At 55.6% G+C, this 230,686-nt stretch carries 197 protein-coding genes and 1 other RNA gene (2 of these 198 only partly in view); 101 read left to right on the top strand and 97 right to left on the bottom strand.

What is annotated here, in order from left to right; translation table 11 throughout:
• Positions 1-1,523, top strand: partial view of a chemotaxis protein CheB gene (locus tag OLTU_RS21850; RefSeq protein WP_141734874.1) — the 3' portion only. 385 nt of this gene lie to the left of the window's left edge; only the last 1,523 of its 1,908 coding nucleotides appear in the window; its start codon lies off the left edge, out of view; its stop codon occupies positions 1,521-1,523.
• 16 nt (positions 1,524-1,539) lie between these two features.
• Here OLTU_RS21850 and OLTU_RS21845 read toward each other — a convergent pair whose 3' ends face one another.
• Positions 1,540-3,138 carry a DUF2079 domain-containing protein gene (locus OLTU_RS21845; RefSeq protein WP_141734873.1) on the bottom strand — a complete coding sequence of 533 codons (1,599 nt, stop codon included), beginning with the start codon at positions 3,136-3,138 and terminating at the stop codon, positions 1,540-1,542.
• A gap of 93 nt (positions 3,139-3,231) precedes the next feature.
• On the opposite strand from OLTU_RS21845, the gene OLTU_RS21840 reads away from it, so the two are divergent.
• Positions 3,232-5,883 carry a hypothetical protein gene (locus OLTU_RS21840; protein WP_218110183.1) on the top strand — a complete coding sequence of 884 codons (2,652 nt, stop codon included), beginning with the start codon at positions 3,232-3,234 and terminating at the stop codon, positions 5,881-5,883.
• A gap of 1 nt (position 5,884) precedes the next feature.
• On the opposite strand, the gene OLTU_RS21835 is transcribed toward OLTU_RS21840, so the two are convergent.
• From OLTU_RS21835 to OLTU_RS21820, 4 genes are all read right to left on the bottom strand, one after another.
• Entirely contained in the window at positions 5,885-6,688 is an 804-nt protein-coding gene (locus OLTU_RS21835; protein ID WP_141734871.1) for a PA14 domain-containing protein, read from the bottom strand.
• Between the two features lie 209 nt (positions 6,689-6,897).
• Entirely contained in the window at positions 6,898-7,587 is a 690-nt protein-coding gene (locus OLTU_RS21830; RefSeq protein WP_141734870.1) for a response regulator transcription factor, read from the bottom strand.
• Positions 7,565-8,479 (bottom strand): sterol desaturase family protein, encoded by a 915-nt coding sequence (locus OLTU_RS21825; protein WP_141734869.1) that lies wholly within the window; start codon positions 8,477-8,479, stop codon positions 7,565-7,567. The genes OLTU_RS21830 and OLTU_RS21825 overlap by 23 nt, the downstream gene beginning before the upstream one ends.
• Positions 8,480-8,560: 81 nt before the next feature.
• On the bottom strand, positions 8,561-9,949 hold the full coding sequence (locus tag OLTU_RS21820) for a sensor histidine kinase (RefSeq protein ID WP_141734868.1): 1,389 nt from the start codon (positions 9,947-9,949) through the stop codon (positions 8,561-8,563).
• A gap of 252 nt (positions 9,950-10,201) precedes the next feature.
• Here OLTU_RS21820 and pdxH point away from each other — a divergent pair, with 252 nt between their 5' ends.
• The 6 genes from pdxH to OLTU_RS21790 all read left to right on the top strand — a co-directional run bounded on the left by pdxH (position 10,202) and on the right by OLTU_RS21790 (position 15,539).
• Positions 10,202-10,795 carry a pyridoxamine 5'-phosphate oxidase gene (pdxH, locus tag OLTU_RS21815; protein ID WP_141734867.1) on the top strand — a complete coding sequence of 198 codons (594 nt, stop codon included), beginning with the start codon at positions 10,202-10,204 and terminating at the stop codon, positions 10,793-10,795.
• Between the two features lie 252 nt (positions 10,796-11,047).
• Entirely contained in the window at positions 11,048-11,758 is a 711-nt protein-coding gene (locus OLTU_RS21810; protein WP_141734866.1) for a hypothetical protein, read from the top strand.
• An 86-nt stretch (positions 11,759-11,844) separates the two neighbouring features.
• Positions 11,845-12,576: a DUF1028 domain-containing protein gene (locus OLTU_RS21805; RefSeq protein WP_141734865.1), complete on the top strand. Its 732-nt coding sequence runs from the start codon at positions 11,845-11,847 to the stop codon at positions 12,574-12,576.
• Positions 12,577-12,866: 290 nt separating this feature from the next.
• Positions 12,867-13,715 (top strand): S1 family peptidase, encoded by an 849-nt coding sequence (locus OLTU_RS21800; RefSeq protein WP_141734864.1) that lies wholly within the window; start codon positions 12,867-12,869, stop codon positions 13,713-13,715.
• A 131-nt stretch (positions 13,716-13,846) separates the two neighbouring features.
• The gene (dbpA, locus tag OLTU_RS21795; protein WP_141734863.1) at positions 13,847-15,253 is read left to right on the top strand and encodes an ATP-dependent RNA helicase DbpA; all 1,407 of its coding nucleotides are present in this window, start codon (positions 13,847-13,849) and stop codon (positions 15,251-15,253) included.
• A gap of 79 nt (positions 15,254-15,332) precedes the next feature.
• The gene (locus OLTU_RS21790) at positions 15,333-15,539 is read left to right on the top strand and encodes a heavy-metal-associated domain-containing protein (protein ID WP_141734862.1); all 207 of its coding nucleotides are present in this window, start codon (positions 15,333-15,335) and stop codon (positions 15,537-15,539) included.
• Between the two features lie 5 nt (positions 15,540-15,544).
• Here OLTU_RS21790 and OLTU_RS21785 read toward each other — a convergent pair whose 3' ends face one another.
• Positions 15,545-16,963, bottom strand: coding sequence for an ATP-binding protein (locus OLTU_RS21785; protein WP_141734861.1), 1,419 nt, complete (start codon positions 16,961-16,963; stop codon positions 15,545-15,547).
• 632 nt (positions 16,964-17,595) lie between these two features.
• Here OLTU_RS21785 and OLTU_RS21780 point away from each other — a divergent pair.
• On the top strand, positions 17,596-18,684 hold the full coding sequence (locus OLTU_RS21780) for a hypothetical protein (RefSeq protein ID WP_176736844.1): 1,089 nt from the start codon (positions 17,596-17,598) through the stop codon (positions 18,682-18,684).
• Here the strand turns inward: OLTU_RS21780 and OLTU_RS21775 are convergent.
• The 3 genes from OLTU_RS21775 to OLTU_RS21765 form a co-directional block, all read right to left on the bottom strand.
• A complete protein-coding gene (locus tag OLTU_RS21775; protein ID WP_141734860.1) occupies positions 18,670-19,986 on the bottom strand; it encodes an MFS transporter in 1,317 nt (438 codons plus the stop codon). The genes OLTU_RS21780 and OLTU_RS21775 overlap by 15 nt on opposite strands.
• Before the next feature lie 27 nt (positions 19,987-20,013).
• Complete coding sequence (locus OLTU_RS21770) at positions 20,014-20,772, bottom strand: LOG family protein (RefSeq protein ID WP_141734859.1); 759 nt, start codon at positions 20,770-20,772, stop codon at positions 20,014-20,016.
• A 170-nt stretch (positions 20,773-20,942) separates the two neighbouring features.
• Positions 20,943-21,707 (bottom strand): hypothetical protein, encoded by a 765-nt coding sequence (locus OLTU_RS21765; RefSeq protein ID WP_141734858.1) that lies wholly within the window; start codon positions 21,705-21,707, stop codon positions 20,943-20,945.
• Between the two features lie 354 nt (positions 21,708-22,061).
• On the opposite strand from OLTU_RS21765, the gene OLTU_RS21760 reads away from it, so the two are divergent.
• Positions 22,062-22,898: a trypsin-like serine protease gene (locus tag OLTU_RS21760; RefSeq protein WP_176736843.1), complete on the top strand. Its 837-nt coding sequence runs from the start codon at positions 22,062-22,064 to the stop codon at positions 22,896-22,898.
• A gap of 17 nt (positions 22,899-22,915) precedes the next feature.
• Here OLTU_RS21760 and OLTU_RS21755 read toward each other — a convergent pair whose 3' ends face one another.
• From OLTU_RS21755 to OLTU_RS21745, 3 genes are all read right to left on the bottom strand, one after another.
• Positions 22,916-24,178, bottom strand: coding sequence for a NupC/NupG family nucleoside CNT transporter (locus OLTU_RS21755; RefSeq protein WP_141734856.1), 1,263 nt, complete (start codon positions 24,176-24,178; stop codon positions 22,916-22,918).
• 62 nt (positions 24,179-24,240) lie between these two features.
• Complete coding sequence (locus OLTU_RS21750; RefSeq protein ID WP_176736842.1) at positions 24,241-25,230, bottom strand: Crp/Fnr family transcriptional regulator; 990 nt, start codon at positions 25,228-25,230, stop codon at positions 24,241-24,243.
• 64 nt (positions 25,231-25,294) lie between these two features.
• Positions 25,295-25,600: a Dabb family protein gene (locus OLTU_RS21745; RefSeq protein ID WP_141734854.1), complete on the bottom strand. Its 306-nt coding sequence runs from the start codon at positions 25,598-25,600 to the stop codon at positions 25,295-25,297.
• 106 nt (positions 25,601-25,706) lie between these two features.
• Here OLTU_RS21745 and OLTU_RS21740 point away from each other — a divergent pair, with 106 nt between their 5' ends.
• The 4 genes from OLTU_RS21740 (at position 25,707) to OLTU_RS21725 (ending at position 32,158) form a co-directional block, all read left to right on the top strand.
• Positions 25,707-27,428, top strand: coding sequence for a hypothetical protein (locus OLTU_RS21740; RefSeq protein WP_141734853.1), 1,722 nt, complete (start codon positions 25,707-25,709; stop codon positions 27,426-27,428).
• Positions 27,429-27,463: 35 nt separating this feature from the next.
• The gene (locus OLTU_RS21735) at positions 27,464-28,381 is read left to right on the top strand and encodes a CPBP family intramembrane glutamic endopeptidase (protein ID WP_141734852.1); all 918 of its coding nucleotides are present in this window, start codon (positions 27,464-27,466) and stop codon (positions 28,379-28,381) included.
• A 26-nt stretch (positions 28,382-28,407) separates the two neighbouring features.
• Complete coding sequence (locus OLTU_RS21730; protein ID WP_141734851.1) at positions 28,408-30,102, top strand: amidase; 1,695 nt, start codon at positions 28,408-28,410, stop codon at positions 30,100-30,102.
• A gap of 112 nt (positions 30,103-30,214) precedes the next feature.
• Complete coding sequence (locus OLTU_RS21725) at positions 30,215-32,158, top strand: 7TMR-DISM family protein (protein WP_176736840.1); 1,944 nt, start codon at positions 30,215-30,217, stop codon at positions 32,156-32,158.
• Between the two features lies 1 nt (position 32,159).
• On the opposite strand, the gene OLTU_RS21720 is transcribed toward OLTU_RS21725, so the two are convergent.
• On the bottom strand, positions 32,160-33,113 hold the full coding sequence (locus OLTU_RS21720) for a hypothetical protein (RefSeq protein ID WP_141734849.1): 954 nt from the start codon (positions 33,111-33,113) through the stop codon (positions 32,160-32,162).
• On the bottom strand, positions 33,103-34,428 hold the full coding sequence (locus OLTU_RS21715; RefSeq protein ID WP_218110182.1) for an MBOAT family O-acyltransferase: 1,326 nt from the start codon (positions 34,426-34,428) through the stop codon (positions 33,103-33,105). Before OLTU_RS21715 ends, OLTU_RS21720 begins: the two co-directional genes overlap by 11 nt.
• Positions 34,429-34,779: 351 nt before the next feature.
• Here OLTU_RS21715 and OLTU_RS21710 point away from each other — a divergent pair, with 351 nt between their 5' ends.
• Entirely contained in the window at positions 34,780-35,352 is a 573-nt protein-coding gene (locus tag OLTU_RS21710) for a GTP-binding protein (RefSeq protein ID WP_176736838.1), read from the top strand.
• A 12-nt stretch (positions 35,353-35,364) separates the two neighbouring features.
• On the opposite strand, the gene OLTU_RS21705 is transcribed toward OLTU_RS21710, so the two are convergent.
• The 3 genes from OLTU_RS21705 to typA all read right to left on the bottom strand — a co-directional run bounded on the left by OLTU_RS21705 (position 35,365) and on the right by typA (position 38,948).
• Positions 35,365-35,784: a hypothetical protein gene (locus tag OLTU_RS21705; protein WP_141734846.1), complete on the bottom strand. Its 420-nt coding sequence runs from the start codon at positions 35,782-35,784 to the stop codon at positions 35,365-35,367.
• 106 nt (positions 35,785-35,890) lie between these two features.
• Positions 35,891-37,090 carry a tRNA-dihydrouridine synthase family protein gene (locus OLTU_RS21700; RefSeq protein ID WP_141734845.1) on the bottom strand — a complete coding sequence of 400 codons (1,200 nt, stop codon included), beginning with the start codon at positions 37,088-37,090 and terminating at the stop codon, positions 35,891-35,893.
• Positions 37,091-37,100: 10 nt separating this feature from the next.
• Positions 37,101-38,948 carry a translational GTPase TypA gene (gene typA / locus OLTU_RS21695; RefSeq protein WP_141734844.1) on the bottom strand — a complete coding sequence of 616 codons (1,848 nt, stop codon included), beginning with the start codon at positions 38,946-38,948 and terminating at the stop codon, positions 37,101-37,103.
• A gap of 271 nt (positions 38,949-39,219) precedes the next feature.
• On the opposite strand from typA, the gene OLTU_RS21690 reads away from it, so the two are divergent.
• The 3 genes from OLTU_RS21690 to OLTU_RS21680 all read left to right on the top strand — a co-directional run bounded on the left by OLTU_RS21690 (position 39,220) and on the right by OLTU_RS21680 (position 44,746).
• The gene (locus tag OLTU_RS21690; protein WP_141734843.1) at positions 39,220-40,908 is read left to right on the top strand and encodes a response regulator; all 1,689 of its coding nucleotides are present in this window, start codon (positions 39,220-39,222) and stop codon (positions 40,906-40,908) included.
• A 134-nt stretch (positions 40,909-41,042) separates the two neighbouring features.
• Entirely contained in the window at positions 41,043-43,733 is a 2,691-nt protein-coding gene (locus OLTU_RS21685) for a DNA topoisomerase (protein WP_141734842.1), read from the top strand.
• 371 nt (positions 43,734-44,104) lie between these two features.
• On the top strand, positions 44,105-44,746 hold the full coding sequence (locus OLTU_RS21680) for a response regulator transcription factor (protein ID WP_176736837.1): 642 nt from the start codon (positions 44,105-44,107) through the stop codon (positions 44,744-44,746).
• A gap of 133 nt (positions 44,747-44,879) precedes the next feature.
• Here the strand turns inward: OLTU_RS21680 and OLTU_RS21675 are convergent, their stop codons facing one another.
• The gene (locus OLTU_RS21675) at positions 44,880-45,143 is read right to left on the bottom strand and encodes a hypothetical protein (RefSeq protein WP_141734840.1); all 264 of its coding nucleotides are present in this window, start codon (positions 45,141-45,143) and stop codon (positions 44,880-44,882) included.
• A 132-nt stretch (positions 45,144-45,275) separates the two neighbouring features.
• Positions 45,276-45,485, bottom strand: coding sequence for a hypothetical protein (locus tag OLTU_RS21670; protein ID WP_141734839.1), 210 nt, complete (start codon positions 45,483-45,485; stop codon positions 45,276-45,278).
• 259 nt (positions 45,486-45,744) lie between these two features.
• Here OLTU_RS21670 and OLTU_RS21665 point away from each other — a divergent pair, with 259 nt between their 5' ends.
• Entirely contained in the window at positions 45,745-46,296 is a 552-nt protein-coding gene (locus OLTU_RS21665; RefSeq protein ID WP_141734838.1) for a hypothetical protein, read from the top strand.
• On the opposite strand, the gene hpt is transcribed toward OLTU_RS21665, so the two are convergent.
• Together hpt and OLTU_RS21655 are read right to left on the bottom strand one after the other, a co-directional pair.
• Positions 46,286-46,813: a hypoxanthine phosphoribosyltransferase gene (gene hpt, locus OLTU_RS21660; protein WP_218110180.1), complete on the bottom strand. Its 528-nt coding sequence runs from the start codon at positions 46,811-46,813 to the stop codon at positions 46,286-46,288. The two genes, OLTU_RS21665 and hpt, sit on opposite strands and share 11 nt — an antisense overlap.
• Positions 46,814-46,838: 25 nt before the next feature.
• Positions 46,839-49,163 (bottom strand): hypothetical protein, encoded by a 2,325-nt coding sequence (locus tag OLTU_RS21655; RefSeq protein ID WP_218110179.1) that lies wholly within the window; start codon positions 49,161-49,163, stop codon positions 46,839-46,841.
• A 123-nt stretch (positions 49,164-49,286) separates the two neighbouring features.
• Between OLTU_RS21655 and OLTU_RS21650 the strand changes: the two genes are divergently transcribed.
• The 4 genes from OLTU_RS21650 to OLTU_RS21635 all read left to right on the top strand — a co-directional run bounded on the left by OLTU_RS21650 (position 49,287) and on the right by OLTU_RS21635 (position 54,252).
• Positions 49,287-49,523 carry a hypothetical protein gene (locus OLTU_RS21650; RefSeq protein WP_141734836.1) on the top strand — a complete coding sequence of 79 codons (237 nt, stop codon included), beginning with the start codon at positions 49,287-49,289 and terminating at the stop codon, positions 49,521-49,523.
• A gap of 183 nt (positions 49,524-49,706) precedes the next feature.
• Positions 49,707-50,501 carry a hypothetical protein gene (locus OLTU_RS21645; RefSeq protein ID WP_218110178.1) on the top strand — a complete coding sequence of 265 codons (795 nt, stop codon included), beginning with the start codon at positions 49,707-49,709 and terminating at the stop codon, positions 50,499-50,501.
• 6 nt (positions 50,502-50,507) lie between these two features.
• Positions 50,508-51,839 carry an ATP-binding protein gene (locus OLTU_RS21640; protein WP_141734834.1) on the top strand — a complete coding sequence of 444 codons (1,332 nt, stop codon included), beginning with the start codon at positions 50,508-50,510 and terminating at the stop codon, positions 51,837-51,839.
• A 139-nt stretch (positions 51,840-51,978) separates the two neighbouring features.
• Positions 51,979-54,252, top strand: coding sequence for a leucine-rich repeat domain-containing protein (locus OLTU_RS21635; protein ID WP_141734833.1), 2,274 nt, complete (start codon positions 51,979-51,981; stop codon positions 54,250-54,252).
• On the opposite strand, the gene OLTU_RS21630 is transcribed toward OLTU_RS21635, so the two are convergent.
• Complete coding sequence (locus tag OLTU_RS21630; protein WP_141734832.1) at positions 54,249-55,394, bottom strand: ATP-grasp domain-containing protein; 1,146 nt, start codon at positions 55,392-55,394, stop codon at positions 54,249-54,251. The genes OLTU_RS21635 and OLTU_RS21630 overlap by 4 nt on opposite strands.
• Positions 55,395-55,491: 97 nt before the next feature.
• Between OLTU_RS21630 and OLTU_RS21625 the strand changes: the two genes are divergently transcribed.
• Positions 55,492-56,187 carry a hypothetical protein gene (locus OLTU_RS21625; RefSeq protein ID WP_141734831.1) on the top strand — a complete coding sequence of 232 codons (696 nt, stop codon included), beginning with the start codon at positions 55,492-55,494 and terminating at the stop codon, positions 56,185-56,187.
• A 211-nt stretch (positions 56,188-56,398) separates the two neighbouring features.
• Positions 56,399-56,965 carry an RNA polymerase sigma factor gene (locus tag OLTU_RS21620; protein ID WP_176736836.1) on the top strand — a complete coding sequence of 189 codons (567 nt, stop codon included), beginning with the start codon at positions 56,399-56,401 and terminating at the stop codon, positions 56,963-56,965.
• 21 nt (positions 56,966-56,986) lie between these two features.
• Here the strand turns inward: OLTU_RS21620 and OLTU_RS21615 are convergent, their stop codons facing one another.
• On the bottom strand, positions 56,987-57,940 hold the full coding sequence (locus OLTU_RS21615; RefSeq protein WP_141734829.1) for a lysophospholipid acyltransferase family protein: 954 nt from the start codon (positions 57,938-57,940) through the stop codon (positions 56,987-56,989).
• Positions 57,941-58,065: 125 nt separating this feature from the next.
• Here OLTU_RS21615 and OLTU_RS21610 point away from each other — a divergent pair, with 125 nt between their 5' ends.
• Complete coding sequence (locus OLTU_RS21610) at positions 58,066-60,348, top strand: sensor histidine kinase (RefSeq protein WP_141734828.1); 2,283 nt, start codon at positions 58,066-58,068, stop codon at positions 60,346-60,348.
• Here OLTU_RS21610 and OLTU_RS21605 read toward each other — a convergent pair.
• From OLTU_RS21605 to OLTU_RS21590, 4 genes are all read right to left on the bottom strand, one after another.
• Positions 60,293-62,311 carry a monovalent cation:proton antiporter family protein gene (locus OLTU_RS21605; protein WP_141734827.1) on the bottom strand — a complete coding sequence of 673 codons (2,019 nt, stop codon included), beginning with the start codon at positions 62,309-62,311 and terminating at the stop codon, positions 60,293-60,295. The two genes, OLTU_RS21610 and OLTU_RS21605, sit on opposite strands and share 56 nt — an antisense overlap.
• Positions 62,312-62,389: 78 nt before the next feature.
• Positions 62,390-62,860 (bottom strand): MgtC/SapB family protein, encoded by a 471-nt coding sequence (locus tag OLTU_RS21600; protein ID WP_141734826.1) that lies wholly within the window; start codon positions 62,858-62,860, stop codon positions 62,390-62,392.
• Between the two features lie 146 nt (positions 62,861-63,006).
• The gene (locus tag OLTU_RS21595) at positions 63,007-63,186 is read right to left on the bottom strand and encodes a hypothetical protein (RefSeq protein WP_141734825.1); all 180 of its coding nucleotides are present in this window, start codon (positions 63,184-63,186) and stop codon (positions 63,007-63,009) included.
• Entirely contained in the window at positions 63,183-64,283 is a 1,101-nt protein-coding gene (locus OLTU_RS21590; protein WP_141734824.1) for a trypsin-like serine peptidase, read from the bottom strand. The genes OLTU_RS21595 and OLTU_RS21590 overlap by 4 nt, the downstream gene beginning before the upstream one ends.
• A gap of 213 nt (positions 64,284-64,496) precedes the next feature.
• Here OLTU_RS21590 and trhO point away from each other — a divergent pair, with 213 nt between their 5' ends.
• The gene (gene trhO, locus OLTU_RS21585; protein ID WP_141734823.1) at positions 64,497-65,528 is read left to right on the top strand and encodes an oxygen-dependent tRNA uridine(34) hydroxylase TrhO; all 1,032 of its coding nucleotides are present in this window, start codon (positions 64,497-64,499) and stop codon (positions 65,526-65,528) included.
• Here the strand turns inward: trhO and OLTU_RS21580 are convergent.
• Positions 65,501-65,995 (bottom strand): GNAT family N-acetyltransferase, encoded by a 495-nt coding sequence (locus OLTU_RS21580; RefSeq protein WP_141734822.1) that lies wholly within the window; start codon positions 65,993-65,995, stop codon positions 65,501-65,503. The genes trhO and OLTU_RS21580 overlap by 28 nt on opposite strands.
• A gap of 199 nt (positions 65,996-66,194) precedes the next feature.
• Between OLTU_RS21580 and OLTU_RS21575 the strand changes: the two genes are divergently transcribed.
• Positions 66,195-67,505 carry a hypothetical protein gene (locus OLTU_RS21575; RefSeq protein WP_141734821.1) on the top strand — a complete coding sequence of 437 codons (1,311 nt, stop codon included), beginning with the start codon at positions 66,195-66,197 and terminating at the stop codon, positions 67,503-67,505.
• Here the strand turns inward: OLTU_RS21575 and OLTU_RS21570 are convergent, their stop codons facing one another.
• The 3 genes from OLTU_RS21570 to OLTU_RS21560 are packed head-to-tail and all read right to left on the bottom strand — an operon-like array spanning position 67,506 to position 70,643.
• Positions 67,506-68,960, bottom strand: coding sequence for a hypothetical protein (locus OLTU_RS21570; protein WP_141734820.1), 1,455 nt, complete (start codon positions 68,958-68,960; stop codon positions 67,506-67,508).
• An 11-nt stretch (positions 68,961-68,971) separates the two neighbouring features.
• Positions 68,972-69,394, bottom strand: a complete 423-nt coding sequence (locus OLTU_RS21565) for a response regulator (protein ID WP_176736835.1) — start codon at positions 69,392-69,394, stop codon at positions 68,972-68,974.
• Between the two features lies 1 nt (position 69,395).
• Complete coding sequence (locus OLTU_RS21560) at positions 69,396-70,643, bottom strand: tetratricopeptide repeat protein (protein ID WP_141734818.1); 1,248 nt, start codon at positions 70,641-70,643, stop codon at positions 69,396-69,398.
• Positions 70,644-70,866: 223 nt separating this feature from the next.
• On the opposite strand from OLTU_RS21560, the gene OLTU_RS21555 reads away from it, so the two are divergent.
• Positions 70,867-73,212, top strand: coding sequence for a fibronectin type III domain-containing protein (locus OLTU_RS21555; protein ID WP_141734817.1), 2,346 nt, complete (start codon positions 70,867-70,869; stop codon positions 73,210-73,212).
• Here OLTU_RS21555 and OLTU_RS21550 read toward each other — a convergent pair.
• Positions 73,165-75,252, bottom strand: coding sequence for a PP2C family protein-serine/threonine phosphatase (locus OLTU_RS21550; RefSeq protein ID WP_141734816.1), 2,088 nt, complete (start codon positions 75,250-75,252; stop codon positions 73,165-73,167). The two genes, OLTU_RS21555 and OLTU_RS21550, sit on opposite strands and share 48 nt — an antisense overlap.
• An 89-nt stretch (positions 75,253-75,341) precedes the next feature.
• Between OLTU_RS21550 and OLTU_RS21545 the strand changes: the two genes are divergently transcribed.
• From OLTU_RS21545 to OLTU_RS21530, 4 genes are all read left to right on the top strand, one after another.
• Positions 75,342-76,583, top strand: a complete 1,242-nt coding sequence (locus OLTU_RS21545; RefSeq protein WP_141734815.1) for an MFS transporter — start codon at positions 75,342-75,344, stop codon at positions 76,581-76,583.
• Positions 76,584-76,655: 72 nt separating this feature from the next.
• A complete protein-coding gene (locus tag OLTU_RS21540) occupies positions 76,656-78,185 on the top strand; it encodes a sensor histidine kinase (RefSeq protein WP_141734814.1) in 1,530 nt (509 codons plus the stop codon).
• Between the two features lie 38 nt (positions 78,186-78,223).
• Positions 78,224-78,685 carry a hypothetical protein gene (locus OLTU_RS21535; protein WP_141734813.1) on the top strand — a complete coding sequence of 154 codons (462 nt, stop codon included), beginning with the start codon at positions 78,224-78,226 and terminating at the stop codon, positions 78,683-78,685.
• Positions 78,686-78,744: 59 nt separating this feature from the next.
• Positions 78,745-80,112, top strand: a complete 1,368-nt coding sequence (locus OLTU_RS21530) for a sigma 54-interacting transcriptional regulator (protein WP_141734812.1) — start codon at positions 78,745-78,747, stop codon at positions 80,110-80,112.
• 65 nt (positions 80,113-80,177) lie between these two features.
• Here the strand turns inward: OLTU_RS21530 and OLTU_RS21525 are convergent, their stop codons facing one another.
• The 4 genes from OLTU_RS21525 to OLTU_RS21510 form a co-directional block, all read right to left on the bottom strand.
• The gene (locus OLTU_RS21525) at positions 80,178-81,461 is read right to left on the bottom strand and encodes a hybrid sensor histidine kinase/response regulator (RefSeq protein ID WP_141734811.1); all 1,284 of its coding nucleotides are present in this window, start codon (positions 81,459-81,461) and stop codon (positions 80,178-80,180) included.
• Between the two features lie 143 nt (positions 81,462-81,604).
• A complete protein-coding gene (locus tag OLTU_RS21520) occupies positions 81,605-82,384 on the bottom strand; it encodes an RMD1 family protein (protein WP_176736834.1) in 780 nt (259 codons plus the stop codon).
• 71 nt (positions 82,385-82,455) lie between these two features.
• Positions 82,456-85,425 (bottom strand): tetratricopeptide repeat protein, encoded by a 2,970-nt coding sequence (locus OLTU_RS21515; RefSeq protein ID WP_141734809.1) that lies wholly within the window; start codon positions 85,423-85,425, stop codon positions 82,456-82,458.
• Positions 85,426-85,520: 95 nt separating this feature from the next.
• Entirely contained in the window at positions 85,521-86,543 is a 1,023-nt protein-coding gene (locus OLTU_RS21510; RefSeq protein WP_141734808.1) for a hypothetical protein, read from the bottom strand.
• A 277-nt stretch (positions 86,544-86,820) separates the two neighbouring features.
• Between OLTU_RS21510 and OLTU_RS21505 the strand changes: the two genes are divergently transcribed.
• Together OLTU_RS21505 and OLTU_RS21500 are read left to right on the top strand one after the other, a co-directional pair.
• Positions 86,821-87,045, top strand: a complete 225-nt coding sequence (locus OLTU_RS21505; RefSeq protein WP_141734807.1) for a hypothetical protein — start codon at positions 86,821-86,823, stop codon at positions 87,043-87,045.
• 69 nt (positions 87,046-87,114) lie between these two features.
• A complete protein-coding gene (locus OLTU_RS21500) occupies positions 87,115-87,996 on the top strand; it encodes a ketopantoate reductase family protein (protein WP_141734806.1) in 882 nt (293 codons plus the stop codon).
• 3 nt (positions 87,997-87,999) lie between these two features.
• Here OLTU_RS21500 and OLTU_RS21495 read toward each other — a convergent pair whose 3' ends face one another.
• From OLTU_RS21495 to glnII, 5 genes are all read right to left on the bottom strand, one after another.
• Positions 88,000-88,638 (bottom strand): CheB methylesterase domain-containing protein, encoded by a 639-nt coding sequence (locus OLTU_RS21495; RefSeq protein WP_141734805.1) that lies wholly within the window; start codon positions 88,636-88,638, stop codon positions 88,000-88,002.
• Between the two features lie 125 nt (positions 88,639-88,763).
• Positions 88,764-89,633 carry an isoaspartyl peptidase/L-asparaginase gene (locus OLTU_RS21490; protein WP_141734804.1) on the bottom strand — a complete coding sequence of 290 codons (870 nt, stop codon included), beginning with the start codon at positions 89,631-89,633 and terminating at the stop codon, positions 88,764-88,766.
• 101 nt (positions 89,634-89,734) lie between these two features.
• On the bottom strand, positions 89,735-91,690 hold the full coding sequence (locus OLTU_RS21485; RefSeq protein ID WP_176736833.1) for an ATP-binding protein: 1,956 nt from the start codon (positions 91,688-91,690) through the stop codon (positions 89,735-89,737).
• A gap of 422 nt (positions 91,691-92,112) precedes the next feature.
• The gene (locus tag OLTU_RS21480; RefSeq protein WP_141734802.1) at positions 92,113-93,087 is read right to left on the bottom strand and encodes a trypsin-like serine protease; all 975 of its coding nucleotides are present in this window, start codon (positions 93,085-93,087) and stop codon (positions 92,113-92,115) included.
• A 130-nt stretch (positions 93,088-93,217) separates the two neighbouring features.
• Positions 93,218-94,210: a glutamine synthetase GlnII gene (gene glnII / locus OLTU_RS21475; RefSeq protein WP_141736838.1), complete on the bottom strand. Its 993-nt coding sequence runs from the start codon at positions 94,208-94,210 to the stop codon at positions 93,218-93,220.
• Between the two features lie 307 nt (positions 94,211-94,517).
• Between glnII and OLTU_RS21470 the strand changes: the two genes are divergently transcribed.
• On the top strand, positions 94,518-94,781 hold the full coding sequence (locus OLTU_RS21470; protein WP_141734801.1) for a hypothetical protein: 264 nt from the start codon (positions 94,518-94,520) through the stop codon (positions 94,779-94,781).
• A gap of 78 nt (positions 94,782-94,859) precedes the next feature.
• Here the strand turns inward: OLTU_RS21470 and OLTU_RS21465 are convergent, their stop codons facing one another.
• A complete protein-coding gene (locus OLTU_RS21465) occupies positions 94,860-95,909 on the bottom strand; it encodes an alkaline phosphatase D family protein (protein ID WP_141734800.1) in 1,050 nt (349 codons plus the stop codon).
• Positions 95,910-95,996: 87 nt separating this feature from the next.
• Here OLTU_RS21465 and OLTU_RS21460 point away from each other — a divergent pair, with 87 nt between their 5' ends.
• The 6 genes from OLTU_RS21460 (at position 95,997) to OLTU_RS21435 (ending at position 103,243) form a co-directional block, all read left to right on the top strand.
• Entirely contained in the window at positions 95,997-96,482 is a 486-nt protein-coding gene (locus OLTU_RS21460) for a glutathione peroxidase (protein WP_141734799.1), read from the top strand.
• 75 nt (positions 96,483-96,557) lie between these two features.
• Positions 96,558-96,893: a hypothetical protein gene (locus OLTU_RS21455; RefSeq protein ID WP_141734798.1), complete on the top strand. Its 336-nt coding sequence runs from the start codon at positions 96,558-96,560 to the stop codon at positions 96,891-96,893.
• 149 nt (positions 96,894-97,042) lie between these two features.
• A complete protein-coding gene (locus OLTU_RS21450) occupies positions 97,043-97,849 on the top strand; it encodes a trypsin-like serine protease (RefSeq protein WP_176736832.1) in 807 nt (268 codons plus the stop codon).
• Between the two features lie 134 nt (positions 97,850-97,983).
• A complete protein-coding gene (locus OLTU_RS21445) occupies positions 97,984-101,427 on the top strand; it encodes a hypothetical protein (RefSeq protein ID WP_141734796.1) in 3,444 nt (1,147 codons plus the stop codon).
• A 110-nt stretch (positions 101,428-101,537) separates the two neighbouring features.
• Positions 101,538-102,134 (top strand): YceI family protein, encoded by a 597-nt coding sequence (locus OLTU_RS21440; protein WP_141734795.1) that lies wholly within the window; start codon positions 101,538-101,540, stop codon positions 102,132-102,134.
• Positions 102,131-103,243 (top strand): hypothetical protein, encoded by a 1,113-nt coding sequence (locus OLTU_RS21435; RefSeq protein WP_141734794.1) that lies wholly within the window; start codon positions 102,131-102,133, stop codon positions 103,241-103,243. The genes OLTU_RS21440 and OLTU_RS21435 overlap by 4 nt, the downstream gene beginning before the upstream one ends.
• Before the next feature lie 16 nt (positions 103,244-103,259).
• Here the strand turns inward: OLTU_RS21435 and OLTU_RS21430 are convergent, their stop codons facing one another.
• Positions 103,260-103,637, bottom strand: a complete 378-nt coding sequence (locus tag OLTU_RS21430; protein ID WP_141734793.1) for a hypothetical protein — start codon at positions 103,635-103,637, stop codon at positions 103,260-103,262.
• Between the two features lie 149 nt (positions 103,638-103,786).
• Here OLTU_RS21430 and OLTU_RS21425 point away from each other — a divergent pair, with 149 nt between their 5' ends.
• From OLTU_RS21425 to OLTU_RS21405, 5 genes are all read left to right on the top strand, one after another.
• Positions 103,787-105,754 (top strand): sensor histidine kinase, encoded by a 1,968-nt coding sequence (locus tag OLTU_RS21425; RefSeq protein ID WP_141734792.1) that lies wholly within the window; start codon positions 103,787-103,789, stop codon positions 105,752-105,754.
• A 160-nt stretch (positions 105,755-105,914) separates the two neighbouring features.
• The gene (locus tag OLTU_RS21420) at positions 105,915-109,100 is read left to right on the top strand and encodes a response regulator (RefSeq protein WP_141734791.1); all 3,186 of its coding nucleotides are present in this window, start codon (positions 105,915-105,917) and stop codon (positions 109,098-109,100) included.
• 3 nt (positions 109,101-109,103) lie between these two features.
• A complete protein-coding gene (locus tag OLTU_RS21415; protein WP_141734790.1) occupies positions 109,104-109,952 on the top strand; it encodes a CheR family methyltransferase in 849 nt (282 codons plus the stop codon).
• Entirely contained in the window at positions 109,931-111,880 is a 1,950-nt protein-coding gene (locus tag OLTU_RS21410; protein ID WP_141734789.1) for a hybrid sensor histidine kinase/response regulator, read from the top strand. Before OLTU_RS21415 ends, OLTU_RS21410 begins: the two co-directional genes overlap by 22 nt.
• 391 nt (positions 111,881-112,271) lie before the next feature.
• Entirely contained in the window at positions 112,272-113,588 is a 1,317-nt protein-coding gene (locus tag OLTU_RS21405; protein WP_141734788.1) for a sensor histidine kinase, read from the top strand.
• 2 nt (positions 113,589-113,590) lie between these two features.
• On the opposite strand, the gene OLTU_RS21400 is transcribed toward OLTU_RS21405, so the two are convergent.
• Positions 113,591-114,139, bottom strand: coding sequence for a ferritin-like domain-containing protein (locus OLTU_RS21400; protein WP_141734787.1), 549 nt, complete (start codon positions 114,137-114,139; stop codon positions 113,591-113,593).
• Here OLTU_RS21400 and OLTU_RS32450 point away from each other — a divergent pair.
• Positions 114,138-114,488 carry a hypothetical protein gene (locus OLTU_RS32450; protein ID WP_218110176.1) on the top strand — a complete coding sequence of 117 codons (351 nt, stop codon included), beginning with the start codon at positions 114,138-114,140 and terminating at the stop codon, positions 114,486-114,488. The genes OLTU_RS21400 and OLTU_RS32450 overlap by 2 nt on opposite strands.
• Positions 114,489-114,503: 15 nt before the next feature.
• Here the strand turns inward: OLTU_RS32450 and OLTU_RS21395 are convergent, their stop codons facing one another.
• Together OLTU_RS21395 and OLTU_RS21390 are read right to left on the bottom strand one after the other, a co-directional pair.
• Positions 114,504-115,850: a class II 3-deoxy-7-phosphoheptulonate synthase gene (locus OLTU_RS21395; RefSeq protein WP_141734786.1), complete on the bottom strand. Its 1,347-nt coding sequence runs from the start codon at positions 115,848-115,850 to the stop codon at positions 114,504-114,506.
• Positions 115,851-115,940: 90 nt separating this feature from the next.
• Positions 115,941-116,363 carry a SufE family protein gene (locus OLTU_RS21390; RefSeq protein WP_141734785.1) on the bottom strand — a complete coding sequence of 141 codons (423 nt, stop codon included), beginning with the start codon at positions 116,361-116,363 and terminating at the stop codon, positions 115,941-115,943.
• A gap of 204 nt (positions 116,364-116,567) precedes the next feature.
• On the opposite strand from OLTU_RS21390, the gene OLTU_RS21385 reads away from it, so the two are divergent.
• Positions 116,568-117,554, top strand: a complete 987-nt coding sequence (locus tag OLTU_RS21385) for a fibrinogen-like YCDxxxxGGGW domain-containing protein (RefSeq protein WP_141734784.1) — start codon at positions 116,568-116,570, stop codon at positions 117,552-117,554.
• Between the two features lie 71 nt (positions 117,555-117,625).
• Positions 117,626-117,988: an SDR family NAD(P)-dependent oxidoreductase gene (locus OLTU_RS21380; protein ID WP_141734783.1), complete on the top strand. Its 363-nt coding sequence runs from the start codon at positions 117,626-117,628 to the stop codon at positions 117,986-117,988.
• Positions 117,989-117,990: 2 nt separating this feature from the next.
• Here the strand turns inward: OLTU_RS21380 and OLTU_RS21375 are convergent, their stop codons facing one another.
• Complete coding sequence (locus tag OLTU_RS21375) at positions 117,991-118,191, bottom strand: hypothetical protein (protein WP_141734782.1); 201 nt, start codon at positions 118,189-118,191, stop codon at positions 117,991-117,993.
• A 12-nt stretch (positions 118,192-118,203) separates the two neighbouring features.
• Positions 118,204-118,803, bottom strand: coding sequence for an HdeD family acid-resistance protein (locus OLTU_RS21370; protein WP_176736831.1), 600 nt, complete (start codon positions 118,801-118,803; stop codon positions 118,204-118,206).
• A 228-nt stretch (positions 118,804-119,031) separates the two neighbouring features.
• Here OLTU_RS21370 and OLTU_RS21365 point away from each other — a divergent pair, with 228 nt between their 5' ends.
• Positions 119,032-119,988, top strand: a complete 957-nt coding sequence (locus OLTU_RS21365; protein ID WP_141734780.1) for a hypothetical protein — start codon at positions 119,032-119,034, stop codon at positions 119,986-119,988.
• 81 nt (positions 119,989-120,069) lie between these two features.
• Positions 120,070-120,864, top strand: a complete 795-nt coding sequence (locus OLTU_RS21360) for a YecA family protein (RefSeq protein WP_141734779.1) — start codon at positions 120,070-120,072, stop codon at positions 120,862-120,864.
• 39 nt (positions 120,865-120,903) lie between these two features.
• Here the strand turns inward: OLTU_RS21360 and OLTU_RS21355 are convergent, their stop codons facing one another.
• The 6 genes from OLTU_RS21355 to OLTU_RS21330 form a co-directional block, all read right to left on the bottom strand.
• On the bottom strand, positions 120,904-121,947 hold the full coding sequence (locus OLTU_RS21355; RefSeq protein ID WP_141734778.1) for an NAD(P)-dependent alcohol dehydrogenase: 1,044 nt from the start codon (positions 121,945-121,947) through the stop codon (positions 120,904-120,906).
• Between the two features lie 145 nt (positions 121,948-122,092).
• Positions 122,093-123,082, bottom strand: coding sequence for a BMP family ABC transporter substrate-binding protein (locus OLTU_RS21350; protein WP_218110175.1), 990 nt, complete (start codon positions 123,080-123,082; stop codon positions 122,093-122,095).
• A 126-nt stretch (positions 123,083-123,208) separates the two neighbouring features.
• Entirely contained in the window at positions 123,209-125,236 is a 2,028-nt protein-coding gene (locus OLTU_RS21345) for a TonB-dependent receptor plug domain-containing protein (RefSeq protein WP_141734776.1), read from the bottom strand.
• A gap of 211 nt (positions 125,237-125,447) precedes the next feature.
• Positions 125,448-126,878, bottom strand: coding sequence for a LysM peptidoglycan-binding domain-containing protein (locus tag OLTU_RS21340; RefSeq protein ID WP_141734775.1), 1,431 nt, complete (start codon positions 126,876-126,878; stop codon positions 125,448-125,450).
• A gap of 255 nt (positions 126,879-127,133) precedes the next feature.
• The gene (locus OLTU_RS21335) at positions 127,134-130,100 is read right to left on the bottom strand and encodes an alpha-amylase family glycosyl hydrolase (RefSeq protein ID WP_176736829.1); all 2,967 of its coding nucleotides are present in this window, start codon (positions 130,098-130,100) and stop codon (positions 127,134-127,136) included.
• A 220-nt stretch (positions 130,101-130,320) separates the two neighbouring features.
• Complete coding sequence (locus OLTU_RS21330; protein ID WP_176736828.1) at positions 130,321-130,734, bottom strand: acyl-CoA thioesterase; 414 nt, start codon at positions 130,732-130,734, stop codon at positions 130,321-130,323.
• A gap of 184 nt (positions 130,735-130,918) precedes the next feature.
• Between OLTU_RS21330 and OLTU_RS21325 the strand changes: the two genes are divergently transcribed.
• On the top strand, positions 130,919-131,368 hold the full coding sequence (locus tag OLTU_RS21325) for a hypothetical protein (RefSeq protein WP_141734772.1): 450 nt from the start codon (positions 130,919-130,921) through the stop codon (positions 131,366-131,368).
• A 66-nt stretch (positions 131,369-131,434) separates the two neighbouring features.
• Positions 131,435-132,802, top strand: a complete 1,368-nt coding sequence (locus OLTU_RS21320; RefSeq protein WP_141734771.1) for a class I SAM-dependent methyltransferase — start codon at positions 131,435-131,437, stop codon at positions 132,800-132,802.
• A 14-nt stretch (positions 132,803-132,816) separates the two neighbouring features.
• Here the strand turns inward: OLTU_RS21320 and msrC are convergent, their stop codons facing one another.
• The gene (msrC, locus tag OLTU_RS21315; RefSeq protein WP_141734770.1) at positions 132,817-133,329 is read right to left on the bottom strand and encodes a free L-methionine (R)-S-oxide reductase MsrC; all 513 of its coding nucleotides are present in this window, start codon (positions 133,327-133,329) and stop codon (positions 132,817-132,819) included.
• Between the two features lie 62 nt (positions 133,330-133,391).
• Here msrC and OLTU_RS21310 point away from each other — a divergent pair, with 62 nt between their 5' ends.
• Positions 133,392-133,658, top strand: a complete 267-nt coding sequence (locus tag OLTU_RS21310) for a YheU family protein (protein WP_218110174.1) — start codon at positions 133,392-133,394, stop codon at positions 133,656-133,658.
• A gap of 146 nt (positions 133,659-133,804) precedes the next feature.
• Positions 133,805-134,800, top strand: coding sequence for a hypothetical protein (locus tag OLTU_RS21305; protein ID WP_141734768.1), 996 nt, complete (start codon positions 133,805-133,807; stop codon positions 134,798-134,800).
• Here the strand turns inward: OLTU_RS21305 and OLTU_RS21300 are convergent, their stop codons facing one another.
• Together OLTU_RS21300 and OLTU_RS21295 are read right to left on the bottom strand one after the other, a co-directional pair.
• Positions 134,801-135,925 carry a phospholipase C/P1 nuclease family protein gene (locus tag OLTU_RS21300; protein ID WP_141734767.1) on the bottom strand — a complete coding sequence of 375 codons (1,125 nt, stop codon included), beginning with the start codon at positions 135,923-135,925 and terminating at the stop codon, positions 134,801-134,803.
• Positions 135,926-135,939: 14 nt separating this feature from the next.
• Positions 135,940-137,559, bottom strand: a complete 1,620-nt coding sequence (locus OLTU_RS21295) for an NAD(P)/FAD-dependent oxidoreductase (RefSeq protein WP_141734766.1) — start codon at positions 137,557-137,559, stop codon at positions 135,940-135,942.
• A gap of 199 nt (positions 137,560-137,758) precedes the next feature.
• On the opposite strand from OLTU_RS21295, the gene OLTU_RS21290 reads away from it, so the two are divergent.
• The 4 genes from OLTU_RS21290 to OLTU_RS21275 all read left to right on the top strand — a co-directional run bounded on the left by OLTU_RS21290 (position 137,759) and on the right by OLTU_RS21275 (position 142,188).
• Positions 137,759-139,183, top strand: coding sequence for a peptide MFS transporter (locus OLTU_RS21290; RefSeq protein WP_218110173.1), 1,425 nt, complete (start codon positions 137,759-137,761; stop codon positions 139,181-139,183).
• A 105-nt stretch (positions 139,184-139,288) separates the two neighbouring features.
• On the top strand, positions 139,289-139,678 hold the full coding sequence (locus OLTU_RS21285) for an AgmX/PglI C-terminal domain-containing protein (RefSeq protein ID WP_141734765.1): 390 nt from the start codon (positions 139,289-139,291) through the stop codon (positions 139,676-139,678).
• 205 nt (positions 139,679-139,883) lie between these two features.
• Positions 139,884-140,768: a sterol desaturase family protein gene (locus OLTU_RS21280; protein WP_245676876.1), complete on the top strand. Its 885-nt coding sequence runs from the start codon at positions 139,884-139,886 to the stop codon at positions 140,766-140,768.
• 355 nt (positions 140,769-141,123) lie between these two features.
• Positions 141,124-142,188, top strand: coding sequence for a hypothetical protein (locus OLTU_RS21275; RefSeq protein ID WP_141734763.1), 1,065 nt, complete (start codon positions 141,124-141,126; stop codon positions 142,186-142,188).
• An 88-nt stretch (positions 142,189-142,276) separates the two neighbouring features.
• On the opposite strand, the gene OLTU_RS21270 is transcribed toward OLTU_RS21275, so the two are convergent.
• Complete coding sequence (locus OLTU_RS21270; RefSeq protein WP_141734762.1) at positions 142,277-144,457, bottom strand: prolyl oligopeptidase family serine peptidase; 2,181 nt, start codon at positions 144,455-144,457, stop codon at positions 142,277-142,279.
• Between the two features lie 72 nt (positions 144,458-144,529).
• On the bottom strand, positions 144,530-145,081 hold the full coding sequence (locus OLTU_RS21265) for a GNAT family N-acetyltransferase (RefSeq protein WP_176736827.1): 552 nt from the start codon (positions 145,079-145,081) through the stop codon (positions 144,530-144,532).
• A 387-nt stretch (positions 145,082-145,468) separates the two neighbouring features.
• Between OLTU_RS21265 and OLTU_RS21260 the strand changes: the two genes are divergently transcribed.
• Positions 145,469-145,903: a DUF5360 family protein gene (locus OLTU_RS21260; protein WP_218110172.1), complete on the top strand. Its 435-nt coding sequence runs from the start codon at positions 145,469-145,471 to the stop codon at positions 145,901-145,903.
• Positions 145,904-145,923: 20 nt separating this feature from the next.
• Here OLTU_RS21260 and OLTU_RS21255 read toward each other — a convergent pair whose 3' ends face one another.
• Positions 145,924-147,087, bottom strand: coding sequence for an outer membrane protein assembly factor BamB family protein (locus OLTU_RS21255; RefSeq protein ID WP_141734760.1), 1,164 nt, complete (start codon positions 147,085-147,087; stop codon positions 145,924-145,926).
• 242 nt (positions 147,088-147,329) lie between these two features.
• On the opposite strand from OLTU_RS21255, the gene OLTU_RS21250 reads away from it, so the two are divergent.
• Positions 147,330-149,648 carry an NADP-dependent malic enzyme gene (locus OLTU_RS21250; protein WP_245676834.1) on the top strand — a complete coding sequence of 773 codons (2,319 nt, stop codon included), beginning with the start codon at positions 147,330-147,332 and terminating at the stop codon, positions 149,646-149,648.
• Between the two features lie 43 nt (positions 149,649-149,691).
• On the opposite strand, the gene OLTU_RS21245 is transcribed toward OLTU_RS21250, so the two are convergent.
• From OLTU_RS21245 to OLTU_RS21225, 5 genes are all read right to left on the bottom strand, one after another.
• On the bottom strand, positions 149,692-150,051 hold the full coding sequence (locus tag OLTU_RS21245; RefSeq protein ID WP_141734759.1) for a hypothetical protein: 360 nt from the start codon (positions 150,049-150,051) through the stop codon (positions 149,692-149,694).
• 99 nt (positions 150,052-150,150) lie between these two features.
• Complete coding sequence (locus OLTU_RS21240) at positions 150,151-150,501, bottom strand: response regulator (protein WP_141734758.1); 351 nt, start codon at positions 150,499-150,501, stop codon at positions 150,151-150,153.
• Between the two features lie 219 nt (positions 150,502-150,720).
• Positions 150,721-154,062 carry a collagen-like domain-containing protein gene (locus OLTU_RS32960; protein WP_141734757.1) on the bottom strand — a complete coding sequence of 1,114 codons (3,342 nt, stop codon included), beginning with the start codon at positions 154,060-154,062 and terminating at the stop codon, positions 150,721-150,723.
• A 138-nt stretch (positions 154,063-154,200) separates the two neighbouring features.
• A complete protein-coding gene (locus tag OLTU_RS21230) occupies positions 154,201-155,235 on the bottom strand; it encodes a M14 family zinc carboxypeptidase (RefSeq protein WP_141734756.1) in 1,035 nt (344 codons plus the stop codon).
• A gap of 17 nt (positions 155,236-155,252) precedes the next feature.
• Positions 155,253-156,092, bottom strand: a complete 840-nt coding sequence (locus tag OLTU_RS21225) for a GNAT family N-acetyltransferase (protein ID WP_141734755.1) — start codon at positions 156,090-156,092, stop codon at positions 155,253-155,255.
• Positions 156,093-156,244: 152 nt separating this feature from the next.
• Between OLTU_RS21225 and OLTU_RS21220 the strand changes: the two genes are divergently transcribed.
• The 3 genes from OLTU_RS21220 (at position 156,245) to OLTU_RS21210 (ending at position 159,757) form a co-directional block, all read left to right on the top strand.
• Complete coding sequence (locus OLTU_RS21220) at positions 156,245-157,063, top strand: lysophospholipid acyltransferase family protein (protein ID WP_141734754.1); 819 nt, start codon at positions 156,245-156,247, stop codon at positions 157,061-157,063.
• Positions 157,064-157,290: 227 nt separating this feature from the next.
• A complete protein-coding gene (locus tag OLTU_RS21215; RefSeq protein ID WP_141734753.1) occupies positions 157,291-158,259 on the top strand; it encodes a hypothetical protein in 969 nt (322 codons plus the stop codon).
• A 79-nt stretch (positions 158,260-158,338) separates the two neighbouring features.
• Positions 158,339-159,757 (top strand): hypothetical protein, encoded by a 1,419-nt coding sequence (locus tag OLTU_RS21210; RefSeq protein ID WP_141734752.1) that lies wholly within the window; start codon positions 158,339-158,341, stop codon positions 159,755-159,757.
• Between the two features lie 2 nt (positions 159,758-159,759).
• Here OLTU_RS21210 and OLTU_RS21205 read toward each other — a convergent pair whose 3' ends face one another.
• Positions 159,760-160,458, bottom strand: a complete 699-nt coding sequence (locus OLTU_RS21205) for a hypothetical protein (protein WP_141734751.1) — start codon at positions 160,456-160,458, stop codon at positions 159,760-159,762.
• 245 nt (positions 160,459-160,703) lie between these two features.
• Between OLTU_RS21205 and OLTU_RS21200 the strand changes: the two genes are divergently transcribed.
• From OLTU_RS21200 to OLTU_RS21170, 7 genes are all read left to right on the top strand, one after another.
• Positions 160,704-162,512 (top strand): S8 family peptidase, encoded by a 1,809-nt coding sequence (locus tag OLTU_RS21200; protein ID WP_141734750.1) that lies wholly within the window; start codon positions 160,704-160,706, stop codon positions 162,510-162,512.
• 287 nt (positions 162,513-162,799) lie between these two features.
• Positions 162,800-163,999, top strand: coding sequence for a hypothetical protein (locus OLTU_RS21195; protein WP_141734749.1), 1,200 nt, complete (start codon positions 162,800-162,802; stop codon positions 163,997-163,999).
• A gap of 50 nt (positions 164,000-164,049) precedes the next feature.
• Complete coding sequence (locus OLTU_RS21190) at positions 164,050-164,736, top strand: hypothetical protein (RefSeq protein ID WP_141734748.1); 687 nt, start codon at positions 164,050-164,052, stop codon at positions 164,734-164,736.
• A 72-nt stretch (positions 164,737-164,808) separates the two neighbouring features.
• Complete coding sequence (locus OLTU_RS21185; protein WP_141734747.1) at positions 164,809-166,395, top strand: hypothetical protein; 1,587 nt, start codon at positions 164,809-164,811, stop codon at positions 166,393-166,395.
• Positions 166,396-166,773: 378 nt separating this feature from the next.
• Positions 166,774-167,955: a hypothetical protein gene (locus OLTU_RS21180; protein ID WP_141734746.1), complete on the top strand. Its 1,182-nt coding sequence runs from the start codon at positions 166,774-166,776 to the stop codon at positions 167,953-167,955.
• A 138-nt stretch (positions 167,956-168,093) separates the two neighbouring features.
• On the top strand, positions 168,094-169,947 hold the full coding sequence (locus tag OLTU_RS21175) for a DNA topoisomerase IV subunit B (protein ID WP_141734745.1): 1,854 nt from the start codon (positions 168,094-168,096) through the stop codon (positions 169,945-169,947).
• Positions 169,944-172,361, top strand: coding sequence for a DNA gyrase/topoisomerase IV subunit A (locus tag OLTU_RS21170; protein ID WP_141734744.1), 2,418 nt, complete (start codon positions 169,944-169,946; stop codon positions 172,359-172,361). Before OLTU_RS21175 ends, OLTU_RS21170 begins: the two co-directional genes overlap by 4 nt.
• Before the next feature lie 138 nt (positions 172,362-172,499).
• Here OLTU_RS21170 and OLTU_RS32440 read toward each other — a convergent pair whose 3' ends face one another.
• Positions 172,500-172,775, bottom strand: a complete 276-nt coding sequence (locus OLTU_RS32440; protein ID WP_218110171.1) for a hypothetical protein — start codon at positions 172,773-172,775, stop codon at positions 172,500-172,502.
• A gap of 274 nt (positions 172,776-173,049) precedes the next feature.
• On the opposite strand from OLTU_RS32440, the gene OLTU_RS21165 reads away from it, so the two are divergent.
• Positions 173,050-173,448, top strand: a complete 399-nt coding sequence (locus tag OLTU_RS21165) for a response regulator (protein ID WP_176736825.1) — start codon at positions 173,050-173,052, stop codon at positions 173,446-173,448.
• On the opposite strand, the gene OLTU_RS21160 is transcribed toward OLTU_RS21165, so the two are convergent.
• Positions 173,438-174,709 (bottom strand): PorV/PorQ family protein, encoded by a 1,272-nt coding sequence (locus tag OLTU_RS21160; protein ID WP_141734742.1) that lies wholly within the window; start codon positions 174,707-174,709, stop codon positions 173,438-173,440. The two genes, OLTU_RS21165 and OLTU_RS21160, sit on opposite strands and share 11 nt — an antisense overlap.
• Positions 174,710-174,874: 165 nt before the next feature.
• Between OLTU_RS21160 and OLTU_RS21155 the strand changes: the two genes are divergently transcribed.
• Positions 174,875-175,819 (top strand): dimethylarginine dimethylaminohydrolase family protein, encoded by a 945-nt coding sequence (locus OLTU_RS21155; RefSeq protein WP_141734741.1) that lies wholly within the window; start codon positions 174,875-174,877, stop codon positions 175,817-175,819.
• Here OLTU_RS21155 and OLTU_RS21150 read toward each other — a convergent pair.
• The gene (locus OLTU_RS21150) at positions 175,801-177,042 is read right to left on the bottom strand and encodes a sensor histidine kinase (RefSeq protein ID WP_176736824.1); all 1,242 of its coding nucleotides are present in this window, start codon (positions 177,040-177,042) and stop codon (positions 175,801-175,803) included. The two genes, OLTU_RS21155 and OLTU_RS21150, sit on opposite strands and share 19 nt — an antisense overlap.
• A 179-nt stretch (positions 177,043-177,221) precedes the next feature.
• Here OLTU_RS21150 and OLTU_RS21145 point away from each other — a divergent pair, with 179 nt between their 5' ends.
• From OLTU_RS21145 to OLTU_RS21135, 3 genes are all read left to right on the top strand, one after another.
• The gene (locus OLTU_RS21145; RefSeq protein ID WP_141734739.1) at positions 177,222-178,073 is read left to right on the top strand and encodes a M15 family metallopeptidase; all 852 of its coding nucleotides are present in this window, start codon (positions 177,222-177,224) and stop codon (positions 178,071-178,073) included.
• A 115-nt stretch (positions 178,074-178,188) separates the two neighbouring features.
• Entirely contained in the window at positions 178,189-179,367 is a 1,179-nt protein-coding gene (locus OLTU_RS21140) for an agmatine deiminase family protein (RefSeq protein ID WP_141734738.1), read from the top strand.
• A 265-nt stretch (positions 179,368-179,632) separates the two neighbouring features.
• Positions 179,633-180,115, top strand: coding sequence for a response regulator (locus tag OLTU_RS21135; RefSeq protein ID WP_141734737.1), 483 nt, complete (start codon positions 179,633-179,635; stop codon positions 180,113-180,115).
• A gap of 6 nt (positions 180,116-180,121) precedes the next feature.
• On the opposite strand, the gene OLTU_RS21130 is transcribed toward OLTU_RS21135, so the two are convergent.
• The 3 genes from OLTU_RS21130 to OLTU_RS21120 all read right to left on the bottom strand — a co-directional run bounded on the left by OLTU_RS21130 (position 180,122) and on the right by OLTU_RS21120 (position 182,280).
• Positions 180,122-181,003, bottom strand: coding sequence for a DMT family transporter (locus OLTU_RS21130; RefSeq protein ID WP_141734736.1), 882 nt, complete (start codon positions 181,001-181,003; stop codon positions 180,122-180,124).
• A 30-nt stretch (positions 181,004-181,033) separates the two neighbouring features.
• Positions 181,034-181,711: a hypothetical protein gene (locus tag OLTU_RS21125; RefSeq protein WP_141734735.1), complete on the bottom strand. Its 678-nt coding sequence runs from the start codon at positions 181,709-181,711 to the stop codon at positions 181,034-181,036.
• Positions 181,712-181,992: 281 nt separating this feature from the next.
• Positions 181,993-182,280, bottom strand: a complete 288-nt coding sequence (locus OLTU_RS21120; protein WP_141734734.1) for a hypothetical protein — start codon at positions 182,278-182,280, stop codon at positions 181,993-181,995.
• A gap of 244 nt (positions 182,281-182,524) precedes the next feature.
• On the opposite strand from OLTU_RS21120, the gene OLTU_RS21115 reads away from it, so the two are divergent.
• The 4 genes from OLTU_RS21115 (at position 182,525) to OLTU_RS21100 (ending at position 187,307) form a co-directional block, all read left to right on the top strand.
• Positions 182,525-184,681: a DNA topoisomerase VI subunit B gene (locus OLTU_RS21115; protein WP_141734733.1), complete on the top strand. Its 2,157-nt coding sequence runs from the start codon at positions 182,525-182,527 to the stop codon at positions 184,679-184,681.
• A gap of 12 nt (positions 184,682-184,693) precedes the next feature.
• On the top strand, positions 184,694-185,848 hold the full coding sequence (locus OLTU_RS21110; protein WP_141734732.1) for a DNA topoisomerase VI: 1,155 nt from the start codon (positions 184,694-184,696) through the stop codon (positions 185,846-185,848).
• Positions 185,849-186,063: 215 nt separating this feature from the next.
• On the top strand, positions 186,064-186,297 hold the full coding sequence (locus OLTU_RS21105) for a KH domain-containing protein (protein WP_141736834.1): 234 nt from the start codon (positions 186,064-186,066) through the stop codon (positions 186,295-186,297).
• Positions 186,298-186,302: 5 nt separating this feature from the next.
• Positions 186,303-187,307 carry a glycoside hydrolase family 3 N-terminal domain-containing protein gene (locus tag OLTU_RS21100; RefSeq protein ID WP_141734731.1) on the top strand — a complete coding sequence of 335 codons (1,005 nt, stop codon included), beginning with the start codon at positions 186,303-186,305 and terminating at the stop codon, positions 187,305-187,307.
• Between the two features lie 71 nt (positions 187,308-187,378).
• On the opposite strand, the gene OLTU_RS21095 is transcribed toward OLTU_RS21100, so the two are convergent.
• From OLTU_RS21095 to rnpB, 5 genes are all read right to left on the bottom strand, one after another.
• A complete protein-coding gene (locus OLTU_RS21095; protein ID WP_141734730.1) occupies positions 187,379-188,713 on the bottom strand; it encodes a hemolysin family protein in 1,335 nt (444 codons plus the stop codon).
• Between the two features lie 3 nt (positions 188,714-188,716).
• A complete protein-coding gene (ybeY, locus tag OLTU_RS21090) occupies positions 188,717-189,265 on the bottom strand; it encodes an rRNA maturation RNase YbeY (protein WP_141734729.1) in 549 nt (182 codons plus the stop codon).
• A gap of 9 nt (positions 189,266-189,274) precedes the next feature.
• Positions 189,275-189,571 (bottom strand): hypothetical protein, encoded by a 297-nt coding sequence (locus tag OLTU_RS21085; RefSeq protein ID WP_141734728.1) that lies wholly within the window; start codon positions 189,569-189,571, stop codon positions 189,275-189,277.
• A 71-nt stretch (positions 189,572-189,642) separates the two neighbouring features.
• A complete protein-coding gene (gene trmB, locus OLTU_RS21080) occupies positions 189,643-190,368 on the bottom strand; it encodes a tRNA (guanosine(46)-N7)-methyltransferase TrmB (RefSeq protein ID WP_141734727.1) in 726 nt (241 codons plus the stop codon).
• 43 nt (positions 190,369-190,411) lie between these two features.
• Positions 190,412-190,805: RNase P RNA component class A (rnpB, locus tag OLTU_RS21075), an RNA gene on the bottom strand.
• 312 nt (positions 190,806-191,117) lie between these two features.
• Here rnpB and OLTU_RS21070 point away from each other — a divergent pair.
• Both OLTU_RS21070 and OLTU_RS21065 read left to right on the top strand, forming a co-directional pair.
• Positions 191,118-194,219, top strand: coding sequence for a 7TM diverse intracellular signaling domain-containing protein (locus OLTU_RS21070; protein ID WP_141734726.1), 3,102 nt, complete (start codon positions 191,118-191,120; stop codon positions 194,217-194,219).
• Positions 194,220-194,288: 69 nt separating this feature from the next.
• Entirely contained in the window at positions 194,289-194,807 is a 519-nt protein-coding gene (locus tag OLTU_RS21065) for a TspO/MBR family protein (protein ID WP_141734725.1), read from the top strand.
• 25 nt (positions 194,808-194,832) lie between these two features.
• On the opposite strand, the gene OLTU_RS32955 is transcribed toward OLTU_RS21065, so the two are convergent.
• From OLTU_RS32955 to OLTU_RS21055, 3 genes are all read right to left on the bottom strand, one after another.
• Positions 194,833-194,958 (bottom strand): hypothetical protein, encoded by a 126-nt coding sequence (locus OLTU_RS32955; protein WP_281181244.1) that lies wholly within the window; start codon positions 194,956-194,958, stop codon positions 194,833-194,835.
• A 77-nt stretch (positions 194,959-195,035) separates the two neighbouring features.
• Positions 195,036-195,914 (bottom strand): sterol desaturase family protein, encoded by an 879-nt coding sequence (locus OLTU_RS21060; protein ID WP_141734724.1) that lies wholly within the window; start codon positions 195,912-195,914, stop codon positions 195,036-195,038.
• A 142-nt stretch (positions 195,915-196,056) separates the two neighbouring features.
• The gene (locus tag OLTU_RS21055) at positions 196,057-196,401 is read right to left on the bottom strand and encodes an RNHCP domain-containing protein (protein WP_141734723.1); all 345 of its coding nucleotides are present in this window, start codon (positions 196,399-196,401) and stop codon (positions 196,057-196,059) included.
• A gap of 114 nt (positions 196,402-196,515) precedes the next feature.
• Between OLTU_RS21055 and OLTU_RS21050 the strand changes: the two genes are divergently transcribed.
• The 14 genes from OLTU_RS21050 to OLTU_RS20990 all read left to right on the top strand — a co-directional run bounded on the left by OLTU_RS21050 (position 196,516) and on the right by OLTU_RS20990 (position 211,354).
• The gene (locus OLTU_RS21050; RefSeq protein WP_141734722.1) at positions 196,516-197,940 is read left to right on the top strand and encodes a choice-of-anchor X domain-containing protein; all 1,425 of its coding nucleotides are present in this window, start codon (positions 196,516-196,518) and stop codon (positions 197,938-197,940) included.
• Between the two features lie 688 nt (positions 197,941-198,628).
• Positions 198,629-199,621 carry an SPFH domain-containing protein gene (locus tag OLTU_RS21045; RefSeq protein ID WP_141734721.1) on the top strand — a complete coding sequence of 331 codons (993 nt, stop codon included), beginning with the start codon at positions 198,629-198,631 and terminating at the stop codon, positions 199,619-199,621.
• 9 nt (positions 199,622-199,630) lie between these two features.
• A complete protein-coding gene (locus tag OLTU_RS21040; RefSeq protein WP_141734720.1) occupies positions 199,631-200,257 on the top strand; it encodes a DUF4178 domain-containing protein in 627 nt (208 codons plus the stop codon).
• Positions 200,247-201,494 carry a DUF4178 domain-containing protein gene (locus tag OLTU_RS21035; RefSeq protein WP_141734719.1) on the top strand — a complete coding sequence of 416 codons (1,248 nt, stop codon included), beginning with the start codon at positions 200,247-200,249 and terminating at the stop codon, positions 201,492-201,494. Before OLTU_RS21040 ends, OLTU_RS21035 begins: the two co-directional genes overlap by 11 nt.
• Positions 201,495-201,503: 9 nt before the next feature.
• A complete protein-coding gene (locus OLTU_RS32030) occupies positions 201,504-201,665 on the top strand; it encodes a hypothetical protein (protein ID WP_176736823.1) in 162 nt (53 codons plus the stop codon).
• Between the two features lie 29 nt (positions 201,666-201,694).
• The gene (locus OLTU_RS21030; protein ID WP_141734718.1) at positions 201,695-201,907 is read left to right on the top strand and encodes a DUF350 domain-containing protein; all 213 of its coding nucleotides are present in this window, start codon (positions 201,695-201,697) and stop codon (positions 201,905-201,907) included.
• 9 nt (positions 201,908-201,916) lie between these two features.
• A complete protein-coding gene (locus OLTU_RS21025; protein ID WP_141734717.1) occupies positions 201,917-203,413 on the top strand; it encodes a polyamine aminopropyltransferase in 1,497 nt (498 codons plus the stop codon).
• Positions 203,403-204,989: an FAD-dependent oxidoreductase gene (locus OLTU_RS21020; protein ID WP_141734716.1), complete on the top strand. Its 1,587-nt coding sequence runs from the start codon at positions 203,403-203,405 to the stop codon at positions 204,987-204,989. The genes OLTU_RS21025 and OLTU_RS21020 overlap by 11 nt, the downstream gene beginning before the upstream one ends.
• Positions 204,989-205,993, top strand: a complete 1,005-nt coding sequence (locus tag OLTU_RS21015) for a hypothetical protein (protein WP_141734715.1) — start codon at positions 204,989-204,991, stop codon at positions 205,991-205,993. Before OLTU_RS21020 ends, OLTU_RS21015 begins: the two co-directional genes overlap by 1 nt.
• Entirely contained in the window at positions 205,990-206,682 is a 693-nt protein-coding gene (locus tag OLTU_RS21010; protein ID WP_176736822.1) for an S-adenosylmethionine decarboxylase, read from the top strand. The genes OLTU_RS21015 and OLTU_RS21010 overlap by 4 nt, the downstream gene beginning before the upstream one ends.
• Positions 206,683-206,800: 118 nt before the next feature.
• A complete protein-coding gene (locus tag OLTU_RS21005; protein ID WP_141734713.1) occupies positions 206,801-207,601 on the top strand; it encodes a zinc finger domain-containing protein in 801 nt (266 codons plus the stop codon).
• Positions 207,555-207,899, top strand: coding sequence for a hypothetical protein (locus OLTU_RS21000; RefSeq protein WP_141734712.1), 345 nt, complete (start codon positions 207,555-207,557; stop codon positions 207,897-207,899). The genes OLTU_RS21005 and OLTU_RS21000 overlap by 47 nt, the downstream gene beginning before the upstream one ends.
• 180 nt (positions 207,900-208,079) lie before the next feature.
• Positions 208,080-208,739 (top strand): hypothetical protein, encoded by a 660-nt coding sequence (locus OLTU_RS20995; RefSeq protein WP_141734711.1) that lies wholly within the window; start codon positions 208,080-208,082, stop codon positions 208,737-208,739.
• A gap of 14 nt (positions 208,740-208,753) precedes the next feature.
• The gene (locus OLTU_RS20990; RefSeq protein WP_141734710.1) at positions 208,754-211,354 is read left to right on the top strand and encodes a trypsin-like serine protease; all 2,601 of its coding nucleotides are present in this window, start codon (positions 208,754-208,756) and stop codon (positions 211,352-211,354) included.
• Here the strand turns inward: OLTU_RS20990 and OLTU_RS20985 are convergent, their stop codons facing one another.
• Complete coding sequence (locus tag OLTU_RS20985; RefSeq protein ID WP_141734709.1) at positions 211,355-213,241, bottom strand: AAA domain-containing protein; 1,887 nt, start codon at positions 213,239-213,241, stop codon at positions 211,355-211,357.
• Between the two features lie 10 nt (positions 213,242-213,251).
• The gene (locus tag OLTU_RS20980) at positions 213,252-214,172 is read right to left on the bottom strand and encodes a TraB/GumN family protein (protein WP_141734708.1); all 921 of its coding nucleotides are present in this window, start codon (positions 214,170-214,172) and stop codon (positions 213,252-213,254) included.
• A gap of 98 nt (positions 214,173-214,270) precedes the next feature.
• Between OLTU_RS20980 and OLTU_RS32025 the strand changes: the two genes are divergently transcribed.
• Positions 214,271-214,420, top strand: a complete 150-nt coding sequence (locus OLTU_RS32025; RefSeq protein ID WP_176736821.1) for a hypothetical protein — start codon at positions 214,271-214,273, stop codon at positions 214,418-214,420.
• 71 nt (positions 214,421-214,491) lie between these two features.
• Here OLTU_RS32025 and OLTU_RS20975 read toward each other — a convergent pair whose 3' ends face one another.
• Genes OLTU_RS20975 through OLTU_RS20940 form a run of 9 tightly spaced genes read right to left on the bottom strand, consistent with a single transcriptional unit; the run spans position 214,492 to position 220,857 of the window.
• Complete coding sequence (locus OLTU_RS20975; RefSeq protein ID WP_141734707.1) at positions 214,492-215,085, bottom strand: TlpA family protein disulfide reductase; 594 nt, start codon at positions 215,083-215,085, stop codon at positions 214,492-214,494.
• Between the two features lie 18 nt (positions 215,086-215,103).
• On the bottom strand, positions 215,104-215,556 hold the full coding sequence (locus OLTU_RS20970) for a cytochrome c maturation protein CcmE (RefSeq protein WP_176736820.1): 453 nt from the start codon (positions 215,554-215,556) through the stop codon (positions 215,104-215,106).
• Positions 215,556-215,714 (bottom strand): hypothetical protein, encoded by a 159-nt coding sequence (locus tag OLTU_RS32020; protein ID WP_176736819.1) that lies wholly within the window; start codon positions 215,712-215,714, stop codon positions 215,556-215,558. The genes OLTU_RS20970 and OLTU_RS32020 overlap by 1 nt, the downstream gene beginning before the upstream one ends.
• 2 nt (positions 215,715-215,716) lie before the next feature.
• A complete protein-coding gene (ccsA, locus tag OLTU_RS20965) occupies positions 215,717-216,421 on the bottom strand; it encodes a cytochrome c biogenesis protein CcsA (RefSeq protein WP_141734705.1) in 705 nt (234 codons plus the stop codon).
• A gap of 21 nt (positions 216,422-216,442) precedes the next feature.
• Positions 216,443-217,138, bottom strand: coding sequence for a heme exporter protein CcmB (locus OLTU_RS20960; RefSeq protein ID WP_141734704.1), 696 nt, complete (start codon positions 217,136-217,138; stop codon positions 216,443-216,445).
• The gene (gene ccmA / locus OLTU_RS20955; protein WP_141734703.1) at positions 217,135-217,770 is read right to left on the bottom strand and encodes a heme ABC exporter ATP-binding protein CcmA; all 636 of its coding nucleotides are present in this window, start codon (positions 217,768-217,770) and stop codon (positions 217,135-217,137) included. The genes OLTU_RS20960 and ccmA overlap by 4 nt, the downstream gene beginning before the upstream one ends.
• A gap of 2 nt (positions 217,771-217,772) precedes the next feature.
• Positions 217,773-218,948 (bottom strand): hypothetical protein, encoded by a 1,176-nt coding sequence (locus tag OLTU_RS20950; RefSeq protein ID WP_141734702.1) that lies wholly within the window; start codon positions 218,946-218,948, stop codon positions 217,773-217,775.
• A 5-nt stretch (positions 218,949-218,953) separates the two neighbouring features.
• Entirely contained in the window at positions 218,954-219,871 is a 918-nt protein-coding gene (locus tag OLTU_RS20945; RefSeq protein WP_141734701.1) for a hypothetical protein, read from the bottom strand.
• Positions 219,868-220,857: a TolB family protein gene (locus OLTU_RS20940; protein ID WP_176736818.1), complete on the bottom strand. Its 990-nt coding sequence runs from the start codon at positions 220,855-220,857 to the stop codon at positions 219,868-219,870. Before OLTU_RS20940 ends, OLTU_RS20945 begins: the two co-directional genes overlap by 4 nt.
• A 222-nt stretch (positions 220,858-221,079) precedes the next feature.
• Here OLTU_RS20940 and OLTU_RS20935 point away from each other — a divergent pair, with 222 nt between their 5' ends.
• On the top strand, positions 221,080-221,385 hold the full coding sequence (locus OLTU_RS20935; protein WP_141734699.1) for a hypothetical protein: 306 nt from the start codon (positions 221,080-221,082) through the stop codon (positions 221,383-221,385).
• 3 nt (positions 221,386-221,388) lie between these two features.
• On the opposite strand, the gene OLTU_RS20930 is transcribed toward OLTU_RS20935, so the two are convergent.
• Positions 221,389-221,964, bottom strand: coding sequence for a TlpA family protein disulfide reductase (locus OLTU_RS20930; protein ID WP_141734698.1), 576 nt, complete (start codon positions 221,962-221,964; stop codon positions 221,389-221,391).
• A gap of 71 nt (positions 221,965-222,035) precedes the next feature.
• Here OLTU_RS20930 and OLTU_RS20925 point away from each other — a divergent pair, with 71 nt between their 5' ends.
• Positions 222,036-223,268, top strand: coding sequence for a TIGR04552 family protein (locus OLTU_RS20925; protein WP_141734697.1), 1,233 nt, complete (start codon positions 222,036-222,038; stop codon positions 223,266-223,268).
• 21 nt (positions 223,269-223,289) lie between these two features.
• On the opposite strand, the gene OLTU_RS20920 is transcribed toward OLTU_RS20925, so the two are convergent.
• On the bottom strand, positions 223,290-225,329 hold the full coding sequence (locus OLTU_RS20920; RefSeq protein WP_141734696.1) for a SpoIIE family protein phosphatase: 2,040 nt from the start codon (positions 225,327-225,329) through the stop codon (positions 223,290-223,292).
• Positions 225,330-225,705: 376 nt separating this feature from the next.
• Here OLTU_RS20920 and OLTU_RS20915 point away from each other — a divergent pair, with 376 nt between their 5' ends.
• A complete protein-coding gene (locus tag OLTU_RS20915; protein ID WP_141734695.1) occupies positions 225,706-226,347 on the top strand; it encodes a hypothetical protein in 642 nt (213 codons plus the stop codon).
• 75 nt (positions 226,348-226,422) lie between these two features.
• Here the strand turns inward: OLTU_RS20915 and OLTU_RS20910 are convergent, their stop codons facing one another.
• The 4 genes in view from OLTU_RS20910 to OLTU_RS20895 are tightly spaced (at most 29 nt apart) and all read right to left on the bottom strand, a layout consistent with a single transcriptional unit that may run on beyond the window.
• Positions 226,423-228,057, bottom strand: coding sequence for a response regulator (locus OLTU_RS20910; RefSeq protein WP_141734694.1), 1,635 nt, complete (start codon positions 228,055-228,057; stop codon positions 226,423-226,425).
• A gap of 27 nt (positions 228,058-228,084) precedes the next feature.
• Positions 228,085-229,635 (bottom strand): sensor histidine kinase, encoded by a 1,551-nt coding sequence (locus tag OLTU_RS20905; protein WP_176736817.1) that lies wholly within the window; start codon positions 229,633-229,635, stop codon positions 228,085-228,087.
• Positions 229,632-230,639 (bottom strand): ATP-binding SpoIIE family protein phosphatase, encoded by a 1,008-nt coding sequence (locus OLTU_RS20900; RefSeq protein ID WP_218110170.1) that lies wholly within the window; start codon positions 230,637-230,639, stop codon positions 229,632-229,634. The genes OLTU_RS20905 and OLTU_RS20900 overlap by 4 nt, the downstream gene beginning before the upstream one ends.
• Before the next feature lie 29 nt (positions 230,640-230,668).
• Positions 230,669-230,686, bottom strand: partial view of an anti-sigma regulatory factor gene (locus OLTU_RS20895; protein ID WP_141734691.1) — the 3' portion only. Its footprint extends 387 nt past the window's final position; the window shows 18 of its 405 coding nt (coding positions 388-405); its start codon lies beyond the right edge, outside the window — the gene reads right to left on this strand; it ends in the stop codon at positions 230,669-230,671.

The following is a 230,686-nucleotide window of genomic DNA, read 5'->3' as shown; positions in this document are numbered from 1 at the left end:
AGCCCTTGCGTGAACTCCATCCGCATTTCGAATACATGATTGAGGGCTGGGACATCGATCCGGTGAGCCTTGATAAGGCCGTTCGCGCCGTTTATGATCGAACGGCCATGCAACAGATTCCGGCCGAATATCAGCGCCACCTGCGCCCTGGTCGCGGTCACACGGAACACCTTTTTACTCTCAACAAAAACATTCGGCAACGCTGTCAGTTTCAGAAGGTATCCCTGGAAGCGGTTCCGACCCAACAGGATCGGCGCTTTCATGTGGTTTTCTGCCGGAATGTTTTGATCTATTTTACAAGGGATCAGGTGGAAAAAATCGTTCATCAACTCCTGCGTCTCCTGCTGCCCCAGGGCACGCTCTTTCTGGGACACAGTGAAGGCATCGATGCCAAGATTTTTGGGCTCAAAAGTTTCGGCAATGCCACCTATCAGCTCGATCGAACCATTGAGCCCCGAAATCCGGCGCAGGGGTCGGCATCCCGGCCGCGACCCAGAATTCTCATCATCGATGATTCCCCGATTGCCAAGATGGCTTTGCGTCGAGCCTTTGAAAGCAAGGACTGTGAGGTCGCAGGGGTCACGAGCCTGATCGAAGCGTCCAGTCTTCTGCGCAAAAGCAAATTTGATCAGGCGGTCATTGATCTCACGCTGACCGCGCGGGATCACAATCATTGGGTCGAGGACCAAAGACGGAAGGGAGCGCTGGCTTCGGTCGTGGTGATCGGCAGCAACTCAGGTTCGGAAGCCCTGCTGGCCCTCGGCGCCCTGGAACATGGTGCGCAGGATTTTGTCGACAAGCGTCGCATTATCAGTACACCGGATGCAGTGGTTGACCAGCTCATCGCTCTCCTGAACAAAGCCCAGAGCCAACCGACACGCAACAGCCCGGCGCGGGAAATTTCCGGACGTCCTGTGCTCCGCCTTCCCAAATTGATTTTAATCGGCGCCAGCACGGGCGGCACCGAAGCCTTGCTGCGTCTCTTGAAAGATATGCCGCGACCCTGTCCCCCGGTGCTGGTCGTTCAGCATATCGCCAACACCTTTGCCAAATCCTTTGCCGAACGTCTGGCTCAGGTCTCCGGCCTTCAGCTGGGGCAGCCTGTGTCCGGGCATGAGGTTTTGCCAGGACATCTTTATATGGCCTGGGATGACTATCATATTGGGCTGAAAATGCGTGGCGGCTCCCTTCAGCTGGATACCAGCACGGCACCACCGCAGCATAGTGTGCGCCCGGCCGTTGATTTTCTTTTTCAATCCGCTTTGCATTTGAAGGATCCGGAACATGTCATGGCGATTATCCTGACCGGCATGGGAAAGGATGGAGCGCGTGGGCTTTTGCAGCTGAAAAAAGCTGGCGCCATGACGATGACCCAGGATGAGGCGAGTTCGGTGGTCTACGGCATGCCGGGCGAAGCGATGGCTCTTGGGGCTTCCTCATTCTCCGGAACGCCGGAACAGCTACGGATTCAGATCAACCAGGCTTTGGCTCTGGCATCGCAACCCAAACAGAGAGTCCGATAAGACGGACTCTTTTCACTCAAGGCTCCCGCTGATAAATTTCCAGGCCGGATGACCAGGACTTGACGCGTCGCAGGCCGGGAATATGCTGCCGCAACGCGAAAAATTCACGGGCGCCGAGCGGGTACGAATCAAAACGTCGATTGCTCAAAAAGATGGTCAGGGCCCGCGGCTGCCGCATGCATTCCGGTGACAGCGGCTGAATGCGCCACTCATAAGGCAGATGCGGATAAAGCAGTGTTTGGGCACAGATCAAGGGACGGGAATGATTCCAGAGAAAATTGCGTGCCTCCTGCAGATCGCGCAGGGCTTGAAAGGCGATGAGCGGAAACTTCTGATAACCCCCGCCGGTCAAGGCAAAGAGGAGACAGGCCACCAGCATCAGTCCCGGAGCCATGCGAACATTTCTTTCCAGGAGCCACTGACCGCCGCGGACGAGGCCATAAAACAGAAAGGGAATCAGCGGCGCGGAATAGTAGGTCGCGTATTCACGCATATGCGAAATATTGGAAAGCCCATAGATTAAAAGAGCCGGAGCCATGGCGGCCAGAGCCAGCGGACTCAAAAGCGGAATGAAGAGGAGACTGCCGAAGAGGATATACCAGTGCGACTTCAAAACCATTGTGATCGTGTCCAGAGGCTGCGTGATGATGTGCTGAATGATCTCCTGTTTGCTGCTGCCGAGGTGTCCCCAAAAGCGCAAATAGGAGGGAACCTCAGCGCCCGTCACGCGCAAAAAATAAGGCTGCACCCAGGCCAGATTCAGATAAAGGACCAGGGCACTCACAGCCATCAGCGTATAGGAACGCCTATCGTGCTGACGCAGAATAAACTGCCCGAGCCCCAGCGCCATCATATAAAGAGCTCCGTCCTCTTTCACCGACAGAAAGAGCAGGAACCAGATCCACCAGCTGCGACGCTGCTCCACCCAGGCCTGCAGCAGAGCCAAACCGAAGGGCACGAAAAAGACCTCGACATGAAAGCCGTGATTCAGAATGGAACCCACATAGCAGTTGCCAAGATAAGCCAGCAGCACCGCCACCACCAGGACATCGTGCTGCAGAAAACGCCGGGCAAGAGCCCGCAGGGGGATGATCGCGGACCAAAGCGCGAGGCTGTGCAGGACGATCAGAAACAGCGGCTGTTCAAAGATTCGATGCAGAAGCGCCAGAGGAATCATGATATAAGTGGGATGAATCGCGAAGTGATGACACACATCCAAGGGTTTGGCCATATTGCAGATCGGGCTGGTCATGAATTCGCGATGGTTGGTATTGAAGAGCATCCAATCAAAAATGCTAAAATCCTCGCCATTCAAGCGCAGCCCAAGATAGTGCGTCACACCAGTTGCTAAAAACGACAGAAGGCTGGCCAGAGCCAGTGCATTCCATAACTTGGGACTGCAACGCCAGGCGAGCAGTTCGCTGAGCCGCAGACGCCTCTGGATCACGATCCCCAGCAAAACGAGGACCGCCAGGATCTGCGAATTACGCACGTTGCCGAGCAAAACCGGGTGCAGCCAGGCGCTGAACAAAGGCAATAAAAAAAGAAGACATTGAATCATCAAGAAAGTATTGAGAACGTCGTGCGCCCGCGTCTCGCTGGGACGGCTCTGCATGCAGATCTCCTGTGGTTTATGGCTCCCATCCTAGCGAGGAAACGGGTACAATGGAAGCTCAACTTTAAGCCTCCAGAGAGACATCCCAACGTGATGAAATGGATTCGCCTTTTCCTCCTCCTTTGCCTGCATTCCCATGCCGATCCGGTTCTGGCCTTGGAAAGCTCTGTGGTTTCCTATCGCATTCACATCACGGTTCAGGAATCGGATCTGCGTTATGAGTCGGATGCGCGCGTCCGCATGCTGATCGCGGACCCCGAACTCAAACCAGGCGCCTGTCTCTATATTCCTCTGGAAGATCCTGCCTTCCGGCGCTCCGCGGAGTTGCAATCGCTCACCGGTCATTCTCTTCGTGATCAGGCCTCGCGGGTGGATGCGGCCCTGCAATGGGAAAAGCCTGAGCTTCTGGAGGAGGTGCGGTCGGGCTACTGGCGCGTGCCGAAGCTGGAACAGAGGGGTCTCTTGAAACTCGGTTATACTCTGCGCATACCGGGCTGGAAGGATCGCCCCGATCGTCCCCGCATCCTGAGCGATTTTTATCCGCGTGTTCTGCCTGAATGTCCCGAACTTGGTCCTGAGGAGTTCCCGGATCTGCCGAGCGCGTCCCGCTTTGAAGTGACCATGCAGCTTCCGGATGGCTGGTCCCAGCTGAATCCTGGACATGGAACAGATGCCGCGATCCACTATCAGGGCCGCGATTTTTATGTGGTGCTCCATCACGGCGGCAAGGTGCATGAAACGGAAATCGATGGCCTGCGCCTTCGTTTTCTGGCCCAATCGGAACCCTTTCTGCGCCTGCAAAGACCAGTCAAAACCATTCTGCGGGAACATTATGCGGTCATCGGCCGCTGGCCCACGGAGGATCTGCTCCTCATTGAAAGCGAGGAATACGAACCGATTAGCGTGGCCGGTCTGATTCTGATCAATCGCCCGCAGCAGGCGATCATGCGCACGCTGCAGGAGGATGTGCTCAATTGGAAGATCTGGCAGTTGAACAAGGTGCTGGCCGAACAATGGTTTGGTTATCTCGTGCGGGTCGGACGCCTGCAGGATATATGGCTGACGCAAAGTCTTTCGGAAAGTCTGGGGCTCCTCTATCTCAAGGACTCCGAACAGTATGGCAATCTCTTTGCCTCCGATGACGAGACGGAAGCCTGGTTTCTTTTGAACTTCACCCAGACACAGGACCTACTCGCGGCCACGCTGAGTCTTCTGCAATCGCACAATGCACTCGTCGATGAAAATCAAAAATCGATGGACGATATGCTGCAGCGTCCGCCCTATGCCTTTGTCCGGGGCAGCCAGGCGCTGCGGGTTCTGCTCAAGGAAATGGGCCGCAAGGAATTCTCACGCCTCCTGCGGGAAATCGTCGGACAGGCGACCGAGCGTCCCTTGACGCCGGAGAATGTGCTCAATCTTCTGCGGTCACGATTTCCGGAAACCCTGGCCCCCCTCCTGCTGCGTTACTGGCAAAGTGATGTCTGGCCTGACGCGCGTCTTGCCAGCGTCGATGCCGCGGAGGATGGAGCCGCCACCGCCGTCCGCGTGGATTTTTCCAATGAGCTGGCGATTCCGGTCGATGTGGTTCTGCAAACCAAGGATGGGAAGCGTGTCGTCCGACATATTCAACCGAAGGATGTGGAGCGTCCCATCGTCTTTCCTGTTCCCTATCGTCAGGTGGATTGGGTGAACATCGATCCTGATCGCAGCATCTTTGATAGCGATCGCTACAACAACAGCAGCCAGTGGACCGATCTGAATTTTTTCCCAGGCACCGCGCGCACGCTGGCGGATGATGCCTATACCATAGTATGGGCTCCTTTTCTGCAAAAGCTGCCCGGCAATGAGCTGTCCCTGCAGCTCGGCTGGCAGCTCTTTCGCTATGTCGGCACAGGCATCGCTGGTCTGCTGGTCTATCAGCCGGGGACCGGAAAAACCGGGTTTCGTTTGCAGTGGGATTCGTACAAGCCGGAGCATTCCTTGAAACTGCATCTGCGCATTTCACAGGATGATGATCGCACGCTGCCGGGTGAACGCGAGACGAGTTTAACCGTTTCCCGCCGCCCTTTGATCAAGGGTCTGCCCTGGCTTGATATTTATACCCGCCAGCGTTTGAAGCAAACGCTGGGGAATCGCGATGAAAGCCATCTGGCTTCGAGTCTGGGTGTGGTCTTGCACGGGGAAAAAAGGCGAACCTGCGGCTGGCGTCTGCTCGCGGACCATGCGATCAGCAGCTGGGTCCCGAGCGGGGACTTCAGTTATGAGCGGAGTGTCGGTCTGCTGGCGGCCCACTGTGAAATCCCAAGCCTGCGCTGGCAGGGGCAGGTCTTTACCGGTGTGTCCAAGCGGGAAGGCCTCGTGCCACGCGGGGGCCTGTTCCAGTCCCAGGATGTTGAGGAGGCACGGCTGCGTCTGGATCATCCGCGTCTGCCGCTGGCCGGTCGTCTGCAGACCTGGTCGACGGATGTGTCCACCCCCTTGCGTCTGCCGCTGCCGGCGAATTTCCTGGTTCTGCCACGCCGTTCCCTGTTCAAGGTCTTCGCGGATGGAGGCCGTCTCATGGAGCCGGATCATCGCGTGCTGGCTTCAGGAGCCGGCCTCGTTCTCCCGATTGGCGGGGACGTGGTGGGCAAGCAGCCCATCACGTTTTTGGAATTCTCCCTGCTCGGCGTGCTGTATCGCAAGATTGATAACGAGGTCGATACCCGACCAGGCTTTCTGTTTGATTTCAGCGGACAGCTCTAGCCTAATCCAATCGACTGATCGCACTGGCCGGAATATGAACGCGGGTGCTGCTGCCCGGAACCTTCCAGAAAAGTTCCAGTGCGATGCGCCAGCGTGGGCCCTGATAGTAAGCCACACGGAAGACATGGGTTCCGGCCGTCAGATAGATTTTAGCTTTCTTCTCCGTTACCGCATGCAGCCCATCATTGTCGATGACCTTGGCGCCATCGATCCAAAGAATAGCCCCATCATCCGAGACCAGACTGAATTCATAGGTGCCATTCCTGGGCACGTTCACCTGGAACTGCATGTCGAGCGCAAACCATTCAAACAAGCCTTCGACGCCCGGGAATCCTTCCGAGAACTGACGGTCCACGATATTCAACTGGGAAAGGCAGACCGTACGGAGCGAGCTCAGGCTGCTGAAATCCGGCAGACGGCTGGTATCGACCGGCAGTTCATAAAGATCGGCCACGATCCCTTTTTCAGGACTGTCCTCGCAGTCGGTAAAAAGCGGGGCCTCAGGCGCTGGCGTCTCCGCTGGAGGCGGCGTTTCCGCTGGGGGTGGCGTTTCCGAAGGCGCAAGGTCCTCGTCCTGCCGCTCGTTTTCCGCGGTCGGAGTGGGCGCCTCCTCTTCACCGGAATAGGTCGTGCTGGGATTGTCTTGATCGCCTGCACTGATCTCGGGCACGTTGCTCATTTCCGGGGTTTCCGCCGGAATGGGTTCGCCAATGGTCAATTCATTAAATTGAGTAGGATCACCGCAGGCGGCGAGCGTGAGCGTCAGCCCAAGCGTCCAACAAAAGCGGGAATAAATCTGGTTCATGATGGTCTCCTCTACTGCGCGGGCCCTACCCTGAGGTGCCGGCGCTGCTGAATACTTATATTCATTTTTCGGAGCTGGAAATTCGAACTGTGAGAAAAAAATTTCGTTGCGGAAAGGCTTGCGTTTAAACCTTAAAAAAAAGGACTTTACAGGAAAGATTCAAGATTTTCTGGAGGCGAATTTATACAAAGCTGCAAAAATTGATTTTTCTATACTTGAGGGCAGGATTCCTTGAGCACGAGGCGATAGCCTTCCCCATAAACGGAACCAATGGAAATCGTATCGCAATCTCCCTGCTGTAATTTCTTACGGAGATGCGAAATGTGCGAATCGATGGTGCGGTCCTGCAGCATGTCCTCGCCTTCCATGGCATTCAGGAGCTGGGCCCGGGTCAGAAGGCGACCACTGTTTTCCAAAAATATACGCAGAAGCAGAAACTCCTTGCGGGACAGACCAAGGTCCTGGCCCAGGTGCAGGGCCTTTTTCTCATCCAGGTCCAGGACCAGGGCGCCCTGCTGCAGCGTCGGGATCAGGCGACTTCTTTTTTGGATCAGTTTTTCAAGGCGCAGGCTGAGTTCGCGTAAACCAAAGGGTTTGCGGATGTGATCATCAGCTCCGGCGCCGAGGCTGGCCAGGGCCGTGTTCTCGTCCGAACGGGCGGTGATGATCAGGATCGGCAGCTCCGGATCCCGCAGTCGCATCGCTTCACAAAGGGCGATGCCATCCCCATCGGGCAGTTCGATATCGAGGACACCGGCTGCGAAATTCTCCCGCAGTAAAGCCTCGCGGGCGCTCGCGGCTGTGCGGCACAGAGTCACGCCGTAGCCACGCAGCTCCAGATTGGAGCGGACGCTATCACCCAGTCGTTTATCATCTTCAACCAGCAGGACGTGATTCATGTATTTCCCGTTCCATGGTGCTGCCACTGCGCGGATTCAAGGGCAGCGGGGATGCAACCTTGTCCGCCTTAGGCTGCCATCCCGGACGCCCAAAGGCCAGATAAAAACGATCATGCCAGGTCCGGGCGTGCGCGACATCGCGAAACAGGGCGCCCCATTCCTGAAAGAAAAGTTTGAACGGATTCAGGGAGGGTTCTTTCCCGAGCAATCCATAGCGCAAGGCTTCCCCGTCCTTTTCCGCGGCAAAGGTTCCAAACATGCGATCAAAGATGATCAGCACGCCGCCGTAGTTACGATCCAGGCAGCCGTCGTTGAGGGCGTGATGGACACGGTGATGGCTCGGCGTATTGAAGATGTATTCAAACCAGCCGAGTTTGGGAATCCAATCGGTGTGCAGCCAGAACTGATAGATGAGGTTGACTCCAAACATGCCCGCCACAGCCACCGGCGAAAAGCCCAGCAGAAAAAGGGGAAGAAAGAAGAGGAAGAGACCCGTGATGGGGCCGCTGAAACTCAGGCGATAGGCGCCGGACAGAGTGAGAGTGTTCGGGGAATGATGCACGCCATGGGAAGCCCAAAGCCAGCGAATTTCATGACAGCAGCGATGGAGCCAGTAGTAGGCCAGTTCCTCGCCGAAAAAGAGAAGGCTCAGGCCCCACCAGGTGTCAGCCGGGATATCAAAGAGGCGCAGACTATAAATCCATTCATTGACGGTAGCCAGGATCGGGGTGGTCCGCGTATTGACCAGAGCATAGGCCAAAGCCATCACCATCGACACGAGACCTTCCTTCCACGGAAAGCTCCGCTTTTTCTTACGATAGAGGTAAAATTCCCAGGCGATCAGCAGAAAAAAGATGGGTAATGCATACATGATTACGGCCTTTGGCACCATGCCGACTCCTCCAGGTGGACCGGGCGTCACGCCCTCATTCCTATTCACTATCGGCGCAAATTGTGGCGAGATTGTGGAAATTCACGGGTGTTTTTCAACCCTCGGGAGTTCAATGATTACACGCACCTGGCTGCATTCATTGGAATCTGTATGAATGGGTTCGATCCAGGCCGCGCCTCCCAAATGGCGACTGACACCCACAATGATGGAGGAGCCCAGGCCGAGGCTGGTATGAGGCTGACCGGCCTTTTCCGTGATGATTCGATGCCGCCGTTTATGCCCCCAATTCTGCAGCTCGGCCTCGGACAGCGGGAGCGTGTCATTGCTAATGTGGATGACGAGGCGCTGCGGCTCCAGAACCAGCGAACCGTGCACGAAGGATTGAGCATAATGAAAGGCATTCTCCAGGGTGTTCTGCAAAAGCCGGCGCAACAAAGGCTCGTCACCCGGAACCATCAGGCATGCGGGCGTTTCAGGTGGCCATTCCCAGTGGGATGCGCGGTCGGGATACGCATCCTGCATCCGGGACCAAAGAGCCGTCAGGATACTGCGGAGGTCGCTGCTCTGTTGAGGAGGCGGCGCATCCACGCGATCGATCTGCGCCAGGACCAAAAGATCATCGATGAGGCTCTGAAAATAAAGGACATCGAGCAGGAGGTTTTGATGCAGGGCTTCGCGCTGGGTCGGGGACATGCTGGCCTGGAATTCACTCAAGGTTTCAGCCGCGGCTCGTAGGCTCGCCAGGGGTGTGCGCACATCATGAGCGAGTTCGCTGAGCAGGCGGGCCCGTTTTTCCTCAAGCTCGTGCAGCCGCGCAAAGGAATCCTCCACCGCGCGCGCCATGCGATTGAATTCCTCAATCAATTGCAGACGGGGTTCCCAAAAATTTTGAACGAGTCGACTGCCCAGGGCACCGGCACTGATTCCGGCCAGGACCTGACGGGCTTCCTGCCCTTTGCGTCGCATATACAGAAAGGCGAGCAGCACCACAAATATGATGGCACCGCTGCAGGAGGCCATGAGAATGATCTGCCGCGGGAGCAGCAGATGGCGATAGGTTTCATTCTCGGGATCCCAAGCCCAGAGCGTCCAGCCACGGCCGCAGACATTGGGAATCTGCACTTCGATTCGTTCCCGTCGCAAAGGATTATCGAGGCGGCCGCGTTCCGGAAGGTTTTCCTGCGGGGCCGGCAGTCCATGTCCAAGCTGTCCCAGAAGATGTCCTTGGGCATCGCGCAAGGCGTAATGCATATTCGCGGTGTTTGGATTGCCGGCAGCGTTTCGATGAAAAAGTGGAGACTGCTGCGGAGCCTGGCAGTTGATGCCAGCCGCAGCGGTCTCTGCCATTCTCTGCAGGAGCACATGATGGGGGCGACCAAACAGTGTGACATTAATCAGCCAGGCCAGGCCAAGGCCCGCCAGCGAAGCGCCGCCCAGGACGGCAAAGAAAGTCAAAGGAAGTCGGTGCATGCAGAACCCTTGAATGGTGATTGATGAGGTCGCCGGGATGCGGCGCTATGCAAACGCTCCATCAGCACGAGGAATTTTCTCGGATCCCGGCCATTCTTCTGATGGCCAGGAGCGATGAGCAGAGCCGTGCTCATGCCACTGTTCCGCGTGAAAAAATCCAGCCTGGGCCAAGTCGCCTAGCCCTCGCCCAAGGCCTGTATTATACTCCAGACCGCATGCGTGACCGTCCCTGTCAACTGGAGATGTCCAACTATGGCCAGCAATCATCAGGATCCCATCAATCTTTTCGCCGCCTGGTTTGCTGAGGCAAAAGCCTCAACCGTGCGTGATCCCACCGCCATGGCTTTGGCCACTGCGTCCCGCGATTTGATGCCGGCGGTGCGCATGGTGCTGATGAAGCAATTTGATCATGACGGTCTGGTTTTTTACACCAACCTGACGAGTGCCAAGGCGCGCGATCTTTTGGAGAATCCCCAGGCCAGCGTCTGTTTTCATTGGGAACCGCTCAAGCGCCAGGTGCGCGTCGCCGGATCGGTGGAACGCGTCTCTGATGCCGAGGCCGATGCCTACTTTGCCAGTCGTCCGCGCGAAAGTCAGCTCGGAGCCTGGGCCTCGCTGCAATCGCAACCGATGAAGGAGCGCGCCGAGTTCGAAGCACGGCTCGCGATGGTCACCAAACGTTACGAGGGTCAGATCATTCCCCGTCCGCCCCATTGGTCAGGATTTCGTATCATCCCGAGTCGCATCGAATTCTGGACCGATCGCCCTTTTCGTTTGCACGATCGGCTGGTCTTCTCCCGTCAGAATCCTCAGGACCCCTGGCAGACTCAGATTCTTTACCCTTAAGGTAAGAATTTTCCAGGACTTGGGAGCGGCCTCTGTTGCAAGTTCTTGCGAATAGAGGCACCCCTTTTGGCCCGCCGTCCGCCTTATTGGCTTTCCACTTGACTAAAATCTCAGGATATTTTAATTCCTGCCCTCCCGAGGGCCGAGAAATGACTGCCCTCTTATTGTAAATTTTAGTATTTATGCCGATAGGTCCAAGGAAGTCGGAAAGGCCTTGGATCGTTCCGAAGATCCAAGCTATCGAAAGGCTTTATGAATTACCTCCTGGCCAGTCTTCTCCTGCTTGCCTTCACGCCAGTCATCGTGCAGGCCGTGCAGCGCTATCGCAAAGCGTCCCGGATCCTGGCCTTCTTTCTGGTCATCGGGATTACCTATACCATCGTCACTCATATTATCGTCGAGAGCCTGGCCGTCTATGGCTGGGGTGCCATCGTTGCCGCTGTGGCCGGTGTGCTGATGCTCGGTATTGGGGATGATTATTTCTTCTCCCAGCCTGATAAAAAATCCTGGTTCTTTCTTGTGCTGGTCCAGATCTTTCTCTTTGTCCATGCCATGATCGATGGGTCCGCGCTGGTCAGCTCGGAACTGCCTGTCATCGTCACGGAACATCATCACACGGACGAATTAAGTCTCAGCGTTCTTCTGCATCGGATGCTCTTTGAAGTTTTTCTGTGGAAGTATTTTGATGACCGTTACGGTCGCCGCATGGCCCTGGCTGTTCTGATCAACGTGGGCCTGGGTACCGTGATCGGTTTTATGGCAAGTCATGCTCTCTTCGCCGCGCTTCCGCATTACTACGGCCTCTTTGAAGCATTCATCGGCGGCGCTCTTCTGCACCTGGTCTATGACTATTTCAAGGAACGCCTGATCCCGGGCGGCCGGCACCAGCATACCGCCTTCCCGCCTCTGAGCGGTGACAAGACCCAGGTGCGCGGCCATCAACGACCATCCTCGCCTTCATGATATTGAGTCGCCTGGTGTCTCTCTCTCTTTTGGTTTGACGAAGCGTTTCAGCTTTGTTAGCAGAAGCCAAAAGAAAAGGAGTTACCATGCGCGCTCCCTGTTTGCGTTTTCTCATCAGCCTTGCAAGCCTGGTCCTGTCAGCGCCGGCGTGGGCTACATATTCCATTGTAGCTGTCGATCGGCAGACAGGGCAGGTCGGTGGAGCGGCCACGTCCTGTATTTCAGGGGCCTCTGTCAGCCGGGTTTATCAAAGTGTTCCGGGAGTGGGCGCGATTCATGCTCAGGCTTATACCAATCTATCCGGACGGCAGTACGGAGCGGAACTCCTGAAGCAGGGATATGCTGCCGACGTCATCATACGCGCCCTGAGCGCGACCGATTTCGATCCTTACGCCTCCTATCGGCAGTATGGGGTGGTGACTTTTGATGGGACTAGCGCCGGCTTCACCGGAACCATGAATGGTTTTTACGCCAACGATCTTCAGGGTGAGAGCGGTTCCTTTCTCTATTCCATCCAGGGCAATATTCTAACGAGTGGCCGTGTGCTCTCCCAGGCACGCACCGGTTTTCTGGCCACAGCCTGTGACCTCGCCGGTCGCCTGATGGCGGCTCTGGAAGCCGGAGCCGAACATGGCGAAGGCGACAGCCGCTGTCGTCCCGAGGCGGCTTCCGATGCTGCGTTTCTTCAGGTGGATAATCCTGATGGGGAAATTTTTATGCGACTCGATGTCAAAGGCTCGCGTGATCCTTTGCGAGAACTGCGAAGTCGCTTTGAAGTTCTGCGTCGCACGGTCGGCTGCTATCAGCCCATCCCATGATTCCGTTCCGCCTTATTTCTGGCTACAAACCGCGTCCACGTTCATGTCACGGCGGGAGACTTCGGTCAACTGCCCGAACATGAACAGGCCGGAGTCAAAGATGAGTTCGGCTGTGGCCGTCGGTGCATGGTTCCTTGCGGAACATATGAGCCGACGTGCCAGGCCAATTTTCTGATCTGAGATCTGCACACCCTCACCCAATCGAGCGCCTTTTCAATTTAGCTGTATTGCTTTCCTTCAGGTGAATGTTTAGCCATAAAGCAGAGCCGTACTTACATTGAGAGGATGCTATGAAACGCCATTTGCTTTCGATTTCCTGCGGGCTGATGCTGGCCACAGGTGTGCACGCCGAGATCATGCCGGAGTTTGGTCTCCCCATTCCCAAGTCCCCTGACTTCACTGAAAACCTGATCGCGGATTACGACTTCGAAGGGATTGTCGCCTTATCCAACTGTTCGGGCAGTCTGGTGCGCTTTGATGATAGCCAGGATACCGACAAGGCGCTGGTTCTCAGCAACGGTCACTGCACCGGCATGATCGATCCGGGCAAGGTCGTCCTGAATCAAAACAACAGCCGCAGTTTCAATGTACTGGGAAGCCAGGCGAATAAAGTCGGAACGGTGCGCGCGGAAAAACTGCTTTACGCGACCATGACCAAGACCGATATGAGCCTTTATCAGGTGAAGGAAACCTATGAGGACATTCGCACCCAATTCAATGTCGAGGCTCTGACGCTGAGTCGCGAGGCCCCGGCCTTGGGTCATGAAATTGAAGTGATCTCCGGCTACTGGAGAAGGGGCTATTCCTGTGCGGTCGCCGCGATTGCCGATACCCTGAAAGAGGGCAAGTGGAGTTTTCAGGAGGCGATCCGTTATACCGCGTCCTGCAATACGATTGGGGGCACATCCGGTGCTCCGGTTGTGGCCACTGGCACCCGGACGGTTGTGGCGGTGAACAACACCGGCAATACCTCGGGCCGCAAGTGTGAGGTCAACAATCCCTGTGAAGTGAGCAAGGACGGGACCATCATTTATCAGAAGGGCTACAGCTACGCGCAGCAAACCTGGTGGCTCTATTCCTGCCGCAATGATCAGGGCCAGCTCGATTTGAGCGTGGCCGGCTGTCAGCTGCCGCGTTAAGCGACTTCCCCGGCCGCGTCCGGCCATCGGCCCGTTCCCGGGCCGCATTCCCAACCAGGTCCCCAGTCTTGTCTGGCTCTTTTGCGGTGGGTAAGTTATGGTGCCCCGTCCCAAAATTCCGGAGAAGACCCATGCCAACATGCGCGACCGAAACCGCCCCATCCTTTGCTCAACTTGCGATATCCCCTGCGCTGCGCACGGTCGTTCAGGAATTGGGCTTTCAATCCATGACACCGATTCAGGCCCGCAGCATTCCCCTCCTGCTCGAAGGGCACGATCTGATCGGACAATCCAAAACGGGAAGCGGAAAAACAGCTGCCTTTACCCTGCCGATCCTGGATCGCATTCGGGTGTCGTCCAGGCGTGTTCAGGCCCTGGTCCTGTGCCCTACGCGTGAGCTTTGCGCTCAGGTTGCGCGGGAAATGCGCCGGCTGGGACGGAAGCATCCCGGTTTGCAGGTGCTGGTGCTCGCCGGTGGAGAACCCGTGCGGCCCCAGGCGAACAGTCTGGAAAGCGGCGTTCATGTTGTGGTCGGCACCCCCGGTCGCACGCTGGATCATTTGAATCGCGGCACGCTCGATCTTTCCCCATTGCGCTTCCTCGTCCTCGATGAAGCGGATCGCATGCTCGATATGGGTTTTGCGGATGAAATGGAACAGATTCTGGAGGCGGCTCCGAAGAATCGCCAGACGATCCTGTTTTCCGCCACCTTTCCGGCCGGAATCGAGGGAATCAGCGCGCGCTATCAGAAACAGGCGCAACGCATCACCATCGACGAGGGTGCGGTCGCCGCTCCCAGTGTGCAGCAGCTGCTGGTCGAAATCAGTCCTGAAAATAAACTGGCCGCCGTGCATAGCCTGCTCGATCAGTATCACCCGGAAACGGCCATCATCTTTTCCAATCACAAGGCGGCCGTGGCCGACATCACCAAGGCCCTCGGCACCTGGGGTGTGAGCGCGGCCGGACTCCATGGTGATCTGGAGCAGATGGATCGCGACAAGGTCATGGCCAAACTTCGCAATCGCAGCATTCGCGTGCTCGTGGCCACCGATGTCGCCGCGCGTGGGATCGATGTGGCCGATCTTGACCTGGTCATCAATTATGATCTGCCGCTGAAAGCGGATACCTATGTGCATCGCATCGGCCGCACGGGACGCGCCGGCAAGGAAGGCCTTGCGGTTTCCCTGGCCTCGGTCCGCGATCGCATGAAAGTCGAAGCGATTGAAAACTATACCGGCTCAGCCCTGGAACGCATAAAGCTCCAGCTGCCCCAGCAGGAGAAGGCCCTCTACCAGGCCGCGTCCATGACCACACTGTCGATCGGTGGCGGACGCAAGGACAAGCTCCGTCCTGGTGATATCCTCGGCGCGCTGACGGGTGAAGCGGGTGGACTCGATGCCCGTGATATCGGCAAGATTGAAATTCATGACCGCATTGCCTATGTTGCGGTAGCTCAGTCGATCGGCCGCGTGGCGGTGGAACGCCTGCGGGAGGGACGCATCAAAGGACGCAAATTTTCGGTCGACTGGGTTCGCTAATTCCGGTGGATTTTTGCTTGACCTTCCCACCACGGGAAGGGTTGATACTGAAGCTGTGAATCACCAGGAGGCTGTTGCCATGTATGAATTCAAAGTCGAAGGCATGACCTGCAATCACTGCGTTCAGACCATTACCAAAACCCTCACGAAACTCGACCAGGCTGCGAAAGTGGTCGCGGACCTGCCGAATCAAACGGTGAAGGTGGAGAGCACGCAGGATCCCAAAACTCTGGCAGCCGAAATAGAGGATGCCGGTTATACCGTGATCAGCACGCGTCAGCTCTAAACGATTCAGGCCAGAAGCGCTGCTGATTGTTGCTCCAGCTGCGGCAGGACCACGCGCACCAGCGTGCCCTGACCCGGCTTGGATTCGCAAAAGATCCGACCCTTGTGTTTCGTAATGATGCCGTGGGAAATCGCCAGACCGAGGCCAGTGCCCTTGCCGATGGCCTTGGTCGTGAAAAATGGGTAGAAGATTTTCCCAAGTGTCTGCTCATCCATGCCGATGCCGCTATCGCGGAACGTGATCTCAATCCTTTCATTCCCGAGCCTTTGTGCCGAAACGATAAGAACGCGAGACGTGCCCGGCCCTGTGGAAGCCAGTGCATCCCGCGCATTGGATAGAATATTGAGGAAGGCCTGCAGGATGGCCTCGTAATCTCCAAGACATCGCAGATCATCGCTGGGCAGGAAAACCTGGAGTTGGATCCTTTCGAGTCGCAGGCCGTTCTGCATGAATTCGATAGCCTGCAGCAGCGTGCCTTTAATATCGAGCGCGGCAAAGGAATGGTCCTCCTGCCTCGCAAACATGAGAACGTTGCGCACGATCTTGGACATTCGCGTCGTGGCGTCATCGATATATTCGAGGCGTTTAAGGACCTCCTGCAGCGTGGGGCTGACCGGTTCCGAGGCTCGCGCGACCATATCACGGGAATTCTTGATACTTCCCAGAATGATGGCCAGTGGGTTGTTTAACTCATGGGCGATACCCGCACAAAGTTCTCCCAGAATGCTCAGCTTGCCGGTCTGGGCCAGTTGCTTTTTGATGGCCGTCAGTTCATTTTCAATATGAAGTTTTTCCTTGTAGCTATTTTTTAAGGACGCATACCTCTGTTCAAGAATCGCGATGCGCCGATAGAGGGCCTCTTCGTCGTCCTGCTGCGTGATGTTTTCCACCGGTTTCATTGGGGGGTGAACCTCAGTTATGGAGTGAGTCCTTTCCGCCACATGCTCGGCCTTATAACCACACATCAGACGCAGACGCGGTGTGCTGTGGAGGATTTCAGTCCAGTGCTTTTCCAGCTCGATCGCCTCGCCGACTTTGCCATCAGCACAGAGCAGATGAATCAGCTCTCCATAAACTTTAATGTTGGGAAAGCGTTGCATGTGGTGCAGGCTTTCGTCAACGATCTCCATGAACGCTTTCTTGCTCGGGCGACCGTCAACCATGATTCTCTGGAGAGCTCGATGCGCATCGATAAAGAGCAGGCGCTGTTCCGCCAGATGCTGCTCCACGGCGTGGACCTTCTGCCGAAGGGCGGTCTTGAGAAGCTGCCATCGATCCTGCGTGACCACGATAATGATGCCATCACCGTTGCTCAGGCCCATGTGAATGTATTCAGCTACAAATTCAGACAGATATTCTGATTTCTTGTAAAAATGAACCAGATGGCCTGCGCAAACATTTTGCTCTAGGGCGGCCTGTTCCATGGAGAGTCTCCTCCTTAGGCAAGAACTCAGGCACAGGTTTTCCTACAGAAATTAAAGACTGCCCGCAAGGACTTCTCTTTGAGAAAGATATTTATCGCATTGCGGAAACCTGCGCTTCAGTTGATTTGTGCACGGCAAGTTCTACAGAAAACGCTCCATTGGAAAGGAGAGTGTCCTTGTGAAAGGCACGAGGGGCAGGGGTTAAAGGTCAGTGGCCGATTCATTATGCAATGGGTGAACGCTCATTCCCTACGCAGGCTGTACGAAACTCTACTCACCAAAAGTCGGCTCAGCATGGTTTCGCGGATAATGATGGTACCGTGCTGTAGGCTTGTCAGTCCCTGAACGACTGCAGGAAAACCTTCGCCGCGGCTTTTAAGCTGATGTAGGGAGCGTGATACAGGAACTCCACCGCTATTCATTAGCTCAAGTTCGACAGGTGAATTTTGGAAGAAAATACGGTGTCACTTGACTGGAATTGCAGTCTCTTCTCATGGTGATGTTCTGTCAAAGTCAAAAGCACAATTTTGAACCCAGCCTGCGGCGTCAGACCCGGCCGTTTGGCATCGGGCTTGACAAATGCAGGCTTTCCTGCGCAGATTCGTCTGCAGACTCCGTGTTTCGAGGTGTCCATGAAGTTGATCGAGAAACGTAAGCTGAGCTACTCAGTCACATTGCCTTTTGCCCGCTACCTCCGGCAGTACGATCGGGGGATCAAGCTCCCAGTCTGTTATGAAGAACTTCATGATTATGTCGAGGCCCTGCCGCTCTATGACGCGCAGGGGCAGGATACGCTTTGGTCGACACTCTGCTACGCGCCTGCGGTTCGCCGCCCGCTGCATGATGCCCTGCTCGAAATTTATTCGCACTTGCGCGCCCCGGGCAGTGGCCTTCACGTCCGGCATCTGGAGGTCGATCGCATCGACCTCTGTCTTTACGCCAACACTTCGCCCTTTCGGGTACGGGTCATCAATCGTCTCAATGACAACTTTGACTACTTCTATATCAAGAAAGCGGATATGTCCCGGATCTTCGGCCTGGAGCTGGAGCATCTTCTTTCACCGAATCGCATATCCTATCTCTATTCCGGTGACACTTTGATCGAAGAGCATATTTATGGCATTCCAGGCGACGTGTTCCTGGAAAAGAAACTGGGGCAGGATGATCCGAGCCGGGTGCGGGTGGCCAAGGAATTTGTCAAATTCAACGAGCGCTGCGTGTTGCGACTGCTTGGGGATATGCATGCTTCCAATTTCGTGATCGATATTACGATGGACTTTGAACAGAACTACTATCGCATCCGTTCCATCGACTTTGATCAGCAATCTTTCGAACCCTCGCTCAAGGTCTATCTGCCTCAATTTTTCAAACAGAATTTCCCTTATGTGAAACTCGTCGTCGACCATCTGCCGATCGAATCCGTCCACCAGTACCAGCAGGAGGAACGGGCTCAGTTCTTTCGCCGAACCCGATCGGAGGTCCTGCGGCTCGCCGGGCTCTTTGATGCTCTGGAAGGCAGCACGCTGGCCCCGCACGATCATATCGTCGCCCTGCGATCGCAGCTCGCGGACTATTATGAAAACAGGGGATTTTTGCAGTGTGATTCGATGACGGGAATGATCAAACTGATCCTGAAGCTGATCGAAGGGAAGGCCCTGCCCACCGGCTTCAAAAGGCCCGTGCCGGGCCTTGAGAATGCCGGAGGCTTAGCGCTTCACTGAATCCGGAGTGGCATTATGCGCGCTCTTGAACCAGGTCATCGCCAGGAGCAGGCAACCGGCTATCGCCGACAGCAGATAAAAGAATATGGCTGCATCCCAGCCATAGGCATCGACCAGCATCCCCGTGACGACGCCACAGACTGAGGCCCCCATGTAACCCGTAAGTCCGGTTAGACCCACAGCGCTGGAGGCCGCCTGCTTGGTCGCGAAATCCGCCGCAGCCACCGCGACAAGCAACTGGGGCCCATACACCAGAAAGCCTACCGCGCAGAAAATTGCGGACATCAACCCCAGCTGACCCGATGGAACGAAAAAGAGAATGCCTACGCTCGCGATCAGAAGCAGCATGAAATAAACCGAGACGGGTCCGCGTCGACCCTTGAAGATCTTGTCGGAAATCCAGCCCGATGCAAACGCACCGAAGATTCCAGCGATTTCAAAACCGGAGAGCGCATAGCTCGCCTGCTTGATATCAAAACCCTTGGCTTCCTGCAGATATTTCGGGGCCCAGTCCATGATGCCGATGCGCACGATATAGACGAAAAAGTTGGCAATGCTGACAATCCACACCCACTTGTTGCGCAGGATATACTTGCCAAAAATTTCCCTGAAAGGAGCCTCATCCTTTTTCGCTGCAACCGCTTCGCCTTTGTAGACTTCCACCGGCGGCAGACCCATGGACTCAGGCGTATTGGTCAGACGATTGAAAAGCCAGAAAGCCCCGACCACACAGAGTATGCCCGGGATCCAAAAAGCCGCGCGCCACCCGTTGTGAGCCACGAGGTAACCGGCCCAGACCATGATCACCGCGCCCCCGATCTGGTGCGAGGCATTCCAGAGGCCCCAGGCGGAGCCGATTTCCCTGGGCGCAAACCAGCTGGTCAAAAGTTTGGAACAGGGCGGCATGCCCGCCCCTTGAAAGAGGTTGTTGAGGGCCCAGAAGGCGATGAAAAAGATCAAACTCTCACCCAAGCCAAACATGATATTGACAAGCGCCGAGGCCAGGAGGCCAATGCTCATCATGTACTTGGGATTCACCCGATCAGCGAGGACACCACTGAAAAATTTCGAGAACGCATACACGACGGTGGCAACGCTGAGAACGATGCCCCATTCGGTATTGGTAAATTGAAATTCATCGGTGATGGCCTTGCTGGCGATGGAGATGTTCTTACGCACGAAATAGTAGAGCGCATAACCGCCCATCATTCCGTACATGACCCGCACCCGCCAGTATCGATACTGCTCATCGATCGTGGCCTGATCCTTGACCGCGGCTCCTGTTGCGACTCGACTGCCCATGACCTGTTCCCCCTTTTGAACCCACAATCAGCGTTTGACCTTCAACGCTCTTTCAATATACGACACAGCCGCATCGGTGCTTTCAGCCACATAGAATAACTCGTCGTCTTCAGGGCTGATGGTGCCCATGGCTTTCATGGCTTCCACACGGCGCAGAAGAGTGTCCCAGGTTTTCTTTCCACCGAGGAAGACAACCGGCGCGGGATTCTTCTTTTTGGTTTGAATCTTGGAGAGCGTTTCGAAAATTTCCCATTCGGTTCCAAAACCGCCTGGGGCCACGACGACAGCCGCTGCGTAATCAATCAGATCGGTTTCCCGCTGCGAAAAGCTTGCAGCCATGTAACCATGAGTCGTGTAGTTGTTGGGACGTTCCAGACCACCCGTAAACCAGGTGCCGATACTCAGGCTCTTGCCCTTGGCTTCAAAGGCTCCCCGATTGCCTGCTTCCATGATGCCGCGGCCGCCGCCGGTGAGGATGGGATAGTCCTGACCATACTTTTGAGTCCATTTGAAGGCGAACTCGCGGGTGATCTGATAGCTGGTTTGATCCTCGGGTGTGCGGGCGCTGCCAAAGATGGAAACCGCGCCCTTCGGGGCATGGAGATCCATCATCTGCCTCGTACAGAAGGCATCCTTGGCAATGGCGGCAGGACCAGGAATCTGGCCATCCGGAACCACCGCAGCGGGGACATCACAGTCGGATGGCGCGAGGCTAATGACCAGCGTTGCGCAGCCTGGGTTCAAGAGAGCTGCGAGCAGAAGACACGTTGCATTGGTTTTAAACATGGTACATCTCTTAGCAAAATTCAAAAGGACCCCGCAAAAGGGCTGAACGATGGGCCGTTCCGGGGTACGTCCCAGTATTCAACCATAGAGGCCATCTGCCAAGAGCTTTTCCAGTTTGACGGCTGGTTTTTTGTGTTAGTGAGGCCTGCGTAAGTCAATTGCGCAGGGGTTTAGCGGCCGCCACTCGCGAAAAACCAGCGTTGATCCGAAAAGTAATAGCGTACCAGGTCGCTGCGATCGCGATGGCTGTCCTGGACCGCGAGCGTCAGACTATTGCGCCCGGGACGCACGGACCGCGCGGGGAGATGGAAGGTCCAGACCTGGCGTCCATGATCAAAGCGCCGAACGCTTTCCATGATGAGGGGCTGTTGATTGAAGACGGTCAGACGCACACGATCGCAGGTATTGGGGCCTTCGAGTCGCACGATCAGCTTTTGATGGTCCAGGTCCACCCGCACGCGGCCGCCACAGGAGGGCAGATGTGCGGTGTTACGCGCTTCATCCAGATAAAGCAAATCATCGTTGCGCACGGTGACGACGGGAGCCGGACGATGCGGTTGCCATGTGACAGGACGATCCCAATGCGGTCGATGTTTGTGACCATGGATATGATCCGCCTGCAGACGAATCACATCCTCAGTGCGCGAGGAATTGGAATGCACCCGCAGAGTCAGGTGATCGTGATGATGAGTCGGTTTCCAAGTATAGACATAGGAATAGTGACGATGATGCTGATGCATCTTCAGGCGCCGGCCGTTGACGGAAAGATTGCTGCATTCCTTCACATTTTCAAACTTGATGAGAGTCTGGTGCTCGTTGCGATGGACCTTGGCATAACCGCCGCAATCACGGAGACTGATGGACTGTGATCCGAGAGCAAGAGCGGGAGAGGAAACGAGAAGACCGAGGGTCCAGGTAAAAATCTTGTGGCTCATGAGGTATCTCCCTTGGGTGCATGAGGCTTGGACAGCCTGATTTTTTCCATTGCAAACAGGGATCCACGCTCAAAGACGCGAAACCCTTGAGTTTTTTGTTGGCGCCGGGCGGCTGAGCCGCGGTCAGGCTGTGCTTCAAAGTACCCAGCTGTGGGTGGCCTCCGCAGCAGGATCCTCGCAATTTTAGATGATGCATTCAGACGCTTGAGTAAAAATCAAGGGTCTGCGGTGCGGCATCAAACTCCGACATATCAAGACTTTCAGAGGGAAATGAAAAAAGTTAAATTTGTTCTGGCCAGTCAGTCAGTGGCTCGCTATATTGCGTTTCGCAAAATACACAGGACGGGAGTTCACATGACGCTTGCATCGCACACACATTGGGTTCGCTTCGCCGCTGCGGCGGGTATGGCTTTGGGTCTGATCGGCTGTGGTTCCACCGCAAAGGAAGCGAGTGGCGTGAAAGTGACAAACGGGATTGAAATCCCGGAGTCGGAATTTCCCTCTGTGGTCTTTATTGTCGCGCAGACCCCGGAAGGTCTCGCCAACTGCACGGCGACCTTTGTCAATGATTCTCAGGCTGTTTCGGCGGGACACTGCGTCGAAGGAACCAGTGAACGCAATCCGGCTGTTTATCTGATCGAGCAAAAAATCGTGGCCGGCCGTCTGCAGCTGCGGGCTGTGGCCAAGGCCCAGCGCTGGTTCCGTGATGCGAGCTATGACATCAATGACGGCGTGGGACCCTTGGATGTTTCGGTGATCAATTTTCCCGCTGATACAGCTCCCGGCACCAGTGAACTCGCGGTGAGCGATCCCAAGGTTGACGATGAACTCACCATCGTCGGCTATGGCAACAACCGTAATTATGTCGATTCCTACGGTCAGCTTTCCGGTTCAGGCTCCGGCAAAAAACGCAAGGGTACCAACACGGTCGGCAATGTCACGGACGACGGGATGATTCAATTCCTGGGTCTGCCCGAGGCCGCCAGTGAGGTGGAAGCGGGCCGCTATGCGTTGAGTGGTTCCGGTGATTCGGGTGGTCCCCTCTTTATCGAGGGACGTCTGGCGGGTGTGACCTCGGGCGGCGGCTTCGGCGAGACCGCCGAAGGTGAGCAGGTCTTTATCTCTCAATATGTGAGCCTCCGCAGTAAAACCAGCCAGGCCCTTTTGAAAAAGGCCTTGAAGGCTGACTGAAAACCGGATGACCGCTGTCAGATCAAAAGTCCCACGATCGCAGCGGTCATACATGTGGCCAGCGTTCCACCAAGGAGCGCCTTCATTCCAAAACGAGCGATGTCTCCCCGTCTTTCCGGAACCAGGCTGCCGGTTCCTCCCAGTTGAATGGCGATCGAACTGAAATTGGCAAAACCGCAGAGCGCGTAGGAGATGATCAGGCGCGAACGGTCGGACAGTTCCGTTCCCATTTTTGCGAGGTCGAGGTAGGCGACGAATTCATTCAGCACCAGTTTTTTTCCAAGGAGCTGACCCACGGCGAGGGTTTCGTGGGCGGGAATGCCGATCACCCAGGCGAGAGGGGCAAAGACCCAGCCGAGCAGCCATTCAAACGTCAGAGGATGGCCGAGCCAGGCTTCCAATCCCACCACAGAGCCCAGCCAGCTGAAGAGCCCATTGAACAGAGCCACCAGAGACACAAAGGCGATCAGCATGCCGCCGACATTTAATGCGAGTTTGGTGCCTTCACTGGCTCCATGAGCCGCGGCATCAATGACGTTCACCGCGGTTTTCTCGGTGTGCAGAGCAACCCGGCCCATCGTCTCCGGAACCTCCGTTTCCGGCACCAGGAGTTTGGAAAGGACCAGGGCGGCCGGAGCGGCCATGATGCTGGCGGCCAGAAGATGGCCGGCAATATTGGGGATGAAGGGAGCCAGAAGTCCGACATACGCTGCCAGCACAGCACCGGCAACTGTGGCCATACCACCGGTCATCAGGGCCAGAAGTTCGGAACGGGTGAGCTTGTCCAGATAGGGGCGGATCATCAGGGGCGATTCGGTCTGGCCCAGAAAAATTTCCGCGGAGGCCGCGAGGGCTTCCGCGCCGCTGACCTTCAATGTCCTATGCATGACCACGGCGATCCCATAGACCACCCGCTGCATGATGCCGAGGTGATACAGCACGCCCATCAGCGCGGAAAAGAAGAGGATGGTCGGCAGGACCCGAAAGGCAAAGATGAAGCCATACTTGTCGGTGCTGCCAAGATCTCCGAAGAGGAAGGCCGCTCCCTGATCCGAGTAACCGACGACGGCAACGATGGCATTGTTGGCGGCTTCAAAGAGCACGTAGGCTGGACTATGCAGGCCCAGGACCGGGATGCCGAGCAGAAGAAAGGCAAAAAGAAATTGCAGAACCACGCCCAGAATCACGGTTCGCCAGGCTATGCGGCGCCGATTCTCGGAAAGAAGCCAGCAGATTGCGATGATAAGGATAAGGCCCAGAATACCTGTGAATTGCTGCATGTCCAACCTCTGCCCAGGGATAAAGGCTTTAGGTTAGCAAGCTCGCACAGGACGGGCAAGGGTTAGGCGGCCTTCCCGCCCTGCTTTTTCTCTTCCGAACGGGAAATGGCGCGCAGGATACGGGCATGCTGGAGGACGACCTCCACCATCTTCTTTTGCACTTTGAAGTTGATGTCCCGGGTTTTGGCCACGATGATCGCTTCATCGACGTTTTCGAGCAGCGGAGCAAACTCCGACCACTTGTCGACGACAAAGCCCTTCTTGCGACCTTCTTCTTCCAAATTCTTCAGGTCGATGGAAAAGGTATCATAGGCCGTGGCCTTGGCCTGACGGCAGAGCAGGTCGAGTATATCCACGAATTCCTGGGGCAGGAATTTCATGGCGGGATTTTTCTTGCGAATGCGGCTGGAGAAGTCGATGAAACGCTCCAGATCCCCACGGTTATGAATGGTGAGCATATCCTTTTTATAGGAGTTCTTGGTGATGGTCACCAGTCCTCCCGAAACGATGGCGTCAATCACCGGCGTGACCTTGGCCCTTTCCTTGTTCAGGATTTGCGAAACTTCCGCTTCCGCCGCCTCGCGCTCAAGGCCCCAGCTCTTCACTTCTTTCACGCCCAGCTTGTAGTAGAGCAGATGCAGGACGTGAATCGTCTTGATCATCTCTTCGATAGGATTGAGGTTGCCCTTGTATTTGGCTTCGATGTCCTGCAGACGTTCGTTGGTATCGCGCAGACGGGACGAAAGGGTCGCCATCAGCGTGACGAACCACTTGGGAATCTGCGTCATGATCTTGTTGAATTCATCGTTGGAAATCTTGGTGACTTCCACTTCATCCACGGCGCGAGCCGAGGCGGAGCGTGGCTTTTTATCAAACAAAGCCATCTCACCCAGCATGGATCCAGCCCCAATGGTGGCCAAAGGAATTTCGGTGCCGCCCTTGTCGAGATAGACGAGGATCTGACCCTTGCGGATCAAATACATTCCGTCGGACTGCTCTCCGACTTTGAACAGTAATTCGCCAGGCTTCAGTATTTTATTCTTGCCGGACAAGGCCGATCTCCTGGTGCAAAGGGCTGCTTGATCCAGGGATCGGTATTCCGCGCGACAACTTGAGTCAGCCCTGTTGTGGAAACTCGTAATCAACGGCCAGAATATCAGCAAGCGCCGGGCGGATGAGTTCATGCACGATATGCTGATGATCGGGATGGACCTGGTAGCTTTCAAGGCCTTGGCGATCGGCAAAACGCACGACCAAACCGTATTCGAATCCCTGGTTTCGGTCGGCAAAATTGGAGCCGGCGCTGATGTCGAGGATGCTCGGCACCTTGCCCTTGAGAGCCATGAGTTCTGTAACAATCTTCTGCCTGGTAAAAGCTGTGGTTTCCGGTTTAAATCGAAAAAGAACGATATGTTCGATCATGGGTGCACTCCTGCCTGGGCAAGTTCTGCCCTTTTGATCCTTCCTATAGCAGCAATATGATGGAAGGGAAACCGCTTTTGCCGATGGGCGCCGGGGGCAGCGAGCTATGCGAAAAACACCAGCCTATATCCTCATGGTCACCATGCTAATCCTTGGTCTCGGATTCGGTGAGATGGCCTGGATGCGTCTGAACATCAGCGGCTGCCAGGACTGGCAGGACGAACTGCAGCGGCGCGTGGAAGCCTATGGCCGGATGCATCTGCCCGATCCTGCGCCCCAGGTTCAGGTGCAAAGCACTTGCGGCCATTCGTTCATGGCCGATGCCTTGTATTTTCGATGGAATAAACTTCTCTGGCGCATGGGCTGGCGTGAAGTCAAACCTTTGCAGGATGCCGACCTCCGCATGGCGTCCACACGGGAGTTGATGCAGCATCCGGATATGGGTGCGGTGAAGTTTGTCGTGCGCTTCGATGCGGCCCTGTCAGCTGATATACGCAAGCGCGTCGAAGGCCTTCTGGAAAATTACCTCAAGGTGGAAGGTCCGCGTCAAAAACTGGAATTCCGCCGGGTCAAAAAACTACCCGAGCAGCCGGCGGCCCAGGGGTCCTCCCTGGCTTTGGCCCCGCCGGTCGCCTCGAGGCGCAGCTTCCATCCGCCCCTGCTGCCCGCGCCGGAGCCGCAGCTGCGCTCGTCCCTATGGCGAGTGGGCAACCTGATCTTTGCCATACTTTTGATCTGTGCCGGTGGTCTTTTCATCGCCGAACTCTTTCAGCAAATGTTCCGTCCTCGCAAAAAGCAGGCGGTGGCCAACCCTCCGACCGAAGTCAGGAATCAGACCGCGTTTGCCATACTCGTTGCACCACGTGTGATACGGGATTTTGGGGAACGGGGTGGCGAGGTCTGGCGTCTTCTTTTCCAGCTGGATCGCGAGCGCGCGGGACGGCGTGTGCTCTGTTATTGGGAAAAGGATCGTGAAGGACTCGTTCACTTTTTGGGCTGGCTGGATGAGAGCACCCAGGAATCCATGCTGAGTTTTCTGAATACGGAGCAACTCCTGCAACTGACCGATAAGGTCCAGGCCGCGTCCCCGGCCCGGGATACCCAGCGCGCGGCGCTTCGCATTCTTTTGGATCTGGCGCGTGAACTCGGGCAGTGCAGTCAGCTGGCAGCGGCGCCTCTTTTCATGCATCTGATGACCAAACGCGAATGGCAGCGGGTGGCCCAGCAGCTGACACGACCGCGGCGCCGGGCCCTGGCCGAGCTGCTCGATAAGGAACGGGCCGGCTGGCTCCGGGGACGCCAGGATTTGCACCCCGGCTGGTTTCAATCCGGAACGAAGGAACCGATGACTCTCGATCTGTTGATCCGCCGCGTGCGGGCCACGCTCCAGGTTGATGCCGATCAGTTGCGCGATCAGTTATATCCGGATCGTGAAGCTCTGCAGGTGGTCGACAGCTATTTTGCCGACCTCACCCTGGATACGGCCTTGAACAGTGACCTCATGATGCTGGTTCTGGGTGAATGCCAGCACCGCCAGGCGACCTTTAGCCGTCTGGTGGAACGCCAGGACCCCAACCTTCAGGCCGCGCTCGAGACCTGCGAGGATCAGCAGGTGGCTCTTCTTCTTTATGAATGCGATCCGGCCGTGCAGAATCAGGTTCTGACGAGCCTGGGAGGACGGCGGGAATCTGTTCGCGTGCTGCTCCGTGCCATGGAACAGGATAAGCAGCGTGGCAAGAGTCTCCGGATGCAGGCCAAAAGTCTGCAACGTTTTGTGGAGCGCCAGGTGCTGGTCGCCGACCTGCTCTGTGCCAGCGACCTGAGATGAAAACGACTTGAGTTCTGCGGCTTTTGCGTCTATCAATGGTTCGGACTTTTACGCAAAAAGCCTGGGAACGTCATATGCTGAACACCGACGGAACGTCTGCGCTCGCTTACGCTTTTCTCTATCTGACTGTCCTCGCCCTTTGGTTTCCTTCCAAGCGCCGTGTCCCTTTCTGGACCTTTCCCCTGATCATTTCCATCATTCTGGGTTATGCCGCCGGGCGTCTTACGTCGATGGCTCTTGGGCCTCTGGTTCTCCTGTATGGAAGCGCCCGGATTCTGAACCGTGCCGGGAGACCCTGGCTGCGTGGACTGTCATCGGGAGTCCTTTTGGTCTGCGGCGTCGGACTCGGGGCTCATCTTTTTCCCGGCTTTCATAATTGGAAAGTGATCGATGGGGCGCTGGTCAGTCAGGATGGAATTCCCTTTACGCTTTATCTGAATTTTGACAAGACACTCGTTGGTATTGTGATTCTGGGTGAACTGCATGAACGAATCCGAACCCGGGCCGGCTGGGTTCAAATGCTGAAATCCACCCTGTCACGAGCGCCGTTGGTGATTGCAGCTGTCGCTGTTCTTTCCCTCATGTTTCAGTTCGTAAGTTTTGATCCGAAAATTCCCGAAATTCTGCCTCTCTGGGCCTGGACCAATCTGCTCTTTGTCTGTGTGGCCGAGGAAGGATTTTTTCGCGGTTTTCTGCAGAAGTACCTGGCCGAGCTGTGGCAGGACCTGCGCTATGGTCAGGTGATGGCTCTCCTGTTTGCGTCGCTAGCCTTTGGGGTGGCGCATCTGGGAGGGGGACTTCCGTATGTTGTTCTTGCAAGCGTGGCTGGACTGGGTTACGGCTGGATGTATCACGTCACGCGAAGAATTGAAGCCAGCATTATCACCCACTTTTTGTTGAACCTCTTTCATATTCTCATGCTGACCTATCCGGCTCTGGTCCCCCAGGCCTGAGGCGCAACAATCGAAAGGATCGCGACATGCTGAAATCGAAGGATCGTCGTGCACCCTCATCCCACTATGCAATCACGGAGGTCCCGTCCCCGGCTTTGGCAGGACCTCAGCTGATGGCCTTTATCAAACTGCTCGAGAGCAGTCGTCTGGCCCGCAAATCCCTGCTGAACGTCAATAACATGGATGTGCTGCATGCTCTGACCCTGGCCGAGGCGCCCAGTCTTTTGCCGCAGCCAACCCCCGCGCAGGCGGAATTTGAAATTCAAAAACAGGAGCAGTGGAAGGATGAGCGAATGGATGCACCTTTCGCTGATTCGGAATTCCAGACTTACATCAAGCGTTATGAGGCGCGCAAGCTGACCCCATTGGATGTGGCCCAGACGGTCTTGCGGCAAATTCGCGAGAGCAATGAGGAGCCCGAACCGCTCAAGGCAATCATTGCCGTTCATGAGGACTGTCTGATGCGTGACGCCGCCGCGAGCAGCAAACGCTATCAGGAAGGGCAGCCTCTTTCGCCGCTCGATGGCATCCCGATTGCTGTGAAATCAGAAATATTTGTCAAACATCTGAGTTCCCAGGCCGGAACCTCCTTTTTGCAGGTGCCCCGGGATCATGCGGAAGCGACCATCGTCATGCGTCTACGCAAGGCAGGAGCGCTCATCGTAGGGCTGACCAACATGCATGAGATTGGCATCGGTGTCACCGGAGCCAATCCGCATTATGGTGTCGCGCGCAATCCCTATGATCGCAAGCGGCATACCGGAGGCTCGAGCAGTGGATCCGCTGCCGCCGTGGCTGCTGGTCTGGTGCCCATGGCCATTGGAACGGACGGAGGCGGCAGCATTCGCATTCCTTCCTCGCTGTGTGGAACGGTGGGACTCAAGCCCAGCTTTTCCCGACTGTCCTCGCATGGAATGTTTCCAACCGCCGTCTCGGTTTGCCAGGCCGGGCCGATCGCAAGGCGGGCGGTGGACTGTGCGCTCGCCTATCAGATCATGGCTGGAGCCGATCCTCTGGATGGCAGGACGCAGCTGCAGCCGCCCCCATCCCTGCGCGGCCTCTCGCAGCTGAAGGATCTTTCGGATCTGACTGTCGGGGTTTATGACTCCTGGTTTGAGCATGCGGATCCCGAGGTCGTGGGGCTCTGTCATAATCTTTTGGTCGCTTTGCAAAATCGCGGTTTGAATGTGGTCCCCATAGAATTGCCGGAACTTGAAGAGGCGCGTGTGGCTCACTTCATCACGATCGCGGCGGAAATGTACAGCTACATGAAACCTTATATGGCCCGGCATCGAAATGAACTCGCGCCGACCACCCGGTTTGCCTTGGCTCTCGGATCCGAACTTTCCTCTACGGATTATCTTCAAGCCCAGCGGGTCAGGCATCGTTCGATGCGACGGCTCGATGACATTTTCCGACGCGTGGATTTCATTGTGTCCCCGACCTGTGCCACGCCCGCGCCACTCATTCAAGGTCACAATGCCTATCGGGATGTCCTCGACACGGTTTTGATGGGTCGTCTGATGCGATTTGCGCAGCTCTTTAACCTGACGGGACATCCGGCCATCAGCTTTCCCGCCGGTTACACGACGCAGGGGCTGCCGGTCGGGATACAGTTTGCGGGGCGCTGGTGGGCGGAGGCGGATCTGCTTCGTATCGCCCGTGTCGGAGATGAACTGGTGGAACGGCGGCGACCCGCAAGTTTTTGGGCGGCCTTTTAAAAAGGTCCGCGTTTCTTGCCAGGGGCCCGGCAGGAGTTGCCTCTCGATCCGGATAAACTCTCACCGACAAGGAGAGACGGCGGGTTTTACCGTCAGGGCAAAGGATCGGGCGTTGCTGTCAGGATTTTTCATCATCATCCTCCTCCTGGGATCGTGGTCCACTCATGCGGCCGCGTCCTGGGTCTATGAGCCCGGGCGCCATGAGATGGTGGCGAACGAAGTCTTCCACACTCTCTGCACGCGCGAGACTTTGGACTGGTCCACTGTCCTAAGCCGTGCGTCCGAACTCAAGCCCACAACCCGCCATAGCCGTGGAATCATCGGGGATGAGGAATGCTGGAGTGTGATCACCGTCGAGAACCGCAGTGCGGGGGTGGAGCGGGTTTTTCTGGAGCATGGGCTGGCGATCACCAGTCGCATCGAACTTTACCAGATTATCGGCGGACAGCTTGTCTATCACCGGGCTCTTGGACTCGATATTCCCTTTCGGGAATGGGCCGTGGATTATCGTCTGCCGATCTTTGATTTTCGTTTGAATCCGGGGGTGAATACGCTGGTCCTTCGCCAAAAGTCCCGCGATGTCTTTGCCCTGGACTGGCGCCTCTATCATCCGGAATATTTTTACAGCCGTATCATTCCCGAACTTCTGCTGTTCGGCGGCTTCTTTGCGATCTGCTTCGCGCTGTCGTTTTACAATCTGGTCATCTATTTTGTCACACGCGAGATCACGCATGTCTTCTATTTCCTTTATCTGAACCTCTACGCCATGGCTCAGCTCTATGTCGTCGGGCTGTCCAAGCAACTCATCCTGCAGGATATTGGTCCGGCACTGAATCAGCTTGGGATTATCACCATCGACCTGGCCCTGATATTTACCACGCTCTTCATTTACTATTTCCTGGATTTTCATGAAAGGAAGGACTGGTTCCGTAAATTGATCCGGTTCTTTATTGGGATGCTGTGTGTGACCATGGTCGTCACCTTATGGAATGAGATTCCGTTGGCGGCCACCTTGACCCAAAGTTTGTCGTTCATCTGCTCCTGTATCGGCGTCGTGGCTGCGATCAGCGCCGTGCGACGGCGGCATCCTCTGGCCTATTATTATATTCTTGCCTGGTCGATGCTCATCGTTGGAAACGCCATGCAGGTCCTGCATCTGCAGGGCCTTGTTCCGGATGAACCCTGGATCGTCAGTCTGAACTTCGTCGGAGCCAGCTTTGAGGCCATCATTATTTCGTATGCTTTGGCACACAAAATGCGCCTGGGACGCTTGCGCGAAACCCAGAGGCGCCGTCACGCCTTTTCCCAGCTGGCTAAGATGGTCTATCCCCATCAGATGGATCAGATGAAGCAGGGGGAAATTCTGGAAACGACGATGCCACATGCCGCAGGCGAGGCGGTAGTGATCTGTCTGGATATTATCGCCAGCACCAGCTCGCAGATAGAAAATCTCTCGAACTTTCTTCGGCGCTTCTTCGATCGCTGTGATCATCTGATGAGCCGTGACTATCAGGGTGAAACTTTGAGTGCCTCGGGCTTTCGGATCAAGGAGATGGGGGATGGCTTTCTCTGTGCGGTGGGCTTTCCTTTTGCCACTCCGCATGGCCGGGCTTCTCACGACGTGGCGATGCAGCTTGCCTTCGGTTTCCTGGATGCCTTCGATCAGGAATTTTCCAGCACGGTATCCGCGGAACGAACCTACTGTTCCCTTGGGCTTGCCCGAGGGCCGATTCAGGGATTTTTTACGGTTTCAGGGATTCGATCCTATGAACTGTTCGGCCACAGCATCGTCCTGGCCACGCGTTATGAGAGTCTGAGGAAACAGTGGCCCGCGGAACGCGCGGGGCATATGATCACCGTGCAGTCTCGCCTCTATGAGAGTCTTGACCCGCGCTACCAGAAGCTCTTTAAGAAACATAAACTCGGGCCCGGAATGGGTGCGATCCGTAACGATGCCGAAGCGGATGCGTTTTATCGTGGAATCTTTGCCTCGGGTGAGGCTGCCGAGGTTTTGAGTGAGCCTGCTGAACCTTTCGTCAAGTCCCTGGCGTCCTGAATCAAAAGTTTAACTGACGGCTATTGAGAAAAGCGGCCAAGGCGCGGCTGCGATTCTCCGCCTCCTCGTTGCCGAGGTGGAAGCCGGAATCACAGAAGCGCGGCTCTTCGGTTGAAACCACATGCTCCATATCCTGCGTCGCCACTGCAAATTGTTCGCGCATGGCGGCCAGAAACGGTATATAGGCATCCAGCCACAGCTGCTTCTGATCCGGCACGATCAGAGTCGGGGGAAGCTGGAGCACCAGCGACGCGCCTTCCGCCCGCAATGCGTTTTGAAACTCCTGCAGCTCGTTAAAAAGACTGGCGCGGTCGGGAGGATCCACATATCCAGCTGCACCTGCGGCAGCCTGCTTATGGCAGCTGGCCACATCACCTTTGGCGTTCAATCCCTGGGCGTGTATGCTGCGCTCCTGCTGAATATAACGCCGGTAGAGCGTAGGCAGAGAGGCAATGATAGCGCTTCTCTGCGGATAAGGTGACCAGTGGTGGCACAGGGTCCTTTTCAGTCTTTGAAAGGGGCCCCTGGTTTCATGATCCAGGCCGGCCACCTGCAAAAGCTCCTGGGCAGCGTTGGGATCGGTGCCACGGGAGTTCAAAAATGATATGGACGAGTAGACCACCACATCCCCCTTACGCACAACACTCTGTGTAAGGGCACGCATCGCTTTGGGATCATACGCTTCATGAATCAAGGCCAAGTTGAAAGTGGGGATGCCGGTCGCATCTTCAATGAGCTGGGAGCGAAAACCCCAGACGACATTGGAACCACCGGTCAGCAGGATACGCTTCTTCCCGACGGCCCGGTTGGCAGCCAGGGCTTTTTCCCGAAAAATTTCATGGAGCACATTGCTGGTATCGCGCTTATCCAGGGCAAAGAGAAAGCCAAATCCAACGTAGAGGGCGGCAAAGCCCAGGATACTGAGAAAGCAAAGTGACTGTTTTCTAACGGCCATAAACAAATCCGGCATGATTCGCAGGTTGAAAGAAGAGCAGGGTAAAGAGGAGCACGATAAAAGCCCAGATCCCTGGTCTTAAATAACGATAGCAACGCCTGTCGTCGTGTTTGATAAAGAAAACTTCATAGGCGAGGATCAGAACCATCGCGCCGCCCACCACAAAGCCATCCCAATGTTGCAGGAAAGCCTGGGAAAGCTGCGTATGCGCTGAAAGGATCGCCCAAAGGTCCCGCCCCATCTTCTGGAACCTGCCGAGGCCTCGGAACTTCTCCATCAGCAGATCAAAGTCACTTTCCATAAAAAGCAGGCGTCCATAAAACAGAACGATAAAAACGGAAATCTTCGCACCCAGGCGGACGGCAGCCATTCGGTTCCAGCGTTTCAGGATCGCCACGGAAACGACAAACGCCCCGCCATGCAAAAGGCCCCAGAGAATAAAGTTGCGCGTTGGTCCGTGCCAGAGAGCCGAGAGCAGAAAGACCGTCATCGGGAGTATCACGCGAGTGGCCAGACGCTGCGGATACACCGCTCGCAGGGGCAGAAAGACATTTTCCTTGAAGAAGGTGCCGAGCCCCACGTGCCAGCGTCGCCAGAATTCTGGAATGTTTTGTGCGGCAAACGGGTGCTGAAAATTATGATAGATCGGAATGCCGAAGATGCGGCAGAGGAAAAAGGATAGAAGGCTGTATCCTGCGAAATCGAAGTAAACCTGCAGCTCAAAGCAGAGAACGGTACGCGCAATAAGCAGAGGACTCAAAGCTTCCTGGGTGGTCACCCATTGGCTCAACCAATTGGCAAAGACATATTTAAACGCGAAAGCCCCGATCAGCACATGCAGATATTTATAAATACGGGTCGGTGTGGGTAGCGCCACCTCCAGGTCTTTGAACTTCTTCAGCTGCTCCTGATTGAAAACCGGCCCGGCGAGAAATGCTCCACAGAAACTCACAGCCAGGGCATAGCGTTGGAAGTCCAGATCAAAGATCACCCGCCGGAAGACGGCTCCTTGAATGGCCACGGCCTGCAGGGCATAGAACGCATAACCCATGAGCAGAGGCACGGTCGAGGGTGCGCTGGCATTTTTGGAATCCAGAACACCAATGAATCCCTTATGCTGCAGAAAGAAAAAGCAGCCGATATTCACGCCAAGGCAGGCGCAGTAAATCTGTTTCCGACGCGACGTCTGACGTGCTTTCGCAAGTCCAACCGTCATCGAATAGTTGACCGCGATATAGAGAAACAAAAACGCTGCCGTCAGGATCGTGCCTGAAAAGAAAGCAATGGCGAGAAACGAAACCAGGTTTAACGCCATGATTCTATGATTGACAAAAAGTCTCTGCGCGACACGTTCCCATGTCAGCTCAAGTGAGTGCATCCTGATGTTCAATCCTTGGTCCTTTCCTGCTCCAGATGGCATCATCGGGCAGGTTTTTGCGTGCGCGAGGAAAAAATTCATTCGTGATGTACACTCGAGAATATCAGAGCCGGACACGGTGCATCAAATGCAAATGCCTGTCAGAAAATGCCATCAAAAACTGATAAGAACTGTCAAAAATTGACGATGGAATGGAGCCGCGCGCTTGCCATGGATCCGGCTTTGTGGAATGATGCGGAACAGCCTGCGATGCGTAGGTTTTGTCCTTTTCCGGGAAAGATAAGCTTTATGATGGAATTACCAACGCCACGCGCAACACCGGTTCCGCTCCATATTATTGGCGGTCTTTATGGCTCTGGGAAAACCACTTTTCTTCAGCATCAGATGGATCATGCCTGGTCAGGTGAAAAGCTCGGTGTGATCCTGTGTGAAGAGGGCGACAGAAAGCTGGATTTTCCCCGCACGGTCCCAGCCCGGGTGGAGCGCCTCCTGAATGCCTGCGTATGCTGCGAGATGGCCTATACGTTTTTTGAAGTGCTGCTTGGTCTCTTGCGGGACGAGAGCATTCAACGGATTGTTGTGGAGATTACAGCTCAGGCGGATATTCAGCAGATTTTTGATTTTATTCGAAGTTCTCATCTGCGCGGTTATTTACATTTTGAACCCATTCACGTGCTGGTGGATGTTCGCAATCCGCATATGCGGCCCGACGCGCCAGCGCCTTTGATACGACGTCTTTGGGATCAGGCTGAAGTTTTCGTTTTGAATTTTCATGATCACGCGGAAGCGCGTCGGTTTGAAGTCGGCACCAAACAATGGACGCTCAGCCCGTCGCCGGGAACTGAGCGTGCTGGGCACTAAGCCTGCTTTTTTTCAAGAGTTCTGACCCGGTTCGTTTTGTCCTGGATCATCATCCGGATCATCTTCCGGGTCGTCATCCGGATCATCTTCGGGATCATCGTCCGGATCGTCATCCGGATCCTCGTCGTCATCATCATCTTCCGGATCGTCCGGATTGCAGACGTCATCCTTTAATTGATAAAGACTATCGAGATCCAGAAGCGTCAGCGGATCACAGGGGCCAGGCTCTGGACCCGGATTTTGAGTATTGGGATCATCCGTATTCGGATCAGGGGTATTCGGCTTGTCCGTAGGCGGAATGGGGTTGGCCTCCTCATTATTGACAGGAGGTGTCTCATCACGCGAAGAGTCGCCCTTCACCCCTTTGAACGTGGCGTTCGAGCAAGCATTCAAGATGATAACCAGCCCAACAATGAGCCATGGCCGTCGCATAATCTGTCCTCGCAAAATGAAACCGAGCAAAGCTCAGTGGATTTCTGAGAGGCTTATCGGCTCGATTCTTATTTTTCTGAAATAATTTCGTATTTCATTTTAAAATTCAGGGAGTTGCGAGGGCCAATTTCGGGCTTTCACCGGCGATTTCCGTGGGTTTTTGGCGACTGCTGGTAAACAGCCAGTCCCATTCCGGGCGGTGCCGGATCAGGAAAGGTTCATCAGCCGGATCGAGGCGTTCCAGGCCGCCGAGGAGCTCACCCAGATTCCTGGAGCGCAGAAGCAGAGGTTCAAAGTAGAGAGGAGGCAGACTGCTCCTAAGATAATTCCAGACCATTTTCACCCGACCGAGGGTAATGCGGTCGAGTGCAAGTTCGGTAAACGGCAGACTTTTCCCCGCATGAGCTCCACAAAGCTCGTCATAGAAGGCATCCCAGGCTTCCGCCCGGTTGCCGGCCGGCGTTCGCCAAAGACCTTTGCGGACCAAAGGCTCCAGTCTGGCAATCTGATGATCCATGCCGAGTTCGGTGAGCAGCGCAAAGCACGCCACCACCTTCTGGAGGAGCGAGCGGCGGATCGTGACCGAACGCCCTTCCCGCAGTTCCATGAAGATCCAGGGATTACGCAAGGCACCCCGGCCCACGATGAAACGGGAAACGGAAGGAGCGGTTCTTTCAATATCCGGCAGCGAGGCAAGGCCCAGGATGTCTCCTGAACCGATCACCGGAAAATGCAGACGGGCGGCCGCGCGCTCAATCAAATCCCAGCGGCTGGCGCCATCATAACGATCGCGTCGGGTCCGGCCATGCACGGTCAGCTGCTGCAAGGGAAGGGGACGCAGACCTGCCGTGAAGGCATCGAACGCATCCGTATCATCAAAGCCGGTTCGCATCTTGATACTGAAGCGTCGCGGCGGCAAGGCTTCCGCCATGCGTTCCGCAAAGCCCACAAACAGCGCTGGATCCTTCAAAAGACTCGACCCCGCGCCGCCACTCACAGGATTGGGCGAAGGACAGCCGCAGTTGAGGTCCACAAACTCCGCGTGGGGCAGGAGCAGACGCGCGGTGCGCACGAAATCCTGAGGATCCGAGGCCATCACTTGAGGCACCAGCTGATAGGGCAGCTCCCAATCACGAGTGATTTCAGCGGCAAAGTCGAGCGGGATCTGAGCCGGGTAGGTGTCGGTTGCACGCAGGAAAGGCGTTGAGGAAAAAGCCGGAGCGCTGACCTGGGCGATCCAGAGACGGAAGGGGAGTTCGCTGACTCCCTCCATAGGCGCGAGGCCGAATGTTTTGCTTCCGCTCATGATCGTGGTCTTAGCGTTTCATGTTCCGCAGGTTTTGCGGCAGAATTTTCTTCCGCAGACGAATCGATTCGGGAGTGGCTTCAATCCACTCATCGTCCTCGATCCACTCAATGCATTGTTCCAGGGACATCTTGCGAACACCTTGCAGCATCACCAGACCGTCGGAACCGGAGGCCCGGTGGTTGGTCAGTTTCTTTTCGCGACAGGCGTTGACGTTCAGATCCTGATCCTTGGCGCATTCGCCGATGATCATGCCCTCATAAACTTTTACACCGGGATCGACGAAGAGCTGACCGCGTTCCTGAATCGATTCCAAAGCATAAGGAATGGTTTCGCCGTCACGGTCGGAGATCAAGGCCCCGTTGATCCGGTGCACGAGTTCGCCCTTGAATGGAACATAACCGATAAACTCGGAACTCATGATGCCCTCACCGCGGGTGGCGGTTTTAAAGCGTGAGTTGATGCCGAGGATGCCGCGGGTTGGAATCTCGAATTTCAAACGGATCCGACCGTGGCCGATATTTTCATAGGAACTCATGATGCCCTTGCGGGTCTGCAGCATCTCGGTGACTTCACCGGAAAACTGCTCGGGCAAATCGAGAACGAGACGCTCGACCGGTTCCAGAACCTGACCGTTTTCATCCTTTTGGAAGAGGACTTCCGGACGACCGATCATGAATTCCAAACCTTCACGGCGCATCTGCTCAATCAGAATCGCAAACTGCAGTTCACCGCGGCCGAGAATACGGAACTGGTCGGGCTGGGCGGTTTCTTCGAAGCGCAGAGCCACATTATAACGGCAGAAGCGCAGGAGTCGGTCACGCAGTTTCCGTGACTGGACGGCTTCGCCTTCCTGACCCGAAAGAGGCCCGGTGTTGATCGAGAAGATCATACCGAGTGTGGGACTTTCCACGATGATACGGGGCAAGGCTTCCTGAGTTTCGTTGGCGACGATGGTGTCACCGATATGGACTTCATCCAGACCAGCGAGCAGACCGATATCACCGGCTTCCAGTTCATCAACTTCGACCTGACGCAGGCCTTTGAAGGACAGAACCTTGGAAACGGTGAACACGCGGTTCACGGGTTTGCCGCTGGCATCCACCGACTTGCTGATCAGGCGATCGCCTTTTTTCACGGAGCCCGAGTACACGCGGCCCACACCCATCTGACCAACCCACTCACTGTAGTCGAGGTTGCTGATCAGCATGCGGAAGGGACCGTCCTCGACCGCAGGCGGATTCACGTAATCCAAAACCAGATCAAAGAGCGGCTTCAAATCGCCTTTTTTGCCTTCCAGCAGCGCGGGAATTTCGGCAGGATCCATCGTACACCAGCCCTGACGGCCACAGGCGTAGAGGATGGGGAAGTCGGTCTGATCCTCCGTGGCCCCGAGGTCACAGAAAAGATCGAACGCGCCGTTGATCACTTCATTGATGCGATCGCCTTCCCGCACTTCAGGACGGTCGACCTTATTGATACAGAGGATGATCTTGAGACCTTGTTTGATCGCCTTTTCCAGCACGAAACGCGTCTGAGGCAAAGGTCCTTCAGCCGCATCGACCAGGAGGATGGCGCCCTGGGACATGCCCATGATGCGTTCCACTTCGCCACCGAAGTCAGCGTGACCCGGCGTGTCGATGATGTTGATTTTGGTGTTGCCCACAACGACGGACGTGTTTTTCGCGAGAATGGTAATCCCGCGCTCGCGTTCGAGATCCATCGAGTCCATTACGCGATCATCAACCGCCTGGTGCTCCTGGAAAGTTCCGGCTTGTTTAAGGAGGAAGTCCACAAGCGTGGTCTTGCCATGGTCAACGTGGGCAATGATACAGATGTTGCGTAAATTTGCGCTCATATAAATGGTCCGTCCGCTGATAAAACCGTGCTGATAAATTTTCGCTCTAGTCTAACAGGTCGGGGAAACTAACACATAAAATTATTGATGGCCAGGTCTCTTTTGCTCCTTTTCGACAGCATTGGGACTTTTTCCATAATCCATCCTTAGGAGGTCTGGCTCAGGGGTTTGCGCCACGTCAATTGTGCAAAGTCGGTCATCTGGGTAAGTTTTGTTATTAAGATTCAGGGGTTTTGTTCGATAAGTTCCTCAGTCAAGGAGCAATCGAACCATGACAGCGGAGAGTCGCACAAACGGCGTTAAAATGGCCCTACTGACCGAGGAACGTTACGTCCTCTGTCCGGTGTGGCGGCAGCTCGTGCAGCTCTGGTCGCACGAACTGGTGGCCGTGAATCGTAACGATCCGTTCCTTTTGAAACATTTTCCCAGTCTGGAAGCCATTTGGCTCAAAGCCGAGCCCAATGCCCCCTTGAACCAGCTCCTCGCCCAGGTCGATAGCCTGGCCTTGCGGGAGACCCGCTGCCATTTGATTGTCTGCCTCGATGAAGCCACAGAGGAGCTGATGCAGGAACTCCTGGATCACGGTGTGGACGAGATCGTTTTCCAGTCGGGAATCATGGCGGAACCCCTGATCCTGCAAAAAACCATCATGACACTGAACGCCCGTCGCGCCCATACGGAGCAGCTTAAAGCCCATATCATACGGCATCAAAAAGCTCTGCAGAGCAAATCCGAATTTCTGGCCTGGCTGAGCCATGAAATTCGCACGCCTATGAATGGTGTGCTGGGCCTTGCGGAGGTCTTTTCGCGTCAGGGTCTGACGGCTGATCAGCAGGAAATGCTGGATGTGATGGGGCGCAGCGGCCGGCGGGTCATTGACCTTCTGTCGGAAGTGCTGGATGTCAGTCGCATCGAAGCCGGCAAGATGAATCGCGTGACCCGTGATTTTCAGCTGCGGCAGGTGATCGATGATTCCATTCGACTCTACACCCGTGATGCCCAGGCCCGCGGTCTGATGATCGGCAGTGTGATCGACCCTGATGTGCCGAATGCCTTGCGTGGCGATGAACGGAAACTCAGTCAGATTCTGAATAATCTCGTCAGCAATGCCGTGAAATACACCAGCGCCGGCCACGTGCTGGTCAAGGTTCGGGTGGAAGGCTGGGCCGGCACGACCTGCCGCCTGCTCCTGGAAGTGCAGGACACCGGCCATGGCATTGCCCCGGACGAGCTGGACAAGGTCTTCGCTCCCTATGAACAAACGCATTCGGCTTATCTCCATTCGGGTCCCTCTTCGGGTCTGGGGCTGAGCCTGACGAAAAATCTGGTGGAACTGCTCGGTGGCAGCATTCATCTGCAGAGTCAGCCTGGTCGCGGCAGCACGTTCACCTGCGTTCTCGCCTTTGATGCGGCGCCCCGCGCGTCCCTCTCTCAGGATGCGAACCCAGGGCCGGATCTTCTGCGGCAGCCCACGGCGCGTCGGGACTATGTTCTTCGTCATCCCGGCTCGTCCCGTCCCGCGGGCGCGGAGTCTGAAAACGTTGACACCGGACGTGCGCCCTTGACCTTTGAAGGGGCTCACATCCTGATCGTGGATGATGATCCTGTGAATTTAAAGGTGGCCGACAAGCAGCTGAAAAAGCTGAAGGCTGAGACCACGCTGGCCTCCTCCGGCGTGGATGCTCTGGAATGGCTGGATAGAAAGCACTTTGATTTAATTTTTGTCGACTGTCAGATGCCGCATATGGATGGCTTCGAGCTGGTCCGTATCATGCGCGGCATGTCGCAGGAAATTCCGGGCACGCCCGTGATAGCCCTCACCGCTCTGGGGCGTGAAGAGGATCGGGAAAAAGCTCTGCAGCATGGCTTCAATGATTTTCTGGCCAAGCCTGCTCAACTTGAGGAAATCCAGAAGCTGCTCGATCGCTGGCTTCCACGCGAAACACAAAACGCATCCTGACGGTTCCGGGAGATTCTGCCCGGGTGCCAGGTCGTCTTCAAACGTCCCTCCCATGAAATGATTTTCCCAACTCTCCCAAAATGGGCTGCAAGGCCACTGTGGTGCGTCGTCCAGGGCGGGCGTAGGGCACAGGAATGACAAAAAGTCAGGAATATCTCTTGACAGCGGGGGTTCTTAAAGTTTTTGTAGGGATGAATAGCCAACCGGAAGGACAGAGCGTATCGATGCAAGGAAAAGGTCTAATAATTACTGAGAAGCCAAGCGTCGCGAAAGATATCGTGCAAGCCCTGGGAGGCTTTGAAGAGAAAGGCAAGGGGGACTACTACGAGAGTGAGACCATGGTCTGCACTTACGCGGTCGGTCACATCCTGACTCTTCTCGAACCGGAAGATATCAATCCTATCTATAAACGATGGCGGCTGGCCGATCTGCCGATCATTCCCGGGGATTTCAAAACCAAGCCCGTGCCCAATCAGAAGACCCGCCTCGCGGTGATCAAGAAACTGATGGAACGGAATGACATCACTTACCTCGTGAATGCATGCGATGCCGCGCGGGAAGGGGAATTGATCTTTCGCGAGATCGTCAAGCACGTGGGCGTGAATAAACCCATTCACCGCCTTTGGTTGCAATCCATGACGAAGAAAGCCATCCAGGACGGATTCAAGAGTCTGCAGGATGGCACCAAATACACCGGCCTCGCCGCCGCTGCCGAATGTCGCGCGCATGCCGACTGGTTGATCGGCATGAATGCGACGCGGGCCTTGACCGTGCGTTTGAAAGCCAAGAATCAGCGCGGGGTGTCCTGGTCCGCGGGGCGCGTCCAAACACCGACGCTGGGCCTTTTGGTGGAACGCGAGCTGGAAGTGCTCGAACACAACCCCCAGGCCTACTGGAAGGTGATCGGCAATTTCGAAGTGAACGAACAGGTGTATGATGGCACCTGGTATGATCCCAATTTTGATCGCAAGAACGCCACCCGCGAGCAAAAAGAGGATCGCATCTTTGATAAAGCCAAAGCCGAGGCGGTGATTCAAACCATCGCCGGCAAGCCGGCCCTCGCGAGTGAAACGCGCAAGCCTTCACCCCGCAATCCACCGATGCTCTTCGATCTGACCTCGCTGCAAAGAACAGCCAACACCCGCTTCGGGTGGTCGGCGAACCGGACCTTGCGGGCGGCGCAGCGCTGCTATGAAACGCATAAGGTGCTGACCTATCCGCGTACCAGTTCCAAGGTGCTGCCAGAGGACTACAAACCGGAAGTTCAGCGTGTCCTGGATATCCTCGCAGGGACCGGCGACTATGGTCCGCATGCGAGGCATCTTTTGGATAAGGGCCTTTTGAATCAGGACAAGATCTTCAATAACGAAGGCGTCACGGATCACTTTGCCATCATTCCGACCGGTGAAGTGCGGGCCCTTGAAGGGGACGATCAGAAACTGTTTGATCTGGTCACCCGACAGTTCATGGCCTCGTTTTATCCACCCTCTGTGTATGAAGAGGTCGAGCGCATTACGGTCGTGGCGGAACAGCATTTCCGCAGCAAGCCGCCGCGCGTGCTGAAGGAAGCCGGCTGGGAAGCTGTCTTTGGCAAGGTGCCCGACAAGGGTGACAAGTCCTTTGCCCCGCTGATCCCCGGCAAGGATAAGGCTGAAGGTGTGACGGTGAAATCGAGTGAGGCGCTCCTCGAGGAGCATGAAACGAAGCCACCGGCCCGCATCAGTGAAGCGGGACTTTTGTCCCTGATGGAAAATGCCGGACGGCATATTGAAAACGAAGAAATTTCCCAGGCTCTGCGCAGTGCCGATGGTTTGGGAACCGCGGCCACCCGCGCGGATATCATCGAAAACTTGAAGAACCGCGAATACGTGGATGAGAACCTCAGGCCGACGCCGAAGGGCATTCGTCTGATCGATATCCTGCATCGGATCAATGCGAGCCGTCTGACTTCAGCGGAGCTGACTGGACAACTCGAAGTGTTTCTGAATGAAGTGGAGGAGGGCAAGCGCTCGCCGGAAGACTTCATGCGTGAAATCGCCAGCTATGCCAAGGACGTGGTTGATTCCACCCGCGATTTTGATTTTGAACAGATCTATCCGGATGAAAATCCGCTCGGTCCCTGTCCGAACTGTGGGCGCCCTGTCTTTGAACGCGCCTGGTTTTACGGTTGTGCGGAGAGCACCAAGCGGGCCGGCAAGAAAGCCTGTGATTTTCTGATCTGGAAGGATTTCAACGGTCGTTACATAAACCGTAATGCGGTGCGCATCCTCCTGGAAAAGAAAGTCACACCCGAACTCGATGGCTTTAAAAACGCCAACGGCAAGGACTACCGTGCTGTCCTGGAACTCCAGGGCGGCAAGCTGGTTCGTCGTGTGGTGGAAAACTCGGGCGAAGTCGATCCGAATCAGCCGCAGCTCGACGTGAATCTGGAACCGATCGCGCCCTGTCCTTTGCGTTGTTCCCCGGATTGCATGGTGATCGAAACGCCAGCGGATTTTGCCTGTCAGACCAAGGTCAAGGGGCGGGAGGCTGGTGAAAAACGAGGGGCCCCGGGTTTTGCGTTCCCGCGCATGCTCTGCAAGCGCAACCTGACCCGTGAGGATCTCATGGTCTTTCTGCAGACCAAGGAAACCCCGATCATCAGTGACTTCGTGTCGAAAAAAGGTCGAAAATTCAGCGCCAAGCTGGTGATGGAAAACGACTGGACGGGCTTCCGCTTTGAATTCCCACCCAGGGTCAAGAAATCCGCAGCCAAGGACGAGGAAGCGGCCAGCGAGGAACCTGCAGCCACCGTTGCCTCGCCTGCCGCCGAGGGCAACAGCTAATTCCTTCCCTATCCCAATGACCGACCCCGGCCCCTCCCTGGAGGGGCCGGATCGTGATTCACCACGGGGAACCACCACCCCGATGGAGTGCGGTAAAACATCCAAAAAGCGAGTCTTTTTGAAGGACTTGAGGTGCTTACCTGACGCGTTCCGTTCTCCTCAGAATCCCGTCGTTACAGGCTTTTTAAACCTTCCGTGCAAATCAAAATTATTATTTTTTTAAATAATTAAAATAGCTTACACAAAATCTTCCCAGAATTTCAAAGTCACGCGTCTCGTTTTTCATGCAGAATATTGCTAATACCTGCCCTTGTGGCACGGAAAAAGTGGTCTAAGTTTTAATGCATTTCTTTCGATGCGGGTTGTTTAACATGAAAAAGATTTCCATTCTGATCGTGAACGATCATCCAATCGTTCGAGAAGGGCTCACTCAGGTACTCGATCGCTTTGAGGATGTGCACATCCTTGCCAGCACAGCCTCCCATTATCAGATCAAGGATTTGGTGCAGCGGCTCCAGCCTGAAGTTCTCCTGCTGGATTTGCAGTCGATGGCTTCCATCTACCAAATGGCAGCAGAAGCGCAGGCGACGAAACCGGATATGCATCTGATCCTGTCCAGCTCCTTGCCTCTTCCAGAATATCAGCGTCTGGCGGAACGCATTGGAGCCCGCGCTCTGATTTCGGCGTTTGAAGCACCTGACCAAATTCACGCCTGTCTGCATGCCGTCATGGAAGGAGGCACCTGGTTCCAGGCCAACAATCCTATCCGTGGTCTCGTGCAAAAACATCGTGAAGGCGTCAATGGGCGTCTGGAGCATCCTCTCAGCCCCCGTGAAGTTGATGTCCTCTGCTGCGTGGCCCAGGCCATGACCGCCAAGGAAATCGCGACCGATCTGCAGATCAGTGTGAAAACTGTGGATCGTCACAAAGCGAACATCATGAACAAGCTCAACATGCGTTCCCAGATTGAACTGGCTCGCTACGCTATTCGCAATGGATTTGTGGAAGTCTAAGCGCGGCTGGTAAAAGAAAAGGCTCCGTGAAGGAGCCTTGGACCGGTTTTTTTCGTAGCGAAGTTCTGGGGTGCATCCTCCGCCCCAATGGGGTTTTCTGACGAGGATGCCAGAACTTTGCAACGAGAAGATTTTAATCTTCGAACTCGGCCTTCCTGGTTGTCTTCTTCAATTCAGTCATAAGCTGATTGATCTTCTCCAGACTGTTTTTGATCCTTTGCATACGATCACCGAAATCGTCGGCTTCCGGTCTGCGGAAGTGTGGACTTCCTTTGACCTTGCCATCGATATGGCTGACATGCAGCGGCGTGCGGCCGCGGGCCAAATCGGTCTGAGCATCCTTGTTTCGCTTAAAAACTGTGAAATCGACAACATTGGCAGGAACATCGTTCTTCATCACAACACCTCAACAACAACAGCAACGGGAGCAGCAAGAGCAACACAACAGCATTAAGAACGGGGAACAGTGACGATATATTCAGGTCCTTCGGGAGAAGGACCAGGAATATCAGATGTCAAACGATCAAAATCAGTGTTTCAGACGATAGGAACGGATCACGCCTTTATTGGCCTTCTCACGTTCTCTTTTCAGCCGCAGGCGATTCTCTTCATTACGGCGTTGGATCTCTTCCCAACTGAAGCTCTCCTGCTTTTGTTCCGATTGCGTCGTTGTCGCATTTTTGGGCGTACGATTAGCAATCGAAACGACTTTGTTGTCTTGACCGTTTTCAGTTTGCATATCAACCTCCAGTAGGGGCAGCAGAGTCTCGGCAACACGGGGAAGTCAATCCCACGACTTTATTCAAGCAAGCGTTATGCCATGACCAGCCATTGTTGAACGACTTTGTGTGATCATTTATGCCAATGAATTTGGGTCTTTTAACAGCTCGCGCCTGGCAGCTATGTTGGACGTTATGACAGTGCCCGATTCAGTGTCAAGTCCCTTTTCAGCCCTTTCCTGCGTCCTGACTGGCTTTGAACGTCGCGTGGAGGTATTTGTGGACGGAATTTCCAAGCTATTCCTGGAACTTAGACAGAGCAAAGCCGCTCTGGAACAGGCCTTCTCCCGTAGCCTTGACACTTCAGTCATCCGCTCCGGCATCATGCGAGCGCAGGGAACACGCAACTGGGATCTCGTGGGAGAAGGCCGGCATTTTCAGTGTTTTAAGCTGCCTGGACGGGGCGGAATGGATCTGGCTGTTCTCGTCGCGAAGCCCTCTTTTCTGAAAGATGAACTCCAGGCTCGCCGCCGCTGGGCTCTGGACCTGAATCGTTTGTCCGCGCTTGCGCATCCGCTGGTGCCGCCCATGGAAGTTATGGACGACACTGATTTTTTTGCCTATGTGCAACCCTACTGTGACGCCGAGCAGCCCATGACAGAAGCGATCCAGGCCGTCCTGCTTGATTTGCAGAAGAGTCTCGCCGGCCTGGAGCTGGAGCTGGATGATTACACCCAGCTGCGCTGCTGTCAGGGGCATCCTTTCGTGATCGATTTTTCGGAGCTCAAACGGCACCGGGCCGCAGGTTCCAGGCCTGGCTTCAGGATTTAGGGAGCATCTGCATCAGATCGGGCAGGTTGCGATAGAGTCCGTCGAGGTCCAGTCCGTAACCGATAACGAATTCCTTGCTGATCTCAAAACCGGTGTAGTCGATGTCCAGTTTGATCTGATGCGCTTCCGGTTTGGAGAGCAGGCAGGCGACTTTTAAAGACTTGGGCGCCCGGACCTCCAGGGTCTTGATGAGGTAGTCGATGGTATGGCCGGTGTCGATGATATCCTCGACCAGCAGAACATGCTTGCCTTCGATGTCCACCGAAAGATCGTAGTTGATGCGGACGTGACCGGTGGAATGCATGCCTTCGTAACTCGACACACCGATGAATTCAATTTCGCAGGGCACTTCAATGGCGCGAATCAAATCGGCCAGGAAAATCACGGAACCTTTCAAAACGCCAATGATGCACAGCGTCTGTCCTTGATAGTCGCGACTGATGCGCTGTCCCAATTCCCGCACCCGACTGGCGATACGGTCTGCTGAAATGAGCGGATGCATGGAATACTCTGTCATGTCTGCCTTCCCCCGACGTTGGCGATTATGGGGGACCATTCAAGCCTAAAAAGTTGCTCGTGGCTAGAAGGAAAGGCTGCGTCATTCCATCTTCCTTTCCGCCGGGGCCTAAAGTCTGGCGCACAAGCTCCACCCGCAGAAAGCGGCTCGAAGGCCTCAGGCGCACGGGGATCTGCAGCTTCTGCTCGGTGTTACGACCAGGGGGCAGAGCCAGTTCGGTGAGGAAACCGTATTGATCATGGATTCGGATCAGAGCGCCCTGGTCCTTCATATCGTAGCTGCGAATGACGACGCCGAGCGTCTGGGGTTCGCTGGTGCCGGACGTTGGCAGCGGATCCGTCACCAGAATCTCACTGCGCAGACCGAGACTGTATTCACCGTTTCGCAGAGCGTTCAAAAGATTCTGCGGCTGGGGAATATACAGCGCCGGAATAAAATCGGTCTCGAGTCCGCGACCACGAAAGGGAGCTGAGGTCGCCAGTTTTATGGGATGCGAACTTTTCTGCTGGAGTTTGTGAGCGACCTGCAGGAAGGCATCCATCATTTCATACTGCTGACAGCCAAAAACCTCGATCATATCGGGCTCAAGAGTCAGGGCCATCCAGCGGTAGTCTTCAAACTGAAAACCGATCTGCGGGCATTCCAGCACCAGCTGCAGCGGAGGATTCTGATCCTGGGCGAATTTGGCGAACGCTGGAAGCAGAGCGGTATGATCCCTGGGTTTCACCGCCAGCCAGCTTCGCCGCAGGGATTCGTCTGCGGGAAAAGCCCTGAGGCTCAAGCCGAGACTATGATCCTCGGCGATCAGCATGGGGATCTCCTGGGCGCTGCTGATTTCCTTGCCCGTCCGCAACAGACGGCCGATCGCTTGAAAATGAGCCGCCTGCAGCATTTCATCGGATGGAACAGTGTCGAGACTGAGGTTGGCGCGCAGCGAAAGTTCCGGGCTGGGGGATTCGCTGATGCAGCTGATCACCTGATGACGGCCAGGCAGGATGGTGAAGCGTTGCGCGCAGAGGCGTTGCATGCCGTCGCGTATTTGCAGTTGATAATCACCGGCCGGAAGCTGAGCGGTGAAGGGCCAGGTTTTCTGCAAAAAAACATGCGCCGTTAAAATATCAGAGGGTCGTGACGCAAGCTGCCGGGCCCATCCTACGCTGCCCGTGCGAACCGCATCGCGGATGTCGATAAAGCCGGGACGTCCGGGTTTGAGCTGCACCTGCACGGAACCCAAAGCCAGAGGAGGCAGCTGAGCCGTGCGTTGGTCTTGATCAAACTGAACTTTCTGCAGAATGCCCTGACTGTCCGGATACAAAACCTCCCATTTTGCATCGGCCGGCAGATTCCACTTCAAGGGTTCGCCTTCAAAAATGGGCAGCGTGCTGATAAAGGCGCCTTGGGCATCATGCACGAAGAGGGATTGAAAGAGTCTTTTGTCGAGGCGTGGCATCGGCTGACGCCAGGGCAGCTGAATCTGCCAGGTTTCGCTGCGCGCGGGCACGCGCAGACAATCACCGCGGCACTGTTTGAGTTGCGCGACCAGTGCCGCCTGCTGCAGGACCGCCTCACGACCGGGCAGCAGAACAAAGGCATTGTCCCGGCCGGGAACGGTCACGGCGGAAAGATAAGTCTGCTGCTTTTCCGTTCGAATGCTCAAGGGCATTGGCGAGAGAACCGTGAAAACGTCCGGAAAAAGACTGACCGTGACCCCAAGAAAGCGTTTCTGATCGAAGGGAATCCAGTGCTCGGCGCCGTAACCCGAGCCGAGGCGCAGGATCCAGCGCAGAGGCGCGGTTCCACCCGACTGAACAATGGAAATCTTAACCAGCGGGCTTTCACCCAGCCACTGCATATCCAATCGCACCGCGCCCAGTTCCGGCTTGCTCGAGCGGAAAAAGGAAATGAGGTGCGGCTGATTGTTGTGATGTTCAATATCCTGGCCGATGAGCGCCAGACTTTCTCCGTTCATCGTGCTGATGTTGATGTCCAGTGAAGGCTGCCAGGTTTGCTGCTGCCACGATTTATCCGTCGCTTTGTAGATGGCACTGAGCACGGGGTAAAATACGGAGCCGCCACTGAGCGGCGGAACGCTGCCGGCCACCAGCTGCAACTGGTTTTGACCCAGTACGATTTGGCCTTGATGAGGTCGCAGATGCGGTTGAGATGCTGCCAAATCGCGGTCGATCAATTTGGCAAAAGCCTTTATCGTCGGGGGACTGGGAGCTTCTACATGATTTTCTGTCCATTCCACGGGAGTGGGCGCGCGATCCGAACTGGTACACGCCAGGGGCCACAGAACGATCATGAAGAAAATCGAACCGGAGCAAAATTTACCTGGCGCAGTTTGCATATTCATTGTATTTTCTTTGTTTTTCTTGACATTTCTTAATAATTTTGCGCCATTTTGATGGCTTTACGTGTCGTCGATACTTCGCATGTTGAGTGTGACTCAAGTATAAAGGGGCACTTGCTGATGACGCAAGAAATCGAGCGGGAATTTCAAGCCAACAAAATCAAGCGTCTTCCGCCTTCGGTGGTCAAGGACATCGAGCTGAAGAACCATGCGCGACGTTTGGCAAATCTTTCCCCTATTAAAATCAAGATCCGCACCTGCATCTCCTGCGGTGCACTGTTCGAGTCTGCTGGCAACCGAACCTGTGGTTGTAATACCCGTAGCACCGGATATATCGCCGGACGGGAAATCATTTAATCCCTTTCCAAGTTCGTTTTTTCCTGGTGATCCACACCGGATGTGAGAATTCGTCCCGGCATTCACCGCCGGGGCTCTCCAGTTTTCCGCTGAAATTCCGATGCCTTCTACGCAGGATTCGCTCAAGTGGGAGTCCCCGTGAAGCCGCAGAAAAGATTTTGGATTCAGACGGTCGATTGGTTTTTGCCAAAAGATTGGCAAAAGCTGAGCGTCATTGAACTCTATCGCAGCCGTGCGTTGGTGCGGACCGGGCTGTTTGGTGCTTTACTTCATCCCTTTGTTTTCCTCTTTGAATCCTCGGCCTGGGACATCTGGCAAATGGCTGGCATTGCCTTCATGCTGGTTATGATTCCCCTGGTGCTGATGTCCTATTATCGTTCCACCGGACGGCTGAACCTTTGCGCCTTTCTTTATCTGGTCTACTGCACCGGCATCTGCGCCTGGGCTCAGATCGCGGCGGGAACCATTCACGCGATGTATTGGGTATGGATTACCTTTCTGATCGTGTTCTCCGTCCTGGTCCTGGGGGTGAAGCAGGGGGCGGCTTACACCGTCCTCGCCACGGGGCTTTTTTGGTTCGTGCTGCAGAACAATGTGCAGTACGGCCATACCATCGGCCGTTTTTCCGATCAGAGTGCGCTGGTGTCGAGTCTTGCGGCTCAGGTTCTGGCGCTGCAGGTCTGTTTTCTGCTCCTGATGATGGCTTATGACGTGATTCGCAATCGAGCTGAGTTGCGGGCTGTACTCCTGCGCTTCACCGATGATGAGGCCGCCCGCCTGGCGACGGTAGGGGAACGCATGGGCGGCATGGCCCAGGACCTGCAAGCGCAGCTGGCCCAGTTTCAGCAGCAGCTGCAGAGCCTTGAAACGGTCGCGAAGCGCAATGATGCGAAAATTGAAGACGTGCAAAAGGTCGCCCGCGAGCTGCAGGAGAGCACCGAAAAGCTGAGCGCCATCTCGCAACGCGCGCAAGGTTAGGATGATATGCAGTGGTTTTTTCTGACATTGATTCGCATCTTTGACCGCCGGGTGAAAAGGGACCGTCGCGGCCCCACCTCGCTCGATGCGTTTCGGCAGCGGGCCATGCATCATATTTGTCTGACCGGATTTTTCGTGGCCCTTCTGAATGGAATTCTGGCTCTGCATTACCGCCGTTATCATGAAGTGCTCGGGCTGGAAATGCCCATCGCCCTGGTCAGCATCATCGGCTATTTCGTTGTGCGGCGGGCCCGGCATGTGGAATGGATCGCCGCCTTTTACATGACGACCCTGGCCACCTGTATCAGTTTCTGGGCACTGACGGCCGCGAAATCACCCTTTGCCACGATCATGGCCTGGTATCCTCTGATCTCGTTTGGAACCATCCTCCTCTGTGGTCGCTGGACCGGGATGTTCTCGGTGGCTGTGATTTTTGTGGAGTGCCTGGTCGTTCTTCTGGTGAATCGACAGTATGGTTTTGTGCTGGCGTCCGGCATGACGTTTGAGCTGACGGTTGGGACGACGCTGGCCACCATGGTGACCGCCTTCGCCGCCGCCTTTGCCACCGTGGCCTCGGTGGAGGTCAGTCGGCAGCGTGCGGATAGAGCCAATCAAAAGACCAATGCCCTCAATCTGCGGCGGGCGAGTCTGAGTTTGCTTGGGGATATGGCGCGCGATATCAGCCGCAACATGCAGGAACCGCTGGGAGCCATGCATAAGAAACTCGACGAAGTCATGCAATGGAATCCCGATGATGTTTTATATAACAAGGGCACTCTCCTGCTGCAGCACCTGGATCAGCCCCTGCGTGAACTCGAGCGTTTGACGGAAAGTCTTCTGCTCTTCAGTCATACTCATGGCGACCAGGACAAGGTCGCCTTGCGGGCGGTGGATTTTCTGAATCACCTGAATGAACTGACCCGGGAAAAAGCGATCGCCCGTGGCGTGAGTCTCGATTTCAGTGCAGATCAACCGCAAGCCTGGCTGCATGTGCCGGCCGCGGCCGCGCTCTTTGCTCTGGTTTCCCTCGTGAATAAAGGAGTGGAAGCCGCAGCCGGTCAGGAACCGGCCTGGGTGCGTCTGCAGCTCCGCCTCTACGGACGCCAGATGCAGGTGCGGGTATTCGATAGCGGGCCGAGTCTTTCCTATCAGGAGCGTCGCACCATTCAGGAACAGACCACCCAGCGCAGCGCCTGGGACGTCAACCTGCGCCTGAGTCTCGACTTCCTGGACAGCATCGGGGGTCGGATGACTTTGGACCCCTATAGCCCCGATACCTGCTATGTGATCTCCATCCCACTCAGCCAGAATCCTTCCCAGCCACGAGCTGCAGCCTGATCCTTTCTGCAAAGGCTGTTCGATCTTAGCGAAATCTGACTTGCGCCCTGTCTCTGTCTCTGGTAGCGAACGGGTGCGGGGATTTCCTCATAATCGACGATGTCAAATTGTATAAGTCCAGCCCAAGAAGGACCATTGCATGATGAAATTCATGACTTTTTTCGGACTGACTCTCCTGGCCTTGTCCTGTGGCTCGGGACCCCAGCCGGTTTCGCAGCTGGACATGGTGGGCGGCCAGCCGGTGCCCGAAAACAGTCCGGCCTATGTGTCCACGGTTTCGCTGTCCAAAATCAGCCGCACGGGCCTGGATTCCTTTTGCAGCGGGACTCTGATTGCGCGGAATCTTGTGCTGACCGCCGCGCATTGTGTGGAAGGCTTCAAGAATCCCAAGCAGTTCGTGGTGCTCTTTGGCAAGGGGCAGGATGATCCCGCCGCGGTCAGTCTTCCCGTGGCCGCCTTTCAAAGCTATCGACCGAAAGATGGATCCCGATATTTTCCCAACTTTGATATTGCCTGGGTGAAACTCGAAGGCGAGGCCCCCGCAGGCTATGAACCGGCCGAAATTCTGCGTTCGGCGGATCAGCTGGAGGACCTCCTGGGGCAGGAGGATGCGATCCTGCTGGCCGGTTATGGCCGCACCAAAACGGATTGTCCTTCCAGCGAAGCCGGCTGCTCAGGCCAAAGGCTGCAGGTTCAGACGCATCTGCGCCGCTTCGTAAATACTTCGCATTATTCCCAGCTCATGGTCATCGGTCCCAAGCCGCTCTTCGGCACCTGCAGTGGCGATTCCGGTGGTTCCGCGTTCGCGCAGATCCAGGGCCGCTGGTATGTCCTCGGTGATCTGAATGGAAAAAATCTGGCGCTCAATACCAAAGCGGTCTGGGATTCCGAACGGATCTGTGAATCGGGAGAATCCATTTATACCTTTGCCGGCGCCTATGTGGATTGGCTGCAGGAAAGCTCGGGCGTAACGCTGCGTTTCGACGCGAAGCACAATCCTGAGGGTCCCGGTCTGCGGCCCGCGGATGCTCCGGAATCACTGGGCTCCAATCCTGATCTGGCCCGCATGCTGGCTTATTTCAATCCGGATGATCCGCTGTGGGTGACCGCCGAGGCTCTGATGTCCAGCTTTGGGGAAGAGGGCAAGCGGGAGATTCCGGACCTCGATCAGGTGGTCACGGATCCGGAGCGGGCCGCTGCTGAGATGGCGAACTGGAAGGTTTTCAAATACACGGGTGTAAGCTTTGATATCAGCAATCTCGCGCTCAAGGATCGCCAGCTGTCGGACCTCAGACCCATCGTGGGACTGAAGAAGCTGCAGAAGCTGGAACTGATCGGCAACCGTCTCGTCGATATCAGCCCGCTGGGCCAGCTGGAAAATCTGGAAGAGCTGACACTCGGCAATAATTATGATTTCGCCAGTAAAAGCAAGCTGCCCTATGACTTCCGCTTTCTCAGCCGTCTGAAAAAATTGCGCGTGCTGAATCTGGCCACCAATGGTGGCAACCTTGATCTGACCGCCGTTCCCTGGGAGAGCCTGCATCAGCTGGAAGTCTTGAATCTCAGCTCCAATGATACGATCCAACTCGAACAGGTGAAGTTTGCCGAGCTGCCTCGCCTGCATACCCTGATCGTCACCAGCGCCGGGCTGACCAATATCGCGGCGCTCGCGGAAGCCCAGGGCCTTCGCAGTATTGATCTCAGGAACAACAGCATTCAGGATATCGCCGTCCTCTCCAAGCTGCCTCAGGTTCAGGTGCTGGATCTGTCGCAGAATCAGATCGAGGATTTTTCCTCGGTGGCCCATTTGAAGGAACTCAAAACATTAAAAGCCCTGGCCAACCCGCAGAAGATCACAGCCTGTCCGGAGGGGGCCCAGTGCCTTTATAATCCCGAACCGCAGCGATCCTTCGAGGCCTACTGTGAGTTTGCCAAGGAACTGAGCGAAGAGGATCGGGTGCTGTGGGAAGCCAGCAAAACGGTGCGTCTGATGCTCCGTGAAGCCGGACAGAGGGATCTGGATGATGCAGACTGTGCCGCGGCGGACGCCGTGCTGCAGTCAAAAAAAAAACTGGAATTCTCGGGACTGAAGGCGGCGCCCTGGATCTCGGACCTGACGCCGCTCATGCCGCTCACGCACCTTGAAGAGCTGGTGCTCGATCATCAGGATCTCACGAATGTGGAGCCGCTGCTGGCTCTTTCCGAACTGCGCTCTCTCGATCTGAGCGCCAACCGACTGACCAACGTGGATGTTCTCGCCGGACTGCCCCACCTGCACCGACTGGTGCTGGATTCCAATCAGTTGACCGATATCAGAGCCCTGGCGCCCCTGCGAGGTCTTTGGGTTTCACTCATCAAAAATCCCGACCTGCCGCGCATCTGTCCCATCCCTGACGGCCAGTGCATCTTCTAGCCGGTTTTTTCCATCGTCCATTGCATGAGTCGCCGAATATCCTCCACGGCCGGAATCAGCTGCTCCATCGATGCGGCTGTTTGCAGCACGTAACCCACATCCTCGCCCACCGCCGCGCGAATTCTGAGGCGATCCCCTACAGCGACCTTGAGTTTGGCCCGATGCACCGAAGCGTGATGTTTCACGGCCAGCCAGCCCTTGATCGCCTGAATGATGCCGGGGCCAGGATGCAGAACATGGACCGCTGCGACCCGGTGGGCCTTCTGCGGCAGCTCACAGCTTTGACCGAGCTCCAGTTTGAGGAAGGATTCCCAGCTGGGAAATCCATAGGCAAGCTGCAGAAGCTCCATGATGTAGCCACCGGGCGGCCGCACCGCGATTTCCCCAAACACCGGCCCATCCGGTCCTAGATAAATCTCCACATGGGTCATGCCCCGCTGCACGTCCATGATCTGCAGCACGCGTGCATTCAAGTCCAGAACCCGGGCCGTCACGTCGGGTGGCAGGCTTGCGGGCAGGATGTTGATATGCTGCCGCAAATAATACTGCGTGATGTTGGTAAAAATAATGCGACCGTTCTCCACGAAACTTTCAACGCTGAATTCGGGATGCGGATTAAAGGACTCGAACAGCCTCTGCCGATTTTGCAGCTCACCCAAAAGCCTGGGCTTTTCGCTGTAAATTTGAATGGATCGCCCCCCGGATTCCGAACGGTCCTTGCAGACGATACGCGGGCCAAGGGTTTGCCAGATGTGATCGGCGCTGAGGCCGGTGCCCCAAAGATAAGGATTGAGAGGGATATCCGCGGTGCGCAGGCGGTTTTTCATCAGAAGCTTATCGTGGCAGCGCAAAAGGTTGATGGGCGCCGTGCTGGTCAGGCCACAGGCGCGCCGGAGCGCGGCGACCAGGGGAATGGCGCGTTCCGAACCGCCGATGATGGCGGTGAAAGGGCCCAGCGCTAACAGTTTAGGCTGCAGCTGCCGCCACTCCTGGGGATTGCGTGGCCAGGGAAGCTTGACAAGATGCCGGGCCGGGAGCGGATTTTTCAGTTCCTTGCCATTCCATAAAAGGAAATCCAGTCCCTGGTTTCGGGCCGCTTCCACCAGACCCTGCCTGTGCCCAATCATCAGGATTTTTGCCATGCGTCCACTCGTGTGCTGAAGGGTGCCGTTGCCTTTTCCTCAATCCTAAAGTTCAGCTGCCGATAACTCCATAAGGAAAGCTGAAACAGGAGAATGCGTGAAATCTTGGATCCAGTGCTGGCGGGCCACCCTGCTGCTCCTTCTGGGGGGAGGCGGGACTGCTTACGCGCAGGGATCGGGACGTGGGCCCCAGTCCGATTTTTTCTTTGATGCCCAGTATGCCTTTACCACTTCCAAAAGCAAGCTGGTTGGCAGCAATGATACCGGAACGGCCCTGCGTTATGGTCTGGGTGGTTATGCTGGGACGCATTCCAATCTTTCCTTTCTTCTGCACTTTGATCGGGACACGACCAATTTTCTGCTGAACTCCAGCAAGGTGGACATGAACTGGCAGGATACCCGCGTGCGGTACCATATGGGTTTTTTCTACCTGGGTGCCTTGTTCACGCGTCTCGAGATGACGGCTGACAGGGAAGGGACCGAGCTGGTGGATGCAGCGGGTTCAGGCATGGGTCTGAATACGGGCATGCTGTTCGGCGTTGGACGCGGCGGTTCCGTTTATCTCGATGTGATGATGGCCACGCTGCCCAATATGAAAAATGCCATCGACCAGGAGATTGCCATCAAGCAAAGGCTCGATATCGACCTCGGCGGCAGTATCAAACTCACGTCCAAACTTCTGGACATGACCTTTGGCTACAAAATTCGCAACGTCAGCGTCGACACCGATAGCACATACCAGGAAGCTCTTTACACCACCTACACCGGCATTCGCTTTTCCTTCCGCTTTTGATCTCAGTTCATCTTGCTGCCCGTAAGCTTAGAACATCTTTGTATTCTCGTCTGAAAGGCTGTCCAGGAAACTGTGCAAACGGGGGAGGGATGGCTTTGCAAGTCTTTAATATTTTAATAATTTTTCCATAAGCCCGAGCGTGGATCGCGATGGCACAACTGATGCTATGGGAACAGGGAGTGCTCAGATTGGTTCCATCGAGGAGTCCGCTATGCAAACGGCCAAGCTTTTATCTCCCGATCCTTTTGTGCCTCTGTATCACAACTACATTCGCCTTGTTGCCAGCATTGCGGCCAATTTCCCGCTGAGCCCGCAGCAGCAGGAAGAGATTTGTCAGGATGTGTTTTTTATCGTCTGGCAACACCGGGAGCAGCTCGTGCATGAACGGGCCTTATCCAGCTGGCTCAGCACGATTACCCGGCATCGCTGTCTCACGGAACTCCGGAGGAACCGCTCCATGGTAGCCCTGGATGATCTGAATGAAGAGATTCTGCATGCGCAGCAGGAGGCCCGGCTGGGGGGTTCAACACCTTCCCAATCATGGCATCTGGAGCTTTCCTTAAGGCTCTTGCAAAGCCTGATTGATGACCATCGTTCGCCGGTGCGGCGGCGGGTGGCCCAGCTTTTTTACAGCCAGGGCGAGAGCGTGGCGACCATCTCGGCGACCTTGAATATGTGTCCCAACACGGTGCTCTCGCATCTGCGGCGTTTCCGTTTGATTGTCGAGAAATCGCTGCTCCGGCTCCTTGAGGAACGCGACATCGATCTCGCGTCGTGAGGTCAAGGATTCGCTCCGGTTTCAGTTGGCGAGGACGTCCCCGGCACAGATCGGTCGTGCTGCTGCCGCAGATTTCTTCGGCATCCTGAACGATCCCTCCTTTTGAAGCCGCTGCAGGTGCTGCTCCTTGGCCCAGAAGCGTTCGTTCAGCCAGGCTTCAATGCCCTGGGCATCGCGGGGCAGGTCGGCCAGGGCAAAGCGGGCGACATGCACCTCGATCCTCTTCACCTCGCCGCACAGCAGCTGCCAAAGGCTGGGAATGCCTTGAGGATAACCAATGGTCACATCGTAGACGGCCTGGACCTGATCCTGAAGGCCCAGGACACTGGTTTCAAAGGCTTTTGAATACGGCACCAGAACATGTTCACAGAGCGGCAGCTTATAGTGCCGGGCGGTGTTCTGGGCCTCTCTCACTTTGCGACTATGGAAGCGTGTCCCCTCGGGAAAAATATTTAGCCAAAGGGGTATCCGTTCCCGCTGGAATCGTTCAAAGGTGGCCTTGATACGGCGGCGATCGGCCATCCAGCGCCTTTTCAAGAAGATGCAGTCGAGAAAAACCATTCCCCAGCCTGGCCCTGGAATATATTTAAAGACTTCTTTGACAAAAAACTTCATATCACCCAGGCGACCGCAGCGTTGGGCCAAGGCAAAGAGTGGCATCACGTCCACAGCACTTTGATGGTTGGCGACGAGGATGACATCCTCTCGCGGCGGAAGTTCGCCACTGTGCCATTCGATGCGAACGCGGTAAACTTTGTTCATGAGCAAAACAAGCATTGTCCAGTACGCATGAGCCAGGTGCCGATTGATGGAACGGAACATGCGTTTGGAAAAGGGCCTGGTCAGCAGCGACAGGGTCTGCAGGGCGTTGATCACCATCAGGGGCACGAAAAGGAGCCCACTGACGAGGATGGCCCGACTGGCGACCATCAAACGGAAAAGCAAGGGACGTTCATACGCTGGGGCTGCATCCATGGGAACTCCAAGTGCCGGGGCCAATGCTGGTGAATACAATTAGCAAAACCCCGCGCTAAGGTACAGCTGTCAGCTTATGATACATGTGATTGACTATTCGTGCCCTCATGACAAGGAGCCAGGCCATGCATCCGATCGAAGCTGCCAAACAGCGGCAGTATAAATGGTGGCTGGACGTCTTTCTGCCGGATAAGGTCCATCCTTCGGATCGCCACGATCGGTACCGGCTTGGGATGCTGGTGATCACCCTCTTTGCCAGTTTTCTATCGTCCTTGATCTTCGCCATCGAGAGCCAGTCCCTGCCGATCGACTGGGCAGGAAAAATGAGCATACGGCTGCTTCCGCTGGTGCCCCTGGCCGTGCTGCTCTATGTGCGCTGGACGGGGCGTTATCGCTATGCGGCTCTCGCCTTCAGCGTTTTGGCCAACCCGTTGGTGATGTGTCATTACCTGTCTCTGGAAACGGTCTACAGCGGAGTATTTTACTGGATTCCCTGGATCATACTCTTTGTGAATGTGCTGTCCGGCCCACGTCAGGGGCTGGTGATGGCGGTGATCGGTGTGTTGACCTTCCTGGTTGTGCTGCATGGAACGAGCGTTCATGGCCACTCCCTCGGCATCTTTACCGACTTTGACACTCTTTATAAACAGCTGCTCTTGAATCAGGTTCTCGCCGCGCTGGCGATTTCGGCGATGATGTTCACCTTCGCGCTCTATAACGATCGGATGGAATCGGAGCTGGAGGGGCAGCATGTCCTGCGGGCTCAGACCGCGCACAAATCCATGATCGGGGAAATGCTCGGCAACCTGGCCCATGAAGTGAATAATCCCCTGGCCATCGTGCATTCGGCTCTGGTGCATTATCATCGGCTGCTTGAGACCGGGCGTCTCGACAAGCGCATGCAGCATGGTCTGGTGGAGCGCATGATCGATGCCCTGGATCGCCTTTGGCGCGTGGTGCAGCAACTGAATAGCTCGGGCGACTGGAGTGACCTTGAAGTGCCGCGGAGCCATGCGTCCCTGCAGCCGGAGCTGGATCGTCCGCCGCAGTTTGGCAATTCGCGATTGATGCCTGGTTATGATGCGACACCGGGCGCGAAACATCGGCGTCACCCTTCGCTGCGGCGTTTCGTGGAGATGGCTTCGGCCGTGCTGGACGCGGTGCTGCCGCCATCCACGCGTTCCTGGTCCACCTCCCAGCGTTTTCGTGCCCGCACCACGGCCCTGATTTGTATCGGAGGGATGGTGGCCGCCGTCATCAATCTGATCCAACAGGTGCTGGAAGGAGCTTCGGATCCGGTGCTGGTCACCGGCTATATTTTTACCGGAGTCGCTCTCCTGGGCATGCTGGCTCTCAAGTTTGTGGCAAGGCCGCAAATCATCGGCGTGGGTTTCATTTTTCTGTTGTTCGGAACTGAGGCCGTGACGGCTCTCACCATGGGTCACAGCGTTTTGATGCCGGCTCTGCATTGGCTGCCGGTTAATATCGCGGCCCTGTTTCTGGTGGCCAGGCCGCGCATCGCGTTGAGCGCGTCCCTGATTATGCTGGCGGCAGATGTGCTGCTCATGCAGGAGCTGATGAATTATGGATTCACGATTGCGTTCGGGCAAAGCTTTCATGATTATGTCCTGCGCATGCAGTCGACCATGTTTCTGACCAGCCTCACGATCCTTTGGCTGGCTCTTGCATTTATTTCGCTGATGAATTCCACCTATGGGGAGCTCGTCGCGGAAAAGGACTGGCAACTGCTGTCGGCCCGTCTGCGCGAAGTCAACGAACTCGCTGACAGCGCGGCGATCCTGATCGGTGAACCGCTGCGCGAACTGGGGGTCCTCCTGGGCGAACTGCAGGCGGATGGACATGACCGGGACGTCCTCACACGCATGCAGGCGCTCGTCGATCGCATCAACGGTGTCTCGCAGTCCTTTGCTCTCCTGTCACGACCCAAACATCATGAAGATATTCAGACGATCACAGTCGGCGCCTGGCTCGAGCATATTCACAATATCTGTTTGCGTCGGGCCGCCGAGGCGGGCTGGAATCTGCAGACCCTTGGGGAACCACCGCAGGGAGTGATAGAAGGTCCTCTGGGACGCCTGACCATGCTCGTGATCACCAGTCTAAAGGAAGCTTTTGGTCATCGCGCACCCCAGCCGGGATCGCCGCTGCACCTTCACGTATCCATCGACAGCGAGACCATCGCGGTGCGCATTCAATTCGCGGACTCACCACGTTCCTCAGTGCCCACGCAGCAGCCCTGTGAATTGGAGGAAGCCCTGCGTCTTTCGCTGCTTCAGGAGCTGGTCCAATCCCTTGGAGCCGCGTTCACAAGACAGCAGCAGCAGGGCACGATCAGCCTGGAACTGCGCTGGAATCAGGCGAATCTGCGTCGAAACCTTCCCCTTTAAGCAGAAGCTGGCTGGCCTTGCGTAGACTGTCCCGATCACCGGCCATATGCAGGATGTCGCCGGCAGCGAGGTTCATATCAGGCTGAGGCAGGACGGATCCCTCGGAGCCGCGATAGACGGTGACCACGGTGGCCCCGGTCTGAGTTCGCAGCATGAGCTGATCCAGGGAGCGTCCGACGGCAAAGGAATCCGATTTCAACTGCACCGAATGCAGAGAGCTCAGCATCTGCCAGGTGGAATGATCCAGTGAGGTTCTGAGAAAATCGGAAAGACCGGAGTGCGTGTTATGCATGCGGCGGCGTGCGTCCGCCATGAAATTATAGATTTCCTCTTCCGCCACACCAAAGCTGATCAGGGAACGGGCGAGCAGTTCGATGGTGGTCTCATTTTCCGCCACCACCAGAGTGGTCTGCGGACTGGTTCCCATCACCTCCACATCGCGGGAATACAGCACCCGGGCAATCACCGGAATGTCCAGGCGAATGCGGTGCGCGGCATCGAGCACAGCCTTGGTCATGGCGGCACCGGAAACGGCAATCACCAAAAGGCGCGCATCATGCAGTCCGGCGTGTTCGAGGATTTCCGCGCGTGACGCGTCGCCGTAGAGCATGTCTTCACCGTTTTTTTTCTGCTTGAGGACATTGTTATAGTTCTGGTCGATGACCTTATAGGGAATGCCGAGCGCCTTGAACGCGTGCCCAAGATTTTGCCCGGCCACACCGAAGCCGACAATAATCGCATGTCCACTTTCCTCGGGCAGATTCTGCGTTTTGTGTTCCGTGCCGGTATCGCGCGCGGACCGCGACAGGGCCCAGAGAGGCGCCCATTTAAAGAGGAAGGGACTCAGGATAAGCGTGAAGACGGTGACGGCGAAAAAATACTGCAGCCCTTCATCGCCCATCAGTCCATAATCATGCCCCATCTTGGCCAGGATGAAGCTGAATTCACCGATTTGAAAGAGGCTTAGGGACACGATCAGGGCCACACTGTGCGTGTAGCGCCAGAAGCGGGCGAGCAGATAGACGACCCCGATTTTGATCAGAGCGAGGGCCAGCACCCAGGAAATAACAGTGCCGAGATGCGTGATGACAAAGCGATTGTTGACCAGCATGCCGACTGAGGCAAAGAAGAGCCCGAGAAAGTTATCGCGGAGCGGCAGGATATCGCTCATCGCCTGGCGCCCATAAGGGGACTCAGCAATCAAAAGCCCGGCGAGGAAAGCACCGAAAGAGAGGGAAAGACCCACCCGTTCCATCAAATAGGAAACCCCGAGACAGAGCAGCAGAACGGCAAAGAAGAAGAGTTCGCGGCTGGATGTTTTGGCGACACGATGGAGGGCTTTGGGGATCAGATAGTGGCCGGCAAAGAAGAGGAAGATTCCGGCTCCGAGCAGTTTGAGAAGCAGCTGGACATTCCATTCGGTCGTCGAGTCCGGATGATGAATGGTTCCTACCAGCGACAGGAGCATCATCATCGGGATGACCGCTAGATCCTGGAAGAGCAGCACCCCCACGATGGCATTGCCATGCGGTGAGGCGGATTCACGACTATCCTGCAGGAGCTTCATGATAATGGCGGTCGAACTCAGACTGAGCAGGCAGCCGATAAAAAAGCTCTTCATCCAGGGCAGATCCAGAACCGAGTGGCAGAGAAGCGCCGTCAGGGTCAGCGTGATCAGAACCTGACTGCCGCCGAGACCAAGAAAATGCCGCCTGAGATCCTTGAGCTGGCTGAGAGAAAATTCAAGACCGATGGTGAACATCAAAAAGATAATGCCGATTTCGCTCAAGGCCTCGGCACCCGGAACCGAGCTGACCCAGCCGATGCCGAAGGGGCCGATGATCATGCCGGCGACGATAAAGCCGATGATGGTGGGCAGCCTGAGGGCGTGGAACACAGTCGCCACAAGGGTGGCGGAGCCGATCAGAATGAGGAGTTCCAGGAGGAACGATGAACCATGCATAGGCGTTGGTGTTCTCCAACTTAAGGCCGCTGATCCTTCCACTGAACCTGATAAGGATTCAGGCGTCGATACGGGACCTTATTTCGCATCATTTTGAGCACGGACTGAATGCACGCCGCGGCGGAGACTCCGAAAGCCGCGTTCCAGCATCTGCACACCCCAAAGGATGCCGACGCCGATGAGCGACAGGGCAACCGGCACACCGAGATGCCCAAAGCCGATGGCCGCTCCCACGGCCGTAAGAAGCCAGATCACGGCGGCTGAGGTCACGCCATTCACAAGACCACCCTGGGTGAAGATGACTCCGGCACCCAGAAAACCAACTCCGGTTACGATCTGTCCGAGCAAACGAATATGATCAGCTTCCTGCTTGGACTGCAGTATACCGAGGTGAATGAAGGCCATGGTTCCCAGGCATATCATGCAGCTGGTGCGGATACCAACCGGTTTGCCACGCAGTTGACGTTCGATTCCAAAAATAAAACCACAGCCGACAGACATCAAGACTTTCACCCAGAACACGGCATCGAGCGAACTGCTAAACTCCATACGTCCTCTTTCGTTAACACAGGGCCCAGGTTTCATCCTAACTGAAAGCTGCGCCCTCGTCACGGAATCGAACGCAACGAGAATGGCATCGTCAGGCGCAGACGCGCCAAGTCGAAGGGTTTGATCATGGGGAAGTGAAGACAGGGTTAGGGCCGGCTTTTGATCTGCCAGCGGGTGCCGACATAATCGCTGCGACCGGACCACTGTTCGAGGCTGCTGATCGGCAGGGATGGGGGCTCCTGATTCTCAGGTTGAGTTGCTTTGGAACGCCAGTCGCAGCCGCTCAGAAGGTTCAGGCTGATCATCACCAGTACAAAATATTTCATGAGCCTTGTCCTTTCTCCAGCACCACCTGTCTTTGTCCTATCGGCGCGCCTGATCCATCCAGAGCCACCAGAGTCAACTGCGAAAGGGATTCGGGGGACGCCAGGGATTGATAGAAGGAGCGACCCTGTTGGATCACGCGCTTTTTGAGGACCATGGCTCCGCTTGTTTCCGCACGGCAATCGTTGACCAGTCCCGGGCAGATGAGCAGACTTTCGCTTTGCGCTGAGGCGGCAAACCAGAAATGTGTGCTGCTGCCTTCCCCGGTCAGAGCCAGAAAAATTTTGGTCTTCGGTTGAAATGTCCTGGCATAAGCCGCATTCACACCGTCCGGAAATAACTTCTGCAGGAGAGGTGACTGCAGATGAATCGACCAGAGACCGGTTCCATAGTTCCAGGTCGTGGGATCCTCTTTGTCGGCCTGATCCCAGCCTGGCTCACCGAGATTATGCCGGCCGCCATTGATGAGCGACACCAGCATATGAGTTTCCTTGGTCAGGACACCGCCACCGGAATTGCCATTGATCACACCGGCGTTGAAGAAAAATTGGGAGGACTTGACCGCCTTGGCCTGACCTTCCGCATAGGTTGCCGACCAGATCCCGGCACGATCATCCGGAAAGCCGACGGTGAAAACTTCATCACCCTGATCCGCATTCGTTGTGGCAAACACATCGTCGGGCCGCGTGGCGATGCGCGGGGGATAGACGATGGCAGCTGGAACGGGGGTCAGCCAGCGCACTTCCAGCAGGCTGTAGTCGAGCATGTCTGAACTTTCCGCGACCGTGGTGACTTCCAAATCCGGGGAGCCACGGGTGAGGATGGACCAGCCCGAGCTGAGTCGGTCTCCGGCCCTGGTATCACAATGCTTTGCGGTCAACACATAACGCGGACTCAAGAGGATGCCGGAGCAGCCGGCCACGTGCACGGTCCACATGATTTCCTCGGCGGATGCCGCATGTCTGCGTGAATTGCCGCTGGCTTGACTGGATTTGTCTTCCAGATAAATATCATGTAAAACGCTGTTTTTGAGCGGACGACAGGCCAGACTGCAAACGAATAGAAACAGCAGGAACATTCGCGGCGACGGAATCCACATGATCAGCACCTCTTCTGGGTGGCCTGAAATGCAAGACGAGTTCCACCGATCTGCGATTTTAACCCACGGATTTAAAAGATGAATCCGGCCTATTGAGCCGGCCAGAATCCTGGCGTTGTTTAAAAATATGTCAGTCGGACGTCGTCAGATAATCTAAGCCCTTGACAAAGACCGACCCATGGCCCTAGACCTTGCTTCTGTTTGGAGGAAATCATGACCCACGCCCCTGAAAAAATTACGCTTTCCTTTTACCGCTATGTGAACATCGAGGATCCTGCGGCGATGATGCAGAATCTGCGAGCGGCGTGGGAACCGTTGGGCGTGAAGGGTCGGACCTATGTGGCTCATGAAGGCATCAATGCCCAGGTCACCGTTCCTGTGGAAAACCAGGAGGCCTTCTGCGCTCAGGTCCGGTCGATCTTTCCTGAGATTCCTTTTAAGTTTGCCCTGGAGGAAAAGGGCGAAGCCTTTGCCAAACTGAAGATCAAGGTGCGGAAAAAATTGGTGGCTGATGGCCTGCCTGATGGCACCTTTGATGTGACCAATGTCGGTCGGCATCTCGATGCCGAGGCCTTTCATGAGGCGCTCGATCAGCCCGGCACCGTGGTCGTGGATCTGCGCAATCATTATGAATGTGAAGTGGGCCATTTCCAGGGCGCGCTGCTGCCCGAGGCCAATACCTTCCGCGATGCTCTGCCTGAGGTTTTGGAAAAGCTGCAGGGGCAGGAGGATAAGAAAATTCTTCTCTACTGCACCGGCGGCATTCGCTGTGAAAAGGCCAGCGCCTATTTCCGATTCCGTGGCTTCAAGGATGTGAATCAGCTGCACGGCGGTATCATCGCCTACGCGCGGCAGGTTCAGCAGAACGGTCTACCCTCCCGCTTTGTGGGCAAGAACTTCGTGTTTGATCAGCGCATGGGCGAACGGGTGACTCCGGATGTGATCGCGCACTGCCATCAGTGTGAAGAGAGCTGCGACACGCATGTGAATTGCCGCTTCGAAGGCTGCAACCGCCTCTTCATCCAGTGTGCGAACTGCGCTGTGGACTTTGACGGCTGCTGCTCGCGCGAGTGCCAGACGATCCTGCAGAAGCCGAAAGAGGAGCGGGTCCAGGTGCAGCATGAGTGGGAAAGAAAACTGGGACCGCTTCACTACATGAGCCGTACCCGCATTCCACGGAATTTTGCGGTCCTGTCGAACTCGCTTCAAGCATCTCACTATGCGGAACCGATCGAGCGCACGTAAAACGCCTGGCAGCCGTGATGGCCTGTGTTGCCCAGGGGCCGGTCGAGGGGCTTGAATCCATACCTTTCATAGAGTCGAATCGCATCCCGCATGCTCGGCATGGTTTCCAAATAAAGGCGCGTGTAGCCGGCCGCCGCGACCAAAGGCAAAAGTTCCTCCATCAACGCCCGTCCCAAACCGAGGCCACGCGCCTCGGGCAAAAGATACATCTTCTTGAGTTCCGCGGTCGCATCATCACCACCGAGCAGGGGACCAAATCCGGCTCCTCCGACGATCCGGCCGGCAACTTCCGCCACATGGTAGGCGGCACGCGGCGGCTGATAATTTTCATGAAGGGCCTCCAGCTCGGCGTCGACGAAGGCAAAGCCCTCGCGGTTCAGGCCATATTCGGTGAGGACCTGACGGATCACAGCCGCCGTGACCGCATCGTCTGCGGGCTGAATGGGTCGTATGCGGGTATTCTTCATCCACGTTTCCTTTCTGCGTTTGGTCGCGATCCTAGCATGAAGGGGCGAATTCCGGCTCTTGGTGAACTAAAAAAATTTCAGCAGATTCTCTATTATCTTCTGTCCTCGCCGCGGCGCGGCAAGCTCTGCCCTCTCACCTGGCCGTCAGATCCTGATAATATCAAAGTGTTTCCTGTTTCTTACAGTTTGAGGGGTTGGCATGCTGAAGTTCCGCGATTTGCATATCAGGCGAAAATCCTGGGTTCTGGGCGGAATCGTCCTCGGACTGACAGCATGTAGCAAGGATCTTGTGGAAGTCCAGTATCCGCAAATGATATCGCCCGTCGAGGCCTATACGGAACTCACCAAACTCGCGGTGGGCATCGATCCCAAGCTTGATCCCGCCCTGCGCGATGAAGTGATGAAAAGCCTGAAAGCCTGTCCGCTCTTTACCGAAGTGGCGGCCATGGACAAACCCGTGCGGGTCGGCGGAACCAATCCCAAGGACTACTTCGATGCCTTGATCAAACGCTCGCAGCAGGCGCAACTCTCGCAGGGCATCATGAGCATTCAGATCGAGGACAATTCCGAATCCTCGCAACTTGAAAAGAGCCAGGCCTTTGTGCTCGCCGATCAGGCGGCTCAGGACTGGTACCCCTCGTTTGGAGTGCCGGCTGTAGGCACCCTCGGTTTTCCCAAAAGACCGGAAGTCGCTCCGAAAATGTCCCTGCGCAAGCGGGATACCTATGTCCGCGCAGAAAAGCTTCAGTTCATCGTGCGCTTTGTGATGTATAACCGCGTGGCCGGCAAGATCGTGCATGATCGCATCGTGACGAACAGCTCGACGCTGCTCAATTATTCCCGCAAACCGACTCTGAAAAAGCCCAAGTTCACTGAACTCGTGCAACGCTCGGTGATGGACGAAATCATGTTCCATGCCTGTCCGGCCAAGGAGCAGGTGACCCGCCGCCTTTATTATGTGAAAAATCCCAACGCCGAAGGCGAGCAGATCAACGAGGGCGTGGACCTGGCTGACGACGATCGCTGGAGCCTTGCCGCCACCAAATGGAGCAACGTCCTCCTCAAGGACAAAAGAAATAACGTCGCGCATCATAATCTGGGCGTTCACTATGAACGCAGCGGTGATATCTTTCAGGCCATGGAACACTTCCGCTACGCCCGCTACGGCAGGGTTGGCAAGAAGCTGGACAATGTGATCGAGGAAATTCGCAACCAGTATCAGCCGCGCCTTGATGGAGCCGCAATCTATCCGCAGGTGACGTTTGTCACGGGAGGCAACTGGGCCTTTGTGCGGTCGGATGATATGGAAATGGCCGATGGTCAGACCTATTCCCTGTATCGTTTCGAGCCCGTCGTGAATCCGGAAAACTCGCGCACGATGGGTCTTTCAATCCGTGAGGTGGGTCTTTTCAAGGTCTCGGCCCCGTCGGCTCAGTACTATCCCGGTCGCATCAAGGAATTCCTGATCGATTATCCGGTCAAGCCTGGTGACTTCGTCATCGTCGAGTGATCAGGAGGCCGCTGTTTCCGGCGAAAAGCCTGGCATGGTCGATACCAGAGGCCAGGCATCGAAGACCGGCGTGGCGAAGTCACTGCGCAAGCCAAATGAAAGCATGATGCGGCTCGCTCCCACCACAAACGGCATCTGAACACAATAGCCAGGACTCCGCACAAAACTCATGAAGGCCGAATCGGAGAAGGCGGCTCCGCTATAAATCTGCTCGAAGCTATAGCCATGCTGTTTGGCGAGCCGATTGAATTCGAGGCCCATCTTTTGAATCATGTTGCTGAAGACGCGGATCTGTTCCTCCGAATCCTCAAGATTTTCATCCGCCTGCCTTTTCACCCGTTTGGCCAGAAGCTGAGCGGTTTCATAGTCCATTTCTATGGCCAGCGTATACTCGCCCTGCCAGCCCCCGGCGTGGAAGACATAAACGGCTTCCGTGGCATGAGGCTTGGTCGGACCGGCGACGATGGCCTGCCTTCTGGCATCGACTTCAAAGGAGCTGCGCAGGGTGCTTTGACAGACGTCCATGGCCAGATTCAAAAGCCGCACGTCCATGATGTGAGCCATGCGGTTGTCCATATTGATTTCAATCTCCTGCACCGAAACCCGGTAGGTCGAGTAACGCAGGATCAGATCAAATTTATCATTGTCGAGCCTGAAGGGCAGTTTAAAGGAGGTCCCGGGGGCCGTGTCCTTATTGAGGAAATGATCCCCGCAATGGACGATCTGCAAAGACGTCTTCAGGGTCCAGCCGAAGTCCCGCAACTCGGAGCGCATGACGCCCATGATCTGGTTGGTGATCTCGGCCAGGAGATCCATGCCCAGCTCGCGGTCGACCTGATCCGGTGGCAGAAAGAGTATGGTTTCCCCAAACTTTTTCAAAACGGCATCACAGGTGAGCACGCTCAGGGAACCATAAACGCCATCCCCAAAAAAGGTCATCACCGCGGCGATGGTTTCGGTGGTTTCCTCAGCCTTGACTTCATTAACCTGGGCCGGCGTGAGCTTCAGCTGGGTATTGCGATGCACCACGTTCATCACGCTGGTCAGGATGCTTTTGAAGTAGCGGGCGTCCAGTTTGTAGTTGGACGGCGTCAGGAGATTGCGCAGACAGGCGAAGATGAATTCCATGCTGAAGTCATTCTTGGCCTTGCAGAGCCGGTCCACCGGGACAGTTGTCAGCATCTTTTCCGCGTTGTCGGGCGATGAAATAATGTAGGGAAAGGTTTTGGAACGTTCCAGACAGCCGATCAGAACATTGGCTTCCGAGCGTTCCATGGTGGTGGCGGTAAAGATGATATCGATACGGCCCGCTTCGATGGCATCCGCTGCCTGGTTGATGTTCTGCCGATAAACGGTCAGTTCCATGCCGGAAACTTTTTGAAAACGCTCGACGGCGGTCATGGCTGCGGCAGCCATTTCCTTGGAGGGACGCAGTATGAGGATCGTCTTGGCCACGGATGCTCTCCTTAGACTTCCTGCATGGATTCGATGATGCGCTTCCAGTAATCGAGATGGCTGAGACACTGGCCGACCGTATCCTGAATCTTCTGCATCGTGGCCGGTTTGGTGATATAGCCATGCACGCCGTTCATAAAGCATTCAAACGCCGCGCTGCAGGAGCGGTCGCCCGTGATGGCGACGACCTGAATCCCACGGTTCAGGCCGATGACCTGCCGCACAAGATCCAGACCATGGATATGGGGGAGATGCAGATCGGACAGGACCAGGCGCACCTCGTTATGCTGCACGTATTCCCAGGTTTCCTCGGAGGAGGAGAAGGTCACGACGTCGACCAGGTCACCAAACAGGCGCTTGACGACCTCGGCGATCACTTCCAGAACTTCCTCCTCGTCATCGACGATGACAACCTTATGAGGATGGTTGAGCATCTCAGGCCCCTTTTTGGCTGTGAAATTTCTTATAGTTGAGGACATCGCCGTGCCGGATCACACGATCCTTGATATGGCCGAAATCGCGTGAACTTTCCTCTTTTCTCAGCTCGTCCTTCAGAGCTGCGATCTGGGCTTCCGCCCGCTTGTAGTGGGGTGGGGCCAGTTCCTGGCACTTTTCAAAATAGGCCAGGGCCGCGGGCAGATCGCCCTTTTTCTTCATGCAGAGGCCGAGGTTCAGCCAGAGCTTATAGGCAATTTCCTTGTTCGGAAGGATTTTCATGGCGTTATTGTAAAGGCGTTCGGCCGTCCGAAAATGTCCGGATTCGGCCATCGAGATGCCTTTCAGATTGAACATCCGGGCAATTTCCATCGACTGCGTGGAGGCGATTTCCATGGTGCCGGCGATGTTGGTGCGACCCTCGACCAGGTTGGCTGCCAGGATACCCTGCTTCGCCCTTTGGTTTTCCGGCTCCTTTTCCAACGCGGCTTCAAAGGCGGTGATGGATCGATCCACGTTTCCCTGTTCCAGGTAGACGTCACCCCAGTGCAAAAGATTCTGCAGATGAATTTCCGCGAGACGCAGCGTCTGCAGCATGATCACATTGTAGTTTTCCGTATCGCCCTTTTTGAAGTAGATCGAGGCCAGAAGGTTGGCCACTTCCAGCGACTTCGGCCGCATCTTCTGAGCCAGGAGCGCCGCATCCAGAGCACGGTCCAATTCCTTCAGGCCGAGGTGCACCTGGGCCACCCAGATTTGATAGCGCAGGGAATTTTGAAAGCGATCGGCGAGCACGTTCAGGATTTTCTTGGCTTCCGCAAACTGTCCGGCAGCGATGGAGGCCAGGGTTTCGTTGGCCTGCTTGAGAAAGCCGACGTTGGCTGCGATATAGGCCTGGACCTTGGCCACGGTATCGAAAAAGCGGCGGCTGTGAAAGGGCTGTTCGCAGTGCCAGATGAAGTCGAGATCATCATAGAGGAGCTGAGCGTAATCGGAAAGCCTGTCGGAGAGAAAGAGGATCGGCACGGCGAAGGTATCCGGATGGCTGCGCAGATGCTGAGCCGCACGCAGGCCGTCGAGTTTTTCCGGATCCCGATTATAGACGATGAAGAAATCGTGCAGATTCAGGTCCGGCAGCTCGCCTTTTTGCGGCACTTTCCAGTCGTGTTGCCAACCGAGCAGCTTTTTATAGCCGTTCAGAGCCTGGATCAGGTCATCGCTGTGATGGATCAGGTGAATCGTGCTCATGGATGTCTCTTCCCGTGGAAGCCCGGTTGTCTTTGCCTTTATTTTAACCCATTAGCTCTATAAAAGCACGAAGCCGCCTTTGCAGTAGTCGAACTTATGCATGGGAATATGGAGCTGTATTGTGGAGTTTTCATTGAGATAAAGGCGGATTCTCGGTCGCCCACCGCAACCCGCCGAAAAGATGGAAACAGAATCTTTCAAAAGTTATCCAGGGGTCTCTTACGTGAAGAAATGGAGCAAGGGAATCTGCAGCCAGGCCTTACTCGGTCTTCTGCTGGCCTGCAATCCTGCAGGCGAGACCGATAGGCGTCAGACCGATGATGAGGACCTCGTCGAGAGAACGGCGGGTGTTTCGGTTCCGGTGTCCGGAACGAACCTGGTCTTCTCGGTGGATGAAAGTATTGATGCCGACACCCTGGATGCCTATGTCGTGGGCTATCCGGATACGCTGACCGCGCAAAAGGTTGCAGGCCGCCGTTATGTGATTCGGGATATTCCCGCAGGAGCTCGCGATGTCATCATCACCGGAGCCAGCCCGGGAGCGCGGCTGGTCGATCAAACCTTCGACCGCGGTCTGCGTCTCACACAGGAACTCAAGGATGGTGAAATCGTCGACCTGGGGCACCTGACGCTGCCGAAAACCGGCCAGCTGCAGGGCCGCCTGGAAATGGCCGGTGTTGCCGCTTTCGATACCGTGGCTGTGAATTTCCCGGGCACCAAACTCACGGGTGCCAAACCCGGTGCGGATGGAACCTATACGGTCAGTAATCTGCCGGTCGGTACCCATGAACTGGCGGCCGCGCAGGCGGATAATCCGGTGCCGGCCTCCACCAAGGCCGCCGTCGCCGAGGAAGCGGCGGAAAAGGCCGAACGCGTGGTGATACGGTCCTATCCCAACGTGCCGACCAACCTGGATATCCTCACCCGCACCAATAACCTGGTGCTTTCCTGGAGCACCGGGGGCGGTGATGCGGAGGGTTATCTCGTTTTCAAGTCAAGCGACGGCAAAACCTTCCAACCCAAACATGGGGAAAGTTATAAGCCGGGTGCCGTGGCAGGCGGCGACATCGTTTATGTCGGCGAAACTCCTTATTTTTCCGATCCGGCTGTGAAAAACGGCACCAAATACAGCTATCAGATCTTTGCCTATAACAAGGATCGCGTCTATTCCGAACCTCTGCCTGGCGAGGGCATACCGCGCACGCAGGATTATGCGTACCTGAATTACCGGATTTACTTCGACTCGACCGCGAGTGATTGCGATGGTTTCGGCGGCACCCAGGTTCAGCAGATCCGCCTGCATATCGATAACCTGTGGCAGGTGAATGACTTCAATGCGAACCTGCCGGCCGGTAAAATCGGACCGTATGCGGCGACCATTTCGTCGAATAGTGTCTTTAACAATGCCTATGATGCATTCTATGCGTTCCAGGATAACAACAGCCCCTGGTCGTCGACGGATAATGCGTTTTCCATCACGGATCCCTTTGATGTCGATCCCAACGTTTATCCCAACGGCGTTTATATGAGCGTGCAGTTTGGAAGCACGCCGGTGCAAATCACCGGGATGGAAATTCTGGGCGGCGAGCCGCCTTTCTATCCGCAGTGTGCCCCCGACCGCTATCATCTGGAAGGCTCCAATGATGGCGTCACGTTCTCGGCGATTCCTGGCTCCGCTCGCAGTCAGGTAACCATTGATCGCGTGCGCTATTACTTTGCACCGCAGACGAAACCGCAGACCGCGACGCGTCTGGATCTTTTGGCCAACGAAGGACAGGTGAAGGCTCACTGGGAAAAAGGTGCCGGCAGCGAGATCGGCTTTATGCTCCTGCGGAGTGAAACGCCGGTGCCCTTCAAACCGGAAAACGGCCGACCCTATAATGTGGGCAGGCAGGGGGACTATGAGGTCATCCATGTGGGCAACGCAAGCAGCTTCATGGATCAGGGGCTGAAGAGCGACGGCACGGTTTATTATTATACGCTCCTGTCCTATGACACGGATTTCAATTATTCCACCGCGATCGTCGGGCGAGCCGTACCGGAAGCGCGCAAAACATTCCGTTATTATCGCTTCGTGCTCGATTCGATCCTGGGGGGCGAGGAAGTGCCGAACTATACGGGCTGGACGGATGATCTGAAAGTACAGATCAACGGCCAGTGGATCGACACCTACAGCTTCACAAGCGAAAAGGGAACCATCGGTTCCTATGAAGTGGCGGTCGCGGAATCCACCTTCAATGGCACCGATCGAGGCTGGCAGGTTTTCACGGATGGCAAGTGGCGCACGGCGGATAACACCTTTGCCCGCCAGGGACAAAGCCATGCGGTGGCGAAAACCGGAGAGTTCCTGATTCTGGATTTTGGCAGCCAGCCGGTGGCCCTCACAGGCTTCCGCATCTTTGGCAACGATGCCGTGGATCCGGTGACCGGCGACTTCTCGGATGATATGTTTGCGCAGATCGCCGACGCCATGCATTGGGAACGCTCCGCTGACGGCCGGACGTGGGAGGTGATCCCGAATTCACGCAGCACCAGTCTCGCCGCGGAACCCATCGAGGTCGAGTGGTGAACGTCCGCGATAGCGGACGATAAAGAAGGTGCAATCATCGGCGGCCGGATGGTTTTTCCAGACGGCCTGACCGCGCGCCAGGATGCTCCTGACCATGTCCTCCACCGACTGGTCGCTGTTTTTCAGGCAGTCCCAGACATCACGGGCCTTGAGGTGTTCCCCGGCCGGGCCTTCATTTTCCAAAAGTCCATCGGTGTAAAAAAACAGAAGGTCCCCCGGCCGCAGTTCGATTTTTTTGGGTTCGCCACGGAAATGCTCCCCAAACCCAAGGATATCCCCACGCGCCACCAGCGGATTGACCTTGCCGGCCTGCAGACGGTACGGTGGGCAGTGCCCGCCGTTGAGGAAGTGACAGATGTGAGTCGAGAGATCGAGACAGGCAAAGGTCATGGTCATCGACCGGCTGGCCTTGGATCCGGTGCGGTAGACGAGATCATTGATGCTGCGGGCCATGTCCTTGAGGATAAGACCCGGATCCCCTGTGGACGTGGCAGGATCCTTGATCAGAGTCTTGATGGCGCCTGACACCACACCGGTGAGCAGAGCCGAGGAAAAACCGTGACCGGTCACATCCCCGACAAAGATAAAAATGCGTTGGGCATCCGCTGTCGGATAAATGCCAAACCAATCCCCACCGGTGGCATCCGCAGCCTTATAATGTGCGGCCACGTTAATCCCGGGAAGATGGGACATCTCGGGTAGCAGAGCCTCCTGCACCGCTTGCGCTGCCTGATGCATGGCTTCACGGCGGCCCTTTTCATCGTGTTCAGAAAGAATGCGGAGATGCAGCTCACTGGCAAAGGTGAAGAAGGCGCTGGCACTGAAGGAACCGATCAAGAGTTCCCAGGGAATCACGACACTCAGATGGGAAAAGCAAAACAGGGACACACAGGCGATGACCGCGTTGCCCAGCATGAGCCCGCTGGTCCAGAGCACAGGACTGGCCAGCACTCCGAGGATGCCACCGATCAGACTGAGCACGAGAAGGGTCAGACCCGTGGCCGGGTAGGGATGCAGCCACTGACCGGTTAACGTACTGTTGAGCATGGCCACCATCAGGTAACCGCCCGGTGAATAGCCGAGCGGCGTGTTCACAAAATCGGTGTTGGCTGTGAACATGGCGGGCAGAATCATAATGTACTGGCCTTTTTGCAAGGGCGGCCGGCGGGGAATGCGAAACTCCGTGAGCGGCACGCCTTTGCGCAGGCGGTGCACGGTGCTGCGCAACGAACGCGTTTCCGGCTGCAGTTGCGCCAGATCCAAAAAGTTCACCAGCACCGTCTGACGATCGGTCAATGGCACTTCCCGGTCATTGATCAAAAGTTTCTGATCCCCCAGCGTATAGCGATTGGCGCCGACCAGCGTCCAGTGCGGCACCACGCGGTCGCGCTGCGGGCGGAGCAGCGGCTGCACTTCGCCCTGGCCCAGGTAGATGGCGTGACCAAGATGCTGGAGCAGAGGCATGATGCTTTTGTGAGGGCCATAAAGAAAGCCGGGCGTGACCGGCAGCCAGCGCAGGGCCTCGTCCCAGTTCACGGAGGGCAGGGCCTGGCGGCTCGGATCGAATTGCGGAAGATCGAGCGGAAGGGCATGACGGCCGACGACCGCTTTGCCGGTGAACCAGACGTCCACCACCAGAGGAACCGGAAGTTTCTTCACGATCTCTTCGAAAAGCTTATACTCTTCGTCGAGTTTTTCCGGAGTCGCAAAGAATTTATCGATATAGATGCCGGCCGGCTCGGCGGCGGCCATGCCTTCAAACATCCGGCTCCATTCACCGATACTGAGATCCTCGCGGCCGACATAGTCAAGCGTCGAGTCATCGAAGGCATAGATCTTGATGCGCGGGTCGAGCCGCGGACTTTTGTTCATGAGTATGCGGAACTTGAAATTCAAGGGTGCGGTCAGGCTCCTCTGCAGGTCGAGGGCAAGCTGGGTTTGGGAAAAGATGAAAAAACTGAAAAAGCACAGGGCCTGGATGAGGATCCAGCGCAGCGGGCTGATGTGGATATTCCATTTCCGGGGAAACCTGATATTCATAGGTTCCGCATCGGAATTCCAGATCCGTCCATGATGGTAAAAAAGTTCCGTGTTAAGATGTATACCATCACTCTAAGGAACTCCTCGATATGCTGCCGTCGCGTCGCCAGTTCAACTTGCTCCTCGTGTGTGGAACCCTGCCGGTGATGACAACCGCCAGCCTTGCTCCACTTTTGCCCGGGATGCATCGGGCCTTTCGTGATGTTCCGCAAATTGACGTTTTGTCCCGGCTGGTTCTAACGGCACCGGCCTTATCGATTGCCTTCGGGGCGCTGCTCGCGGGTTATCTCTTGGATCGTCTGGGACGCCGGAGTGTGCTGGCGTTCAGTCTTTTGATCTTTGGTCTCTTCGGTTCCCATGGACTCTGGGCGCAGGATATTCAGTGGCTCATCGGTTCGCGTTTTATTTTTGGGTTCGCCGTGGCCGGAATCATGACCGCAACCGCCACGCTCCTGGCCGATTTCTTTGAACCGCATCAGCTGCGCAGCAAGATGGGACTGCAGGCCGGCATCATGGGCGGCTGGGGAATCATCGCCCAGACAGCCTCGGGCTGGCTCGCCGAAACCAGCTGGCGTTATCCCTTCGCCCTTTTTCTGGCCGCGCTGCCGCTTCTGCCTTTGGTCTGGCTCTGGCTGCCGGAAACCGTTCGGCAGCAGAGCGAGCCCACGGTCACTCATGAAGCGACCGGCCGCTTCTCCTGGCAGACGCTTTGGATCGGCTTTTTTTCCTTTGCCGCCATGGGGCTCTTTGTGGTCGTGCCGATTCAGGCGCCCTTTTATTTTGGTCATCGTTTGGGCATTGGCCCCACCGAGACAGCCATTCTTGTCAGCGTGCTGACCGGAGCCAGCTCGTTAACCTCGCTCAGTTTCGCATTTTTAAAAGGACGCTGGTCGCAAAAGATGATCCTGAGTGTCGGCTTTCTTTGCATGACTTTGGGTTTTCTGCTGCTGAGCCTTTGGACCAGTCGTCTCGTCCTGGCGGCTGGCATGGCCGCGATCGGCTGTGGCATCGGTGCCATCGGGCCCTGCATCAGCGCCTGGATTGCCGCCTTAACATCGCCTGCCTATCGCGGGCGGGCCATGGGTTTGCTGACCGCAGCCAACTATCTGGGGCAGTTTTCGGTGCCGCTCTGGAGTCAGAATCTGCTTGAGCCTTATGGTTATGTTGGTCTGTTTTTAAGCGCCGCTTGTGTCAGCTTTCTTTGCTGTGTGAGCGTCATTCTGAGCTTGCGCAATCTGCGTCTGAATGGAGCCAGCAATTCAGTGGAAATGGTGGTCCTGCCACTCCCTGGTTCAGGGAAAAAAGACGAACAATCCCGCCGCTCTTCATAATCGGACCTTGGTTTTTTTGCGCTCTCCTGCTAGACGAGTAAGTCGGTCTTGTCATGTTCAGCGGGGGTTGTCATGCCTGTGTACCAAGCCAGGTCCATTCGACAAATGGTGCTGCTCGGGTTCCTTGTGGTTCTTCTGCCCGTGCTGGCGGCCTTGTTTTATGGGGCGAACTCACTCAGTTCCATGGCACGCAAACATCGCGATCATCTCGTGACCGCTGCTGATGCCGCAGAGACATCGCAGAACCTCGCCAAGAGTCTTGTCGATCTGGAGCGACTCGCCCGTCAGTATCATCTGCTGGCCGATGTCAGCCTGCTGACCGTGTTCAATGGTGAAGTCGACAAGGTTCTGGAAAATCTCGATCGACTGCGGGCCCTGCATCGCGACAATGATGTCGTGCATCATGCCAATCGACTTGAGGATCTTGCGAAGGAAATGCGGGTCGGGCTGAACACCAGGCCTTCCGACAGCGATAACGATAAGAACAGCGGCAAGGAAAACAATGCCGTGTTTGAAGCCCTGCAGCTCATCCCGCAGATGCGCAGCGCCCAGCAAAGACTCAAGCTCGCCATCGAAGAGGATCTGAAACACAAGGTGGAAACCGCCAAGCAACTGGCCGCAACCACCCAGTCCCGCCTTCTGATCATGGGTCTCACGGTCCTGCCGGGCACCCTGCTCCTCGTGGCTCTCTTTTCCATTTTGATCACGCGGCCCATCAAAACGATTGATGCTACCATCAAGCAGATCGGGATGGGACATTATCCCAGCCAGGTGGACTTGAGAGGGCCGCGGGATCTGGCTATTGTTGCCAAGCGCCTCACATGGCTGGGTCAGCGGCTCAAGGACTCGGAAGCTTCGCAGGAGCGTTTTTTGCGGCATATCTCCCATGAATTGAAAACGCCGCTGGCGTCCATCAAGGAAGGCATCGAGCTTCTGGCGGACGGCATTCCGGGCCCCATCAATCCCAAGCAGCGCGAGGTTCTCGACATTCTGCAAAGCGGGCTCCTGCATTTTCAAAAACTGATCAACAACCTGCTCGACTTCAATCTTCTGCGCGGCAACAAGGCGTTGATGCGTTCCCCCATCATTTTAAGCGAACTCATTTCCAATCTGGTTCGCATGCATCAGCTGCCGGCTTCGCGCAAGGGCATCCAGTTTGAATTGATCGGCGAGCCGCTCCATGTTGCGGTGGACAAGTCCGTGCTCAGTGCCGCGATCGACAATCTGCTCTCGAATGCGCTCAACTTTTCACCCAGCGGGGGCCGGATTATCGTTCGGTGGTACCGGCGGGATGATGATCTGGTCATTGTGGTCAGGGATGAGGGACCCGGGATTTCGCGTGATGAACGGGAAAAAGTCTTTCTTCCCTTTTACCAAGGTAAAGCGACACGTGATGGGCCTTTGAAAGGAACCGGGCTGGGACTCTCCGTGGCCCGGGAATGCGTCAATTCACATGGGGGTGAACTGCTGATAGTTGATGCCGACAAAGGGGCATGCTTTGAGATACATTTGCCCCAGGTTTTACGTCAGGACACTTCCACGCTGTCGCAAAAGAGCGACAGATCACCTCGTCGTTGGACGGAGGCACAGGAATTTTCATGAAGAGAAAGCTCATACTATTGGCTGGGTGTTTTTGGCTAATGTCATGCGTGCATAAGGGAGCGGAAGGCAGTCGTTCGTTGCCGCAGCCCATCTTTCGCTCGGATGTCAGCATCTGGGTCGACTATGTGAACAACCTTGAGGCCCTGGGAGCCAAGGAATTGAAGCATGAGTACGACCGTCTGAGGCGCATCAAGGATCCCGGCTGGGATGATGAACTGCGCCTTGCACTGACCAACAGCGTGCAATCGTTGAAGACTCACAATTATCAAAAAGCCGCCGAAGTCATCAGCCAGGCGGCGGGCAAGGTGCAAGGAAACAGTGATCTCAAGGCCTGGCTTCGCCTCCATGGCCAGCAAATCAACGCCATGGCTGAGCTTGACAAGGATCTGGCCGAGGAAAAGCGTCAGCGCACCGAGCTGGAAAAGAAGCTGAAAGCACTCTCTGACATTGAACGGGACATCAGCGAGCGGAGCAAAAAGGCGGAGATCGCCCGGCCCTGAGACGGTGGCACATAACTTGTAATGTATTGGTTTTTACACCGACCTTGTAGGAGGCTTCCATGAGCGAGGCTGCTCGCATTTTGCTGGTCGACGATGACCAGGGATTTCTTACCTTACTCTCGATGCGTTTGAGTGCCGAAGGTTTTGCTGTGGAGACGGCCTATAGCGGACGGGAATGCTTACAGAAAATCGAAGGATTCTTGCCGGATCTGGTGATCAGTGATCTGCGCATGGACGTCATGGATGGCATGGAGCTTTATGAGAAGATCCACAAGCTGATGCCTTTTGTCCCTGTCATTATGATTACGGCACATGGGAGCATTCCCGAGGCTGTCGCTGCCACGCAACAGGGTGTTTTCTCGTTTTTACCAAAACCAATTGACCGGACTCAGCTTCTGGAACTGATCCATAAGGCGTTGGAGCAGAAGGGTCGTTTGCCTGAAAGTCTGCGGGCGCATTCCGAGGCAGGCTTTGTCACGCGCAGCCCGCGTATGCGCGAGCTTTTCGAGCAGCTCAAGCTGGTGGCGCCTTCCGAAGCCAGCGTTCTGATCACAGGTGAGAGCGGCAGCGGCAAGGAACTCTTCGCCCGCGCCATTCACCATGTCAGCAGCCGCGGACAGGGGCCTTTTGTGGCCATCAACTGCGGTGCGATCCCTGCGGAATTGCTGGAATCCGAGCTGTTTGGTCACGTCCGTGGCTCCTTTACTGGTGCCAACAAGGATCATCCCGGTCTGTTCCAGGCCGCGCGCGGCGGCACGCTGTTCCTCGATGAAATTGGCGATATGCCTTTGGCATTGCAGGTCAAATTGCTGCGCGTTCTGGAAGAGAAAACCATTCGTCCGGTCGGGAGCACTTTAGCAGTTCCAATTGACGTGCGTATCATTTCAGCGACACATCGCGAATTGCCGCAAATGATCCTCGATAAGCAGTTCCGCGAGGACCTTTATTATCGATTGAATGTCATCCACTTCAATCTGCCGTCCCTTCGTGACCGGCGCGAGGACATCCCTCTGCTCGCGGAAAGTTTCCTGCGGGACGTGGCCGCCAAACAGAAGCCGGGCGTCCGCGCCTTTGCGGCTGGTGCCATGGAACTGCTCACGGCTGCCGAGTGGCCGGGCAACGTACGGCAGCTTTATAACGCTGTGGAGAAGATGGTGATCCTGTCTCCCGGTCCGATTATATCCGCGGCTCACGTCCGCTGGTGCATCGGCAGCGAGGCTCTGGAGACCCCTTCCCTTGCCGAGGCGAAGAATCAGTTCGAACGGGATTATCTGATCGAGACTTTGAAGAAAACCCACGGCAATGTCAGCAAGGCAGCACGGGCGGCTAAACGCAATCGCACCGACTTTTATAAGCTCATGGCGCGGCATAATCTGCAGGCGTCAATGTTCAAAATGGGACGGCGTGAAGAGGAAGCAGTCGAATAGTCTTCAACCGGAAAGCTGTCGCAAGCACTTCATTAGGCGCTATCCAGGGTAGCGCCTCTTTTTTTTTACGAGGCGGCGATTCGCATCTTCGCCGAGCCATCCAGTTTGATAGGCAGGGTTACGTGCGCCCGCGTGCCCTGACCTTGTTGCGATTCGATCCGGATCGCGCCTCCCAGCGCCAGCACGATCTTCCGACAGAGGCTGAGCCCCAATCCCGAGCCCGTGCGACTGTGATGCCGGGGATCATCGCCCTGATAGAAGAGATCAAAGCAGTGTTTGAGCTGCTCTTCGTTCATGCCGATGCCGGTGTCGGTGATGTGAAAACGCAGAGCCAGAACATCCAGAACGGTGTGCTTATGGAAGTTGGCATCGATCTGCACTTCCAGGCTGACCTGGCCCTTGTCGGTGAATTGCACGGCATTGGAGAGGAGCTGGAACAGAACGTTTTGAATCCGATCGATGTCGCCGATGAAATTCTGTGGAATATCCTGATCGGCCTTGATCGAAAGGTTGAGGCCTTTTTCATCGCAGGGCGGCTGAAACTGCTTGCGACAGGTTTCCAGCAGAGCCTTGAGGGTGAAAGGCTTCGCAGCAAAGCGGAAATCGTTCTTATCCATCTCCGTGTAAACCAGAATGTCCTCGATGAGACGGGCGAGATGCCTTGTGGAGTCATGGGAATTGCGAATGATCTTGAGAGCCTCCTGATCATTCTGATTGTCCAAAAGGTCCTCGAGCGTCATGAGGATCACATTCAGCGGCGTGCGCAGCTCATGGCCGATGATGCTGAGAAACTCCTGCTTGGCCCGATCGGAGGCTTCCGCATTCTCCCGGGCCTTGCGCAGCTCCTCGACATAGATCTTGTTGCGCGTGTTGAGCCACCATTTTTCCGCAAGGTTGATCACCATTTGCTTCATTTCAGTGACTTCAAAGGGCTTCGAGAGGAAGAGGTATTTGTCATTCACGCCGAGCTCATGGGCGATATCATGCCAGGAATAATCGGAGTAGGCGGAGCAGATCACGATTTCAATATCCTGATCGACTTCGCGAATCTTGCGAATGGTCTGCAGACCGTCCCACCCGGGCGGCATGCGCATGTCGACGATGGCCACCGAATAGGGACGACCCATGGCCACGGATTTTTTTACGAGCTCATAACCATCCTGACCCTGGAAGGCGGAATCAAAGATGAGGTTCAGCTCTTTTTTAATGTTCTGATTGTGGGTGGATGGCCCAAACAGATCCTGCTTCAAGGCATCCAGAAGATCGTTCTTTCGGGATTGAAAAATGGTGCGGATGTTATTGTGGATCTCTTCAACATCGTCGATGATCACGACCCGCGTTTCTTCCATTCCTCAGACCCTCAAAGGCGGTTGCCGGGCATACCCCCGTCAGTCCCAGTATAAAGGAGGAATGCAGGGGCGTCCATGCAGGGAAGGCGAAGCCGCCACCTGGTAGAAAGAACGCATAAGTCAGGAAGGGTGAGCTTAAACGGCTACTTAACGAAGGTCATAATGATTTCGAAAAGAATCAGAAGCACAATCGTCAGTTCCAGCCAGTAAAGCCGTCGATCCCGGGTGGCTTCCACAAGGACCTCAAGCGTTTGCTGAATGAGTTGCAGCTTATATTCCAGTGCCTGAAATCGCTCCGGCAAATCAAACATGGCCCGCAGATCTCCATAGATCTCATCCATGATCCGGTCTTCCCAGATCAGATCGGGTTTGTCCAAAAGGTGAAGAACGCGAATGACGGAACTGCGGAGGGTCAGAGCTTCGGCAATGCGGCGATTGAAGGGACCGAGGAACCAGCGATTGGTTCCGCTGCGGCGCATGGCGGCCACCATGTGATCGACCTGCTTCCAGGCTTCCTCGACCAGGGATTCGTAGTATTCCATGGAGGTGCTCTGCGCCAGCGTCGAGGCGATCACTTCCATGCGATCGGGATTCAAGCGGTCGATAATCAAACGACTGAATTCCACCTGCACCGGGCCGGCCTGCTCCTGCACGATAAAGGTGTCACTGATCGGTTTCAGGGTGGGCACAGGTCCCAACCCCAGCAGCTGGTTCAGCTCTTCCTGCTGAACCTCGGCGGGAACATTCCAGAAGACCACGGAGCCATGATTAAAAATGAAAACGTGTCCATCGCCGATTTTTGCGCTGAGTGAGGCCTTGGGGTCGATGGAGGACTGGGAACTCGTGTATTTGCGAGCGAGCTCCACCATGTCGATACTGTGAGAAAAAGCATAGGAGCGCAGGGAATGGGTCTTGGGCTGCATGAAAAGAACCTCGTCGCAGAAAGAGCCGCTGACCATTTATTGTAGTATGGACAGCAGGATTGCGACAACGATCAGTGCGCTACGCCGCTTTTGCCTTCGTATTCCAGAGTCTTGATCACTTCATCCTTCCAAATCGGGGTGGTGGTGCCAGCCCGGGCCAGCTTCAAGGCCTGGTCGATGAAGTCCTTGCGTGCCTGCTGGACCTTGCTCAGGTGCAGCTGTTTGAAGACTTTGAAGCTGTTGACCCGATTGGGCCCCAGCGTTTCGGCAATCGTCACCTTGTCGATGGCTTCCATGCCCTGGCGGGCCACGACCGTCAGTCGCAACATGGCGGGAGCACAGAACACGGTAATTCCGATCTGACAAACCTTCAGATAGTGCTGCTTTTCATTCTCGAAGACATCGAAGTATTTTTTCACAACCGCTTCGGGATCCTTGATCAGAAGATTGTTTTCCGTATAAACGATAGGCCGGGTCATCATTTCAGCCCGACGGAAGCGCACAAATCCGACGGCCTCCTGAACTTCCTTGCTGGCCTTGCTGAAATTCAGAAGTTTCGGCTCAATCTCAGCCATCCCCTTCAGATCCTTGTTGTTGGCCACATAGCGACCCATAAACGCCAGGGCATGCATCGCCGCGGGATCCTTGGGACCTGCCAGCTGCGTAATCCGTATGGCGCCCGCATACGCGTCCTTGGGTTCGCCGTACTGCTCTTCGATGTCCATATACTTCACGGCAGCGGCAAGCTGCTGAGCCCTGGTGACGTTCGACGCCAGACTTTGTTCCTTGTAAAGGCGCGCCGCCCATCCATAAAGCTTGCGCTTCAGGTAAAGGTCGGCCAAGGTCATGCGAATCTCAGGGACATTCCGCTCGTTTTTATAATCAGTCAAATACCGGGTGTAGAAGAAGAAGGAATATTCCCAGGTATTCCGGTCCGCAGCGCCCCACTCAGCGGCCTGCAGCATCACCTTCGGACGCAGGCTGTAGCGGAGATATTTTTCCACCACGATCTTGCAGGCATTCAATGCGGCCACCAATTTTCCTGTGCCCTTGTAGCCATAGGCCAGGGAATAGGTCGCAGCTGCAATCCGCGGGTCGTTCGCAAAGCCCTGGACGAATTCCTCCAGATGCTTCACCGAGCGGGGAAAGTTCTGGGCCTGCAGGTCGGCCAGGCCACCATTATAGAGGGCATCCGCCAGCCAGGGCTGGTAGTTCATGTTTCGGCCCTTGCTGGTCGGCACCGCTTTTTTCGCGATAAACAGATGAGCAAGGTCGATCACGTCCTCCCAGCGTTTGCCGGCATAGAATTCCGCGAGGAGCAGGCCGCCCGCTTCCATGGCCAGCTTGGAGTTCATGTTGGTCTTGAGCGCCTTCATCCAGAGGTCTTCGGTCTTCTTGTTCTGGCCGAGAGCGCGATTCAAAAGACCGATATGGGCCAGCATAAACCAGTCATCGCCGTTTCTGAGCTGGGAGATGGTTTCGAAAATGCTGAGCAGTTTGGTGCGCTCGCCGGCGTCACCGGCCGCGGCCTTGTCGAAGTAAGGCTGGGTCGGCCATGCCGCGAGGCGACTCTGCGATTCAACCGCCAGAAGATAGTTCTTCATGGGGTTTTCCTTGGCGATGTCGAGGTAAAGGTCCACCGCCTCCTTGAACATATTCAGACTGCGATACAGCTGGGCGACCTTGGCTTTCAAAGGATAGGCCTGCTGCCGATCCGCTTCGATTTTCACATAGCGCATGGTGGTTTGAATGGCTGTCTGCTTCATGGCCGGGGAGGCATTGGCGCCAAGCGCTGTCGTCAGGAGCTGATCCAATACCTTGCGATAGGCTTCCGCTATAGAGGCATAAGTGGGGGTGTCCGGATCGGCGGGTTTCCTTTTGTCCCGGTAACGCTCGCGCAGACTCATAAAGGTTGTTTCAAGATCAGCGATCCCACCGGTTTTCTGGAAGTTCAGGAGTTCGATTTCCCAGATCCGGCCATCGAGTTTGGCGCCCAGATCGCTGTTGCCAAAGGCATTGGCAATCGTGCGATAGAGGGTGGAGGCCTGTTTGTAGTTCTGAGCTTTCAGGTAAGCCAGGGCCTCCTGTTCGCGGAGCGCCTCGACCGGCAGCACACCGGCAAAACCATCGGTCAGGAAACCGGGCGTTTTCTGACCTTTATTGATGCCCGCATGGGTCCAGATATAAATGGAGGTGTTCATGACCAGGTGCTGAATGCCAGCGGGCATGCCGCGAGCCACCTGGATGGCATATGTGATTTTGGTGTCAGCACCAGGCCTGGCCACACCAATGGGATTGCCTTCGGCATCGAGTCCATATTCCACATACGCTTCGGTAAGTTTCTGACCGAGCTTGCCGTAAACCGACATATCCTTGCCCGCCTGGTTCATGTAGTTGAAACCCTGCTGGGCCGTGGCGGGGGAAATGGCGAGGGAATAGCCCACGAGAAGATCGATATTGGCGGCGATTTCCTTTTCCGAAGCCAGCTGCTCGCGCAAGGGTATCATATCCGAAACCCCCTCGCCGCCGTCCGAAAGGATGTACTTCGCCAGGGCGCCCCAGTATAAAGCTTTTTGTTTGTAGATGGGCTTTTTGCTGGCTTCACCATAGGCGACGCTGAATTTTTGCAACCACTGCGCCGCGACCTTGAGTCCGGCCTGATTTTCTTTGGATTGATAATTGGCCAGGAAGTAACCGACCAGAGCCGCGGAATCCCGGGCCAGATTCGATGCGATGGCAATGCTGGGACCTTCATCCTGGCTATCGTTGACCGCTTTCTGGGTGTTTCTAAAGAGTCGCTCGGCATCCTCCTGATTGCCAATTTTCTTGCTATCAGGTTCAAAGGCGGACAGCAGCATAAGCTGTTGTATCTGCGATTCAAACTCATGGACAATGACCGACTCAAACGGTTGACCGGCATTCCCAGCCTGGGCTGTTGGGGCCGCCGCTCTCTTTTGCTGAGCCATCGACACGATCGGCAGAAGGAGGGCCATGCCCACGCTGAGGGATCGCACGATACCCCGAGCTTTATTCTCCTTCATGTTATCTCCTCAACGACGCAAACATTCTCATGATCCGCAGGGTGTATCGGATGCCACCTGGGAAACATGAGAAAGAGTCGGCTAACTGCGGGTCTTTATTCCAGGTTAAGTCTCAGTTGCACGAGGTAGGTTCCGCCGGTTCCGCCTGGGATCCAGGCTGTGCTGATGGCTCTTTTCCTGGGTCTTTTCGAGGTTTCAGGCCCCTCGCCTTCGTCCGTTGCGGGATGCTGCGGTGCAAAGATCAAGGCCTGGGCAACGCCGGCCACGTAGAGTGCGGCAAATACAGTCCCGGCCGAGTTGCGGTCCTCCGTCAGCCCTGCGATATAATCCGCATTCGCCAAAAGAAATTCATCCTTCTCCGCCTGCAGAATATTGGGATTATCCTCCCCCTGCCGGTTTTGAGCCCGTTCGTCGGCGATCTGCTTATCCAGAACCCCATACGAGTAGAGGGCGAACACCTGACCGGCGGCAAAGGCCGAACCCAAAAGATAGGATTCGTTATGGAACTGCCCCAAACCAAAGGGCATGAAATGCATCCAGGAAATCATGCGTCCACTCTCTTCGGATTTGGACGCATCCTTATCCCTGGCTTTTTTCCTTTTGCTTTTCTCAGCCACGGGAGGAGCCGCTTTGGGTTCCGGAGCTGCCGGACGCTGGGCGGGCGCCGTTTCCTGAGGAGCAGGCTTGGGAGCCACCGCCACGGGTACGGCTGGTTTCGGTGCGGGCGGAGGTGCAGTGGCCGCGCGGCCTTCCGGTGTATTGAGCCAACGGGCTTTGATGACATTGAAGAAGGAGACAACGCCGGGATCCAGCACCTCCTCTTCATCGACCGTGACATTGCGATCCGAGCCCAGCGCTTCATAGAAGGTATTGGCCGCGGATTTCTTATCGCCACGCATGTACTGACAGATGCCGATAAATTTCATAATAAAGGCCCGATCTTCCCTGCTTCTGGCTCTCTTGGCCGCGGCACGGAACTGAAGCTCGGCGACCGGGAACTGGTTGCGCATGTAGGACTGATAGCCCTCTTCAAAGGTCTGAGCCTGCAGTGGTCCTGCGAACATCAGTCCGAGGCCAAGGCTGGCGGCAAAAAGCCAATGTGCTTCACAGCGCTTCAATCCATTCTCCATAGTCAAAGACTCTGCCACCTCATTCGGTACTTTTGGACCTAACCTTAGGCATAGTCTTGGGAATTCGTCGGCCCGTGGCCGGCAACTCCTTCGAATGAGGCCGATAAATGCCAAAGTTTGTCGAAAATATTTCCTGAACGTAAAAATGTTTTGTCATCAACTCGGGACGCAGTTTGCCCGTCCAAACGTGATTTTTCGCGGCAAGAAAGGCCTCGAGTTGGACAGGAAATCCGCCGATCCAGGAAATGGAAAGGGGAGGACGCGTATGAGTACCAGCTATTCCGGTGAAAAAATCATGCAGCGGCAACGCGTCTGTCCCAAGTGCAAAAGTTTTGTGACCCACGAAAAGATTAGCGACAAACAGTTCGCCTGCCCTCTTTGTGGCCATCGGGTCAATGGCCCTCCGGTGCGTGTTCGCCGCATTGAAGCCGCCGAGCTGGCTGAAATCATCGCCGCTCAGTTGCGCGAGAAGACGGGTGGCTCGGAGTAGGCCTCTTTTCATTGACGCGAGCGGCAAGAAAGGTTTTCATGGTCCTGCACTCACAGGAAAGGGCAGGCTATGAGAAACGAAACCATAGGCATACTGGGACCCGGTGCGGTCGGGCACATGCTGGCTTTCTTTTTCAATCAAATGGAAGGGATTGACGTTCAGCTGCGCGGCCGCCATGGCCTGTTGCCGACCGCTCAGCCTGTCCATTTTCAGGAAACGGTTCACACTCCCCGTTTAAGCTGCTCAGATGTCCAGCCCAGGCTGTGGTTTGCCTGTCTGAAGGCGCATGCACTGGATGCCGGTCTGCGTACCTTGCTGCAGGATGCTGCGGCGGGAACTCAGGTGATCATCCTCAGCAATGGTTATATTGAACCCCTTCTCACGCCGATCCGTCGGGATTTTCACCAGACGATTTTGCGCAAGGGCCTTGTGTCCCGCGGCATCAAGTCCGCCGAGGACGGTGGTTATGTCATTGGCCCCCGAGGCCAGGTGATCTGGGGTGACGAACGCACACCTGAACCTTTGGAGGAACGAATTGTCAGCGAACTCGGGCGGCACGGCTTTCAGTGGAATGTGAACTGCTGTCGTCTCCGCCGCGAGAAGTGGTACTTCAATACCTGCCTGAATACGCTCTGTGGAGTGAGACGCTATGCGCGCAACGGAATGGCCGCCGAGGAAGGACGCGAGGAGCTGGAAGCCTTGTCGTATGAAGTGCTGGCGCTCGCGCGTGAACTCTGGCCTGACTGGCAACCGTCGCAGCGGGATCTTTGGCAGAACCTTCTGCGTTTGATCGCCAACACAGCGGACAATGAAAATTCGATGGCCGCTGATGTGCGGCTCGGGCGTCCGACGGAGGCCGGCGTGCTGTCAGGCATGGTGCATGAAGCGCATGAACCGGAAGCCTATCCCTTGCTGCTGACCTTGAATCGTAAACTGCAGGATCACGCCTAAATCTCACGGGTCTTCGTCTTTCAGGGTCAGGGCCTTGATCATGGCGCCCGCGATCTGATGGAGGGGAAGAACCTTGTTGACAGCACCGAGCTGCTGCGCAAGCTTCGGCATGCCATAGGCCACGGACGTGTTCGCATCCTGGCCCAAAGTAATGGCTCCACTGTTCCGCAACAGGAGGAGACCCTCGGCCCCGTCCGCGCCCATGCCGGTCAGGATCACGCCCAGCCTGGGTCCTTTCACAATGTTCGCAACGGAGCGAAACAGCACATCCACGGACGGACGATGCCCGTTGACCTTGTCCGCGGAATACACCTGCACCTTGTAATCACCGGGATGTCCGGTCACGGCCATATGGCGATCGCCAGGCGCCACCAGAACCTGGCCCACATCCAGAGCATCGCCATCGACAGCTTCCTTCACCCGCAGTTGGGACAATTGATTCAGTCGGGAGGCAAAGGCACGGCTGAAACCTTCCGGAATATGCTGCACGATCACAATCGGCGGCATGTTCGAAGGCAGATCCGCGATGATGCGGCTCAAGGCTTCGGTGCCCCCAGTGGAGGCGCCGATGGCCACCACAAAATTGCTGTCAAGCTGCGGCAGCCGCGCGGACTTGTCATCTTTCAATTCGAGAGCTTCCATGACCCCGCCTGGAAAATTTCCGTGCTCCGGGTCAGAGGCCCACGTTCGAACCTCCGCCTGGTTCCGATCTTCGGGTCATCGGTGTAATTGATCGTATGCGGTCTTTACTTTCGAGTAAGAAAGCGTCAGGACGATGCCAGAACTTCACCATCAAAGGTGATCGCGAGGTAGCTCATCGCGTCACTGACATAGGCAATGGAAATATTGCCGGCGACATCAACGGCGATCCATCCATACGAGCGTTTGGCGGCCAGGGCTTCGTCATAGCATTTGCGGGCGGCTCCCTCGAGTCCCAGTCCATCCCGCACCCGGGTTTCGAGTCGGGCGGCGAGCGCATCATCAACGATCTCCTCACCGATGCCGGTGGCGGAGATGGCTGCAAAGCGACTCGCGTAATTGCCGGCAACCGTGGCCGAATCGCTGACCCGGCCCGGATCTTCAAAGCCGCGTCCGCCGGTGCTGGTTCCGGCGTAAAGGCGCCCATTTTCACAGACCAGAGCCCCGACTGTATCGCTCACAAAAAATTCATCATGCAATTTCTTTTTCCAGGCCTCGAAGCGTTTCTGGGTGATCAGATTTTCCACAGGCTGATTGAGACGACGAGCCAGGAGCTCATGGCCCGGACCCGTAAGGACCCGCGTGGAATTGTCCTGCAACGCCCAGGCGAGGCGTGAGGGATGGCGGACGTCCGTGATGGAAATGACGCCGGAAAAGCTTTGTTTCCGACCATCCATCACCGCAGCTGTCAAACGCGGTTTGCCATCGGCCTGCAGAGCGGAGCCATAGCCGGCATTGAATTGCGGGTTGTCTTCCAGATGCTCGAGACTGCGGACGACCAGCGCCATGTCGCGCGCACCGGATTTCAAACTGTCCTGCGCGGCCTTGCGCAGGGCTTTGGAGGCTTTCATCATGCCTTCGGACGAAGGGTCCATCGGCCCGGCGCCTCCGTGCAAAATCAGGCAGGGGCGTTCATTGGCGATATAAAGAAAATTCATGGGAGCTCCTTTGGCGAAACTGCCAGCATCTTATAAGAGCGGAACCGGGCCCCGCAAACAAGAAAAGGCGCGACCCTGCAGCTTCGACGTCAGGAAAATTCTCAGTGAGGGCGGCTTGTGCGGGGCAGTTCCACGATAAAGCTTGTGTCCGGTGTGGATTCATCGAGCATGATGCGACCGCGATGATTGCTGATGATGCCCATGGCTATGCTTAAACCGAGGCCTTTGTGACGGAAAGGATCCTTGGTGGTGAAGAAGGGATCCCATATTTTATTGCGCAGACCAAGCGGTACACCGGGTCCACTGTCGATCACCGCCATGCGCACGGTATCGGGCAGCGCCTGCAGTTCGAAGCGGATGGTTTTTTCGCTGGCGTCGTCGAGCGCATCGATCGCGTTGTCGACGAGGATCAGAAGGACCTGAATGAGCTGACCCTGATGCCCTTCCATGGTCGCATCGTCCAGCTCGGGAGTGGCCAGACGGATGCCGCGGCTCACGACCTTGTCGCGGCAAAGATCGATCGTGTATTTGATGGTTTCCCGCAAACTGAAGGTTTTGAAGATCTCCTGACCCTGAGGATCCTGGGAATAAACCTTGAGCGCATCGATCACCGCAATCATGCGGTTGACCGCCTGATCGATTTTACCAAGCGACTTTTCAAATTCATGGATATTGAACGAGCGGCTGTCGATCATCGACGCCAGACGAAAGCGATGACCCGCGACGATGGCCAGTGGATTATTCAATTCGTTGGCGAGCCCATTGGTGAAGGTGCCCAAAGCGGCCATTTTTTCAGCATGCAGCCACTGCTCGTGCAGGCGGTTGGTGGTGTCTGGCGGTGTCCGTTCGGTCTCCGCAGCAGGTGCGGGCGCAACCGATTCGGAGCGCGGAGCTTCCCTGCGGTAGGATGGAAAGCCCAAAAACACCAGAAATCCACTGCTCATGACCTGAAGCCAGAGCGAGGTTTCCGGCAGCCACCAAAGAGGAAAGGCATCGAGCAGAATCAAAACATGAATCATGAGCAGCAGAGCCTGCTGGCCGAACAGCAGGCGGAGCATCGGCGTGCGCAGGTGTTTGTGTCGTGAGGCGCAGCGCTGCCAGGCAAAGAGCAGGACCACGAGCAGCGCTCCCGATGGCAGCATGAAGAGCAGCGATTGATTTTGATGCAGCACAGTAATGAGACTCAGGTCCAGGACCAGAAAGCCCAGGCCAAACCAGTAGGATTTTTGCAGCGGACGCACGGGCTCCAGACCATGGCTGAGGCGACTCGCGAGAAAGAGAATGCTGGCGTGCATGGCACAAAGGATCTGATTCAGCGGCGGCAGGGCTTCACCCAGGGGTTCCCAAAAAATGGCCAGGAATGGCCAATGGGTCATGCGCACCAAAAAGAGCAGCGACAGAAACACGAAGAGCGCCAACGCCAGGGGAATGCTGCGCTTTTGCACAAGACCCTGCACGCAGGCGCAGAGGGAGATAAGAAAAAGTGCTGCCAAAAGAAAGGTCCAACGCAAGGTGGACTGGAAGGACTCCCGCCAGTGACTCTCCGTATCCCAAAGCTCCCAATGCGGATCATGCGGCGCATGGCTTTCCACACTGAGCAGCAGCATGCGCGTGTCCCCAGGCTCGAGCGTCAGAGTATGCGCGGGACGCATGACATCCATGGACAGCCGTCCCGTCGTGTGTCCGGAGGCATGGGTCTGCTCGATGAGGACGCCCTGATCCAGCACAAAAAAGCGGGCACTGGAAAAGAGTGTGGTCGTTAACCGAATGGTCACCTGCACCGGGACCTGCAAACGATTCTGTACGGTGGTTTTCATCCAGATGAGCGAAGTGCTGGCCGCGAAGCGCAGATCATCCGAGAGCGGCTGCCATGCGTCCTCCGGCAAAGCCAGGACGTCCGCGGCTTCCTTGCTTGGACTCAGCAGCATTTCACTTTGTGCATCCAGGGATTCCTGCAGCCGAAATCGATCGATGGCAAAAACGGAGGCAGCCTCTGTCGTTTGTGATAAACAACAAAGCAGAATGATCGTCAGCGACCAATTCCACAGGCTCGTCATGTACATGGCTCCACCTTAGGCCCTCATCGGCTTATGGCTCTATCGGTTGCGCGGCAAGGGATTAAGCGGGAAGATTTTGCCGAGTGCGGGCAAAAAAATAAGGCTGATAAGCTATGCTTACCAGCCCCCGAAAGATGGGATTGTCAAAACAGACACTCAAAAATTCCGCCTGATTCAGTGACCTTTGCATCGAAAGGAAGCAAAGGTGAGCCACGTTCGGAATGGACGTAAAATAAGTGGGTGGGGCAGGTGGTGCAAGCCCTATGACGAGGACTTGAAAAAGTTTTTATTCAAAGTGAAACATTGCAGAAAGCACTGCATTCTGTATCCAGAGCGGGAAATTCTGGAAATTCCAAGGATCATGGTCGCTTATGTGGGTGTTTGGCTTGACCAAGGCGGAAATCGCCTCAGACGCCTGTGATTCATTTTGAATCACACGCGACCGTTGGGTTCACAGAAGCCACCAAACCCTGATGCGGTTGATTCAGATTTTTGTAGGCACACGCTAACCAGGATTGATAGCGCGTTAGATCCATCAGAGTCCCGCCGCCCGACTCGCAGGAATAATCGGTATTCCGGCCGGGTCCCGTGGTGGAACCAATCAAAAGCAGACAGGAACTGGCGGAATCCACGACAAAAGTCGGGCCTCCGGAATCACCAAAGCAGGCACCGCGTCCTTCACCGCTCGCAATCTGCAGTTCCATCAGGCCGGATTCGATCCGGCTTAAACGCGTTTCCACCAGAGTCAAGGGACGTCGTGATTTGTCATCGCTGCCATAGGCACCATAGCCCGAAACAATCACGGGCATTCCGGCTTGTATTTCCTCGGGCCGCGCAAGATTCACCGGCACCAGATAGGACGGCAGCGTGCCGCGAAAGGTCAGCGCCGCTACATCATAGATGGGCTGGTTCAGATAGCCCTGATCATTCGCCAGGATGCCGACATACTGCGGGTGCACCTTGATGCCGTTCATCTGGAGTTTTTCCTGGGTTTTACCGTCCACGCCGCTGGCAATTTTGATTTCTGAAGGGTCCTTGACTTCGGCGACACAGTGAGCGGCCGTGACCAGATGCTGGGGGCCGATCAGTGTGGCCGTACAGTATTTCTGGCCGCGAATGAGGAGTTTTATGGTCGCTGCTGCCACCTGTGACTTTTCGCTGACAACCTGGCCGCCTACAATTTTGTAGGGTGCCAATCCCTGACAGGATTTTCGCGGGGCAAATGACGCGCTGGCATCACCGCTCCCGCCTGACTTCTGCAGCTCGGACGCCGCGAAGCCTTCCGGGCCTGGCTTGTCTTCCTTGCCACCGGTCTTGCGACAGCCATACATTCCGACCGTCATGAGACTGAGAAAAAGAAAAATCATACCGATCGGCAAGATATGTCGCTCGCGCATAGGACCTCCAGGCTTCGGTCCCTCCTGATCGGCTGATCCGGCCAAAAAAAAGAGTTTCGATTGTAAGCTTTTGATTTTCAAAGGTGAGGCAGGTCGAATAGCCCCGCCCCTGTGAGGCGGAGCGGGAGATTTAGATGCGACTGCAGACGGTTTCGGTAATCAGCTGGGTGACCACATAGGGATCACAGTTGGCTGCGGGACGCCGGTCCTCGATATAGCCGTAGCCATCGCGGGCCACCTGCCACGGAATGCGAACCGAGGCACCACGGTCGGACACACCGTATTTATACTCACGCCAGGAGCAGGTTTCATGGTTGCCGGTCAGGCGCTCCTCGATGCCGGCGCCGTAGTTGCTGATGTGAAGCTCATGGCGTTCCCCCAGGACCTGAGCGGCCTGGACGCATTTGTCATAGGACTCGCGCATGGCGATCGTCGAAAAGTTGGTATGACAGCCGGCACCATTCCAATCGCCTTTGACGGGCTTGGGTTCATAACTTACATGAACACCGTATTTCTCGGCGATACGGGCCAGAAGCCAGCGCGCCACCACCATTTGATCGGAGACGGCGGAGGCACTCAAAGGTCCGACTTGAAATTCCCATTGGGCGGGCATCACTTCGGCATTGATTCCGGAAATTTTCAAACCCGCGGCCAGACAGGCCGTCAGATGCTCCTCCACCAGCTCGCGGCCATAAACATAATCGCCGCCGACGCTGCAATAATAAGGACCCTGCGGCGCGGGAAAGCCCTGCTCCGGCCAGCCGAGCGGACGACCATCCTTGAAGAGCGTGTATTCCTGCTCCAGACCAAACCACATGCCATGATCGCTGTAGCGACTTTCCGTAGCGACACACTTGGCGCGTGTGTTGCTGAGATGCGGTTCCATATCGCTCGTCAAAACTTCACAGACGACGAGTTTGTGGGCGCCGCCGCGGATGGGATCCGGGCAGGAAAAGACCGGTTTCAGCACGCAGTCGGAGGACTTGCCTGGTGCCTGGTTGGTGCTGGACCCATCGAAACCCCAAATGGGCAGTTCCGCGCCGGCTTCCACGATTTTGGTTTTGGAACGCAAAAGGGGAGTCGGTTTGGTGCCATCGATCCAAATGTATTCGGCTTTGATCATGCTCATAAGGGTTCCTCTGCAAAAAGTTTGCGGGTGACGGTATCTGACGCTTGGATGGCGACAGAGTCCGAAGAGCAGCTTACGTGCCACCTGCGATTGCCACTTGAAAACCTTTGAAAATGCTGCAAAAATTTTGAAACGGCCAAAGTTTCGCGGGCAGGAGGGCGGATTAAAGCCACATTCTGGTAGGAAATGCTCGTGTGAAACTACCGCAAGGTGCGGCCTATTCTTTCACGGATTGATCTTGGCGATCCCACACTTTTGGTTTAAGAAGGGAACCTAGGTCTTTGTCTTTCGAGAGGTAAACATGTCGAAGAAGTTTGATGCAGAAGCTTATGTCGCAAGATGGGATGCCAAAGTCGTTCCGGCTATGATCGCCTGGATTACCGTTTCCCTGGTCCTGGCTGTCATCCTGAATATCGCCACCCGCCCGGACTGCTTGCGTCATGAATATATCTTCTGCGGGACAGAGGCCATGCAGCACGGACATGAAGAAGGAGCCGAAGGCTCTGAAGCTGGCAAAGCCGGCCACGGTGGTGAAGAAGGTGCTCACGGCACCCAGCCTCACTGATCCCATTTCCTCAGGGCGAGCTTCCTTGGCGAACGCTCGCTTCTCTTTGCCTGCCAAATTTTTTCACAACAAAACATTTCAACGCGCCAGCGGCACCTTCTGCTGAAGGATCGGCGCACGGTTGATGTCCCGCACTTCCAGGGATACGGCGGGCGGCGAGCTTTTCCAATCAATCTGCAGCATGCCGTAATTCAAACGCGTGAGGAGTGGTCCCACCCGCAGACTGTTGGGGCTCACGGCATCCGTGGCCTCCTGATAACTATGGGTCAGACCGCTCGAGGTGATTTCCCACAGCGTTTTGCCTGAAGGCAGATCGAGTTTGGAAAGTTCCGCCAGATGCCGATCACCGCTGATGATGATGATATTGGGGTAAGGCGCGCGGGCCAGGAGATCGATCAAGCGCTGACGCGCGGCGGGCCAATCCGCCCATTTCTCGTAACGATGATCGGCGGGCAGAACCTGCGTGCCGGAGACCAGCAGAAGGAGCTCTGCATCCTGGGTGAGCATTTCCTTTTCCAGCCACTGCCACTGCTCTGCTCCCAGGATATCGGCTTGCGCGCCCGGACTGTCGCGATTGTATCGATTGTCGGTGAGCAGCACCTTGACCCTTTTTCCTTCGGGGCCGAAGCGATAGCGGGTATAAATTCCCGATTGCTGACGCCGTGGGGAATTCTTCGGTTCATTCACAAAATCCAAAAAGAGCTGCATCGAAGCCGCGCGCGTCGGATATTCACGCCCGCTGTTTTTTTCCCCATAGTCGTGATCGTCCCAGGTCCCGATCACCTGCACGCCACTGGCCAGAAAACTCGCATAGTCCGGCTGCTGCAGCTGGGCGGCATATTTCTGGGAAAGAACGGCCGGATCGCGGCTGTCGCCATAGATCACATCACCGGTCCAGATCCAGAGCTGGGGCTTTTCCAGAGCCAGCTGCCGAAACAGCGGCTGAGGCAGGTCGACTTTATTGCAGGAACCGAAAGCAATGGATTGCAGCAGCTCCGGACTTTCCTTGGGCGGGACACGCGTTGCGGATGCATCCAGCGCCACTGGAGGCCGCTGAGTATCTGTTGCATGGGTGCACGCACCCAAAAACCACGGCAGAGCCAGCCACAGGACCAGGCGATTCAACATAAGAGCTCCAAAATAGTTCTGGCCATGAGTTCGCAAAACCAATTACCTTGGTCTGCGTAAAAACCAACGAGTTTGGAGTCAAAGATTATGGCAGCAATTCATGATTTTGAAGTGAAAACCATCGATGGTGTGAAGACGACGCTGAAGCCCTATCAAGGCAAGGTGATGCTCATCGTCAATGTTGCCAGCGCCTGTGGGCTGACACCGCAGTACAAAGGTTTACAGGAACTCTACAACGAGTTTCACGACAAGGGTTTCGAGGTGCTTGGTTTTCCTTGTAATCAGTTTGGCGCACAGGAACCCGGTACGGAGAGCGAAATCAAGAATTTTTGCAGCACGCGCTTTGATGTCAACTTTCCGATGTTCAGCAAGATCGAGGTGAACGGGGACAAGGCGCATCCTTTGTATCAGTATCTGAAGAAGGAAAAAGCCGGCAAGGACGGCAATCCTGATATCGAGTGGAATTTTGCGAAGTTTCTGGTAGATGACCAGGGGCGTGTGGTGGAACGGTTTCCAGCCCGCACCGATCCGTCTGAAATTAAAAGTCGCGTGGCGGAATTGCTCAAGCACTAAGCCCGCTGCGTCTCTGCCTCGCCACATATGGAAATGTGGGCTATAATCTCTTCAAAAAAGATAGGAGGCCCCTCCATGATGCGACTCTTGATTTTGGGACTTGGACTGCTTGGATATACGGCCTGCAGCACTCTGGGTGGCGGGAGCGGACCCAATGGCGAACGTCTGGAAATGACTGGCCTTGAGGAAATGTCTCTCGAATATATCAAAACCAAATGGGGTGAACCTGAAAGCAATATTCCCAAAGGCGAAGGTCGCGTCGTGCATTATAAGAATATTCGCAGTCAGGACGAGGATCCGGTGACACGCAAGGTTACCGTGAAATACTGCGAAGTGCGTCTCGATCTGACCAAAGAGATGCTGGTCAAAAGCTGGGAGTATGAGAACTGCAAAGTCGCTAATCTTCCATAAAAGCAGCGATTTTGATTAAGTTTTAAGAAATGGACAACCGGCCAGTTTCTTCCCAAACTGAGCGCAGTTTTTAGCCTCGGTTTATATTTTTTGTCCACGGGTCTGCGCAAACCGCGGCTGGACAAGCCTTGATGGGAAGGAAATGGACGATGCATAAAGTCAGTGGGATTGTGAAAGGCACCCTGGTCCTGGGTGTCCTTGGTCTGACCACAGCCTGTGGTGTGGCCCCTGCCGATCGTAGCGAAGTGAAAGTCACCAACGGCCGTGAAGTGGCTGAGTCTGAATACCCTTCCGTGGTTATGCTCTATGATAGCGTGCAAGGCGGCATCTGCACGGGCACCTTTATCACGCCCACGGTGGTGTTGACCGCCGCGCACTGCTCCATGGCAGGCGAGGTGGATGCGGACGGCATCGTGGATCTGGAACTCGCCATCGTAAGAATCGTTGACCATGAAAACAAACAAGCCGAGCTGGTGGCAACGTCGACGCGTATCGTTCGCAATCCGCTATGGGATGCGAATGGCCGCAATGTAAACAAGTATGACCTCAGTTTGGTCACCTTCCCCGAAGGCACCGCGCAGGGTATCAGCGAGCTGGCGCCCACGGCGGCGAAAGCCCGGGATACCTTTACGATCGTCGGTTATGGACTCAATCAAACGAAGGATATGAGCAACGGCGAAAGCGCGGGTATGAAACGCGAAGGTGTCAACACCGTGACCGCCGTCCGCGATGGCTTCATTCAATTCACAGGCAAGGATGCGACCACCACCGGCGATGGTACCGATTCATCGTCGGCGTCCGGCGACAGCGGCGGTCCGCTCTTTATTGATGGCAAGGTTGCTGGCGTAACCTCAGGCGGCGGTTGGGGTGGCTTCGGTCGCGCCCGTTCGATGTATATCGATCTGTGGTCGTCTGAATCCCGCGCTTTCCTTGGGAAACATCTGGAACTGGATTAAGGATAAACGTTTCATCTCAGTCTATGAGTGGAAACCTCCGGCTTCGCTGGAGGTTTTTTTTATGGGCGGACTTCAACATTTGTGCTAATGGACACGCCATGATGTGTCGGAAGCCTTCGAAAATGGGGAATGCCATGCCCTGCAAAGTTCTGCTCTTATGCTTTGTCCTGGTCTCCTGCCAGGCGAACTGGAACAACAGCCTCGATCAAGTGGCTGTGACGTGCGGGATCAGCCGCGAGGACTCGCAAAAAAATTATCTGCAGATTCTGGACGAAGCGGGGCAGTCTCTCTCAGGATCGCAGGTCTCAACTCTGGTTGCGGAGTTTCGGGATGCATCGGGCCAGCGCACCGAGCTGCGTCCCACGGCGGGTGGCTGTGTGGAAATTCCGGATAAACTGGGGGAATTGGCCGTCGTGGATAGTCGGAGCAAGGCGGCTGTGTATTGGAAACGGGAGGGGGCGGTGGAGCGATTCCCGGGCCGTCGTTTAATTGGAAAGCCTGTTTTTACCTTCGAAACGCTGTGCCAGGGGGGAAATCAGTTTGCTCATACGCAGCTGAAGAGAGACTGGAGTGTGACGGCTCATGGTTCCATGCAGAATGTTCGCCTGCTGGTGCAGGCTCGCAATGTGCATGATGAGCGGGCGACCGTACTTTACACGAAGGAGTTTGGTGAGGAACTCGCCTTACCGGAAACCTGGTCAACAGGTGTGCTGCCTGAAGGGCAGTATCAGCTGGAAGTTTTTCAGCATGATCTGACTGATGGATTGGAGCAGGCGCCCCGGCTGGTGAGTTTTCCGGCTCAGTGTCCTCTCACGGTGCTGCATCACGCGCCGACGCTTTTGGGTTTGGCGGACGGGACGCGGGAGATCGATGTCGTGGATCTGGATGAGGGGCTGGCGTGGAAGCCTTCGGGGGAGCATGCGGAGCTTTTTGTTTGTATGGAGGAACGGTCAACGTTGCCGCAGGATCTTCAGAATGGCAATGCCTGCCAGGCTGTGGCTCAGTGTCAGAATCCTGCGAATTTTCAGCCTCTGAAAAGCATGCACAACGAACATGAGGGCCTCTTCAATGTTTTCGCCTTTGCCAAGGATCGTGCCGACAATCAAGGGGCGACGAGCTGCCGAACGGTGATTTTTTCAAACAAGGCTCCCGATTTCGATGTGCGGTGGAACAAGGATCGCTGGAATCGCGATGGATTTGTTCTCGATGAAGAAGTGCCAATCCTTAAGGCCCAGGTGAGTGGGCTTTATCATGAGGATATTCCCCTCGAGCAGCTTGAGGCGTCTCTTGAGTGCCGGGCGGAAATCATTCTGCGGAGCGTGGAAACTGTGACGACACCAAGCGTGACCTGTACGGCAGGTCGCTGCAAGGGTCTCCCGCTCGATACGTTTCGACCTTGTGATGCCGCCCTTGGTATTGGCATTTTCCAATACTGGCGTTCCAGCTATAGCCATCATGCGACGCTCCGGGTTCACGTGCGTGCCACTGACAGGGCCGGCCATGAGCGCAGAAAAACCTTGAATCTCGTGCTGGATAGTGAGCATTGGCAGCGTTTTCCCATTGAACTCCCGCCAGGTATTGAGCTGCCGCCTTATCAGCTGGCGGAAGATGCGGAAGGGAATCTTCTGGGTCTGGCGGGGGAGAAGGTCGGAATTTGGAAGGATGGGAACTTCATAAATATTTCCCCCGGACCGGGTCTTGTCGAATCCGTCCGCACCCGGGATAATGGCATTTATTTCTTCAAAGGCGAAAAACCCGATGCGCTGCAGGTCATGCGGTGGCATCAAGGGGATTGGCAGCCTGTGGGTGAGCCCTTGAATTTTGACGATAAGTATCCCAGCGTCGCGATCCATCCCGAGAAAGGTTTTTGGCTCTACTCGCCGCAGCTTGCCTGGCTCATACAGGACCATCAGATTCAGAAAACGTCCCTGTTACCGGAATTTTTCAATCGGGAAACACAGCTTTCTGTGGACCAAACAGGACGGATATGGGCATTTTTTGAGAATTACGTCTATTCCTTGGACCGTGAGGATCAGTGGCAAAAGCTGGAAGTGCCAAAATCCAATGATAGAGACGATACTGTCCAGTATCGTTACCTCGTGGATCGCTTTGGGCATCTTTGGATGATAGCTTCTGATCATCAATCGTCCCCGCCTCTTCTGAAGGAAATTGTTCGTTGGGACAATGGACAGTCCGTATCCTATCCTGATTTGGTCCGTAAAGTTTCCCACGCCACCCGTATGGCTGATTCCTTTGTTCTGGATGCAGATTTTACAGCGATGATAGGCAATTTCCGTTGGTCTGAACAAACTCTTTCCTGGAATATTCATCCTCTTTTCGAGGGTATTCCCGATCATGTGGATGCTGCCGTATTTTGGAATGCGCGCGACATGGCCTTCACCACCCTGGAAGGGCGATCCTACCTGGAACATAATGGGGAATTGAAGCAGTTGCCGCTGTCCATGTCCCTGGGGGAATCGCCCTTTATCACAAAAACCGGAGATGTCTTTGTCACGGGCTTTGATTCCTTTGCACGTTATCACAGAAGACCCTGGATCAACCGCAATGCCGATCGGGACGATATGGAAAATGTGATCGGCTTATGGATGGGAGTTCACGGAAAGATGCGGGCCTGCAGCCGATCGCTCAAGGTCTGGGAACTCAGTGATGGAATCTGGATCAGCCGCATGGATGTCAGTGACATGGACAGCGGCATGGTGTTTTCGTGTTACGAAGACAGAGCTTCCAACCTCTTCATGCACACCAGCAGAGCCTTCTGGGTGCAGGCGGTGGGGAGTGACCAACCGCGGAGGATTGCAGATTCGGCCAAAGGCAAAGGGTCGCCCGAATTCTTTGAAGATCGGACCGGTATCGTTTGGTTTACGTGTCTGAATCCGGAAGGGAATGCCGCCCTCTGTGCCTATGAAAAGGATGCCGTGTCCTACTTCCCCTTGCCGCAACCTTCATTCCCGGATGATGGCGGCCGCCTCTGTGGCATTGATACGGGTGCAACTCTCTACTTCAGCAATAATAATTTCTCGGTCACCTTTCAGCGAAAAACCCGCCAGCTGGCGGAGTGGGACCAGAACAACACAGTATTCCCGGATGAGTCCCGTCTTTCCGTCGATGGCTGCTACCGCGTGGATGGATCCACTATTCTGATTGCTGCGGATGAAAGCTATTACCTTTGGAATAGCCAGAATCAAAGGCTGCAGATTCTGAATGAATTTGATTCCGGTTTCAGCGAAGCCTATATCATGCCCGAACAGGAACTCTTTCTGCCGTCAGCGGATGGCTTTTTGTATCTTATGGCTTTGGAGGCCGATTCAGAACCTGCCGAACCCAAACTTCTGTCAGAAAAACTCAACCGCGGTCATGTCTTCCGCCTGGCCCCCGATGGGTCGTTGACAGAAGTTCTGAGCCCTTCCCTCCGGGTGCGGGCCTTTGATCAGAGTCACGAAATGCCGCAAATGCTTTTTACCGATCGTTATGGCATGCTTTGGGGATTGTCAATAAGTTCGCTATACTGGACGCACAGGCTGATTCAATTCACAGATCCTTGGGCTGTCGGGTATTGAGTGCAATTTCATCAGTGGAGTCCGCGTGAAATTGCGCTTGCCTTGGACCTGTGGATTCAGCTTAAACAAGAAACTCAGGCCTTGCGCCCCGATTCAACAGGAGTAAATCCATGCGGCATGTCCAATTGATCGCTCGCAGTCTCGTCTTTGCCGGCTTTATGATTCAAAGCTCGGTGTCCCACGCAGCAGGTGTCACGGTTACTCTTATACCCGAAGAATCGGCAGTCCATTACGAGGCCAAGGCTGGGGTTTTAAAGTTTGACGGCGATGGCACTGGTGTCAAAGGCAGTTTCAAGATTTCGGGTCCGAAAGCGATTGAAGGTTATGCGACATTCCCTCTGTCGACTCTGAAAGGCCAGTTCGAGAAACGTGATAATACTATGAAAGAGGAAGTTTTTGTCGTCAAACAGTATCCTGAGGCGAAATTTGTCGCCACGGATCTGCCGTGGAAAGATCCCAGCCAGGTTTTGAAACAGGAGACGGATAAAGCGCCGTTCTCGGGAAAAATTACAATTCGAGGTGTGGAAAATCCTGTTAGTGGACACGTCTTTACACAGGTTGTAGGTGACAAAGTTAAATACACGTTCAATTTCGATGTGGATCTGTCTAAACATGGCGTGGAGAAACTTCCAAGTTTCGCCGGCGTCCACGTTAAACCCATTGTGACGGTGACAGTGACAACCCATGCCAAGGTGGTAGTAAAGTGAGGCTACTTTTTTTAGTGTCCTGGATGGCGAGCCTGCTTTTGGTTTCAGGCCTCGCTCAGGCGTTTCCTGATACTGTCCGCCATGGTTATGCGAGCTGCGCAGCTTGTCATGTGAGTGTCGCGGGTGGTGGAACACTGACAGCTTATGGTCGTGCGCTGGCCGCCGAATTCATGAGCACCTGGGCCCGCGAGGACGAGGGCCTTCCGCTCCACGGCGGCGTGAAAAAAATCCCGGACGCCCTCCTCATCGGCGGTGGTTTCCGTTCCGTCCAGACTTACACCGACAACCCTAAATTCCGTCAGGGCCGCTACTTTCTCATGCAGTCCGATGTGGAGCTTGGGTGGTCCACCGAGCGACTCACATTCCTGGCCAGCTTCGGTCGTGATATCAATTTGCCCGATGACCATGATGACGACGAATGGGTCAGCGCCCGGCATTACCTGGCTGTGAATATCAACGATAATTTGAGTGTCCGGGTCGGCAAGTTCATGAAGAACTATGGCCTCAGCATCCCCAACCACACGGCTCAAATTCGCGGGGGACTCGGCTGGGAGGAATTTTCGGAAACTTATAACGCCGAGGTCAATTATCTCACCGAGAACTATGTCCTCTCCTTTACCGGCATCGGGGGACGGCCCGATGACGACGACGAGGAAAGTGAAAAAGGCTTTACCGCCTCCGGTCAGATTCTGCACCTCGATCCCAACATCCGCCTCGGCGCCAGCTACTTCGCAGGACGCGCCACCGATGAAACCAATCGCGAAATCTTCGGGCCGCATTTCACCTGGGGCGTGACGAAACGCATTTTTCTGCTTGGAGAATACGATTGGGTACGCCTGGCACCCAAAACCGGCGAGCTGATTGAAGGTTATGTGACCTATACGCAAGCCGGGATCGAAGTGGTCCGCGGGCTGGATCTGACGATCATGCATGAGATGAAGAAAAATGATCGCCAGGAAAAGAAAATCGCCTTTCAAGGCTACGGACCCGGCCTGCGCTGGCAACCGCGGCCTCACTTTATCCTGACGGGACAGTGGCAGAAGCAGAGGACTCCGCAGTACGCAAAGCTCGTCGACAGTGCCTGGCTGGTGATGCAGTACTGGCTTTGAAAAAAGGGCCGGAAGGTTACTCCGGCGCCCCCTGTTCAATCCAGGCGCCGAGTAGCGCCCGTAGATTGGCGCTGAGGATATCCCCCTTCGGCATGCGGGTCGAATCCACGGTGGAAAGCCGAATGGCAACCAGCTGCTCTTTCACTGCCGAATAGCTTTCCAAATTCACTCCCCCTTCATTGCCACCGCCCACGGAATGACAGCCGTGACAGCTGGGCTGCAGAATTTTCGAGTAGATCTCGGCAAAGGTTACCGGCGCGGATGGATCGACCGTCACCTGGTCCGCGTCATCATCCTGGTCCTTTTCCTCTTTGAAATTACAGCCACTCAAGGGTGCTGCGACCAGGAGCACACTCAAAAGAAAGCGCCGGCTGGTGGCGACAGATAAAACCATGGTTCCCCTCCTGGGCTCGGTTGATTCTTACAAAAAGATAAACTTATTAACCGGTTGATTCCACGAATTTTAATGAGACGGCTGAACCCGCGGATGCGGCTGTTTGCGGCCCCCCTCGGGGTCCCATTCCATCCGCCGATAGGCGCAACATGCGCATTCTGTTTTTTTATATCCTGTGCTTCTTTGCAAGTGTTTTCGCCCAGGCGAAGGTCCCGCTTTATGCTCAGGAAGCCCTGCGCGTTCCCCCTCACAGCCGCATCGATGTCCGTTATCGGGATCAGGTTCGCCTGCTCCGGGACGAGAACGATCGCTGGCGGAGCCAGGCGGATCAGCTTCTGACGCAGACCTGGTCGCAGCCCACAACCCATCAGTCGCTGAATATGGGGTTTGCGGATGGGACGCTCTGGGTTCGCTTTCATCTCGTCGTGGACGCGGAGACACCACCGCGTCTTGTTCTATCCATGAAGGAATCCAGTCTGAACTGGGTGACCCTTTATCAGGTGGTGCAGGGTCAGCTCCAGGTCGCCGCCCGTGGGGGAAGTTCGCTTCCTCCACACGAACGTTCCATTCACAGTTCAGGCATTCACCTCCTCGTCGAAAATCATGGGCCCGGCTCCTATGAGTATATCCTGGGTGTCCAGGCCCAGGGTGGAATTCAGGACGCCTCGTTCACCTTGCAACCCGCCAACCTCTGGATCACGCAAAGGCTGACGCCCTCCCTGGTTTTTCAGGGCATATTTTATGGACTTTTGCTCGCTCTCATCATTTCCAATGCCATGACCTGGTATCTGACCCGCCAGCGCGTTTATCTCTATTATGCAACCTATGTAGGCAGTCTTCTGGCCGTGGTCGCCAACTTCGAAGGCGTTCTGGACTGGCTTTGGCCCTGGCCTTCCAGTGGCGGCTGGATCCATTTTACACCGATTTTTTCCAGCTGCGTGGCCGTCAGTCTTTTACTGATGCTGAAAAGTTTTTACCAGGCCGATATCCGTTTTCCGAAATTGGCCCGCGTCTTTAATGTTTGCATTGCCGTGAATATTCTGCCAGGCCTTCTGAACACTCTGGACCAAACCCGTCTCGCCAATCAGCTGGTCAATATTCAAACCATACCGGGCATCATCCTCGTCGTGGCCACCGGCTGGTATGTGTGGCGGAAAGGCTTCCGTCCGGCGCTGTCGATGATGGTGGCCCGCCTGGTCATGCTCACCTTTACCTCCATCATGCTTTTGAAACTTTTTAATGTTTTGCCTTCCAATCTCTTCACCGACTATGCCTTTCACCTCGGCATCATCCTGGAGATGGTGATCGTTTCCTTTGGGCTGGCGCAGCGGCTGAAAAACCTGGAATCCGAGAAGAATCAGGCGGAGCAGAAGGAACGGCTCGCCACCGTGCGCCTCGACTGGTTCAATACCCTGGTCCGCGTGATCACGCATGATATGTCCACACCCATTTCCATCATCGCCACCTCCGCCGACCTTGAATTGCGGCGCTGCAAGACTTCCGGCGCCTCGACGCACAACCTTGAACGCATCCAGCGTGCGGTGCAACAGCAGAACAATCTGGTTGGACACGTGCGCGAAATGATTGCCGTCACCACCGGCAAGAAAGTTCTCCGCTGTGTGCCGATCGAATTGCAGGGAATCCTGGACGGTCTTGTCCTGAATTTTTCCGAAGGCCTCGAAACCAAACAATTGACCGTGCAGCTGGACCAGCCGGGTGAGCCTCTTTACATGCTGGGAGAGGCCACAGCTCTGGAGCATACGATCCTCGGCAATTTCATGTCGAATGCCATCAAGTTTTCGAGACCAGGTGGCGTCATTCGCATCCAGCTGCAGCGCGATCAGGAGGAGGTCGTGATCCGCTTTGAAGATAATGGCATCGGCATTCCTCCTGGCCTGATCGATAAACTCTTTGATCCCACGCAGGCCACATCGCGCCCGGGCACCGCCAACGAAAACGGAACCGGTTTTGGCCTGCCTATCGCTCATGTTTATATCGAACAGTTTAATGGTACGGTCACCGTTCAATCGCGAACGGAAAACTCTGCCGGAACTGTTTTTGAAATCCGTTTTCCCTTGTGCGCACCCATCGCCCATCATGCCCGCGCCTCCGCTTAAGGGAGAGCAGGCACGTCCAAAATACCTGTAGGATTTAGACTGCACCGTTATTTTTTTGCGCCAGAAACAATGGGTTTTAGGGCGAATCATTTGACATCCCTGCAGATAGTTGCTAATGGCCTGATAGACTTGGTGATCTTTGGTCCAGGAGTCAGGAAACGTGTTTGAAAATCAATCGGCAGCACGGCAACGCTGGGTCATGGTGAGCCTGATCCTGGCGGCGTCCATCATATTCGCTTTTGATTCGCGAGCCACCTTGGGAATTGCCGTTTGGATTCCTTACATTGCTGTGGTTGCGCTTTCGCTTTATTCAGGCCGCGTGCATTTTCCGCTCTATTTGGCTGGTTTATCCACGCTCGCGATCATTGGTGGCTTTTTCAAATCCGCAGACCAGGATTTGCCCCTCACTGTGGTCATACTCAATCGCGGCTTTGGAGTCGTCACCACCTGGCTTGTCGCCCTGGTGGTACAACGCTTTATTTTGGCGCAAAAGGCCTTGTCGGAACAGCAAAGGGCCACGGACATCGCGCATGCGCTTCTGAAAAAGCAGGATTGGGTGAACCAAGGGAGCGCGCGAATCAGCGAAGCCATTCGCGGCGATCTTCCCGTGGATCAGCTGGCTCAAGTCTTTTTGCGGACGGTCGCCACTTATGTGAATGCCACGCTGGGTTCGTTCTATCTGAGTCAACTGAATGGCGAACTGGAACGGGCCGCTGCCTATGCCTATACCCCTGGCCCTGATGCCAAACGCGTTTATCACCTGCATGAAGGGCTCATTGGTGAGGCCGCAGCCAGTCATAAGGTAATCGAGCTGAAGCATCCACCGGCCTCTTATATTCAGGTGGAATCCTCGCTCGGGCGTGTGACCCCTGCGCATCTTGTGATCGTGCCCCTGATTTTCAACGATCATATCATCGGCGTTCTGGAGCTTGGCAAATTAAGTGAATTTGATGACGACGCGATGCATCTTCTGCAATACGTCTGCGAATATGCCGCCATTCGCATCAATGCCACCTTCAAACGCATCCGTCTGCAGGAACTCCTCCTGCAAACGCAAAAGCAGGCCGAGGAACTCCAGGCGCAGCAGGAGGAACTCCATTCCACCAACGAGGAATTGAGTCAGCAGGCTCAGGCTCTCATGCAAGCCCAGGCTCAGCTTGAAATGCAGCAGACAACGCTGGAAGAAAACAATGCCGAGCTGGAACAGCAGCAGTCTCACCTGGAAGAACAGAAAAAACAGCTGGAACTTTTCAACCGGCATCTGCGGGAAGCCAAGCTTACGGCCGAGGAGAAAGCACGCGAACTGGAAACAGCCAGCCGCTACAAATCCGAATTTCTGGCGAATATGTCGCATGAACTGCGGACCCCTTTGAACAGTATTCTCCTGCTCGGGCAGATGCTGGAACGCAACAAGGTCGGGAATCTGACCACGGAACAGGTGGAGTTTGCCCGCATGATTCATGCCGCGGGCGAGGACCTTTTGAATCTGATCAACGATGTTCTGGATCTGGCCCGGGTTGAGGCCGGCAAGCTTGAACTGCAGCGCAGTGAACTGTTTATTTCCAGTCTGAAGAAAAATATCGAACGCAGTTTTCAAAGCCTGGCTCAGAACAAAGGCATCAACCTGTCCTGTACGCTCGAGGCATCCTCTCCCGATATGATTATGACGGATGCGCAGCGCGTGGAGCAGATCATCAAGAATTTCGTCTCGAATGCCATCAAGTTCACGGAGAGGGGATCCGTTCGCGTGCGTATGAGCGCACCGGGCCCCGAGTATCCAGACTATGCCCTGGCCATTGAAGTGAAGGACACCGGCATCGGCATCCCGGCCGATAAGTTTGAAGTGATCTTCGAGGCCTTCCGCCAGGTCGATGGCGGCATCGGTCGTCGCTACGGTGGAACCGGGCTCGGCCTGTCGATTTCCCGGGAGCTGGCCAATCTCCTGCATGGACGCATCCTGGTGCAAAGTGAAGTCGATGTCGGCAGCACCTTTACGCTGCTGCTGCCTCAGGAGCTGCCGGAATCCGCAGCGACCGAGCCCAAGGCACCTGTGGAGACGCAAGCGCCCGCGCCTCAAGCTCCCCAGGCTCCCCAGCAGCCCAAGGTTCCGCTGCATTCCCGCCAGGAATTCCGCGATGATCGTGAGCAGCTGAGCGCCGAGGATCAAAAGATTCTCGTGATCGACGACGACCCCAACTTTGCCCAGATGCTCCGCGAACTGGTGCAGGAACGCGGTTTTAAATGCCTGCTGAGCGAAAGCGGCGAACGTGGGATCAGCGATGCCTTCACTTACCTGCCGGATGGCATCGTGCTCGACCTCGGACTGCCCGACATCGGCGGGATGGAAGTCCTGGAGAAACTCAAATCCAATCCGCAGACCCGGCCCATCCCGGTCCACGTGATCTCGGGTTCGGATTACAGTCGCAATGCCCTTTATCTAGGCGCCATCGGTTATCTTATGAAGCCGGTCAGCCTCGACGATGTGCAGAGCGCCTTGCAAAGAATCGAAGGCCTCAGCGAAAAGGCGGTGAAGAATATTCTGATCGTCGAAGATGATTCGATTCAGCTGGAGGCCATGACCCAGCTCATTCAGGGTTCGGATCAGGTGAACATCACCGGGGTCCTCAGTGGCAAGGCGGCCATGGACGAGCTGCGCCGCCAGACGTTTGATTGCATGGTGCTCGACCTGAAACTGCCGGACATGAGCGGATTGGAACTGCTCGAAACCATGAGCCAGGAGGAAGGTCTGGGGCATCCGCCGGTCATCGTTTATACCGGGCAAAGGCTGTCCCGTGATGAAGAGCAGCGCATTCGCCGTTATGCGGAAGCGATCGTGGTCAAAGGCGCACGTTCCATGGAACGACTCCTGGATGAAACCACTCTCTTCCTGCATCGCATCGAGGACAACCTGCCGGTTCGTTCGCAGGCCCTGCTTCGCGAGGCCCGCCTGGTCGAACGTTCCTTTTCTGATGCCCGCATCCTGCTCGTGGATGATGATATGCGCAACCTCTTTGCGCTGGTCCACGTCCTTGAGGATCGTGGCGCCGCGGTGCTGACCGCGCGGAATGGTCAGGAGGCCCTCGATGTGCTGGACAAGGATCCGTCCATCAATCTGGTCCTCATGGACGTGATGATGCCTGTCATGGATGGCCTCGAAGCGATGCAGAGAATTCGTGAGAATAAGATATTCAAGCATCTGCCAATCATCGCCCTGACCGCCAAAGCCATGAAAGGCGATCAGGAGAAGTGCCTGGCCGCAGGTGCGAATGATTATTTGGCCAAACCCGTGGATATGGAACGGTTGATCTCCTTGATTCGCGTTTGGCTCGCCCCACAGGGATTTTGAAGCATGAGGTTTGATTTAGCCCTGGACCCCAAGGATCTGCAGGGGCTGGTGGACAGCATTCATCAGCTCCATGGCTACGATTTTCGTGGCTACACGCCCCATTCCCTGCAGCGACGCTTTCAGTTTGTGATGCGACGCTGGGGCATCCCTACGTTTGCCACCTTGCGGGATCGGATTCTGCATGAGACAGGCTTCTTTCATGAAATCCTGGGGCATCTGACCGTGACCACCAGCGAGATGTTTCGCGATCCGGATTTTTATCGGGCTCTGGTTCAGGAGGTGCTGCCGCGCCTGGCCACCTATCCTTCGCCCAAGATCTGGCATGCGGGCTGTTCCTCGGGCGAGGAGGTGTATTCCCTCGCCATCCTATTGCGTGAGGCCAACCTCCTGCAGAACACCATCATCTATGCGACCGATATCAATCCCACCGCTCTCGGCAAGGCCAGGGCTGGGGTTTATCCCACTGCGACGATACAAAAGGCGACGGAAAACTATCGCCTGATTCATCCCGATGGCGACTTTGCCCGCCACTACGTTGCGAACTATGGCATGGCCGCCATCGATCGCCGCTTGCGGGATCATATCGTTTTCGCGGAACATAACCTGGTGACAGATAGCGTGTTTTCGGAAACTCAGTTGGTCCTGTGCCGCAATGTGTTGATTTATTTCGATGTTGCTTTGCGCGAGCGCGTGCTCAAACTTTTTGACGAGAGCCTTTGTCATCGAGGTTTTTTGGCCATAGGCATGAAGGAAAGCCTGCAATTTTCCTTATTGGGCCCCGCCTACGTTGAAGTTGTTGCACAAAGCCGCATTTATCAGAAGAGGATTTCATGCAGCCAGCAAAAATATTAATTGTGGATGATCGCAAGGAAAACCTGCTTTTGATGACCCGCATCGTGGCTGAGCTCGGCGAAGAAATCTATCAGGCCTCGTCCGGAGCGGAAGCGCTGAGTCTGTCGCTGGATCACGAATTCGCTGTCATCCTGCTCGACGTGCAGATGCCGGATATGGATGGCTTTGAAACCAGTGCCCTGTTGCGCGGTCGCTCCCGCAGCCGCACGACGCCGATCATTTTCGTCACCGCAGCTGCGCACAGTCCCCATTTGATGTTCAAAGGTTATGAGTCCGGAGCGGTGGACTTTCTTTATAAGCCGATCGACAGCTTCGTCCTGCTCAGCAAGGTTCGAATTTTTGTGGAGGCTTACAAGAGCCGGCTGATGCTGCGTGAAAGCGAGGAAAAATATCGCGTGCTCGCGGAAGTCAGCCCGCATATCGTCTGGACTGCCGATCCCGAAGGAACCATCACCTATCTCAGTTCCCGCTGGCTGGCCTATGGCCATGATAATCTCGACGATTTGCAGGACAACTGGCTGACGGCCATTCATCCCGATGAGCAGGAGCGTTATCAGACGGAATGGAAACGCGCGCGGGCCACCGGCGAGAATTTTGAAGCGGAGTTGCGCCTGTTGCGGCGTACCGATCGCACCTGGCGCTGGCATCTTTTGCGCGGGCAGTCTTTGATGGATGCCCAGGGTGCCATCAGCAAATGGATTGGTGGCGCGACCGACATCGACGATCAAAAGCGGGCCGAAGAGGCCTCACGACAGGCACAGATTCTGGCTGATGAAGCCAACAAGGCGAAAAGTGCGTTTCTGGCCAATATGAGCCATGAGATTCGCACACCCCTTGGCGCCATCCTCGGTTTCAGTGAGCTGCTCAAGGATCCCGATCGCAGTGGTCTGGCGCCTGATCAATGCATCGAAGCCATTCAGCGCAACGGTGAACTCCTTGCGCGTCTCATCGATGACATTCTCGATTTGAGCAAGGTGGAAGCCGGCAAGCTCGAAACGGAGAAGGTGCGTGTGAGCCTTGTCGATCTGATCCAGGAATCCCTGATCGGTCTCAAGTTGAAGGCGGATGAGAAAGGCCTCGACCTGGAGTTGAAACTGGTCGAAACCCTGCCGAAGCTGGTGCTGACCGATCCATTGCGCCTTCGGCAGATCCTGCTCAATATCATCGGCAATGCTTTGAAGTTCACAGCCCATGGCCGGGTTGAGGTGCAGGTGGAGTGTGAAAATCTGGATAAGGACAAGGCGAAACTTGGGATTCTGGTGCAGGACACCGGCGAAGGCATGACGCCCGAGCAGGCCGCCAAACTCTTCAAACCTTTTACGCAGTCGGATACCTCGATGACGAGGCGCTACGGAGGCACCGGATTGGGACTGGCTCTTTCCAGGCAGCTCGCCCGCGCGATGGGAGGCGATCTGCATCTGGTGACCACGGCTCCCGGTGAAGGCAGTACCTTCCGCATTGAAATTCTGGTGGGCCTGCCCTTGACGGCGGAAGTCGCGGTCCCCGCTTCAACCCCAGCGCGAGTCGAAAGGGCCAGCACCAATCGTCCGCGTTTGCATGGCATTCGCGTCCTGGTGGTCGATGATTCCGCCGACAATCAATTGATGATGAGCCGGTTTCTGGAAGGCGCCGGGGCCTCGGTATCGCTGGCCAGTGATGGTGAGGAAGGCGTTCAAAAAGCGCTCGCGGAAGACTTCGATGTGGTGCTGATGGACGTGCAGATGCCGCGCCTGGATGGTTATGCGGCGACCGCGCGCCTCAGGGAAAAAGGCTATCGCAAACCCATAGCGGCGCTGACCGCGCATGCCTTTCCCGAGGAAAAAAATCGCTGCCTGGCTGTAGGTTACACGGCGCATCTCAGCAAGCCTGTAAATCCGCATCTGCTGTTTGAGCAGGTGGCCTATCTCGCCCAAAAACAGAACGGCTGATGCCAGCATCAGCCGTCCGCAACTATTTCCCGTTAAATTCTGTCACTATCTTCACGATCGCAGCGCGCAATCGAAAAAACCAAGGGTGAACAAAGTCAGAAGGAACCTGAATTTCCTTCTGACCCAATCGATCTTGCCTTGTGTCCAGACCAACCCAAAACAGGGAAGCCGGCGGGACATTTTTGATAATATTGATAATGAAAATCATTTGCAACATTAAAAATTACCCGCCCTCTTATTGTGAATTTATTAAATAATTCCTTATATTTACGCGCGAGGATCCGCGGATTGCTTTTATTGGACATTAGCAGTAAAGAAGCGGGAACCGGAAAAGGACCCGAGGGTGAGGACTGTTCAGGCCATACTTAGTCAAATTGACTTTTCCCATTTCATGCTGCATCGCAAGCTGCTGGAGGTTCCGCCCGGCGATCGCTTCCGGGCCCGCATGCTGGTTGGATTGTGTACGGTCTGCATGGTCTTTGTTCCCTGCATTTATCTCTACATGTTTCCGCGCTATAGCGGCACGATTATCCGGCACAGCCTGGGCTTTGCCCTTCTTTTCTTCGGTTCCGTCGCCGCGCTGATCATCCTGCGCTCGATCGGTTCCTTTGCCCTGGCCGCGCTCGTTTTCCTTTTCTGTCCTTTGCTGGCTCTCACGCTCTTCGCCTGGACGGAACAGGTGGCGATCTCGGGTACCTACTTCTGGTATGCCGGCCTCGGACTTTTTGGTCTTTATATTCTCGGTTTGCCCCTGGGAATCTACTGGTGCGGCTTCGTCCTCCTGGTCCAGATGTCCCTGATTCAAATGCTCAAGGATCGCGCGGGCATGGTCCCGGTGGGCATGACGCGCGAGGATTTTGTCGATGTTTTTTGGGGTGATGTGCTGGGCGTGACGCTCGGCATATGGACCATCGCCGCGCTCTATGAAATGCAGCGCACGCGTTTTGAACGGGATCTGCAGCTGGCTCAGGCTGAAATCCTCCGCCATCGCGAAAAGCTGATGCAGGATGCACGTCTCACGGAACTCGGGCAAATGGCCGGTGGCGTGGCCCACGAAATCAATAATCCCCTGGCGATCGTTCACGGTTATACGATTCGATTGAAACGCGATCTCGAGCGAACCCAAGGTCTTACGGACGAGCAGAAGGCCATCTTCAGCAGCATCGAGCGGAGCTGTCTTCGTATCTCAACCATTTCCCGAGCTTTGCTTTCGTATGCGCATGAAGGTTCCTATGAGCAGGATGTTGTCTTCACGCTGCACAAACTTCAGGAGGAATGTCTGGAGCTTTGTCAGGAACGCATGCACAATCGCGATATTGAGCTTCATGTCGCGTGTTCCGATCCGGAACAAAAGATTAGCGGCAAATATGTGAAACTTTTGCAGATCATCGTCAACCTGCTGAATAACGCCATCGATGCCGTGGCCAACTGTCCGGAACGATGGATACACCTCGAGCTTGTTTTGCAACCCCAGCATCTGGATGTGGCCGTGACGGACAGCGGGGCTGGCATCCCGGAACATCTCCGGGATCGCATCCGATCGCCTTTCTTTACCACGAAACCGATCGGCAAGGGCACGGGGCTCGGGCTCAGCATTGTGGATGGGATTATCCGGGACGTGAACGGGATGTTCCAGCTGGATAGCAAGGCTCCGCATACGCGCTTTGTGGTGCAGTTTCCTGTCACGATCGTCCGTGCGGAGCCCTGACGTCAGTTCAGATTTTCGCGCGGGTCAAAAGCGGCGAGCAAATCAGCAAGCTCATCCGCATGCTCCTCTTCCACCGCAAGGATCGATTCCAGGATACGGCGGGTGGTGGGGTCGGATGGGCCGATGAAACGAATCGCTGCACTGTAGGCATCCACGGCAATACGTTCCGCAATCAGGTTCTCCTTGATCATATCGACAAGGCTATTGCACTCCGTGTACTGCGTGTGGGCACGGCGCCTGAAACTGTCCGGATCAAGGTCAGGCTTCCCACCCAGCTGTTTGATGCGATCGGCCAGTTCATTGGCATGCCCTTCTTCCTGCTGAGCATGCTCGAAAAAGTGCCTGGCAATTGGTTCAGCATGAAGACCTTGCGCGGATTTGGCATGCTGAGTGTAGCGCAGAACGCAGATCCATTCGGTGGCCAGGGCACTGTCCAATATTTTCAAAATGGCATTGCGATCGGCCTGGTAGTTGGCGGTGACCGCGCCTTTTTCCATTTGGTCGCGTGCGGCCTTTCGAATCTGCTCAATATCCAAAATAAAATCACTCATGCTGCTTCTCCTTAGGCAAGTGTTCGGCTTATCCTACTTACAAACCGCGTGCCAAACGCAAGGGAATGCGGCCACGTCTGTCGCTGTTTTGTATCAAAACCGCTGTCGGCGCGTGGCTACAGGCTTGTTCGGCACAACCTTTGCTTTTATGAGAAAGCGAGTCCAACCTTTCAAGGACGAGAGGGCAGCAGTGATCATGGGAAGCACAATTCGTTACACCCTGGAAATGATGTTAGCCGCGATACTGACATTGGCGGCCATGATGTCCATAGCTGTGTTGGTAACAATTGTGGTTCTGTTGTCGGGGGCTGCCTTGATAACAATGGCCGTCATGTCCATGGCAGGTTAAGGCGGGGGCCCCTTGTCAAGCCTGCCCCAGCATGCGGGAAATCAAAAAAGCCATCTCCAGACTTTGCGAATAATTCAAACGAGGGTCACAGTAGGTTTCATAATTCTGATCCAGCTGATCCGCGGTAATTCCAGTCGCACCGCCAATGCATTCTGTTACGTCCTGACCCGTCAGCTCAAAGTGAATGCCGCCCAGCGGATTGCCCAGCTGCTGATGCACTTCAAAGCTTTCCTGCACTTCAGACAGAATGGCGTCGAAATCCCGGGTTTTGATGCCGCCCTGGGTTTTGATGCCGTTGCCATGCATGGGATCCACGCTCCACACCACGGGAATTTTTGCTCCGCGTACGGCTTGAATCAGCGAAGGCAGGTGCTGTTTGACCTTGCCTTCGCCATAGCGGGAAATCAGCGTGATCTTGCCTTCCTCATTCCTGGGATTGAGGGTGCGGCAGATTTCTATAATTTCCTTGGGATCGGATGAGGGCCCCACTTTCAAACCGATGGGGTTGGCGATCCCGCGAAAATATTCAATATGGGCTCCATCCAGCTGCCGCGTGCGGTCGCCGATCCAGAGCATGTGTGCGCCCAGGTTGTACCAATGGTTTTGCTCGGGCGCGAAGGTGGTAAGCGCCTCCTCCAAGGGAAGCAGCAGCCCTTCATGCGACGTATAAAATTCCACCGAACGCAGACTTTCTTCGCGATTGCCGAGCGCCTCCATGAAGACGATTGCGTCGCGAATATTGGCGACGATGCGTTCGTACTCCTGGCGCTGCGGAACCTTTTGCATAAAGGTCAGGTCCCAATTCTGCGGCTGATGCAAATCGGCAAAGCCACCCTTGGTCAAAGCGCGGACATAGTTGAGCGTGCTGGCGGCCAGAAGATAGGCACGCTTGATACGATGCGGATCCGGTTTCCGGGCTTCCAGAGTCGCTTCAAAGGAATTGATGATATCGCCGCGATAGACAGGAATTTCCTGACCATTCACGACTTCCGTATCCTGCGAACGAGGCTTGGCATACTGACCCGCAATCCGACCGATGCGAACCACGGGCTTGCGCAGGCCATAGCAAAGGACCACCGACATCTGCAGCAGGATCTTCAACTTGCTGGTGATCGCATCCTTGTTGCAGTCCTGAAAGCGCTCCGCGCAGTCGCCTCCTTGCAGAACAAAAACCTCACCGCGACCGGCGGCCGCCAGATACTGCTTCAGCCGATCGACCTCGCCGACAAAAATCAGCGGAGGCAGCTTGCGCACTTCCCCCAGTACCTCACTCAGCAAGGATGGGTTATCGTATTGTGGCTGTTGCTTGATCGGTCGCGCCCGCCACGAATCGGGGTTCCATTGGTCTGCTTGGCTCTGCATACGGGTCCTGCCTGTCTGTTCACGGTCTTGCAGTCTAGCCGAGGCTGTGGGGAAGTCCAATCATTTGCTGGGCCATCGAGGACAAAAAAGTCAGGCTGGACTGCTCATTCTATCAGCATAGGTCTGGATCATCGCCAGGACATTCCGCAGTCCGTTGCGACGATTCATGGACAGAAGCTCGGTGATGCCGGCTTCCGCCAAAAAATCCGGAGCGAGACTCTGAATTTCCTGTGGGGTGCTGTCATTATAGACCTGGAGCAGCAAGGCGATGATGCCTTTCACGATCATGGCTTCAGAATCAGCCATGAAACGGAGACGTTCCCCCTGGATTTGTGGCACCAGCCAGGCGCGGGAAATACAGCCCTTCACCAGAAACGGGTCGATTTTCAGTTCCGCCGGTAAGTTCGGCATATTCTTGCCATATTCAATGATGGCCTTGAGCCGCTCATCTTTATCTGAAATGCCCTTGAGTTCCGCCATAATGCGGTCCTTGCGGGTCATGATCGTTTCCATAAAAATTCCTCCCGTCTCGCGGACTTGCTGCGGTCGACCCTAAGCTATACAGAAGACCGAAACCCACTGCAAGCCACCGCCGAAGGCTTCCTGTTTTTGGGATAAATCCCAATGGCTTGGCCTTTCCTCTCAAGACGAGGGGAAAAAAGACCGATCCTGATAACTGGACCAAAGGACATTTTGGGGCAATAGAGGGGGCTAAACGTGGGTATTTATATGAAATCCGTGCTTGCCACGGTGACCGCGGCATTCGCTGTGGCCGGCTGTAAAGCCGGACAAGGGCCTATAGCACCGGAAGAACAGACAAAATTTTATGATGGCAGCGCGGACGCAACTTCCGGCCCAACCCTGCCGATAGGATCCATCGAAGGACAGGATATTGTTATCGGCAACAGCCCAGGGGAGACTCCCAATGACAGCCCTCAAAATAATGTTCCGCCCGGAAGTGATCAGCAAACTCCCCCAGCGGATGGTACAGCTGGTTCTGGTGCCGCAGCTCCCACGCCGACGCCAACTCCGACCCCTCCGCCAGCGCCTTTTTACCCGACATCTTGCGCGGAGATTAAGAAGGCGAAACCGGATGCGGTCAGCGGGACGTTCAAGATTTATCTAAACGCAGCTCTCGAAACCCGGGTCGCCATCGACGCATCATGTGACATGACCGAAGATGGCGGCGGCTGGACCTTGCTGCTCAATTATTCACATAAAGCCGACACCAATCCACCGCTGCTGCTCCACACCACGGATCTGCCTCTGCTGGCTGGTGACACGCTCGGCACGGATGAGTCCGCGCTCACCAAAAATTGGGGTCATGCAAGCAATGCCATGCTTTCCAATTTCGTGGTGAAGGAGCTGCGCTTTTACTGTCGTTCGTCCGAGAACCCGCGCGTCATCCACTTTAAAACCCAGGATCCGAGCTGCATCGCAGCCGCGCGAACGGGAGTCGGCGATTGCGAGGATATCAACCCAGGTTTTGTGAAACTCACGGGACATACCGGAATTCTGCCGGCTGGCATGGATCAGGGGCGTATCGATGCAGGCGATCTGGCCCTGACGTTTGATCCCTTCAGTCAGGATAATGGCAACCAGGATACTACCTGGAGCGTAAAATCCAACGACGATTCCTGGGAATGCGATTTCGGTTCGAATGACTTTGAGGACGACACCATTCATCGCGTATGGTTCCGCTGAAAACATCTTCCATCGGGCTTGGCATGTAATCTGCAAAATCCTCCTCGACGCATGGGAGAGGAGGACTATTCATGCAAAGCCCATTCGATGAAAAACACCAACACGGAAAACTGCAAGGCAAGATCGTACTCATCACCGGCGATGACCTGGATAAGAGTCGCGATGTCGCGATGTTTTTTGCCAGGGAAGGTGCTGATATTATTATCAACTACAAACCCCAGGAACAGAAAGAAGCGGTCGACACCGTTCGCTACATTCGTGCCGAAGGTTGCCGCTGCTTTATGGTGCCTGGGAATTTGAAGGATACTGCTGCAAGTAAAGGGTTGATCGAAAAATCACTGAAGCCCTTTGGGCGAATTGATATTTTGATCAACAATCAGGTGCAAAGCGCGACTCCTCCTCTCGAGACAGGAGAGCAAGGAGTGCGCGGCTAGACTCAGGTGGCATGCCCTTGGATCAGGGCCTGGATGGTACCACAGGCAATCTGATCTGCATGCACCCTATCCCTGCCGAGAGTTTCATCCTGCGCGGTCTCTGGAGTCATGCCTTGTGCGGCAGCAGGTTGTGCCGAAGCCCCTCCCACGCGCGACGGATAGAGCAAACAGATCAAGCCGATCACCAATTTCAGAGTCAGCATACCGTCCTCCTTTCACGCGGGATAGTAAGGATGCCGGATCTGCAAATGCACTTTTTTCACATCAAACACCCGATAGAAGCGTTTGAGCCGGAAGCCTTCCATCATCATCATAAGACCCAGGAAGACCGCATAATAACCGATCATCGAGGCGATGCCCACATAGGCCACCGCTGGAAAAAAGGTGAAGGTGAAACCGAGGGCCATGGCTCCGAGTCCTGCCAGTCCGAAGAGAAAGGAGCCAGGAACGCAGCTGGCTTTGCTGCAGCGGAACGCGATGCCCAGTTTCAAAATACCTGTGGTTATGCCCCAGGCACCGACCACAGCCATAAGCATAAGTACGCTCATGTCGGGAATAATGCAGGCCGCGATTGCCGCCACGACACCGGTAATGCCTTCAAAGACCACAGTCCAGGACCAGCGCTCGTCCGTTCGCCTGGCAAAGAGGGTCAGCAGGGCGAAGATTCCATCGGAAAACATGAAGCCGGAAAACAGAAGAACCATCGAGGTCAACGTGGGATTGTCCATGGTCAGAGCACCGAGACCAAATACCAGAGCAATCAAACCACGCAGTGACCATAACCACCAATTCCTGTCAAAGTATTCAATCATCATAACAACTCTCCCTGTTGAAAAATCCAACCTCAAGGATTGCAAATCCAAGGCCACATTCGTCCTTTTGGGTAATGCTGCGGACCTGTCGAAAACCTCGACATTTCCAGGGGTTTTGTCAGATTTTGGCCGCAGGCAGGCTGAACAAATCAAGGGCTTAGCGCTGGTATAAGCATTGCTCATGGTCAGGGGAAAAGCCATGCCAGCCCTCACTGTGGAAGGAAAGCAGCTGTGAAAACGAGTGCCACTCTATTCATCAGTCTTATGTTCTGGACGGCCTGCTCCGCGCAACCCTCCTATCGCGCGCAAAGGACGACACGCACGGTCGCGGACACCACCGTGGACCAGGCGGCAAAGGAAGACAGAACGACCAGCATGGGTTCAGAAAAGGACCAGGAGCCCGCACCAACGCAGGCCCCGGAAACCAAGCCCGAGACGCCTGCAGCTCCTGCTGTGCGCAGTTCTCAAGGCAGCGGTGGCGGAACGGGAATGCTCGAAGTGCCGTTCACTGATTCCACCGGTCTGGCCAGCAGCTATAAAATCAACGCGCCGGCCGATGTTGGACAAAAGATTTACGGCTTTCATATTCACCTGCATGGTGATGGCGGCGGCGGGTATACCGATTTCCCTAACAAGGAAGCGCGCTATGATCTGATCGGCGTTACAGTGAAGGCGCCGAATCCCAACCTGCAGTGGGGCCGGGCCCAAGGGCGCGCCCATGCACGCTATGTGAATGAGCTGATTCAAAACGAACTCGTTAAAAAATATAATGTGAACCTCGATCGCATTTATTTCTCCGGTGTTTCCGGTGGCGCCTATTTCCTGACGGGATCGCTCCTGCCGGAATTCGGTCAGAATTATAATTCCGCAGCTCTGATTCTGTGCGGTGGCGAAGCGCCGCGCGTGGCCTTTACCGATCCCAACATGCTGAGCAAGTTCCGGGTTCACATCGAAGTCACGGCGGGCGAGCGTCCGGATATCCTGACCAGCATTCAAAGGTCAGTGACAGGCTATAAGACTGCCATGGACGCTGCCGGCATCCCTGCGGATCAGCAAAGCAAACTCCACACGATCAACATTCAAGGTGACGGTGGTCACTGCGTGTTCGATGGTGCGGCTCAGGGGTCCTACACCACAGGGATTCAGCTGGCCATCGACACCAAGTTCAAAATGATTTTGCCGCCCTGATAAAGAGGGCGCATGCTCCCGAAAAAGGCTGGCCTCCTGGTGAAATAGTCATTATGGTGGGCCTTTGGTCGGGAGGGTATCATGAAAGCAGGACGTAATGACCCATGCCCATGTGGCAGTGGTGAAAAGTATAAGAAATGTTGTCTGGTTCAGGAATCGGCAGCACGCTCCGATGAAGTTTTGTTTCGGGAAGCTGAAGCCGCTTTGATGGAACGCATGCTGCCTTTTGCGGAAGAGGCCTTTGGTGAAAGCGCGATCGAACAGGCCTGGGTTCTCTTCCTTGATGAGATGACCGAGGTTACATTTGATCCTGAGGATCCTCTCAATCTTCTCTTTATCCCCTGGTTCCTTTTCAATTGGGTGATCGAAACTCCGGAAGATAAACCGGCGTCCCAGGCGCCGCTGAATCAAACCGTGGCTGAAGCGTTTTTGCAAACCGAAGAGCTCAGCGCCCTGGAACGGGATATCATTCGTGCCTCCAACCGTCGTCCTCTCAGCTTCTTTGAAGTGATGGAAGTGACCTCAGGACAGTCTTTGAAACTTCATGATCTCATGCAGGATCAAGCTCTCGCCGTGGAAGAGGATACGGCCTCGCAGACCCTCAAGCCGGGTGAAATCATCGTCGGTTCGATCATGCTGCCGATCAACGGTCGGGTGCGTCCCTTGACCATCGGGCCTTTCGCGCTGCCTGAGCGCTGCAAGGAGGACGTGATCGACCTCCGCACTGAAATTCTGGAAAAGACCGAAGCTAGCGGGATTGATGAAAAACTCCTGCATCAGGAGGAGGCGTTCACCATTGGGCTTTATCTGGATCTTCTGGATGAAGTGCTGGAAGAGTCCTACGAGGATGATGAGGAGGAGGATGAGGAGCGGTGAGCCCCTCATTCCGTCACCGGAGTGGCAAATTCCCTTCCCTCATAGGGCCGACATGTCGATCACGAAGCGGTAGCGGACATCACTTTTGCCAACGCGGTCGTAAGCCTGGTTTATCTGCTCGGGGGTGATCAGCTCGATGTCGGACGCAATGTTGTGCTTTGCGCAGAAATCGAGCATGTCCTGCGTTTCCTTGATCGAACCGATCAAGGAGCCGGCATAGCTGCGGCGCATGGCGACCAGAGGATAGGGATGGATGGCGAGAGGTTTGTCGGGAATACCGACGACCACCAGAGCGCCATCGAGCTTCAAGAGTCCAAAGTAATCGCTCATCTTGATTTCGGCAGACACGGTATTGATAATAAGATCGAAAGTGCTGGCGTACTCCTGGAAAACGCTCGTGTTATGGGTGACCAGAAATTGATGGGCGCCCATCCTCATGGCATCGTCCCGCTTTTTCTCGGAGTGGCTCAGGACCGTGACATGAGCGCCCAGCGCCGCCGCTATTTTAACTCCCATATGCCCCAGGCCGCCTAATCCCATGATCCCAACTTTCTTCCCAGGCCCTGCCTTCCAGTGCATGAGGGGGGAATAGAGCGTGATGCCGGCGCACAGCAGGGGAGCGGCTTGATCCAGAGGCAGCGAGGCGGGCATGCGCAGGACATAATTCTCATCGGCAACGATGACATTCGAATAGCCGCCGAACGTGGGCGTTTTTCCGTCGCGTTCGTAGCCGTTGTAGGTGACCGTGGGGCCTTTGAGGCAATACTGTTCAAGGTTCTGTTCGCAGTGGGCGCAGTGTCGGCAGGAGTCCACGATGCAGCCGATGCCGACGCGATCGCCCGCCTTGTGCTTCGTGACCTTGGGCCCTATGGCTCGAACGATTCCCACGATCTCATGGCCTGGAACCATGGGAAAGATGGCCCCGCCCCATTCGTCGCGGGCCTGATGAATATCGGAGTGGCAAATTCCACAGAACTTGATGTCGATAACGACGTCATGATCCCGCGGATCACGACGTTCGAAAGTGAAGGGTGCGAGCGCTTGTGTAGGAGAATAGGCAGCAACGCCTTTGGCTTGAATCATGATCGTGTCCTTATGAAGCGTTGGAAAAGGAACCCTCGTACGCTGGATATTACGCGCACGATCCGTTCAGGGAAATCCTTGAGTGCTTCATAACATTACGATCCGGTCATGAACATATGGGTGATTTTAGGCTGGTGCCGGACACTTATTCTGGGACAGCAACCTCCTTGCACACCACATCTGGATGAGCTCCGTTATCGCCATTCGCCTCGACGCCGGTCGCGATGAATCCAGCCGCCATCTCCGACTGCATGGAGGCGACCGCGCTCCTGGCTTCATGAGAAACCCGTGTCGAATGAAAGCCACTTAAGGAAACGCCATCATTCGGCAGATCAAAGATAAGGTTGCCCGGCTCGAAGTTCTCATCAATCGCCTTCTGAATCGCCTTATAGACAGCCACATCGATTCTCTTCGTGGCACTGGCCAGGAGGTTGATCGAGCTGGGTTCCGCCCCACCTTTGAAGGTGGTATGGTACTCATCCATGTCAACGCCGATTACTCCAATCCCCTGACCGGCCGCTTCCAGAATGCCTCCCGATCCGGTTGCTCCTCCGGCTCCAAATAAGACATCGGCGCCATGCAGAGCGATCAGGCTGCGGGCCTCTTCCGCACCCGTCGCGGGAGCCCCGAACGACATAACATACGAGCAGTTGACAGCACAGTCAGGACAGGATCGTTTGGCTCCGTTGACGAATCCATGGACGAAGCGTTTCACGGGCGGAATGGAAAGCCCGCCTACGACGGCAACGGATTTATTCTCAGACACTTGTCCAGCCAGAGCTCCAGCCAAAAAACCTGCCTGGTCCTCGGCAAAGCCGAGCCCGATCAAATTTCCAACCGTCTCTTCAAAGGTCACGTCCACAATCGCGAACTTGATGTCCGGATTCCGCAGGGCCATTTCCTTCGTAACATCCGTCATGAGGAACCCGACCGTTACGATCAGATCATAGTCAGAGTCTATGAAGGACTGAATATTGTGCTCAATGGCATCGGTGGACTCCGGCACGCGATAGTCGAACTGAAGCCCGAAGTCTTTCGCAGCCTGCACGCCCCCTTCATAGGCGATCTGATTGAACGTTCCATCGGTAATTTTCCCGCCGTCCGTCACCAGTCCCACCTTGAGACCTGAATTCATGGAACCGTCGGGGTATTTTTCGTCGCAAGCGAAAGCGAAAAGCATTGCGGCTGAGAGAGCGAACTTATGCATGCGCATCGACTCCATGACGAAAGAAAACGGAGAAAGGCAACCCGGCTGAGTTTTCTAGAACGAGGTGGCGAATTCATAGATGACTTCGCGCCGTTCCCCGGAGTAAAGGCTGTCGATGTCACCGCGAATGTATTCAGGGACCGCGACCTTCGCATCAGTCGCGTTCTTGACTTGTACAGAGTGCGAACCGAAGGCGCTGCGATAGGCCAGGGCGCTGTCCAAAGTGCCCATGGGGCTGATCTTATCCGTCGGGCTGCCCCGCTCTCCGCGGTAATTGGCGGTCGCCGATACGGACCAGACCTCGATGCCTTTCGACAAGGAAAGGGACGAGCTGACCTCGGGGACGAATCTGTAATTCCATTTGTCGCCCACCTTATCGCCCTCATCGCCTTTGATCGAGGAAATGGTCCAGAAAGCGTCAATGACGTTCGGGTTCTGATACTTGGCTTCCAACTCGATGCCCTGGGCTTTGAATTTCTCGCTGTTGGCAAAGGTCAGGGAGAGGTCACTGGCGATGTCCGGATTCCGCAACACACGGGTAATCTTGTCGTCATACTCAGCCGCGAAGTAGGTGACCTGAAAAAACAGGGAGTCCGTCGGAGCCAGGAGGTAGGCCAGTTCAAAGCTATCACTCGACTCGGGTTCGAGCTGGTCGTTGCCGAAGATTTCGTTGGTCGCGGCGGAATCCTTATAATAAAGTTCAAATAGCGAAGGTGCGCGGTAGGACTGGCCATAGACGAGCTTCAGGCTGGATTTTTCGGCGATATTGTAGACGAACGTGCCCCTGAACGAAGTGTTCTGATCATAGGCATCATTCTTCGTGAGGCGTGCCCCGAACAGCAATCGGAACGGCCACTTGCTCTCGGTCTTTTCACCATGAAAGCCCATCTGAACGAACCCTGACCGCTCGCTGATGCTGCGGCCTGACATCTCGTTGTCCTGGAATACTTTCTGGTCGAGGGGATCGAAAAGTTCAAAGCGCTGGCTCGTCCGTTTTTCGATATCGAAACCCGTCTCAAGGTCGAGCGAGGGCGTAATATTCAGGTTCCACTGCGTGCGACTGAGCATGCGGTCGCCCTGCAGGCGACCTTTGACCCGATTGTCCTCTTTCCGGGAAAATTCCCTGCTGTTGGAGTCATAGACCAGAGAAACCTTCAGCGACGAATCGCCGATAGGGCGCTGAAAGCTATAGTTGGCCATCTTGCCGAAGACTTCATAGGGATTGCCGGCCCCCTGGCTGCGGATCGGACGGGCGCCCAGAAAGCTCAGATTGTTGCGGTAGGTATTGATGAATAAGGAATGCTTGCCATAGGATGCATCATAGTTCACTTTTCCCGTCAGGTTCGACTTCTCCTGAAAGTCCTTGAAGAAAAGGTAATCGCCGTTCTCATCACGGAAGTACCCTTCCTCTCCCTTGTTGTTTTTACCGGGGTACTTCGAGCCTGATTGAGTTTCACTGCTCCCTGCGACGAAAAACTGCACGTTGCCTTCGGAATGCATGACATGCCCGCCGGCACCGAGGAGGCCACTGAGGAATCCGGCTCCTGTCCGAAACTCCCGGAGGGTCTCCTTCTCACCCTCTTTTTCCGGGCGCCGGAGAACCAGATTGATCGCTCCCGAGTAGGCGTTGGTACCGTAGAGAACCGAGGCAGGTCCCTTCAGGACTTCGATTCGTTCCAAATCATTAATATTGACCCTCTCGATCTCTCCATGGCCCGTGACCGAGTTCCAGGTCGGGACGCCATCGATCAGGACGAGCAGGCGGTTCACGTAGTTATCCTGCAGGATGCCGCGAATGGATGGTATATTCTGGGCAAAGAACGTTCGACTTACGTCCACGCCGGCCAGGGTTTTGATCGCCTCGGAAACGGATCGGAAATGCAGCTTCTTGATCGTCTTCCGATCGATCACCGACACCGACGACGGCGTATTGAAAATGGTCTCGGGATTGGACGAGGATACATCCACTTTCAAGCTGAGAAGATCGGCCAGAGACAGGTCTTCCTCAGCCGCGAGCAATTCGCCGCTCCACTCCAGTGTTGAGAGGGAAATGAGCAGAAAGAGAAGATTTTTCTTCGTCATTTGGCGTTGCCCCAAAGGTCTGTGTTGCAAGCAGAAGGTGATTTGCCATGATTATAGCAATAATGAAATGGCGTAGAGAGTCCTATCTTTCGCAGTGCGACGCCACTCCTTGGAGCAGGCCGCCACCTCTTGCCCATGAGAAAAGGGCTGAAGATTTCTCCTCAGCCCTTCAGCGAACGCCTTTGGGTCGAAACCCTGCCTTTTTCCAGGCTTAGGTATTTTTCGCGATCTTAAGAACCTGCCCGATGCGCAGATCCGTGCGCCGCAGTCGGTTCACTTTTTTCAGAGTCTTCACCGTTGTGCCGAAGCGTTTGGCGATATCGTGCAGATTATCCCCGCGGCGGACACGATAGGTTCCCGATCCTTTGGAATCGGTCTCGGTCTCGACCACGTTGGCATCCGACCCCGTGATTTTCAACTTCATGCCCGGACGGATCAGATTGCTCTTCAGACGGTTGAAAACCTTCAGCTGGCCCACGGTCATTCCGTATTTTTCAGCAATCATGGTCAGGTGTTCGCCGCGTCTCACGCGATGGAACTTACGGTTGGTGCCGCTGCTGCTCCTGGATGTCTTCTCGACCCTGGCAATTCTGGTCGATTTAATATTCAGACGGGCCGAAGCCAGGCGTTCCTGATTGTCATTGATGTTGCTGGCAAAGGTCTTCGGAACCCAAATCTTATAATTTTCCGTACCGGGAGGGGTCATGTCCTTGGTCAGATGCGGATTGGTCAGCTGCAGGGTCACGAGCGGCACTTCAGTATATTCGGCGATCGTGCTCAGGGAAATCGGCGACGGCACGTTCACGGCCACGAGTTCTTCATTGGGTTCGGCGGTCGGACGGCGGAAGCCATATTTTTCGGGATTGGTGCCGATCAGGAACGCGGCCATGAATTTGGGAATGTAGTCCATCGTTTCAGACGGCAGTTGCTTGTCTTTCACCAGCTGCCAGAAATCACGGGACTTGCCGCGCATGATCGCATTCATAATGCGCATCTCACCAGCGTTATAAGCGGAGAGCGCCAGATACCACGAGTCGAACACGTTGTTGAGGTCGGACAGGTACATCGCCGCCGCGATCGTTGCGCGCCGTGGGTCGCGACGTTCATCCACATAGTTGTCGACGCGCAGTCCATAGCGCCGGCCGGTGGCTGGAATAAATTGCCAGAAGCCCACAGCGGCCATAGGGGAGCGGGCGTGCAGTACGAAACCGCTTTCAATCATGGCGAGATAATAAAGTTCAGTTGGGATGCCGCGATCACGCAGGGCGGCGACGATCATGTTTTTATAGGGCTGACCGCGGTCCATGAAGCGTTGAAACGCGTCCGGATTTTTATTCACGAAGTAGTCGATCCACTTTTCGACCTTATCATTCAGCTCAATGGGAATGCCGTGTTTCAGGGCCTGGTTGATTTCATCTTCCTCGGTCCCGATCTCCGGCACGGCTTCCCCGGAGCTATCGTCCAGGGCTTCATCGATTTCGGTAGGTTCGACTTCCGCATCAACCGATCCCTCGTCGGATTCCAGTTCGTTATCAATTTCAGCCGTGGCCATGTTCTCTTCTTCATGCGAGGTCGTCGAGCAGCCATAGGGAAGCGCGACGCATAAAGAAAGGAACAAAGGGTTAAGGTTTTTTAGCTTCATGATGTCCCCTTGTTTCGAGAAAGGCTCGACAAGTCGCTTGAGACTTAGGATGAGCGCAGATCTGAATGGTGGAACCCCCGGCCGGTCGAGAGTGGCGACAGCACAGGGGAAAAGATGACTCTATAATAGCACAGCTTTCGCCGAATTGCAGAGAAAGACTACCTAGTCATTCTTGGTAAAACAAGAAGTTATTTGGTTTGACTATGAGACCGGGAAGTTTTAAGGGCACCGGCTGCGGTGCCCCCTGACGTGGAGCTAGCGATGGAAGAAGGTGAGAGCCGTGCCGCCGGCCATGACCCGCCCGGACATTTTGCGTTCCTGAGTGGCCCGACCCTGTTCCGAGACCAGGTACCAATCGCCGGCTGGCAAATTATATTCCCGATCCGGTCCGGAATTCAGAAGGATCAGAAGTTCGGAACGATTTTTGCCGTTCGGGCTGACCCTGAGTTCAAAGAAGCCCTGACCGAGCGCCTGCACCGAAACGGACTGGTCGATTTCCTCCTGGGTGGGCAGACGCAGGCCGGCAAAGCGCCGACGGTTGTTCACCATCTGTTTGTAAAAATCGAAAAGGTCCTTGAACTCGGCTTTGCGCCCCCAGTGGACCCGATTGATGGCATCACCGGCCTGGTAGGAGTCGGGAATCCCTGCCTTGGTCCGCGCGAATTCTTCACCGCTGTGAAGAAAAGGGATGCCCTGCGAGACCAGGATGATCCCATTGGCGAACGCCGCGATGCGTTTCTTATAGTCCAGACTCACGGGGAAGGACTGGAGGCCCGCCCAGGCGTTGATCTTGTCGAAGAGATTCAGATTATCATGCGAGGTCGCATAGTTGATGGTCTGGACCGGATCGTCGGCAAAGGCCGACTGGTCGATGGCGTCGTACCCGAGACTGCCGCGCAGACCATTGATGATCGTCGTGGCATCGTAGCTGCCATTGAAGGCAAAGCCGCCGCCGTAGCCGGTATCATTGTTGCCTTTGATGGCCTCGCGGTAGGAAAAGTTGAAGCCGCCGAACTGCGCCTTCTGGCCTTTGGCGTTGACCATTTTCTGAGCATTCGAAAGGCGGTAATGATTGGGATCGGGGTCCGGCATGGCTGTATAGGGTTCGCCATAAGCCAGGAGCTGCCGGTCGGGGAAGCGGTCATAGAGCCAGGTCATCCAATCCGTGATTTCCATGTAGTCAAACACGCCGGCAACATCAAAGCGGAAACCATCGATGTTGTAAGTCTTCACCCAGTATTCCAGGGAATCGCGGATATACCGATGGACCATGGGATCCTTGGGGTCAATGGTGTTGCCTGTGCCAGTCAATTGGTAACCAAATCCTTCCGCATTAAAGAGGAAGTAGCGACCGGTAATATCACCGAAGTATTTTTCACCCTCGTCCGCTTCACGGAAGGGGCGCATCCAGGTGTGGTTGTACACCACGTCGAGAATCACCCGGATGCCGGCCTTATGCAATTCATTGACCATGGTTTGAAACTCGCGGATGCGGTTCTCATAATCCATGGGTGTCCGCGAGTAGCGTTCCTCGGGCACGTTGAAGTTCTCCGGATCATAGCCCCAGTTGTAACAGTTCGGACCATTTTTGGGATCCTTCAGACCACAGGTCGCAAAGTCGTAGACCGGCATGATCTGGACATGGGTGACGCCAAGCTCCTTGAGATGCTCGATGCCGGTTTTGATCGCGGGGTTTTCTCCACTTTGACCCTTGTTGAGAAAGGTCCCGGGTTCCACGAGGCCCATAAATTTGCCGCGATTTTCCGGACTCACGCCTGAACTCGTGTCGCTGGTGAAATCACGGATACTGAGTTCATAAAGGATCGCATCCTCGCGGTGGACGAGGGGCGGCGTGGGAGCCCAGCCCTCGGCGGGGGCAATCCGCGCCGGATCGAGCACGATATTGTAATCGGTCCCGGGTTGCACCATGACGGCATAGGGATCCCGAACCGCCACGTCATCGACCAGGTACTGGTAGCGTTTCAGTTTATGATCGCCGGGAATCGTCACGGCCCAGACGCCTGGCATATTCACCTGATCCCCGATGTAGCCCATCGGCAGGGTTTGTCCTTCGAGCCAGAGCTCGACACTGTTGCGATCCGGTGACCAGATGGCGAAGGTGGTGGCCGTCTCATGCCAGGTCACGCCCAGTCCAGGGAAGCTGCTGGCAGTGTCGAAGGTCGGGCGATAAAAACGGAAACATTCATCGACCGCCGCTGCCGAGAGGATGTCCTGCGCATAGGTGCAAACGAAGGCCTCGCCTTGGGCATTGAACTGCCGGTCCAGAATCAGAGCGTTCTTGGGAAATTCGCTGCCGTTGTCAAGCGAGGCCTTGGAACCATCGAGCGTGAAACGCGTGAGGGCCTGCGACGTGCCGAGGGTCAGCAGATCCACAAAACCCTGGGGACCCCAGATCGGTCCACCCCGTCCTTCCGCGAGCACGCGCAGACGTTTGGGAAAGGCCGGACAGTTCATCGGTCCATCCCAGCGGCCATCGATCACGTTGCCTTGCAGATAACGGTTGTAGGACAGAAAGCAGCCATCATAGTGGACAAAGTCCCGGGTTTTTTCGCCGTTATCGGGATTGCTGAACACCAGGCGAATGGGTTGCTTCACAAGATTTTTGCCGGCATAAAGTGGATCGTCCCAGCGCGGCAGAGCGATAAAAAACCAGCCGGGCATCCCGTCCACGGGCTGCATCGCCGGTCCAGGAAAGGCGCCTTGATTCGGTGCGGTGATGGCCTTGTGAGGCTGGCCATTGTCATCCCGGCCGCTGATATTGGCCTTGCCATCGAGGTACCAGAACCAGGCGTGCACCTTGTTCCAGTTTTTGGGAGCCTGAAAATAAACGGTGACGGGTTCCTTGCGGACCTCGAATTCCAGCGACGCTTTCAGCGTCGGATGATCGAGAGAGCTGACGGAAACCATGGCCTTGCCCGGTTTCAGACCTGTGACGAAACCGCTGTCGGTCAGCTCGATCGCATCACTCGGTGTCGACCAGCGGACACGCCCATCGTAAAGTATTTTTCTGCCATCAGCCAGGACTGCCATGGGCCGCAGGCGCTGCTGTTTATCGACGGCAACTGGAAATTCCTCAACTGAATCGATCGCCAGACTTTGAATCGCCAGCTCCGATTGAGCCGCGATCACGGAAGCCGCGGCCGCCGGGCGCGTGAATGAGCCCAGCAAAATCAAAGCTGCCATGAGGTAGCCAAGTTTCATAATGATCCCCCTTGAATGACTGACAAAGCTGGGGCGCATTATTCCTTTGCTGGCCGCGCACGCGCAACAGGAAATACGGAGTCCAACCCACAGCTTACGCCCTCATGTTCCGGTTTGGATCCATCTCAGAGCGGCCGGGGTGAAGCCGGCATGTGGCGAGGATTCTTTACATTTTTTATCAGAAGGGTGGACCGCTTCCGACATTTCTGTGGTTTGAGGTTCACAATCCCTGGCCGAGAAATACCGCCCGCCATTCGCTGTCGGCCAGCAGGATTTTGCGCTCCCTGAGATCGAACATGCTGCCCTTCAAATGCAGCGTGGAGCAAACTGTGCCGGCTGCATTTTCCATCGTTTGTTCCACGCGCCAGATTTTGCGATGCACATCCAGAAAGCGGGTTTTGATGAGCAAAGGCTCGCCGCCGCGAACTTCACGACGATACTGAATATGTGCTTCGATCACGACCAGACCAATGCCACGCGCCTGCATTTTTTCGATGGTCATGCCCTGGGCCGTGCACATATCCCAGCGCGCTTCCTCGAAAACAGTCAGATACGATGCGTGGTTCAAATGTCCCATGGCATCCAGCATGGTTTCCTTGACCACGGTTTCATAACGATATTCCGCTGATTCCATGGGATCACTCCTCCTGACGCAGACTTGGAAAGAAAGGTGAGTGTAAGGGATTTGAACTGCCGTTTCATCCAGGAATTTACGCGAAAACGCGTGCCACTGTCCTGGGCGCATTTCTGGTATCGATGAGGCTGCCCCCCCTGCGGGGGGTTGCACAAAAGGAGTGGCAGGACAAAAGGAGTCACGTATGCAAAAACTCATCGTCATGCTGATGGGGCTTATCCTGGGCCCGGCGGCCGCAGGGCATGCGGCTCCGATTGCGATTCCGGAGCCGAAGATCTTTGCCTCGCTCAAGGATGTTTATAACAGTGGTTCCGGCGAGCATGTGCTTATGATTCTGCACCTGCCCAAGGAATCCGGCGCGGCCTTTGTGGAAATTTACAATCGCACCCAAAAGGAGATCAGCCTCTTCCGATTCACCCTCGCGGCCCTCGGCCATGAAGGGGAACTCGATTTCGATGATCTGCCCGCCGGCTGGTCAGCGGTGAAGGAAGTGCAGCTCACCAGCTTGCGCGAGCTGGCCATACGCAATCCCAAAGCCTTCAACGCCAATGCCGATGAAATCACCCCGCGGCTTGTGATCCATCACGTCACGACTGTCGGCAAAAAGCCCAAACTCGGGAAACGAAAAATATAAATTACATTCCGACCTGCCCTTGGCCCATGCTATCCTATCGTGAAACAAAAAAATTACGAGGCATGCATGGGCGCATTTCAGACTTTGGCTGAAAAGTTGAGCTGTCCCGTTTGTTCAGGGAAAGTGCAGGACGGCAAGGACGCTTTGCGCTGTCAGGGTTGTCAAACGACATTTCCCGTTTGGGGCGATTTTCCCTGGATTTTTGCCAATTCCGGCGAATGGAAAGCCGACTGGACCCAACGCTTCCGCTTTTATCTGCAGCAGCTCCACGAGGACATTCAAAATCTGAAAATGGAACTCAAGCTGCTCGACCTTTTGCCCAAAACCAAAGAGCGCCTGCAGCATCTGGTGCAGGCCAAGACCGAGCAGCATCGGGAGCTGGAAAAGCTCTTTGAACCCTTGCTGCTCGGTGGTGGACCCAGTTATGAACAGCAGCTCGCCGCCCAGACGCCCCTGCCGGAGAGCCAGCAGCTCATGGGGTACTACGGCAATATCCTGCGCGACTGGGGCTGGGGTGAAGAGGAAAATCAAATCTGCGAGGATATGCTGGCCGGCATGCTGGGCCCGCATCCACTGGGAACCATGCTGGTGCTCGGCAGTGGTCCCAGCCGTCTGGCCTATGATATCCATCGGCGCCTCGGCGGGCGTGAAACCATTGCACTCGACATCAATCCCTTTTATCTCCTGGTGGCCGAACGCATGCTGGCCGGCCGCAATCTGAATCTTTATGATTTTCCGATGGCCCCAATCGATGCCAAAGCCTTTGCCAGCCGTGTGAAATGCCGCGCGCCGGAAACCATCAAACAGGGCTTTACGTTTCTCATGGCCGATGCCATGAATCCCTGCTTCCAGGATGCCAGCATTGATACGCTGCTCACGCCGTGGATCATCGATATCGTGCCCCAGGATTTCCGCAGTTTCGCCAAAAAACTCAATCGCATTTTGAAACCGGGCGCCCGCTGGCTCAACTTTGGTTCCACCGTCTTCCATCATCGTCTACAGCACCTGTGTTACAGTCGCGATGAAATTCCGGATATCCTCGCGGAAAGCGGTTTTGAAGTGCTCCAGGTTCGCGAGAACGTGATCCCTTATTTGCGCTCGCCATCGAGCTGCCAGCAGCGCAGTGAAAAGGTTTTCTCGTTCTTGGCGCGCAAGGTCCAGGAAATCGATCCAGGCCCGGCGTTTACACCGCTGCCCAACTGGTTGACTGACACCGAGATGCCTGTTCCCATTCAGGCTGATTTACAGCAGCAAATGATTGTGAATCTGACCCTGACGCAGGTCCTCGCGCAGGTGGACGGGCAGAGGAATCTCAGGCAGATCGCGGAAGTGATGGCGCCCACCTTTGAACTGCCGCCCAACGATGTGCTGCCCATGCTCAAACGCATGTTCAGCCGCTTTGTTGAGGGGCGTGGCCGCAGTATGAACTTTTAAGACTCCGCCACCCATCAACCGCAGGGCAGCATGGGGAAGCGCTGGCCGAAATAGGCCATGATCGCCTCAAGCTGCTCCTGATCCACCGCATCAAAAGCCGCCGGATCATTGCAATCCACGTCAAAAACAGCCAGGAGCTGCCCCGCGGGGTTGAACACCGGCACGACAATTTCACTGCGGGTGGTGCTGGAACAGGCAATGTGCCCGGGAAACGCATTCACATCAGGGACCAGCTGCGTCTGACCCGTGCGTGCCGCCGCGCCGCATACGCCGCGAGAAAAGGGAATGTCGATGCAGCCATGTGCGCCTTGATAGGGGCCGATTTTCAGATGCTGCTCGCGCACCACCCGATAAAACCCGGTCCAGTGATAGTAGGCAAAACTCTGGTGGAGTTCACAAACCACGGTCGCCATGCCAGCCACCCAGTCGGTTTCGTGTTCAAGCAAAGCTTTGATGCTCTCAAACACGGCGCTATAATGGGCTCGTTTGCTGTTGGGGTCGGCAATCAGGGGGAGGGCGTCAAGCATGATGGTCTCCTCATCGTGTCGACGCCAGTTATAGAAGAAAGGCTTTCATTATGCAAATTCCCGTGGATCGATTGGATGCTGAGACTCTGACCCGCGTGATCGAGGAATATGTCAGTCGGGAAGGTACGGACTACGGTCACTCTAGCCCGGATTTACTAGCCAAAGTGGAAGGCATCCGGCGCAAGCTGAAAAGTGGTGAGGCGGTACTATGTTTCGACGAAGTCAGCGAAACCTGTCACATTTTGTCCCGTGAGGCCTGGAGGTCCCTTCAGAAAGGCGGAGTCACGTCCACCCCGGCCCCCTCACTCGATATGGGATCAGATTTGTGAAAGGATTTAATCAATTGAAATGATTAATTCTAATTGAGTTTTCTGCCTACCTATGGGGGTTATCTCAAGTTTCCCTCCCGGGCACCGAATACGGGAGTAGATTGGAGGCTGGTCGCGGAATCTTTCCGCACGTAAAGGGCAGGCTGATGAAAACTGTTCTGTTTTATGACAATACGAAACAGAATTCCCGCGATATCCGTCGGATGCTCGCGGTGGCGTCATGCGACTGTTTCATTCCTGCCGACGCGGAAGAATTCGTCAAAGCCTTGCGCGAAGGAAATTACGATCTTCTGGTCTATGCTCTTGAATACCACGATATCGTAAGAAAAGAGATGGCCGGCAAAAAGATTGAAACGCCGGTGATCCTCCTGACCAACTCCAAGTTCGAAGATCTTTCGCCGCTGCTTCCCGAGATTCCCGCCACCAATATCATTGCCAAGAATAGTGACGGCAGTTTGAAACTCCGGGATATCGTCAGCACCGTTCGCAAGATTCTGCACGGCGAGGACATCTTCGGTGTGAAGCATTATCTGAGTTTTGGAACGCAGTCCGAAGTCTTCCATATCCGTGATTCGGCCGAACGCGGCGAGTATATCGAAGCCATAGTGGAATTCTGTCGCCGCTTTCATCTGCGCAATACCGTGGTGCAGGCCGTTGAGCTCTTCTGTGAAGAACTGCTGATGAACGCCATCTATGATGCGCCCCGTGATGCCGATGGAGTGTCGCTCTACAATCATCTGTCGCGGAAGAACCGGGTGATATTGAAGCCGAAACAGGCGGCCCGCATGGAGTTCGCCTGTGATGGAGAAAAGCTCGCCGTGTCGATTTCCGATCCCTTTGGTGCGATCACCTGGGACACACTGCAGAAGTTTTTAGTCCACTGCTTTGGTGCGGATCGGGAAAAGGTGCAAAACCTGACCAACGACACCGGTGGGGCCGGCCTTGGTCTTTACTTCTGTTTTGCGTCGGTGAATGCGTTCATTGTGAATGTCGATCCCGAGAAACGCTCGGAGTTCATCGGGATCTTTGATGTGTCGGCCAGTCCGAAGGATCGCCATACCCGCTATTCCAGTCTGCATTTCTTCTCGACCGGGAAAAAATCCATGCTCGGTCTTCGCGAACCTCAAAAACGCATAGCCTGATTACAATTTAGGTTTTTCCGCCGTTTCCGTCTGCGCCACCACCGGAGCCACGTAGCTCAGGGGGATGAAGTCAGGCTTCACGGGATAGTTGTAGCTGTGATAGCCCTGCAGCTTCGGACGACCCGCCGCGTTCCAGGACGTTACCCACACCGTGGCCAGGGCATCCGCACCCACGCTCAGGCGTTCCACCAGAAACTTCCGATACGCATGCGCCACCTGATGGGAGGGTTTGCGTTTGGCTTTAATGCGTCGCGCGTTGTCGCTCTTTTTGAGGAGCGAATGCCGGCGATCGAGTTCATGCAATGTCTGCAGCCGCGCATGGCTCGCCAGCGTCAATTCCCAGGCCATCCGCAGAGGGTCCTTGGGATCCTTGCCGAAGATCCTTTGCGCGGGCTTATCCTTCGTGGCCACGGCAAACATCGCCTGCTCCAGATCGAGGGACTGGGCATCGACCTGTTCGGATTCGAAGTAACTGTGCAGTCCACCCTGATCATTATGCCAGCCATCGTAGTCCGCGCTGGTATGATGCGGGTTGGCGAGGTCGCCGACGAAATGCGCGAGAATTCCCGCGTAGAGCAGGGCCTGATCGATCAGCGCCGTGCGCTCCTCGGCTTTGGCTTTGGGATCGTTTTCGAGCTTCTTGACTTCAGCCAGAGTTTTGGTCAGATCCTGGCTGAGCTGCTGAATCCGAAAGGGGGCATGACCGGCCTTCTTGATTTTATCAACTTCGGTGGCTCCCGGCGCGCAGCTCAATTCCTTTTTGCTGCAGTTGGCGGCCAGGGCTTTCCTGTAGGTTTCAAAATCCGCCGGGGCATCCTTCGCGGTCAGTTTTTTGTTTTCCGGCAGGATGTAATCAAGATCCACGAAATGGCTGGGAACATTCTCGGCATCGAGTTCCGGGACCCCTCGCCAGACTATGTCCGGAACATTTGCCAGGTGACCCAGCATGTGTTCCTTTTTTTGCATAAGGGCGCCCAGCGCCGCGACCTCGGGATCCTTGTCCTGCGCCATGATCCGGGTGGCCACCCGGGCGATCGCATTGTGCCCACGCTCACCCCAGGCCGAGGCCTGAGTTGAAGCAAGGGTCAAAACCATAGCCGCAAAGATCGAGGGGGATGCACGCATGATGAACCAACCTTTCAATGAAGACTGACGAGCAGCTGCTCAGCCAGTGCATTTTCGACAACGGCACGACCTATTTTTACGCCATCCAGCGCCGCTGAGACGATGCCACCGGCAAAGCCTGCGCCTTCGCCCGCGGGGAAAATTCCAGGATGGCTTTCCGACTGGAGACCCTTGTCCCGGTGCATGACAATCGGTGCCGAGGTTTTGGTCTCCACGCCGGCCACGATCGCTTCCGGACTGATAAAGCCCTGCATGCGCTTGTTGTATTCCGTCAGGGCGCCTTGCAAACTCTTCACGACGAAGTCGGGCAGCAGCTTGTCGAGACGGGCATTGGTGACGCCGGGTTTGTAGCTGGAGGAGAGTGTCCCCTTGCTGTCCCGACCTTTCAGAAAATCCGTCAGGCGCTGCGCGGGTGAAAAGTAGTTGCCACCTCCGGCTGCAAATGCGGCCTGCTCAATCGCCGCCTGAAAGCGCATGCCATCGAGGGGATGGCCCTGATAAAAATCCTCACGCGTGACGTTGACCACGACCGCGGCATTGGCGAAGCCGCTGTTCCGCGCATGATAGCTCATGCCGTTAATGGCGAGGTGACCTTCCTGGGCGCCGGTCGGCATCAGGTGACCACCCGGACACATGCAGAAGGTCCAGATGCCACGACCCTCAGCCTGCGCGGCGAGTTTGTATTCCGCCGCCGGCAACAGGGTGCAGCTGCCGAATTGAATTTTGTCGATGACATCCTGGGGATGTTCAAAACGCGCGCCGATCGCAAAGGGTTTGGGGCCCATGGCCAGTCCTTTGTCGAGCAGCATCTCATAGGTTTCACGGGCGCTGTGGCCGATCGCCAGCACGAGGTGATCGGTATCCAGGCGCGTGCCGTCATGCAGCGTCACGGTATGGCGTGCGTTGGCGCCACCGCTCTCAAAATTCACAAAGCGCTTGTTGAAAAGAAAGCGCGTGCCGAGGCTTTCGAGATGCTGACGGGTGCGCTTCGCAATCACCATGAGATAGTCGGTGCCGATGTGCGGATGCGCATCGTATAAAATTTCATCGGGCGCCCCGAAGCGGACCCACTGTTCAAACAGGTAACGAATCAAAGGGTGATTGCGGCCACAGGTGAGCTTGCCATCGGAAAAGGTTCCGGCCCCGCCCTCGCCATAGCAGTAGTTGGACTCGTTGTTGAAGTCGCTCGAACGGAGCAGACGATGCACGGTGCGCATGCGGGATTCGACGGGTTCACCGCGCTCGATGACAACGCAGGGCTGGCCCATTTCGCTCAGGACCTGCGCCGCAAAGGTTCCGGCCGGGCCGCTGCCGATGACGACCGGCGGATGGCGGAAACGTTTGCCGCCGAGGCTGATGCCTTCCATGGGATGAAAGTAGGGACGCTCGACGTAGGATGCGACGCGCTCACCGGCATTGCGCAGAACCGCAGCCTGGTCCACGCAATCGAAGTTCACCTGGTAATGATAGACGATGCGCGATTTTTTACGGGCATCGAGAGATTTTTTCAGGATCCGGAGCGCGGTGATTTCCTGCTCGGGAATGCCGAGTTCCTGGGCCAGGAGAGGACGCAGCTGCGCATCGGGATCACCGGATGCCACGGGAACACTCAGCTGTTTCAAGACTAGACTCATAACCACGTTCTCCTGCAAAGGCAGCACTTTGAGGGAAGGACTATAGGTCCCGGGTGTCCCATGTCAAATGAATTATGAATAAGAATCGGCGGGAAGCCCCAAAGCCTTGTAGGTCTTCGATGACGCAGCATATCCGCCCTATTGATCCTTATTGCTGCTGTGTTATAAAAGGACACTTTTTCCAGACGGAGGATCAAATTTGGCAACGATAACGAAGAAGGGGGCTGCGACCGGACCGGCCGGCCAGTTCAAGGATGAGGGGGGCAGCTTTCTCGGCCACCCCAAGGGTCTTTTCGTACTGTTCCTGACTGAAATGTGGGAGCGCATGAGCTACTACGGCATGCGCGCGCTGCTGGTGCTCTACATGGTCGATCACCTCTTCCTGCGCCCCGATGTGCACGAGCAGGTGGTCGGTTTCACGACGATCAAGGGTATCCTGGAATCCATCTTTGGCACTCTGGCTATTCAACCGCTGGCCTCGCAGATCTATGGTCTGTACACAGGTTTGGTTTATGCCACCCCGCTGCTCGGGGGATGGATCGCGGACCGCTGGCTGGGCCAGTATCGAACAGTGATCCTGGGCGGGGTTCTGATGTCCATCGGTCACTTCCTGATGGCCTTTGAAAACCTCTTCTTCCTCGCACTCTTCTTCCTGATCATGGGCAACGGCGCCTTCAAACCCAACATCTCCACCCAGGTGGGCGATCTTTATGGCAAGGATGATCCGCGTCGTGACGGTGCCTTTACCTTGTTTTACATGGGCATCAACCTCGGCGCCTTCCTGTCGCCTCTGGTCTGCGGAACACTGGGACAAAAACTGGGCTGGCACTGGGGCTTTGGTTCCGCTGGTGTTGGTATGGTGATCGGCCTCATGGTGTACATCTTCGGCCAACGTCTGATCAGGGTGCATCCGGATCATGCCGGTCACAAGCTGATGAATCAAACCGCTCAACAAAAAGCAGGCAAAAAAGAGCCCTTCACCCCGAGCGAGAAAAAGGCGATTTGGGCCTTGATTGCGCTCTGTGGTTTGAACGTGATTTTCTGGGCGGTGTATGAGCAGCAGGGCAACACCATGCAGCTCTGGGCCGACAACCAAACCGACTGGAACCTCCTGGGCTTTGAAGTGCCCTCGACCTGGTATCAGTCCTTCAACCCGCTCACCATTTTGATCTTCGCGCCTTTGCTCGGCCTCTTCTGGAAAAAACAAGCGGCGCGGAACAAGGAACCATCCTCGGTCACCAAGATGGCGATCGGCTGCCTTCTCTTGGCCGCTGCCTTCTGCATCATGATTTTTGCGGCTTCTGTGGTGGGCGACTCACGTGGGTCGGTGCTCTGGCTGGTCATGACCACCCTGGTCCTGACGATGGGTGAGCTTTATCTTTCGCCTGTAGGCCTGTCGCTGGTCACCAAGGTGGCGCCCGCCCGCATCGTTTCGATGATGATGGGCATGTGGTTCCTCTCCAGCTTCCTCGGCAACTACCTGAGCGGTTACCTCGGCACCTTCTACAGCACGATGTCGAAGGGCGGATTCTTTACGATGATGGCGGTCCTGGCTGCGGTCGCCGCAGCAGCGATGGCTGCGTTCAACAAACCCCTGCGCGCGGCGCTGGGGGGTCAACACTGATCAGGGGCTGGTGAAAGCGGGAATCAAAGCTCTCGACTTTCACCGCCCTGCCAGCCAGAATAGAGGGATGGTGTTCAACCCATCTCGCCCCTCAGGAGACCCCCCATGAAGTTTCCCTGGTGCCTTCTGATTCTGGCTCTGCCCTATGCCTGTACGCACGTGGAGACCGGTCAGCCGCAGGTCATGTCCAACCAAAAAGGTCAGCCCGCGCCGGCGGCTGATGATGTGGAAGGCATGGTCCGTCCGAAACTCGGTGACCTGAATTCCTGCTACAAGGCCGAGCAGCAGAACAACCCCAAGGCCGCGGGCAAGGTGCTCTTTGCGTTCACCATCCAGAAGGATGGGCGCACCCGCGACGTGCGCCTGCTCGCCAGCACCTTGAAGAGTCCCGCCATGGAGGGCTGCCTTGTCGAAAGAATCGAGGCCTGGCAGTTTGCACCGCCGCGCGACGGTCAGGACATAAACGTTCGTTATCCCTTTTCTTTTCAACCCTGAACACAGCAGCTCCCGACTGAGCAGGCCAGCTAATCCTTTGCATTACACGGGCTTATGGATGCAGTTGGCTTGGAAATATCCTGCCGATTCCATCAATACCCTCATGGTCTTACCTATTCCTTTTTGAGAGCCTTCGGTTTGTTCCGAAAATAATGAGGCAATCTCGGAGAGACAGGTCAGCTAAAGGAGGGAGACCTTGGACTTGATGCAATTGGCAGACGAAGTTTTGAACGTTGCCACACCGGTAACGATAGGCATGATCATTCTCGAAGCCACATGCAGCGTCATCAAACGCGACGGCGGCTATGCGATCAAGGATACCATCGCCAGCGTGATCACATCCCTGGGTTATCAGTGGATCCGCAAATTCCTGCTCGCCTCAGTGTTTATCGGTGGTCTTCTGTGGGCAGCAAGCCTGAGCCCCTGGAGCTGGTCCGCCAGCAGTCCTGTGACCTGGATGGTCTGTTTTCTTCTGGTCGACTTCTTTTATTACTGGGATCATCGTCTCGGACATGAACTCAACATACTCTGGATCTTTCACAACATTCACCATTCCTCCGAGCATTTCAATCTCGCGGTGGCATCGCGACTGTCCTGGGTTGAGGAAGTCTATCGCTGGATTTTCCTCGCGCCGATCGCCATGCTGGGCATCCCTGTGCCGGTGATCGTCTTTATGAAGCTTTTGCATCGCCTTTATCAGGTGCCAGTTCATACCCAATATATTGGCAAACTCGGCTGGCTGGAATACGTCCTGGCCACTCCTTCCCAGCATCGCGTGCATCACGGACGCAATGAACAGTATCTGGACAAGAATTACGGCGGTGTGCTCTGCATTTGGGATCGCCTGTTCCAAACCTTTGAATCCGAAGAAGAGCCCGTGGAATATGGACTCGTGAAACAGATTCAGACGACCAACCCTATCAGAATTCAATGGATTGGGCCCCAGCGCCTCTGGGAGGAACTCAAGCAGCCGGCGACGACCTGGGAAAAGATCACGTATCTTTTCAAAAAGCCCGGTTCGCCTTTGCGTGAGGATCAGGAGGAACCTCAGGTGGAAGAGACTGTGCCGCTTGGTGAGTCTGCCGCCTAGTGACAGCTGTCGAAAAGCCCCGGTTCGCCGGGGCTTTTTTTATTCCCCATTTTGCAAACAAATATTCCTGCCTTTTCACTGAAATCATGGGAAAAAATGGGTTGGCTCACGTCCTGTGCCAGGTATTTTGCAAGCGGGTTGAAAATTCTGTAAAAGTAATATCATTTATTTCAATAGGTTAAACTGAAAAATTTGCAAAATCACCTGCAGTTCTGTTCAGAAAGATGAATTTTATTTAATAAAAATAGTGAGATAAAATATTCTCTTGATTGCAAAAATGAGCGGCCGATAAGCTTTTTGTAGGTTGTGATGGGAGCCCCCCATCGGATGGAAACTCTCTTTGGAGACCAAGCTTATGAAACGCAATTTCCTCGCTCCTGTTTATCTTGCCCTGGCCGGCTCTTTACTTTTGGGTTGTGGCAAGGATGATCGTGAAGAAACCGAAGCATCCGCTCATGCCTTTGATAGCGCCCAAAGTGAAGCGGCTGTTTCCGCCAGCTTCCATGAAGTCATGGACAGCATGAGCGACACGAATATGGCAAGCAGCGAGAATACGGCCTTCGCTCTGCAGGGTGGTCTCGACGTTGAGATCAGCCTGGAGCGCGAGTGTCAGGTTCTCGATGACAAGGCTGTGGTGACGATCGCCCGCGATAAGGCGATCAGCTGGGAGCGTTCCAACCTTCGCATCGCTGTCAGTGCCTCCGCGACCATCGACCATGATATCACCCGCACCTGGTCCCAGGAGGGCGCTGCGGTTGGCTGTGACGCAAATCATAAAGCAGCGGCAATCGATTTCGAAGGTGATTTGACCGGTTATCAGCTGGACATTGCCGTCAAGCGAAGCGCGGAACGCTCGCTCGAACGGACCCTGAAGCGCACCGGCGAAACCGCCACGCACGCGCTTCAGAGTTCGGTCGACGGCACGCGTCAGGCCAAATGGCTTTCCCAGGAGACGCTGGACGACGGCAGCATCAGTCGCAGCAGGACTGTGAGTTTCAGCGTGACGCGAAACGACAACTTTGTGGCCCGGGATGGAACCGTCAGGGAACTTTCCCTGGCGCTGGAAACGAAAGAGGCTCTGCAGGTGAGCGCGATCTGGGATAGCCTGAGCCGTACGCGTCAACTTCTGTCCAAACGCATAGCGTCCGGTGTAATCAAGGCTTCCCATGCAGGCCGTGGCCATGTGGAAGCAAGCTTTGATGATCTTTTGATGACCTTCACGGAATCCAGTTGTGCGGTGCAATCCGGTTCGATGGAAGCCAAAATCTTTGCAGAAGGTTCCACGGAACCCGCCAGAATTTATAATCTGACCGCTGTGGACGGCGAGATTACGGTGCAGGATGTGACCGATCCGGCGAATCCTGTGGACGTTGAAGGCTTTGATTATACGCCCTGTGATCGGCAGGATTTCAGCTACTAGGAGTTGGATACGAGGAGCAGCTTCAAAAGGCGACATCCCCGATACTGCAGCACGAGCGAGGGTGTGACATGACCCTCGCTCGCCTCGTTTAGTGTGCGGATTTCAGATAATGCAGCATGAAGGAGTAGGCATCCAGACTTTGATCGATCTGCTGCGCCACCGAACTGCCCATGCCATGCCCCGCATCAAAACGCGTATCAAGCAGGATGGGAGCATCCGAGGACGAGGCCGCCTGAAGACGCGCGGCCATCTTGCGGGAATGCCAGGGCGCCACGCGCTGATCGGTGGCTCCCACCTGCATCAGCATCGGGGGATAGGCTGTGCCATCCTTCACGCGATGATAGGGGGAGTATGCGTACATGGCTTCAAACTGCTCCTTGTTGGCAATGGTTCCATACTCGGTGGAGTTGAACTGACCATTCGGCTCACTCTCAATGCGCACCATATCAAAGTATCCCACTGAGGCGACAGCCGCTGCGAAAAGTTCCGGACGCTGGGTGATGGCCGCACCGACGAGGAGCCCACCATTGGATCCGCCGATGATCGCAATCCTGCGCGGCTCCGCATACTTTTTTTCCACCAGGAGTTCCGCAGCCGCGATGAAATCATCAAAGACATTTTGTTTTTTGGTCAAGGAACCCTGGGCATGCCAGGCTTCACCGAATTCACTGCCGCCGCGCAGGTTGGCAATGGCATAACCGACACCGGACTGCAGAATGACCGCGCGTGGTCCCAGGAAGGACGGTTGAATGCTGATCCCAAATCCACCATAACCATTCAGCACAAAAGGAATCGGCGTTCCCGGCTTCACGCCTTTGGGAAGGATGATATTCACCGGAACCAGCGTGCCGTCCTTGGATTTCGCCATCTCCCGCACCACGGTCACACCGGTTAAATCCACCGGACTTTTTTCCTGCAATTCAGTTTTTACAGTCTTGCCATTCGCTGGTGTGAAGCGATAGTAGGCCGTGGGTTCCAGATAGGACCGCAGCGCAAAGAGGACATCTCCGTTATCAAGTCCGACCACATTGCTGACGCCGGAAACCGGAGGCGTTTTGGGCCCGCGCTTGGGTTTGCCGTTGAGATCAAAGGCGCGGATCTCGGAAGGTCCACCGGTTTGATACGAGACATAGAGCGTTCCCTTGTGAACGAAAAAGCCTTCACCATTGGTGATGTCGGTGATGATCGCATCCTTGCCCTCAGGAATGATGACCTTGCCTTTCGTCGGATTGGGATCCTTGAGTGAAACGCTCATCACCTTGGCGAAGGGCGCATCCTTTTGTGAGATGAAATAAAGATCATTCCGCTCACCGAAGAAGAACTGCGCGATCCGATCCGAATAATCGGCGATCTGTTTCCACTTGCCGTCAAGGCCTCTCAGGTAATGCTGAAATTCTCCACCATCGCCTTTCTGCACGGCGACCAGCACATGACCGGATGGATGCACATCGATAAAGTACATGGCAATGCGCGAGAAATCCTTGCCGAGTTCCAGGCGATCCGCCGTGCTCGGTGTTCCGAGTTTATGATAATAAACCTGTGTATAAAACATTTTGTCCGCAGCGGGACGTTCGTTGCCGCGTGGGTAGCGGGTGTAATAAAAACCGTTGCTATCCGGAGTCCAGGCCAGATCCCCTCCGGCTGTGCCACCGTTGACACCGGGAACGACTTCAAAGACCCGTTTGCCCGTGGCCACCTCAAAAATGGAAACATCGCCGGCTTCGCTGCCGTCCACCGAAAGGGAAGCGGCGACGTAGCGGCCATTGGGTGAAACTTCATACCAGTCGATGGCCACCTTGCCCTTGGGCTCGATCGTATCCGGATCGAGCACGATGCGTTCCTTGTCAGGCTGATCGGCCGAAGGCAGAAGAACGAGGAAACGATGCTGTTTGGGCGGCTGCTGCTTCAAGGCAAAAAGCTGGCCCTTGACCTCTTTCAGACTGCGGTAGCTGATCGAGGTCGCACCCAGGATTTCATTCAGCTGCTGACGGATCTTATCCCGACCCTCGAGTTTGTCGAGGTGGGCCCTGGCGTATTCATTCTGCTGCTTGATGAATTCCTGAACATCCTTGCTGTCGCTGGACTCCAGCCAGCGATAGGGATCGGTGACGCTGACACCATGATGCTGATCGACCACCGGCTCTACCCGGGTTTCGGGCTCGGCGGGCTGGGAAGTCGATTTTTCACCGGCATCCTTGGGAACAGATGTACAACTCAGACTGAAAAGGAAGGCAACGGCCAGGGACAGCCGCTTGGCTCGAATGTGCATGGAAACTCCTTATGCGCAAATAACATGAGTGCAGCAGACCAGCTGCTGCTTTAGCAGATGCAGAAGGTGGTATCAAGAGGAAGCCGCAGCGGCCGCAGCCCGCAGGGGAAGTTCGAACAGCATGGTGTCGCGCATTCCATCCCGGAGCATCATGTGCTGATGAATGACGCCCATCGATTTGAAGCCGCATTTGCGCAGAACCTTCTGTGAGGCAACATTGCGGCAGTCGCAGGATGCCGTGAGGCGCGTCAGGGGCATGCGTTCTTCCACATGCGTAATCAATCGGAGCGCCGCTTCCGTGGCAAAACCCTGACCCCACATGTCACGCGCCAGGGAAAAGCCAAACGCAGCATACGGCAGCTGCTCATCGATTTCCAGAGAGACCGCTCCGAGCATGCGCTGCTGTCCTTTCTTGCGAATGGCGAGGACGTAGTAGCGGCGCGGGTTTTCATACTGCCACTGCAGAACCTGCTGTACAAATTCCTCGGTTTGCTGGAAGGTGTTGGGGCCCCAATTTTGATAGCGCACCACTTCAGGATCCGATGCATAGCGGTGTATCGCGTGCACATCCTGAGCTGTGACCTCGTCCAGAATCAGGCGCGGGCTTTCCAATTGAATCGGCATGCTTCGCCTCATTGATCTATGGTTCGATTCATGCTTCGCATCGTAGGCCATCAGATTCTGTCAAACAATTATATTTTGAGGCTCTTGCATAATTGCTTGTAGATGAGGGTGTTGTATTCAGCTCACAGGGTCCGACTCTGGGAGCCGTCTGCGCCGCGCCGGGCAAGAGGGGTTTTGATGTCAAAGCATGATGCATCAGGGTTTTGCGCGATTGGATAGGCAAAAAATGCCTCCTGACGCGGGCTGCAAGTCCGGGCACACGACAATTTTTTCATGAGATGCAGTAATTTCCTGGTGATCCTGACATCCAAGTATCTTAGTATGGAAAGAGTACATTGCAGCCAAGGGCTAGCCATCGTGCAGCCAGTCGCCAAGGGGGATCCCAACATGGGCCGACCAAAGCAGCGGATGTTTTCTGCGCCTGACCTTTTGCCATCAGGGCTTCGCACCTGTTTTGTGGTCGTTGACCTGGGTTTTATAGCCTACTGGCTGTTGGCCGTGTTTGATCAGGTTCCCAGGTCCTGGCTTTTCAAGGATCATGATCAGCCGCTGCTGATGGATTGGAACTGGTCGTTCGTGGTGCTGGATGGGCTCATAGCCTTCACAGGTTTGTTCAGCCTTTATCTGGCCGCCAGACGATCCGGCAAAGCCCTGCCCATGGCGCTGATGTCGCTCGTTTTTTCGTTTTGCGCCGGTCTGCAGGCTCTCAGCTTTTGGACGCTGCGGAACGATTTTTCATGGCTGTGGTGGATGCCGAATCTGTTTCTTTTGCTTTATCCGCTGCCTTTTATCCCTTATATCATCAGGCGCAGCGGCCGCTGAATGCCAGGCATTAAAGTCAGTCAGTCCTGAAGCCGAATGGTTCCGTCACGACCCAAGGCATAAACAGCGCCCTGTGCGGTGACCTGCAGCGCTTCCGGCAAACCGTTGGCACCATACAAATGACTCCATAAACGCCGCCCTTCGGGATTGTATTTTAAGATCAAATAGCGATCCTGCATGCCGATCAAGCCGGATTTAACATAACTCGACGCCAGCACATAGGCGTTGCCCCGAGAATCCGTTCCAATATCCACCGCGCGATCCTGCAAAGGACCTTCATAAAGATCCACAGTCTTCAGCTGCCCGCTCGCACTGATATGCAGCACGCGGACATCCCAGCCGGCAATGTCCTCCGTCACCCGGGTGCCGGTGACCCAAACGCTTGCGTCAGGAGCCAAAGTCAGCGCGGAACCCCCCTGATCGAGTTCCCATAGGCGTCGCCCTTCGGCATTAAATTCTGCGGTGGCGCCCTGCGGCGCGCGCATATGGGTCACGATGAGTTCGCCCTGTGCCCGACTCATGATTGCGCTGCTGGGAAAATCGACTTTCCACTGCAAGGTTCCATCGGCCGTGACATGAAAAACCTGGGAATAGCCACCAATGTAAAGACCGGCGGCAGGAGCGGCTGCCCCGCTGCGGCGCTCCAATCCCAGCTGATCGTCGGCACCGCTATCATACCGAAAGGAAGCCTGCACCAGACCCTCACGGTTGAAGCGAAAGGCCTGGATGTCATTGTTCGCGGCATCCTTCACACCCAGCCACCACAACCCTCCCGTCGGCAAAGGCACCAGATTGTTGCCAATGAATTGGGGCTCATCCTTCTGCCATACAATCTGCAAAGTCGCGGGATCCAGGGCCAGTAGTCGACCCTGTGGGGCTCCGGCCTTTTGCACGGTCAGACTGAGGTAAAGAAAGCCCTCATGCAGGAGCAGATCGCGCGGCAGAAGACTCTCCTGCTGGACAGCAGGCAGGGATTGGGAAGCGGCCAGACGTCCCGTCAAGTCGTAGCTATAAACCTCGATCGCACGGCCAAAAGGCTGGTGACAGGTGACATAACTTCGGCCTTCCGCGGAAACAGTGAGATCGATGGGGTGGCATTCCGCTAAAGGGGCATTCCATTCCACCTGCACGGCGCCGAACGCAGGATAAGACAACGCAAGGCCGAGCACCCAACGTGCTTGCATAAAGCTTTCTCCCTATCAGGTCATGAAGTTCCGAAAGAAGGCGTGGGCGAGGTGCATGTCCTTCGGAATTTGAATGTCGGGATGGTTCCCTTCCTCCTAATTAGCGAGCCACGATTGGAAAAGCAACCTCAAATGCATGGCTTGCCTGTTGAACAAAACGCGTACAGTATCGGGTTTGACAGCCTGGAGGCGGAGCGATAGCATGAACGCTCTAAAGCTTCAGCTTGAAGGAATAAAAGGTCATGAGTCAACAGAACCATAATGAGACAGGCGATCAGGACATTCCAAGAACCATGGAACAGGATGCGCTCGAATATCATCGTCGCGCGCCCGCGGGAAAGATATTTACGGGAATCAAAAAACCGGCTGCAACGCAGCATGATTTGACTTTGGCCTATTCTCCGGGTGTGGCGGTGCCTTGTCTGGAAATCGAAAGGAATGAAGAGGATTCCTTTATCTATACCGGTCGCGGCAACCTGGTGGGCGTGATTTCCAATGGCACGGCCGTGCTGGGACTTGGCGATATTGGACCGCATGCCGCCAAGCCCGTGATGGAAGGCAAGGCCATGCTCTTCAAGAAATTTGCTGATATCGACGTCTTCGATATCGAAGTGAATGCCAAGGATCCGGATCAATTCATCGCCTGCGTCAAGGCCCTGGAGCCCACCTTTGGTGGCATCAACCTTGAGGATATCAAAGCGCCGGAGTGCTTTTATATCGAGGAAAAATTGCGCGAGCAGATGAATATCCCGGTCTTCCACGATGACCAGCATGGAACGGCAATCATCGCGGCGGCCGCGTTCTTGAATGCACTGGAAGTGGCCGAGAAAAGAATTGAGGACGTTCGCGTGGTGTTCTCGGGCGCAGGAGCCGCGGCGATCGCCTGTGCGAATCTTTTCCTCTCGCTCGGCGTCAAGCCGCGGAACCTTGTGCTCTGTGACAGCAAAGGTGTTGTATACAAGGGACGCAAGGACCTGAATCAGTATAAGGAGCGTTTTGCTCATGATACCGAGCTGCGGACCCTGGCGGAAGCTCTGGATGGGGCCGATGCCTTTGTCGGTGTTTCGGTGGCTCGCGCGTTGAATACCGACATGATCATGAAAATGGCGGAGAATCCCATCATCTTCGCTCTCGCCAACCCGGAGCCGGAAATTCGCCCGGATGCAGCGCGCGAAGTGAGGCCTGATGCCATCGTTGCCACGGGCCGATCGGATTATCCGAACCAGGTGAACAACGTGCTCGGTTTCCCCTTTATTTTCCGTGGTGCGCTCGATGTCAGAGCCCGTGAGATCAATGAGGATATGAAACTGGCGGCCGTGCGGGCCATTGCCGCGCTGGCGCGCGAGAGTGTGCCGGATGTGGTGATGAAGGCGTACAAGGATGGAGAGGTTTACCAATTTGGTCGGGACTATCTGATTCCCAAGCCTGTGGATCCGCGGGTGCTCTTTCATGTGGCGCCGGCTGTGGCCAAGGCCGCGATGGATTCAGGCGTGGCGCGACGGCCGATTGATATCGCCCGCTATGCCGAGCAGATCGAACATATCCTGGGACCAACCCAGAGTATGATGCGTGGCATTCAACGTGAAGTTCATGCGGTGCATAAGAGCAAGGGACGCAAGGCGCGCATCGTGATACCCAACTCCTATGATCGCCGGATTCTGCGGGCTGCGGCCCAGGTGGTGGATGAGGGGGATTTGGATATTTCCCTGATCGGCAATCCCGAGCGTATCCTGGTCAATGCGAAAAAGTTTGGGCTGTTGAATTTCCAGGACAAGGTCGAGATCATCGCCCCGGTGCATTCGAAAAAGTTTGATGAATACGCCGCCCGGCTCTTTCAGGAACGCCAACGCAAGGGTGTCTCGCAAAGCGGAGCCCGCCAGTTGCTGCATAACTACAACTACTTTGCGGCGATGATGCTGGAGTGCGGGGATGTGGATGGTGTGGTGTCCGGTGTGGTGGAACCTTATGGTCCTTCCATTCGCCCGCTGCTCGAAGTGATCGGCGTGCATGAGAAGCAAACGCTGGCTGGGATTTACATGGTGATGCAAAGGGATCGGCAGTTCTTCTTTGCCGATTGCACGGTCAACGAAAATCCTGATGCGGAAAAGCTGGCGGAAATTGCGCTGAGCACGGTGGCTGTTGCGGAGCGTTATACGAAGGATCCGATTCGGGTGGCCATGCTGAGCTTTTCGAGTTTCGGAACGAATCGTTCCCCGGATGCGATGAAGGTGGCGGAAGCAGTGCGCCTTGTGCGGCAGCTGCGACCCGAACTTGAGATCGATGGCGAGATGCAGATGGATGTGGCGTTGAATGCCGGTCTGCGGGAGCGCGAATTTCCCTTCTGTGGCCTCACGGGTGATGCGAATGTATTGATCTTCCCGGATCTGGCTTCGGCCAACATCTCATACAAGATGATGGCTCAGATCGGTCAGGCTTCACTGATTGGACCCATACTGCACGGCATGCAGAAACCGGCCAACGTCCTGCAGATCAGTGCGACGACGGATGAAGTGGTGAACATGATTTATGTGACCGCGCATCAGGCGATGGAACGCTGGTAAGGCAAGGGATGGATCTGGTCGCCTGGCCAGATCCGGAACCATCTTATTTCAAGTCAGCGCCGCCGGCGAGCCAGTCGAGGAGGATCTTTCCTTCTTCGCTGGTTTCGAAGGTGCTGTCGTCCTGGGGCATGCGGGTGCTGTCGGTGGCCTTGAGTCGGGTGATCATTTTCGTGGGACCGATGGCCTTGATTTCGTCCAGAGTTGTCATGGGTTTGTTTACGCTGCCGGCTGCATGACAGTCGGTGGTTGCGCAGCTGCCATCGATGATGGCCTTGGTGTCGGCAACGTAGGTGTACGAGGACGTGGCGGCCGCTTCATCCTCGTCCGAGCCACTGCCGCAAGCGGTGGATAAACCCAGACTCACAAAGGTGACAGTAACAAAGGTCAAGGCCAATGCTTTCATAACGGGACTCCATGAATTGGAATGGGTATGGAAAATATTAGGGCTTTCTCCAGTCAAGAGCAAGGATAGGAAAAGGGGAGCGGAGGCCGCTCCACTCCCTCAAAGAACTTTTTGCAACTCCTGAAAAAAACTTTCCGTATCCTGCCATTTGCTAACAAACGTATAGGGATGAAGAATGACAGTGGAATCGGCATCCTCCACATGATTGGTCGCGCTGATCATGGCGACGGGACGATCGATTTTATTTTCCGTGAGAAACTCCAGAACCTGATCGCCGGTGCCGTCCTCCAGATCGTAATCCACCATGAAGGCGTCGTAGCCGTCCAGACTTTGCAGTTTGAATTGCGTGAGGCTCGGGACGCTTTCAATTTCAAATCCATAATCCCGACACGCCTGGGTGGCGATCGAAGTAAAGACGGGATCATCGTCGATCAGCAAAACTCGTTTCATTAAGATGCTCCTTCCGTCGTGAGGCGCGGGCTGCGTTCAGGGTTTGGAAAAATCAACGGGCGCCCACTTTTCTATCGATGAGCTGAGGCCTCTTGCGCCTTACGATTTGGGAGTGATTGGGATTGGTGAATGGGATCCCGGGGTTGCGGGCATCCAGAGCAGGCAATCCGGTTGGGAAAAAGAAGGCTCCGGAACAGGTCCGGAGCCGTTTTTTTTGAGTTAGGGCGTGATGCCGAGGGCGCGCTCGACTGCTTCGAGACGCTGCAAAATCGGAGCGAGGTCGGGGGTGGCGCCCGTTTCCCCTTTGGGGCCACGCGGGCCTATCGGTCCCATGGGACCTTCCGGACCGGGATCGCCTTTGTCGCCCTTGTCGCCTTTGGCGCCGGTTTCTCCCTTCACACCGCGTGGACCTTCCGGGCCCGCGGGACCAGCCGGACCCATCGGACCCGTGGCGCCGGTCGCACCGGTTTCTCCCGTGACGCCTTGAGGGCCTTGTGGACCAGCGGGTCCGGTATCACCTTTGTCGCCTTTAGGGCCCTGGAGGCCGGTGGCGCCGGTTTCGCCCTTGGGTCCTTGGGGACCGGCCGGGCCGGTGTCGCCCTTGGGACCCTGGGGACCGATGGGGCCGACGTCACCCTTGGGACCTTGCGGACCGACTTCACCCTTGGGTCCTTGTGGACCTGTTTCTCCGGTTTCACCGGTTTCGCCTTTCGGGCCGCGTGGTCCCGGTTCGCCGGTATCGCCTTTGGGGCCTTCCGGGCCCATGGGACCGGTGGCTCCTGTCGCTCCGGTTTCGCCCCGGATACCCTGGGGTCCTTGCGGGCCAACAGGTCCGGGCCCACCCTGGTCGCCTTTTGGTCCGGCGGGACCGGTTTCCCCTTTCGAGCCCTGAGGTCCGGCGGGACCGGTATCGCCTTTGGGGCCTTCCGGACCAATGGGGCCCACGGGCCCGGTCTCACCTTTCGCACCCGTTTCCCCCTTGGGACCCTGCGGACCTACGGGTCCGGTTTCGCCCTGAGGACCTTCAGGCCCGACCGGGCCGATGTCGCCTTTAGGACCTTGGGGTCCAGGTTCACCCTGCGGACCCTGGGCGCCGGTTGCACCGGATTCACCGGGAATGCCGCGTGGGCCTTCGGGTCCCGGGTCGCCTTTGTCGCCCTTTTCTCCCTGCGGTCCGCTGGGTCCGGCGGCGCCGGTTTCACCTTTGGGTCCGGTCGGGCCCATGGGGCCTGCCGGGCCTGCGTCACCTTTTTCGCCTTGTGGACCGGCGGGTCCGGTTTCCCCTTTGGGTCCGGCTGGGCCTATGGGGCCAGCAGGTCCTGTGTCACCTTTGTCGCCTTTTTCACCCTGCGGACCGGGAGCGCCTGTTTCTCCCTGTGGACCTGCAGGACCCATGGGACCTTCGGGACCCGTTGCGCCTTGGGGTCCAGCAGGACCGCTGTCTCCTTTGGGACCTGCGGGACCAATTTCGCCCGTGGCGCCCGATTCGCCGGGAATGCCGCGTGGGCCTTCAGGTCCCGGGTCGCCTTTGTCGCCCTTTTCTCCTTGTGGTCCGGTGGGGCCGGCTGCGCCGGTTTCACCCTTGGGACCGATCGGGCCTACGGGACCAGCGGGTCCGATGTCTCCTTTTTCTCCCTGAGGTCCAATTGGGCCGGCTTCGCCCTGTGGACCAGCGGGGCCAATGGGTCCGGTATCGCCTTTGTCGCCTTTATCGCCTTTCTCTCCCTGTGGGCCGATGGGACCGGCTTCACCCTGCGGTCCGGTGGGACCTGCGGGACCTAAATCGCCCTTTTCACCTTTTTCGCCTTGGGGGCCGGCAGGGCCTATGGGGCCAATGGGTCCGATTTCACCTTTTGGGCCTTCGGGGCCAACGGGTCCGGCTTCACCTTTTTCACCTTGTGGTCCGGCCGGGCCGGTGTCGCCTTTGGGTCCGATTGGTCCCATGGGTCCCTCGGGTCCGGCTTCACCTTTTTCACCTTGTGGTCCGGCCGGGCCGGTATCGCCCTTGGGTCCGGTGGGTCCTATGGGTCCGATGTCGCCTTGCGTGCCTTGTTCACCTTGCGGTCCGGCCGGGCCGGTGTCGCCTTTTGGTCCGGTGGGACCCATTGGACCTTCGGGACCTGGATCGCCTTTTTCACCCTGCGGTCCGGCCGGGCCTGGATCGCCTTTCGGTCCGGCTTCACCACGTTCGCCCGCAAGGCCCTGGGGACCCGGATCACCCTTTTCTCCTTGAGGTCCGGTATCACCTTTTGGACCTGCCGGGCCCGCGGGACCCATGGGACCTTCTGGTCCCGTGTTGCCTTTTTCGCCCTGAGGACCGGCCGGACCGCTTGGACCTTCGGGACCCGCTGGGCCCGCAGCACCCTGCGGTCCAGCAGGACCTGCCGGACCTTCCGGTCCGATATCGCCTTTGGGTCCTGATTCACCGCGCGGACCTGGATCACCTTTATCACCCTTGGGGCCCGCGGGACCGATGGGTCCGGCTGGTCCGGCATCACCCTGGTCACCCTTGGGACCTGGAAGTCCGGTGGGACCAATATCGCCTTTTTCACCTTTAATGCCTTGCGGACCCTGCGGTCCGATGGGACCTTCGTCACCCATATCACCTTTGGGGCCTTGCGGACCGATGGCTCCCCGCGGACCGATCGGACCGGTCTCGCCGCGCGGACCTTCCGGACCTGATGGACCGATGGGCCCGACATCCCCGCGCGGACCTTCCGCACCGGGATCCCCTTTGGGACCCATGAGCCCCTGCGGACCAACCGGCCCGACATCCCCGCGAGGTCCCTGAGGCCCCACCGGTCCGGCCGGACCCGTATCACCACGTGGGCCCTGGGGTCCTTGCGTTCCATCCTTGCCGCGGCTACTGAGCCAATGAAAATCCAAACGCTGTTCCGTTTGATTAAGGCCAACGAGATGGAGTTGAAGTTCAGCTGCATCGCGCCGGATCAGAGCCGGATCAAGATTGGCCTCGCGTCCCAAAAGCAGCACAGCCTGGCAGCTCGCGTCGAGCAGAGTCGACTGCGTTTCGGGACCCCAGAGTAGGTTCCCCGACGCTTTTTCCCGAATGAGAACCTGCCAGGTTTGTTTTTCCAAACAGGACGCTTCCCGGTTGCGGCAGCTGCATTCCGGCTCCGTGTAAACCACCGCGGTCCCCTCCGTGACCGCTGTGGTGAAAGCCCGCACCCGGGCACCAGGCTGAGCAGCGGCGCGAGGACGAATCAAGGGTTCATTGGCATCATGCTGATCGTTGAGATTCCAATCAAAGGTCAGCACCCACTCCACGGTGGAGTCGGGCAGCTCGGAAGCATCCAGATAAACGTTGCCAAAACACTTGAGGCGTGGCTCGCGAATCTCGCAACGGATGTTCTGAAAATCAAAACCGGCCGTCAGCATCTGCTGCCCATCCCAAAGCCTCGCTTTGCTGGCCAGAAGATCCAGATCCTGCGTATTGGGGTTCATATTCATATGAATCGGAAAACTTAAACGACTGGTTTGGCTTGGGGCGATCGGCGCCAGAAGACAAAACCCGATCCAAAGCCCGAGAGCTCTTTTCAACATGATCTTTCTCCTACAGACTCACATTGCTTGCGCCCTCGGAGTCTGGGAGAGCCGTCTTGATAGGAAGATCATGGATTTTGCAGGATTTTTACCAAGGCAGGCGAGTTTATGGATGTTTCGCGACTCCTTACTTTTCGATCAGCGGCGCACCGCATACCAAAGCTGTCGGGCTTTTCTTTCCAGAAAGATTTTTTTTTGACCGTCCAGTTCCGCCCAGCGATCCCCCGAGGCGATGGCCTTGACCAAAAAATCAAAAAGAAAAAAATGCCGACGCTCGGTTCGCTTCACCCGATGCGGCAGCACAGGATTGAAGATGCCGAAACTGCTGAACATCTGTCGGGGATTTTTCCTGACCCAATGCCAGGATCCCATCTCCATGGTCAAAGGAAGCATCACGCCGGAGGCAAACGAAGCCTGGTGCTCAAGACTCAGGTAATCCCAAAGATCGCCATGCGTGGTATAGGAATGATGCTGAGGTTCGATGACATAAACATGATGCGGATAGCTTTGATCCAGAAGTTTTTTCAGAGCCAGAACTCTGGGGGCTTGCGGATAGTAGCGATGCGACCAGGCATAGGGGAACCACAGCCGGTCCACCAGCCCGAACCCGGAATGCATATCCAGGATCAGGGAATGGCGTGAAGGAAAAACATGTTTACGTACAAAATTGCAGAGTGTGGTGGCTTCGATTTCCATCGGCTCCAAAGCCTCTCCGCGATACCAGGGCAGCCACGGCCCAAGCCGATGGCCGCCGACCAGAGGCAGCGTGGCCTCTTCGGCATCGATGGGGGCATTGCGCATGAGGTCCACCCCCCGACCGTTGCAGCGTGTGTTCAAAAACATGCCGACCGGATTGACCAGCGGATAAAAGAGGATGCGGCAGCTGCTGAGCAGATGAATGAGTGTATGATCCCACTGCACGAGGCGGATGAAGGATTTCAAAAACGAGGTCACCACATGCGTGCCGATTTTTTCCAGACCGTGCACGCCGGCCACAAACAGAAGGGTGGGGGCCTCGGGCTCGGTGGTGCCAAAGCGAAAGCTTAAAATAGGAAAATCGTGGTGCCGATAACGGACCCACGCTTCCTCGCGAACCTCGCCCACTGTGCTGATGCTGTCGGCACAGGCATGGAGGTCCTCCAGCTCGGGAAAATCTTTAAATGCAGAATACAAAGGTCAGCCTCATTTCCTCAGGTGCGCAGGTATTTGCGCCCATGCGCCTCCGCAAGACAGTCAAAGTCCAGAACCGTAAAGAGATCGAGACACTGGAAATCCTGATCGAAAGCCGGCGCTCCATAAACGCGGGCCCCGGCCTTCAGATAGCCTGCAAGAATCGGAGGCAGAAGACCTTCCCCGTCCAGAACAGGGGTTTTCAAGGCCAGAGCCAAAAGCCCGTCCCGGTCGATGATGGAGTAGCCGGACACGGGTTGAACGGGGAAACGATCATCCAGACAGCCGCTTTGATAAAGATACTGATAAACCTGAACGAGGTGTCTGAGATCGAGACTTTGAATGCTGGAGCAGCCAAAGAGGTAGCGACTGCCAACCGCTGCACTGTATGCCGCGAGCCCGCGCCAGAGGAGATGCACGAAGATGCCTTTGCTGCGTTTGTCGGGGCGGACGCAGGCGCGGCTGAGTTCCAGTTTTTTTCCAGGTGTATCCAGAAACTTGTCGATGTTGAACTCGCTGCAGGAATAAAAATCTTCGGTGAATTCGGAGCAGAGCAGACGATAGCTGGCCAGCACCTCACGGTTTTCGCGGTCCTGGATGATGATAAAGTCGGCATCATGATCCCGCGGTTCAAGGTCCAGGCGTTGCGAATTGGTTTTGCCGGCAAATTCCTCGATGAAGACTGCCGAGCGGAGGTCGATCACCTGTCGGAATTCCTCCAGACTGTCGGCTGTTTTAATGATGTAGCGCGACTGATCCAGGTGAATGGGAACCTTGGCTCTCCAGGTGGATGGCAGCTCGGTATCCAGTCCCAAGGATTCGCAGGTCCACATCGGGGCGAAGGCGTGATCGGGTTGCATGCTCCACTCCTGGCAGTAAGGAACGTTTTCTTCTCATGGGAATAGTCTAGGTCATGCTTTTGAATGCGTATTAAATTCTCGGTAAAGAAGCGATAAATTGCATGACGACGGTGAGAGAGTGGAGGTAAGTTCGGTCTACCGAGGTGAGTTTTATGGGAAAGTATCTTCGCTCGATCTGGCGTTTGCTGGTTCTTCTTATGGTCATGCTGAGTTTGTTCATCAGCGTTGGGCTGTTGTCGCTTATGGGTCGCGGCTCTCTGTCAGGACAAAACCTGGTGGCGCGGGTGATGCAGCGACATTTAAGAGTCATGACCTGGGTCTGTGGGTTGAGGTTGCATGTGCGTGGGTCGAGGCCCCGAGTCGGGGAGACTTTTCTGCTGTTGAGCAATCATGTTTCCTACTGGGATATCCTGGCCTTGGGTTCGCTTTTCCCTATGGGATTTATTGCCAAGGACTGTATTGCGAGCTGGCCGGTGATTGGGTCGGTGATCCGGATGTGCAATACGATATTTGTGGATCGTGGCCATGTGATGGCCAGGTTTCGGACCTTGCGCTCTTTGCAGAGCAGGATTCCAGATCTTCCGTACTGCGTGTTTCCGGAAGGGACCACCACGGCCGGGGTGGCTCCGCGGCGGCAGCAGTGGCATCGGGGGAATGTTGCGGTGCTGCGCGAGCCCGGGGTTGAGATCTGGCTGGCGGGGTTGCATTACGCGAGGCACGAAGAGCAGGCCTGGATTGATGATGCGGCGCTGATGCCGCATTTGTGGAAGGTGATGCAGGCCCCTGTTATAGACATGATGATTCATTTGCAGCCTTTCCGCCCTGAATCTGGGCTGTCCCTCCGGGAGGTCTCGGAGGCTGCCTGGAGCCAGACGGTGGATCTTTGTTATGCGGCGCGGCGGGATCTGCGGGTTATGGCGGTGGAAAGTGTGATGTCGCTGTCTGAGGGGACGGATTCTTCCGTCGGGTAAGGACCCCTTGAAAAAAAGTGGGTCGGCCTGTTTTGTTACGGATAAGAAATAATTCTTTTTAACCTCCAAACTCCCTGTCTTTACCGGGGTTTATGGAGGTCTTTGCGGTTTGCTTAAAGAGCGGGTTCGGGGCACCGAACAGTGGTGCATATTGGATAGCTGGGGAATAGCCAAGCTCATTCTTTACGCGACGAAGAATTCGACGCTAAAAAACATAGGAGTCGTCCATGAATTTGAAAGTAACTCAGGGTCTGGTAGCTGTCGGCATGGCCATGAGTCTGGCCGCCTGCGGGCCGAAACTTCAGAGTGTTTCGGGTACGGATGGCGCCGAGGATCCGGATGCGGCGCGGAGAGAGACGATCAGTGTTGGAGTGAACCTTTCGGAGAAGGGTTTTTCTCTGGCTGGCGCGAGTTCTTACACCATGAGACTCGAAGGTTGCGCTTCGGGCTTAACAGCAGATATCACGAATGCAAACCCCAGTGTTGATGTCTATAAATTTGACCGCGATTGTCTGGTGAAACTAACGGGATTTACTTATGGCGGGATAAGCTATGTATCGACAACCCTTCCGTCGGGGGATCCGTTCACAACATTTGCAAATAATGATATTGCCACCTTCCAGGAGTCTGGCAATCCTGCAAATAAATTGACGGTTGTGGTGAGCTCACAGTTAAATAACCCAATCACAGGGACCGAAGCTGTCTCTTATACCTTTACACAGTTCGTCGCAGGCGCAGCCGAGACAATCGCTAAAACAGTCGTGGGTGCTTCGCATGCTTTGAGCGTAACTGGTACTGATGCTGCGAACATGGACATTACTGGGGTGACATTGACGGCAGTGACCACAGGTGGTGCTGGCGAGTTTACATTCAAAGTGGATTGTCTCGTGCCGATCAGTGGCACTGGCCCCAATTATAGCTGCGGTTCGAATGATATGACGACTCTGAAATACGTGCTTGTCGCTGATACATACGACGGAACGTTGGAGTATTCAGAGGCTCAATCCCTCTTCACTAGCGCGGGACGTGACGTGCTAGCAGACGATCAGTTTACAGAAGCCCCCGGAGGTTTTAATGCCTTTGTAACTGGTCCGAACCAAATGCACAATAATCCTAATATGATCTTTGTAATCCAATCCGGCGGTTCGTCCTACAAGTACTTCAACGTTGATGTTACCAAGCTGACCTATCCTTAAGCTGAGTACCCAGGGCGAGCCGGTGAAAGCTGACTTTGGTTAAGCTTTCCCGGCTCGCAGCCGTAAGATGAGGTGGAACGTGCAGTTTTATGTAACATTGATCATCAGTGTTTTTGCCTGGCTCCTGGCAGCCTGTGGCAATAACAAGATCGATGTTTCTGCCATTCCTCAATTCCGCTACTACATCGAAGCCAAATACACAGCTCAGCTGGAAAACACCCTCATCATTGAAGGTGCAGATGTCGACCAGCTTACCTTCAAGCTCAGTGGCCATGGTTTTTCGGCTGATGTCCCCCTTGATACGGAAGTGCCTGTTAAGGAACGCACCAAACTCCAGTATGCGGAGGTTGGGGACTATGTCGTGAACATTCAGTTTTTCAAGAGCGATGGAACACCGTTGTTGCAGGACTCTATAAAATGGTCCTATAGTCTCGAATCACCAGACAACCCGATCGTGGGATTTGACAGCACTGCGACGAATGATTCCCATGTGGTGTTGCTTGTTTCAGAGAGCCGCGATCCGTTGACCAACGAAATATGGATTGAGGGCGATCTCTCCATCGAAGAAAATCCCAAAGGCAGCTGGCGCACCATCCCCCAACATAGCAAAGTTCCCGTCCATCTCACGGAAGATGACGGTGTGAAGACGCTGCGTGTCAAGTTGCGCAACGATTTTAAGAATGAAACGGAATTGAAAACCATTCAAATTCGCAAGAAGACGACGGCACCGACCAACTGTCGCGTGGAAGTGCGCGGAGCAGGGTCACAAAACCGGTACTTCGAATTGAAGGTTTACGCTGAGAACGATGGGCCTGTCTTTTATCGGGTTTTTGGTGATGTCAGCGACCCGAATGTTTTTAATGAATTTACCGGATCAGGCGAACGTGTTCCGCTTAAGCTGACCGCAGGAACCGGAGTCAAGAATTTGACGGTGCAAATTCGCGATGAGGCTGAGAATTTCTGTCTGCGTGAGGAAATAAAAGTCACATCGGATCCAGCCTATGTAGGCGAAGGCCTTCGCATTAAGGACGATAAGGTATGGTCAGATAGCAATCAGGTCACCGTGTTACCTTGGATCGACGGCTTTGATGATGATCAGGTGGAAATGTACATTCACGGCGATATCGTGGATGATGACAACACTTTCCAATGGATCCCTATCCAATCTGAACTGACTGTGACGCTTCTGCCAGCCGACGGAACCCGTTGGGTTCGTGTGCAGTATCGCCTCAATGGGGATCTCACCAGTTTCCGGGCGACGCCAGTTCACTTGAAGCCCATGGTGCGGATTATGAACGGAACCGACACCCCATATAAAATCGTCGCGTCTGACATCATCCAACTCCAGCACCTCACCCTCACGGGTTGCACCGAACCCTATAACCAGGTCCCCTTCGCCGCGTCCTACAAATGCACGCCCAACGCCGCGACAGCGACCATCGTCTACACACTCAAAGACGGCACCACCATCACCAAATCAGCCAACTTCCCACCCTGACCCTACATCATAATAAACGTAATATGAAACGCCAGAGACAGCGTCTGGAGCTGATAGCTCCCACTGCTGCTCTTCTCGATACTATTCACCTTCCCCGTGGAAGGTGACGTCGCCACCACGGTATCCACCCTCTTGGAAAAGCTCTGCATCAGCATAGCAACCGACCCCCCCAGAAAGAGATCCGCCTTCCCCAGCTTCCAGTTGATCTTCCTTCCCACATAAAACGGCAGACGAATGGTCCCATTCCCGCCGAATGTGGAAAGCGACGCCGATTGAAAATTCTCACCATCAATCGTGCTCTGCGAATAGGAAGCCACGCTCATCTTGGAATACAGGATAAACTCCGGCGTCAGCTGCAGCAGCCAATTCTTTCCGCCCACCAAAGCCATCCAGCCGGTTCGCACCGAGAGGAAAAAATTGCCGCCTGTGTTTTTGATCCCACCCGCGTTGTAACTCACCGATGCAGTGTTCACACCAAGCCCCAGACTGTAGCGTTCGTTCCCACTGCCCAAAAGCCCTCGTTTCATGGTGCCTACATAATCGATCCCGAGCCCGAAACTCTGCTGCTGGAGCGGGAGACTCTTGCCTATATTGATGCTCCCGCTGATGCTCTGCCCGAAATTCAGGTCCACAGCGACGCCGGCCCAGCTGGGAGCGCTGCTGAAGCCAAAAATCAGGATGGTGAGGCGTATCCAGAGCATCAGAGTCCATTTGGAGAAAGTTTGCGGGCATTCCCCTCATTATAGGTGGGAAAAGAAAGGCTCGGCAATGGCCAGACAAAACGCGGGGATATTTATGCCTTGCCTGGACGTGCTTTTAAGTTGTGCAAAATCCCTAGAATCTCTCGAAATTCGAGTCACTCTTCATGGTTACGCATGATTTAAGAATTGAAAGTTACTCTAGGTGCACCTGTTGACATCGTCGTTGTATCTGAAATGGAGTTGTTATGAAGTTGAAGCACTTCCGAACGTTTCCCCGAAAGCGTCTCAAACCCTGGATGCAAATGGTCCTCGTCCTGGCAAGCGTCTCCAGCATCTATGCCTGCCAGCCCTCCACGAAACTCGAAAACCTGAGGCACGGCGTTCCCGCCCATGTTGTTCCCGGCAGCTATAAGCTGACCGTCGCAACGGAAGCGCATGATGAAGCCTCCCTGAATGAACTGAGTGAAGAGGCCAAAGGCGTCGCTCAGGAACAAGGCTGCGGATTCGGTGGACTTCAGGCACTGGCCTGGGAACCTGGAGCCATCTCCGCGGAACTTGCGTCCACGTATCAGCTAAAACTCACGGACTGTGAACAATCTGAAGATGAGGTGGCCGACACGCTGCGTAAACTTCAGACTCTGCGTCACGTCAAGGGCGTGGAAGCGGAGGCCTCGATTCAGCTGGCTGTTGCTGAAAACGATCCCCTGAAAAGTCGTCAGTATCATCTGGACAAAATCAACCGGGAACAAACCTGTGATCTGCTCGGTGGCAAGGCCGGTCAGCAGGTGGTCGTTGCCGTGATTGACTCCGGTGTGGACAAGGATCACCCTGATTTGCAGAGCCAGTTTCTGCGGGATGCGAGTGGTGAGGTGATCGGGGCGAGCTTCGTTGGCAAAGGCGCCAGAGGACGCCCTGATTCCAACTGGGATGATCAAAACGGTCACGGAACGCACGTGGCTGGTCTGGTGGGTGCCGCTGCCAATAACAACGTCGGTGTTGTGGGTGTGGCGTCCTGCTCGAATGTGAAGATCATGCCCGTGCGCGTGATGGATGCCAGCGGTCGCGGTTCCTCGATTGAAATCGACCGTGGTGTGCAATGGGCTGCTTCTCAGGGGGCTGATATCATCAATCTGTCCTTGGGCGGCAATAACTTCTTTGCACAGCCGAGAAACTCACACCCCAGCGCGCTTTACTCAGATCTGGCCAGCAAAGGCGTCACCGTCTTCGCTGCCGCTGGTAATGAAAGCCTGCGTTTGGGCAGCAACTCAGGAAATGGTTATGCCTACAGTTATCCGGCGTCGTATGACAACGTGATTTCCGTGGCGGCGACCAATTCCCGTGATGCCCTCGCCAGCTTCTCGAACCGCGGCTCGACCGTGGATATCGCAGCTCCTGGTGATCAGGATGTTTCCACCTATCCAGGTGGTGGCTATAAGGCCATGAGCGGAACCTCGATGGCCAGCCCTGTGGCCGCTGGTGCCTATGCTCTGGCTTTGAGCATTGCCCGCAACAGCCCGAAGGATCGCTTCCAGCACAACGATGTGCAAACGCTGCTCCTGAAAGCGGTTCGGACCAGTAACCTGAAGTCCGATGTGGCTGCTGGCGGTGTGATGGATACTCTGGCCCTGGCGCAAGCCATGAAGAATGGTCGCAATCCGGGGAATGATGGCCCGACGATGCCAGCGCCCATGCCGACGCCAACCCCACAGCCTACGCCGACTCCGGATGAGCCGACGCCTACCCAGCCGACTCCCGGTGGGATGAGCTTTGTGGGTCTTACCGATGGTCAGACTTTAACGCAAGCGACCCGCTTTGCCGTTACGGGCTGGCCGCAAGGGAAGACGGCACGCATTTACCTTTACTGGGTAACGCGTGATGATTCTTCACCGTATTCCTTTGCCAGCCTCGATCGCAGCGATCTGGATGCGACCGGGACCAAAGTGCAAACGCCGGATACATACTATCTCTATGGAGCGGGAACCCTGGTGGCCGAAGCGGTTGACACCTCCGGTCAGCAGCTTCAGGTGATCCGGATCAAACTCACAGGTCGTTAATCCTTACGCATCATCTTACCGGGAGAGCCAGTCTGCTCTTCCGGTAAGACTTTTACCCGCCCAGTTAAGACGTTTCCGTAAGTTTCTTCGTACGTTTCCTCCAATCTGACCATTCTGCCCTCCCCTCAGAATTGGCAATGTTTCCAATTCTTCCGAGCTAAGTCTTCATAAGCCGTGCGGAAATTAAAAATCAGCAGGAGACCCTAAAGATTTTCGCCGTTTTGCCGATATTACAACATAGCTTTTTGTTGACTCTTTAGACTCTCATGACAAGGGGTTAGGGAACTATGAAACACTTCGCATCAGGATTATTGGTAACTTTGCTCCTGAGTTTGCCGGCTTTCAGTGCAGGTACTGATGACCTGTCCAAAGCCAAAGCTCAGGTTGCCTTTGTGTACAAGCGTTTGGCTGGTGTCCCTGCCTCTGCCGCGGACATCGACACCTGGGGTGCTGGTCTTGTCGCAGCTGCTGACAAAGCCACTTACCTGACCGATGTCGTCGCCAAAGCCGCCACCGACGTCGACAGCTTCTACTCCGTAACCGTTTTGAATTTCGCACAAATAGAGGGGAGCGAAGATCGCGCTTTGGGTGACGGTCCTGGAGTCTTGACTGACTTGACCGCCACGATCATCGGTATGATCCGTGACGATAAAGATTATCGTGGAATCCTTTCTGAAGACGTGCTGTACGTCCCAACTGGTGCAACCTATGCTCCAGGCAACAACACGGCCTATGAAACCCTCTTTACAAACGTGAAAAACGGCGCTCCTCTGGCCAGCGCTTTGACCGCCACCACTCAGACAGGTGCTACGGGCTTGACTGTACAAGCCGGTATCTTCACTCTGCGTGGCTTCGGTTCCGTCTACTATGATGCCGGTACCAACCGCGCTCCCTTCCGCTTCACAATGATGAACTATATCTGCCGCGACCTGGAAGACCTTTCCGATGTTTCGCGCGCTGATATCTACGTTCGTCGCGACGTGGACCGTGCTCCTGGTGGCGATGCTACCAAGTATCGTACGGAATGCGTGGGTTGCCATGCGGGTATGGACCCATTGGCTAGCGCCTTTTCTTACTTTGACTTTGTTCCTCCTGCCAACAACAACGCCCAGGCTGCGATCACGATCGCTGCGGCTCCGGTTCCCAAAACGAACCAGAACAACGACGTGTTCCCTGGTGGTGCCGTTGTTACCAGCGACGCCTGGTTGAACCTCTGGCTCGAAGGCACCAACGCTGCCTTGGGTTGGGATGCAACCAAGAAGTCGGGTAACGGCGTGAAGTCCTTCGGCGAGATGCTGGCTTCCTCCAAGATGTTCCCCGAATGTATGGCTAAGCGTGTTTATAAGACTGTCTGCTTGAAAGAAGGTACGTCGACGGCTGATAAAGCTGCCATCGCTAAGCTGGCTGCTGATTTCTCCGCGACCTACAACATGAAAGATCTGTTCAAGGACGCCGCCGTGGATTGCGGCAGCAAGATCGGCGGGTAAGCAGTCAACGGGAATACCTACTTAAATACGCTATAGAAAGGATCATAGAAATGGTTATCTCAAGAAAGAGTTTGACTATATTCGGACTGGCACTGAGCGCTGCTCTTTTTGCCAACGCCTGTTCGTCGAAGAAAGCTTCCAAAGGAGCCGTTTCCACGGGTGAAACCGCGGTTCAGAATCCTGGTACTGATGACGGTACCGGGGCTGATGAAGACGAAACTTCCAAGAAGCCTATCGACAAGGTCGAAGCTTTGTCGAGCGCCTTCGGTATCCTCAACTTCCGTCAGGTGACAGCCACTTTGCAAAACCTGACAGGTGTGGCGCTGAACGCTCCCGCCGCCGCCGGTGGTGTGGCTCCAGCTGAGGAATACACCAAGGCTCTGTCGGCTTTGCCAACGGATCATGCTCCTGCAGCCATCACGGCTGGTAAAGTGGCTTCGGTCACCAAACTGGCTTCCTCGTACTGCGATGTGCTTGCCAACAACGCTCAGTTGCTGGCAGCCAAGTTCCCTGGTTTGACTCTCGCCGCAGCTCCTGCGGACTCGAACACCTTCGCCAAGACCCTGGTGGATGGTTTCTACGGTCCTGAGACTGCACTGCAAGGCCCTCGCGCCACAGATATCGCCACTGTCGCGGCGAGTGTGGAAGCCTTGAAAGCTCTGGGCGGTACCGGTCCTGCCATCTTCATGGCAACCTGTGCAGGTATCGTTGCGAGTGGTGAGTTCTTCCTCTACTAAGAGGGCGGTTCAGCAGGAACGTTAAACGGGAATTTAACTTACATAACAGCATTAAAATACGGGGTAATGGATATGAAATTTACAAGTAGAAGAGAAGAAATCCTGGCGAAACTCGCTGCGAAAGAAGCCGCAGAGAAAGCCGAAAAAGCTGATAAGGCGCAGAAGGAGCTTTGGACTGAAAACTCCAAGCCCGTTCTGCACGCTGACCATAAGCTGCCAACCAACCGTCGTGAATTCGTCGGCGCTGGTCTGATGGCTGGTCTCAGCTTCGCTGTGGTGCCAGGCATCCTCAGCACTTTCGGTCAGGAAGCTCTCGGTGCTCCCAACTGTGCCAAGGCTGGTACGGCTGCGGCAGGCGGGGCGAAAATGCCAGGCTACCTCCAAATCGAACTTTCCGGTGGTGCTGCCATCTCCGGTAACTTCATGATCGGTAAACAAGCTGCCGGCGCTGCTTTCGAGCCGCTCGCTGCCGCTGGTTACCAGACTTTGGGTGTGACGGGTGTTCCTACCCTGGATACCAGTGTGAAAGGCCAGTTTATCGCCAGCAGCCAATTCCTGGCTGGTATGAAGAGCGTCATGAGCGCCGCTGCTCTCGCTAAAACGGTAGCAGTAGGTATGGCCGGTACTTCCGGTGATGATACCGCCAACAACCCACTGAACCCAGTGCAGTTGGCCACTCAGGTCATCGGCAACCCTGGCCAGCTGGTGCAGATCGCAGGGACGGGCCGTCAGGCGAACACCCTGGGTCGTACCGCTCCTCTGAACGTGGGTCAAAACCCTGGTCTGGCCAAAGCCACCATCGCCAACGAAGGCAGCTTGTCCAACCTTGTGAACCCTGGTTTGATCGCCACCCGCTTCGGCGGCAACGTGCAGTCCTCTGTGGCTGTGGCTGACCTGGCTCACAAACTGACAGCTTCCAAACTTGGTGTGTTCTCGGCCAAGGATCTGAACCAGGAAGTGAAAGATCTGATCGAGTGCGGTTACATCGGTGCCAAGGATCTCTTGACTGAGTTTACCGCTGACAAGCTGACTCCAACAACGGATGCAGCGATCACCGGTACTCCATTCAACGCCATCCCAGTGGCAACCTTGACTGGTGCAACGACGGCTGCTCCCAACAGTCCATCCAGCTTGAAAGCTATCATCATGGCGAAACTGCTCTCTGATGGTCTGGCTTCCGGTGCTGTGATCGAATTGGGCGGTTATGACTACCACGGCCAAGGTCGTGCCCGTCAGAACCAAAAAGATTTCGAAGCTGGTCAAACAGCTGGTCTGGCTCTGGAAGTTGCGCACCGCAAAGGCGCTCCACTCTTCATCGCCGTGACCTCTGACGGGTCGGTTTCCTCCGGTAACGGTACGGATTACTCGGCTGACAACGGTTCCCATGGTTCCGTTCTGATGCTTGCCATCGGTCAGACCGCGATCCCAGGCACCAACATGCTCCAGATCGGTAAGTATGCCGACTCCGGTGCGGTTGATACGAGCTACGCTACGGTTACCGCTGGTACCCCGGCTGCTCAGGCTCTCGCCATCACGTACAACTTCGCTGCTTTCGCTGGCCGCATGGCTCAGTTCGAAGCAGTCCTGGCTGCCAACGCAACGGTCAACCCGTTCAAAGGCCAGGAAGCCATGTATCAGGCTTTTGCTAACAAAGCCTAATGAGATCGGTTTGAACAAAGGCGCCGCGCAAGCGGCGCCTCTTGTCGCGACGACACCTGAGGTCTTATACTCCTGCTGCTTTTCCCATAGCTGATTTTTCCTGGACTAAGACCTACTTTAGAGACGAGTTTGAGGGATGAAAATTCTCCGAAACGCTGGTTTCGGTTTGACTTCAGGAGATGGGGACTCAATATGAAGAAGTTTGGACTCATCCTGGCGCTAAGCGGCTTCGTAGCCTTGGGACTGACAGGCTGCGGGAAGCCACCTTCCAAGCCAAGTGGCGCAATAGCTACGGGAACAACAGGCCCAAATGGTGAAATTCTTGGCCCGGACGGACAGCCGGTTGCTGGTGTCAGTGATATACCTATGGAAGTGTCCTTGGCCTCCTTTAAGGCCAACCTTTATGAACCGCTTTTGGAGCCTTATTGCGCAAGCTGTCACGCCACCACATTCGTGGAAGCTGACATTGAGAAAGCTCACCTGGCTTTCTTGAGCCGTGCCGGCTTCGATAAATATGCCGGCATCGATCAGACGCTGCCTGTGCAAAAAATGAAACAAGCCCATAACTGCTGGGAAGGGTCGACCAAGACCTGCGTTGATACGATGACGGCGCAAATGAACCTTTGGCTCAAAGACCTTGAGGCCAATGGTTACAAGCCGAAGCCCGTGGTTTATCCCAACGCGACCGGTGACGTGATGCTGGCAACAGCAGCACCGATCACCCTGACCATTCCACCTGAATATGCCTTTGGCGGTGTGGACAAGGCGACCCTTGCTGCTCCGTTCACGATGGCCACCGATGATGTCGATGGTGCCATCAAGTCCTACGCAACGTCAGCTGCGGGAACAGCCCGTGCCAACAACGCGAACGTTGCTCAGGCGATCACCTGGAACATGGATATCAAGGCTCCTGGCGATTACTTTGTCTGGGCTCGTGTGAAGACCGAAGCCGACACCGGCAACGAATTCTTCTTCCGTCCCAACAACGGTGCTTCGACCGCCTTCATCGCTCCAGTGACGGGTAAGGATACCTGGAAGTGGGCCCAGATGTTCGTGGTTCAGAACAACAACGTGACCACCAACCCGTTTACCTTTAACGTGGCAGCAGCCGGAACGATTCCCGTGTCCATTATCTTCCGGGAAGCCACGGCGAAGATCAACCAGCTGGTGCTCACCACCAAGCCTGACTTCAACGGTGACCAGTTCACCCGGACCTTCATGGACATCACGGTGCCCTTGAATGTGCCTGGTGTCACGGATGCGAAGATCGTGGCGACGGTTTGGGAACAAACTGTTGAGGAAGGCAAGCGTTCCCTCGGTGTGAAGGAACTCAAGATTGTCTCGCCTGTGCCTCTGCATGTGAAAGGCATCTATCCATTGATCAACGGCATCTACAGCTCCAACCATGGTACCTATACTCTGGTTGACACCGTAGCCGGTGGTCCCGATGCCACGAAGCAGGTGATCAGCACCGGTGGTTCCACGGCATCCACGTGGCTTGCCGACCTGACAGTTGACAAACTTTCCTTCGCGTTCGACGTGATCGAAGTCGCCAAGTAAACTGATCGAACCCTGACTTAATGTCTACGAAGCCGGGCAAAATGCCCGGCTTTTTGCTTTTTTCCTTGCCAGGTTCCCTCGCCACAAGTCATCCTTTGCACTATTTACTGTAGTCAATGGACTGAAACGAGGAAATGAATGGAGCAGGAATATAGCGAAGAACACATCCAATCCCTGGATTGGAAGGATCATATCCGCCTGCGACCTGGCATGTATATCGGCAAGTTGGGAGACGGCAGCCAGAGCGATGACGGCATTTATATCCTGCTGAAAGAGGTCATCGACAACTGCGTCGATGAACACGTGATGGGGGCCGGCAATCGCATCGAGATTCATCTGGAGCCTGATGGCGTGCGGATTCGCGACTACGGCCGCGGCATCCCTTTGGGCAAGGTGGTGGCCTGCGTCTCGCAAATCAATACAGGTGGAAAATACGGCTCTGGAGCCTTCAAAAAATCGGTCGGCCTGAACGGGGTGGGGACCAAGGCGGTCAATGCCCTGTCCGAGGAATTCTGGATTGCATCAAGACGGCAGGGTCAAGGTGTCAAGGCAACCTTTTCCCGCGGCATTTTGGTTAAGGAAGAGAAATTCAAGGATCCCAAGGCGCCCGATGGCACAGAGGTGTTTTTTCGGCCGGACTCGACCATTTTCCGCAACTATGCGTTTGACCGGGAAATCGTCGAGCAGATGCTCTGGAACTACGCCTGGCTGAACGGGGGGCTTGAGGTCGTTCTGAACGGCCAGGTCTATGCTTCGCAGGACGGCCTGCTCGACCTTTTGAAGCAGAAGACCGCGCTGGTGGAACTCCGTTATCCCATCATTCAGCTGCGCGGACCGGATATCGAAGTGGCGATCGGCCACGGGGAGCAGTACGGCGAGGAGCACTATTCCTTCGTCAACGGCCAGCACACCACCATGGGTGGCACGCATCAGGCGGCGCTGCGCGAGGGGCTGGTGCGGGCGGCACGCGAATTCTATAAGAAGGATTACGACGCGGCGGACGTTCGCAGCGGCTTGATCGCCTCCATTGCCGTTCGGATTGACAATCCCGTCTTTGAATCACAAACCAAGACCAAGCTGGGAACGCAAACGATCGGTGATGATGGACCCAGCCTGAAGTCCTGGGTCATGGATTTTCTGCGGACGCAGCTCGACAATTACCTGCATATGAATCCGGAAACAGCCCAGGCCCTGCAGAAAAAAATTCTGCAGTCGGAACGTGAACGCAAGGAAATGCAGGGGATCAAAAAGCTCGCCAACGAACGGGCGAAGAAAGCCAACGTCTTCAACAAGAAGCTGCGTGACTGTCGCGTGCATCGCCTGAGTCGTGATACGGACGCGCCGCTCTCGACGCTGTTCATCACCGAGGGTGACTCGGCCAGTGGCTCCTTGACCAAGGCGCGGGACGTCCGACTTCAGGCCGTCTTCAGTCTGAGGGGCAAACCCCTCAACTGCTTCGCCATGACCAAAAAGGTCGTCTACGAAAACGAGGAGTTCAACCTTCTGCAGCATGCCCTTGATATCGAGGACGGGATTGAAAACCTCCGCTATCAACGCATCGTGCTGGCCACCGATGCCGACGTCGACGGCATGCATATCCGCCTTTTGCTGATGACCTTCTTCCTGCAGTTCTTTCCGGAACTCGTGAAGGCGGGGCATCTTTTCATCCTGAAAACACCCCTCTTCCGCGTGCGCACGCCGAAGGCTCTGCGTTACTGCTATGATGAAAAGGAAAAAGCCAAAGCGCTGCAGGCTCTGGGAGCCAGGTCGGAAATTACAAGGTTCAAAGGGCTCGGCGAAATCTCTCCTGATGAGTTCGGTCAATTCATTGGCCCTGAGATGCGCCTGGAACCTGTCCGCCTTTCGCAGAAAGCGGCGATTCAGGAAATTCTCAGTTACTTCATGGGAAAAAACACACAGGAGCGCCAGCGCTTCATCATCGACAATCTGCGTACGGAAGAACCTTTGAGCGTTCTGGAGCAAACTGAATGAGAACGGAAACAAGCCCAGCCCATGTGGAAGACTTGTATGAGTCATGGTTTTTGGACTATGCCTCGTACGTGATTTTGGATCGGGCGGTGCCGCATATCAAGGACGGGCTGAAACCCGTGCAGAGGCGCATTCTTTATGCGCTTTGGGAATTGGATGACGGTCGCCTGAACAAGGCCGCCAACGTTATCGGCCACACCATGCGCTATCATCCGCATGGTGACATGGCGATCGAGGATGCCCTCGTCAAGATCGCCCAAAAGGAACTCTTGATCGATACCCAGGGCAACTGGGGCAATATTTTTACCGGTGACCGGGCCGCAGCGTCCCGTTACATCGAAGCGCGTCTGTCGGCACTCGGCAAGGAAATCCTCTTCAACGAGGATCTGACCGAGTGGCAGGCGTCCTATGATGGACGGAATCGCGAGCCCTTGCATCTGCCGGTGAAATTTCCCCTGCTTTTGGCCCTCGGGGTGGAAGGCATCGCGGTCGGTCTGCAGACCAAGATCCTGCCGCATAACTTTGCCGAACTTTGCGATGTGGCCATTCAGCATCTGCAGGGCAAGCCCTTCACGCTGCTGCCGGATTTTCCGTCGGGCGGTCTCGCGGATTTTAGCGGCTATCAGGAAGGGCGGCGCGGGGGTCGCGTGCGCGTGCGGTCCCGTATTCGGATCGTCGATGCCCGGACCCTGCAGATCAGCGATCTGCCCTATGGCACCACCACGGTGAGCCTGATCGAGTCGATCCTCACGGCGCATGAAAAGGGTAAAATCAAGGTCAAGCGCGTCGAGGATAATACAGGCCATGAGGTGGATATTCGGGTGCATCTGCCGACCGGAGTATCGGCGGAGCAGACCATGGAGGCGCTCTATGCCTTCACCGATTGCGAGGTCAGCATTTCGGTGAACTGCTGCGTGATTCAGGATGAAAAGCCGGCCTTTTTAGGCACGCGTGATCTTCTGGTCGATGCGGTGGAACGCACGCGTGATCTTTTGAAGCGGGAACTCGAATTGAATCGCGAGACCCTTCTGCACAAGATCCACAAGGCCACGCTGGAGCAGATCTTCATTGAACAGAAGATCTATCGCAAACTGGAAGGCGCCAGCTCCTGGGAAGAGGCGCTGCCCATTCTGCAAAAAGCTTTCAAACCGCATTTGAAAGCGATCGTCACCCCGGTCACGGATGATGATCTGGAAGCCCTGCTGGAAATCCGCTTCAAACGCTTGACGAAGTTCGACAGCGACCAGGCGAACAAGGTCCTGGACAAGCTGCAGGCGGAATTGAAGGAAACCGAAGGGCATCTGAAGCAGCTCACGGCCTATACCATTAACTGGTACAAGTCCCTGAAGCAGCGCTTTGGGAAAAGTAGCAAGCGCCGCACGGAAATCGCCACCTTTGGTGAAGTCAGTGCGCGTGAGGTGGTGCTGGCCAACCAGAAACTTTATGTCAACCGGCAGGAGGGTTTCCTCGGAACCGGTTTGAAAAAGGACGAATTCCTGACCGATTGCTCCGACCTTGATGAGGTGCTGGCGATTCGACGGAATGGTCAGGCCATGCTGGTCAAGGTCAGTGAAAAAACCTTTGTGGGTGAGGACCTCTTTTTCGTCAGCGTCGTGCCGCCCATCAGCGGCACCAATGTCCTGCATGTCGTTTATCGCGAGCAGGAGGACGGGCCGGTGCTGGCCAAGGCTGTGCGCTTGAGCGGCTGGTCCCGTGACAAGAGTTATGAACTGGCCAAGGGCATACAATCGGTGCTCTTCGCTCAGATCTGGCCTGAAGGCACCGATGCTTATGTGGAGGTGTCTCTGGCCCGGGAAAAACAGCCTTTGCTCTACAACATGGGCAAACTTGCGAGCGAAACGCGCAACAGCCGCGGTCGCATCGTGACCTTGCGGCCGGTGGCGTCGGTGGCCCGTGCGCAATCGCCGAAGCTGACGCTTCAGCTGACATATGATGCGAAAACGCAGCGCCTCGGTGAGAATGTCGGTGGCAAGGCCGTCGGCACGTTTGCAGCGGACACACGTCTGCTTGCGGTCACGCAGGATGGTCATTTGCGGGTCTTTACCGCTTCGTTCGTACAGAAGCTGCCAGGACCTTTGCATAGCTGCATGCCGCTGGCTCAGGATGCGATCCTGAGCGTGGTCAGTCGCCGACGCCAGGAAGAGCTTGTACTGATACGCCGTTTGAAAACAGACGACTGGGGTGACGGCAGCGAGTTTCAGTTGAGCGAGCTGCGTGATCATAAGATCGTCGGGCTCAGCTTTGCGGAGGATCCTTTTCTGCGCTTGACCTTTCAGGCGGAACAGGGGCCACCGGAGATCATCGCCTTGTCGGACTGGACGTCGTGCAAGGCTCCCCATCAGGCGCCGACGCGCGTCGCAAGACCCGGGCTTGCGACGGCCATGCTGTTGACCTAACACGCAAGGGGGGGCATCCCCCCTTTTTTTGGAACTCATCCGTAAAATCCTGCATATTGCATCACTTTTTTTCACTGCAAATGACGGTGTGTCCCGCCACGGATTCGCGTAAGATAAAAAAAAAATTTTCATTGAGCCTCAGTCACGTTTTACGAAGGCGTCGGCTTGTGTGTTTGGCATGCGGGATGCAGCGAAAAAGGCGAGCGACGCACGGCAAGCAGGGGTGATTTTTCCATCGGCATACGAAAGGTTGCCTGCGGGAAGCCCCTTGAGCCTGTGCTGCAAGGTTTTTATCGACCGGACACGGACTTGCCGCATGACTGCAAAAGAAGAATTGGCAGACGCCAGGAAAAGACATAAATTGCCTGCAGAGGCAGCAATTTTTACAACAGGCGTTTCTGGCCCATTGGCCATGAGATGGCGGACGTTTTGCGATCCATTCCGAGAGGGACGGGATCGCAAGCCCGGGTCGCTTCTTAAAAAAGCCGGTTGATTGAAACCCGATTTTCTTGAATGATCGGGTCAAAGATTGCACAAGCAAGGTCGGCATCAAAGCGGCTGAAACGCGTTCGCAAGGCGGGATTCTGCCTATTGGTCGCAGCAGGGAGACAGCACTATGAAACCTTTACAGGATGAGAACAGAATGCGTCCTGCACGCCTGGTACCTCCCGACACGGGGATGCTTAATTTGAGAGGAATCAAGGTTCTCTTTGTCGACGATGCGCTCGACAACCGTGAGCTGGTCCTTCGCATGCTGGGGTTGGCCGAAGCCGAGGTGGAGCTGGCCTGCAATGGTGTGGAAGGCGTCGAGAAGGGACTGAGAGGCGATTACAACGTCATCCTCATGGATATTCAAATGCCCGAGATGGATGGCTATGAAGCGACGACCCGACTTCGTAACATGGGGTTTAAGAATCCCATTCTGGCTGTGACGGCTCACACTCGCCGGGAGAATTTGGAACATTGCCTCGCAGTTGGTTGTGATGATTTTGTTTGCAAACCAATCAATCGCACGCTGCTGATTCAAAAGATCAAGGAACATCTGGCTCATTCGCTCTCCACGCCCAAGGCCGTGGCTAAAGCTTGAACGTCCAACTCAGCAGTATGTTTTCCGTGGTGGCTTCCACTTTCTGGTTGGCTGTGGCACCCGCAACGATTTGAGCGGTGCCGCGCCCATCCTGTCGGATAAATCCGATCTGCAGATCGAAACTTTTGGTCAGGATCGCTGTGCCGATCGTTTTGCCCACATAGTTCAGATGAGCCGTCTGATTGCTCTCATCTCCTTTGATTTTCGGAAACGTCGAATTGTTGGTAAAGATGCCGAGCATCAAACGCCAATGGGTGAAGCCGGTTTCAACGCCCAGCGCGTAGTTCCAGGTGCCCAGGCGATCCGGGGAACCGTTATCCACGGCCACCGGTGCTGAATAGGACAGGTCCGTGCTGACCAGAATGCCTTGGGCCGGATGGAAGGCAAAACCCAGGCGATAGATATTGGGAATGATTTCCGTGTCGATCTCATAGTCATCGCTGCTGTAGTTGACCACTTCGGGAATGGTGTCCGCGACGGCATGGGTCACCGAATTATAATTCAGACTGCCTTTGTTCAAAACCGGCTCGCCCACGCGCACGCTCAGGCCTATGCTGATATTGTCCCCGTGATAGTGCAGCCCCCCGCTGCCGTGAAAACCTTGATTGGAGACACGCACCTTGGATTCCTGCACGAGGACCTGGCCCCCGTTGAAGAGCACCTGCTGGTAGTCCATCGCCTCAATGTTGCGATCGTAATAAAAACCCGCGATACCGAGCGACCAGGATTTCCCCAGATGGAAAGCCACGCTGGCCCCAAAGAGATCGTAGGAATTGCTTTCCTGATGGATGCGAGTGAAGTCGCGCGCCTGACCAGCCTCGTCCGAGATATCCTGAAAATAATCATCCTGATTGATGTTGCGCTTATCCAGGGTCGCAATCACGTAACCCAGCGTGAACCATTTTTTGTGAAAGACGCCACCGGCAAAACCACCGAAGAAGGTGCTGGATGTTTCCGTGAAATCCTGGCCTTTCACCGCTTCCTTGAAAACGACTTCGCTGCGATTGGTCGACCAGGTGTTCAGCGAAACCTGGTTCTGCTTTCCCTGCGCGATGCCGGCTGGATTATAGAAGAGTCCGGAAGGGTCGTTTGACAGAGCCGTGTATGCTCCACCCATCATGGCCGCGCGTCCCCCAGGCAGCATCATGCGATCAAAGGATTGATGCTGTCTTGCCAGATCCGCTCGGGCGATGCTCGGAAGGCTGCCAAGAGCCAAAGCCATGGCGGACAGGGTTTTCCAGTTTTTACCAATGGGGAACAATCACCACCTCGCACGGAATCCTCTCTTACGTTTCGGAAAAAATTTTGACTTTCTGAGGGTTGCGAAAGGCCGATGTGGCGCGATTTTGAATTTTCTTGCAAGATATTCGAAATTTTTGGATAAATACCAAGAGGCGTTAAATAATATTTGAAACAGAGTGAAGCTATGGAACGATGTTTGATCGATCGCAGCGGTGGAGACTTGCGTCCTGCAGACCAATATCCTGAGATGGTTCAGGGTCGCTCAGTGTTTTTTGTGAAACCGGATGCGTTCGATCTGGTGGCTGCGATCAATGCCCACATGAAGAACGAACACGGTGAGCTGCATACGGTTGACAAGGAACGAGCCCGGCAGCAGTGGAAGAAAGTGGTCGAAGTCTACCAGCAGCTCGGATTCAAAACCACGGTGATGGACTGCCGCCCGGAGTGTCCGGACATGGTTTTCTGTGCCAACCAAACCTTTCCCTATCTGGACCGCGACGGACAGCCCGCCGTCATCCTCAGCAACATGTGGGATGAAACCCGGCATCTGGAAGTTTCCTCGCTGGCGGCTCAACTCGAACGCCTCGGGGTGCGGGTGCAGGCGCTTCCGACCCGACAGAAGGAAACTCTCTTTGAAGGCATGGGGGATGCGCTCTGGGTGCCGGGCCGTCGCCTGATCTGTGGCGGCCATGGTTTCCGGACCGATCCGCGTATCTATGAAACCATTCACGCGATCACGGGCACACCGATCGTGCTCTTTGAACTCCGGAACCCCAAATTCTATCACCTCGATACCTGCCTCAGCCTGCTCGATGCCCGCACCGTCCTTGCGTGCCGGGATGGTTTTACCGCGGATGGCTGGAAGACCCTGCAACGCCTCTTCCCGCGCATCATCGAAGTGCCCCTGCCGGAAGCGGATGCCCCAGGCTTCGCCTGCAATGCGCACTGCCCGGATCAGCAGCATGTGATTCTGCAGAAAGGATGCGAGGAAACCTGCCGCATCCTCCGCAGCTATGGGTTTACGCCGGTGGAAGTGGAAACGGATGAGTTCATCAAGTCCGGTGGTTCGGTGTTCTGTATGAAAATGCAGAGCCCCTGGAACAGCTGGCCTCAGGAAGCCTTGGTCTGATAGCGCACGGCCTGAGAAACAGGCAGCCGCAGGGTAAAGACCGTGCCCGTGGGTTTGCGGGTCTCGTCGGCGGAATGGCTTGTGACGTGCAGACTGCCGCCGAAGGCCTCCACGATGTGGCGAGCGAGCGGCAGACCAAATCCTGTGCCGGTTTCCCCTTCCGTTCCCGGGCGACTCGTGGAACGGAAGTCGTCAAAGATATAAGGCAGAAGCTCGCGGGGAATGCCGATGCCCTGATCCCGCACTTCAATCCGCATGGCATCCGGCTCGCGGGTGGCGATCACATGGATCGTGCTGCCCTGGGGTGAGAACTTCATGGCATTGGATATCAGATTGTTCAGCACTTCATTCAGCAGCATCACCGGTTCCGCCTGGACCAGCACATCGTAATCAGAAGCCGGCAGATCAATCCGCAGCGTCTGCTTTTTGCGCTCGAGGCGGGCCTCAAAGATAAAGCGGAGCTGATCGAACATCGACGCCAGACTCACAGCGCAGGTCTGAATCCGGAGCTTGCCGGCTTTCGCGGCCTGGATCTGCCGCACCTTGCGTAAAATCTCGTTAATCAAATCCGAAGCCCGGGCAATGCGATGCAAAGCCTGGGTATGAGCATGGCTGGCATGACCTTGGGAGATGAGAAGTTCCGCATGACCGGAAATCAGCGTCAAAGGATTGGCGATATCGTGGGTCACGATATTCAGGAGATGGTCGAGCTTCCGGGTTTGATCCGCGACCACCAGAGCGTTCTTTTGGAGAAAGAACCAGGCGATGAAGCCGATCATGGTCACAAAACAGCAAAGGGAAACAACGAGATAGAGCATGTCCGGGATCAGAACGTCGTAAACCCCTGGAACGTATGGGCGCAGGGATAAGACTAGAACGGAGGCAAAGGCCAGCAGGGTTCCATAGATAATCCCTCGCAGGTACAGGAGCAGGCCCCCCGCCAGCGGCAGGAGCCCCAACCAATAGGTCACCGGACCTTCCAGCCCCCCCACAAAACTCATGGCGAAGGTCATCGTAAAGGCCCCGTTGGCGATCAGATAATACGAGGCCTTGCGACTCTTCGTTCGCCGGCGCAGGAGATAGAGGACCGGCAGGTTATTGCCGGCGATAGCCAGCAGCGCAAGGCCCAGACCCCATGCCCCATACAGGGAAATCATCACACTGAAGATCAGCGTAATGACGATGGCAGCCAGGGTATAGAACGCAATAATTCTGCGATCCAAATCCTGTCTACTGAGTAAATTTCGGAAGCCGACCTTCATATGCCAAATGCCCTCGACTTGAGGTTCGGCATTTCTTCCCAGAAGTTAAGATTTCATTCCTGACCCGGCTCAAGTTTTTTATTGGGACTCCGAATCATAATCATTACGATGGCCCGGTTCCTATAGGAGAGGATGGAGTCATGCAACGGCGTGAAATAATTAGAGGTTTCGCTGTCACTCTGGGAGTGTTGGCGACGCGACCTTTAGCTGCGGCTTTTTCCGAAGAGTTGCTCGATGAGGATGGCAGCAGCACCGCCCCGCTGGATCCCGTTACCCCTAAAACCATGCAGGAAAAGATCGATAACTTCGACGCTGACTTCACCGATGACATCTATTTGCCTCCGGAAAAATTCGCCCTGCTCAAGCAGGTACGGGCGCGTCTGGCCCGCGCTCAGGAGACCATCGGTTTTGCCAACTTCAATCTCCTGAGTTTTGATGACCTGCTCAAGTCATCCGCGAACCTGTCACAGATCGGGATGTTCACGGCCGAGGAACTGGCTTTTGTCGAAGAGATCTTTTTCTTTGACGCTCGCAGGTATGGCTTTTATGGTGACAAGGTTACCGGGCAACTCACCGCGCGCTTTGATGAGAAGGACACGATCAAGATCCCCGGGTCCGGCCACTATATATTCAAGGGACGTCCCCAGGCGATGTATGAGGCGATCGTGCGCGATGTCGGCAGCGATATCGTCCTGACCTCAGGCGTTCGTTCGGTCGTTAAACAATTGCATCTTTTCCTGAGCAAGGCGATCCACTGCAAAGGCAACCTGTCGCGCGCCTCGCGTTCCCTGGCCCCTCCCGGTCACTCCTATCATGGCATCAGCGATTTTGATGTGGGCAAGATCGGTTGGGGTTATCGCAACTTCACCGATCAATTCGCCAAAAGCGATGTCTTCAAACGCCTCACTGATCTCGGCTATGTGGATATTCGCTACACGCCGAACAATAGCTATGGTGTTCGCTTTGAGCCCTGGCACATTAAAGTAGGCTAATTTTATTCAGTAAAAATGCATATCCTTTGCGGCTTGTTTAGTTGCGCGAAATTGTTTCCTGAACTCCGCTCCTATAAAAGGAAAGACGGTTATTCCATCTTTCTAGGAGTCCTTCATGAAATTCAAGCCATTGCGCTTAAGCCTGCTGACACTGGGTTTGGTCACGACAGCCTGCGGTACCGGGGCCAAGTCAACACTCGACGGACATTACGAAGACGCGACTGCGTCCGGCATGTCTGCTTTTCGCGGCAAACAGGTTGTTCCTGCCGAATACGCGAAGTCCGATGCTGTCATCGTTTCCTCGGAGCTCATGACCTCTTATGGACGTGAAGATCTGGTCAAAGCCATCATGGATGCCGGTGTGAAAAAGGTCTGGGTCACCACGAGTCGGGGTTCCGGTTTGACCTTACAGTCGTCCACCTTCGGCCGTCTGCGCCAGGCTTTAGGTACCCATATTAATAAGGTGTCTGTGGTTGAGCAGAAGGACTATGGTCAGGTTACGGTTTGGGCGCGTGACTGGGCTCCCCTCGGCGCAGTAACCGCGAGCAATGAATTGCGACTGCTTGATTTCAACTATTATCCACGTCGCGAAGCCGATGATGCCACGGCCCGCTCCTTCGCAGGTCTGACCGGCATCACCCGCGTCAGCGTTCCGGTTTACAATGAAGGCGGCAATTTCATGAATAACAACCGCGGCGAGTGTCTGATGAGCACGCGCGTCACCGATGCGAATGCCGATGTCTTCAAAGCCGGAGATATGGTGTTGGATGCTGAAGACATCAAACAGTACTACGGTGAGTTTGCCGGTTGCGAGCAGACCTATATCTTCCCGCGCATGCCAACCGAAGGCACAGGCCATATCGATATGTGGGCCAAGTTCCTGAACGATGATACGGTCATCGTCGGTCAAATTAGCAACGAAACCCTGTCCTATGCGAGCAGCAGCAACCGCAGCCTCACGCAGCAGATTCAGCGTTACCTGGATGCCCGCGCCCGTGACATTGCCGACCTTGGTTATAACGTGGTCCGCATCCCGATGCCGGTTCCCAGCGCCGGGCTCTTCCGCTCTTACACGAACTCGCTTCTGCTGAACGGCACGGCGATCGTTCCTCAGTATCTGCGCGGCAACAGCGGCAGTTATCAGGACCAGGCCTTGCTGAGGAGCTATGAAGCTGAAGCACGCCGCGTCTATGAATCGCTTGGTTACAAAGTCGTCTTCATTCCGAGTGATGGCATGATCGCCACCGGCGGCGCTGTTCACTGCGTGACCATGCAAGTGCCTGCCGTTCTCTGATTTCCCTTCATTTCTCATAAAGGTGCGAAGACTTTCGGTCTTCGCATCTTCACATTCCCGCTATTTTTGCCGCAAAAACGAAGTACTTTCCGACCGAATTCATGTTTGAAAGGAAGAATTACGTTCGTAATTTGCTCATGGCGATCATTTCCCATAATCTCGGATACCAAGCTCGCGTCGCTTTAGTTTGGAAAGAATTGTGCAGGTTGAAAGCCGGACCGAAGCAACCCTGAGGGTCGCTTGGGGCAGGCCGAAGGAAAGGAAAATGACGATGTACAATCAAGCCATGGGATGTAACACCACATCTCTGCAAAGACAAACCGCTGTGTGGGACAGTCGCTATTTCAGCCAACTGCAGAAACCATTTTCATCGCCGCGTCGCCTGGTACTTATCGACGATGATCCCAGTTTTCTGGCCATCATGCAGCGTCTGGCGGATATGGAAGGGATTCCGCTCGATTGCTTTGAAAATCTTGAAGACCTTGGGGTGATCGACCTCTTCAAAAAATATGATGTCGCAATTCTGGATTACGACCTGGGCGATCAGACGGCGGTGGATATCTCGCTCTATCTGAACTGTTTTGTGAAGGAACTGCCCACCCTGATCATCAGTGCCAAGGATCGCACGCAGGAGTGCAAGGATCTCCCACGCTGCGTAAAATCGGTTTTGCGGAAATCCGCAGGATATCGCTACATCCTCGAGCTGGCCGTGCGACTCGGTCAGAGCGATGATTACGGGGTGATGTAAGCCCCATCAACTGGCCAGAGTGATGAGTGCCGCTCCACTCATGGCCAGAAAGATGGCAATCACCTTCGAACGGGTCAGCTTTTCCTGCAGGAAGATGACCGCGAAGATCAGCGTGAAGATGGTCGAGGTTTGATTCAGCAGAGCTGCCACGGAAGCCTGCAGATACTTGTACCCCGCCACCCAAAGTATGATCGAAACATAAGCGCTCAAAAAACAGCCACAGATCAAAGCCACCTTATGCGGTGCGGTGAAAAATTCGCGAAATCGAGCGCGTCTTTCCCCAATGGCGCCGAAGATCAAGGCTGAGCCCACCACGCCCGCGACCATGCGGATGGTGACCAGGGAAATCAAGCTCGTGCTGGCAAAGAGCGGCTTGATGAGGATGATGCCCAGGGCCATCAGGAACAGACCAAACGACATCAAAAGGATGCCACGACTTTTTCGGGCGGGTGCCTGAGTATCGGCCGTGCTGGGCGACGGATTCACAAAGAGCATCGCGGCGACGATCAGCGTTCCTCCGATCAGCATGGTGACGGTCGGTTTTTCGCCCAGGAAGAGCACGGAGAGGATGATCACAAAAGGGGCAAAGAGACACTCAATGATGCCCACATGCGATGCATGCAGATGCTGCATGGCCCGCAGGACAAAGCCATCCGCAATCCCAATGCCGAGGAAGCCGCTGAGCAGCAGAAGAGCCGTTTCCCGTGGCGGCGGGACCATCACCCCACCTTCGACGATAAAAGCGGTCAGAAGCAGCAGGACGAGCCCGATAACGTTCTTGCCAAGGTTCAGGGCCAGGGGATGAATGCGCGCTCCTGACTTTTTCAAGAGTATGATCGAGAGGGACCATACCACAGCACAGGCGATGGCGAGCAAATTGCCTAACATGAGGTGTTGCCTTTCTGAGCAGACGGGGAATCAGGGTTGTTCCATGAGGTCGAGGAAGTCTTCGACGGTCCACTGGCTTTGGTTGATGTTAATGCGAAACGGTTTGTTGATGCGGGCCCCCAACTGCTGGCGGAATTCAGCCTGATTCATAAAGCGTTCATTGAATTCGTCCGGCAAGCGCAGGGCCACCTGACCCCATTCGGAGGCCACATAAACCAGAGGGCGGACCCGGGGAATGCCGCAGACCTTATGCCGGAAGAGTTCAAACGCCTGGGTTTCCGACTGAACGACGGCTTCCGGGGCGTCGGCATAGTGGATGCGATGGTAGGTGAGCGACTCGGCCTCAAGCTTTTCAATTTCAAAGAGATCGTATTCCATGCCCAGAAATGCCAGAAGGCTGAGACGCAAGGTCCAGACGGTTTCACCGCGCAGCGACTCGCGCTCAACGCCGTTGAGCCAGGTGTGATGATTCAAAATCCCTTCCCAATCGATCTGGCGAAGGTACTGGCATTCGATTTCATCCTCCAGCGCCGCGGCTGTTGGATCGTCGACGGGCGTGGATGACGCCTGGTACTGACGGGCTTCCTCGGCAAATTCCTCGATGAAGGCAGGGTGCGCGATCATACGGCTTTGGCGAAACTTGTAATAGCCGTAGCTGGCTCCTGCCAGTGTACTGACGAAGATCGCAATCCATAGGATGAGGCGCATGGGAATCCTTTAAGGATACAGGACGGGCCATAAGAGGCACATGGCCTTGTACTATAGCGAAATCCAAGGGATTCGCAAGATCGGTCCCTGACCGCGACTCTATGGCCTGCACAAACGGGAGGCATGCCCCGGATGAGCCTGTCACTTTGTGCGAGAGGCCATGGGAAGGCGAGGGCACCCTGAAATTATGACGTAGATGCGCGTCCTGCGTAATCAAACGTAGCCGGTTGCTGTTCTTCATGCGATGCTGAGCTGAGTGAAAATAAGCGGCACCGCGAAATTCATGCGCAGATCCCTATAAATATGTAGGATGGGCGTGAACCCGGATCCGTTCCCAACCCCTGATCCGCCTTTGATGGTTTGCACAATGCGGACGGTAACTGGAATGGAGTCGGATTCTTGATGGCGATGTTTTTTGTGCGAAGGCGGATCATCCATGCATCCGCACCCATTTCAAAATCCGATACAACAAAGATAATATTATTGTATTCGCGCTTGATCAGTTCCATGGCTTGGATGGGATCGGCCACGCATATAGCGTTGAAGCTCAGGCTCTGGGTATAATCCATAAGGGGCTCATGCGCCGCCGGCTGATCGCCGCCGCAGGAGAAGATGAAGGGATCCTTGAGAGGAGTGCCAGCTTCACTTCCGAGCCTTGCTATTTGAGTGGGTGTGAACAAAAGTGGAAAAGGTCTTTAACTCAAGGGCGTTTCGCGCTGAGTAGGGACAGAAACCTGTGTATTTTGTATAGTTTAAGGTGGGCCGTTGGATTGAGGCTGCAGCAGGCCTCAATTTGAAATGCAGGGGGAAGGGATGGCAGTCCGCAAGATCAGGGAACCAGCAGCGCTAAAAACCAGCAGTACCGCGGAGTACTTTGCCAAGAATCTGCAGCAGGTCGGCTTCTCCTCGCCCACCAAGGCGGTTTTGACAACGCTGAAGGAAGCGTTTGATAACTCATTGGATGCCTGTGAGGAACACAATATTCTTCCCACGATTCACGTGGTGATCGAGCGCCAGGGCAAGGGCGCGACCAAAAACACGGATCTGGTGATGATCCGCGTCGAGGACAATGGGCCTGGCATTCCCGTGAAGGAATTGCCGATGGTCTTTGGCGAATATCTGGCTTCGTCCAAATTCGGTCGGGGGCGCTGTACTCGCGGCCAGCAGGGGATCGGTATTTCCGCGGCCACGACCTGGGCCATGCAAACCGCGGCCCAAGGCGTCAAGGTCATTACCCGTTGCAAGGGCCAAAAGAAGGCCACGTCCTGTGTGATTGAAATTGATCTCAAGAACAACAAGGGCATGTTCAAGTCAAAGGAAGAAATCGACTGGGATCGCCCGCATGGCACCAGCGTGGAATTTCTGATCGATGGCCGGGTGCAGATGAACGGTGAGGCGGGTATCCTCGCCTTCCTGAAAAGCAACGTGCTCGTGAATCCGCATCTCGAACTTCACTACAAGCTGATGGATGACGCGGAAGTTCACATCGAACGGGTGGCCAACAAGGTCCCGCATATTCCGGAAGCCACGGCTCCGCATCCCCATACCATGAAGCTTGGCGAATTCCTGGCTCACGGCAAACTTTTTGGCAAAATTCCGGTCCGTGAATGGCTTCTCACCGCCTTTTCCCGCATCACCGATCAGGTGCTGCACGAGATCGTGACCAACCACGGCATTACCAAGAAGATGCTGGATGCCGCCCTCATTGAATTGAATGAAGAGCAGCGCAAGGCGCTGTTCGCGGCCATACAAAACGCCTCGCTGCTGCCGCCCTCGACCAATTCCGTGCTGGCCATCGGGGAAGCGGGTCTGGCCAAAAGCATCCTGCGCCTCGGTGAAGTCGATTATTTCTCGGTGGTGTCCCGGCGTCCGGCGATCTGCGACTTCAAGCCGATTCAGGTGGAAGTGGCCATGGCTCGTTTGGAAGAACGGGGCAGCAAGGCCGAAGGTGAGGACGATGAAGCCTGTCAGGTTCTGCGTTTTGCCAACCGCGTGCCGCTGCAGTTCGACAAGGCCGGTTGCGCGATCGTCAAAGCCATTACCTCGGTCAACTGGAAAGTCTATGGCATGAAGCAGGCCCGGGGCGCGCTGCCTCAGGGGCCTTACATTATCGCGGTCTCGATCGTCTCGCCCTTTATCAAGTTCAAGAACGCTTCGAAGGAAACCATCGATGCGTCCGACGAACTCGTCGAAGAGATTCGGCGGGCGCTCATGCAGGGTGGTCAAAGGCTCTCGCGCCACCTGAAGCGTGAGCACAAGGAAGCCATGCTTGAAAGCAAGATGGCACATATTGAGCAATTCGCGCCGATTCTGGTCGACGGCCTTGTCCGCATGACCGAGTCCAGCGAAGAGCGGCGTCAGACCGCTCACAAAGGACTGCTCAAAATCCTGGGCCGTGATACGCAGGAGGCCGCCAAGGAGCTGGAAGAAGCGGAAGCCCGGCTGGAAGTGGCCATCAAACGCAAGAAAAAGCGCCTCGGGGCGGCCTATGAATTGACCCTGACCAAAGGGGAAAGGGGCAGCGACGACGAGGATGAGGATGAAGATCTGAGCCCTCCCACCGATGATCGACGCCGCGGCAGCAAGCGTGGCAAAGGTCGTGAAGCGGTGGATGAAATCGACGTCGACGAGCTGGTGGAAGAAACCCAGGAGAAAGCCACCTCCGGGAAAAAGACCCGGGCCCAGGCTGTCGCTCGGAGCAAGGCGGAAGCCGCCCGCGGGACAGCCAAGGCTGTGGCCAAGGAACCGCCACCCAAGACCAAGGAAGCCCCTAAAGGCAAGGGCAAAGGCAAGAGCAAGGATAAGGCGACGGCCAAGGCCGCAAAAAAAGCTGCTGACAAGGGAACCGGCAGGAAAGCAGCCAAGGCTCCCAAGGCCACCAAAACGGCGAAACCGTCCAAACCGGCTGCAAAAAAGAAGACCAAACCCAAAGCGTTGAAGAAAGTTCCTGGCAAAGGCAAGAAAAAGTAAGCAAAGGAGTTGATGATGCGCGGCAAGGTTCTACAGCACGATATTCCTGATCTGTCCATTGAGCTGTGCGAGAGACTGCTGAAGGATCTGGAAAGAGCCAAGCGTCCCGTGATTGAAGCCACCAAGTGCAGTCTTGATAACGCTCTTTATGACTTCAAAGTCGGTTTTCTGACGCCGGGCAAGAAGAAGATCAAAACCGAGCTGAATGTCGCATCGGTGAAGAAAATGTCCCGGGCCGTCTTCATGCTGGAAATTCTGCTCCGGAACATCTCCACCGGCGCGGTCAACACCAAGCGCGAGCTTTACTATATTTCCAAAGGTGAAGTGAAGCACAACGCCTTCATGAAGCCGATCGACTTTGCTGATCAGGATGAATCCGACTCCATTATCGACTTCATCTGCGAGATCCTGGAATGCTATCGCGAGGAGCTGAACTGCTACGCCAACGACCGCGGGGGCCAGACCTATTCGCAGCAGCTGGTGGTGGAGGAATCACTGTCGGACGGAACCCGCGCCGTGATCGATCTTTCCCAGCTCGGAACCTCGCCATTTCAGCCGAAAAACCGGCCACAAAACCTGACGCTGAAAGCGCGGAAGAAAATCGACTACTGTCTGATCGTCGAATCGGAAGGTACAGCCAACACCCTGGTGGCCAACGGTTACACCAAAAGGCATAACTGCATCCTGGTCGGTGCTCAGGGGGTTCCCTCCAATGCCGTCCGGGGCTGGCTCCGACGGATCCAGGATCAGTTGCAGGTGCCGCTCTATTTCTTCGGCGACCTTGACGCCTATACGATGCAGAATATTTACCGGACTCTGAAGGCCGGGTCGGCCGCTTCGCTGATTCGGAACTCGGATTACTCGGCTCCGGAAGTCAGGTTTTTGGGCGTTTTGCCCGAGGATATCAAGAAATACGATTTGAATGACTACCCCGTAAAAGAGAACGATGCGCAGGAGGTCAGAGCCTTGAAAAAGGCCAAAGACGCCTTGCAGAACGATCCTTTCTTCCGTGATAAACGCAATAAGGGTCTCGCTGATATTCTGCGTTGGCTGCTTGAAAATAAGCGCCGTTGCGAGCAACAGGCGTTTTTTACTGTCAATCCACGTGATCCCACCATGCCAGAAAAAATCATAGTGGAGAAGATCAAGAACGGAATATATGTCTGATTTTGTTGGTGTATTTGGGCGAACTCAGAGCGTCGTGGAATGAGGCGTTCGCGGTGTTGCTCCCTACTCGGAAAAAATGGGTAGGTCTTGGATTGCCTTCTTTTCTTCAACTGGATCTTTCTGTAAGATTGAAGATAGGAGAGGTTTAAGGCCTTGTGATTTGCGGTAACTGATTCACACGGAAGATAGATATGTCGCAGCACGATGATGGTTCTATGAAGGCTCTTGTGGAGTATGTGGCGAAAGCTCTGGTGGATGAGGTCGATCGTATCGAAATCAGTGAGATCACGGGAAATCAGACCAATATCATTGAACTCAAGGTCGCCAAAGAGGACATCGGCAAGGTCATTGGCCGTCAGGGACGGACTGCGGATGCAATCCGTACGATCCTCAACTGCGCTGCAGCCAAGCTGAACAGACGTTACATCCTCCAAATCATTGACGAGTAACAACGATGTCCCCAGATCAGGCCAGCGCAGTTATCCTGGCTGCGCTCGAAGGCATTTCGCTTTCCGCTGAAGAGCAGAAGTGCTTCCAAAGACTTCCGCCTGCAGGATTCACACTCTTCCGTCGTAATCTTTCACCTGAATTTGCAAGGGTTCGGCGCCTTTGCACCAACCTTCAAGCCTTGGTTGATGCGAATTCGCCGCCCATGATGCTGGCCATTGACCAGGAAGGTGGACGGGTTGCCCGTCTGCGGCAGCCTTTTCCTGATGGCGGACCGGCCATGCTCCTCGCGGAAGGACGCGTGGATACGGATGCGCTCCTCACCATTGAAAATCATGGTTATATCGTGGGTTCAGCCTTGGCTGGCCTTGGACTTAATGTAAACTTCGCGCCGGTTGTCGATGTCCTCAGCAATGAAGACAACACGGCGATCGGTGACCGCTGCTTTGGTCGCAGCAGTGAGGCGGTCACGCAACGTGCGTTCGCTTACCTGCATGGCCTTCAGGCCTCCGGGGTCCTGGGCTGTCTGAAGCATTTTCCGGGGCAGGGCGATGCCGGAGCGGACACCCATGAGCAGGGGACCATGATCGACGTGAGCATGGAGACCTTGCTGGCCCGGGAACTTGTCCCCTTTCTGGCCCTTATGAACGAATGCCCTATGGTGATGATATCCCATGCGATCTATCCCGCTCTGGATCCGGAACAGCCGGCCAGCCTCTCATCGAAAGTGATGCAGGGATTTGTACGGGATCGCCTGAAGTACAAGGGTCTCATTGTTACCGATGATATGAATATGAAAGCCATCGCCCAGGACCGCGAAAGCTGGACGGGTGCTGTTGTCGCCTCCGTGGCGGCGGGCGCCGATCTGGTTCTGGTCTGCCGCGAATTGGACCGTTATCGTTGGGCTGTGGATGCCTTGGCGCGTGAGGCGCAAAGGAGCTTCAGCTTTCATCGGCGGATGAACGAAGCGATGAAGCGGGTCTATGAGGTTCGTCAGCGCCTGAAGAGATGACCCGTTTTCCCGGATCGTCAGCGCCTGAAGATCAAATAAGCCGCCTCCCTCTTTACGGAGGCGCTTCCTCCTCAGCTTCCCGATTCCGCCGCAGACACGGCGGGCGGATGCCTATGGCGAATCACACGTAGCCGTTCAATGCGATGCCGGTCCACCTCAGTGACCTCAAAGGTGAGATCCCCGTGGGTGACCGTCTGTCCCACTTCCGGCAGATGGCCGAGCAGCTGGGTCATCCAGCCCGCCATGGTATCGACTTCGCCTTCCACGTCCTTGGCAAAGGACTCATTCAGGTCAAAGAATTCCATGAATTCAGTGATGTTGACATAACCTGCCACATCATAGACATCCTCTTCAATCTGGAGGATGGCGGCTTCCTCGGCATCGAATTCATCCTGAATATCCCCGACGATTTCCTCGAGAATATCCTCCATGGTGACAAGACCAGCCGTTCCACCATATTCATCGATGATGATGGCCATATGATTCTTGGACTGTTTCAGCTCCTTGAAGACTTCCATCAAGGGCTTGCTCTCCGGCACGAACTGCGGCTCGCGCATCACGGCGGTGAGCGGCACGGGCTGGCCGCCACTGACCTTGGCGCGCTTGGGATCGGACAGATAACGTAGAAGATCCTTGGCGAAGACGATCCCCATCACATTATCGATCTGCTCATCGTAGACCGGCAGACGGGAATGTCCGGACTGGATGCTCATGCGCACGGCCTGATCGATCGTTTCGTTTTTTTCGAGCGCAAAGATATCCGTTCGTGGCGTCATGACTTCGCGGACTTTGGTCTCATCGAATTCGAAGACTCCATTGATCATATCCTTCTTCATGTCCTCGATGACGCCGGATTTTTCCCCAACTTCCAGGAGGAATTCCAGCTCCTCCTCGGTAATCGCCGGCTGCAGCGTTTGATCACTGCCGAGCTTGCGAATCACAAGGTTGGCCAGCTCGGAAAAGAGCCAGACGATGGGGAAAAACAGGCGGTAGAGCACATACATCACCTTCATGGCGAGACGGGCGACCTGCTCGGAATTGGCACGGGCAAAGGACTTGGGGATGATTTCACCGAGCACCAGGAAGAGCAGCGTCACCACGCCGATGGCAATGCTGATGGCCTGGTCCCCGAAAAAGCGCATGGCGAGGTCGGTGGCGATCACCGAGGCCAGGACCTTGCAGAAGTTATTAAAGATCAAAATGGTGGTCAGAACACGCGAAGGCTGAGCCAGCCAGAGCCGCAGGGAGTGCGACATCTGCGCTTTTTTATGCGACATCATATGCCGCATCTTGAGAGCGCCGAGCGAGGTAATCGCGGTTTCTGCCGCGGAAAAAAAGGCGGCACCAATGACCGCAACGCCGATCACCAGCATTTCCGTCAGATCATGAGATAGGGCAAAGTCCATGGCCTAGCCTCTGACCTCACAGCATCCGGTCCATAGGGGGCTTTGCTCGGCACGTTCGAGGAAAGCCATAATCGCCTGCTGTTCGGCGATCATACGTTGTTCTTCTTCGGGCTGCATATGATCATGGCCGCAAAGATGCAGAATGCCATGCACGAGCAGGAACGCGGTTTCGCGATCCAGACCGTGACCAATATGGTTCGCGTTGGCCAGAGCATCCTCAGGACTGATGATGACATCACCGAGCATCTGCGGAGGTTCATGAGCATCGTGGTCGGTGTCCGGCAAAGGCCAGGACGGAGCCTCAAAGTGAAGGGGCTCGTCCCATTCCTCTTGCGGAAAGGAGAGGACGTCGGTGGAGCGATCCCTGCCCCGATACTGTTGATTCAGGGCTTGCATTTCATCCTGATCGATAAAATCCCAGGACACTTCATAATCCGGCAGGCCAAGGCCAGCGCAAACGGTTCGAGCCAGGCGCTCGATCCTGTCGGCCTGAATTTGAAATTGGTGTTGAGGCGTCTCGATGATCAAAAAGGGACGACTGTCTGATTCCAAAGCTTTTTCCTACTCCTTGCGAAAACGACTTAAATCCACGGGTGGCGCATCGTTTACAGTTTCTTCCGCGGTCTTTTTCTTGATCCTAAGGCCTCTCTGCATACTTTCCAGAGGGGCAACCTGACAGCGCGGAGTGTTGTGCGTTTCCCTGCTCCGTGAATTCAAAGCTACCACATCTTGCGCGAATCTGGCGAGATCCGTTCCGACCCAGTTCACCGCTGTAGAGCCCGATCCGTCCTGAGTCGCCTGACTCTTGAACGGAAGGATGACTCCATCTGCGGGTTTTTGATAGGGTTTTTCGCTCATGCCAGCCGCATCTCCTGTGTGGACTTCATACGATTCGGCAGCTTGAGCGTACGTCTTGATGGGGGGAATTCTTACAGATCGGTCCGGATCGGGCCTCGGGAGATCCAGCAGAACTCATAAGTCGGCAGGTCCTGCTCACGGAAAAGTCTCTCAAAGCGACTGGTGTAAATTTCTGATGGTATGCCTTGGCGCTCCTGGCCGGATTCCCAGAGCTGCCCATCGAAGGCCTCACAAACGGCTGCATAATAAGGCTCACAGTCCGTCTTGAACCAAAAGAAGCCTCCCGGCTTCAGTTTCCTCTGCAGGACCTGAACAAATTCTGTCTGAATGAGGCGGTTTTTCAGCTGGCGTTTTTTCTGGACCCAGGGATCCGGGAAAAAAATAAAGATTCCATCCAGTTCACCATCGGCAAAGACCTGATCCAGGGCCTTGGCATTGCAGAGGACACTGACCAGGTTGCGCAGGCCAAGCGCCTGCGCCTTTTGAGCAACCTTGACGACGCGCTTGAAGGTGATGTCCATGCCAATCAGTGCGGTATCCGGATGATCCGCGGCCATTTTCAAGATGACTTCACCAAAGTGACTCCCAATCTCGAGCACCAGCGTCTGAGGAATTTCACCTAGGGCCGTCATGAAGTGCTGGCGCCACTGGCCAGGCAATCGTTCCATGGCCGGGCCATAGAGCAGGGGCAGATCGCCGGATTCCAGACCTTCCTTGAGAAGAGTCAGGTAGCGATTGACCTCAGGGCGCATGTGTTCCAGGGGATCACGAAAGGGATTGGCAGTCTTGATGGGCATGAAAGAGCGTTCCTTTGAAGTCCGGAGGCGAGTCCACTGCACCTTAGCGGGTTGTTGTAAGCCGGATTCTGTAGGGTCCCGAAGGACCTGACTGTCATTAATCTGGGACTGACGTTACCGTCAGCCTCGGGCGGCCTACCCAAGGGCTGGATCGGGCCGATCCTGTTCCCATCGGAATATCGCTATCCCGGAACGGGAACCCCTTTGTTTGGCCTTGCATCGAATGGGGTTTACCTAGCCAGCCTGTTACCAGGACTGCTGGTGAGCTCTTACCTCACCGTTTCATCCTTACCGGCCTCACCTTGCGGTGGGGCAGGCGGTTTGCTTTCTGTTGCACTTGCCGTCGGGTTTCCCCGCCTGGCTGTTAGCCAGCATTCTGCCCTGTGATGTCCGGACTTTCCTCGATCCCGCGAACGGAACCGCGACAGTCTAACCCTCATAGTACGATGGACTCGCCTATCGGAATCCTTGGATAAGAGAAAAGGAGCAGTCTGTCAACCAGGATAAGTGAAACCCTTATTCTTACGCAGTCCGGGGCAGAAGGATGGTCCAGCCCTCGTTTTTTGACCGAAAATTTGTCGCAATCGGGCCGCGGTTGGCGGCCAAAAATCGGCATTACTGGATCGTCAGAATCGTTTGCAGCTGACTGAATTTACAGAGAAAAAAAATCCATTTGGATTTTTTTCTTGATTGATCATGGGATCGACCGAATAGGAAGCGTTCCCAAATTTGAATAAAGGAAAGTTGGGTTGCGCTTCAGCTGGTTCATCGTCTTACAGACCCTTTGGCTCCTCGTCCTGGCGAGTCCCGCCCAGGCTCAGCAGGAGATGAAGGTCTATACTTTGACCGAGCAGGAATCCGGCACGGACCTGACCTCTTATATTTATTACTACGAGGACCGATTCAGCAAGCGCACGCTCACACAGCTGAACAAACCCCGATATAATAAACGCTGGCGCCTGACCACCAAGCGAACCCTGGGCTTCGGCTATTCCAAATCCGCCTTCTGGCTGCGCGTGGCCCTGGCCAACCCCACGGATCAGGATCGAACCATCGCCATCCGCATTGATTATCCCTTGCTGGATGAAATCAGCTTTTTCGATGCAGGAGAAAACGGTTATGTTGAAACCCTGTCCGGCGATACGGAACCCTTCGAGAGTCGCTGGCTGAAGTCGCGAAACTTTGCCTTTCCTGCGACGATCCCGGCTGGTGAAACCAAGATCATGTATTTCCGGGTCAAGTCCACCAGTACAGTGACCCTGCCGCTGCAGCTCTGGGATGCGGCAAATCTCAAGGCGCATGCTCAGGATGAAGGGCCCGCCTTTGGCCTTTACTATGGCTGCATGATTGCCATCTTCCTCTACAACGTCTTCATCTATATTTCAACGCGCAGCCTGACCTACATGACCTATGTAGGTTTTATCTTTTTTAGCATCATCTTCTATCTCGCCTGGACCGGGGTGGGAACGATGTACCTGTGGGGTGATAACCAGTGGATGGTGCAACGCGCCTGGCCCGTATCGGGCGGGATCCTCCTGGTTTTCAGCATGGCCTTCCTGCATTTGTTTTTGGATCTGGATCGGAATAGTCCGCGCCTCGCCCGCTTTCAGCGCGGCTTTGTCTATGTGGCGATGCTGGAGACCGTCGTCAATATATTTGCACCCCTGAGTTTTGCCTATAAGCTGGGGTTCATCGGCGGTTCGTCCGGTTCCTTCTATGGCCTTGGTTTGGCGATTTACATGATGAAGAAGCGCAACCGTCAGGCTGTGTTCTATACCATTGCCTGGACGGTGTTTCTGACCTTTCTCGCCTTGAGTTCTCTCGGTGTGCTGGGCATCGTGTCGGTGCCTATGGTGATTGGATCCCATGGCAGCCAGATCGGTTCGGCTCTGGAAGCCATACTCCTGTCGCTGGGTCTCGCCGACCGCATCAACGTGATGAAGAAAAAAGAGCTGGAGCAATCCAAGCATATTATCGAAGGCTTAAGGAAGATCCAGCTTCTGAAAAATCGCCTGGAAACGGTGCTGACCGCCACCAAGCAGATGTCCGAGCACCTGGACAAGACCTATGCGCTGCAGGCTGCCAGCCAGCATATTCAAAAGGAACTGAGCAACCTCGAAACCCGCCACGTCTGGTTCCTGGAACAGGATGAACAATCGGGTGATGTCCGGCGCCTCGTTCTGAGCGATGACCAGGGCGAACACGCGAACTGGGAAATGGAATGGCTCGACGTGCGGGAGTGCGTGCGGAACCAGCGGGAAATCATTGTGCCGGTTATCTGGAAGGGCTTGCGCTTTGGGGTTTTCTGTATCGGTGTGACCGATGAGAACACCCCGCTGCCGGTCGAGGATATCAACTTCCTGGAAACCATGATGCAGTCGCTGGCGCTTTCGCTGCAGAACATCGACTATCAGAATAACCTGAAACATATGGTCGATGAGCGGACCGCGGAATTGAACCTGGCCCTCAGTTCCTTGACCGACCGCCAGAGAAAGATCGACGACATTCTGCACAATATCGAACAGGGTATCTTTACCTTCGACGAAAACTTCCGCATCGGCGAGGAGTATTCCCAGTACCTGCTCGAGATTTTCAAAATCCAGAAAGAGGATATGGCCCATTGTACCATCAACGACCTGCTCTTCAATAATACCGATATGAGCCTCGACAAGCAGAACACGGTGGTCGAATCCCTCAAGTCCAGCGTCGATGTGGAATCCTGGCTGTGGGATGCCAACACCCATCATCTGCCGCATGAGATCGTCAAACTCTATCCGTCCGGCCCGCGTAATATCGAGCTGGAATGGAAACCTCTGGTAAGCTCGGATGATCATATCGATCAGGTCATGGTGGTCGCCAAGGATGTGACCGAACGTCGGGCCCTGCTCCGCCGTCTGGAAGAGGAAGAGGTTCAGAAGAAACGCTTTATTCAGATCCTCACCCGCATGGTCTCGGTCGACAAGAATATCCTCGATGGCTACTTTGCCGAAGTGCAGAAGGATATCAGTCATATCAAGGATGAAATCCAGGGCCATTTCAACGATCGGCTGGTCTTCCGCATGCTGCATACCATGAAAGGGCTGAGCCGTTCCCTGAAGTTTGATCAGATCTCGTCCATCATTCACGAATGTGAAGGCGTGATTGTGGAGCCGACGCATAATATCCAGCACAAGCTCGACAAGTTCATCCCGAAGTTCACCGAGATGGAGAACTGCTTTACCGAGTATATGCAGGTCTATGACCAGGTCTTTGGCACCAACGTCACCAACCTGAATAACTGGAACCTGATGATGTTCCTGGCCCAGGTTCTGCCGGAACGGTTGGATGCCATCCGCAGCCAGGACTATCCGATCGGCGCCATCAACTGTAACGATCGCGTGATGAACTGGAATATTGAAATCGTCAGCGACCTGCGCGAAATCCTTTTGCACATCTTTAATAACAGTCTCGATCACGGCTTCATACTGCCCTTCGGTCATCAGCTGGTGAAGAAACCGATCCAGATCGAGCTGAGTGCTCACGTGGTCGGCGACATGGTCGAGATCACGCTGGAAGATTACGGCGCCGGTATCGATGTTGAGAAGCTGATTGCCAAAGCCCGATCACGTGGCATCGGCTATGATCCGCGCAATCCTTATGAGCTGATTTTCCATGACGGGCTCTCGACCGCTCAGAAAGCAACCATGACCAGCGGTCGTGGTGTGGGACTTGCGGCCGTGCGCAGCCGCGTCTCCGATCTGGGTGGAACCATTTCCTATGCCTCGATGGATCACGTCGGAACCAAGTTTGTGATCCATGTCCCACGCGCCATCGCAGTCGTGGAAACCCAATCGGTTCAAAAGGTATCCTAAAAACAGACCGTCCCATGGCTTGATACTTGCTTTCACCCCATTGGATAAAACCGATGGGAGTATTCATATATGAAAGCCACTTCGATACCCTTATCTTCCGGCCAGAGCCTGGCCGTGGCGTTGGGTGGGACAGTCCTGGCTGCAACCCTGGCTCGAACCCTGGCGCCAAGCCCCAAGCAAGGGGCCACCAAAACCTGGTATGATCGGCTGGATAAACCGGCGTTCCAGCCGCCGCAGAAGGCCTTTGGTCCGGTCTGGATGGCTCTCTATGCGTCCACGGCCGTCGGAGCCTGGCGTATCCTCAAGGCTCCCCCGAGCCCGGCCCGCAGCAAGGCCTTGTCGCTCTGGACCGCGCAGCTCGGCTTGAATGCCGTTTGGTCCAAACTGTTTTTTGGGGAGCGCCGCGGCAAGGCCAGTCTGGTCGATAGTGCCAGCAGCCTGATCGATTCCGCTGCGCTGACTTACTATGCGGCCAAGGTGGATAAACCTGCGGCGCTGATGTTTGCTCCCATGGTTGGCTGGCTGGCGCTGGCAACGGGTGTGAATGAAGAGGTGTGGAGAAGAAATCCGCGGGCCTTCCGGGATTGAAGCCTGGCCGGCCCTGGCCGGCCCCTTACGTGCAGCCGCGCAGCACATAGAAGAGTATCAGGATCGGCAGCGGCACGCCCAGAAGCCACAGAATAACCCAGCCCACTTTGCCTTCACTGAGATTGTTTGAAAACGGTCGGAAGATTTTCATGAGCAGACTCCTTTTCGGGGCTCACATTCGCCAGGAAAAGGAGTGCAATCACCAGGCCAAACCAGGAAGACTCGCGCTCAATGTGCGGTCTGCGGTGCAACCTCATGGGTAACCGCGACGGGCAAGGCTTCTGGAGTCCAGCCTGGTCTGCCAAACACATAGGAAACAGCATCCGACCAGCGGCGGCTGTTTTTAAGATCGCTGCCGAGCTTCACGAATTCGTGAACATTGATCCAAATCAGATTGTTGCTGTCGAGCTGCTTGACCAGACCATAGTCCACGGCTTCCTTCTCTTCCGCGAAAGTGCCGAAGAGCCGATCCCAGATGATCGTGATACCACCGTAGTTCTTATCGAGATACGCTTCATTGCGGCCGTGATGCACACGGTGATGGGACGGCGTGCTCAGAACATATTCGAGGACACCGAGCTTGCCCACATATTCGGTGTGCAGGAGAACCTGATAAAGCCGCACGACCAGGTACACGATCATTGTCACCTCAGCGCTGAAACCAGCCAGGGGAACGATCACCCAGAACGGCCAGCGCAGAAGGCCTTCAAAACAGGAGAGGCGCACGGAGGTGGAAAAGTTATAAAAGGTCGAACTGTGATGCACGTTATGCACGGCCCAGAAGAGTCGAATCTCATGACCGGCCCGGTGATACCAGTAGTAGGCAAAGTCGGAAAGCAGGATCGCAAGAGGCCAGGCCCACCAGGCACTCATATCAACCTTGAAGGGCTGCACATGGGTGGCGACTGCCTGCATGGCGAAGAACATCAGGCCGGTCCAGAGCGTATTGGTGAACGCGCGATCGATCAAACCGATGCTGAAGTTGGAGATGAGATCTTTCCAGGGGAATGATTTCTTCTGCGATTTCAGATCGTGAATGGTGCGCACGACGCCTTCACCAAAGATCATGAGGGGGACAAAGATCCAGCCAAACGTGTTGATATCCATACAGAGAGTCCTTCATACAAGTGGCCGGCCAATACGGGCCAATTTGACTACTCTGCTTATAATAAATTTCGCGTTCTGAAAAGCCTGACCTGCCGTTTTTTACTTACAAGTCACATTTGCACAAGAAAATGCTGTGCATAACTTAGCGGCGCGGTGTGGCCGGGGTGAGACTCAGAATCTTCAGGTAGTCATCGCCCTCGTTGGGATCATCGAGCAGCGCGATGTTACGCGTTTCCGCTCCGCAGCGGGTGCAGCGGAACAGAAGGACCAGCCCCTTGTTGCCCGTGAGTTCGTAGCCGATCGGTCGTAAAAGCCCCTGGCAGGGATTCGCCCGGTCGCCGGGATAGACGTCGACGTGCTTGCTGTGGAGACAACGCGGGCAGTGGTTGCGGCAGGTGCGCCGTGCCGGTGGAACCGTGGCACCGCAGTTTTCGCAAAGGAAGCTTTCATTGATTTTTTGAAATTTGCCAACCGTGGGCTCCGTCATGAGACCCTTCCTTCTGTCTGGCCGTGGCTCGATGGCTCTCAACTTTCCTCTGAATCCGCCGATTCCCCATGTAGAAAAGCCGTAGGAACGGACCTTATAGTGGAAGGGCGGGTTTTGAGCAAGAGAAACCTCAGTCAGATGCTGCTCCTCATGTTGCTTCTGGGTTGCGCCAATGGCAGCAGCGACAGCGGCAGTGCAGCCGCGACCAGTCCATCAGGTGAAATCATCAAAGGTTCCATCAAGAGCGTGACCGGCAGCCAGTCGGAAATGAATCAATGGATTCTGGCCCTGGTCGAGCGCGATACGGGGATTGCTCATTCCGGAGTCATCAATGCGATTGGCAACTATACGATCGAGGGTGTCGACACCTCGGTCGCGTATACGCTTGTGCTGCTCGATCCGCAGTATCGTTTTTCAGCAGTCCTGACCTATGCCGGGCTGAATCCAGGCCAGGTTCGTCAGTATTTTGCGATTGGGGAAAACCGTTTGCCCACGCTGGTGCATAACGGACCGATCATCAACTTCACGGATTTCAGCAGTATCGCCTGGGAAAAAAATGAGGCAGCGGATGCCAATGGCAATCTGATTCCCGACGCCATGGAAGCTTCCGCGGGCCTTGCCATGACGCCCCGCGTCTTCGCAGGAGCGCCAGGTCTTGCCGGGACAGCGACCACGGCGGATACCGATGCCGATGGGTTGACGAATGATGTCGATGGGGACATCGACGGCGATGGTTTACCCAACTGGTTCGATCCGGATGATGACAACGATGCGGTGCCGGATGCTTTTGATACCGATGCGAATGCTGACGAGGTCGTCGACCTTTCCCAGGACCTTGGGGATCAGTATTTTCCGCGCCTCGTGAAGTTCCTTGCCTTGCAGCTGGTTCAGGATGTTCAAAGCGATGGCAGCCTTGCCAGTACATTGATGTTCACCCTGCGCCTGCTGGAGGATGAAATTGCAACATCAGTGCTGGTGAAAGGATCCAGTACCCTGTTCACGGATGCTGCGGCGGTGCAGTTTGATCCCAACACCGGGGAAGCCACCCTTTCGAGCTGGGATCAAACACTGTTGGATGATGGCAACAATGAAGACGGTGAAGCGGGCGACGGCATCTTCACCCGTCGCGTGCAACTGGCCAGCACGGCTGTACCGAAAGCCAATCAGGTGTTCTTTGTGGAAGTCACTCAGGGGGCGGGTGATACCCGAATGGTCCATGAATTTCCATTCACGTTTCCCAGTATGGTGACAGGGGTGATCACGGGTGCCTACACGAGTGATACTCGCAAAGTGACCATGACCGGCAGCCCCTTTGGAACGGTGACCGACTATCACTGGTCGGTGCACGTCTATGATGCGAACGGGATCAAAGTTTTCGCATCGGAGCCGATTGCGGGTAGCAGCACGACCTATACACTGCCGACCGGAGCGACGGATGAAGGGGAAACCTACACCGCCCGTATTGTGGCTACTGCAATCGATCGGATCCCCAGCTTTCCGTCGTGGGTCATGCGGAGTGCAAGTTTCAATTTGCAGTGAAAGTGGATTGGCTTGCGGGCCAAAAAAAGAAAAAAACTCTCGCGGGAGAGTTTTCTCAGGATGATTTTTTGGATTGGAAATTAAGATGTGATGATGAAGAAATGGGGGAGGAACTTGGGATTCGGAAGCTGACTTGGATCTTTTTCTCCCTCGATCCCGAGGATCAGCTTCGACTTGGACTTTCATCCTGAGTCTTTGATCGGCCTCAGCGGCCGCTCATGTTGGAAACTAAAGCAAGGCTCGTACCACATCCTGCTCGCTCGCCGAATTTTTCTGAAAACCGCGCTCCAGCTATCGAATTGTCGCCATTTCATGTCATTAAGGCTTGACTTGCGTTCCAAGTGACGTCCCTTCTGTGTCATCTGTGGCAGGCTCACGCGCTGTTGGCTGCAGACTGAAGGCTGGAGTCTACCCGTCAATTTGAACTTGTGTCCTGTTCTGACCCTGCTGTCCGAATCCGGCCCGCTCTCTCCCTGCATCATGCAGAACACAGGTGAAAAAAATGGATGTCACTCACCGGGCTGAACACATTCATCTTCATGATGAATGATCGAAAGCTGCATGAGTAATTTTCGGTGGGAACGAAAAGATTCACAAAGCCTTGGCCTGTCAGCCTCTGGCGGCTATACTCGCAACTCGTTACGAATTCAGAGTTGGTTCGCTTGCGAAAGAAAAGAGGTGTGCGCGCATGGGTATCATGGACTTTCTGAAGAAGCAGTTTATCGATGTCATCGAGTGGGTGGAGCCGCAAGACGGCGTCCTGAGCTGGCAGTACCCGATGCAGGATCGGGAAATTCAAAATGGAGCCCAGCTCACTGTCCGGGAATCGCAACTGGCCCTCTTCGTCAATGAAGGCAAGATCGCCGATCTGTTCGGACCAGGTCGCTCGACGCTGAACACCCAGACCCTGCCGCTTTTGACCAACTTGAAAAACTGGGACAAACTCTTTGCCTCGCCCTTCAAGTCGGACCTTTATTTCTATTCAACCCGGGAACAGATCGATCAGCGCTGGGGGACGAGCACCCCCATTACCCTGCGTGACAAGGAATTCGGCGCCATTCGCCTGCGCGCGCATGGCACCTATTCCTATCGGATCAGCGACCCCCGTCTCTTCTTCCAAAAAATCAGTGGCACCCGTCCGCTCTATGCTGCCAGCGAGCTCGAGCCCCAGCTGCGGGCCATGATCCTGACCGCGCTTGGCAGTCACTTCGGGGCCGCCGAGGTCGCTTTTCTTGACCTGGCCGCCCATCAGGACCGTTTCTCCAAAACCCTGCAGGAAATTTTGCGTCCCACCTTCGCCCAGTATGGCCTGGAGCTGGCGACCTTCATGATCCAAAGCATCAGCCTGCCCGAGGAGCTGCAAAAGTATCTGGATAAAAGCAGTTCCATGCGGCTGCTCGGCGATCTGCGTCGCTACGCTCAGTTTCAAGCGGCCGACAGTCTGCCTTTGGCCGCGCAGAATGAAGGAGGCGCTGCCGGGATCGGCGTGGGGCTCGGGGCCGGGGTGGGTTTTGGTCAGGCCATGGCGTCCGCCTTTCAGCCGAACGCCGGCAGTGGCGGACCTGAGGCCAAGGAGGATGTTTTTGCCACCTTGGAAAAACTGCAGGGCCTTCTGAACAAGGGGATCCTGACTCAGGAAGAATTTGATCGCAAGAAGGCCGAGCTTCTCGCCCGTATCTAAGGGACTTTTATGGAATTGAATTGCCTGAGTTGCGGGGCTGCGCTTCCATTGCAGTCCCCGGCGACCATCTTTGTCGTCTGCCGTTATTGCCAGAGCACGCTCATTCGCGATCAGGACTGGTCCGTGTTTGGGCGCATGGCAGAGCTGCCTCCGGAAATCACGCCTTTGCAGGTGGGAACCCAGGGCCGCTATGAAGGCGAGCGCTTTGAATTGATCGGCCGTCTGCGTTTGAAATGGGCACAGGGTTTTTGGAATGAATGGTGTGCCCTCTTCTCCAAGGGACGTATCGGCTGGCTCGCCGAGGCGCAGGGTTTTTATATGCTGTCGTTTCCTTTGAGCCCGGTGCCGGAACTGCCTCCTCTGAGCGAGCTGCAGGCAGGTCAGGAGATCGACCTCGGACGGTTGGGAAACTTTGTGGTGGATGATATCAAAGCCGCCGTATGCGTGGCCAGTGAAGGGGAGCTGCCCTTTCCTGCGCCGGCTCGCCAGGAACTCCTGAGCATTGATGCCGGTAACGCCAAGGGGGATTTCCTTTGCCTGGAACGCATCGGATCCACGGTGCAGGCTCATGTCGGGCGTTATCTGGATTTCAATGATTTTCAATTTACGCAGTTGAGGCCGCTCCATGGCTGGTGAAATGACCTTCAACTGCCTGCAGTGTGGCGCGCCGATCCCTGTTCATGCGGTGGGCCAGAGTCTCAGTTTTGGCTGTCGTGCGTGTGGGGCTTTGGTGGAAGAGGATCATCAGGGTTTGCGCATCCTGCGGCGGGCGTCGCAGGCCATGCGCTGGCATCCGCTGTTGGAACTCGGCAGCAAAGCTCATTTTCGCGGCGAAACCTGGCAGGTGCTGGGCTTTATGGTGCGTTCGGATGGAAGCGAGGAATACTTTTGGAATGAGTATCTCCTCTTCAATCCCTATCAGGGTTTTCGTTGGCTGACGGAAGCCCAGGGGCATTGGAATTTCCTGCATATGACCCGCCACCGGCCCACCGCGGGCCTGGGGTCCACGATCACCTGGGGCGGGCACCGGTACCGCCTCTTCTTAAAGGGCCGGGCCCGGGTGCAGTTCGTGCTCGGGGAATTTTACTGGCGGGTGAAGATCGGCGATGAAGTCACCGTGCGTGATTACATCGCGCCGCCTGATATTCTGAGCTGTGAGGAGGATGGGACGGAGGAAATCTGGTCGGCCGGGGTTTATGTGGAACCCGAGGACATTCGGAAAAGTTTCAAAATCAACGGCCCCATGCCGGCGCGGGTCGGGGTCGCGCCCAATCAACCCTCGAGGTTTATGGAGCGACGCAACTCCTATCTGAAGCACTGGGGCCTGTTCGTGGCCCTGCTGATCGGGATGCATTTCATTATGAACAGCCTGCGTGACGAACGGACCGTTTTGGATTCCTATTATGTCCGCCAAGCCAAAGTTCCCGTGGAGCTCTTGCGCAGTGAAAGTTTTGCGCTTGATGAGGACCAAACCAATGTGCGCATCCGCATCCATGCCCCGGTGTCCCGCAGCTGGATGCATGTGCGCTTCACACTGATCGGCGAGGACGGCCAGCTGCCGACGCCGATCGAATTTGGGCGGGAATTTCACGATTCCTACGGAGGCGAAACACAGACCACGGACGAGGTTTTTCTGCGGCGTCTGAGCCGGGGGCGTTACCGGTTGGATATGCTCACGGAAAACGAGTGGGATCAGAGTTCTGTGGCAGCGCAGCAGAATGTGAACGTCCATGTGAAGATCATTGAGAACGCCAAGGTCATTTCACCTTTGGTGCTGAGCCTTATCCTGGTGAGTCTTTTTCCGCTGTGGTTCCTGCTTGGCGACTGGCGCTTTGAAGCGAAACGGTGGGCGGATAGTGATGTGAATGGATAGGAGGGAACCTTGTTCCGTTATCGTATGTTTGGCGGTTTGGTCTGCGGCCTATTTGTGTTTTTGAGCTCGACAGGCTGGTCCTGCTCGGATGATCGAGGTACCGGTCTGGTCAAATCCGGTACCGGTTACAGTCGCGGCAGTACAGGTGGTTATCGAACGTATCATAAGTAAGACATATTCAAGGACAGAGGAGAACAGTTGTGGAAAGCCTGAGCCGCTATATAACAAGCGCACTGGTATTTTCGGGTCTTGGCATCGTGATTCTGATCGTGGCCATGGTGATCTTCGATCGCCTGACGCCCGGACACATGTGGAAGGAAATCGTCGAGGAAAAAAATCTGCCGCTGGCCCTGACGGCCTCGGCCACCATTCTTGCTGTGGCGATCATCATCGCTTCGGCCATTCGTGGATAGGACGAACCTGTGGCCCTGCTGCTTTTGATTTCGGTGTTTGTGATTGCGACCGCGGGTCTGGTTTATGAACTGATCGCGGGCACGCTCGCCTCCTATCTTTTGGGGGATTCCGTCACGCAGTTTTCCACGGTCATCGGCGCCTACCTCTCCTCGATGGGGGTGGGGTCCTGGCTGTCGCGTTATGTGAAGCGTGATCTTCTGCGCTTCTTTATTCATGTGGAGCTGCTCCTTGCCGTGATCGGAGGCAGCTCGGCCGCGCTGCTCTTTTGTCTCTTTGATCAGGTGTCGAATTTTCGCCTGCTGCTCTATAGCCTCGTCAGCATCACGGGGGTGCTGGTCGGCGTGGAGATTCCTATTCTGATGCGAATTTTAAAGGATGAATACGCGTTTCAGGATCTGGTGGCCAAGGTCTTTACCTTTGACTACCTCGGGGCCCTTCTGGCTTCGCTCCTGTTTCCCATGCTTCTGGTGCCGCATCTGGGGCTGGTGCGGTCGGCCTTTTTCTTTGGCACCTGCAACGCGCTGGTGGCCTGGGCGGCGCTGGAAATCCTGGGGCGCCAGCAGGCCTGGCGTCGGGTGCAGAGGGTGATGGTGCTCCTGACTTTGGGTTTTTGTGGAACCGGTCTGGCGATGGGGGAAAGGCTGACGAACTGGTCGGAATCCCTGACCTTTGCCGATCCGGTGATCGCGGCCGTGAGTTCACCGTATCAGCGCCTCGTGCTCACCCGCAATCAGCGCGATACGCGGCTTTTTTTGAATGGGAACCTGCAGTTTTCCTCGGCGGATGAATACCGCTATCATGAGGCGCTGGTGCATCCGGGTTTGGCGAGTTTCAAGGCCGCGCGCCAGGTTTTAATCCTGGGCGGCGGCGATGGGCTCGCGCTGCGTGAGGTGCTCCGTTATCCCACTGTGGAGAGAGTGGTGCTGGTGGATTTGGATCGGGCGGTGACGGATCTCGCGGCGCAGCATCCCATCCTGCGGGCGTTGAACCAGGAGGCGCTCGCTTCACCGAAGCTGCAGCTTGTGCATCAGGATGCCTTCACCTGGCTTCGCACCGCGACCGAACAGTTTGATTTTATCGTGATCGATTTTCCGGACCCGAGCAGCTTTGCGATCGGCAAGCTTTATAGCACGCGCTTCTATGAACTTGTGAAGGCAGCTTTGCGGGAGAATGGGCAGATGGTCGTGCAATCGACCTCGCCTTACTATGCGCGGCGAACCTTTTGGACCATCGTGAATACCTTGAACGCGGTCGGCTTTCATACCGCGCCCTATCATGTTCATGTGCCCTCGTTTGGGGAGTGGGGCTTTGTGCTGGCCGGGCATCAGCCCTATCGCTGGCCCACCGAACTTCCCGAGGGTTTAAGGTTTCTGTCGCTGGATCTTTTGCCCGGCATCTTCCACTTTCCTCCGGACATGCAGGCCACGGTGAGCGCCATCAATCGCCTGGACAATCAGGTCCTCGTGCGAACCTTTGAAGAGGAATGGTCACGTCATGTCCATTGATCGACGGCAGCTGCTTCTCGGCGGTCTGGCCCTGCCCTGGCTGGGGAGTTGTGAGACTGGTCGGCGTTCTCTTAGGATCGGGGGTGATGCCAGCCGTACTGCGCATCGTTTGCGAACGATGGATTTTCCCAAGCCGAGCGCTGTGGAGAAGCACAAGGTGCTGATCCTGGGCGGGGGAGTTGCGGGTTGCACGGCGGCTTATACCCTTGAAAAACAGGGTTTCCGGGATTACCTCATGCTGGAGATGGGGCATGATCCGGGCGGCAACGCACGCAGCGGGCGCAATGAAGTTTCGGCGTTTCCTCTGGGCGCGCATTACCTGCCTTTGCCCCATCCTTCGCAGGCGGATCTTTTGGAATTTCTGCAGGAGGCCGGAGCCCTGCGCGGCTGGTCGGCCCGGGGCGAACCGCAGTATCACGAGGATTATCTTTGTCATGATCCCGAGGACCGCGTGTTTTATGAAGGCCGCTGGTTCGAAGGGCTGATCGCCTGGAAGGCTCTGCCGCAGCGGGAGATTGAGGACATCCGCAGCTTCATGCATTTCGTCGAACGCGCGCGCGGGACGAAGGGTCGCGATGGCCGCCGGATTTTTCAGATTCCCCTGGATCAATCCTCGCGTGATCCCGAGTGGCTGAAACTCGACACCATGACTCTGTCCGCATTTGTGCGAGGGCAGGGCTGGCATTCACGATATCTGGCCTGGTATCTCGATTACTGCTGCCGCGATGATTACGGGACGGGATGGAATGGAGTCTCCGCCTGGGCCGGTCTGCATTATTTTGCAGGGCGTGAAGCGGAACCTGAGGAGGGCGCCACGGTTCTCACCTGGCCGGAGGGCAATGCCTGGCTCGTGCAGAAACTGATGCAGAGGTCCCGGGATCGTTTTGTGGGGGATACCCTGATCTTTCATATCGAACCCACCGCGCAGGGCTATCAGGTGGATGGCTGGCAGGAGAGTGCAGGTCATGCCAGACGCTGGGAGGCCGAGGCTTTGATCGTGGCTTTGCCACGCTTTGTCGCGCAACGCCTGTTGCCGGGATGTGCGGTCCCGTCGGGAGTTTTATCCTATGCGCCCTGGATGGTCGCGAACTGCAAGGTCGCGCGACCGCCCCAGAGCGAGGGCATGCCTCTCTGCTGGGATAATGTGCCTTTTGGTTCGCCTTCACTGGGCTATGTGGTGGCCACGCACCAGAATGTGAGACGTTATGAAAGTGCGAGTGTGCTCACTTCCTATTGGCCTCTGACCGCAGAAACGCCTTCTGTCGCGCGGACGATTGCCGGTCTGCGCAGCCCCCAGGATTGGGAACACCTGGTTCTCGCGGATCTGGAGCTCATGCATCCCGGGATTGCGCGGGATGTGCAGTCCATGGATTTCTGGCTTTGGGGTCATGGCATGATTCAGCCGCGGCCGGGTTATATCTGGGGCCAGGACCGGGCGCGCATGCCGCTGACCTCCCGGCCGAGCCTGGCTTTCGCGCATAGCGATATGAGCGGCATCTCAATCTTCGAGGAGGCCTTTGCCCGCGGTCGGCAGGCGGCGCTGCAAATTCTGCAAAATTCGGGGAGGCAGGCCTGATGCGCGCACAACCCTGGCTTCATTCGGCCCGTTTTGATCTGCTTTGGATACTGTCCCCGCCCTTTTTTGCCGTCTGCGCGGTGGCTCTGCTGCAGCTGACCGCTCCGGACGTGATGCAGCAGCCTCTGACGCCGGGCCTTTGGCTGCTGACGGTTGTGGGCATTGATGTGGCTCATGTTTATTCCACAGTGTATCGCAGCGGGATGCGGCCGCGCCTTCTCCTCGTCCTGCCGGTGCTGGGTTTTCTGGTGAGCTGTCTGCTCTATCAATGGGGTGGGGCGCCGGTGTTCTGGCGAAGCCTGGCTTACCTGGCCGTTTTTCATTTTGTCAGGCAGCCCTATGGTCTGATGCGCTTTTATCAGAAGGCGGAAGGCAGCACGGCCCTGGATAAACTCGTCATCCATGCGGCGAGTCTTTATCCTCTTCTGGTCTGGCATCTCGGTCAGGCTCGGGACTTCGGCTGGTTTATCGAAGGTGACCTGGTTGTGATGAATGCGGAGCCTTTCATTCCTTATGTGCATGCCCTCGCGGGACTCATCGCGCTGGCCTATTGTGTTCAGGAATGGCGCGCGCCGACTTTCAATCTTCCGAAAAATCTGGTGATCCTCGGCACGGCGGCGGCGTTTGGGTTTGGCATCATCGTGTGGAGGAATGATGTGGCCTTTACGCTGACCAATGTCATCAGTCATGGCGTTCCTTATATGGCCATGATCTGGATTCATAATGGTTCGAAGTTCTGGCGGCCAGGAACAGGCACGGACTGGCGCTGGGTGGCGCCGCTTCTTTTTGTGCTGACGCTTTTCCTGATGGCCTATGCCGAAGAGGGGTTATGGGATGCCTGGGTCTGGACCGAGCATCCGCAGCTTTTTCCCTGGTTTTCCTATCATTTTGAGCCGGCGGGTGAAAAGTTTCTCGTTTGGCTCGTGCCCCTGCTGGCGCTGCCGCAGCTCACGCATTATCTCCTGGATGGGTTTCTATGGCGTTTGCGGAGGACGGAATCATGAAACGTTTGCAGCCGGAAACGCCCGCGCATTCGCTTGAAGGTTTCAATAATCTGACGAAGTCGCTGCGTGCCAATCTTTATTTTGTCAGCCAGCATCCGGAGAATTTGATCGGGCGTTATCCGGCGGCCGCTCTGGAAACCATGCTGCATGACATTGCCGATCGCATCGAGGCTGTAGTGCTGGCGGCGTCGCGACAGGATTATCAGCCCTGGGGAGCTTCGGCCCTGATGCTGCTGAGTGATGGTCCGGGTGCGGTGGATGCCGGGGCCGTGCATATGCACCTCAACAAAAGTCATCTCTGCGCGCACACCTATCCCGATTTTGGTACGGCGGATGATCCCGGCTGTCTCCGCATCGACCTGGACCTGACCAGCTGCGGCACCATCTCGCCTCTGCGCTCACTCAACTTCATTCTGGACTGCCTGGGACCCACAGCGGCGGTGATCGACTATTCGGTCCGGGGATTCACCCGGGATGCCACGGGCACTGTATTGTTTCAGGATCATCCCTTGAATCGATTGCCGGACGCGTTGGATCCGTATTGGCACACGGCGTTTGAGATCTTCGATGCGCGAGACACCTTCCCTCAGACCTGGCAAATGAAACTCCTCAAGCGGCATCAGTCGATGGCTCAGGACCTTTTCCTTCGCAGAATCATGCAAATCGGTGAAGTCTGCAGCAGGGACTGAACCGTCGAAACGCCGTTTGAATTGCGGGCTGGAGGGATTCTTGCAGGCGAAGCGCGAGAGTTTTTCGCCTCAGCTCCAGCCGGGGCCATGTTCGTGATCCGTCATTTCAGGAGTAATCATGGAAGGACCATCCCTTGTCATATTGATGGAGGATTTGGGCCCCTTTTTGGGTAAAAAAGTGGTGCACGCCTCGGGCGTCTATCCTCAGGCGCCGGCGTTGGTGCAGCAAACTCTGCGCGATGCCAAATCCTGGGGCAAGCATGCACTCTTGTACTTTGATGATTGCATTCTGCGCATTCATTTTCTGCTCTTTGGCAGTTACCTCATCAACCAGGAGAAGGAAGGTCGTGTTCCCAAACTGCAGCTGCAGTTCACTGAGGGCACGGTGAATTTCCATGCCTGTGCGATCCGCTCGGTCAGCGAGCAGGAGATCGCGGCCTATGACTGGTCCGTGGACCTGATGTCCGCCGCCTGGAACGCGCGGCATGTGGAGGACCTGGTGATGGCCCAGGGCAGTCGACCGGTCTGTGATGTGCTCATGGATCAGGATATTTTTGCAGGACTCGGCAACATCATCAAAAATGAAGTGCTGTTTCTCTTGAAGCTGCATCCCGATACCCCGGCCTCGTCACTCAACTCCACCATGCGCCGCAAGCTTGTGCAGGAGGCCCGGGATTATTCCTTGCAGTTCTATCGCTGGAAAAAAGCCGGGGAACTGAAGAAGCATTGGAAGATTTTTCGCAAACAAAAATGTGCGGACTGCGGCCGACCTCTTGTGAAAGAGGAGACCGGGAAAAGCCAAAGGGTGAGTTACTACTGCTCGGTGTGTCAGCCCCTGGCGCCGTTGGCCGCGCGATCCGTAAGGACCTTGTATGGCAAGCGACCCACACACGAAGCGGCAGGAAGCGCTGGAATATGATGTCTTTGTGCCTCTGGTGCAGGCCTCAGGCCAGCGTTATGCTGCCGATATCACCCGGAGCATTCAGGCGGAAATTACCGAATTCTTCGGCGGCATGACCGACACCCACTATGTCCAGGAAGGCTGGTGGAAAGTCGGGGGCATGACCGTACGCGATGAAATTGTGATCTGGCGGGTCCTCAGCGACAAAGGCGAGGCTGGGGATGCGTTCATGCAGGCCATCAGGAAACGACTGGAGGACGCCCTCCAGCAGCAGCTCATCCTGGTGATTCGGCGCCGGGTCGAAACCCTGGCCTAGGCACCCGTTCGGGTGTCCATGACTTTGACAATGTTACCTTCCAGGCAGATTTGTAAAAAAAAATATCAATGAATCCAAGCGAAGTTCGGGATTTCGGGCCGGTATGAGTCTTGCTTCACTGCAGTCGACATCACCACGACACCAGGGGTAGCCCTTCACCACAAACCGAGGACGACTCCGATGCGAAGCCAGAACCGTATCCTCCTAAGCCTTGCTCTGTTGGCGCTGTGCGCGTGCCACAAGCGAAGCCCCATTGCGTCCGGCGAGGACCCTGTTGGCCCTGACGCCTTGCCAGGCGTTGGTGATGCGAAGCCTGAAACGCCTGCCGCTCCTGTGATTTCCGAGGATTGGAAGGACGGCAGTCCTCCCCTGCTGCTCGGCAATTGGGCGAGTTCCCTGTTTCAGGATCAACGTTGCACCGCCTTCTATACCTTTACCGAGAAGGCCATCGCCGAACTGAACCTTATCTGTCTCAATGCCGAGAAAAAACAATTTGAACGGGAATATCGCCGCTATGCGGTCGCACAATATCGCGAAACGCAGCAGATTCGATTCAAACCCAAGGAATCAAGCTGTCCCCCCAACGATGTCCGCGATATCAAACCTGAAGGTGCCGCCTTCCTTTATGCGGTGGAAAACATGGCGGTTCTGGATGAGCCTTTGAAAATGGCGCTCTGGGAGCCGGATGTTAACAAAACGCCGCTGAATCTCAGCAAGGCTGATGGTCTTATGGCCGAGGGCTTTCCCGGTAAGACGGGGACCTACCTCGGCATGCCGATCATCAGCGGCTGTTTCACCGACGGCCTGGTGGCGAAGTTTGAAGCGAATACCACGCCCTGACTTGGGAGAGTGCCATGCGAACGACTTTCACGCGACCTCTGCTGGTCTTAACGCTGGGAATCGGATGGATCGGATCGTCCTGCCAACCAGTGCGCACCAGCTCCAATCTTAAAGTGGTCAACGGTCAATCCGTTGCTGATGGCAGCCCGGTGCGAGCCAGCACCGTAGGACTTGTCAGCCTGAAGCCTGATGGCTCCCGGGATCAAATCTTCTGTTCCGGTGTGATTATCGCCCCGGATGCCGTTCTTACCGCAACGCAATGCCTCGATTCCGCCGCCGATGCCGGTGTGAAGTTTGCTGTTCTTTTGGATCATCCCAAACTCGCGACACCACGCACAGCGGCGGTGAAATCGAGTCAGAATTTTTCGCCCGCCGGCAGTCGTGATTACCCCAGCCTGAATCTTTCCGTTCTGCGTCTGGCGTCACCGATCGATCCTGCGATCGGCTATCAGGCGGCGGAGATTTTACGGAGTCCAGACAGCCTGCAACCGTCCACCGAAGTGCTGATTGCCGGTTATGGCCGGCAGAACAGCAAATGTCTGGATACCACGCGCTGCAGTGGTGTTCTCCTGGAAGCGAAGAGTACTGTTGCATCCTTTCAGGATCAGAACCATCTTCTCAGTACCCTTCTGGTTCAGGCGAAGCAGGATCAGGGTTCGGTCTGTTTTGGTGATGCCGGTGGTCCTGCCTTTGTGCAGGTCGGCAGTCGGTATTTTCTTGCCGGGATTGCGAGCGGTTCGCTCCGTCGCGGTCTGAGTGAACTGTCGGCTGTGAAAAATGATGAATTCCGCTGCGAAAATGGCCTCGCGGCCTTTACCTTTCCTGGCGATTACCTGGGCTGGATGGATCGCAACCTGGGTCTGAAATTCAGTGAACCCAGCGCCGATAATCTGCCGCGCGCGAGTCTGCCGGCTCTTGAAAATCCAGTCCAATTCAGTAAGCCGACGAATCCTTTTAGCTGGGTGGACTGGCTCGCATTCTCGGATTATCAGGATCCGGCCTTTGGAACGGTGTCCTATCTTCAGCAAAAACTTTTGAATACCGAGTCCGGGCGCCGTGATGCCGCCAGGATCAATGAGCTGGACCTTTATCTGCGGCCGCAGGAGGCCGCGCAGCGTGCGCAGACCGTGACCGAGCTCGTTTTGAAGCCGGAAGGCAAGGCCCAGCCCCTGAGCAATATCGAGCCTTTGACGGCCTTCTCGAATCTTTCCAAACTGGAGCTGGATAGCCTGCCTATCACGGACTTTGCTCCGCTCGGCCGCCTCGTGAGTTTGAACAGTCTCAGGATTACAGGCCATGTCTCGGCACAAAGTGTCAAGCCGTCCTTGCCGAAACTCGAAGGCCTTTCGAATCTCACCCGACTGCAGACCCTGGAGCTGGATCGCGTGGGAACGGAAACGCTGCGTGGTGTGAATGCCTCCAAACTGGTGGCCCTGCGCTCGCTGACATTGGTCGGCAATGGCCAGCCGATCTTCATTCCCAAAGCCCCGGCTCTGGATACGCTGATCATTAGCAACGTCGACTTCACCAATCCGGATCAGCTCGTGGGTCTGCCGGCGTCGCTGACCACCTTGAAAATCACCGGTTCCAAACTCGGCTCGGCGGCGTTTGTTTCCACGCTCGTGAATCTGAAAACCCTGGATCTCAGTGGAAACCTGATCCAGGATTTTTCCAAAGTCGCGGATTTGAAACGACTGAACACGGTGCGGGCCGTTGGCAATCCGGCGACGAGCAAGGTTTGCGGAACACCAGCCGCGGCTGTTTGCGAATACGATCAGATTACCAATCCCGTGACGCTGGATGAATATTGCATCAACTTCGTCTTCCAGCCGACCGGCAGACCCTATGCGGCCGCCATCGAGGCTTTGAGCAAGGCCGCGACCTTACCCGCCACCCCCTCAACATCTGCGGACTGCGCGGAGCTGCACAGCAAACTGCGTCTCAAGCGGAAACTGGAATTGATCGGTACGCCGGTTCCCGGCGCGGCTGTGGATATCAGCCCGGTCGCCGCCATTCGCAGTCTGAACAATCTTACGATTCGTAATTTTGGATTGATTGATGTCGCGCCTCTGGCTCGGCTCATCAACATGGATAAATTGGATCTGTCGGACAATCTGATCCTGGATCCCAAGCCGCTGGAGGTGCTGCCGGAGCTTGCGGAGCTGGACCTCAGCCGGAACATGATTGTGGATATGCTGAACTTCAGTCATCCCAAACTCAAGCGCCTGACCCTGGACGGCAATCGGATGGTCTCGGCGCAAAGCTTCGGGGCCCTTCCGGAACTGCGGGCGCTGTCGCTTGCGGAAATGCCGGGCTTCAGGGACCTGAGCGGCCTCGATAAGATGGGCAAGCTGAAGAATCTCAATGTGGACGACACCAATGTCACTGATCTGAAAACCCTGGAGCCGTCCGTTGGCCTCGCGATCGAGGCCCCGGAAGCTGCGGTGAAAAACGGTTGCCCTGTTCTGCTCGGTTCCTGCGTTTCGGACGATGGCGTCGTGGAGACGGCTCAGGCTGGACCTGTTCCGGGCTTGAAACCTGGTCGGCGCGTGCAGGTGAATCCGACGTCTGAAGTGCATCTGCCGGGTCTCAATCTTTCGGTGAAACTTGAATGATTAGCCGATAAGGTCGGGAGCGATTTCCCAAATGCTAAACCAGGCCACGTTCGATTCAAAGTACTGCATGAGTCTTTGCAGAAACGGATGAACACTGAGCGTGGCGCTATCCCCCACCACCGTCATATGGCAGCGGGCCCGCGTCAGGGCCACATTCAAACGCCGCGTTTCCTTGAGAAAGCCGACCTCCTGATCCTCGTTGGAACGCACGAGGGAAATGAGCACGGCATCCTTTTCCCGGCCTTGAAAGCCATCGATCGTATCCACTTCAATGCCTGAGTCACTGAGCTGCGCCCGCAGGTAACGCGCCTGCGCCGCATAAGGCGTGATCACCGCCAGCTGCCCGGGTTGCAGGCCCTGCTCCTGAAGCTGGCGCACGCGGTAAAGAATGACCGATGCCTCCTTGGGGTTGAAGCGGCTGCCGCTTTCCTTTTCAGCCTCCTCTTCAAAGCCCGCCCCGGCCGTATCAATCCACAGCAGCGGCGCCTCGTGAGGCAGACGACGATCCTCGACCGATTCCGCGGCGATCAAGGCGCCCTCATAAAATTCCTGCGAGGAAAAATTCATGATCGCGGTATTCATGCGATACTGCACATCCAGGCGCGTGGTAATCAAATCTCCATGCTGATGCACCAGCCGCTCCATAAGACTGACGTTCAGGCCCTGGTGCGCGGCCTCGAGGGACAGGATGGTGGGCGGTAGCTGGCAATGATCGCCGCCACAGACGAGCTTGTCCGCGCGCTGCAGAGGAATCCAGGCATTGGGCTCGGTGCATTGACCGGCTTCATCCAGGACCACGAGCGAAAAACGGCGTGAACCCAGCACAAAGGGATCCAGCCCAGTGGTGGTGGCGCAGATCACCTCCGCCTCGTCCAGCACGCGTTCCACCGCCCGGGTTTCGAGTTTGCGGGCATCGGCCATCAGCGCCTTGGCTTCGCTCCAGAGGGCCTGTTTGGAACCCTTGGCCGGGGCGGCCCTTGTGTAGCGGCGGGCCTGTTGAATCAGAACCGCGGCTTCCTTCATCATTTTGCGGGCGAGGCGCGCATCCTCATGTTTTTCCGCCTTGTAATCCAGCGTGTGAATGCGCAGGGCTTCCATCACGCGCGCCGGGTGACCGAGACGCACGGCCTTGATTCCTGTTTGAATAAGTTTTTCCAGGAGATTGTCCACACCGAGGTTGCTCGATGCGGTCACGAGAATTTTGCCTTGCGGTTGTATGGAGTGACGAATGATTTCCACGAGCGTGGTGGTCTTGCCGGTTCCCGGCGGGCCGTGAACGATGGCCACATCGCGTGCGTCCAGGGCTTTTTTTACCGCCGCTCGTTGCGTGTCATTCAAAGGAGTTTGCAGCCTGAGTTCGCCGTCCCAGGATTCTTCCGCAGGCGTTTTCAGGCCGAGAAAAATATCCCGCAGCTCCGCGAGTCGATTGCCCTTGGCCAGCATCACGGTATCCAGGGCCTGGCGTTCCTTGCGGCGCGTGCTCTCGTCAAAGGAGAGATCCAGCTGCAAGGGACCGGCGTCCTCCAGATCCGGGGGCGGCTCTTCAAAGGCGATGTGAATGACCTGAGCGTGACGCTCGGCGACGACGGCGCGACCGTTCCAACTCTGGCCTTCCGGTTTGCCTGAAAGGATGACCGGATCCCCGGCATCGAGTTTGGTCCAGGGCAGCGCTCCCCGCGAGGCCTTGCGCAGCACCAGAATAAAGCGGCCGCCGAGTCCGGGGTATTCATCCTCCACCGTCAGGGCGGTGAGGCAGGTGCCGCTGGCCTCACGCTGCTCGGGGGACTGCAGCGCGAGAACCTGTAAAAAACGCTCTTTTTCCGCGGCCGTTTCCAGGTCGAGAAGGCCTTTGAGTTCCTTGAAAAAGGTCGCGCTGTCGCGTTTCATGATGGGCCTCTTAAAGTTTCAAAGGTCGCAGCTGAAAACCCTGCGCTTCCAGAATGCTGAGCAGACCCTTGCTGCCCCCGAGATGCGCGGCACCGACGGCGATAAACGTGTTGTGCGGTCCGAGCACACTCGGCATTTTGCGGCCCCAGCTTTCATTGCGCTGGTCGAGCAGCGTCTCCCGCAGTTGAGCCGGCATCATGGCGATCATGCCATCAATGGTGGCTGAGTCACCGGCCTTGAAGGATTTGGCGAGCTGCGTGTAGTACTGTCGATTCTCGGAGCTTTCCGCCAGCATCTCGCGCAGCTGATCGATGGTGAAGACCTTGTCGAGGAAGGTGAACTGTTCCTCCAGGGTTTCAAACGTCTTGAGCGTTTTCTTTTTTTCGCGTGAAACTTCGATGATGTACTGATCCATCGAAACCTGATCGTGCATGTTCGGTTGGGCTTCACCGGCTTGCGCCTCGGCCTTCTGAGCCAGCTGGGCTTCGGCCAGCATCAGATTGCTGCAGGCGGCAAGGGGTGTCATACGCTGGAGCTGTCCCTCCGTGGATTGCGGAAAGGCTTCCTGAACGGTGCTGCGAAAGCGCAGCCAGTCCGCGGCCCCGAGCATGGTTTTCAGATTCTGCCCCTCCGGCAGAATAAGAAAGCGCCGGACGAGCGCCCCATTCATACCAGCCAAATCAACTTCCGTCACCACGGTATCCGCGGCTTCCAGACGGGTCCACAGGCCCTTGGGAATTTCATCCGGCCGGACGCCCACGTGCATGGTTCCAACCAAAGTCACGACCTGCTGGCCGCGTGTGGCTTCCCAGATCAGGCCCTGACGCGTCGCGCTGCCTGAAGGTGTGACGCAGGACGACCAGTGGAGCAGCGCCCAGGTGCTGAGGAACAGGACAGACAGGAGGGAACGCCATCGGCCAGCTTGATACATCGAATTCTTTCCTTTCAAGTTCACACGCTTCGCCCTATACTCAAGGCCTTGATTTTGATTCGGTCTGCCTAAAAGGCTAATCCAAGGAGCCAGCTACGATGTTTACCGCCGAAGACTTCCATATCGAATCGTTTAAAGACTTTCTGGATGTTGCCCCGATCTTTATTTTTATGGGCCTCGTTTCGCCCTTCCTTATCGTGGCTTATACAGTAGGTTTTATCTCGGATAAAGTGGGCTGGCTCGACTGATCGCTTTTTAGGTGAAATCAAAAAGGGCACCTTGGAGTGCCCTTTTTTCATAAACGGTCCTGACGCAGCCTCTACTGCAGAAGTCGATCGGCAAAGCTCGCCAGCTTTTCGGCGGTCATGGGACCCGCTTCCTTGTGAATCACCACACCATTGCGGTCGATGATAAAAGTCTCCGGCACACCGGTGACACCGTAATCGATCGCGGCCTTGCCGTCCTCGGTATCCAGGCCCAGCATATAGGTCTTGCCATAGGCTTTGGCAAACTGCATGGCCGCATCCGGTGTATCCTGAATCGCGATACCCGCGACCATGATGCCCTTGTCCTTGTAGCGTTGCCAGAAGGCCTCAAAATCCCGGGCCTCCTCGCGGCAGCTGTAGCACCAGCTGGCCCAGAAGTTCAGGATCAAGGGACGGCCCTTGAAATCAGCCAGGGAAAAGGTTTTGGCTTCAGCCCCATGGCCCAGGTGCTCCTGCCCCTGCAGCCAGGTGACCTCGAAGGGCATGGCGGTTTTGCCCAGAAAAGCCGAAGGAATATTCTTATCAGCGGGATGCGAGAGCCCGCGATAGAAGAAGGCGATGATACCCCCGGAGATCACCAGGAAAACCATGACAGCGATCAGATGCTTGCGGTTGGGACCAGGAACGACAACGCGTTGTTCAGCCACAGACAACTCCTTCAGACTTCAATTCTTGAAGATCGATTTTTCCAGCAGCTCTTTGTCCACCGAATGCTGGGCATCGGGTGTTTTGTATTCTTCAGAATGCTTCACCATGAGCCTTTGGGAAACCATTTTTTTGCCATCGGCCTCGATACGGCCCTTCACCACGACCCCGGCATTCTCCTTGAACATGTCCGGCGGCGTTCCTTTATGGGAAACCGCGATGTCCACGCCTTGCATATCAGTCATGATAAAGTCCAGGGCCAGATCCTCAGGCTTCCAGACCACGGTTCCGGACTTGACCATGCCGCCGACCTTGATGGTCTTGTCATTGATATCCGCGGCCTTGGCAAACGCTTCCTGCGGTGTGTAAAAGTAAACAACGTTGTCGCTGAACTTCAGATTACTGACCGCCAGAGCTCCCACCAGAATCACCGCGCCGCCGAGCATCCATTTTAATGGCAAACCTTTTTTCATCATGTACTCCTCTTATTCTGATACTGCGCAGCCTGTTCCAGTTGTCTTAAGCGCTGCCGCAGCCGAACCTGGACAAATCCATAAACACCGAGCAGAACAAAGGCGACTCCATAGGCGCCCGCGATATAGGGGGTGGGATCCGTGGCTCCATTAAACATGCTTATTCTCCCTTCGCCTGAGCGTCGTAACTATATTGTTCCAGAAGTTGTTGCAGACGCAGATTGCCGAACCGCAAAATCAGGAGCCAGCTGGCCAGGACCAGGCTGGCCAGAAAACCAAAGAACAGCACGGAAAGCATTTCCGGAGCCATCGTCGAGCCACCTGTGCGGACGATACTCTGAGGCTGATGCAGCGTCCGCCACCAGTTCACGCTTTGATAGATGATGGGCACATCGAGGGCGATGATCACACCGAGTGCCGCTGCAATTCGATCACGCTGAGGGCCTGGATTCATGCTGCTATGAAAGATGAGATAGCCCGCATAAAGCAGGGCCAGGATCAAAGTCGTCGTCAAACGCGCATCCCATTCCCACCAAACGCCCCAGGTGGGACGTCCCCAGATGGAGCCGGTGGCCAGGGTGATGATCGTGTAGAGCAAGCCGATCTCGGCTGTGGCCTTGGCCCAGAGCGCGGCATTCGCGCTGCGCCTAAACAAAGTCAAAAGACTGAAGATCATCAAAAGGCCAGCGGAAAGAAAGGCCGTGAAGGCGGCCGGAACATGCAAATAAACGATGCGATAGACTTCACCCTGATGCTGTTCCGAAGGGGCAAAGCGCAGTGCCCAAATCCAGGCGGTGAGCGTGAGCACAGCGGCACCCGCGCCAAAAAGCAGGGAGCGTCGATCCTGTTGAACAGCATTTGACATGATGCATTCCTCGAAAAAAACTTATTCAGGTTTCACTAATTCCCCGAAAAGCAGCAAGCTGAGAGTAAAATACATTATACCAGAAATTACAAGCAGTCCCAGCCACGAGCTGAGCAAATGACTGAGGCTGTGTTGCTCAATAAGCAAAGCCTTGCTGGATTCCACGGCAGCCAGGAGCACCGGAGTTGTCAGCGGAAAATACAGCAAAGGATAAAGGATCTGCCGCGCGTTGGAGCGCAGCATCATCGTCGAGAGCAGGACACCCAGGGCACCGAGGGCGATCAGCGAACAGGCGGCGATGGCAAAGAGCGGCAGACTGAGAAAACTTATCGAAGTCTCATTGATGAAAAGATCCGCCAGCACGAGGGTCGGCGCCAGGATCATGAGACCGATCATCAGAACGAGCAGGTATTTGCTGAGAAACCACGCGGTCGGGGCCAGGGGATAGCTGCGCAGCTGATCGAAGACCCGATCCTGCATGTCCGGTTCCAGCACCCGCGAAAAGGCGATCTGCAGAGCAAAAAAAGCGGTGAGAAATGTGGCTGCGACAAAGAGCTGAGGGATAAAATCCGGTTCCACCTTGCCAAACGCAAAGGAGAAGAGCAGCAGCATGGTGAGCGCAAACAGCAGCGGGGACAGCCAGCGCTCGGCACTGGCCCACTCGGCGTGGATGCTCTGGGTGAGGAGTGCTCGAAATTGCAGCATGTGGCGTTTCATGATTTCCTTCCTCCCAGATCCAGAGTCCGCAGCTTGAAGATCGACAGGGGCGCTGTGTCATGGCTGACAATCCAGGCCTGACCGCCCTCTTGAAGATGCGTCTGGAGCATGCCCTGGAAGGTTTGAATGCCCTTGGTATCAAGTCCGTAGAGCGGTTCATCCAAAAGCCAGCACGGCGTTTCGGAAAGCTTGACGCGAGCCAAGGCCAAACGCCGCTTCATGCCGGTGGAAAAACGTTCCACTGGGAAATTCTGTCGAATCAAAGGATGATCGAGATCCCAGAGGGCCAATTCCTGAACCAAAGCCTCGTCGCTGCTTTTGCGTCCGCGCAGATTCTGCCAGAAACGGAGATTGGTGATCGCGTCCATTTTGCCGTAAAGCGCATTGGCCTCAGCCGGCAGGTATTCGATGTAGTCGCGCCGATCGTCCACGATCTGGCCCGGGGCCTTATGATATTCAATGCTACCGGCGTGCTCGCGCCGCAGACCGGCAAGGATGGTCATAAGTGTGGTCTTACCCGCACCATTGGGACCGACGATATGCACAATTTCGCCCGCAGTGGACGCGAAGGAAACGCCCTGCAAAATGCGTCGAAACTGATAACGAAATTCCAGATTATGAATCTTAAGCACGTTTAGTAATCCGCGATGTTGATGCCGAGATTGATGACGCTTCTTCGTTCTATCACGCGACTGGCGTCCGCTCCAATGTCTTCTACAAAGCTCGCCGCCTGTAAGCCAAAGATGCCAAGATTGGCCCCCAGCCCGTAGGAGACGCCCGCAAAGCTATAGCCACTGCGGATGCTGAACCCTGATTCCGCACCGAAGGCATTGCCGAAGGTGAGTTCGGTTCCGAAACGCAGCTTGTCCTTGCTGGGGATCGATTTCTGGGTGAGCTGATTGCCTTCGAGGACCACATTCAGCATACCCCATTTGCCGATATTGGGCGACAGAGCGAAGCCAAGGGTCAGATCCTCTTTCAGGCGATGGGCTGCCGCCTCGGAATCGTCGCTTTGCAGTTCTGGACTGGCGACATTGCGCGCGACAAGACTCACGGACGGACGCCATTTATAGTAACCAGTCCAAAGAGCTCCCACATGCACGGGCACGCCCGCATATTTCTCCTGGCTGTCGCGGAAAGCTTTGCGACGACTTTCGCCATCATTCACAGTGGCCAGGGGAAAGGAACCCTGCGTGACCTTGCGGGTCAGATACTGGGCGCTAATGCCCACATAGAAATCCCGTTTTTTGGAAGCATAGCTCGTCCCGATCACGGGACCGGATTGTTCGCGATAGTTGACATCGAGCAGATCCGTATCCGTTTCGTGAGGTGTGGACATGGCTCTCACATCGTAAGTGTAACCGAGAAACACACGATACAACGTGATGGCCGGCAGAAGCGAGAGGCGCGCATAAGGATGTTCGCCATCATAGGCCTGCAGGAGTTCATTGGAGACGGAACTATCATTGAGATCCCCACCACTGCGCAGAGCCTGATTCAAGGACTGGGAGGAACGATTATAGGCCAGCCCAAGATAGGGGAAATAGAGCTGGGAAACCGCGGGCCGTTCCTGTTTGTAATGCAGGCCACCGATGGCGGCCGGGTTGTAATAGGGTGCATCCATGCCATTGGCAATGGGATCGACCGCCTCGGACATGCCGGCGGCACGGGCGGAGATCCAGGGAGCGTTGTCATAGACCGTGCCGGGGTTGAACCCTTGACCCCAGGCCGGGTCGCCAAGGATACAGCTTCCCAGACCCAAAAACAGGGCGATGGCGTGGGTCGGGATGGAGGTCTTGGTCCTTTTCATGTTCCTTACTTCGCAGGCTTAAGTTTTGGTTTAAACTGAGAAAAACAGGTTACATGAGTATAGATCGTGTCGAATGTATCCGTTTCGTAACATTCGATCACCCCACTTTCAGGATCCCCAGGTGCTCCGGAGAATCTATATCGGCATTTCCCCTGCATACCTTGTGGAGAACCTGTTTCACTGAAACCCGAACTTGACATTTCGTAAGCATGGCGGCGTTTGACGCGAAAATTAAACTCCTGTTTTCTTTCCTTCTTATACTCGCCCGAGAGGAGCTGGCCGAGCACGGACTTGGCTGGTTTTTTTTCCGTTTCGGTCGCCTCCGGATTTTCCTCCTTCCTCACATCCGATTGCACGTGAAGATTGGGTATGGGCTCGGCGACCTTGATGGGCTGGTCGTATTCCGGCAAAAAAATAAACCAGCGCCGCCCATCCATGGTATGCAAAACGATTTTGCGGTGGGTCCCTGCATCGACGGCCTCGCACTTTTGAATGGGAATATTATGGTTTTCCCCAGTTTCCATGGCGCCGAGCGGAACATAGTTGGCCACCCGATAGGGCGTTGGCCAGCTGATGAAGGTGGTTTCCGGACTGCTTTCGATAAAAACATTAAAGCGCAAACGGCCGACGGCATCGAGTTCAAAAATATCCCAGGTGATTGGTGTTTCCTTGCAGTAGGTGTGATCGCGCTCCTCAGGGTCCCGACGCACTGTGAGGCACTGGCCCGGCGGCGGATCAATCCATAATTCACCCTTGACCAAAAGGGGATTCCTGCGTTCCACGGCAATGGCCCGATCGGTCACACGCAGCATTTCACCCGGAGGCGGGCGAAAGAATTTTTTCAATAGCGCCTGCCGCTGCTCCATCGTGGAACCCTTGGGAAACATCAATTGGCTCGCCATCACGGCCAGGGCCAGTTTCATAGCTTCTGATTCACCTTCGCTGTCTGAGCCACACTCGGATCCTCAGGGAAATCCAGGCGAAAGAGGTCCGTGGTGTTGCCGCCGGTGTAAAGGAGAGTCGTGGCATCCAACCAGATCGGCCAGCGTTCCTTCAAATCGGGGGTTTGGGTCAGGGTGCGCTCGGCTCCGGATAAATTATGCAGGCGCAGATCGTAGTCATAAACATTGGCTCCGACCCGGCGCGCAGCGGCATAAACCAGCAGCGTGCGGAAGGGATGCCAGCTCGGATCGCGGCCTTCGCCGATGAGGGTGACATCCGCACCATCGAGTGCGGTCAGGACCTTGCCACCCTTGGTCGCCCAGGCCATCCGGCGGCCGTCAGGAGACAGGGAAAAGGAGCTGATGCCCGTGCCATCGTCGGGCATTTTCTTCAATTCGAGACCCAGTTCCCCGAGCCACAGCACTGCCGATTGACTCACGACCCAGTTGCCCACGACGCTGCGTTTGGCCTTTTGCCATTGGGCCGGACGTTCGCCGGGAAATTCGAGGCGTTTCTGCAGAATGCCTTTTTCATGCATCATGAACACACTGTTATCGTAAGGGTTCAGCAGCGGATAACCGGTCGAGCCGCGCAGAGTATCCAGCACGGATTTCTGATTGAGGATCGTATCAAAGGCGCACAGTTCGCTGGCGATTCCATCGCCTTCGCGGATCAATTCCCGGAAAAACAGCCGAACCCCATCCGGGCTCCAGAAAAATCCGGGGCCGGTCTTATGCGGGGTCACTTCCACGACCTCCTGGGTCGCCAAATCCATGATGCGCAGGGACTGGCCCCGATCGTTGGTAAAGGCCAGGAGCTTTTTATTGGGACTCAGGCTCAGATAATTCATGCCGCCTTCGGTCCGGACGACGGGCTGGACCGCCGGCTGAAGGGGGCGGCTTTTGGTTTGTGCAAGGGCTTGATTGGACAGGAAAAATAAACCCAGAATCCAGGCGCGCAACGGCATCACAGACCTCCCTCTTCGCAAACGGGGCTCAAGCGCTACTGCCATTATAAACGGCACCGGCCAGGCAATTTCGAACCCCTGGCTGATTCACCGTCCAGGCAATTTCGAGCCCATGGACGATTCGAAAAGTTTTATACAATGGAGGGGAGGGGAACTGAGAAAATGCTCAAGTTTTTCCCAAAAATGACCGATAGGGCAAGGTTGGATATGGAGGTGCTGTCTATGAAATTACAATGTTGCACCCTGCTCGCTTTGAGTTTTCTTCTGTCGGAGAACGTCCTGGCTCAGGCCAAGAAGGAATCGAGCGGTCGTCGCAAGATATTGACCCAGGAAGCCCGAACCAAGGGCAGCAAGACGGATATCGACTTCGATGCGGCTGCGATCGACGGTGAGCGGCGGATCCCCGCAGGTATCGCCATCGGTGGTGCCAAGCAGGAACACGAATACGATCTGATCAACCTTCGTTTGCGCTGGCATCCGGAGATGATCAAATCCACCTCGAACCTGGAAACAGGCAAGGGGCAGTAAGTCCTAAAGAGCCGTATGTAAATTCAAAAATTTCTCCAGATCATCGAGGTCCTGCTTCTGCGTGTTGAGACTCCGCAGGACCATCCACCGATAACGATCCGCAACATAAATGGATGGCAGCTCGGGCTGATGGAATGCTTCCAGCACGCTGGCGGAAGCCAGCATCGCGTTGCGACCGAGCTTGTAGACATTGCTGAAGCCTCGCGCATCGTTCAGTGTGTCATGCGCAAAGATATAAACGAAATCCGTGAAGCGATCGTGGAATTTTTCTTCGATGCGCCTGAATTCTCGAATCTGCTGCTGACAGGGAACACACCAGGATGCGAGGAATACGAGGACAGTCACTCGTCCCTCGGACGGCGCGATGGTTATGGTTTCGCGTCGATCCAGACTGGTGGCCGTGAAGCTTGGAAACGTGACCCACTTATGAACATAACGATCCCCTCGAGTCGGGGCACCATTTTTGCTATCCTTGCCATCATGCGAGTCGGCGCTCTGGGCTGCATCCTTGGCGTCTGCCGCCTTTACGTTGACGCCTGGCAGAAGAAGCGTCATGATAAAGAAAACTCGTGCTATCACGGCGGGAAGCCCTCCAGGGTATAGTCTCTGGCCTTCATTATAGCACGATTGGCAAGAAACGGTGGCTGCGCTTGGAAATCAATACTGGTGATCTGCTGAAGGTTTGGTCGTTCAACTGGGGCATTATGGATGTCCTGATTGGCGGGAAATCCTCGATCGACCTTCAGGAGCTCAAAGTCCGTAGCTGGCAGGATGCGACGGAATTTTTACGTTACTATGGCTATGATCCCGATGTCCCGGCGGATGCGCAGAAAATTCATATGGTAATCTGCGAAGCCTGGAACTTTATCGAACAGTATCTCATGCCTTTCGAATGGAGTCGGGGCAAGCAGCCTCCCTCGCAACTTCTGTATACGCATGATGCCCGTGATATTATCCTGGCGGCTTCCGACCTGCGACCCGAGGTGGCGACAACGCAGGCCTGGGCCTGTGCGGTGCTGCGGGTCATGCATACGATCGCTCATATCGATGGTGTGACGAAGTATGCGGATATCGAGGCGGCGCGGACGCAGGTGATGAATCGCTTTCTGAAGTTTGTCTTCCGCGATCAGGACGGCAAGCTGCGTTTTGGTGATCGACAGACCAGCGTGATCCTGGATCGCATTGAATGGAAACTGCGCAAGTCGCGGGAATCCATTATTCTGAAACTTTTGCATAAGAAAGCCAACGTTGCCGAAACGATCTACGATCTGCTGGGCATTCGCATCATCACCAAGCGTCTGGCGGATGTGATGGTGGTCGTGAAGTTTCTGCGCGACTTTCATATTGTCACCTTTCCCAATTGCAATCCCTCCCGGGCACGGAATTCCTTGATCGATGTGGAAAGTTTCAAACACAATGTGGATATGCTGCGGGAGATGCTCGAGGACGGTCGCATCAAACCGCAGGAATTCAGCAATATCCTTCAGGGGCTGACCAAGCCCCTGGCCGCGGCCCATAGCGCTGCGAATCCGCATACCGCCAAAGGCTACCGGGCCGTGCAGTTGACCTGCCGGCAGCTCATTCGTTATCCCAATCCCGCTGTACGCTGGCAGGAAAAACTGCGGAGCCATCTGCAGGAAAAAAACCTAAGCGAGCAGGCGCACCAGATCGCCTCCGAGATCCTGCAGCTGGCCGCTTCCGAATCGCAGGAGGAGCAGCTGGAAGGTTTCTTCCCCTTTGAATTGCAGGTGATGGACGAGGCTTCTGCAGCGCAGAACTCCATTGGCGAAGCCAGCCACGACCGCTACAAGCAGTCACAGGTCAAGGCCGCCCGCCGTCGCGTGTTGAATCGGGTGTTGAGTCTGCCGGAGAATGGGGGGTGACGGGTGGATTCCGTCATGGCCTCAGGCCACCCTTGGATTCTTCGCCTTGAGGCTTCTTTGTATACAGATCAAACTCTGATCATCCGGCCGTGACGGACTCTGCAGCGTGCTGTGGAGCCAGCCCTCGATCTGATCGAGAGGTGGACGGTCGGATTTTTCCTGCCGCAGATGCCGGACCAGGCGTTTGAGATCCTTTGTTTCATGAACAAAGCCATCAGTGAACGTAAACAGAGTCTGATGATTCTGCAGTTCCACATCACAGCGGGCCAGCTCAATCTGAGGATTGAGGCCGATGGGACTGCTGCGCATGACCAGATATTCCGCCTGCTTGCCCCCGAAGACGAAGCACCCCGGACCGCCGGCATTGAAGAGTTCGATACGACCGTCGCGGTAAAGTACGATGGCGCTGAGACTGCAGACCACGTGCTGATCGAAGAGCTCGATCAGACGGCGGTTGAGACGGGCGAAGCTTTCCTCAACCCCGATCTTTTGCTCCTCGCAGTCCTTGAGAATCCCAATCAGCGCGGCCACGGGAATCGCTGCGGAGGGACCTGTGCCCATCACATCGCCCATGAATATCCGCCTCTCTCCCAGGGAATAATCCCAAACATAGAGCCAGTCACCGGACATGCCGGCCACGGGCTTGTACTGCATATTGTACGTGAAGCCATAGAAGGTCCCCTGCAGGGCTCGCGGCAAAAGCAGCTTCTGCACCGCGCGACCCAGAGCCAGATTGCTTTCCAGCTCCGCCTTCTTATGCATTTCCTCAAGACGCAGAGCCTTCTCCGCATAATAGTTCTTTTCAATGAGCATCATCTTCATCTCATCCTGAATGCGCACATGAGCAAAGTGAATGAGACTGGTTCCCGTGAAGGCGATCAAAGGCATGAGCCAGGGAATCCAGATCTGACCGTAACAGAAGAGCAGAAGCGCCAGCACGCTCATGATGGTCCAGGTGCAGACAAGATAAACCCAGTAGTAACGCACGCGCGCATTGATGCCCAGGACGATGCCGGCAATCCCGAAGGTCAGAATCAAGGCGATATCCGTTTCCCAGCGATTGATCCAGCGGCCATCGAGGACATCGCTGATCATGGATGCGATGATCAGACCGCCGGGAATCTCGCCGAAGGGGCCGCCTTCATGAAAGTCGGTGTTGCCCGTGGCAAAGGCCAGGAGCACCAGGACGATATCTCCGGGATTGATCTGGGTTTCCATTTCACCGTGCGCCGCCCTTTGCAGGATGGGGCGCAGGGAGATCGAGCGCCGGTAAAAATCGCCGGGCGGACGGTGATTGATCAGCAGGCCGCCACGTTTTGTCAAAGGCACAGCATGACCATTAATGGTCAGAGCCTCTTCACCGAGTTGAACCGAGTCCGCAGAATAAAGGCTGAGATGCGGCAGCAGCGTATCATCATTGATCTGATAGAAAGGTGAAATCGTGCCGTCACGGTTATAGGTGATATGACCGGTGGCGCGGACGAGACCCCCATAGCCTGAGGAGTTTCCATAAGGGATCCAGGATTGCCTGAGGTCGAGATTGTAGGAAAGATCCTTCAGCATCCTATCGCTCGGCAGATAGGTCGCCGCCCGATAGGCTCTTTGTGAAAGATCCGTGGGCTCCCGAAAGCGCAGGGGGAACTGACTTGGAAAGCTTCCCGTATAGACAGGGAGCCGGGTCAAGGACTCCGGCAGCGTATCCGGTATGGCCGTCGGCTGATCGGAGAGAAGACTATCGATGAGAATGGCCTTCGGTTGACGCCGTCCAATGTTATCGAGCAGCGTGGCCAGCTGCGTGTAGTTTAATCGCGGACCACCCAGATAGGAAAAGGTGCTGTCGTCGAGCGCGATCACTTTGAGCTTCGGGTGAATCGATGGCGTTTGCCCCACATATTCCCGCACGTTGAAGAAAATAGGCGCGATGATGCGGGTATCAATATACGAACCGAGCGAGGAGGCCTGGATGGCCAAAGCAACCAACAGAAAGACGCTCGCCAGCCCGTGGAAGATAGGCCACGAAAGTCCATTCAGGAAGATCGATGTTTTCTTCGGTTGGTTCATGTTTTCCAAGTCGCAATAAGTCTGATTTCTGTATCGGAAGAAGCCGGATGAACTGAACTGAAATCCCAGCACTGACCGTCTGTATGTGGGAATTTCCAAACGTCGCAAGTCCTGGACTGGCTTGATGAACCGGAGGTTTTTTGGTCTGTTGGCCAGCGCCAGCGTGTAGACAATCCTTTACTGTCCAGTCGACCAGGTTAAGCTGGGAAAATTGTGCAGACGCTGTGTCCCAAGGCTTTGGCTGGCTATTCAGCCGATCATCTTGAAAATTTTAATTCGAAAACATTGCAACATGATGAACATAAAGTTTCAGCTTGGGCTTTCTTTTTCCCGCGTGAAGAGTTACACCTGACTCGAACTTACAGGAGGAAGAATCATGCTACGTTTCATAAATATTCTCGCCGGTCTTGGTTTCTCGTTTGCTGCTTTGGCTGAAAGCCCTGTCTATGAACTTATTCATGAAGAAAGAGTTTTGCAGAATGTTTCGGTTGAGCCCACCAATGGAGGCATCAATCCGGACGCTCGTGCTTATGTCGTCCGTGGTCAGGTGATGCTGGGGACCAATAGCTGCTTTGCCCAGGGACTGACAGGCAAGCTGCAGGTGGAAGAGGCAGCCGATGGCAACCGCCACGTGGTGGCCTATGTGGAAGGTCAGCAACGCGAGGACCTGATCTGTATTGAAATCTATAAGCCCGTCTATGCCGATGTTTCGGTGACGGTCCGTGGTGATGCCAATCTCACGGAAACTGTCTTTATTCGCAATGTTGACGAGTTCGGCACGCTACGTCCCCTCAGCGATTTCACAACAGGGGAAACCGAACCGATGAATAATAGCTGCGAACAGCAGACCTTCTGTACGCGTGAGTATCGTCCCACCATCTGTACCATTCAGGGCGTGGAGATCAAAGGCAACAACCGCTGTGAAGCCCTGGTCAATGTCCGGCGTTATGCCTGTCTGAATGGATTGAACTTCCAGGAAGAGGACGTGAGCTGCCGTTATATCAACTGGATGGAATAACCAGCTTTTCGTGAAAAGAGGCCGTATCCCAAAAGGGTACGGCCTCTTTTTGCATGAGGCGCGTCGCCTCCGCGTCTATTGGGTCAGATTCAGGATCGTCGCCACCAGTTTCGAGGGCATCACCGGCTTGGCCAGATGTGCATTGAAACCGTTCTGCCGTGCGGCGATGCTATCCTCCAGGCGCGCATAGGCCGTGAGGGCGATAGCCGGCAGGGTTTCCCCATTGATATCGAGCTTGCGCAGCTTGCGAATGAAACTGTAACCATCCTCATCCGGCATCGCGATATCGCAGATGCAAAGGTTCGGCCACTGCTTGGTTTCTGTCAGATAGCTGATCGCTGACTTGACCGACGAAAACTTTTCAATATGCGCCCCGACCCGTTCCAGAATCTTGGCGGTCAGGGTGCAGGTGTCCTCGGAATCATCAATCACGACGATATGATAATTGGAAAGCGGTTTGGTGGCATCGAGCCGCCTGAGGCTTTGCACCTGGCTCAGCACATCCTCGCCGGTATGCAGAGTCGGAACCGGCGTCTGCACCAGAGGCAGATCCAGAGCCATGGGCAGACGCACGGTAAAGGTCGCTCCCCGGCCGAGGCCTTCACTTTCCACCTCGATCATGCCGCCGTGCAGCTCAACGAGGTGTTTGCAGATCGCCAGACCCAGGCCCAGTCCGCCGTGGGTCTTGGTTGTGGAGGCGTTTTCCTGACGAAAGCGCTCAAAGACGTGCGGTAAAAAATTCGGCGCGATACCCATGCCGCTGTCGGTCACGGATACGGCAACGTTGGAGCCGATCGCTGCGAGTTTCACGTGCACCGAACCCCCGCGTTCGGTGAATTTCACAGCGTTGGACAGGAGGTTCCAAAACACCTGCTGCAGGCGCGCCTGGTCCCCCGAGACCACAACCCTTTCCGCGGCAAACTCGGTGTGGATTTGAATCTGCTTGACCGAAGCGGCCAGCTCCACGACCTGAATCGCGGATTTGAGCACACTGCAAAGATCAACTTCCAGCCGTTCCACCAGAAGCTTGCCACTCGTGATGCGGGAAATATCGAGCAGATCATCGATCAGCTCGGACTGCGCCTTGGCGTTCCGGCAGATGACCTCGAGTGAATTGCGGTAGTCATCGTTCAGACAGTTGCCGGCCAGAAGCAGTTCGGCGTGGCCAAGGATGGCGGCCAGCGGCGTGCGCAATTCATGGGAAAGCGTCGCCAGGAACTCATCCTTGATCTTGTTGGCCTGCTTCGCCTCTTCATAAAGTTTTTCGGCTTCATGGCGCGCATCCTGTTCCTTGCGCATACTTTCCGCCAAAGCCTGTTCGGCATGCTTCACGCGCAAAAGCGCCCGCACCGTCGCCACGAGTTCAATCGGTTCAATCGGGCTGATAAGATAGGCATCCGCCCCTTCCTGCAGCCCGTGAGCTTTGTCTTCCACTCTATTATAATAGGACGACAGGTGCAGGACCGGCGTATAGCGTAAACCAGGATCGGACTTGATGCGCTGGCAGACTTCAAAGCCGTTCATGCGGGGCAGCTTGACGTCGAGTATGACAAGATCGGGGGATTCGGTTCGGGTCATTTGCAGTCCGGTCTCGCCGGTTGCGGCTTCCAGGACTTTGTAACCTTCGCGCTCCAGAATCCGCCTGATCACGTATCGGTTGGCTTCTTTGTCGTCTATATGGAGTATGGTACTGGCGGCTTTGGAATGCATCTTCTTGGGTCTCCTCGCACAAACACGTCAGCTAACTTCATGGCCCTGTGTTCGGCCACGCATGGCGTTTGTGATTTCTCTCGCGAATGGGGAACTGTTTCGGCCGCTCTCATCTTCCAGAATGGCATCAGTCAGGGGAGGCGCGGGAAAGGTCTGCGACATACCGTCGCGCGATAGGATGGGTTCAAAAGGCAAAGTCGACTCCCGTTTGGGGGGCGCATGAAGATCGTCCTGCCGTGCGATGGGCAGGACCAGGGAAAAGGTTGAACCAAAACCGATCGCGCTTTTGACCAGGATGCGCCCGCCCAAAAGCTGGGCCAGACGTTTGGAGAGCGACAGGCCGAGGCCCGTACCATGGCCGAGGGAACTGCGAATCGTGTCAAGTTGAACGAATTCCTCAAAGATCCGACTTTGATCCTCTTCCGCAATGCCAATGCCGGTGTCAGACACTTCCAGGATCACATGCCGTGGGTCCAGTTTGCGAGCGGACACGCGGATCTCGCCGATTTCCGTATTTTTCAAGGCATTGCTGATGAAATTTCGCAAAATCTGGGCCACTTTGGATTCGTCGGAGACGACCAGGGGCAGCTCCGACAGGACTTCAAACACCACCTGAACGTCGGGACGCTCCGCGGCCAGGGGGCGAAACATGCCCCGCAGCGCAGCAAAGAGTTCATTCACATGGAAAGGCCTGAGGCGCAGGCTGACCTTGCCGGATTCCACCTTGGCCGTATCCAGCAGGTCATCCACCATCTGCGCAAGGTCTTCAATGGCTTTTTGAATATACACGACCTGCCGCTCCTGTTCCCGGGTCAGGTCACCGTCCTGACGTTCCAGCAACATCCTTATAAGCGACGTTGCGGAATTTAATGGTGTTCGAAATTCGTGAGTCATATTCGAGAAGAACAGACTCTTTGCCTCACTGGCTTTCTGCAAGGATAATGCCTTGTCTTCCAGTTCGGCATAGAGTGCCAGCACGCCCTGATTGGTTTCGGCCAGCTCCTTGTTCAACTGTTCCAGTTCCAGCTGCTGATTCCTCAGCGCATTCAGGGCAAACATCAGCTCGCGATTCTGCTGCTTGATTTCATCATAGGGATTCTGCAGGCGATCGTCTTCCAGGTTGCGGCGCAGCTCGATCAAGGTGGTCGGCGTCACCACCGGAAAGGTCAGCGGCAGCACCTTGGTTAACGTCAGCTCAATACCCCGGCCGAGGGGAGCCACGCTGAATTCATCCATAAGCTTGCGGGCCCCGATGAGGCCGAGGCTTTTGGCATCATTGGACAGGCTTTTATCCGCCCACTTGGTCCGGAGGTCGCCTTGATCAGGAAAGGAGCCCCAGACCGCGATGCGAAACTTTTTCCCGATCAGGGAAAACGTCGCCTGGGTAAAGCCGTTTTTATAAGCATAGCGCACAAGTTCGGAGACGGCGGTGGCGATCCGCGTGAGCTCCTGCAAATCGTAGTGCAAATGGGAGGCAATCTGTCGAGCCCTCTGCCGAGCCTGAACCACGTCCTGTTCAAAACGAATGTCCATGGTAAAGATCGGCCAACTTTGATGAGGGTCACAGGTCTCACTCATTTGACAATGCTCCTCGTCGGTCGCCATTTGATCACTAAAATCGTGACATCATCCCGCCCGCGATTTAAATCACGGTAAAGAGCGGCCGCGAGCAGGGATGCTTCTGAAGCCAGAACCTGCAGATAGCGGCTGGCTGTCCATTGATTTTGCAGGCCATCGGAATGCATCACAAGCGTTACGTTTTCGGTCCAGGGATAAATCATTTCCTTGGGCTTGCGCATTTCATGGCCTACGATTCCGGGATAAGACATAACGCTCTTGGATAAACCATCAGGCTGAATCAGGCTACCCGCAATGTTACCAACGCCGATAAAGCGAAGCTCTCTTTGTTCGGGCAAAATACGAGCGATGCCGATCGCGGCCCCTCGGGTCCCACGCAGAGCTAAATCAATATTGTGAATCAGATCATCCAAAGGTTCGTGCCCGAACTCCTGCATCATGCGACAGGCTTTCTGAGCCGCCTCGGCTGCATGCGGCCCATGACCGAGTCCATCCACGATCATGGCTGTGCAGATGCCAAAGGTCTCGTGCACAAAATAGCCATCGCCGGAGACGCGCTCGTGGGGATGCGGTACCATCACCACTCCGCAGTCAAAGCTGAGCGGCGTGGACGAGGAAAAGGCAGGATGACTCCGATAAACGCGGGACAGCACACAGGTGCCACGATCCTTGCTGGAGTCGATGCCAAAAGCCCCGGAGAGCCGCCGAATCCCTCCAAGACCAATCCCGGTGGTGCCGGCAGTTGAATAACCATCTTCCAGACAAAGATTGACGTTGGACATGCCGGGGCCGTGGTCGACGCCCAGAATTTCCACGCCGGTTCCTGTGCCGTCATGCAGGGAGCGAATAAGAATTTCACCCCGTTCCGCATGCCTGAGGATGTTGTTGCCAATTTCTGTCACGACCAGGGCGACCTTGCCCGTGTCGCTCTCGTTAAATAAGAGGCTTGATGCAAGCGCTGTTGCAATCCGCCTCACTTCTCCGACCTGCGACGAGTCGGTCATCGGTATGTTCCAACTGGCCTCCATAAGTCCTACTTCCAACGCGTGAT

This window comes from Oligoflexus tunisiensis, from assembly GCF_001748245.1.
Classification (GTDB): Bacteria; Bdellovibrionota_B; Oligoflexia; order Oligoflexales; family Oligoflexaceae; genus Oligoflexus; species Oligoflexus tunisiensis.
Note: the sequence above shows the minus strand (reverse complement) of the source record. Positions and strands in the feature narration are given on the sequence as shown.

Bases quoted from the DNA above. Each gene is read 5' to 3' on its own strand.
- OLTU_RS21845 (WP_141734873.1), bottom strand. From the start codon at position 3,138: ATGCAGAGCCGTCCCAGCGAGACGCGGGCGCACGACGTTCTCAATACT.
- OLTU_RS21840 (WP_218110183.1), top strand. From the start codon at position 3,232: ATGAAATGGATTCGCCTTTTCCTCCTCCTTTGCCTGCATTCCCATGCC.
- OLTU_RS21835 (WP_141734871.1), bottom strand. From the start codon at position 6,688: ATGAACCAGATTTATTCCCGCTTTTGTTGGACGCTTGGGCTGACGCTC.
- OLTU_RS21830 (WP_141734870.1), bottom strand. From the start codon at position 7,587: ATGAATCACGTCCTGCTGGTTGAAGATGATAAACGACTGGGTGATAGC.
- OLTU_RS21825 (WP_141734869.1), bottom strand. From the start codon at position 8,479: ATGGTGCCAAAGGCCGTAATCATGTATGCATTACCCATCTTTTTTCTG.
- OLTU_RS21820 (WP_141734868.1), bottom strand. From the start codon at position 9,949: ATGCACCGACTTCCTTTGACTTTCTTTGCCGTCCTGGGCGGCGCTTCG.
- pdxH (WP_141734867.1), top strand. From the start codon at position 10,202: ATGGCCAGCAATCATCAGGATCCCATCAATCTTTTCGCCGCCTGGTTT.
- OLTU_RS21810 (WP_141734866.1), top strand. From the start codon at position 11,048: ATGAATTACCTCCTGGCCAGTCTTCTCCTGCTTGCCTTCACGCCAGTC.
- OLTU_RS21805 (WP_141734865.1), top strand. From the start codon at position 11,845: ATGCGCGCTCCCTGTTTGCGTTTTCTCATCAGCCTTGCAAGCCTGGTC.
- OLTU_RS21800 (WP_141734864.1), top strand. From the start codon at position 12,867: ATGAAACGCCATTTGCTTTCGATTTCCTGCGGGCTGATGCTGGCCACA.
- dbpA (WP_141734863.1), top strand. From the start codon at position 13,847: ATGCCAACATGCGCGACCGAAACCGCCCCATCCTTTGCTCAACTTGCG.
- OLTU_RS21790 (WP_141734862.1), top strand. From the start codon at position 15,333: ATGTATGAATTCAAAGTCGAAGGCATGACCTGCAATCACTGCGTTCAG.
- OLTU_RS21785 (WP_141734861.1), bottom strand. From the start codon at position 16,963: ATGGAACAGGCCGCCCTAGAGCAAAATGTTTGCGCAGGCCATCTGGTT.
- OLTU_RS21780 (WP_176736844.1), top strand. From the start codon at position 17,596: ATGAAGTTGATCGAGAAACGTAAGCTGAGCTACTCAGTCACATTGCCT.
- OLTU_RS21775 (WP_141734860.1), bottom strand. From the start codon at position 19,986: ATGGGCAGTCGAGTCGCAACAGGAGCCGCGGTCAAGGATCAGGCCACG.
- OLTU_RS21770 (WP_141734859.1), bottom strand. From the start codon at position 20,772: ATGTTTAAAACCAATGCAACGTGTCTTCTGCTCGCAGCTCTCTTGAAC.
- OLTU_RS21765 (WP_141734858.1), bottom strand. From the start codon at position 21,707: ATGAGCCACAAGATTTTTACCTGGACCCTCGGTCTTCTCGTTTCCTCT.
- OLTU_RS21760 (WP_176736843.1), top strand. From the start codon at position 22,062: ATGACGCTTGCATCGCACACACATTGGGTTCGCTTCGCCGCTGCGGCG.
- OLTU_RS21755 (WP_141734856.1), bottom strand. From the start codon at position 24,178: ATGCAGCAATTCACAGGTATTCTGGGCCTTATCCTTATCATCGCAATC.
- OLTU_RS21745 (WP_141734854.1), bottom strand. From the start codon at position 25,600: ATGATCGAACATATCGTTCTTTTTCGATTTAAACCGGAAACCACAGCT.
- OLTU_RS21740 (WP_141734853.1), top strand. From the start codon at position 25,707: ATGCGAAAAACACCAGCCTATATCCTCATGGTCACCATGCTAATCCTT.
- OLTU_RS21735 (WP_141734852.1), top strand. From the start codon at position 27,464: ATGGTTCGGACTTTTACGCAAAAAGCCTGGGAACGTCATATGCTGAAC.
- OLTU_RS21730 (WP_141734851.1), top strand. From the start codon at position 28,408: ATGCTGAAATCGAAGGATCGTCGTGCACCCTCATCCCACTATGCAATC.
- OLTU_RS21720 (WP_141734849.1), bottom strand. From the start codon at position 33,113: ATGGCCGTTAGAAAACAGTCACTTTGCTTTCTCAGTATCCTGGGCTTT.
- OLTU_RS21715 (WP_218110182.1), bottom strand. From the start codon at position 34,428: ATGGCGTTAAACCTGGTTTCGTTTCTCGCCATTGCTTTCTTTTCAGGC.
- OLTU_RS21710 (WP_176736838.1), top strand. From the start codon at position 34,780: ATGATGGAATTACCAACGCCACGCGCAACACCGGTTCCGCTCCATATT.
- OLTU_RS21705 (WP_141734846.1), bottom strand. From the start codon at position 35,784: ATGCGACGGCCATGGCTCATTGTTGGGCTGGTTATCATCTTGAATGCT.
- OLTU_RS21700 (WP_141734845.1), bottom strand. From the start codon at position 37,090: ATGAGCGGAAGCAAAACATTCGGCCTCGCGCCTATGGAGGGAGTCAGC.
- typA (WP_141734844.1), bottom strand. From the start codon at position 38,948: ATGAGCGCAAATTTACGCAACATCTGTATCATTGCCCACGTTGACCAT.
- OLTU_RS21690 (WP_141734843.1), top strand. From the start codon at position 39,220: ATGACAGCGGAGAGTCGCACAAACGGCGTTAAAATGGCCCTACTGACC.
- OLTU_RS21685 (WP_141734842.1), top strand. From the start codon at position 41,043: ATGACAAAAAGTCAGGAATATCTCTTGACAGCGGGGGTTCTTAAAGTT.
- OLTU_RS21680 (WP_176736837.1), top strand. From the start codon at position 44,105: ATGAAAAAGATTTCCATTCTGATCGTGAACGATCATCCAATCGTTCGA.
- OLTU_RS21675 (WP_141734840.1), bottom strand. From the start codon at position 45,143: ATGAAGAACGATGTTCCTGCCAATGTTGTCGATTTCACAGTTTTTAAG.
- OLTU_RS21670 (WP_141734839.1), bottom strand. From the start codon at position 45,485: ATGCAAACTGAAAACGGTCAAGACAACAAAGTCGTTTCGATTGCTAAT.
- hpt (WP_218110180.1), bottom strand. From the start codon at position 46,813: ATGACAGAGTATTCCATGCATCCGCTCATTTCAGCAGACCGTATCGCC.
- OLTU_RS21655 (WP_218110179.1), bottom strand. From the start codon at position 49,163: ATGCAAACTGCGCCAGGTAAATTTTGCTCCGGTTCGATTTTCTTCATG.
- OLTU_RS21650 (WP_141734836.1), top strand. From the start codon at position 49,287: ATGACGCAAGAAATCGAGCGGGAATTTCAAGCCAACAAAATCAAGCGT.
- OLTU_RS21640 (WP_141734834.1), top strand. From the start codon at position 50,508: ATGCAGTGGTTTTTTCTGACATTGATTCGCATCTTTGACCGCCGGGTG.
- OLTU_RS21635 (WP_141734833.1), top strand. From the start codon at position 51,979: ATGATGAAATTCATGACTTTTTTCGGACTGACTCTCCTGGCCTTGTCC.
- OLTU_RS21630 (WP_141734832.1), bottom strand. From the start codon at position 55,394: ATGGCAAAAATCCTGATGATTGGGCACAGGCAGGGTCTGGTGGAAGCG.
- OLTU_RS21620 (WP_176736836.1), top strand. From the start codon at position 56,399: ATGCAAACGGCCAAGCTTTTATCTCCCGATCCTTTTGTGCCTCTGTAT.
- OLTU_RS21615 (WP_141734829.1), bottom strand. From the start codon at position 57,940: ATGGATGCAGCCCCAGCGTATGAACGTCCCTTGCTTTTCCGTTTGATG.
- OLTU_RS21610 (WP_141734828.1), top strand. From the start codon at position 58,066: ATGCATCCGATCGAAGCTGCCAAACAGCGGCAGTATAAATGGTGGCTG.
- OLTU_RS21605 (WP_141734827.1), bottom strand. From the start codon at position 62,311: ATGCATGGTTCATCGTTCCTCCTGGAACTCCTCATTCTGATCGGCTCC.
- OLTU_RS21600 (WP_141734826.1), bottom strand. From the start codon at position 62,860: ATGGAGTTTAGCAGTTCGCTCGATGCCGTGTTCTGGGTGAAAGTCTTG.
- OLTU_RS21595 (WP_141734825.1), bottom strand. From the start codon at position 63,186: ATGAAATATTTTGTACTGGTGATGATCAGCCTGAACCTTCTGAGCGGC.
- OLTU_RS21590 (WP_141734824.1), bottom strand. From the start codon at position 64,283: ATGTGGATTCCGTCGCCGCGAATGTTCCTGCTGTTTCTATTCGTTTGC.
- trhO (WP_141734823.1), top strand. From the start codon at position 64,497: ATGACCCACGCCCCTGAAAAAATTACGCTTTCCTTTTACCGCTATGTG.
- OLTU_RS21580 (WP_141734822.1), bottom strand. From the start codon at position 65,995: ATGAAGAATACCCGCATACGACCCATTCAGCCCGCAGACGATGCGGTC.
- OLTU_RS21575 (WP_141734821.1), top strand. From the start codon at position 66,195: ATGCTGAAGTTCCGCGATTTGCATATCAGGCGAAAATCCTGGGTTCTG.
- OLTU_RS21565 (WP_176736835.1), bottom strand. From the start codon at position 69,394: ATGCTCAACCATCCTCATAAGGTTGTCATCGTCGATGACGAGGAGGAA.
- OLTU_RS21560 (WP_141734818.1), bottom strand. From the start codon at position 70,643: ATGAGCACGATTCACCTGATCCATCACAGCGATGACCTGATCCAGGCT.
- OLTU_RS21550 (WP_141734816.1), bottom strand. From the start codon at position 75,252: ATGAATATCAGGTTTCCCCGGAAATGGAATATCCACATCAGCCCGCTG.
- OLTU_RS21545 (WP_141734815.1), top strand. From the start codon at position 75,342: ATGCTGCCGTCGCGTCGCCAGTTCAACTTGCTCCTCGTGTGTGGAACC.
- OLTU_RS21540 (WP_141734814.1), top strand. From the start codon at position 76,656: ATGCCTGTGTACCAAGCCAGGTCCATTCGACAAATGGTGCTGCTCGGG.
- OLTU_RS21535 (WP_141734813.1), top strand. From the start codon at position 78,224: ATGTCATGCGTGCATAAGGGAGCGGAAGGCAGTCGTTCGTTGCCGCAG.
- OLTU_RS21530 (WP_141734812.1), top strand. From the start codon at position 78,745: ATGAGCGAGGCTGCTCGCATTTTGCTGGTCGACGATGACCAGGGATTT.
- OLTU_RS21525 (WP_141734811.1), bottom strand. From the start codon at position 81,461: ATGGAAGAAACGCGGGTCGTGATCATCGACGATGTTGAAGAGATCCAC.
- OLTU_RS21520 (WP_176736834.1), bottom strand. From the start codon at position 82,384: ATGCAGCCCAAGACCCATTCCCTGCGCTCCTATGCTTTTTCTCACAGT.
- OLTU_RS21515 (WP_141734809.1), bottom strand. From the start codon at position 85,425: ATGAAGGAGAATAAAGCTCGGGGTATCGTGCGATCCCTCAGCGTGGGC.
- OLTU_RS21505 (WP_141734807.1), top strand. From the start codon at position 86,821: ATGAGTACCAGCTATTCCGGTGAAAAAATCATGCAGCGGCAACGCGTC.
- OLTU_RS21500 (WP_141734806.1), top strand. From the start codon at position 87,115: ATGAGAAACGAAACCATAGGCATACTGGGACCCGGTGCGGTCGGGCAC.
- OLTU_RS21495 (WP_141734805.1), bottom strand. From the start codon at position 88,638: ATGGAAGCTCTCGAATTGAAAGATGACAAGTCCGCGCGGCTGCCGCAG.
- OLTU_RS21490 (WP_141734804.1), bottom strand. From the start codon at position 89,633: ATGAATTTTCTTTATATCGCCAATGAACGCCCCTGCCTGATTTTGCAC.
- OLTU_RS21485 (WP_176736833.1), bottom strand. From the start codon at position 91,690: ATGACGAGCCTGTGGAATTGGTCGCTGACGATCATTCTGCTTTGTTGT.
- OLTU_RS21480 (WP_141734802.1), bottom strand. From the start codon at position 93,087: ATGCGCGAGCGACATATCTTGCCGATCGGTATGATTTTTCTTTTTCTC.
- glnII (WP_141736838.1), bottom strand. From the start codon at position 94,210: ATGATCAAAGCCGAATACATTTGGATCGATGGCACCAAACCGACTCCC.
- OLTU_RS21470 (WP_141734801.1), top strand. From the start codon at position 94,518: ATGTCGAAGAAGTTTGATGCAGAAGCTTATGTCGCAAGATGGGATGCC.
- OLTU_RS21465 (WP_141734800.1), bottom strand. From the start codon at position 95,909: ATGTTGAATCGCCTGGTCCTGTGGCTGGCTCTGCCGTGGTTTTTGGGT.
- OLTU_RS21460 (WP_141734799.1), top strand. From the start codon at position 95,997: ATGGCAGCAATTCATGATTTTGAAGTGAAAACCATCGATGGTGTGAAG.
- OLTU_RS21455 (WP_141734798.1), top strand. From the start codon at position 96,558: ATGATGCGACTCTTGATTTTGGGACTTGGACTGCTTGGATATACGGCC.
- OLTU_RS21450 (WP_176736832.1), top strand. From the start codon at position 97,043: ATGCATAAAGTCAGTGGGATTGTGAAAGGCACCCTGGTCCTGGGTGTC.
- OLTU_RS21445 (WP_141734796.1), top strand. From the start codon at position 97,984: ATGCCCTGCAAAGTTCTGCTCTTATGCTTTGTCCTGGTCTCCTGCCAG.
- OLTU_RS21440 (WP_141734795.1), top strand. From the start codon at position 101,538: ATGCGGCATGTCCAATTGATCGCTCGCAGTCTCGTCTTTGCCGGCTTT.
- OLTU_RS21430 (WP_141734793.1), bottom strand. From the start codon at position 103,637: ATGGTTTTATCTGTCGCCACCAGCCGGCGCTTTCTTTTGAGTGTGCTC.
- OLTU_RS21425 (WP_141734792.1), top strand. From the start codon at position 103,787: ATGCGCATTCTGTTTTTTTATATCCTGTGCTTCTTTGCAAGTGTTTTC.
- OLTU_RS21415 (WP_141734790.1), top strand. From the start codon at position 109,104: ATGAGGTTTGATTTAGCCCTGGACCCCAAGGATCTGCAGGGGCTGGTG.
- OLTU_RS21410 (WP_141734789.1), top strand. From the start codon at position 109,931: ATGCAGCCAGCAAAAATATTAATTGTGGATGATCGCAAGGAAAACCTG.
- OLTU_RS21405 (WP_141734788.1), top strand. From the start codon at position 112,272: ATGCTGCATCGCAAGCTGCTGGAGGTTCCGCCCGGCGATCGCTTCCGG.
- OLTU_RS32450 (WP_218110176.1), top strand. From the start codon at position 114,138: ATGCTGCTTCTCCTTAGGCAAGTGTTCGGCTTATCCTACTTACAAACC.
- OLTU_RS21400 (WP_141734787.1), bottom strand. From the start codon at position 114,139: ATGAGTGATTTTATTTTGGATATTGAGCAGATTCGAAAGGCCGCACGC.
- OLTU_RS21395 (WP_141734786.1), bottom strand. From the start codon at position 115,850: ATGCAGAGCCAAGCAGACCAATGGAACCCCGATTCGTGGCGGGCGCGA.
- OLTU_RS21390 (WP_141734785.1), bottom strand. From the start codon at position 116,363: ATGGAAACGATCATGACCCGCAAGGACCGCATTATGGCGGAACTCAAG.
- OLTU_RS21380 (WP_141734783.1), top strand. From the start codon at position 117,626: ATGCAAAGCCCATTCGATGAAAAACACCAACACGGAAAACTGCAAGGC.
- OLTU_RS21375 (WP_141734782.1), bottom strand. From the start codon at position 118,191: ATGCTGACTCTGAAATTGGTGATCGGCTTGATCTGTTTGCTCTATCCG.
- OLTU_RS21370 (WP_176736831.1), bottom strand. From the start codon at position 118,803: ATGATGATTGAATACTTTGACAGGAATTGGTGGTTATGGTCACTGCGT.
- OLTU_RS21360 (WP_141734779.1), top strand. From the start codon at position 120,070: ATGAAAGCAGGACGTAATGACCCATGCCCATGTGGCAGTGGTGAAAAG.
- OLTU_RS21355 (WP_141734778.1), bottom strand. From the start codon at position 121,947: ATGATTCAAGCCAAAGGCGTTGCTGCCTATTCTCCTACACAAGCGCTC.
- OLTU_RS21350 (WP_218110175.1), bottom strand. From the start codon at position 123,082: ATGAATTCAGGTCTCAAGGTGGGACTGGTGACGGACGGCGGGAAAATT.
- OLTU_RS21345 (WP_141734776.1), bottom strand. From the start codon at position 125,236: ATGACGAAGAAAAATCTTCTCTTTCTGCTCATTTCCCTCTCAACACTG.
- OLTU_RS21340 (WP_141734775.1), bottom strand. From the start codon at position 126,878: ATGAAGCTAAAAAACCTTAACCCTTTGTTCCTTTCTTTATGCGTCGCG.
- OLTU_RS21335 (WP_176736829.1), bottom strand. From the start codon at position 130,100: ATGAAACTTGGCTACCTCATGGCAGCTTTGATTTTGCTGGGCTCATTC.
- OLTU_RS21330 (WP_176736828.1), bottom strand. From the start codon at position 130,734: ATGGAATCAGCGGAATATCGTTATGAAACCGTGGTCAAGGAAACCATG.
- OLTU_RS21325 (WP_141734772.1), top strand. From the start codon at position 130,919: ATGCAAAAACTCATCGTCATGCTGATGGGGCTTATCCTGGGCCCGGCG.
- OLTU_RS21320 (WP_141734771.1), top strand. From the start codon at position 131,435: ATGGGCGCATTTCAGACTTTGGCTGAAAAGTTGAGCTGTCCCGTTTGT.
- msrC (WP_141734770.1), bottom strand. From the start codon at position 133,329: ATGCTTGACGCCCTCCCCCTGATTGCCGACCCCAACAGCAAACGAGCC.
- OLTU_RS21305 (WP_141734768.1), top strand. From the start codon at position 133,805: ATGAAAACTGTTCTGTTTTATGACAATACGAAACAGAATTCCCGCGAT.
- OLTU_RS21300 (WP_141734767.1), bottom strand. From the start codon at position 135,925: ATGCGTGCATCCCCCTCGATCTTTGCGGCTATGGTTTTGACCCTTGCT.
- OLTU_RS21295 (WP_141734766.1), bottom strand. From the start codon at position 137,559: ATGAGTCTAGTCTTGAAACAGCTGAGTGTTCCCGTGGCATCCGGTGAT.
- OLTU_RS21285 (WP_141734765.1), top strand. From the start codon at position 139,289: ATGAAGTTTCCCTGGTGCCTTCTGATTCTGGCTCTGCCCTATGCCTGT.
- OLTU_RS21280 (WP_245676876.1), top strand. From the start codon at position 139,884: ATGCAATTGGCAGACGAAGTTTTGAACGTTGCCACACCGGTAACGATA.
- OLTU_RS21275 (WP_141734763.1), top strand. From the start codon at position 141,124: ATGAAACGCAATTTCCTCGCTCCTGTTTATCTTGCCCTGGCCGGCTCT.
- OLTU_RS21270 (WP_141734762.1), bottom strand. From the start codon at position 144,457: ATGCACATTCGAGCCAAGCGGCTGTCCCTGGCCGTTGCCTTCCTTTTC.
- OLTU_RS21265 (WP_176736827.1), bottom strand. From the start codon at position 145,081: ATGCCGATTCAATTGGAAAGCCCGCGCCTGATTCTGGACGAGGTCACA.
- OLTU_RS21260 (WP_218110172.1), top strand. From the start codon at position 145,469: ATGGGCCGACCAAAGCAGCGGATGTTTTCTGCGCCTGACCTTTTGCCA.
- OLTU_RS21255 (WP_141734760.1), bottom strand. From the start codon at position 147,087: ATGCAAGCACGTTGGGTGCTCGGCCTTGCGTTGTCTTATCCTGCGTTC.
- OLTU_RS21250 (WP_245676834.1), top strand. From the start codon at position 147,330: ATGAGTCAACAGAACCATAATGAGACAGGCGATCAGGACATTCCAAGA.
- OLTU_RS21245 (WP_141734759.1), bottom strand. From the start codon at position 150,051: ATGAAAGCATTGGCCTTGACCTTTGTTACTGTCACCTTTGTGAGTCTG.
- OLTU_RS21240 (WP_141734758.1), bottom strand. From the start codon at position 150,501: ATGAAACGAGTTTTGCTGATCGACGATGATCCCGTCTTTACTTCGATC.
- OLTU_RS32960 (WP_141734757.1), bottom strand. From the start codon at position 154,062: ATGTTGAAAAGAGCTCTCGGGCTTTGGATCGGGTTTTGTCTTCTGGCG.
- OLTU_RS21225 (WP_141734755.1), bottom strand. From the start codon at position 156,092: ATGCAACCCGATCACGCCTTCGCCCCGATGTGGACCTGCGAATCCTTG.
- OLTU_RS21220 (WP_141734754.1), top strand. From the start codon at position 156,245: ATGGGAAAGTATCTTCGCTCGATCTGGCGTTTGCTGGTTCTTCTTATG.
- OLTU_RS21215 (WP_141734753.1), top strand. From the start codon at position 157,291: ATGAATTTGAAAGTAACTCAGGGTCTGGTAGCTGTCGGCATGGCCATG.
- OLTU_RS21205 (WP_141734751.1), bottom strand. From the start codon at position 160,458: ATGCTCTGGATACGCCTCACCATCCTGATTTTTGGCTTCAGCAGCGCT.
- OLTU_RS21200 (WP_141734750.1), top strand. From the start codon at position 160,704: ATGAAGTTGAAGCACTTCCGAACGTTTCCCCGAAAGCGTCTCAAACCC.
- OLTU_RS21195 (WP_141734749.1), top strand. From the start codon at position 162,800: ATGAAACACTTCGCATCAGGATTATTGGTAACTTTGCTCCTGAGTTTG.
- OLTU_RS21190 (WP_141734748.1), top strand. From the start codon at position 164,050: ATGGTTATCTCAAGAAAGAGTTTGACTATATTCGGACTGGCACTGAGC.
- OLTU_RS21185 (WP_141734747.1), top strand. From the start codon at position 164,809: ATGAAATTTACAAGTAGAAGAGAAGAAATCCTGGCGAAACTCGCTGCG.
- OLTU_RS21175 (WP_141734745.1), top strand. From the start codon at position 168,094: ATGGAGCAGGAATATAGCGAAGAACACATCCAATCCCTGGATTGGAAG.
- OLTU_RS21170 (WP_141734744.1), top strand. From the start codon at position 169,944: ATGAGAACGGAAACAAGCCCAGCCCATGTGGAAGACTTGTATGAGTCA.
- OLTU_RS32440 (WP_218110171.1), bottom strand. From the start codon at position 172,775: ATGGCCAATGGGCCAGAAACGCCTGTTGTAAAAATTGCTGCCTCTGCA.
- OLTU_RS21155 (WP_141734741.1), top strand. From the start codon at position 174,875: ATGGAACGATGTTTGATCGATCGCAGCGGTGGAGACTTGCGTCCTGCA.
- OLTU_RS21145 (WP_141734739.1), top strand. From the start codon at position 177,222: ATGCAACGGCGTGAAATAATTAGAGGTTTCGCTGTCACTCTGGGAGTG.
- OLTU_RS21140 (WP_141734738.1), top strand. From the start codon at position 178,189: ATGAAATTCAAGCCATTGCGCTTAAGCCTGCTGACACTGGGTTTGGTC.
- OLTU_RS21135 (WP_141734737.1), top strand. From the start codon at position 179,633: ATGACGATGTACAATCAAGCCATGGGATGTAACACCACATCTCTGCAA.
- OLTU_RS21130 (WP_141734736.1), bottom strand. From the start codon at position 181,003: ATGTTAGGCAATTTGCTCGCCATCGCCTGTGCTGTGGTATGGTCCCTC.
- OLTU_RS21125 (WP_141734735.1), bottom strand. From the start codon at position 181,711: ATGCGCCTCATCCTATGGATTGCGATCTTCGTCAGTACACTGGCAGGA.
- OLTU_RS21120 (WP_141734734.1), bottom strand. From the start codon at position 182,280: ATGGATTATACCCAGAGCCTGAGCTTCAACGCTATATGCGTGGCCGAT.
- OLTU_RS21115 (WP_141734733.1), top strand. From the start codon at position 182,525: ATGGCAGTCCGCAAGATCAGGGAACCAGCAGCGCTAAAAACCAGCAGT.
- OLTU_RS21110 (WP_141734732.1), top strand. From the start codon at position 184,694: ATGATGCGCGGCAAGGTTCTACAGCACGATATTCCTGATCTGTCCATT.
- OLTU_RS21105 (WP_141736834.1), top strand. From the start codon at position 186,064: ATGAAGGCTCTTGTGGAGTATGTGGCGAAAGCTCTGGTGGATGAGGTC.
- OLTU_RS21100 (WP_141734731.1), top strand. From the start codon at position 186,303: ATGTCCCCAGATCAGGCCAGCGCAGTTATCCTGGCTGCGCTCGAAGGC.
- OLTU_RS21095 (WP_141734730.1), bottom strand. From the start codon at position 188,713: ATGGACTTTGCCCTATCTCATGATCTGACGGAAATGCTGGTGATCGGC.
- OLTU_RS21085 (WP_141734728.1), bottom strand. From the start codon at position 189,571: ATGAGCGAAAAACCCTATCAAAAACCCGCAGATGGAGTCATCCTTCCG.
- trmB (WP_141734727.1), bottom strand. From the start codon at position 190,368: ATGCCCATCAAGACTGCCAATCCCTTTCGTGATCCCCTGGAACACATG.
- OLTU_RS21065 (WP_141734725.1), top strand. From the start codon at position 194,289: ATGAAAGCCACTTCGATACCCTTATCTTCCGGCCAGAGCCTGGCCGTG.
- OLTU_RS32955 (WP_281181244.1), bottom strand. From the start codon at position 194,958: ATGAAAATCTTCCGACCGTTTTCAAACAATCTCAGTGAAGGCAAAGTG.
- OLTU_RS21060 (WP_141734724.1), bottom strand. From the start codon at position 195,914: ATGGATATCAACACGTTTGGCTGGATCTTTGTCCCCCTCATGATCTTT.
- OLTU_RS21055 (WP_141734723.1), bottom strand. From the start codon at position 196,401: ATGACGGAGCCCACGGTTGGCAAATTTCAAAAAATCAATGAAAGCTTC.
- OLTU_RS21045 (WP_141734721.1), top strand. From the start codon at position 198,629: ATGGGTATCATGGACTTTCTGAAGAAGCAGTTTATCGATGTCATCGAG.
- OLTU_RS21040 (WP_141734720.1), top strand. From the start codon at position 199,631: ATGGAATTGAATTGCCTGAGTTGCGGGGCTGCGCTTCCATTGCAGTCC.
- OLTU_RS21035 (WP_141734719.1), top strand. From the start codon at position 200,247: ATGGCTGGTGAAATGACCTTCAACTGCCTGCAGTGTGGCGCGCCGATC.
- OLTU_RS21020 (WP_141734716.1), top strand. From the start codon at position 203,403: ATGTCCATTGATCGACGGCAGCTGCTTCTCGGCGGTCTGGCCCTGCCC.
- OLTU_RS21015 (WP_141734715.1), top strand. From the start codon at position 204,989: ATGCGCGCACAACCCTGGCTTCATTCGGCCCGTTTTGATCTGCTTTGG.
- OLTU_RS21010 (WP_176736822.1), top strand. From the start codon at position 205,990: ATGAAACGTTTGCAGCCGGAAACGCCCGCGCATTCGCTTGAAGGTTTC.
- OLTU_RS21005 (WP_141734713.1), top strand. From the start codon at position 206,801: ATGGAAGGACCATCCCTTGTCATATTGATGGAGGATTTGGGCCCCTTT.
- OLTU_RS21000 (WP_141734712.1), top strand. From the start codon at position 207,555: ATGGCAAGCGACCCACACACGAAGCGGCAGGAAGCGCTGGAATATGAT.
- OLTU_RS20995 (WP_141734711.1), top strand. From the start codon at position 208,080: ATGCGAAGCCAGAACCGTATCCTCCTAAGCCTTGCTCTGTTGGCGCTG.
- OLTU_RS20990 (WP_141734710.1), top strand. From the start codon at position 208,754: ATGCGAACGACTTTCACGCGACCTCTGCTGGTCTTAACGCTGGGAATC.
- OLTU_RS20985 (WP_141734709.1), bottom strand. From the start codon at position 213,241: ATGAAACGCGACAGCGCGACCTTTTTCAAGGAACTCAAAGGCCTTCTC.
- OLTU_RS20980 (WP_141734708.1), bottom strand. From the start codon at position 214,172: ATGTATCAAGCTGGCCGATGGCGTTCCCTCCTGTCTGTCCTGTTCCTC.
- OLTU_RS32025 (WP_176736821.1), top strand. From the start codon at position 214,271: ATGTTTACCGCCGAAGACTTCCATATCGAATCGTTTAAAGACTTTCTG.
- OLTU_RS20970 (WP_176736820.1), bottom strand. From the start codon at position 215,556: ATGAAAAAAGGTTTGCCATTAAAATGGATGCTCGGCGGCGCGGTGATT.
- OLTU_RS32020 (WP_176736819.1), bottom strand. From the start codon at position 215,714: ATGTTTAATGGAGCCACGGATCCCACCCCCTATATCGCGGGCGCCTAT.
- ccsA (WP_141734705.1), bottom strand. From the start codon at position 216,421: ATGTCAAATGCTGTTCAACAGGATCGACGCTCCCTGCTTTTTGGCGCG.
- OLTU_RS20960 (WP_141734704.1), bottom strand. From the start codon at position 217,138: ATGAAACGCCACATGCTGCAATTTCGAGCACTCCTCACCCAGAGCATC.
- OLTU_RS20950 (WP_141734702.1), bottom strand. From the start codon at position 218,948: ATGAAAAGGACCAAGACCTCCATCCCGACCCACGCCATCGCCCTGTTT.
- OLTU_RS20945 (WP_141734701.1), bottom strand. From the start codon at position 219,871: ATGAAACTGGCCCTGGCCGTGATGGCGAGCCAATTGATGTTTCCCAAG.
- OLTU_RS20940 (WP_176736818.1), bottom strand. From the start codon at position 220,857: ATGCCGTTGCGCGCCTGGATTCTGGGTTTATTTTTCCTGTCCAATCAA.
- OLTU_RS20935 (WP_141734699.1), top strand. From the start codon at position 221,080: ATGAAATTACAATGTTGCACCCTGCTCGCTTTGAGTTTTCTTCTGTCG.
- OLTU_RS20920 (WP_141734696.1), bottom strand. From the start codon at position 225,329: ATGAACCAACCGAAGAAAACATCGATCTTCCTGAATGGACTTTCGTGG.
- OLTU_RS20915 (WP_141734695.1), top strand. From the start codon at position 225,706: ATGCTACGTTTCATAAATATTCTCGCCGGTCTTGGTTTCTCGTTTGCT.
- OLTU_RS20910 (WP_141734694.1), bottom strand. From the start codon at position 228,057: ATGCATTCCAAAGCCGCCAGTACCATACTCCATATAGACGACAAAGAA.
- OLTU_RS20905 (WP_176736817.1), bottom strand. From the start codon at position 229,635: ATGAGTGAGACCTGTGACCCTCATCAAAGTTGGCCGATCTTTACCATG.
- OLTU_RS20900 (WP_218110170.1), bottom strand. From the start codon at position 230,639: ATGACCGACTCGTCGCAGGTCGGAGAAGTGAGGCGGATTGCAACAGCG.